Annotated in this window: 159 protein-coding genes, 2 tRNA genes, 1 pseudogene and 1 riboswitch (1 of these 163 running past the window's edge); of the genes and pseudogenes, 81 read left to right on the forward strand and 81 right to left on the reverse strand. The window is 59.7% G+C overall.

Going from position 1 to position 193,513, the window contains the following annotated elements:
• A protein-coding gene (locus AC19YQ_RS06030; RefSeq protein ID WP_500594783.1) for an O-antigen ligase family protein crosses the window boundary here: on the reverse strand, nucleotides 1-1,156 show its 5' portion. 713 nt of this gene lie to the left of the window's left edge; 1,156 of the gene's 1,869 nt are visible here — the first part of the coding sequence; its start codon is at nucleotides 1,154-1,156; the stop codon falls past the left edge of the window.
• Between the two features lie 157 nt (nucleotides 1,157-1,313).
• On the opposite strand from AC19YQ_RS06030, the gene msbA reads away from it, so the two are divergent.
• Both msbA and hldE read left to right on the forward strand, forming a co-directional pair.
• Nucleotides 1,314-3,122 carry a lipid A export permease/ATP-binding protein MsbA gene (gene msbA / locus AC19YQ_RS06035; protein WP_339474833.1) on the forward strand — a complete coding sequence of 603 codons (1,809 nt, stop codon included), beginning with the start codon at nucleotides 1,314-1,316 and terminating at the stop codon, nucleotides 3,120-3,122.
• Between the two features lie 151 nt (nucleotides 3,123-3,273).
• On the forward strand, nucleotides 3,274-4,695 hold the full coding sequence (hldE, locus tag AC19YQ_RS06040; protein ID WP_339474831.1) for a bifunctional D-glycero-beta-D-manno-heptose-7-phosphate kinase/D-glycero-beta-D-manno-heptose 1-phosphate adenylyltransferase HldE: 1,422 nt from the start codon (nucleotides 3,274-3,276) through the stop codon (nucleotides 4,693-4,695).
• A gap of 120 nt (nucleotides 4,696-4,815) precedes the next feature.
• Here the strand turns inward: hldE and AC19YQ_RS06045 are convergent, their stop codons facing one another.
• The 4 genes from AC19YQ_RS06045 to AC19YQ_RS06060 all read right to left on the reverse strand — a co-directional run bounded on the left by AC19YQ_RS06045 (nucleotide 4,816) and on the right by AC19YQ_RS06060 (nucleotide 8,323).
• Nucleotides 4,816-5,772 (reverse strand): metal ABC transporter ATPase, encoded by a 957-nt coding sequence (locus tag AC19YQ_RS06045; protein WP_339474829.1) that lies wholly within the window; start codon nucleotides 5,770-5,772, stop codon nucleotides 4,816-4,818.
• Nucleotides 5,773-5,813: 41 nt separating this feature from the next.
• A complete protein-coding gene (locus tag AC19YQ_RS06050; RefSeq protein WP_500594784.1) occupies nucleotides 5,814-6,626 on the reverse strand; it encodes an aldo/keto reductase in 813 nt (270 codons plus the stop codon).
• Nucleotides 6,623-7,798, reverse strand: a complete 1,176-nt coding sequence (locus AC19YQ_RS06055) for an NAD(P)/FAD-dependent oxidoreductase (RefSeq protein WP_500594785.1) — start codon at nucleotides 7,796-7,798, stop codon at nucleotides 6,623-6,625. Before AC19YQ_RS06055 ends, AC19YQ_RS06050 begins: the two co-directional genes overlap by 4 nt.
• Before the next feature lie 192 nt (nucleotides 7,799-7,990).
• On the reverse strand, nucleotides 7,991-8,323 hold the full coding sequence (locus AC19YQ_RS06060; RefSeq protein ID WP_016783272.1) for a DMT family transporter: 333 nt from the start codon (nucleotides 8,321-8,323) through the stop codon (nucleotides 7,991-7,993).
• A gap of 145 nt (nucleotides 8,324-8,468) precedes the next feature.
• Between AC19YQ_RS06060 and waaA the strand changes: the two genes are divergently transcribed.
• Complete coding sequence (gene waaA, locus AC19YQ_RS06065; RefSeq protein WP_326427505.1) at nucleotides 8,469-9,746, forward strand: lipid IV(A) 3-deoxy-D-manno-octulosonic acid transferase; 1,278 nt, start codon at nucleotides 8,469-8,471, stop codon at nucleotides 9,744-9,746.
• Between the two features lie 2 nt (nucleotides 9,747-9,748).
• On the opposite strand, the gene AC19YQ_RS06070 is transcribed toward waaA, so the two are convergent.
• From AC19YQ_RS06070 to AC19YQ_RS06080, 3 genes are all read right to left on the reverse strand, one after another.
• Nucleotides 9,749-13,984, reverse strand: coding sequence for a dermonecrotic toxin domain-containing protein (locus AC19YQ_RS06070; RefSeq protein ID WP_500594786.1), 4,236 nt, complete (start codon nucleotides 13,982-13,984; stop codon nucleotides 9,749-9,751).
• Nucleotides 13,920-14,435, reverse strand: coding sequence for a hypothetical protein (locus AC19YQ_RS06075; protein WP_500594787.1), 516 nt, complete (start codon nucleotides 14,433-14,435; stop codon nucleotides 13,920-13,922). The genes AC19YQ_RS06070 and AC19YQ_RS06075 overlap by 65 nt, the downstream gene beginning before the upstream one ends.
• Nucleotides 14,436-14,554: 119 nt before the next feature.
• Entirely contained in the window at nucleotides 14,555-15,991 is a 1,437-nt protein-coding gene (locus tag AC19YQ_RS06080) for a TolC family outer membrane protein (RefSeq protein WP_133076668.1), read from the reverse strand.
• Nucleotides 15,992-16,163: 172 nt separating this feature from the next.
• A riboswitch (TPP riboswitch) is annotated at nucleotides 16,164-16,269 on the forward strand.
• Nucleotides 16,270-16,423: 154 nt separating this feature from the next.
• Here AC19YQ_RS06080 and thiC point away from each other — a divergent pair.
• Together thiC and cytX are read left to right on the forward strand one after the other, a co-directional pair.
• Nucleotides 16,424-18,313: a phosphomethylpyrimidine synthase ThiC gene (thiC, locus tag AC19YQ_RS06085; protein WP_326397242.1), complete on the forward strand. Its 1,890-nt coding sequence runs from the start codon at nucleotides 16,424-16,426 to the stop codon at nucleotides 18,311-18,313.
• Nucleotides 18,314-18,454: 141 nt separating this feature from the next.
• Complete coding sequence (cytX, locus tag AC19YQ_RS06090) at nucleotides 18,455-19,726, forward strand: putative hydroxymethylpyrimidine transporter CytX (protein ID WP_500594788.1); 1,272 nt, start codon at nucleotides 18,455-18,457, stop codon at nucleotides 19,724-19,726.
• 44 nt (nucleotides 19,727-19,770) lie between these two features.
• Here the strand turns inward: cytX and AC19YQ_RS06095 are convergent, their stop codons facing one another.
• Nucleotides 19,771-20,517, reverse strand: a complete 747-nt coding sequence (locus AC19YQ_RS06095; protein ID WP_339474822.1) for an RsiV family protein — start codon at nucleotides 20,515-20,517, stop codon at nucleotides 19,771-19,773.
• A gap of 220 nt (nucleotides 20,518-20,737) precedes the next feature.
• Here AC19YQ_RS06095 and AC19YQ_RS06100 point away from each other — a divergent pair, with 220 nt between their 5' ends.
• From AC19YQ_RS06100 to AC19YQ_RS06140, 9 genes are all read left to right on the forward strand, one after another.
• Entirely contained in the window at nucleotides 20,738-21,355 is a 618-nt protein-coding gene (locus tag AC19YQ_RS06100) for an NUDIX domain-containing protein (RefSeq protein WP_326427502.1), read from the forward strand.
• The gene (locus AC19YQ_RS06105; RefSeq protein WP_133076663.1) at nucleotides 21,346-21,798 is read left to right on the forward strand and encodes a DUF1249 domain-containing protein; all 453 of its coding nucleotides are present in this window, start codon (nucleotides 21,346-21,348) and stop codon (nucleotides 21,796-21,798) included. Before AC19YQ_RS06100 ends, AC19YQ_RS06105 begins: the two co-directional genes overlap by 10 nt.
• A gap of 32 nt (nucleotides 21,799-21,830) precedes the next feature.
• Complete coding sequence (gene cpdA, locus AC19YQ_RS06110) at nucleotides 21,831-22,646, forward strand: 3',5'-cyclic-AMP phosphodiesterase (RefSeq protein ID WP_500594789.1); 816 nt, start codon at nucleotides 21,831-21,833, stop codon at nucleotides 22,644-22,646.
• A 95-nt stretch (nucleotides 22,647-22,741) separates the two neighbouring features.
• A complete protein-coding gene (locus tag AC19YQ_RS06115) occupies nucleotides 22,742-23,350 on the forward strand; it encodes a YqiA/YcfP family alpha/beta fold hydrolase (RefSeq protein ID WP_133076661.1) in 609 nt (202 codons plus the stop codon).
• A gap of 52 nt (nucleotides 23,351-23,402) precedes the next feature.
• Nucleotides 23,403-25,307 carry a DNA topoisomerase IV subunit B gene (gene parE / locus AC19YQ_RS06120; RefSeq protein WP_133076660.1) on the forward strand — a complete coding sequence of 635 codons (1,905 nt, stop codon included), beginning with the start codon at nucleotides 23,403-23,405 and terminating at the stop codon, nucleotides 25,305-25,307.
• Complete coding sequence (locus tag AC19YQ_RS06125) at nucleotides 25,307-26,287, forward strand: esterase-like activity of phytase family protein (RefSeq protein WP_500594790.1); 981 nt, start codon at nucleotides 25,307-25,309, stop codon at nucleotides 26,285-26,287. The genes parE and AC19YQ_RS06125 overlap by 1 nt, the downstream gene beginning before the upstream one ends.
• Nucleotides 26,284-26,805 (forward strand): retropepsin-like aspartic protease family protein, encoded by a 522-nt coding sequence (locus AC19YQ_RS06130; protein WP_500594791.1) that lies wholly within the window; start codon nucleotides 26,284-26,286, stop codon nucleotides 26,803-26,805. Before AC19YQ_RS06125 ends, AC19YQ_RS06130 begins: the two co-directional genes overlap by 4 nt.
• Before the next feature lie 11 nt (nucleotides 26,806-26,816).
• A complete protein-coding gene (gene parC / locus AC19YQ_RS06135; protein ID WP_133076657.1) occupies nucleotides 26,817-29,081 on the forward strand; it encodes a DNA topoisomerase IV subunit A in 2,265 nt (754 codons plus the stop codon).
• Between the two features lie 179 nt (nucleotides 29,082-29,260).
• A complete protein-coding gene (locus AC19YQ_RS06140; RefSeq protein ID WP_219262140.1) occupies nucleotides 29,261-29,965 on the forward strand; it encodes a PqiC family protein in 705 nt (234 codons plus the stop codon).
• 69 nt (nucleotides 29,966-30,034) lie between these two features.
• Here AC19YQ_RS06140 and AC19YQ_RS06145 read toward each other — a convergent pair whose 3' ends face one another.
• A complete protein-coding gene (locus AC19YQ_RS06145) occupies nucleotides 30,035-31,585 on the reverse strand; it encodes an AhpA/YtjB family protein (RefSeq protein ID WP_133076655.1) in 1,551 nt (516 codons plus the stop codon).
• Between the two features lie 132 nt (nucleotides 31,586-31,717).
• Between AC19YQ_RS06145 and serB the strand changes: the two genes are divergently transcribed.
• The gene (gene serB / locus AC19YQ_RS06150; RefSeq protein WP_133076654.1) at nucleotides 31,718-32,932 is read left to right on the forward strand and encodes a phosphoserine phosphatase SerB; all 1,215 of its coding nucleotides are present in this window, start codon (nucleotides 31,718-31,720) and stop codon (nucleotides 32,930-32,932) included.
• 110 nt (nucleotides 32,933-33,042) lie between these two features.
• Here the strand turns inward: serB and asd are convergent, their stop codons facing one another.
• Genes asd through AC19YQ_RS06165 form a run of 3 tightly spaced genes read right to left on the reverse strand, consistent with a single transcriptional unit; the run spans nucleotide 33,043 to nucleotide 36,322 of the window.
• The gene (gene asd, locus AC19YQ_RS06155; RefSeq protein WP_500594792.1) at nucleotides 33,043-33,909 is read right to left on the reverse strand and encodes an archaetidylserine decarboxylase; all 867 of its coding nucleotides are present in this window, start codon (nucleotides 33,907-33,909) and stop codon (nucleotides 33,043-33,045) included.
• Nucleotides 33,910-33,918: 9 nt separating this feature from the next.
• Nucleotides 33,919-34,746: a rhodanese-like domain-containing protein gene (locus tag AC19YQ_RS06160; protein ID WP_500594793.1), complete on the reverse strand. Its 828-nt coding sequence runs from the start codon at nucleotides 34,744-34,746 to the stop codon at nucleotides 33,919-33,921.
• A 37-nt stretch (nucleotides 34,747-34,783) separates the two neighbouring features.
• Nucleotides 34,784-36,322 carry an HDOD domain-containing protein gene (locus AC19YQ_RS06165; protein WP_500594794.1) on the reverse strand — a complete coding sequence of 513 codons (1,539 nt, stop codon included), beginning with the start codon at nucleotides 36,320-36,322 and terminating at the stop codon, nucleotides 34,784-34,786.
• 152 nt (nucleotides 36,323-36,474) lie between these two features.
• Here AC19YQ_RS06165 and motA point away from each other — a divergent pair, with 152 nt between their 5' ends.
• The gene (gene motA / locus AC19YQ_RS06170; RefSeq protein WP_219262136.1) at nucleotides 36,475-37,326 is read left to right on the forward strand and encodes a flagellar motor stator protein MotA; all 852 of its coding nucleotides are present in this window, start codon (nucleotides 36,475-36,477) and stop codon (nucleotides 37,324-37,326) included.
• A 3-nt stretch (nucleotides 37,327-37,329) separates the two neighbouring features.
• Nucleotides 37,330-38,310, forward strand: a complete 981-nt coding sequence (gene motB / locus AC19YQ_RS06175; protein WP_339474809.1) for a flagellar motor protein MotB — start codon at nucleotides 37,330-37,332, stop codon at nucleotides 38,308-38,310.
• A 107-nt stretch (nucleotides 38,311-38,417) separates the two neighbouring features.
• Here motB and rsgA read toward each other — a convergent pair whose 3' ends face one another.
• Nucleotides 38,418-39,449 carry a small ribosomal subunit biogenesis GTPase RsgA gene (gene rsgA, locus AC19YQ_RS06180; RefSeq protein ID WP_500594795.1) on the reverse strand — a complete coding sequence of 344 codons (1,032 nt, stop codon included), beginning with the start codon at nucleotides 39,447-39,449 and terminating at the stop codon, nucleotides 38,418-38,420.
• Between the two features lie 106 nt (nucleotides 39,450-39,555).
• Between rsgA and orn the strand changes: the two genes are divergently transcribed.
• Nucleotides 39,556-40,098 (forward strand): oligoribonuclease, encoded by a 543-nt coding sequence (gene orn / locus AC19YQ_RS06185; protein ID WP_133076648.1) that lies wholly within the window; start codon nucleotides 39,556-39,558, stop codon nucleotides 40,096-40,098.
• Between the two features lie 171 nt (nucleotides 40,099-40,269).
• Complete coding sequence (locus AC19YQ_RS06190) at nucleotides 40,270-40,881, forward strand: trimeric intracellular cation channel family protein (protein ID WP_133076647.1); 612 nt, start codon at nucleotides 40,270-40,272, stop codon at nucleotides 40,879-40,881.
• A 16-nt stretch (nucleotides 40,882-40,897) separates the two neighbouring features.
• On the opposite strand, the gene queG is transcribed toward AC19YQ_RS06190, so the two are convergent.
• Entirely contained in the window at nucleotides 40,898-41,965 is a 1,068-nt protein-coding gene (gene queG, locus AC19YQ_RS06195; RefSeq protein ID WP_326397250.1) for a tRNA epoxyqueuosine(34) reductase QueG, read from the reverse strand.
• A 62-nt stretch (nucleotides 41,966-42,027) separates the two neighbouring features.
• Here queG and AC19YQ_RS06200 point away from each other — a divergent pair, with 62 nt between their 5' ends.
• The 12 genes from AC19YQ_RS06200 (at nucleotide 42,028) to AC19YQ_RS06255 (ending at nucleotide 56,499) form a co-directional block, all read left to right on the forward strand.
• Nucleotides 42,028-42,888 (forward strand): NAD(P)H-hydrate dehydratase, encoded by an 861-nt coding sequence (locus tag AC19YQ_RS06200; RefSeq protein ID WP_339474807.1) that lies wholly within the window; start codon nucleotides 42,028-42,030, stop codon nucleotides 42,886-42,888.
• Nucleotides 42,876-43,346, forward strand: a complete 471-nt coding sequence (gene tsaE, locus AC19YQ_RS06205; protein ID WP_048360336.1) for a tRNA (adenosine(37)-N6)-threonylcarbamoyltransferase complex ATPase subunit type 1 TsaE — start codon at nucleotides 42,876-42,878, stop codon at nucleotides 43,344-43,346. The genes AC19YQ_RS06200 and tsaE overlap by 13 nt, the downstream gene beginning before the upstream one ends.
• Nucleotides 43,347-43,348: 2 nt before the next feature.
• On the forward strand, nucleotides 43,349-44,770 hold the full coding sequence (locus tag AC19YQ_RS06210) for an N-acetylmuramoyl-L-alanine amidase (RefSeq protein WP_219262197.1): 1,422 nt from the start codon (nucleotides 43,349-43,351) through the stop codon (nucleotides 44,768-44,770).
• Nucleotides 44,770-46,683, forward strand: a complete 1,914-nt coding sequence (gene mutL, locus AC19YQ_RS06215) for a DNA mismatch repair endonuclease MutL (RefSeq protein ID WP_500594796.1) — start codon at nucleotides 44,770-44,772, stop codon at nucleotides 46,681-46,683. The genes AC19YQ_RS06210 and mutL overlap by 1 nt, the downstream gene beginning before the upstream one ends.
• Nucleotides 46,683-47,663, forward strand: a complete 981-nt coding sequence (gene miaA / locus AC19YQ_RS06220; protein ID WP_133076643.1) for a tRNA (adenosine(37)-N6)-dimethylallyltransferase MiaA — start codon at nucleotides 46,683-46,685, stop codon at nucleotides 47,661-47,663. Before mutL ends, miaA begins: the two co-directional genes overlap by 1 nt.
• A 90-nt stretch (nucleotides 47,664-47,753) precedes the next feature.
• Nucleotides 47,754-48,014 carry an RNA chaperone Hfq gene (hfq, locus tag AC19YQ_RS06225; RefSeq protein ID WP_016783304.1) on the forward strand — a complete coding sequence of 87 codons (261 nt, stop codon included), beginning with the start codon at nucleotides 47,754-47,756 and terminating at the stop codon, nucleotides 48,012-48,014.
• 13 nt (nucleotides 48,015-48,027) lie between these two features.
• Nucleotides 48,028-49,329 (forward strand): ribosome rescue GTPase HflX, encoded by a 1,302-nt coding sequence (hflX, locus tag AC19YQ_RS06230; protein ID WP_133076642.1) that lies wholly within the window; start codon nucleotides 48,028-48,030, stop codon nucleotides 49,327-49,329.
• A 96-nt stretch (nucleotides 49,330-49,425) separates the two neighbouring features.
• The gene (gene hflK / locus AC19YQ_RS06235) at nucleotides 49,426-50,607 is read left to right on the forward strand and encodes an FtsH protease activity modulator HflK (RefSeq protein ID WP_133076641.1); all 1,182 of its coding nucleotides are present in this window, start codon (nucleotides 49,426-49,428) and stop codon (nucleotides 50,605-50,607) included.
• Nucleotides 50,607-51,482 (forward strand): protease modulator HflC, encoded by an 876-nt coding sequence (gene hflC, locus AC19YQ_RS06240; RefSeq protein ID WP_133076640.1) that lies wholly within the window; start codon nucleotides 50,607-50,609, stop codon nucleotides 51,480-51,482. Before hflK ends, hflC begins: the two co-directional genes overlap by 1 nt.
• Nucleotides 51,483-51,898: 416 nt before the next feature.
• Entirely contained in the window at nucleotides 51,899-53,086 is a 1,188-nt protein-coding gene (locus AC19YQ_RS06245; protein WP_339474802.1) for an ATP phosphoribosyltransferase regulatory subunit, read from the forward strand.
• Nucleotides 53,087-53,140: 54 nt separating this feature from the next.
• Nucleotides 53,141-54,430: an adenylosuccinate synthase gene (locus AC19YQ_RS06250; protein WP_019826237.1), complete on the forward strand. Its 1,290-nt coding sequence runs from the start codon at nucleotides 53,141-53,143 to the stop codon at nucleotides 54,428-54,430.
• A gap of 134 nt (nucleotides 54,431-54,564) precedes the next feature.
• A complete protein-coding gene (locus tag AC19YQ_RS06255) occupies nucleotides 54,565-56,499 on the forward strand; it encodes a methyl-accepting chemotaxis protein (RefSeq protein ID WP_500594797.1) in 1,935 nt (644 codons plus the stop codon).
• A gap of 176 nt (nucleotides 56,500-56,675) precedes the next feature.
• Here the strand turns inward: AC19YQ_RS06255 and AC19YQ_RS06260 are convergent, their stop codons facing one another.
• From AC19YQ_RS06260 to AC19YQ_RS06295, 8 genes are all read right to left on the reverse strand, one after another.
• Nucleotides 56,676-58,229 carry an ABC transporter permease gene (locus tag AC19YQ_RS06260; RefSeq protein ID WP_500594798.1) on the reverse strand — a complete coding sequence of 518 codons (1,554 nt, stop codon included), beginning with the start codon at nucleotides 58,227-58,229 and terminating at the stop codon, nucleotides 56,676-56,678.
• A complete protein-coding gene (locus AC19YQ_RS06265) occupies nucleotides 58,229-59,251 on the reverse strand; it encodes an iron ABC transporter substrate-binding protein (RefSeq protein ID WP_133076636.1) in 1,023 nt (340 codons plus the stop codon). Before AC19YQ_RS06265 ends, AC19YQ_RS06260 begins: the two co-directional genes overlap by 1 nt.
• Nucleotides 59,252-59,485: 234 nt before the next feature.
• A complete protein-coding gene (locus tag AC19YQ_RS06270) occupies nucleotides 59,486-60,583 on the reverse strand; it encodes a cytochrome-c peroxidase (RefSeq protein WP_500594799.1) in 1,098 nt (365 codons plus the stop codon).
• Nucleotides 60,580-63,309 (reverse strand): TonB-dependent receptor plug domain-containing protein, encoded by a 2,730-nt coding sequence (locus AC19YQ_RS06275; protein WP_500594800.1) that lies wholly within the window; start codon nucleotides 63,307-63,309, stop codon nucleotides 60,580-60,582. The genes AC19YQ_RS06270 and AC19YQ_RS06275 overlap by 4 nt, the downstream gene beginning before the upstream one ends.
• Before the next feature lie 208 nt (nucleotides 63,310-63,517).
• The gene (locus AC19YQ_RS06280; protein WP_500594801.1) at nucleotides 63,518-64,480 is read right to left on the reverse strand and encodes a FecR family protein; all 963 of its coding nucleotides are present in this window, start codon (nucleotides 64,478-64,480) and stop codon (nucleotides 63,518-63,520) included.
• Nucleotides 64,473-64,979 (reverse strand): sigma-70 family RNA polymerase sigma factor, encoded by a 507-nt coding sequence (locus tag AC19YQ_RS06285; protein WP_500594802.1) that lies wholly within the window; start codon nucleotides 64,977-64,979, stop codon nucleotides 64,473-64,475. Before AC19YQ_RS06285 ends, AC19YQ_RS06280 begins: the two co-directional genes overlap by 8 nt.
• 191 nt (nucleotides 64,980-65,170) lie before the next feature.
• Nucleotides 65,171-65,257 (reverse strand) — tRNA-Leu (locus AC19YQ_RS06290).
• A 175-nt stretch (nucleotides 65,258-65,432) separates the two neighbouring features.
• Nucleotides 65,433-65,519, reverse strand: a tRNA-Leu gene (locus AC19YQ_RS06295).
• 224 nt (nucleotides 65,520-65,743) lie between these two features.
• Between AC19YQ_RS06295 and rnr the strand changes: the two genes are divergently transcribed.
• From rnr to AC19YQ_RS06335, 8 genes are all read left to right on the forward strand, one after another.
• Complete coding sequence (rnr, locus tag AC19YQ_RS06300; RefSeq protein ID WP_500594803.1) at nucleotides 65,744-68,407, forward strand: ribonuclease R; 2,664 nt, start codon at nucleotides 65,744-65,746, stop codon at nucleotides 68,405-68,407.
• Nucleotides 68,404-69,171 (forward strand): 23S rRNA (guanosine(2251)-2'-O)-methyltransferase RlmB, encoded by a 768-nt coding sequence (rlmB, locus tag AC19YQ_RS06305; RefSeq protein ID WP_133076631.1) that lies wholly within the window; start codon nucleotides 68,404-68,406, stop codon nucleotides 69,169-69,171. The genes rnr and rlmB overlap by 4 nt, the downstream gene beginning before the upstream one ends.
• Nucleotides 69,172-69,477: 306 nt before the next feature.
• Nucleotides 69,478-69,903 (forward strand): 30S ribosomal protein S6, encoded by a 426-nt coding sequence (rpsF, locus tag AC19YQ_RS06310; RefSeq protein ID WP_003439045.1) that lies wholly within the window; start codon nucleotides 69,478-69,480, stop codon nucleotides 69,901-69,903.
• Between the two features lie 28 nt (nucleotides 69,904-69,931).
• Complete coding sequence (gene rpsR, locus AC19YQ_RS06315; RefSeq protein ID WP_003171373.1) at nucleotides 69,932-70,162, forward strand: 30S ribosomal protein S18; 231 nt, start codon at nucleotides 69,932-69,934, stop codon at nucleotides 70,160-70,162.
• A 36-nt stretch (nucleotides 70,163-70,198) separates the two neighbouring features.
• Nucleotides 70,199-71,095, forward strand: a complete 897-nt coding sequence (locus AC19YQ_RS06320; protein WP_500594804.1) for a hypothetical protein — start codon at nucleotides 70,199-70,201, stop codon at nucleotides 71,093-71,095.
• 19 nt (nucleotides 71,096-71,114) lie between these two features.
• The gene (gene rplI / locus AC19YQ_RS06325) at nucleotides 71,115-71,561 is read left to right on the forward strand and encodes a 50S ribosomal protein L9 (protein ID WP_003439047.1); all 447 of its coding nucleotides are present in this window, start codon (nucleotides 71,115-71,117) and stop codon (nucleotides 71,559-71,561) included.
• A 120-nt stretch (nucleotides 71,562-71,681) separates the two neighbouring features.
• Entirely contained in the window at nucleotides 71,682-73,076 is a 1,395-nt protein-coding gene (gene dnaB / locus AC19YQ_RS06330; protein WP_095035110.1) for a replicative DNA helicase, read from the forward strand.
• Between the two features lie 226 nt (nucleotides 73,077-73,302).
• Nucleotides 73,303-75,609 (forward strand): YgiQ family radical SAM protein, encoded by a 2,307-nt coding sequence (locus tag AC19YQ_RS06335; RefSeq protein WP_133076628.1) that lies wholly within the window; start codon nucleotides 73,303-73,305, stop codon nucleotides 75,607-75,609.
• A gap of 329 nt (nucleotides 75,610-75,938) precedes the next feature.
• Here AC19YQ_RS06335 and AC19YQ_RS06340 read toward each other — a convergent pair whose 3' ends face one another.
• On the reverse strand, nucleotides 75,939-76,139 hold the full coding sequence (locus AC19YQ_RS06340) for a hypothetical protein (protein WP_500594805.1): 201 nt from the start codon (nucleotides 76,137-76,139) through the stop codon (nucleotides 75,939-75,941).
• Between the two features lie 406 nt (nucleotides 76,140-76,545).
• Here AC19YQ_RS06340 and azu point away from each other — a divergent pair, with 406 nt between their 5' ends.
• Nucleotides 76,546-76,992, forward strand: a complete 447-nt coding sequence (azu, locus tag AC19YQ_RS06345) for an azurin (protein ID WP_016783322.1) — start codon at nucleotides 76,546-76,548, stop codon at nucleotides 76,990-76,992.
• 58 nt (nucleotides 76,993-77,050) lie between these two features.
• Here the strand turns inward: azu and AC19YQ_RS06350 are convergent, their stop codons facing one another.
• A complete protein-coding gene (locus tag AC19YQ_RS06350) occupies nucleotides 77,051-78,073 on the reverse strand; it encodes a DUF1338 domain-containing protein (protein WP_500594806.1) in 1,023 nt (340 codons plus the stop codon).
• A gap of 277 nt (nucleotides 78,074-78,350) precedes the next feature.
• Here AC19YQ_RS06350 and AC19YQ_RS06355 point away from each other — a divergent pair, with 277 nt between their 5' ends.
• Nucleotides 78,351-79,910, forward strand: a complete 1,560-nt coding sequence (locus AC19YQ_RS06355) for a tyrosinase family protein (protein ID WP_500594807.1) — start codon at nucleotides 78,351-78,353, stop codon at nucleotides 79,908-79,910.
• 89 nt (nucleotides 79,911-79,999) lie between these two features.
• On the opposite strand, the gene nadE is transcribed toward AC19YQ_RS06355, so the two are convergent.
• The 3 genes from nadE to AC19YQ_RS06370 form a co-directional block, all read right to left on the reverse strand.
• Nucleotides 80,000-80,827, reverse strand: coding sequence for an NAD(+) synthase (gene nadE / locus AC19YQ_RS06360; RefSeq protein WP_019826210.1), 828 nt, complete (start codon nucleotides 80,825-80,827; stop codon nucleotides 80,000-80,002).
• A gap of 3 nt (nucleotides 80,828-80,830) precedes the next feature.
• Nucleotides 80,831-82,045 (reverse strand): nicotinate phosphoribosyltransferase, encoded by a 1,215-nt coding sequence (gene pncB / locus AC19YQ_RS06365; RefSeq protein ID WP_339474794.1) that lies wholly within the window; start codon nucleotides 82,043-82,045, stop codon nucleotides 80,831-80,833.
• A 224-nt stretch (nucleotides 82,046-82,269) separates the two neighbouring features.
• Nucleotides 82,270-83,166: a LysR family transcriptional regulator gene (locus AC19YQ_RS06370; RefSeq protein WP_500594808.1), complete on the reverse strand. Its 897-nt coding sequence runs from the start codon at nucleotides 83,164-83,166 to the stop codon at nucleotides 82,270-82,272.
• Between the two features lie 155 nt (nucleotides 83,167-83,321).
• On the opposite strand from AC19YQ_RS06370, the gene amaB reads away from it, so the two are divergent.
• The 10 genes from amaB (at nucleotide 83,322) to AC19YQ_RS06420 (ending at nucleotide 94,289) form a co-directional block, all read left to right on the forward strand.
• Entirely contained in the window at nucleotides 83,322-84,812 is a 1,491-nt protein-coding gene (amaB, locus tag AC19YQ_RS06375; RefSeq protein ID WP_326427489.1) for an L-piperidine-6-carboxylate dehydrogenase, read from the forward strand.
• 173 nt (nucleotides 84,813-84,985) lie between these two features.
• Nucleotides 84,986-86,269, forward strand: coding sequence for an L-pipecolate oxidase (gene amaA, locus AC19YQ_RS06380; RefSeq protein ID WP_500594809.1), 1,284 nt, complete (start codon nucleotides 84,986-84,988; stop codon nucleotides 86,267-86,269).
• 362 nt (nucleotides 86,270-86,631) lie between these two features.
• Nucleotides 86,632-87,768 (forward strand): branched-chain amino acid ABC transporter substrate-binding protein, encoded by a 1,137-nt coding sequence (locus AC19YQ_RS06385; RefSeq protein ID WP_339474791.1) that lies wholly within the window; start codon nucleotides 86,632-86,634, stop codon nucleotides 87,766-87,768.
• A gap of 1 nt (nucleotide 87,769) precedes the next feature.
• Nucleotides 87,770-87,925 carry a hypothetical protein gene (locus AC19YQ_RS06390; RefSeq protein ID WP_339474790.1) on the forward strand — a complete coding sequence of 52 codons (156 nt, stop codon included), beginning with the start codon at nucleotides 87,770-87,772 and terminating at the stop codon, nucleotides 87,923-87,925.
• A 9-nt stretch (nucleotides 87,926-87,934) separates the two neighbouring features.
• A complete protein-coding gene (locus AC19YQ_RS06395) occupies nucleotides 87,935-88,849 on the forward strand; it encodes an ABC transporter permease subunit (protein WP_048360308.1) in 915 nt (304 codons plus the stop codon).
• A 2-nt stretch (nucleotides 88,850-88,851) separates the two neighbouring features.
• Nucleotides 88,852-90,135 (forward strand): high-affinity branched-chain amino acid ABC transporter permease LivM, encoded by a 1,284-nt coding sequence (gene livM / locus AC19YQ_RS06400; RefSeq protein WP_133076619.1) that lies wholly within the window; start codon nucleotides 88,852-88,854, stop codon nucleotides 90,133-90,135.
• Nucleotides 90,132-91,022: an ABC transporter ATP-binding protein gene (locus tag AC19YQ_RS06405; RefSeq protein WP_339474788.1), complete on the forward strand. Its 891-nt coding sequence runs from the start codon at nucleotides 90,132-90,134 to the stop codon at nucleotides 91,020-91,022. Before livM ends, AC19YQ_RS06405 begins: the two co-directional genes overlap by 4 nt.
• Entirely contained in the window at nucleotides 91,019-91,735 is a 717-nt protein-coding gene (locus AC19YQ_RS06410) for an ABC transporter ATP-binding protein (protein ID WP_019826195.1), read from the forward strand. The genes AC19YQ_RS06405 and AC19YQ_RS06410 overlap by 4 nt, the downstream gene beginning before the upstream one ends.
• 810 nt (nucleotides 91,736-92,545) lie before the next feature.
• Complete coding sequence (locus AC19YQ_RS06415) at nucleotides 92,546-93,310, forward strand: SDR family oxidoreductase (protein ID WP_339474786.1); 765 nt, start codon at nucleotides 92,546-92,548, stop codon at nucleotides 93,308-93,310.
• Nucleotides 93,311-93,383: 73 nt separating this feature from the next.
• A complete protein-coding gene (locus AC19YQ_RS06420) occupies nucleotides 93,384-94,289 on the forward strand; it encodes a cation diffusion facilitator family transporter (protein ID WP_500594810.1) in 906 nt (301 codons plus the stop codon).
• Between the two features lie 30 nt (nucleotides 94,290-94,319).
• Here the strand turns inward: AC19YQ_RS06420 and AC19YQ_RS06425 are convergent, their stop codons facing one another.
• The 6 genes from AC19YQ_RS06425 to AC19YQ_RS06450 all read right to left on the reverse strand — a co-directional run bounded on the left by AC19YQ_RS06425 (nucleotide 94,320) and on the right by AC19YQ_RS06450 (nucleotide 98,679).
• Nucleotides 94,320-95,456, reverse strand: a complete 1,137-nt coding sequence (locus AC19YQ_RS06425) for an AGE family epimerase/isomerase (protein WP_500594811.1) — start codon at nucleotides 95,454-95,456, stop codon at nucleotides 94,320-94,322.
• Nucleotides 95,457-95,598: 142 nt separating this feature from the next.
• A complete protein-coding gene (gene ureG / locus AC19YQ_RS06430) occupies nucleotides 95,599-96,207 on the reverse strand; it encodes an urease accessory protein UreG (protein ID WP_500594812.1) in 609 nt (202 codons plus the stop codon).
• Nucleotides 96,208-96,216: 9 nt separating this feature from the next.
• Complete coding sequence (locus tag AC19YQ_RS06435) at nucleotides 96,217-96,891, reverse strand: urease accessory protein UreF (protein ID WP_500594813.1); 675 nt, start codon at nucleotides 96,889-96,891, stop codon at nucleotides 96,217-96,219.
• Entirely contained in the window at nucleotides 96,888-97,388 is a 501-nt protein-coding gene (ureE, locus tag AC19YQ_RS06440; protein ID WP_133078728.1) for an urease accessory protein UreE, read from the reverse strand. The genes AC19YQ_RS06435 and ureE overlap by 4 nt, the downstream gene beginning before the upstream one ends.
• 161 nt (nucleotides 97,389-97,549) lie before the next feature.
• Nucleotides 97,550-98,182: a TetR family transcriptional regulator gene (locus tag AC19YQ_RS06445; RefSeq protein ID WP_046809184.1), complete on the reverse strand. Its 633-nt coding sequence runs from the start codon at nucleotides 98,180-98,182 to the stop codon at nucleotides 97,550-97,552.
• Between the two features lie 224 nt (nucleotides 98,183-98,406).
• The gene (locus AC19YQ_RS06450; protein WP_500594814.1) at nucleotides 98,407-98,679 is read right to left on the reverse strand and encodes a hypothetical protein; all 273 of its coding nucleotides are present in this window, start codon (nucleotides 98,677-98,679) and stop codon (nucleotides 98,407-98,409) included.
• A 254-nt stretch (nucleotides 98,680-98,933) separates the two neighbouring features.
• Between AC19YQ_RS06450 and AC19YQ_RS06455 the strand changes: the two genes are divergently transcribed.
• Entirely contained in the window at nucleotides 98,934-101,000 is a 2,067-nt protein-coding gene (locus AC19YQ_RS06455; RefSeq protein ID WP_326427481.1) for an AsmA family protein, read from the forward strand.
• A 117-nt stretch (nucleotides 101,001-101,117) separates the two neighbouring features.
• On the opposite strand, the gene AC19YQ_RS06460 is transcribed toward AC19YQ_RS06455, so the two are convergent.
• Nucleotides 101,118-101,993, reverse strand: coding sequence for a DMT family transporter (locus AC19YQ_RS06460; RefSeq protein WP_133078731.1), 876 nt, complete (start codon nucleotides 101,991-101,993; stop codon nucleotides 101,118-101,120).
• A gap of 160 nt (nucleotides 101,994-102,153) precedes the next feature.
• On the opposite strand from AC19YQ_RS06460, the gene AC19YQ_RS06465 reads away from it, so the two are divergent.
• Together AC19YQ_RS06465 and AC19YQ_RS06470 are read left to right on the forward strand one after the other, a co-directional pair.
• The gene (locus AC19YQ_RS06465) at nucleotides 102,154-102,435 is read left to right on the forward strand and encodes a PsiF family protein (RefSeq protein WP_133078732.1); all 282 of its coding nucleotides are present in this window, start codon (nucleotides 102,154-102,156) and stop codon (nucleotides 102,433-102,435) included.
• 251 nt (nucleotides 102,436-102,686) lie between these two features.
• Nucleotides 102,687-103,697, forward strand: coding sequence for an AI-2E family transporter (locus AC19YQ_RS06470; RefSeq protein ID WP_133078733.1), 1,011 nt, complete (start codon nucleotides 102,687-102,689; stop codon nucleotides 103,695-103,697).
• Between the two features lie 48 nt (nucleotides 103,698-103,745).
• Here AC19YQ_RS06470 and AC19YQ_RS06475 read toward each other — a convergent pair whose 3' ends face one another.
• Nucleotides 103,746-105,011, reverse strand: coding sequence for an Hsp70 family protein (locus AC19YQ_RS06475; protein ID WP_133078734.1), 1,266 nt, complete (start codon nucleotides 105,009-105,011; stop codon nucleotides 103,746-103,748).
• A gap of 302 nt (nucleotides 105,012-105,313) precedes the next feature.
• Here AC19YQ_RS06475 and cbpA point away from each other — a divergent pair, with 302 nt between their 5' ends.
• The gene (gene cbpA, locus AC19YQ_RS06480) at nucleotides 105,314-106,225 is read left to right on the forward strand and encodes a curved DNA-binding protein (RefSeq protein ID WP_339474777.1); all 912 of its coding nucleotides are present in this window, start codon (nucleotides 105,314-105,316) and stop codon (nucleotides 106,223-106,225) included.
• A 2-nt stretch (nucleotides 106,226-106,227) separates the two neighbouring features.
• Nucleotides 106,228-106,533 carry a chaperone modulator CbpM gene (locus AC19YQ_RS06485; RefSeq protein WP_339474776.1) on the forward strand — a complete coding sequence of 102 codons (306 nt, stop codon included), beginning with the start codon at nucleotides 106,228-106,230 and terminating at the stop codon, nucleotides 106,531-106,533.
• 111 nt (nucleotides 106,534-106,644) lie between these two features.
• On the opposite strand, the gene AC19YQ_RS06490 is transcribed toward AC19YQ_RS06485, so the two are convergent.
• The 12 genes from AC19YQ_RS06490 to urtA form a co-directional block, all read right to left on the reverse strand.
• Entirely contained in the window at nucleotides 106,645-107,778 is a 1,134-nt protein-coding gene (locus tag AC19YQ_RS06490) for a sensor histidine kinase (protein WP_339474775.1), read from the reverse strand.
• Between the two features lie 104 nt (nucleotides 107,779-107,882).
• A complete protein-coding gene (ureC, locus tag AC19YQ_RS06495) occupies nucleotides 107,883-109,583 on the reverse strand; it encodes an urease subunit alpha (RefSeq protein ID WP_339474773.1) in 1,701 nt (566 codons plus the stop codon).
• A gap of 135 nt (nucleotides 109,584-109,718) precedes the next feature.
• The gene (locus AC19YQ_RS06500; protein WP_500594815.1) at nucleotides 109,719-110,027 is read right to left on the reverse strand and encodes an urease subunit beta; all 309 of its coding nucleotides are present in this window, start codon (nucleotides 110,025-110,027) and stop codon (nucleotides 109,719-109,721) included.
• A complete protein-coding gene (locus AC19YQ_RS06505) occupies nucleotides 110,024-110,557 on the reverse strand; it encodes a GNAT family N-acetyltransferase (RefSeq protein ID WP_133078740.1) in 534 nt (177 codons plus the stop codon). Before AC19YQ_RS06505 ends, AC19YQ_RS06500 begins: the two co-directional genes overlap by 4 nt.
• On the reverse strand, nucleotides 110,554-111,087 hold the full coding sequence (locus AC19YQ_RS06510; protein WP_500594816.1) for a GNAT family N-acetyltransferase: 534 nt from the start codon (nucleotides 111,085-111,087) through the stop codon (nucleotides 110,554-110,556). The genes AC19YQ_RS06505 and AC19YQ_RS06510 overlap by 4 nt, the downstream gene beginning before the upstream one ends.
• 9 nt (nucleotides 111,088-111,096) lie before the next feature.
• Complete coding sequence (gene ureA / locus AC19YQ_RS06515; protein ID WP_133078742.1) at nucleotides 111,097-111,399, reverse strand: urease subunit gamma; 303 nt, start codon at nucleotides 111,397-111,399, stop codon at nucleotides 111,097-111,099.
• A 130-nt stretch (nucleotides 111,400-111,529) separates the two neighbouring features.
• Nucleotides 111,530-112,369, reverse strand: a complete 840-nt coding sequence (locus AC19YQ_RS06520) for an urease accessory protein UreD (protein ID WP_133078743.1) — start codon at nucleotides 112,367-112,369, stop codon at nucleotides 111,530-111,532.
• Between the two features lie 32 nt (nucleotides 112,370-112,401).
• Nucleotides 112,402-113,100 carry an urea ABC transporter ATP-binding subunit UrtE gene (gene urtE / locus AC19YQ_RS06525; protein WP_019826826.1) on the reverse strand — a complete coding sequence of 233 codons (699 nt, stop codon included), beginning with the start codon at nucleotides 113,098-113,100 and terminating at the stop codon, nucleotides 112,402-112,404.
• 121 nt (nucleotides 113,101-113,221) lie between these two features.
• A complete protein-coding gene (urtD, locus tag AC19YQ_RS06530) occupies nucleotides 113,222-114,067 on the reverse strand; it encodes an urea ABC transporter ATP-binding protein UrtD (RefSeq protein WP_219262786.1) in 846 nt (281 codons plus the stop codon).
• Nucleotides 114,064-115,143 (reverse strand): urea ABC transporter permease subunit UrtC, encoded by a 1,080-nt coding sequence (urtC, locus tag AC19YQ_RS06535; RefSeq protein ID WP_326427480.1) that lies wholly within the window; start codon nucleotides 115,141-115,143, stop codon nucleotides 114,064-114,066. Before urtC ends, urtD begins: the two co-directional genes overlap by 4 nt.
• Entirely contained in the window at nucleotides 115,143-116,645 is a 1,503-nt protein-coding gene (gene urtB / locus AC19YQ_RS06540; RefSeq protein WP_500594817.1) for an urea ABC transporter permease subunit UrtB, read from the reverse strand. The genes urtC and urtB overlap by 1 nt, the downstream gene beginning before the upstream one ends.
• Nucleotides 116,646-116,794: 149 nt before the next feature.
• A complete protein-coding gene (urtA, locus tag AC19YQ_RS06545; protein ID WP_019826834.1) occupies nucleotides 116,795-118,060 on the reverse strand; it encodes an urea ABC transporter substrate-binding protein in 1,266 nt (421 codons plus the stop codon).
• Between the two features lie 286 nt (nucleotides 118,061-118,346).
• Between urtA and AC19YQ_RS06550 the strand changes: the two genes are divergently transcribed.
• Complete coding sequence (locus AC19YQ_RS06550; RefSeq protein ID WP_500594818.1) at nucleotides 118,347-121,823, forward strand: DUF4329 domain-containing protein; 3,477 nt, start codon at nucleotides 118,347-118,349, stop codon at nucleotides 121,821-121,823.
• On the opposite strand, the gene AC19YQ_RS06555 is transcribed toward AC19YQ_RS06550, so the two are convergent.
• The 14 genes from AC19YQ_RS06555 to cbiE all read right to left on the reverse strand — a co-directional run bounded on the left by AC19YQ_RS06555 (nucleotide 121,820) and on the right by cbiE (nucleotide 135,837).
• A complete protein-coding gene (locus tag AC19YQ_RS06555; RefSeq protein ID WP_133078749.1) occupies nucleotides 121,820-122,830 on the reverse strand; it encodes a FecCD family ABC transporter permease in 1,011 nt (336 codons plus the stop codon). The two genes, AC19YQ_RS06550 and AC19YQ_RS06555, sit on opposite strands and share 4 nt — an antisense overlap.
• Entirely contained in the window at nucleotides 122,827-123,777 is a 951-nt protein-coding gene (locus AC19YQ_RS06560; protein ID WP_133078750.1) for an ABC transporter substrate-binding protein, read from the reverse strand. The genes AC19YQ_RS06555 and AC19YQ_RS06560 overlap by 4 nt, the downstream gene beginning before the upstream one ends.
• Complete coding sequence (locus tag AC19YQ_RS06565) at nucleotides 123,774-124,562, reverse strand: ABC transporter ATP-binding protein (protein WP_133078751.1); 789 nt, start codon at nucleotides 124,560-124,562, stop codon at nucleotides 123,774-123,776. The genes AC19YQ_RS06560 and AC19YQ_RS06565 overlap by 4 nt, the downstream gene beginning before the upstream one ends.
• A 186-nt stretch (nucleotides 124,563-124,748) precedes the next feature.
• A complete protein-coding gene (locus AC19YQ_RS06570; RefSeq protein ID WP_500594819.1) occupies nucleotides 124,749-126,863 on the reverse strand; it encodes a TonB-dependent receptor in 2,115 nt (704 codons plus the stop codon).
• Nucleotides 126,864-127,028: 165 nt separating this feature from the next.
• Entirely contained in the window at nucleotides 127,029-128,405 is a 1,377-nt protein-coding gene (locus AC19YQ_RS06575) for a PepSY-associated TM helix domain-containing protein (protein ID WP_500594820.1), read from the reverse strand.
• Nucleotides 128,406-128,547: 142 nt separating this feature from the next.
• The gene (locus tag AC19YQ_RS06580) at nucleotides 128,548-130,593 is read right to left on the reverse strand and encodes a TonB-dependent copper receptor (RefSeq protein ID WP_500594821.1); all 2,046 of its coding nucleotides are present in this window, start codon (nucleotides 130,591-130,593) and stop codon (nucleotides 128,548-128,550) included.
• A gap of 97 nt (nucleotides 130,594-130,690) precedes the next feature.
• Nucleotides 130,691-131,062, reverse strand: a complete 372-nt coding sequence (locus AC19YQ_RS06585) for a DUF2946 domain-containing protein (protein ID WP_500594850.1) — start codon at nucleotides 131,060-131,062, stop codon at nucleotides 130,691-130,693.
• 48 nt (nucleotides 131,063-131,110) lie between these two features.
• Nucleotides 131,111-131,605 (reverse strand): copper chaperone PCu(A)C, encoded by a 495-nt coding sequence (locus AC19YQ_RS06590; RefSeq protein ID WP_219262795.1) that lies wholly within the window; start codon nucleotides 131,603-131,605, stop codon nucleotides 131,111-131,113.
• 50 nt (nucleotides 131,606-131,655) lie between these two features.
• Nucleotides 131,656-132,054: a DUF2946 domain-containing protein gene (locus tag AC19YQ_RS06595; RefSeq protein ID WP_339474750.1), complete on the reverse strand. Its 399-nt coding sequence runs from the start codon at nucleotides 132,052-132,054 to the stop codon at nucleotides 131,656-131,658.
• 111 nt (nucleotides 132,055-132,165) lie between these two features.
• Nucleotides 132,166-132,456: an addiction module antidote protein gene (locus tag AC19YQ_RS06600; RefSeq protein WP_500594822.1), complete on the reverse strand. Its 291-nt coding sequence runs from the start codon at nucleotides 132,454-132,456 to the stop codon at nucleotides 132,166-132,168.
• 3 nt (nucleotides 132,457-132,459) lie between these two features.
• Complete coding sequence (locus tag AC19YQ_RS06605; protein ID WP_500594823.1) at nucleotides 132,460-132,762, reverse strand: type II toxin-antitoxin system RelE/ParE family toxin; 303 nt, start codon at nucleotides 132,760-132,762, stop codon at nucleotides 132,460-132,462.
• A gap of 48 nt (nucleotides 132,763-132,810) precedes the next feature.
• A complete protein-coding gene (locus tag AC19YQ_RS06610; RefSeq protein ID WP_500594824.1) occupies nucleotides 132,811-133,539 on the reverse strand; it encodes a cobalt-precorrin-6A reductase in 729 nt (242 codons plus the stop codon).
• On the reverse strand, nucleotides 133,536-134,633 hold the full coding sequence (locus AC19YQ_RS06615) for a cobalt-precorrin-5B (C(1))-methyltransferase (RefSeq protein WP_500594825.1): 1,098 nt from the start codon (nucleotides 134,631-134,633) through the stop codon (nucleotides 133,536-133,538). The genes AC19YQ_RS06610 and AC19YQ_RS06615 overlap by 4 nt, the downstream gene beginning before the upstream one ends.
• Nucleotides 134,626-135,837, reverse strand: coding sequence for a precorrin-6y C5,15-methyltransferase (decarboxylating) subunit CbiE (gene cbiE, locus AC19YQ_RS06620; protein ID WP_133078760.1), 1,212 nt, complete (start codon nucleotides 135,835-135,837; stop codon nucleotides 134,626-134,628). Before cbiE ends, AC19YQ_RS06615 begins: the two co-directional genes overlap by 8 nt.
• Nucleotides 135,838-136,042: 205 nt before the next feature.
• On the opposite strand from cbiE, the gene AC19YQ_RS06625 reads away from it, so the two are divergent.
• From AC19YQ_RS06625 to AC19YQ_RS06655, 7 genes are all read left to right on the forward strand, one after another.
• The gene (locus AC19YQ_RS06625; protein ID WP_500594826.1) at nucleotides 136,043-136,603 is read left to right on the forward strand and encodes a hypothetical protein; all 561 of its coding nucleotides are present in this window, start codon (nucleotides 136,043-136,045) and stop codon (nucleotides 136,601-136,603) included.
• Nucleotides 136,604-136,708: 105 nt separating this feature from the next.
• Nucleotides 136,709-141,967, forward strand: a complete 5,259-nt coding sequence (locus tag AC19YQ_RS06630; RefSeq protein WP_500594827.1) for a dermonecrotic toxin domain-containing protein — start codon at nucleotides 136,709-136,711, stop codon at nucleotides 141,965-141,967.
• A 90-nt stretch (nucleotides 141,968-142,057) separates the two neighbouring features.
• Entirely contained in the window at nucleotides 142,058-143,389 is a 1,332-nt protein-coding gene (cobG, locus tag AC19YQ_RS06635; RefSeq protein WP_500594828.1) for a precorrin-3B synthase, read from the forward strand.
• Nucleotides 143,382-144,008, forward strand: coding sequence for a precorrin-8X methylmutase (locus AC19YQ_RS06640; protein WP_046810051.1), 627 nt, complete (start codon nucleotides 143,382-143,384; stop codon nucleotides 144,006-144,008). The genes cobG and AC19YQ_RS06640 overlap by 8 nt, the downstream gene beginning before the upstream one ends.
• A complete protein-coding gene (locus AC19YQ_RS06645) occupies nucleotides 144,008-144,739 on the forward strand; it encodes a precorrin-2 C(20)-methyltransferase (RefSeq protein WP_500594829.1) in 732 nt (243 codons plus the stop codon). Before AC19YQ_RS06640 ends, AC19YQ_RS06645 begins: the two co-directional genes overlap by 1 nt.
• Complete coding sequence (cobJ, locus tag AC19YQ_RS06650) at nucleotides 144,736-146,403, forward strand: precorrin-3B C(17)-methyltransferase (RefSeq protein WP_500594830.1); 1,668 nt, start codon at nucleotides 144,736-144,738, stop codon at nucleotides 146,401-146,403. The genes AC19YQ_RS06645 and cobJ overlap by 4 nt, the downstream gene beginning before the upstream one ends.
• A gap of 456 nt (nucleotides 146,404-146,859) precedes the next feature.
• Nucleotides 146,860-147,207, forward strand: a complete 348-nt coding sequence (locus tag AC19YQ_RS06655; protein ID WP_500594831.1) for a DUF6124 family protein — start codon at nucleotides 146,860-146,862, stop codon at nucleotides 147,205-147,207.
• Between the two features lie 37 nt (nucleotides 147,208-147,244).
• On the opposite strand, the gene AC19YQ_RS06660 is transcribed toward AC19YQ_RS06655, so the two are convergent.
• The 14 genes from AC19YQ_RS06660 to AC19YQ_RS06725 all read right to left on the reverse strand — a co-directional run bounded on the left by AC19YQ_RS06660 (nucleotide 147,245) and on the right by AC19YQ_RS06725 (nucleotide 165,974).
• Nucleotides 147,245-147,841: a MarC family protein gene (locus tag AC19YQ_RS06660; RefSeq protein ID WP_133078765.1), complete on the reverse strand. Its 597-nt coding sequence runs from the start codon at nucleotides 147,839-147,841 to the stop codon at nucleotides 147,245-147,247.
• Between the two features lie 59 nt (nucleotides 147,842-147,900).
• The gene (locus tag AC19YQ_RS06665; RefSeq protein WP_500594832.1) at nucleotides 147,901-150,681 is read right to left on the reverse strand and encodes a hybrid sensor histidine kinase/response regulator; all 2,781 of its coding nucleotides are present in this window, start codon (nucleotides 150,679-150,681) and stop codon (nucleotides 147,901-147,903) included.
• A gap of 99 nt (nucleotides 150,682-150,780) precedes the next feature.
• Nucleotides 150,781-152,079, reverse strand: coding sequence for a phosphoribosylamine--glycine ligase (gene purD / locus AC19YQ_RS06670; protein ID WP_133078767.1), 1,299 nt, complete (start codon nucleotides 152,077-152,079; stop codon nucleotides 150,781-150,783).
• 182 nt (nucleotides 152,080-152,261) lie between these two features.
• On the reverse strand, nucleotides 152,262-153,869 hold the full coding sequence (gene purH / locus AC19YQ_RS06675) for a bifunctional phosphoribosylaminoimidazolecarboxamide formyltransferase/IMP cyclohydrolase (RefSeq protein ID WP_133078768.1): 1,608 nt from the start codon (nucleotides 153,867-153,869) through the stop codon (nucleotides 152,262-152,264).
• Between the two features lie 81 nt (nucleotides 153,870-153,950).
• Nucleotides 153,951-154,271 (reverse strand): DNA-binding transcriptional regulator Fis, encoded by a 321-nt coding sequence (gene fis / locus AC19YQ_RS06680; RefSeq protein WP_003439210.1) that lies wholly within the window; start codon nucleotides 154,269-154,271, stop codon nucleotides 153,951-153,953.
• Nucleotides 154,268-155,281, reverse strand: coding sequence for a tRNA dihydrouridine synthase DusB (gene dusB / locus AC19YQ_RS06685; RefSeq protein ID WP_133078769.1), 1,014 nt, complete (start codon nucleotides 155,279-155,281; stop codon nucleotides 154,268-154,270). Before dusB ends, fis begins: the two co-directional genes overlap by 4 nt.
• A gap of 197 nt (nucleotides 155,282-155,478) precedes the next feature.
• The gene (locus tag AC19YQ_RS06690) at nucleotides 155,479-156,732 is read right to left on the reverse strand and encodes a DUF3426 domain-containing protein (RefSeq protein WP_500594833.1); all 1,254 of its coding nucleotides are present in this window, start codon (nucleotides 156,730-156,732) and stop codon (nucleotides 155,479-155,481) included.
• 30 nt (nucleotides 156,733-156,762) lie between these two features.
• Nucleotides 156,763-157,641, reverse strand: coding sequence for a 50S ribosomal protein L11 methyltransferase (prmA, locus tag AC19YQ_RS06695; protein ID WP_133078771.1), 879 nt, complete (start codon nucleotides 157,639-157,641; stop codon nucleotides 156,763-156,765).
• 275 nt (nucleotides 157,642-157,916) lie between these two features.
• Nucleotides 157,917-159,275, reverse strand: coding sequence for an acetyl-CoA carboxylase biotin carboxylase subunit (accC, locus tag AC19YQ_RS06700; RefSeq protein WP_133078772.1), 1,359 nt, complete (start codon nucleotides 159,273-159,275; stop codon nucleotides 157,917-157,919).
• A gap of 17 nt (nucleotides 159,276-159,292) precedes the next feature.
• Nucleotides 159,293-159,754: an acetyl-CoA carboxylase biotin carboxyl carrier protein gene (accB, locus tag AC19YQ_RS06705; RefSeq protein WP_019826877.1), complete on the reverse strand. Its 462-nt coding sequence runs from the start codon at nucleotides 159,752-159,754 to the stop codon at nucleotides 159,293-159,295.
• Nucleotides 159,755-159,779: 25 nt separating this feature from the next.
• A complete protein-coding gene (aroQ, locus tag AC19YQ_RS06710; RefSeq protein ID WP_048360251.1) occupies nucleotides 159,780-160,235 on the reverse strand; it encodes a type II 3-dehydroquinate dehydratase in 456 nt (151 codons plus the stop codon).
• A 130-nt stretch (nucleotides 160,236-160,365) separates the two neighbouring features.
• Nucleotides 160,366-162,132, reverse strand: a complete 1,767-nt coding sequence (locus AC19YQ_RS06715) for a protein-disulfide reductase DsbD (RefSeq protein ID WP_500594834.1) — start codon at nucleotides 162,130-162,132, stop codon at nucleotides 160,366-160,368.
• A gap of 156 nt (nucleotides 162,133-162,288) precedes the next feature.
• Entirely contained in the window at nucleotides 162,289-164,250 is a 1,962-nt protein-coding gene (locus AC19YQ_RS06720; protein WP_500594835.1) for a methyl-accepting chemotaxis protein, read from the reverse strand.
• An 80-nt stretch (nucleotides 164,251-164,330) separates the two neighbouring features.
• Nucleotides 164,331-165,974, reverse strand: coding sequence for a GGDEF domain-containing response regulator (locus AC19YQ_RS06725; protein WP_339474730.1), 1,644 nt, complete (start codon nucleotides 165,972-165,974; stop codon nucleotides 164,331-164,333).
• Nucleotides 165,975-166,240: 266 nt separating this feature from the next.
• On the opposite strand from AC19YQ_RS06725, the gene AC19YQ_RS06730 reads away from it, so the two are divergent.
• From AC19YQ_RS06730 to AC19YQ_RS06750, 5 genes are all read left to right on the forward strand, one after another.
• Complete coding sequence (locus AC19YQ_RS06730) at nucleotides 166,241-167,308, forward strand: DUF2333 family protein (RefSeq protein ID WP_133078776.1); 1,068 nt, start codon at nucleotides 166,241-166,243, stop codon at nucleotides 167,306-167,308.
• A gap of 3 nt (nucleotides 167,309-167,311) precedes the next feature.
• Nucleotides 167,312-167,845, forward strand: coding sequence for an NUDIX hydrolase (locus AC19YQ_RS06735; protein ID WP_500594836.1), 534 nt, complete (start codon nucleotides 167,312-167,314; stop codon nucleotides 167,843-167,845).
• 310 nt (nucleotides 167,846-168,155) lie between these two features.
• On the forward strand, nucleotides 168,156-168,527 hold the full coding sequence (locus tag AC19YQ_RS06740) for a translation initiation factor Sui1 (RefSeq protein ID WP_019825846.1): 372 nt from the start codon (nucleotides 168,156-168,158) through the stop codon (nucleotides 168,525-168,527).
• Between the two features lie 208 nt (nucleotides 168,528-168,735).
• Complete coding sequence (gene speA, locus AC19YQ_RS06745; protein ID WP_133078778.1) at nucleotides 168,736-170,655, forward strand: arginine decarboxylase; 1,920 nt, start codon at nucleotides 168,736-168,738, stop codon at nucleotides 170,653-170,655.
• Nucleotides 170,656-170,741: 86 nt separating this feature from the next.
• On the forward strand, nucleotides 170,742-171,611 hold the full coding sequence (locus AC19YQ_RS06750; protein WP_339474727.1) for an alpha/beta hydrolase: 870 nt from the start codon (nucleotides 170,742-170,744) through the stop codon (nucleotides 171,609-171,611).
• A gap of 15 nt (nucleotides 171,612-171,626) precedes the next feature.
• Here AC19YQ_RS06750 and AC19YQ_RS06755 read toward each other — a convergent pair whose 3' ends face one another.
• Nucleotides 171,627-172,982 (reverse strand): MATE family efflux transporter, encoded by a 1,356-nt coding sequence (locus tag AC19YQ_RS06755; RefSeq protein ID WP_500594837.1) that lies wholly within the window; start codon nucleotides 172,980-172,982, stop codon nucleotides 171,627-171,629.
• 195 nt (nucleotides 172,983-173,177) lie between these two features.
• Between AC19YQ_RS06755 and AC19YQ_RS06760 the strand changes: the two genes are divergently transcribed.
• On the forward strand, nucleotides 173,178-178,067 hold the full coding sequence (locus AC19YQ_RS06760) for an alpha-2-macroglobulin family protein (RefSeq protein ID WP_500594838.1): 4,890 nt from the start codon (nucleotides 173,178-173,180) through the stop codon (nucleotides 178,065-178,067).
• Between the two features lie 111 nt (nucleotides 178,068-178,178).
• Here AC19YQ_RS06760 and AC19YQ_RS06765 read toward each other — a convergent pair whose 3' ends face one another.
• Entirely contained in the window at nucleotides 178,179-178,472 is a 294-nt protein-coding gene (locus AC19YQ_RS06765; protein ID WP_500594839.1) for a hypothetical protein, read from the reverse strand.
• 107 nt (nucleotides 178,473-178,579) lie between these two features.
• On the opposite strand from AC19YQ_RS06765, the gene pbpC reads away from it, so the two are divergent.
• The 3 genes from pbpC (at nucleotide 178,580) to AC19YQ_RS06780 (ending at nucleotide 184,497) form a co-directional block, all read left to right on the forward strand.
• Nucleotides 178,580-180,892, forward strand: coding sequence for a peptidoglycan glycosyltransferase PbpC (gene pbpC / locus AC19YQ_RS06770; protein ID WP_339474722.1), 2,313 nt, complete (start codon nucleotides 178,580-178,582; stop codon nucleotides 180,890-180,892).
• A gap of 316 nt (nucleotides 180,893-181,208) precedes the next feature.
• Complete coding sequence (locus AC19YQ_RS06775; RefSeq protein ID WP_500594840.1) at nucleotides 181,209-182,624, forward strand: collagen-like triple helix repeat-containing protein; 1,416 nt, start codon at nucleotides 181,209-181,211, stop codon at nucleotides 182,622-182,624.
• Nucleotides 182,625-182,814: 190 nt separating this feature from the next.
• Nucleotides 182,815-184,497 (forward strand): ShlB/FhaC/HecB family hemolysin secretion/activation protein, encoded by a 1,683-nt coding sequence (locus AC19YQ_RS06780; RefSeq protein WP_500594841.1) that lies wholly within the window; start codon nucleotides 182,815-182,817, stop codon nucleotides 184,495-184,497.
• A 61-nt stretch (nucleotides 184,498-184,558) separates the two neighbouring features.
• Here AC19YQ_RS06780 and AC19YQ_RS06785 read toward each other — a convergent pair whose 3' ends face one another.
• Nucleotides 184,559-184,972, reverse strand: coding sequence for a response regulator (locus AC19YQ_RS06785; RefSeq protein ID WP_339474719.1), 414 nt, complete (start codon nucleotides 184,970-184,972; stop codon nucleotides 184,559-184,561).
• Between the two features lie 22 nt (nucleotides 184,973-184,994).
• Nucleotides 184,995-185,231 (reverse strand): Flp family type IVb pilin, encoded by a 237-nt coding sequence (locus tag AC19YQ_RS06790; protein WP_500594842.1) that lies wholly within the window; start codon nucleotides 185,229-185,231, stop codon nucleotides 184,995-184,997.
• 335 nt (nucleotides 185,232-185,566) lie between these two features.
• Between AC19YQ_RS06790 and cpaB the strand changes: the two genes are divergently transcribed.
• The 8 genes from cpaB to AC19YQ_RS06830 are packed head-to-tail and all read left to right on the forward strand — an operon-like array spanning nucleotide 185,567 to nucleotide 192,992.
• Nucleotides 185,567-186,502 (forward strand): Flp pilus assembly protein CpaB, encoded by a 936-nt coding sequence (cpaB, locus tag AC19YQ_RS06795; protein ID WP_500594843.1) that lies wholly within the window; start codon nucleotides 185,567-185,569, stop codon nucleotides 186,500-186,502.
• A gap of 27 nt (nucleotides 186,503-186,529) precedes the next feature.
• The gene (locus AC19YQ_RS06800; RefSeq protein WP_500594844.1) at nucleotides 186,530-187,756 is read left to right on the forward strand and encodes a type II and III secretion system protein family protein; all 1,227 of its coding nucleotides are present in this window, start codon (nucleotides 186,530-186,532) and stop codon (nucleotides 187,754-187,756) included.
• On the forward strand, nucleotides 187,753-188,952 hold the full coding sequence (locus tag AC19YQ_RS06805) for a CpaE/TadZ family protein (RefSeq protein WP_500594845.1): 1,200 nt from the start codon (nucleotides 187,753-187,755) through the stop codon (nucleotides 188,950-188,952). Before AC19YQ_RS06800 ends, AC19YQ_RS06805 begins: the two co-directional genes overlap by 4 nt.
• The gene (locus AC19YQ_RS06810) at nucleotides 188,949-190,223 is read left to right on the forward strand and encodes a TadA family conjugal transfer-associated ATPase (RefSeq protein WP_133078790.1); all 1,275 of its coding nucleotides are present in this window, start codon (nucleotides 188,949-188,951) and stop codon (nucleotides 190,221-190,223) included. The genes AC19YQ_RS06805 and AC19YQ_RS06810 overlap by 4 nt, the downstream gene beginning before the upstream one ends.
• A gap of 10 nt (nucleotides 190,224-190,233) precedes the next feature.
• Entirely contained in the window at nucleotides 190,234-191,118 is an 885-nt protein-coding gene (locus tag AC19YQ_RS06815) for a type II secretion system F family protein (protein ID WP_500594846.1), read from the forward strand.
• Between the two features lies 1 nt (nucleotide 191,119).
• Nucleotides 191,120-192,004: a type II secretion system F family protein gene (locus tag AC19YQ_RS06820; protein ID WP_500594847.1), complete on the forward strand. Its 885-nt coding sequence runs from the start codon at nucleotides 191,120-191,122 to the stop codon at nucleotides 192,002-192,004.
• 14 nt (nucleotides 192,005-192,018) lie between these two features.
• On the forward strand, nucleotides 192,019-192,708 hold the full coding sequence (locus AC19YQ_RS06825) for a tetratricopeptide repeat protein (protein ID WP_500594848.1): 690 nt from the start codon (nucleotides 192,019-192,021) through the stop codon (nucleotides 192,706-192,708).
• A 17-nt stretch (nucleotides 192,709-192,725) separates the two neighbouring features.
• Nucleotides 192,726-192,992: a DUF3613 domain-containing protein gene (locus AC19YQ_RS06830; protein WP_339474707.1), complete on the forward strand. Its 267-nt coding sequence runs from the start codon at nucleotides 192,726-192,728 to the stop codon at nucleotides 192,990-192,992.
• A gap of 75 nt (nucleotides 192,993-193,067) precedes the next feature.
• On the opposite strand, the pseudogene AC19YQ_RS06835 reads toward AC19YQ_RS06830, so the two are convergent.
• Nucleotides 193,068-193,385: pseudogene (locus AC19YQ_RS06835) on the reverse strand (helix-turn-helix domain-containing protein); the annotation flags it as partial.
• Nucleotides 193,386-193,513: the final 128 nt, after the last annotated feature.

A 193,513-nucleotide genomic window follows, 5' to 3' on the forward strand; every position in this document is an offset into this window, starting at 1 on the left:
GAGCAGCAATCAGGGCCAGGGGAATCCACAGCAGGTACCAGTGTTCTTTCGGCCTTGGCAGTATGCCGCCGCCTTCGGTCAGGCCGGCACCAATGCCGTACACCAGCCAGGCAGACGCCAGGATGAACAGCGGTTGCACGCGATGGCGCCAGCTGCTGTAAAGCCCCCAGACCTGCATGAACAGCCAGGGCGTGAAGCCCAGAATGCCGGTGTAATACAGCACGCCGAGGGCGAAGTTGTGCGGTTCGCTTACGATGTAGCCGCCGGTACCCGGCAGTTCCAGGCCCAGAGTAGCTTCGTAGCCATAACCGATCCACGGGCGTTGTTCTATTAGCGCCAGCACCATGCTCCACAGATCAAGTCGAAATGAACTGCCACGGCTTATGAGCATTTCCCAGAACAGCGCGACCACCACGGCCCCTCCCACAACCAGCATGCTCATCAGCGCCAGTGAACGACGGTTCCAGCAGATAAAGCTCAGCCACACCATCGCCATGACCACTGCGACCAGAGGGGTTCTGGAGCCGGTGGCCAGCAGTGCTGCGAACATGATGGTAAAAGCAGGGATCGCGATAAACAGGATCTGCGGGCGCTTGCAGGTCATGCCCAGGGTGAGCCAGTAAATGCAAAAGAAGCCGAAGGCGTGGGAGCTCAGCAGCGGGTTGTCGAATGCGCCCGCACCGATCATCCGGTCTTCCGGGGCGAAATGACTGATGAACATGTACAGGTTATAGACAGTCGCTACCAAGGCAATCACAGCAGCGGCGAAGAACACCGGTTGCAGGCTTTCACTGCGGTATCGGGTCAGCAGCGCGCAGCCCCAGAACAGCATCAGCAGGTGCAAGGCCGGCTTGAGCGAATCCATGAAGTCTTCTTCGCCGTTGGTCCACATCAGGCTGGCCATCGCCCAGGCGGCAAACAACATGAAGCCGAGGACTATCGGGTCACGCAGAATCTCTTTCAGCTCTTTGGGCCGCAAGATGATCGCGATAAGGGTCGGAATACTGAACAGGCCGTAATACAACTTGTGATGAAGACTGCGTCCTGGCAGAAAATAAAGGTCGGATAGAAGCAATAAAAGACCGACAGGTAGTAGCCACAGGCAGATGAAATCAAACACCCGCTGCTTTGAATAATTTAAGTAGCTGAATTGCATGCTGAAAGGTTCATTCCAGGTTTTGGACGGCCATACTAGCGTACTGGCCCTGAAGTGTCGTTTTTACTGCCCTGGGAGGCTGGGGCTCAAGCGGCAGTCAGTACACCAGAGAAGCTGTGATAAAGTCAGCATCCTTTTTGACTAACCGCCGCGTGATATGACCGAATCCAGCCCCAGCACAAGCGAATCGAGCTTGAAGATATATCTGCGCCTGCTCAGCTATGTCCGGCCTTATGTCGGCCTTTTCCTGCTGAGTATCCTCGGGTTTCTTATTTTCGCTTCGACCCAGCCAATGCTTGGTTACATCCTCAAGTATTTCGTCGATGGCCTGTCCAATCCGGATGCAGTGCTGTTCCCCACTATTCCCTATTTACGTGATCTGCGCCTGTTGCAGGTCGTGCCGATACTGATCGTATTGATCGCCGCCTGGCAGGGCCTGGGTTCCTTCCTGGGTAACTACTTCCTGGCCAAGGTGTCTCTGGGCCTGGTGCATGACTTGCGGGTTCAGCTGTTCAATAACCTGCTGGTACTGCCCAATCGCTACTTTGACAAGCACAACTCGGGCCATCTGATCTCCCGTATCACCTTCAACGTGACAATGGTCACCGGCGCTGCCACCGATGCGATCAAGGTCGTCATCCGTGAAGGCATGACCGTTGTGTTCCTGTTTGGCTCGTTGCTGTGGATGAACTGGCGCCTGACGCTGGTGATGGTTGCGATCCTGCCGCTGATTGCCGTCATGGTGAGCACGGCCAGCAAAAAATTCCGCAAGCAAAGCAAGAAGATCCAGGTAGCGATGGGTGACGTGACGCACGTCGCCTCGGAAACTATCCAGGGTTATCGCGTTGTACGCAGTTTTGGCGGTGAAGCCTACGAGCAAAAGCGCTTTCTGGAAGCCAGTCAGAGCAACACTGACAAGCAACTGCGCATGACCCGTACCGGGGCGATTTATACCCCGATGCTGCAACTGGTCATCTACGTGGCCATGGGCGTCCTGATGTTCCTGGTGCTTTACCTGCGTGGCGACTCTTCGGCGGGCGACATGATTGCCTACATCACCCTGGCCGGTTTGTTGCCCAAGCCGATTCGCCAGCTGTCTGAAGTCAGCTCGACGATCCAGAAGGGTGTGGCCGGTGCTGAAAGCATCTTTGAGCAACTGGACGAGCAGCCTGAAGTCGACACCGGCACTGTTGAGCGCGACCACGTCAGCGGTCGTCTTGAAGTGCGTAACCTGAACTTCACCTACCCGGACACCGATCGTCAGGTGCTCAAGGACGTGACCTTCACGGCCGAACCAGGGCAGATGGTGGCGCTTGTGGGGCGTTCCGGTAGCGGCAAGTCGACGCTGGCGAACCTGATTCCGCGTTTCTATCACCACACGTCGGGCGAAATTCTGCTCGATGGTGTTGATATCGAGGACTACCGCCTGCTTAACCTGCGCCGTCACATTGCCCAGGTGACTCAGCATGTGACCCTGTTCAGCGACACCGTGGCCAACAACATTGCCTATGGCGATTTGGCGGGTGCCCCCCGTGCCGATATCGAAAAAGCGGCGCGTGACGCCTACGCGATGGACTTTATCGAGCAATTGCCACAAGGCCTGGACACTCAGGTCGGCGAGAACGGCGTACTGCTTTCCGGCGGTCAGCGCCAGCGTCTGGCCATTGCCCGGGCGTTGCTCAAGAATGCGCCATTGTTGATTCTGGATGAAGCCACCTCGGCGCTGGATACCGAGTCTGAGCGCCATATCCAGGCAGCACTCGACCACGTGATGAAAGGCCGTACCACGCTGGTGATCGCTCACCGCCTGACGACCATCGAGAAAGCCGATCTGATCCTGGTCATGGATCAGGGCCAGATTGTCGAGCGCGGTACCCATGCCGAGCTGATGGCGCAAAACGGCTACTACGCGCGCCTTCACTCGATGGGCCTTGATGCGCCTCAAACCTCGGGCGATATCGCCTAGCAGGGTGTCGCCGCTGCCGGAGTCTTCGGTAGCGGCGACACAATGCGTTCGCTATGCCTGATTCTCATTCGCTGCGATTAATACCGTGAACGGACCTGCGTTCACCCTGTGTTAATATCGCGCCCCTGTTCATTTTGTATGTGGGATCTCCATGAAGTTGTCCATGCCGCGATTCGATCAAGCCCCTGTCTTGGTGGTAGGCGATGTCATGCTCGACCGTTATTGGCATGGCGGGACCTCACGGATTTCGCCTGAGGCGCCGGTGCCGGTGGTCAAGGTCGAGCAAATCGAAGACCGCCCGGGCGGCGCTGCCAACGTTGCGCTCAACATTGCCGCACTGGGTGCGCCTGCCTCATTGGTCGGTGTGACCGGCGACGATGAAGCCGCCGACAGCCTGGCCAATCGGCTTGAAGGCGCCGGTGTTCGTGCATTGTTCCAGCGAATCGCGCACCAACCGACCATCGTCAAGCTACGGGTCATGAGCCGTCACCAGCAACTGCTGCGTATCGACTTCGAAGAACCGTTCGCCACTGACGCCCTGGCGTTGGGCGCCGAAGTTGAAAACCTGCTCGAAGGCATCAAGGTGCTGGTGCTGTCCGACTACGGCAAAGGCGCCCTGAAAAACCATCAGGTGTTGATCCAGGCTGCGCGGGCCAAAGGTATTCCGGTTCTGGCTGACCCCAAGGGCAAGGACTTCTCTATCTACCGTGGTGCAAGCCTGATCACGCCCAATCTCAGCGAGTTCGAAGCCATTGTCGGTGGCTGCACCGATGAGGCTGACCTGGTGGCCAAAGGCGCCAAGCTGATGGCTGATCTGGACCTGGGGGCCTTGCTGGTGACCCGTGGCGAGCATGGCATGACCTTGTTGCGTCCGGGCTTTGCAGCCATGCACTTGCCCGCTCGGGCACGTGAAGTGTTTGACGTTACAGGTGCTGGCGATACCGTTATTTCGACCCTGGCCGCCGCCATTGCTGCCGGTGAAGAACTGCCCCACGCCGTGGCGCTGGCCAATCTGGCGGCCGGTATTGTTGTCGGCAAGCTGGGTACGGCAGCCATCAGTGCGCCGGAACTGCGCCGGGCGATTCAGCGCTCCGAAGGTTCTGAGCGTGGTGTTCTGAGTCTCGATCAGCTGTTACAGGCCATCGAAGATGCACGGGCACATAACGAGAAAATCGTCTTCACCAATGGTTGCTTCGACATCCTCCATGCCGGTCATGTGACCTACCTGGAGCAAGCGCGGGCCCAGGGCGATCGCCTGATCGTTGCGGTCAACGATGACGCTTCAGTGAGTCGCCTCAAAGGCCCTGGTCGCCCGATCAATAGCGTTGACCGGCGTATGGCCGTATTGGCGGGTTTGGGCGCGGTGGACTGGGTGATCAGCTTCCCTGAAGCGACTCCAGAGAACCTGCTGGCCCAGGTCAAGCCGGATGTACTGGTCAAGGGCGGTGATTACGGGATCGATCAAGTGGTCGGTGCCGATATCGTGGCGGCTTATGGCGGTACGGTCAAAGTACTGGGGCTGGTTGAAAACAGCTCGACCACGGCGATTGTCGAGAAGATTCGCGGTCAGTAACGATCAAGCGGATGCAATGTGGGAGCGGGCTTGCTCGCGATAAGATCGCCCCGGTTTTTCTGAAGACCGCGTCGACTGTATCGCGAGTAAGGCCGCTCCCACACGTGCATTGCTTCGGGTTTAAACCTTCTTCACGACCTTTCTGAATATCTGCCGCGCCCTGCCGGTCAGGCGCTTGAGCCTGGACTCCGGTGTCGGCGGGCTCAAGCCTTGCTGCTTGACCCAATCCTTCCAGTGAATCCGCTCGTCGTGTACCACCCAACCGTCCTGAGGCGCAAAGCTCTCGGCCAGGCGCACGCCCCGGGTACTGGCAGGGTGCAGTTGGTCTTTGGTGAGGGTGTACAGCTCGGCGCAGGGCTGGCCATCGGTCAGCGGGATCAAGTACAGGTCCGGGTGCTTGCGGTCCAGGCGCGCGACCAGTTGATCGCCTTCCAGTCGCTCGTCGACATGAAACAGGCTCAGGGACTTGGCTTCCTTGGGGACCTCCAGGCGCAGGTCGTAAATCAGTTGCAGTGACGCCGTCGGTAAATGCACGTAGGCCCGTGGTCGTTCCAGCAGGGGCTGGCTGCCACAGCGAACGGGCCGCGCAGCTCCAGACAGTGGCGTCAGGCGAAAGGGCAGGGCTTCACGGTAATGCAGGGCGGCTGCATAGGGGGCCGGTAGCCACGTTTCGTTGAAGCGCCCGCTGAGCCAGCCTTCGGGGGTTTCCAGCAAGCACTCTTCGGCAATTTCCTGGATCGCCGTATGCAGGGGCAGGTTGACCTCATGGGCTGGCACATAGCCTGAAATCAGCTTGAGCACCACATCGCCCCGATCCTGCCTGCGCTGGCGCACCAACACCCAGTAGTCGCGGCCTTGCCAATGCAAGGTCAAGCGCACCGATACCCCAAGGTTTGCCAGTTCCAGGGAAAAGCGTTCATTGTTGGCCACTTTCACCGGTCGGCGTTTTTGCAGGGTTTGCGTGAAGTTCAGCGGCATGCCGACGCTTTGATAGCTCAGCCCCTCAGGTGTGGCTTCGACATACAACGGCAGGGTTTTGAAGTCGCTGGGGTTCTTGCGGATCAGCATGCGCGGCATCTTGGCTCCTTCTTGCGTCGGGGTCGGCCACATCGCCAGCTTCAGGTTTTACGCAGTACCTGCGCAACCGTCGCCACGTTATGGGCCAGGTGCAGCGGATTGATGGTGCCGACAATAGCACTGGCAACTCCGTGATGGCCAAATACCAGTTCGAAGCTGGCGCGTACCGGATCAACCCCCGGACTCAAGCAAACATGCCCGCTGGCCAATGCTTTTTTGACCAGAATGGCTTTGCCGCGGGCCGCGGCGAATTCGATAACAGGCAGCTCGGCCTGCTCGTTGAGGTTATAGGTGACCATCGCGCAATCGCCTGTTTCCAGGGCCTTGAGCCCGCCTTCAACGGTTTTGCCCGACAGGCCGAAGCCGCGAATCTTGCCTTCGCGTTTCAGTTCGGCAAGGGTCTCGTAGACCTCGCACTCATTGAGAATCGCAAGGTCATTGCCGTCAGAGTGCACCAGCACCAGATCGATGAAATCCGTTTCCAAACGTTGCAGGCTGCGCTCCACCGAACGCCGAGTATGGGCTGCGCTGAAATCATGGCTCGACTGGCCGTTGACGAACTCTTCGCCCACTTTGCTGACAATCACCCAGTCCTGGCGTTGGCCGCGCAAAAGCGGGCCCAGGCGTTCTTCACTGCGGCCGTAGGCGGGCGCGGTGTCGATCAGGTTGATGCCCAAGTCACGGCTGAGCTTGAGCAGCATTCGCGCTTCGTCATCCCCCGGTATCTGAAAACCGCTGGGGTACTTGACCCCCTGGTCGCGGCCCAGCTTCACGGTGCCAAGGCCCAGTGGCGAGACCAGCAGGCCGGTACTGCCCAGCGGTCGATAAAGCTCGTGCAGGGTTGGCTGGCTCATGGCAACAGTTGCTCCCAGGCGGTCTTGCCCAGAGGCGGGCGCGGTAGCGCAGGCAGGGCTGGGGCATTGCCCGGCTTGATACCGTCGTTTTCCAGTGCCTGGATCACGCGATCCGAGAAGTCAGGTGCCAGTGCCAGCTTGGTAGGCCAACCCACCAACAGGCGGCCTTGATCCGCCAGGTAGGCGTTGTCCGGGCGCACCAGGCCCGACTGCGCAGGCTCGGCGCGGTTGACCCGCAACGTGGCCCATTGCGCCTGGCTCAGATCGACCCACGGCAGTAAATTGCCCAGCTCTTTTTTGGCCACGGCGATTTGCTCGGCAGGTTCGCGGGCAACACCATCGGCTTCGGCGATGTCTCCGCCCAGGTACCATACCCACTCACCATCAGCGGCCGGGTGAGTGGTGACGGTAATGCGCGGCTTGGGGCCACCGCCCAGGCAATGGGCGTAGAGCGGTTTGAGGCTAGGACCCTTGACCAGCACCATGTGCAATGGACGCAGTTGCTGGGCTGGAACACTGATACCGGCACTGGCCAGTAGCTCGGCATTGCCTGCACCTGCGCTCAATACAATGCGCTGGGCATGAATGTCGCGTCCGTCGACCCGCAGGCCGATCAGCTCGTTGTTTTCAAACAGGGGTTCAATGGTCTGGCCGGCCAGCAAGCCGTCGCCCGCCAACTCGGCCAGACGCTCGATCAGGCTGGGAACATCGACCACCAGCTCCGCCAGGCGATAGACCTTGCCCTTGAAGCGCGGGTCTTGCAGGGCGGGGGGCAATTGGTCGCCTTTTACTTGATCGACCCGGCCCCGTACGGCCTTGCTGGCAAAGAAGCTGGTGAGGTTGCCCGCCAGCGTGCCGGGTGACCACAGGTAATGGGCTTCGGAGAGCAGGCGCACGCCGCTCAGATCCAGTTCGCCATCACCGGCCAGGGCTTCACGCCAGCGCCGGGGCATATCGGCGATGGCTTCAGAGGCGCCGGTCAGGGCGCCATGCAACGCGTACTTGGCGCCGCCATGAATGATGCCCTGAGATTTCACGCTCTGACCGCCGCCCAGGCTTTCACGTTCGACCACAATCGTGGAAAACCCCTGACGTCGCAGGCGGGCATTGAGCCAGAGGCCGGCAACACCAGCGCCGACAATCAGCATGTCGGTGGAAATAACAGATGGCATGAGCGACCTCAGCGTTTAAAGACAAAGACCGCAAGTATACAGTCTGATCTTCAACCTGCCTTGACCTGTAAATACTCTATGGCAGACGCAACTTGCCTGGGTAGTCGCTGACGAGGAACGAAGGCTGCGAGCTCTTGATCTGGAAGAGCTCGCAGCCTTCGTTCCTCGTCAGCGACTACAGGGTGGGCTGTTTCAGTGCCCCGCGGTTTTGGAAAACAGCTGGATAACAACCACCCCCAACACAATCAGGCCCATGCCGAGCATGGCAGGCACATCGAGCTTTTGCCCGTAGATAAACAGTGCCGCGATGCTCACCATCACGATGCCCATGCCTGCCCACACGGCGTAAGCCACGCCTACCGGGATGGTACGAACCACCAGAGTCAACATCCAGAACGCAGTGGCGTAGCCGGCAATCACCAGAACCAGAGGCAATGGCGTGCTGAAGCCCTTGATCGCTTTCATGGAGACGGTTGCAATCACTTCGGCGCAAATGGCGATGGCCAGATAGTAGTAGGCGTTCATGGTGGAGTCCTGAGTGTGGTGCGGGGCAATTTAACAGCTAGCCATTCTAGTAGTTGTGAAAGTGTGTAGTGCGTTCTGGTTGCGACAGGGAAGGGGCTATTCGGTGCCATCATCGTGAATACTTTTTCAAGTAAACTCCGTGCCCATGAATAGAACTCTCTACACCTTGCTGTTTCATCTGGGGCTGCCGCTGGTGGCGATTCGTTTGTGGCTGCGGGCGCGCAAGGCGCCAGCCTATGCCCGGCGTATTGGCGAGCGTTTTGCCTTGAACCTGCCGGTCATGCAGCCGGGAGGGATATGGGTACATGCGGTGTCTGTAGGCGAGAGCATTGCCGCCGCGCCCATGATTCGCGAGCTGCTCAAGCGTTATCCACAGTTGCCGATCACCGTGACCTGCATGACGCCGACCGGGTCCGAGCGGATCCAGGCGCTGTTCGCAAACGAGCCGCGCATTCAGCATTGCTACCTGCCCTACGATTTGCCGTGGGCGGCGGCGCGCTTTCTGGATCGGGTCAAGCCCAGGCTTGGCGTGATCATGGAAACCGAGTTGTGGCCCAACCATATCCACCAGTGCGCCAAGCGCGGGATCCCGGTGGCGCTGGCCAATGCCCGGTTGTCTGCGCGTTCGGCCAAAGGCTATGCGCGGTTTGCGGGCCTGACCCGGCCCATGCTCGAAGAAATGAGCCTGATCGCCGTGCAGACCGAGGCCGAGGCTGAGCGTTTTCGGCTCCTGGGCGCGCGCCCTGAATGCGTTGAGGTCACCGGCTCGATCAAATTCGACCTGAGTATTGATCCTCAACTACTGATCAAAGCCCGAGCGCTGCGTGAGCAATGGCAGGCGCAAGAGCGTCCGGTGTGGATTGCTGCCAGCACCCACGAGGGCGAAGACGAGATCGTGTTGTCGGCCCATCGTCAATTGCTCGCCAGTTACCCCAATGGGCTGCTGATATTGGTGCCGCGTCATCCTGAACGATTCAATTCGGTATTCCAATTGTGCCAGCGCGAAGGGTTTGCCACCGTGCGCCGCTCAAGCGGTGAGCCGGTTGCGGCTCAAACCCAAGTGCTGCTGGGCGACACCATGGGTGAATTGCTGTTTTTGTATGCCTTGGCAGACAGCGCCTTTGTCGGTGGCAGCCTGGTGCCCAACGGCGGGCATAACCTGCTGGAACCGGCGGCGCTGGCCAAGCCCGTGCTGAGCGGGCCGCACCTGTTCAACTTCCTCGAAATTGCCGCCAAGCTGCGCGAAGCCGCAGCCCTGGAAGAGGTCGAGGATGCGCAAGGTCTGGCCCTCGCCGTGCAGCGCCTGTTTGAGTTGCCGCAAGACGCACAGCGCATGGCTGAGGCAGGCCTCAAAGTCATGCAGCTCAATCAAGGCGCCTTGCAGCGATTGCTCGACGGCCTGGCGCGCTTGATGGCGCGCTGAGCCTATTGGGCCACTGGCAGAAACCAGCGTTCTGCCAGTGGCCGGCCGATCTGGCCACGGTGGACGTTGACAATGGCTTGTCCGCTTTTTGCATTGGCCAGCTGCGACCAATAGCTGAGCGTGCGTTGTGCCTTGGTCTTCAAATGAGCCACGGTATAGTTCTGCTTCAAGGTGTCGGCCTCGGCATAGTGAAAGTGGGCATACCACAGCGCCTCACCCCTACGGTCGTTGATGGCATATTCCTGGATAAAGTCCCGGCGCTCGCCCGTTAACTGGATGCGCCTGCCAAGACCGGCAATCTGGACCAGCTCCTGATCAATCAGGTACTGCAGGTTGCCATGGGTCGGTGGCAGTTCCAGGCTCAACTGAATGCGCATGGCCTTGCCTTCAGTCACCATCTGCTGCGCCGCATTGCGCATCCTGTCGACCAGGGTTTGATCGTCCTGCAGGCGAGCGTCGTCTGGCTGTGCTTGCAAGGCGACGTGCATTTCGGTGGCCAGTTTGTCGAGTTTTTGGGCTTCGTGGGTCAGCAGTTCTTCGACCTCCTGGGGGTGACGTGACAGGGCCTTGTACTGCCCGGCCTTGCGCAGATGACCTTCGAACTGGCTGAACAGCTTGCGCGCATCGCCTTTGATGACGTTGAGAGGTCGGGTGTGCGGTGCTGGCGCGGGGTGATCGGCCGTGATTTCGACCCATTCGTCGCCATGTTGCAAGTAGGTTGAGAGCAGGTGTTTGTCGTAGTCAGAACGGACTTCAATGACCTCCTTGTGCCATTCGCTGTCGGCGGGTCTTAGCTCGCCAATCAACTTGCCTTTGCCTCGCACACTGATCATTTTTTTGGGTCTCACGCCCGCAGTCGAAGGTGTGCGTTTGCGTGGCTTCTTGGCTGGCGGTTGAGCCGGTGGCCTGATTTCGGCCGCCAGTTGGCGGGTGACGTCCTGGTAAAGATCGGTGACCAGGGCAGATAGCTGGTTGAAGTATTCGAGGTTTAGTTCATCGCCGTAAACGATGCCAATTCCTTGCAAGGCATCCAGCGCCTGCCCGTAGCACTCCACCAGACTGCCCAGAATTTCGAGGCGCTTGCTGGCGTCGAACTCCAGAAGGTTGAGCTGGTTATGGGTGTGTACATGCTCTTTAAGCGGATCAATCGTGATGTCCAGGCTGCCCTCTACCATGCTGCCTGCCAAGGGCATGGAACTGGACAGTTTCAGGCAGTCCAGCTGAAAGCTTTTGAGGCTCAGGCTGGTGTGCGCGTCGGCGGGAATCTCCAGCACCAATTTGCCGGCAACGGTGGCCCCGGCTTCGCTGAGGTTGAACAGTTCTTCCAGGTAGTGGTTTCTTTGTTCGATGCGGTTGATGGTGGCCTGGTTGAGTGCCACTTGCTCATGCATGAACTGGGCGAAGCCTGCCCTATCGACTTCTGCCGCAGCCGCCGCAGCTGCTTCCTGACCCGGGGTGGTGAACTGTGCCCATTTCTGCAGCAGCGCTCGTTGCTCGCCTGCCGCAATGGCCATGGAAAAATTGCGGTTGTCGTAGGACTTTTCGAGCAAGGACACCACGATGCTTTCGTGAAAGGGGATCTTGAGCTCAATGCGCTCCTGCTTGCTGGCCAGCAGTGCCTGGTAAGCGCTCAATTCGGCGTGCAGGGCTGTACTCAGTTTGTCACGCAGGCTGGCCAGCTGTTGCTCGGTGAAACGGGGGTCGGCGTTAGCGTTTTTCAGGGCCTTGTGAGTGATATCAACGGCTCTTTGCAGAGGTATTTCCCGTGGGAAAAAATCTTTCAGATCATTGCCCAGCTGGGTTATCCGCTGCGCCCTGTGTTGTTGAAAGGCGGCGATACGCTTGGGCGGCATACCGCCCAGCAAGCGTAATCGCAAATCAAGCGACCAGTTGCCATGGCCGTCTGATTGCAGGCTGGGGCCCGGGTGGCGGGGATCGGTGATGGACACGATGACCGCCGTGCCTTCAGGGTCGACATCGACGGCGTACAGGTTCTGATCGATCAAGGCATGCCAGGTCCGGTCGAGGTAATACAGCCCCTTGCGGGGGCCGTCGGGGTGTGCGGTCGGCAGCGCAGGGGGACGCGTCACCTTGAACTCGGCCAGCCGTTCGCGCTGGCTGGGTGTCAGTTGATTGCGGGCATTGGCGAAGCTTAAATCCAGCACGGCGCTTTCTGCGTTGGGCAATTGGCCGGGCAGCGCCACGCTGCCGGAGATAACGCGAGGCGGCGCTGGCTCGGGCCAGACCTGCGGCACGCGCAGGGTTGTAAACGGGCGCATGGCTTGCGTCCGCAGCCCGGTGGGCAGTGCCGTGAGTACGCTGCGGGAACCGGGAGCCTCGTGAAGCAGCAACAGCCCGACGTTGAGCAGTATGTCGGCGGCGGCCTGCTCCCGGACGGTCGGGTCATTACTTACGAGTGCGGGGATAGTCTGGCTGGCCAGGCCCATCAGGCCCAGCAACCCGCCCGTCACCATCAGGGGCGCCGGCACCGCCGGCAGCATCAGCAGGCTGTTGAAAATCAGACCGCCACCCTCCAGCAGTACGGCCCAGCGGCTTTCACTGTTGGTCACCGATTCTGCGTTGGCCTGTTCCACCAGAGCCCTGGCATTGCAGCCGTACAGGAACTGCATCAATTGGCCGTTGTTCAGGTATTGCAGCAACTCGTCGCTGATGCCGTTAACGGCCAGCAGCGCGGGCTTGGGCGCTTCAATGGGGTCGTATTCGCTACCCAGGCCAAAACGTACAAAGTGGGGTTCCTTGAAACCTCCGTGGTCGTAGATCGGGCGGGCCCTGTCACTTAACCAGGTGATGACGCTGGCTTGCAGCTCTCCGGGCTCGGCGATAGCGTCCAGCAAGGCGTCACGGGTGCTGAACTCCAGCAAGGAGGGGGCGTAGAGCGGGCGGTACAGCACATGCGGGCCATGTTCAACGTTGGCGGGTTCAATGATGAACATGTTGTTGACGATGTCCGGCACCGCTTCGGGCTGTCGCACCAGCGCCAGGTGACGGATCACCACTGGCGCGCCCTCGACCACGCGATCGGCGGCGCGATTTTGCACCACCGCAGCGACATAACTGGCGCCCAGGGTGGTCATGGAGCCTTCTTGCTTGAGGCGCAGTTCCAGGGCTTGGAGTGGCAGTTGCGCGCGCAGGTGCTCGGCGAACAGTTTTTCGCGCGCCTGGGCGTCGGGTGTGTTGCTCAGCAGCAAGCTTTCAAGGCGCTCGGGGTAGGCTTTACCGATGTTGACCTGTTCAATCAGGCCGCCGCGTCGTGTGATGTAATCGGGCGTCAGCCACTGGGGAAGGTCCAGACCCAGATGGTGGCGCACGCTCAGCGTGCCTTTGGGACGACCGATCAGGTTTTTCAGGGCCAGGTCGGTCAGGCTCATGGTCACGGGCTCCACGACACCCAAGGTGCCATAAGCCCCGGCGACTGTCAGAAAGGTCAGCTCGATTTCGTCGGGGCTCAACAGCTCGCTGAGCGCGTGTACGGGCGTGTCCAGCTCAAATTGCAGTTGATCGGTGCGCATTTTTTGATGCAGCACATCGGCGGCGTACGCACGCAGCGTACTGATGTCGGACAGGTAGGTCCGGCCCTGGCTGTTTTTTTTCGCCGCGGCCAAGGCCAGGCTGTACTGGCGAAAGTGGGCCTGATCGGCAGCACTCGCGTTTTTCAGCCAGTCGGGCAAGTGTTGCTTGAGGGTTTCAAGGGTGCGCAGATTGGCTTGAGGGGCGGCGACAAAATAGCGGGAGGGCTCGGTGATATGCCTGTATACCTTGTCCAGCGCCTGCCAACCGACGCTGGAAGGCAGTTCAAGCAAGCCAATACTCTCCAGCTGCCGGTTAAGGAGGGCAGCGCTGGCGGCGTCGAATACATTGCCGTCGAGCTCATATTGTTCAAGACGAATTTCGTCAACGCTGAAGGACCGGCTGATCTTTCGGGCCCAGCCCCGGCCCAATGAATCCTGATTTCGATAGGTCAGGGTCTTGCCGTTGGCATTGCACACGAGTATGTGCTCCGGGGTCACCAGGACGATTCGTGAACTCATCCCGGAGCGGGTCTCGCCTGCATTCACGAGCGTGGCCTTGAGCCAGTAAGCGTGAACAGCGTTTTGTGCGTGTTGACGGACACGCTCTTCAAGTTCGGGGGCGTTGATCACTTGGTTGATGGCCTCACGGGCTGTCTGAGGCAGGTCGGATTGCTGGAGGGCGCCGATGCGCAAGGTGTCTTTCAGCACATCGCTGAGCCATTGCCAACGGCTGACGCCGGTATCCGCCGGGTTCTGACCAAAAGTTGCTCAAAGCATTCTGCAGGCCAATGGGCAGGCGCCAGGTCAGCTCTTTGACCAGGCGCTCGATGACGCGCATATCCAGCTCGCCCTCTTCGGGCTTGAGCCAGTCGGGAGCGTCATCGGTCAGGTAGTAGGGTTGTGTATTGATCGGGCTTAGATCCAGTTCGGCGCCTGTGCCCAGGTAATCCAGCACCTTGGGCATGAATGGCTGCAAGTCCCAGCCCCCTTGAGGCCGGGGGACGGCGAGGCGGGTGCGGGCCAGATCAATTTTGAGGGTGGGGTACTCTTGGGCAATGGCCGCCGCGAGCATTTGCCGGGTGACAGATTCAAGTGAGGGCGGGTTGGCGAATTGTTCCCGAACGGCGTTTTGTGCAGGGGCGAGATGGGGCGTTGTCATAGGGGGTTCCTTGAGAGTGCCAGAAGGTCACACGACCGGTGCCGTATTAACTTCTGGTGCTCACAAGGAGGGGTGGTAGCTGGATAGTTCTGTGAATCCCCCCCTGCGGAGGGGCTGGCTTAATTGCCCGGTGAGCGCAAGTTGGCTTCGGCTGCTTTGGCCAGGTCGGGTGGCAGGAAGTCCTTGTCCGGGTTGTAGTCGGCCTTGAGGTAGCGCGACAGTGCGTCCAGGTCGCCAGGGTTCAAGGTTCCCGCTGCCTGCTTGAGGCGCAGGTTGTCGAGGATGTAGTCATAACGGCTGTTGTTGTAGTCACGCACCGAGTTGTAGAGCTGGCGCTGGGCGTCCAGCACGTCGACGATGTTGCGCGTGCCCACCTGGTAGCCGATTTCCGTGGCTTCCAGTGCACTCTGGTTGGAGATGATCGACTGTTTGCGCGCCTGTACCTGCTCAACGTCGGTGTTCACCGCCCGGTGCAGGTTGCGGGTGTTTTCGACCACCTGGCGACGCAAGGCTTCGCGCTGCTGTTCGGTCTGGTCCAGGCGCGAGTACGACTCACGCACTTGCGAGCTGGTCAGGCCGCCGCTGTAGATGGGGATGTTCAACTGCACGCCAATGCTGCGTTGCGACACGTCGCCGCCATAGCGCTGGTTAAGGGCATTGGGGTTGCTCAAGCCAAAGGCGTCGTTGTCCCCGGTCTTGTACTGCGCGACGGCATCGAGGGTTGGCGCGTGGCCAGCCTTGCGCTGCTTGAGGGTTTCTTCGGCGGCATCGACCGCGTAATTGCTGGCCAGCAGGTTGAGGTTCTGCTGTGCGGCCGTGTCGACCCAGGACTTGGCGTCATTGGGCATCGGCGGCAGGATCGGCAAGGTGTGGCGCATGCCTTCAATCGCGTTGTACTGGCGGTTGGTCAGGGTGACCAGGGATTCAAAGGCGTCTTCTACCTGACGCTGAGCCAGCATCCGGTTGGCCCGTGCCGTGTCGTAACTGGCCTGGGATTGCAGCACGTCGGTCTTGTCCGACAGGCCCACGTCAAAGCGCTCCCGGGACTGGTCCAGTTGGCGCTTGAAGGCGGCTTCTTCGGCCTTGGTCGCGGCCAGCGTGTCCTGGGCGCGTAGCACCGAGAAATAGGCGTTGGCGCTCTGCAGGATCAAATTCTGCTCGGTGGCCGAGAGTTGCAGCGCGGCCTGCTCGTTGATCGATTCGGCGGCTTTCAACTGGAACCAGCGATCAATCCGGAAAATCGGTTGTGCCAGCGTGGCCTGGTACACCACGGCGCTGCGGGTGGTCGTCAGCGAAGGCTGGTCGATAGCGGTGCGCACATTACTCGACTCGGCGCCGCCGGACAGGTTGGGCAGCAAACCGGCGCGGGCCTGGGGCACCACTTCCTTTTGAGCCGCGTAATTGGCGCGGGCTGCAGCCAGGTCAGCGTTGTTGTCTACCGCTTCGTGGTAAACGCTGACCAACCCGTTTTGACTGGACAATGGGGCGGTTGTATCCAGAGCCATTGCGCTGGTCGCCCAAGACACGGCTATAGCCAGTGATAGTTTGCGCAGCATGAGCGATCCCTAGTTCAAGGTTGCGAAAAATAAGTGCCCGAGCCCGATTCGCGGTTTCAAGCCGTAGCGAGTGTAGTAGTGGTGGCACCTTGCAACAATGCCATTGTTACGCCTTTCATCACTGCATTAATTGTGGGATTGGCGTTCTGCCTCACTCTTGTCTAGACTGGCCGGGTTCTTGTCGGGGTGCCTTGCTATGAGGCTGAGATCGAATAATTTCGGATCCCGTTGAACCTGATCAGGTTAACGCCTGCGTAGGGAACAAGATTTCTCGTCTCCCGGCGAGTCCTCTTGAGTGCTGTCCGGGATCAATTGGTCAAAAAATGATCAGTTGTTCGAGGCCGCCACTCAGCACCCAGTCCTTGGGTGCATCCGTACATTTTTCAGGTTCTCCCTCCGACAATCCGCCTGGATGCAGTCTGGAGAGCCGTGATGAGTACAAAACCAAAAAACGCGATCAACCTCAGTGATTCGGCCAAGGTCGATGAGCAGTCGGTCAAGCCGTTTACCCGCTCGCAAAAAGTCTACGTACAGGGTTCGCGCCCGGACATTCTGGTGCCGATGCGTGAAGTCAGCCTGGATATCACCCCCACCGATTTTGGCGGCGAAGTGAACGCCCCGGTATTGATCTACGACACCTCGGGTCCGTATACCGACCCGTCTGTTCAAATTGACGTGCGCAAAGGCCTGGGCGATGTGCGTTCGGCCTGGATCGATGACCGTGACGATACCGAGCGCCTGCCGGGCTTGAGCTCGAACTTCGGGCAAATGCGCCTGGAGGATGCAGAGCTGACCAAACTGCGTTTTGCCCACGTCAAAAACCCGCGTCGGGCCAAGGCCGGTGCCAACGTTACCCAGATGCACTATGCGCGTCAGGGCATCATCACCGCCGAGATGGAATACGTCGCCATCCGCGAAAACATGAAGCTGCAGGAAGCCCGGGCGGCAGGTCTGCTGGATCAGCAGCACCCTGGCCACAGCTTCGGCGCCAGCATCCCGAAAGAAATCACCGCCGAATTCGTGCGTGAAGAAATCGCCCGCGGTCGCGCCATCATCCCGGCCAACATCAACCACGTTGAGTTGGAGCCGATGATCATCGGCCGTAACTTCCTGGTGAAGATCAACGGCAACATCGGCAACAGTGCACTGGGCTCTTCGATTGAAGAAGAAGTGGCCAAACTGACCTGGGGCATTCGCTGGGGTTCGGACACGGTCATGGACCTGTCCACCGGCAAGCACATCCATGAAACCCGCGAGTGGATCATCCGCAACTCGCCGGTGCCGATCGGCACCGTGCCTATTTATCAGGCATTGGAGAAGGTCAACGGCGTGGCCGAGGACCTGACCTGGGAGCTGTTTCGCGACACCCTGATCGAACAGGCCGAGCAAGGCGTCGACTACTTCACCATCCACGCCGGCGTGCTGCTGCGCTACGTGCCGCTGACCGCCAAGCGTGTGACGGGCATTGTGTCCCGTGGCGGTTCGATCATGGCCAAGTGGTGCCTGGCGCATCATCAGGAGAACTTCCTCTACACCCATTTCGACGAAATCTGCGAAATCATGAAGGCCTACGACGTCAGCTTCTCGCTGGGCGACGGTCTGCGCCCGGGCTCGATTGCCGACGCCAACGACGCGGCCCAGTTCGGCGAGCTGGAAACCCTGGGTGAGCTGACCAAGATTGCCTGGAAGCACGACGTGCAATGCATGATCGAAGGCCCCGGTCACGTGCCGATGCAGTTGATCAAGGAGAACATGGACAAGCAGCTGGAGTGCTGCGACGAAGCGCCGTTCTACACCCTCGGCCCGCTGACCACCGACATTGCACCGGGTTACGACCACATCACTTCGGGCATCGGTGCGGCCATGATCGGCTGGTTCGGTTGCGCCATGCTGTGCTACGTCACGCCCAAGGAACACTTGGGGTTGCCGAACAAGGATGACGTGAAGACCGGGATTATCACCTACAAGATTGCGGCCCACGCTGCCGACTTGGCCAAGGGCCATCCGGGTGCGCAGATCCGTGACAACGCCTTGAGCAAGGCACGCTTCGAGTTCCGTTGGGAAGACCAGTTCAACCTTGGTCTGGACCCGGACACCGCCCGCTCGTACCACGATGAAACCTTGCCCAAGGACTCGGCCAAGGTCGCGCATTTCTGCTCCATGTGCGGGCCGAAATTCTGCTCGATGAAAATCACCCAGGAAGTCCGTATCTACGCCGCCAACCAGCGCATCGATGCCATCGATGTGGATGTTGCGAAGGGCCTTGCCGAACAGGCCGAGCGCTTCAAGCAGGAAGGCAGCCAGCTGTACAAAAAAGTGTGATGTGAGCAGTTCCCTTGTGGGAGCGGGCTTGCTCGCGATGCAGACGTCACGGTCTTTGAGTGTAACCGTGTCGACTCTATCGCGAGCAAGCCCGCTCCCACAGGGCTTTCAGGCAACTCTCTATTTGTGAGATTCAACCCATTGAACACACCCAGTACCTACTCTCCCGACCTTGCTGTCCCTCAGGACCGGCGCGTATTCGGCGGTCGAGATCTGTTTTCCCTGTGGTTCTCCCTCGGCATAGGCCTGATGGTGTTGCAGACCGGCGCGTTGCTTGCGCCGGGGCTGGGCCTTTCGGGTTCATTGCTGGCGATTTTTCTCGGCACGCTGGTCGGCGTGTCGTTGTTGGCCTCGGTCGGTGTGATCGGCAGCGACACCGGGCTGTCGTCAATGGCCGCGCTGAAACTCAGCCTCGGCAGCCGCGGCGCCATGCTCCCTGCCGTGCTCAACGTGTTGCAACTGATCGGCTGGGGCTCGTTCGAAATCATTGTGATGCGCGATGCGGCCAGCCTGTTGGGTGCACGGGCCTTCAGTGAAGGCAGCTGGTTGAGCAACCCCTTGATGTGGACGCTGTTTTTCGGCGCCCTGGCCACGCTACTCGCGGTCAGCGGGCCGTTGACCTTTGTGCGCAAGGTCTTGCGCAAATGGGGCATCTGGCTGCTGCTGGCGGCTTGCATCTGGTTGACCTGGAATTTGTTCGCCAAGGCCGACCTGCCCGCATTGTGGGCACAAAAGGGCGATGGCTCACTGCCGTTTGCCGTGGGTTTTGACATTGCCATTGCCATGCCGCTGTCGTGGTTGCCGTTGATTGCGGATTATTCGCGCTTCGGCAAGCGCGCCAACAGTGTGTTTGGCGGTACGGCACTGGGCTTCTTTATTGGTAACTTCTGGCTGATGAGCCTGGGCGTGGCCTACACCCTGGCGTTTGCGCCGAGCGGTGAAGTGAATGCGCTGCTGTTGGCGCTGGCGGGGGCAGGCCTGGGGATTCCACTGCTGCTGATCTTGCTCGACGAGTCCGAAAACGCATTTGCCGATATCCACTCGGCGGCGGTGTCCGGCGGGATGTTGCTGCGTTTGAAAGTCGAGCATCTGGCCTTGGCTATCGGTGTGGTATGCACATTGATTGCCTGCTTTGCGCCGCTGGCGCAGTACCAGAACTTCCTGCTGCTGATTGGCTCGGTGTTCGCGCCATTGTTCGGGGTGGTCCTGGTGGATCATTTTATATTGCGCAAGCGCAGTGCCCGGGTCGCACCGACCCTGCTGCGCTGGACGACCTTGCTGGCATGGTTGGGCGGGGTGGTGACTTATCACCTGCTGGCGAACTTTATGCCTGATGTGGGCGCGACGTTGCCGGCGTTGCTGCTGGCGGGGTTGTTGCAGTGGGTGACAGGGCGCTCAAAAGCGGTTGCATGACTAGGTGGGAGCGGGCTTGCCCGCTCCCACAGGAGATGGGGTGATTACCCGCGGCCCGGGAACCACTCCGGTTTCAGAATCCCGTTCAGGCGCGAGTACGGGATCTTCAGTTCAACATGACCTTCAGAGTACGGCGCAATGCTGTACACGTCGTATTTGAGGACCACGTTGTCCTTGAGTAACGCCACATTAGGGGTTTTCTGGAACGGCCAGTTTTTGACGTATTCCGGGTCGCTGCTGTAATGGCTGTTGATCAACCAGTTGTTGTGGGCCACTTTTGCGGCCCCCCAAAAGGCTTGCTCCTGGCCCGGCAAGAGCATGTCCTGCAAGGTCACTTCTTTCTGCTCTTTGCGCGAGTAGTTGATAAAGCCGCGCCCCGGCATGCCATGAGCGCCGCCGGTGTCCAGGTAGCTGGACAACTCGACAATCACCAGACCGTCATGCTCCTCGCGTACCTTGGCTTGCAAGTAGGTGCTGTTGCGGCTGTCGGCTGTGCGCAGGAAATGCTCACGGTACGCGTTGAGCGATGGCGCCAGTTTGTCGTCGGGCGAGTTTACGGTCATCTTCAACAGGCGGTTTTCGATCAGCGCGTCGAGGTTAGGAGCATCGGCAAAGTGCAGGGTGTCGATATTCACCAGCGGGCAGTCCGGGCCAGTGCAGCCGGATTTGACCTGCTCCGAGGCGTCATTGGTAAACGCCAGCGGCTTTTGTGCCGAAGGTTGAAACACGCTTTGGCAAGCACCCAGGGTCAGGGCGATGCAAGTCATGGAGGCAAACTTTAAAAGCGACATGGTCGTCCTTCATCGTCGAAAGAAAGAGAAAATTATGGTGGTTCGACTGCCAGCATGGGCATCGGTTCGCCACTAAGCTTGATAGAGTCAATTAGAGTTGTTTTGCAGGCGATCCGTCTATCCCCGCGTCATAAAAGAGGCTGCATCCGCAGGCGCAGGCGCGTTAGGATGCGCGATGCCGAGGGCCACCCCGGTGAAATTCGCCAGTAAGGGGTTTGCAATGACTGACATCACCAAGGCCACGCCAAGTGCCGTTGAGATCGTAAAGCGCGAGAACGGTTATCAGGGTTTTTACAAACTGGACCGCGTGCACCTGCGTCACGAACTCTTTGCCGGTGGCATGAGCCGTGAGATCAGTCGTGAAGTGTTTGTGCGCCATGACGCGGTATGTGTATTGCCGTATGACCCCCAGCGCGATGAAGTGGTGCTGATCGAGCAGTTCCGGGTCGGCGCCCTGGGCAAGACCCAAACGCCCTGGTTGATCGAGCTGGTGGCCGGGCTGATCGACAAGGCTGAAGTGCCCGAAGAAGTCGCTCACCGTGAAGGCGAAGAAGAGGCCGGTCTTACGTTCTCGTCACTGTGGCCCATCACTCGCTATTTCCCTTCGCCGGGGGGCAGCACCGAGTTTGTTCACTTGTTTCTGGGGCGTTGCAGCACCTTGGGTGTGGGGGGCTTGCATGGGCTGGAAGAAGAGGCAGAAGATATTCGTGTAACGGTATGGGCGTACGAAGATGCGCTGCAAGCTGTACGTGATGGACGTATTTCCAATGCAGCGAGCATTATTGCCCTGCAATGGCTGGCGCTTAACCGCGCTGAAGTGAGGGGGTTATGGTCGTAAATGGGGTTCGCGATCGTTATCGAGTCGACCTGATCGGTTTGCAGGCTGCCTGCGAGGCCAACTATGCGCGCCTGATGCGTTTGTTGCCTGAAATGCGCGAGCAACCCGGCCCGCGCCGGATTGCCGTGACTCAGGGGGACCAGATGCTGGGCGTGCTGACGCTTGAGGTGATCCTCGATTGCCCATACACCAGCACCCTGCGCATCCGTCAGGAACACAGCTTGCCGTGGTTGCCGGTGCCCGAGTTGCAGGTTCAGGTTTATCACGATGCGCGCATGGCTGAAGTCGTTGCTGCCGAGCACGCCCGGCGCTTTCGCAGCATCTACCCGTACCCCAACATCGCCATGCACCAGCCCGACGAAAAAGCCCAGCTCAATGTGTTTCTGGGTGAGTGGCTCAGCCATTGCCTGGCATGCGGGCATGAATACGCAGAAGTACGCTAGCCTTGAAATCAACACCCCCCGGGAGAGTCATCTTGCCGAATGTATCCACGCTGACCACCGAAGATGCGGTGCTGCTGGTGCAGCTGTCTGACAGCCATTTGTTTGCTGACGCAGACGGTTCCCTGCTCGGCCTCAAGACTGCGCAAAGCCTGCAGCAGGTGATCGATCTGGCTCGCGCCGAACAACCGCACATCGACGGCATTCTGGCCACGGGCGACTTGACCCAGGACGGCAGTGTCGAGGCCTATCAGCACTTTCGCAGGATGACGTCACCGCTGGGCGGCGTTGCCCGCTGGATCCCCGGCAATCATGACCAAGTTGCGCAGATGCGCGAAGCGGCCGTGCAAAGCCGTCTGCTTGAGCCCGTGGTCGATATCGGCAATTGGCGCATTACGTTGCTCAACTCGGCAGTGCCCCATTTCACCCCCGGTTATCTGGAAGACGACCAGTTGCAACTGCTGGCGCAATCCTTGAGCGAAGCCCCCGAACGCCATCACCTGGTGTGCCTGCATCACCACCCGGTCTCGGTGGGTTGCCAATGGCTGGAGCCGATCGGTCTGCGCAATGCCAAGGATTTCTGGTCGGTCATGGACCGTTATCCACAAGCACGGGCAGTGCTCTGGGGGCATGTCCACCAGCCGTTCGATCAGCAACGCAACGGTGTCCGGTTGCTGGCATCGCCCTCGACCTGCATCCAGTTTGCTGTCGCCAGCCCGGACTTCAAGGTCAGCAACGAGGCCCCGGGCTATCGCTGGTTGCGCTTGCAGCCGGATGGCACGCTGCAAACCGGCGTGTCACGCCTGGCTGATTTCTCGTTCGAGCCGGATTACAGCGCCAACAATTACTGAAATATCTTGAAGCGAGTCATTGCCCCTGAGTCAGGCTAAACTGCGCGTCTTTCTTGATGCTGTGTTCAGCTTAATGTGTCTTCGGGGGTCATCGCATGTCGGGTTCCATCTTGTATATCCACGGGTTCAACAGTGCCCCCGAGTCCAAGAAGGCCACACAGTTGATCTCGGTGATGCAGCGCATGGGGCTTGCCGAGCAGCTGCGGGTGCCTGCCTTGCACCACCATCCGCGTGAGGCAATGGCCCAATTGCAGGCCGCAATCAGCCAGCTGGGCCGCCCATTGCTGGTAGGCAGCTCGCTCGGCGGCTACTATGCGACCTGGCTGGCCGAACAACATGGCCTCAAGGCCTTGCTGGTCAACCCGGCCGTCAGCCCGCATCGGATGTTCGACGGTTATCTGGGCACGCAGACCAACCACTACAGCGGCCAAACCTGGGAATTGACCCACGATCACGTTCAAGCCCTGGCCGAACTCGAAGTGGCAGCCCCCCAAGACCCGCAGCGGTATCAGGTGTGGTTGCAAACTGGCGATGAAACCCTGGACTACCGCTACGCTGAAAAGTACTACGCGGCGTGTACATTGCGTATTCAGGCGGGCGGTGACCACAGTTATCAAGGTTTTGCCCAGCAACTGCCTGATCTGTTGAATTTTGCAGGGATTGGCGCCGAACAGTTTCAAACCATCGACTTCGCGGCCCTCTGAGGCACCCGTCGAATGGCCCTTATTTTTCATTTACGACTAACGACGAGACCCTATGGCCACTCCCAGCGCTAGCTCTTATAACGCCGACGCCATCGAAGTCCTCTCGGGCCTCGACCCGGTGCGCAAACGCCCCGGCATGTACACCGACACCAGTCGGCCCAACCACCTGGCCCAGGAAGTCATCGACAACAGTGTCGACGAAGCCCTGGCCGGTCACGCCAAGTCGGTGCAAGTCATCCTGCACGCCGATCACTCGCTGGAAGTCAGCGATGACGGGCGCGGCATGCCTGTGGACATCCACCCTGAAGAGGGCGTGTCAGGTGTCGAGCTGATCCTCACCAAGCTCCACGCGGGTGGCAAGTTCTCCAACAAAAACTATCAGTTCTCCGGCGGCCTGCACGGCGTGGGGATTTCGGTGGTCAACGCGCTGTCGACACTGGTTCGGGTCAAGGTCAAGCGTGACGGCAACGAATACCAGATGACCTTCGCCGATGGCTATAAAGCGACCGATCTGGAAGTCATCGGTACGGTCGGCAAGCGCAACACCGGTACCAGCGTGTACTTCGCGCCGGACCCTAAGTACTTCGACTCGCCCAAGTTTTCGGTCAGCCGCCTCAAGCATGTGCTCAAGGCCAAGGCTGTACTGTGCCCGGGGCTGCTGGTCAGCTTTGAAGACAAAAACACCGGCGAAAAGGTCGAGTGGCATTACGAAGACGGTCTGCGCTCGTACCTGGTTGACGCGGTCAGCGAATTTGAACGCCTGCCCAATGAGCCGTTCTGCGGCAGCCTGGCCGGTAATAAAGAAGCCATCGACTGGGCTTTGCTGTGGCTGCCTGAAGGCGGTGACAGTGTTCAGGAAAGCTACGTCAACCTGATCCCCACGGCTCAAGGCGGTACTCACGTCAACGGTCTGCGTCAGGGCTTGCTCGATGCGATGCGCGAGTTCTGCGAGTTCCGCAGCCTGCTGCCGCGCGGCGTGAAGCTGGCGCCCGAAGACGTGTGGGAGCGCATTGCGTTCGTGCTGTCGATGAAAATGCAGGAGCCGCAGTTCTCGGGGCAGACCAAAGAGCGTCTGTCCTCTCGTGAAGCGGCGGCGTTTGTATCGGGCGTGATCAAGGATTCCTTCAGCCTGTGGCTCAATGCCAACCCCGAGCTGGGCATGCAACTGGCTGAGCTGGCAATCAACAACGCCGGGCGCAGGCTCAAGGCCAGCAAGAAGGTTGAGCGCAAGCGGATTACCCAGGGGCCGGCCTTGCCGGGCAAGCTGGCCGACTGCGCCGGGCAGGACCCGATGCGTTCTGAACTGTTTCTGGTGGAAGGTGACTCCGCAGGCGGCTCGGCCAAGCAGGCACGAGACAAGGAATTCCAGGCGATCCTGCCGTTGCGCGGCAAGATCCTCAACACCTGGGAAGTTGACGGCAGCGAAGTCCTGGCCAGTCAGGAAGTCCATAACATCGCCGTCGCGATCGGTGTCGATCCGGGCGCGGCTGACATGAGCCAATTGCGTTACGGCAAAATCTGCATCCTTGCCGACGCCGACTCCGACGGTCTGCACATCGCCACCTTGCTGTGCGCGTTGTTCGTTCAGCACTTCCGTCCGCTGGTGGACGCCGGTCACGTTTACGTGGCGATGCCGCCGTTGTACCGCATTGACCTGGGCAAGGAGATTTTCTACGCCCTGGACGAAGCCGAGCGTGATGGCATCCTTGACCGACTGGTCGCCGAGAAAAAACGCGGCAAGCCACAGGTCACGCGATTCAAGGGGCTGGGTGAGATGAACCCGCCGCAACTGCGTGAAACCACGATGGACCCAAACACCCGTCGCTTGGTGCAACTGACCCTTGAAGACTTCGCCGCCACGTCAGAGATGATGGACATGCTGCTGGCCAAGAAACGCGCCGGTGATCGCAAGACCTGGCTTGAATCCAAAGGCAACCTGGCGCAGGTGCTGACCTGATGCGCAGTGCCTTGCTGGGGCTGCTCTGGTTGGGTGCTGCGCCAGTAATGGCCACTACCTGGCCAGAGTTGGTCATGCAGTCGGAGCATCCGGTGGAAGGCATGCGAGGTGGCAACCTGTCTGGCCTGGCCCTGTGTTCGGGCGAGTTGTGGGCGGTATCCGATCGTGATGACGATCAGATTTATCGTCTTGACCAGCGCTACCCCGAATGGAGCGCCGAGGCCCTGAACATCGATGTTCCGCCGCCGCCCGAAAGCGGTTTGCCGTGGGGTGTACGCATGATGGGTAAAGCCATCAGCCCGTTGCGCGGCGGCAATCTGGATTTTGAAGGCATCAGCTGCGACGACGCGGGCAACCGTTATGTGGTCAGTGAAGCCCATGCGGCGGTGTTGCAAGTTCCGCCGGCAGGCCAGCCGGTTTGGCTCAAGATCGACCCTTCGCTGGTCCGTCAGGCCCGGGCCAGCGGCATGCTGCTGCATTTCAATGCGCTGTTTGAAGGTATCGCCGTCAACCCGCAGGGCAACCAGATCTGGCTGGCGGCCGAGCGCGAGCGCCGCGGCTTGCTGACGATCCGCAAAAAGCAGAGTGTGTGGGACTGCGAAAACGGTTGCGTCTTGATGAGTGAAGGGGGCCTTGAGCAGGCGCCGCCACAACTCAAGGCCAAGGCGCAGCAAAAGGATTTTGCCGACCTGGCGCTGTTCGAAGGCAAGCTGTTCACCCTTGAACGCATGGCCTACCGCATTTGTCGTCGCACCCTGGACACAGGTGAAATCGAACGCTGCTGGTCGTTTGCCAACGATTCATTGACCGACAACCGGCTATACAACAGTGGCTATGGCAATACCGAAGCCTTGAGCCTGGATGCCCAAGGTGCCTGGATCGGCGTCGATAACGGCAACCATGTACGCGCCGATGGCGAAAAACGCCCCATTGTCTGGCGCTTTGCTGCCCCGCAAGGTGGCTGGAGTGCCAAGTCATGAGCGAGCAAGCGCCGGGTAAAGGTGTGGGTCGGGTCTTTATGATTCTGGCCTGGTGCGCCGGTTTGTATCTGGCTGCGCAGTTTTTCGGGCGCTGGGAACAGCGTCAGGAAAACCCCAACACCGAAGTCTCCTCGCAACAGGGCGAGGGTTATATCGAAGTCAAACTGCTCGGCAACGCCCAGGGTCATTTTGTTGCCAGCGGCCGGATCAACAACGTGCCGGTGGAATTTTTACTCGATACCGGCGCCACCGATGTGGCGGTGCCGGTGGAGCTGGCCAGGCAACTGGCATTGCCCAAAGGTGTCCCGGTGACGCTGAACACTGCCAATGGTCGCACTCAGGGCTATCAGACCCGCATCGACCGCCTGCAACTGGGCGCCATTGTGCTGCGCGACGTGCGTGCAGTGGCTGCTCCAGGGCTTGAAGGCGAGCAAGTGCTGCTGGGCATGAGTGCGCTGAAAAAACTTGAATTTACCCAGCGCGGCGGCACCATGCTGCTGCGCCAGACAACGAATTGAATGAGGTCCGCATGAGCGACTCCCTTGATCTCAGCCTGGACGGCGTAGAACGCCGGTCACTGGCCGACTTCACCGAACAGGCCTACCTCAACTACTCCATGTACGTAATCATGGACCGGGCCTTGCCGCACATCGGCGACGGCCTCAAGCCCGTACAGCGGCGCATTGTGTACGCCATGAGCGAGTTGGGCCTGGACGCTGATTCCAAGCACAAGAAATCGGCGCGTACCGTCGGTGACGTACTCGGCAAGTTCCACCCCCACGGCGACTCGGCGTGCTACGAAGCGATGGTGCTGATGGCGCAGCCGTTTAGCTACCGCTACACCCTGGTCGACGGCCAGGGCAACTGGGGTGCGCCGGACGATCCCAAGTCGTTCGCGGCCATGCGTTATACCGAAGCGCGCTTGTCCCGTTATTCCGAAGTGCTGCTCAGCGAACTGGGCCAGGGCACGGCGGACTGGGTGCCCAACTTTGACGGGACCCTCGACGAACCTGCGGTTTTGCCTGCGCGCTTGCCCAATATTCTGCTCAATGGCACCACCGGCATTGCCGTGGGCATGGCCACTGACGTGCCGCCGCACAACCTGCGTGAAGTTGCCAGCGCGTGCGTGCGTTTGCTCGATGAGCCCAAGGCCACGGTCGAGCAGCTGTGCGAACACATCCAGGGCCCGGACTACCCGACCGAAGCTGAAATCATCACCCCCCGTGCCGACCTGCTGAAGATCTATCAGACCGGCCGTGGTTCGGTGCGCATGCGTGCCGTGTATCACATCGAAGACGGCGACATTGTGGTCACTGCGCTGCCCCATCAGGTATCCGGCGCCAAAGTACTGGAGCAGATCGCGGCCCTGATGCAGGCCAAGCCGACCAAGCTGGCAATGGTCACCGACCTGCGCGACGAGTCCGACCACGAAAACCCGTGCCGTATCGTGATCATTCCGCGCAATAACAAAGTCGATCTCGACGAGCTGATGCAGCACTTGTTCGCCGTGACCGAGCTTGAGTCCACGTTCCGGGTCAACATCAACATCATTGGTCTGGACGGCAAGCCGCAACTGAAAAACCTGCGCGCCTTGCTGGTGGAATGGCTGGAATTCCGGGTCAATGTCGTACGCCGTCGCTTGCAGTTCCGCCTCGATAAAGTCGAGCGCCGCCTGCATCTGTTGGACGGATTGCTCACCGCCTACTTGAACCTCGATGAAGTGATTCACATCATCCGCACCGAGGAGCATCCCAAGGCCGAGCTGATTGCGCGCTTTGCCCTGAGCGAAATCCAGGCTGACTACATCCTCGACACGCGTCTGCGCCAATTGGCCCGCCTTGAAGAGATGAAGCTGCGCACCGAACAGGATGCGTTGCGCAAAGAGCAAGCCAAGCTGAAAACCTTGCTGGGCAGCGAAACCAAGCTGAAAAAGCTGGTGCGTACCGAGTTGCTGGCCGATGCCGAAACCTATGGCGACGACCGTCGTTCGCCGATTGTGTCCCGTGCTGAAGCCAAGGCCCTGTCTGAAAACGAGCTGGTCCCGACTGAAGCCGTCACAGTTGTACTGTCGGAAAAAGGCTGGGTTCGTTGCGGCAAAGGCCATGACCTTGACGCTACCGGCCTGTCCTACAAGGCAGGGGATGGCTACAAGACAGCGGCCTCCGGACGCTCCAACCAGTTCGCGGTGTTTATCGACTCGACCGGGCGCAGTTACTCTGAGCCTGCTCACAAACTGCCCAATGCCCGTGGCCAGGGCGAGCCGTTGACCGGGCGCCTGACCCCGCCGCCGGGTGCGACGTTCGAGTGCGTGCTGTTGCCTGAAGACGATGCGCTGTACGTCATCGCGTCCGACGCCGGTTACGGTTTTGTGGTCAAGGGTGAAGACCTGCAAGCCAAGAACAAGGCCGGTAAAGCGCTGCTCAGCCTGCCTAAAGGGGCGCAAGTCATGCAGCCACGACCTGTGGCAGATCGCGAGCACAACTGGCTGGCGGCCGTGACCACGGAAGGTCGTCTGCTGATTTTCAAAGTCAGCGACTTGCCGCAACTGGGCAAAGGCAAAGGCAACAAGATCATCGGTATTCCCGGTGAGCGCGTGGCCAGTCGTGAAGAGTACGTGACCGACCTCGCCGTGCTGCCAGACAACGCCACGCTGGTATTGCAGGCCGGCAAGCGCACACTGTCACTCAAGGCTGACGACCTGGAGCACTACAAAGGCGAGCGCGGCCGTCGTGGCAATAAGCTGCCCCGTGGTTTCCAGCGTGTGGATGCCTTGTTGGTAGAAACGCCCAATTAAGGCTGTTTAGCGCCCCCGATCTGGGTTTTTACGCGCAGATCGGCGCGACAACGCTGGAGTCAGGTCCAATATTCGCGGATGATATGCCGCGTTTGCTGCACGGCTTATGGCAATGTGCTTTGCAAACCTTTCGAGAATCACACTGTGGCTGGCCCTATGGCGGCCACCTGGATGGAATGATGAACGTTCTACGCCTTCCTTTAATTGCGTTGCTGACCGGTGTGCTGGGTCTGGCGGGGTGCACCACGCACCAGCCAGCGGCCTTGTACCAACTGGACAGCGGCGCCCCAGGCCAGCCCGCGCAAAGCGCAGGCATGGCCGTGGTACTTGGCCCCATCAGCGTGGCCGATTACCTGCAGCGTGAAACCCTGCTGCAACGTCAGCCCGATGGCAGTCTGAGTGCGGCCACTGATGGTCGATGGGCTGGCAGCTTGTCTTCGGATATCGATCAACTTCTGGTACGTCAATTGGCGTGGCGCCTGGACAGCCAGCGGGTTGTCCTGGCACCGGCTACGGCGGGCTTCAGCCCGGATGTGCAGGTGCTGTTGTCGATCACTCGCCTGGACTCGGGCAAGAACCTGCCTGCGGTGCTGGATGCACAATGGCGTTTGATCGACCGTCGCGGTCAGGTGCGTGACAACCGCATTGTTCACCTGGAGCAGCCGCACGGGGGCAGCACGGCGGATCAGGTCAAGGCTCAAGGTCAGTTGTTGCAACAGCTGAGCGAGCAATTGGCCGTGGCGCTCAAGCCACTGGCCAACCAGCCGCCGCTGGTTGAGATGCGCAAGCCCGAGACCAAGGCTGCACCGAAGCAGGGTGCGGAGAAGCCTCGAATTCCGATGGCTTCACCGATCCGTACGGATATGGAAGTGTTTCGCTTCTGAGGCCGTAACCCGAAACAAAAAATCCCGCACATGTGCGGGATTTTTTTTTGCCTCTACGGGAGTAAGCCGTCAGCCACGATTCTCATGCATCCGCGCCAGTTGGCGCTCAAGCATGGATGGATAAGGCTCCATCAGGCGCTCGACGCAGCAGGCACCTTCAGGGCTGGCAATCGGGCGGATACGGGCGCGCTGACGGATCAGCGGATCGTCGCTGATCTTGCGCTCCACCAACAGCAAGTTGCGGCTGTGTTGCGACAGCGCCAGGGCGTCCTGTGCGACTTCAGTCAGCAGCAAATCAATCTGGCTCATGCCGTTCAGTCCTTCGCCCAGCACCAGACCCAGTTGCAATTGCAGGGTGATGCCGCTGTCCGCGACTTCGATCTGCAAGGCGTGCCCCAGGGCCCGCAGCAGTTCGCCGCAGCAAATGGCGTTGGTCAGGTAATCGTCGCCGCTGTCTTCGCTATGGAACAGCATCAGCGTGCTGCCATCGTTGAGCGTATGCAGCTCGCTTTGATACAGCGAAGCTGCCTGGTTCAGGCAATCGCGATAGCGCTCCAGCAGTTCCATCAGGCGTGCGCGGGGCAGGCGACGCAGTTGTTCCTGTGCTCCCAGCTGCACCGCCAGTACGGCGCTTGGCTGTGGCGCAGCGGATACGACCTGCTTTGGTTTGGCCAGCGCAATCGGCGCAGCTGTGGCTGTGCTGGTGTCGCGCAAGTCAGCGAACGGGTCTTCGTCGTCGTTTTCGTCTTCTGCGGTGCTGACCAACTGCCGGGGAGCGGCCTTGGGAGCAGGCGCAGCAGGCGCTTCATCGAACGTCGGATCGCTCAGGTTGCGCACTTCGAAGGTTGGCTCGTTGTCTTCGGCTTCTTCGTAGTCGCTGTCGTCGTAGTCTTCTTCCGGTTCTGGCTCGGGTTCCGGCTCTGGCGCCGCAGGGGCGAGGCGGCTGTGAAGCTGGCGGGCCAGATCACCGATTTCATCCTGGCGCTGAATGGCCGGGGTGTAAGGATCGGGCTCGCGCAACCATACCCGCAATTGCAGCAGCGGCGTGGTGATGTGGCGTCCCAGTCGCAAGCTCAAGGCCAGGGCCAGGGCGAGCAGAATGGCGCTCAAAATGCCCATGCTCTGCAGGCTGATGGTCATCGGCTGCTCAAACTGGTGCATGTCCAGGCTGATGCGCAGATGCCCGGCGGTCACATCCTGAAAGGTGATCTTGGTCTGATACACGCCTTCGGTTTCGCCCAGCAAGCCGTTTTTGGGGCGCTGGCCGGCTTCGGCGAGGATGCGGTTATCGACGCTGTAGATAGCCGCGTGGGCCACCAGCGGGTTTTTGGTCAGGTTGTTGAGCAGCACGTTGAGACTGAGGATGTCATTGGACACCAGCAGCTCGGTCGCCGAGGTGGCGGTTTGTGTGGTCAGGCTCTGGCCCAGGGCATCTGCCTGCTCGTGCATGGCCTGCTTGAATTGCAGTCCCATCACCACGGCATAAATGACCAGCGCCAGGGCGACCAGAATCACGTTATGGCTGGCGATACGCAGAGCAATCGGAACGCGGCGATCACGCAGGGCCCGGAAGATCAACAGGAAGAAATTATCGGTTTTGACAGGCAATGGCCGGTTCACTGAGCGCGGCTCTTAGTCCGTTAAGTTGGTGCGCAGTATAGCGAGCAGCCTGAAGGCGGCAAAGCCTTGGCGGTGCCCGATGGTCACTGAAAGTGGGTAGAATGCGTTTTTTTTAGCGAATGGGGGTGTGCCTTGCGCGAAATCGTCCTGATAAACATCACAGGTGAGGACCGTCCGGGTCTCACTGCGGCCATTACCGGTGTATTGGCCAGCAATGGTGTGAATATTCTCGACATCGGTCAGGCCGCCATCCATGGCGTTTTGTCGTTGGGTTTTCTGGTGGAAATTCCACAAGCAGAGCTGGTGTCGGCGGTGCTCAAAGACCTGCAGCCATTGATCGCCCAAGAGGGGCTGCAACTGCGTTTTGACCCGATCAGCGAAGAGCATTATCAGCGCTGGGTCAATGAGCAAAGCCAGACCCGTCATGTGGTGACGCTGATGAGCCGCCAGGTGACTGCCCATGAGTTGCAGCGCGTGACATCGGTGATCAGCCAGCACGGTTTGAACATCGAACAGACTGATCGCTTGTCTGGCCGTGTACCGCTGGACGCCCCGACGCAGTTGAGCAAAAGTTGCATCGAATTGCGTGTGTGCGGCGAGCCTGCGGATATTGACGCGCTACGTGCCGATTTCTTCAACCTGGCCCAAGAGCTGGGTGTAGATATCGCGCTTCAGGAAGACACCCTGTTCCGCCGCAATCGCCGTCTGGCGGTGTTCGACATGGACTCGACCCTGATCGAAGCCGAAGTGATCGACGAGTTGGCCAAGGCTGCGGGCGTGGGTGACCAGGTGGCTGCAATCACTGAACGCGCCATGGCCGGTGAGCTGGACTTCAAGGCCAGCTTCAAGGAGCGCATGGCGCTGCTCAAAGGTCTGGATGTGGGCGTGCTGGATGCCATCGGTGCCTCGCTGCGCCTGACCGAAGGCGCCGAAGTGCTGTTCGCGGAACTCAAGCGCTTGGGCTACAAGACCGCCATCCTGTCGGGCGGCTTCACGTATTTTGCCAAGCAGGTGCAGGCGAAGCTGGGCATCGACTATGTGTTCGCCAACGAGCTGGAAGTGGTGGATGGCAAGGTGACCGGTGTTGCGGTTGAGCCGATTGTCGACGCACAGCGCAAGGCGGACTTGCTGCGTGAGCTGGCGCAAAAGGAAGGCTTGAGCCTGGAGCAGACCATTGCGGTCGGTGATGGTGCCAACGACTTGCCGATGCTGGCAATTGCCGGGCTGGGTGTGGCATTCCGCGCCAAGCCACTGGTTAAAAAATCGGCCAGACATGCCATTTCGACTCTGGGCCTGGATGGTGTGCTGTACCTGCTGGGCCAGCGCGACCGTAACAGCCAGGGCTAAAACGAACGGTGGGAGCGGGCTTGCTCGCGATAGCAGCACCTCGGTAAATCAGATTCACCGAGTTGATGGCATCGCGAGCAAGCCCGCTCCCACAGGGTCAGGCGTCGGGTTTATTCGGCGTGAGCCGGTGCGCCAATGCCTTGCCCCATCATCACCGGCGTTCCCGCCGCCAGGCCTTCAGCCCACTTCACTTGATCGGCACCGAACAGCACGATTGCAGTCGAACCCAGTTTGAAGCGACCCAGCTCGGCACCTTTTTCCAGGTGGATCGGCGCACGTGCAGCTTCGTCGTAGCGGAAGGTTTTCAGCTCGCGTTTAGGCGGCGTGACCAGGCCGGCAAATACGGTTTCAATCGACGCCACGATCATGGCGCCCACCAAAATCACGGCCATCGGGCCGCGTTCGGTATCAAAGATGCACACGGCACGCTCGTTGCGGGCAAACAGCTCCGGCACGTTTTCGGCGGTAGTCTGGTTAACCGAGAACAGGCGGCCCGGCACGTAGATCATCTCGCGCAAGGTGCCTGCCAACGGCATGTGTACGCGGTGGTAATCCTTTGGCGACAGGTAGATGGTGGCAAAGTCGCCGCCCATGAACTGAGCTGCCACAGCGGCATCGCCACCCACCAGTTCCAGCACGCTGTAGCTGTGGCCTTTGGCCTGGAACACGCGACCATGTTCAATCGGGCCCAGTTGGCTGACAGCGCCATCGGCAGGGCTCAACACGGCGCCCGGAGTTTGATCCAGCGGGCGGGCGCCGTCTTTCAGGGCGCGGGTGAAGAAGGCATTGAAGTGCTCGTAGGCGGTAACGTCCTCAACCAGTGCCTGAGACATGTCCACTTGGTAACGCTTGGCGAACCAGGTTGTGAATGCATTCTTGAACCAGCGCACGCGGCACTCGGCAATGCAGCCGGCCAGGCGTGACAGCAGGTGATGCGGCAACAGGTACTGACTGAGGAGGAACAAACGCGTTTTCATTCAAGGTCCTTAATTTTTTACAGGCAGCTCGACAGGGGTATCGGGATGGTTGCCCCATTCGCCCCAAGAGCCGGCGTAGCCTTTGACACGCGGATAACCGAGCGATTTGGCAACGAGATAAGTAAAGCCAGAACGGTGGTGAGTCTGGCAGTGGGTAATCACTTCTTTGTCTGGCGTGATGCCCAGATCCTTGAGGATCTGCGCCATGTCAGTGCGGATACGCAGGTTGCGGGTTTTATCCATGCCTGCGGTCCATTCAAAATTCTTCGCGCCGGGGATATGCCCACCCTTGGCGGCGAGTACTTTTTCGCCCGTGTATTCGGCTTCGCTGCGGGCATCCCAGATCGCCAGATCCGCGGCGCCCAAACGGCTTTGCAGGTACTCGCGGGTTGCGGTGGGTTCATCGTGGAGGGTCAGGGCCACCGGGCCACCGGCTGCAGCGGGTACATCCTGGCTGACGGCGTAACCGTCACCTGTCCATGCGTGAATGCCGCCATCCAGATAGTGATAAGCCTTGTGTCCGATCACATCCAGCAGCCAGATAAAGCGCCCGGCCCAGCCGCCGCCTTCGTCGTCATACACCACGTAGACCGCATCGGGGTTGTGCCCCAACTCGCCGAACAACGCTTCGAGCGCCGCCTGGGTCGGCAGCAGACCGGGCGCCGGTGGCAGCCCCAGTTGCGTGCGCTTCGGGTCGACGAAGCGAGCCCCCGGAATATGCCCGGCTTCGTAACGCGCGACGCTGGTCAAGTCGACCACGATCAGTTCGGGAGCGTTGAGCCGGGCGAACAGGTCACTTGGTTCAATCACTAACGGCAAGCCAGAGAAGCCAGGCATGTGAAGCCTCCAGAGCAAAAAAGGGGGGATTGTAGCGCTAGCGCCCGCGACTACTAAAGCTATTCAGGGCTTTCTCGATGCATTGGGCCGTTTTGCCGAATGCCTGCACGCTGGTTTCCGAAAAGGGGCCGCCGCCCTGGTCTGCCAGTACCAGCATGACCACGCGGCCGTTGTTGCTCAGGGAGCGTAACAGTAGATGCTCGCCAGGGAACAGGCTGCGCAGGCTGTAGGGTAAAACCGCGGATATGACGCCATTGTTCTCGGGTGTCAGGCGTACCTGAGCCGGTTGCGCCATCAAGCGCTGGAGTGCGGTGCTCTCGTTGATGGCGATGTTCAGGTCGAAGGCTGTCTTTGCCAGTCCGGCTATCTGATTCACGCTCAGAGCGGTTGAGGTCTTGTCGGGTGTCAGCAGCATCACTCGGCGCATGCCGCACGCCAGCAGGGCTTCGCGGGCGCAAGTGGTCAGGTGCACCGGGTTGCTGAATGCGCTGGGTTGCTCGAGCAATTGCCCGCAATGTCTGCGCCACGCCGCCAGCGCCTCGGCCGAGGGGGGCGGCGCGGCCAGCGAGCTGTGGCGGGTGCGGCGTGCATCCCATGGCCAGAGCAGCGCCTGGGCCGGGTGCCAGAGTTCTGGCATCGAGTGATAGCGCCCGCTGTTTACCGCGTGCTGGTGCACTTGCTGTTGTATGTCATCCAGCGGCATTTGCAGGTACAGGCTGGTGACGTACTGCCAGCGCAAGTTGTGCGGCGTGTCCCATGCCTGTTGCGCTGAAAGCGCCAGGCAGTTGGCCAGCAGCACGCTGTTGGCGGGCTGGTTGAACCAGCGGCGCAGCTCGGGATCGGCGTCCAGGTGCTGTTGCTGGCGCAGCGGATGATGAGTGTCGCGGGCAATGTGCAGCACCTTGACCAGCGTGCGGCGCTCGTCGGTGATGACCGTATAGCCCTGCATCACCCAGGCGGGCAATCGCCAGAGTTCGGCCAGCGTGCGGCAGATATCAAACAGCGGAACACCAAACAGCTCCAGCTCGACCTTTTTGGCACATTCCCCTTGCTCGATCACCCGTCGCTCCCAGGCTTCAAGCAGCAGCGGGTGAGTGAGCGCCAACGCCCATAACGGCGACAGAAACAGCAGGCTGCTCCAGTAGATTTCTTGCCAGAGGCGCGCCAGGCGATTGCCGAACAGCCCGATAGCTTGTTGTGCGGCGTGCTGGCTGATGAGCTGGATTTGTCGATAGGCCATCGGGATGTCTTCGATCGCCAGTGCGGGTACGCGTTCGAGCAACACTTGGGTGCGCTTGAGGCCCAGGCGGTTGATGGCCACTTCAAGGCTTTCGGCAGGCTCGCTCAGGCTGCTCTGGACGTGTTGGTTGGCCTCGCGGATCAGCCTGAGTGCCAGCGCCGGGCTGTCCTGCATGACCTCGGCAATTTCGCGCAATGAGCGGCGACTGTCGTTGATCGTCTTGAATACGCGCTCATGGCTGTTTTGCGGGATCGGCAAATCAACAGCGTCCAGGAGTGATACCCAGGCATCCAGAGTAGTGGGTGTTGATGTCGGTGCGCAGGTTTCGTTGGCCATTAGGGGAACGCGATCATCATCGATTGTGGAGGTCGAATGGATTTTCGGCTTTGCCGGCTATAGTCTGGCGCAGATTCGCCGATAAGGAGAAGAAGAGTTTTAGCTTCGCTGGAATATGACCTTGAACCCGACTCAGTAAGTACTTTTTATCTATGGCTAAAATTATCGGCATCATTGTCGTGTTCGCGAGTGTGCTTGGCGGATACGTGCTTTCCCACGGCAAAATCGGTGCGCTGATTCAGCCGTTCGAGGTTTTGATCATCGGCGGGGCGGCCTTTGGCGCGTTCCTGCAAGCCAACCCCGGCTACATGACCATGCACGTGATCAAAAAATCACTCAGCATGTTTGGATCACGCTTCTCCCACGCTTTTTATCTGGAAGTGCTGGGGCTGGTTTACGAGATTCTTAATAAAAGTCGCCGCGAAGGCATGATGGCCATCGAAAGCGATATTGAAGACGCGGCCGCCAGCCCGATCTTCTCCAAGTACCCCACGGTCCTCAAGGATGAACGCATGACGGCGTTTATCTGCGATTACCTGCGCATCATGTCGTCGGGCAACATGGCGCCCCACGAGCTCGAAGGGCTGTTTGACATGGAGCTTTTCAACCTCAAGGAAGAGCTTGAGCATCCTTCCCATGCCGTGACCGGGATCGCCGACGGCATGCCCGGTTTCGGCATTGTGGCGGCGGTGCTGGGTATTGTCGTGACGATGGCCTCGCTGGGTGAGGGCGATCAGGCCGCCATCGGCATGCACGTTGGTGCCGCGCTGGTGGGGACGTTCTTCGGTATTTTGGCTGCCTATGGCTTCTTCGGTCCGCTGGCGACGTCCCTGGCCCACGATGCCAAGGAAGAAATCAACGTTTACGAGTCGATCAAGGCTTCCCTGGTGGCCTCGGCCTCGGGCATGCCGCCGTCGCTTGCCGTCGAGTTCGGTCGCAAAGTGCTGTACCCCAAGCATCGACCGAGCTTTTCCGAGCTTGAACAAGTGGTTCGCGGTCGCTGATTTATGGAAAACAACCAGCCCATCATCATCAAGCGCGTAAAGCGCTACGCCGCAGGCCATCACGGTGGCGCCTGGAAAATTGCCTTTGCTGACTTCGCCACGGCGATGATGGCGTTCTTTTTGGTGATGTGGCTGATGACGGCCGCCACGCCAGAGCAAAAGATCGCCATTGGCGGTTATTTCAAAGACCCGATCGGTTTCAGCGAAAGCGGCACACCGTACATCATCGATCTGGGCGGCACGCCCGCGCTGGCGCCGGACAATACCCTCAATCCCGAAGAGAAACTGCAGCCTCAGCCCGACAAGATCAAAGTCGATGCCGATCAGGTTGAGAACATGGCGGAGCAGGTCGAGAAAGAACGTCTCGAACTGCTGCTTCAGGAGTTGCAGAACAAGGTCGAAGAAAACCCGCAACTGCGTAAATTCAAGGATCAGTTGCTGTTTGAAATCACTCCGGACGGTTTGCGGATCCAGATCATGGACGCCGAAAACCGCCCGATGTTTGATGTGGGTAGCGCGCGGCTAAAGCCTTACTTCGAAGATATTCTGCTGGCCATGGCCGACACCATCAAAGCGGTGCCGAACAAAGTCAGCATCAGCGGCCACACCGATGCCATGCCCTATGCGGGAGGTGGCGATTACGGCAACTGGGAATTGTCGGTCAACCGTGCCAATGCGGCCCGGCGTGCCCTGGTGGCGGGTAGCTACCCTGATGCGCAGATTGCGCGGGTGGTGGGGTATGCGTCGTCAGTGCTGTTCGACAAGGCCAACCCCTATAACCCGATCAACCGTCGAATTGACATCGTGGTGCTGACCAAAAAGGCCCAGCAGGCGATTGAAGGTGAGCAGGGCGTGGAGCCGGTTAAGGCCCAGGAGTTGCCCAAGGCTGCGATCGATCCGATCCAGTTGCCCGCCGACAAACAGCCGCTGCCGATGCATGAAGAGCGCCAGAAGCTGAATCTGTTTGACGACAAGGCACCGTAAAAACGGTGGGAGCGGGCTTGCTCGCGATGCAAGCGACTCGGAACACCTGATTCACCGAGGCGATGCAATCGCGAGCAAGCCCGCTCCCACGGAAGTTGATAGGGGGCTTAGTAGCTCGACTCGGGCAAGCTGGCAATGATCGAGCGATAGCTGTTCATGCGCTGCTGTTGAACGCGGCCATCTTCCAGGGCCATCAACAATGCACAGCCTGGCTCGCGGTCGTGTTTGCAGTCGCGGAAGCGGCAGGTGCCGATCAAGTCGTTGAACTCGATAAAGCCCGCCTCGACATCGGCCCGGCTCACGTGGCCCAGGCCGAACTCGCGGATACCCGGTGAGTCGATCAACTCGCCGCCACCCGGGAAGTGGAACAACCGCGCCGTGGTAGTGGTGTGCGTGCCCTGGCCCGAGACTTCCGACAGCGGCCCGACCCGCAGGTTGACCTCTGGCAGCAGGCTGTTGACCAAGGACGACTTGCCCACGCCCGACTGACCCACAAACACGCTGATATGGCCGTCCAGTTGCGCTTGCAGCTGCTGCATACCATCACCGTGATGCGCCGACACTTCCAGCACCGGATAACCCAGCTGGCGATAAACCCCCAGCAACGCATTGAGCGCCGGTGAGTTTTGATCGTCGATCAAGTCAGCCTTGTTGAGCAGCAGCAACGGACGAATCCCCGCGTGCTCGGCAGCGACCAGGTAACGGTCGATGAGGTTGGCATGGGGCTCGGGCATGGGCGCGAACACAATCACGATCATGTCGACGTTGGCAGCGACCGGCTTGAGCTGGCCACGGCTGTCCGGGCGGCACAGTTCGGTTTTACGCGGCAGTTGGGCGACGATAACGCCGATGCCCTGGTTGCCGGCGCGCCATACAACCGTGTCGCCGGTCACCAGTGCGGGCAGGTTTGCGCGCAGGTGGCAGCGGAACATCTGGCCGTTAAGCTCGCCTTCCTGGGCTTCGACTTCGACCTGCACACCAAAGTGCGCGATCACCAGGCCGAGTTGCTCGGGGCCTAAATCGCCGCCCTCAAGCGCTTCGACGGCACTGGATTCGCGTTTGGCGGCGCGGGCAGCGCGCTCGCCCTGGATCTTTTCGATGCGCCAATTCTGACGACGATTGAGCTGGCGTTTGGCCATGGGTGTTCCGTGTTGATAAAACGATAAGAAGGGTAAAACGCAGGCGAGTTTAGCACGAGGGCTGCACGCCTAAGCTAAACTGCGCAACCAAGCACTGGAGGCCATTATGCAAAACGCGCAGAACCTGATCTGGATCGACCTGGAAATGACCGGTCTGGACCCTGACAACGACGTCATTATCGAAATGGCCACCATCGTTACCGACAGCAACCTCAATACCCTGGCTGAAGGCCCGGTCATCGCCATCCACCACAGCGATGAAGTGCTGGCCCGCATGGACGAATGGAACACCCGCACCCACGGTGGCAGTGGCCTGACCCAGCGCGTAAAAGACAGCACCACCACCATGGCCGAAGCCGAGGCGCAAACCATCGCGTTTCTTGAGCAGTGGGTACCCAAAGGCAAGTCGCCGATCTGCGGCAACAGCATCTGTCAGGATCGTCGTTTCCTGTACACCCACATGAAAGCGCTTGAAAGCTACTTCCACTACCGCAACCTGGACGTTTCTACGCTCAAGGAACTGGTCGCGCGCTGGGCGCCTGAAGTGCGCGACAGCCTGGTGAAGAAAGGCACGCACCTTGCGCTGGACGACATTCGCGAGTCGATCGCCGAACTGCAGCACTACCGCAAGCATTTCATCAAGTTCTAAGTTGCCGTTGATCCCCCTGTGGGAGCGGGCTTGCTCGCGATACAAGCGACTCGGTAGCAGCGAAGCCATCGCGAGCAAGCCCGCTCCCACAAAGAACAGTATTTGCTGCCCCCTTTTGGTGCCAATGCCAACTGAGAGTAGACTGCGCGCCTTCTTGCAAGGATCGCTGCCATGTTGCTGATGCTCTATTTAGTTGCCATTACTGCCGAAGCCATGACCGGGGCGCTGTCTGCCGGGCGTCGGGGCATGGATTGGTTCGGCGTGGTGCTGATTGCCTGTGTCACGGCGCTAGGCGGCGGCTCGGTGCGCGACGTACTGTTGGGGCATTACCCGCTGACCTGGGTCAAGCACCCGGAATACCTGGTCTTGACTACCTTTGCCGCGCTGGTGACGATCTTTATCGCGCCACTGATGCGCCATTTGCGCTCGCTGTTTTTGGTGCTCGATGCCCTGGGGCTGGTAGCGTTTACCCTGATTGGCTGCATGACTGCGCTGGAAATGGGCCAAGGCATGCTGGTGGCCTCGGTGAGCGGGGTCATTACCGGGGTATTTGGCGGCATCCTGCGGGACATCTTCTGCAACGACATCCCGCTGATCTTCCGTCGCGAGTTGTACGCCAGCGTATCGTTTGCCGCAGCCTGGTGTTTCTTGCTGTGTACCTGGCTCGAAATGCCCAACGAGCAGGCTATTTTCGTGACCTTGTTCGGCGGGCTACTGCTGCGTTTGTTGGCGATCCGCTTTAACTGGGAAATGCCCAAGTTCGTTTACAACGACGAGCATTAAGCAATTGCGGGAGTGGTCACGCGCGCTTGGCGTGTTGTGCCAGCGCCCACTCCACATGTTCCTGCACCAGCTCGGACGGGTAGTCGCGCCGCGCCTTCAAGGCTTCGAGCACCGGGATCGTCGACGGCGCATTGCCCAGCCCCACTGCCAGATTGCGCAGCCAGCGCTCGTACCCTGCCCGGCGTAGAGGGGAGCCCTCGGTGCTGCTCAGGAACGTGTCTTCATCCCACATGAACAGCTCGGCCAGCCCGGCGTTGTCCAGGTTGTGCCTTGGCTTGAAGTCGCCTTCTGCCGTAGTGCGGGCAAAACGGTTCCACGGACAGACAATCTGGCAATCATCACAACCGAACACCCGGTTGCCGATCATTGAGCGCAGCTCTTCGGGGATCGCGGTTTTCAGCTCGATGGTCAAGTACGAGATGCACTTGCGCGCATCTAGTACATAGGGACCGACAAAGGCATTGGTGGGGCAAATGTCCAGGCAGGCAGTGCAGCGTCCGCAGTGCTCGGTCTCGTGGGGAGGATCGACCGGCAGCGGCAAGTCGACAAACAACTCGCTCAGGAAGAAATAGCTGCCCGCCTTGCGATTGAGCACCAAAGTGTTTTTGCCGATCCAGCCCAGGCCAGCCTGCTGCGCGATGGCTTTTTCCAGGACCGGGGCGCTGTCGACAAAGGCGCGAAAGCCAAACGGGCCGATGTCCTTCTGGATGCGGTCGGCCAGTTGCTGCACGCGCTTGCGGATCAGCTTGTGGTAATCGCGACCCAGGGCGTAGCGCGACACGTAGGCTTTTTCAGGCTGGGCCAGCAGCTGCGCCATGTGGGTGTCGCCGGGCAGGTAGTCCATGCGCAGGGACACCACGCGCAATGTGCCGGGGACCAGTTCTTCGGGATGCGAACGCTTGCTGCCGTGGGCAGCCATGTAGTCCATGTCGCCGTGGTAGCCAGCGTCGAGCCAGCGTTGCAGATGGTGTTCGTGTTCTCCAAGGTCGAGGCCGGCAATGGCGACTTGTTGAAAGCCCAGCTCGCGGCCCCATTCCTTGATGGACTGAGCGAGAGCGGGGAGGTCGGCAGTAATAGCAGGCATGAGGCAAGAGAAACCGGAGCTGAGATGCGTATAATTCTGCCAGACATCGGAGCCCGACACGTATGCCGCAGACCAAACACCTTTTAGCCGACCCCAAAGCCCTTCGTGCAGATAACCTGCCGCGACTGCCTGTGCGGGCCCCAAGCGCCCACAAAGGCCAGTTTGGCCATGTGCTGCTGGTGGGTGGGGATCGCGGGTTTGGCGGCTCGATTACCCTGAGTGCCCAGGCTGCACTACGCTGTGGCGCTGGCCTGGTATCACTGGCCACGCGTCCCGAGCATGTGGCGGCCGCTCTGGTGCAGGTGCCTGAAGTGATGACACTTGGCGTGTCGTCAGCCAATCAGTTGATGGGTGTGCTGGCGCAGGCTTCGGTGGTCGTGGTGGGACCGGGTTTGGGGCAGGCCCCCTGGGGGCGTAGTCTGTTGTCGGCTGCTGCGCAGGCAAAAATGCCTCAAGTTTGGGATGCCGATGCGCTGAATCTGTTGTCCAACGCAGTCATTGGGCTGGCGTCCGGCTCGGTGATCACCCCGCACCCGGGCGAAGCCGCGCGGTTGCTGGGCATCAGTACCGGGCAAGTACAGGCAGATCGCCCGGCAGCGGCCCGAGCGCTGGTTAAAAAGTATTCAGTGGTCTGCGTCCTTAAAGGAGCAGGCACTCTGGTTGCAGGGCTGGAAGGTGAATTGGCCATTTGCAATCAGGGACACCCGGCCATGGCTACGGCCGGTTTGGGGGATGTGCTGGCAGGCGTGATTGGCGCGCTGCTGGCCCAGGGCATGAGCGCCTTCGATGCGGCGTGCCTGGCGGTGTGGCTGCATGCCCGCGCCGGAGAACAACAGGGACAATTGGGCCGTGGGCTGGCGGCCAGTGATTTGATTCCAGTCATTCGTCAGTTGTTGGAGGAACACGCACCGTGCACGAAATAACACTGCAACTGGACGATGAAGAGGCAATGACCGCCTTTGGCGCGCGCCTGGCGACCGTGACTCAAGGTCATGGCCTGATCTTTCTGGACGGTGATCTGGGGATGGGCAAGACCACCCTGTCACGAGGCTTGATTCGCGGCCTTGGGCACACCGGCTCGGTTAAAAGTCCGACCTTTACGTTGGTTGAGCCTTATGAAATTGGCGATATTCGCGCCTTTCATTTTGATCTGTACCGTCTGGTCGACCCGGAAGAGCTCGAATATATGGGGATTCGCGATTATTTCGACGAAGACGCCCTATGCTTGATTGAATGGCCCGATAAAGGTGCAGGCTTTTTGCCAAAGCCTGACCTGACCATTACCATTAGCCCGCACAACACCGGGCGTTTGCTGAAGCTGACGCCCCAAGGTTCACGTGGCGAGTCTTGGTGTGCCGCATTGGCACCGGAATACAAATAATGATGGGGTTTGGTATGCGCTTTCGCGCGTTAGTAAGTGTGGTGGGTGTGTTGCTCAGTGTCATGGCGGTCAACGCTTTGGCGGCGACACAGGTCAAAAGCGTACGTTTGTGGCGGGCGCCGGACAACACACGACTGGTTTTTGATCTGACCGGCCCGGTGCAGCACAGCGTGTTTACGCTGACAGCCCCTGACCGTCTGGTGATTGATATCAATGGTGCGACCCTGGCCGGCCCGTTGAATGTGCAAACCGCCAATACGCCTATTACCAGCATGCGTTCGGCGCAACGTACCCCCACGGATTTGCGCGTGGTGATCGACCTGAAAAAGGCGGTGACTCCGAAGAGCTTCGTGCTGGCGCCGAATGCCCAGTACGGCAACCGTCTGGTGGTTGACCTGTATGACCAGGGTGCCGACCTCTCTCCGAGCTTGCCTGCCACCAATGTGGCGACGGTGCCTGTGGTTCCGGTCACTCCGGCCCAGCCTGACGTCAAGTTGCCGCCGATTCCGAGCGGAAAACGCAGTGTGGTGGTCGTCATTGACGCCGGCCACGGCGGTGAAGACCCGGGGGCCTCGGGCTCTGCAGGCCAGCGGGAAAAAGACGTGGTGCTGGCGATTGCCAAAGAGCTGCAGCGCCAGATCAATGGCATGAAAGGCTTCAGGGCTGAGCTGACGCGCACCGGCGACTACTTTATTCCGTTGCGTGGCCGTACCGAAATCGCCCGCAAAAAGGGTGCCGACCTGTTTGTGTCGATCCACGCCGATGCCGCGCCGTCCAAGGCCGCCTTTGGTGCTTCGGTGTTTGCCTTGTCCGAGCGCGGTGCGACTTCCGAGACTGCGCGCTGGTTGGCAGACAGCGAAAACCGTTCTGACTTGATCGGCGGCGCGGGCAATGTGAGCCTTGACGACAAGGACCGCATGCTGGCGGGTGTATTGCTCGATCTGTCGATGACGGCTTCGCTGACGTCCAGCCTGAACGTGGGGCAAAAGGTCTTGAGCAACATCGGTCGGGTGACACCACTGCACAAGCAGCGCGTGGAGCAGGCCGGGTTTATGGTGCTCAAGTCGCCGGATATTCCATCGATCCTCGTCGAAACTGGGTTTATCTCGAACTCCAACGAAGCTTCGAAACTGGCGTCGAGCAGCCACCAGCAAGCGCTGGCGCGTTCGATCAGCAGCGGCGTGCGTCAGTTCTTCCAGCAAAACCCGCCACCGGGCACGTATATCGCCTGGCTGCGTGACACGGGCAAAATTGCCCAGGGCGCCCGTGAACACACGGTCCGTCCCGGCGAAACGCTGGCGATGATTGCCGTGCGTTATCAAGTGGGTGTGGCGACGCTGCGTTCGAGCAACAGCCTGAAAACCGATGAGCTTAAAGTCGGCCAAAACCTGAACATTCCGGCCACCGCCCTGGCGGCTCAATAATGAGTGACGGCGTCTTGAACAGCAGCGCGCGGATTGAACTGCTCAGCCCGCGCCTGGCCAACCAGATTGCTGCTGGCGAGGTGGTTGAGCGTCCGGCATCGGTGATCAAAGAGTTGCTGGAAAACAGCCTCGACTCGGGCGCCAAGCGCATTGACGTGGATGTGGAGCAGGCCGGGATCAAGCTGCTGCGGGTGCGTGACGATGGCAGCGGTATTTCCAGCGACGACTTGCCGCTGGCACTGGCGCGTCACGCCACGAGCAAGATTCGTGATCTTGAAGACCTTGAGCGGGTGATGAGCCTGGGTTTTCGCGGTGAGGCCCTGGCTTCCATCAGCTCCGTTGCCCGCCTGACCCTGACTTCGCGCACCCGTGGTGCCGATCAGGCCTGGCAGGTCGAGACTGAAGGCCGCGACATGGCACCCCGGGTGCAACCGGCGGCACATCCGGTCGGCACCTCGGTTGAAGTGCGTGACCTGTTTTTCAATACCCCGGCGCGGCGAAAATTTCTTAAAACCGAAAAAACCGAGTTCGATCATCTGCAAGAAGTGATCAAGCGCCTGGCGCTGGCCCGGTTTGATGTGGCGTTCAATTTGCGACACAACGGTAAAACCATCCTCAATCTGCATGAAGCCCGGGACGATACTGCCCGCGCCCGACGTGTGGCGGCGGTGTGCGGCTCGGCGTTCCTGGAGCAGGCGCTACCGATCGAGATCGAGCGCAATGGCCTGCATTTGTGGGGCTGGGTGGGTCTGCCGACTTTCTCGCGCAGCCAGGCTGACTTGCAGTATTTCTATGTGAATGGCCGTGCGGTACGCGACAAGCTGGTGGCCCATGCGGTGCGCCAGGCTTATCGCGATGTGCTGTTCAACGGTCGTCATCCGACCTTTGTCCTGTTTTTTGAAGTCGACCCGTCGGTTGTCGACGTCAACGTCCACCCGACCAAGCACGAAGTGCGCTTCCGTGACGGGCGCATGGTGCATGACTTTTTGTATGGCACGTTGCATCGCGCCTTGGGTGATGTGCGTCCGGAAGACCAACTGGCCGCTCCTGCGCCTGTGCCCGGTGCCGAACGCCCTACGGGGCTCGACGCCGGTGAGTTTGGTCCGCAAGGTGAAATGCGCCTGGCAGCCAACGTACTGGAGCAGCCGCAAGCTGCGCCGAACCCGCATGTTGCAGGCTCGGGGGCCGGGGCGGGTTATCAGTATCAGTACCGGCCGCAGTCTTCGGCGCCTTCGGTTCCTGTCGAAGAAGCGCGCAATGCCTATCGCGAGTTTTTCGCGCCATTGCCCGAGGCCAATGCTGCACCCTTGCCGGACGGGCAGGGTGATATCCCGCCGTTGGGCTTTGCGCTGGCGCAGCTCAAGGGCATTTATATCCTTGCCGAAAACGCCCAGGGACTGGTGCTGGTGGATATGCACGCGGCCCACGAACGCATCATGTATGAGCGCCTGAAAATCGCCATGGCCAGCGAAGGCTTGAGCGGTCAGCCGCTGCTGGTGCCGGAATCGATTGCAGTCAGTCAGCGTGAAGCCGACTGTGCAGAAGAGCACGCCGAATGGTTCCAGCGCCTGGGCTTTGAGCTGCAGCGCCTTGGCCCGGAAACCCTGGCTATCCGCCAGATCCCGGCCTTGCTCAAGCAGGCTGAGGCTCAGCGTCTGGTCCATGACGTACTGGCCGACCTGATGGAATACGGCACCAGTGACCGGATTCAGGCGCATCTCAATGAGCTGCTTGGCACCATGGCCTGCCACGGTGCGATCCGGGCCAATCGCCGTTTGGCGATCCCGGAAATGAACGGCTTGTTGCGTGACATGGAAAACACCGAGCGCAGTGGTCAGTGCAATCATGGTCGTCCCACCTGGACCCAAATGGGCCTGGACGACTTGGACAAACTCTTTTTGCGCGGTCGCTGATGACAGGTTCCAACGTTTTACCTCCGGCCATTTTTCTGATGGGGCCGACGGCTGCCGGCAAGACCGATCTGGCCATCGAGCTGACCAAGGTACTGCCGTGCGAGCTGATCAGTGTCGATTCGGCACTGGTCTATCGCGGTATGGATATCGGTACGGCCAAGCCGGAGAAAGAAATTCTGGCTGCCCACCCTCATCAGTTGATCGATATTCTCGACCCGGCTGAGAGCTATTCGGCGGCTGATTTTCGCCGCGACGCACTCAAGGCAATGGCCGAGATCACCGCGCGCGGCAATATTCCGCTGCTGGTGGGCGGCACCATGCTGTATTACAAAGCACTGATCGACGGCCTGGCAGACATGCCCCCGGCCGATCCCGAGGTGCGTGCGCAGCTTGAAGAAGAGGCTCAACGCCTTGGCTGGCAAGCCTTGCACGACCAGCTGGCGGCCATCGACCCGGAGTCTGCAGCGCGGATTCACCCCAATGATCCTCAGCGTCTGACGCGGGCGCTGGAGGTTTATCGGGTCAGCGGCATGAGTGTGACGGCCCACCGGCAAAAACAATCTGAGCAAACGACTAAAGCAGCGGCTTCTGGGCACAGCCAATTGCCCTATACTGTCGCGAATCTGGCCATCGCTCCGGCGAACCGTCAGGTGCTGCATGAGCGAATTGCACTAAGATTCGGGCAGATGCTGGAACAGGGGTTCATTGACGAGGTCATAAGCCTGCGCCGTAGAAGTGACCTGCATGCCGGGTTGCCGTCTATACGTGCTGTAGGCTACCGCCAAGTCTGGGATTACCTGGACGGCAAGCTGACAGCGGCGCAGATGCAGGAGCGCGGCATCATTGCCACGCGCCAGCTGGCCAAGCGTCAGTTCACCTGGTTGCGCAGTTGGGACGACCTGCATTGGCTGGACAGTCTGGACTGCGACAATCTGCCACGAGCCTTGAAATACCTGGAATCGGTCTCCATATTGAGCTGAGTCTTGGCAAATGCCGTCTATCCTATGGATGTGGCGACAGCGGTCATCTAATTTTTGTTTCTATTTTTTATCCTTACAGGAGTGCGGCATATGTCAAAAGGGCATTCGCTACAAGACCCTTACTTGAATACTTTGCGTAAAGAGAAGGTTGGCGTTTCCATCTACCTGGTCAACGGGATCAAGCTGCAGGGGACCATCGAGTCTTTCGACCAGTTCGTGATTCTGCTGAAAAACACCGTCAGCCAAATGGTTTACAAACACGCAATTTCGACAGTCGTACCAGTACGTCCAATTCGTCTGCCTAGCGCAACTGAATCGGATCTGGCAGACGCTGAACCAGGTAACGCCTAAATAGGAGCATCCTTTGTTCTTTGAGCGCCACGGTGGTGGTGAGCGAGCAATCCTCGTTCACTTGGAAGGACAGGACCCTGAGGCGCGCGAAGATCCGCAGGAGTTCCAGGAGTTAGCTGTGTCGGCTGGCGCCGATACCGTCGCGTTTTTTAACGTGCCGCGTCATCGGCCATCGGCCAAATACCTGATTGGCAGTGGCAAGGTCGAGGAGTTGCGCGACCTGGTCAAGGCCGAGAAGGTAGACATCGTGATTTTCAATCACGTGCTCACGCCCAGTCAGGAACGTAACCTCGAACGAGTTTTCGAGTGTCGCGTGCTTGATCGTACCGGGCTGATTCTCGATATCTTCGCTCAACGCGCCCGTACCCATGAAGGTAAGCTGCAGGTCGAACTGGCCCAGCTTGACCACATGAGCACGCGTCTTGTGCGTGGCTGGACTCACCTTGAGCGTCAGGGTGGCGGCATTGGCATGCGCGGGCCGGGTGAAACCCAGCTCGAAACCGACCGCCGTCTGTTGCGTGTACGCATCAGCCAGATCAAAGCCCGCCTGAAAAAAGTCCGCAGTCAACGGGAGCAATCCCGTCGAGGCCGCCAGCGCGCCGATATTCCTACGGTGTCGCTGGTGGGCTATACCAACGCCGGCAAATCCACGCTGTTCAACAAGGTCACCGGCTCTGACGTATTCGCCGCTGACCAGTTGTTCGCCACGCTCGATCCGACCTTGCGCCGCCTTGATCTAGGCGATCTGGGGCCGATCGTACTGGCCGATACCGTGGGCTTCATTCGCCATCTTCCGCACAAGCTAGTTGAAGCTTTCCGGTCTACGCTCGAAGAGTCGAGCAATTCCGATTTGCTGCTGCATGTGATTGATGCGCACGAACCTGAGCGCATGGCTCAGATCGAGCAGGTGATGGTGGTGCTGGGCGAAATTGGTGCGCAGGACTTGCCGATTCTCGAGGTCTACAACAAAATCGATTTGCTTGAAGGTGTCGAGCCGCAGATCCAGCGTGATGCCGATGGCAAGCCGCAGCGGGTCTGGTTGTCGGCCCGTGATGGTCAAGGGTTGGAGTTGCTTGAACAGGCCATCGCCGAGTTGCTGGGCAATGATTTGTTTGTTGGCACCTTGCGCTTGCCGCAACGTTTTGCTCGACTGCGTGCACAGTTCTTCGAATTGGGTGTTGTGCAAAAGGAAGAGCATGACGATGAGGGCTCCAGTCTGTTGGACGTACGCCTGCCGCGAGCCGAGTTGAACCGCTTGGTCAGCCGCGAAGGGATGCAGCCGCTGGAATTCATCGAAGAACACACTTTGCAATAAAAGCCTCGCAAAGCGGCTGTGCCGCTGTGATAGGCATTCTGTAGCATTGGTCGGCGCGCCGTGGGCGCGTCTTTGCTTTATCAGATGGAGAGCGCTATGGCTTGGAATGAGCCGGGTGGCAACTCGAATAATCAAGATCCTTGGGGTGGCAAACGCCCTAATAATGGCGACCGCAAGGGACCACCAGATCTCGACGAGGCCTTCCGAAAGCTGCAGGAAAGCCTGAATGGGTTGTTCGGTGGTGGGAAAAAACGTACTGGCGGTAGCGGCAGTGATGGTGGTTCGAATGGCAAGGGCGCCGGTTACGGCCTGCTCGGCATCGGCCTTGTCGTACTGGCGGCTGCCTGGCTGTACAGCGCTGTTTATGTAGTCGATGAGCAGGAGCAAGCCGTCGTGCTGCGCCTGGGCAAGTACTACGACACCGTTGGGCCGGGTCTGAACATCTACTTCCCGCCGTTCGATAAAAAGTACATGGAGAACGTGACGCGTGAGCGTGCGTACACCAAGCAGGGTCAAATGCTGACTGAAGACGAGAACATCGTCGAAGTACCGCTGACCGTGCAGTACAAAATCAGCAACCTGCGTGATTTCGTGTTGAACGTTGATCAACCGGAAGTCAGCTTGCAACAGGCTACCGAAAGCGCCCTGCGTCACGTCGTGGGTTCCACGGCGATGGATCAGGTGTTGACCGAAGGTCGTGAGCAGATGGCTGTAGACATCAAGGAACGCTTGCAGCGCTTCCTGGATACCTACAAGACCGGTATCACTGTCACTCAGGTCAACGTACAAAACGCAGCGGCACCGCGTGAAGTACAGGAAGCCTTTGATGACGTGATCCGTGCCCGTGAAGACGAGCAGCGTGCCCGCAACCAGGCAGAAAGCTACGCCAATGGCGTGGTGCCGGAAGCGCGCGGTCAGGCCCAGCGCATCATCGAAAACGCCAACGGCTATCGTGATGAAGTGATTTCTCGTGCCAAGGGTGAAGCCGACCGCTTTACCAAACTGGTTGCCGAGTATCGCAAGGCTCCGGATGTAACGCGTGATCGTCTGTACCTGGACACCATGCAGGATGTCTTCAGCAACACCAGCAAAGTACTCGTGACCGGCAACAAAAACGGCCAGAGCAACTTGCTGTACTTGCCATTGGACAAAATGATTGAAGGCCGTAATGGCAGCAACCCGGCAACGGGTTCGGCAGCTGCGGCGGGCAATAACGACTCGGCATCTCATGCCAAGTCGGAAATGCCGACACCACCGCGTACCAGGGAGAGTCGCTGATGAGCAATAAATCGCTGATCGCCCTTATTGTTGCCGTTGTCGTGGCGATTGTTGCCTGGAACAGCTTCTACATCGTTTCACAAACCGAACGTGCCGTTATGTTGCGCTTTGGCCGTGTGGTGCAGGACGATGTTCCGCCGGGTCTGCATGTGAAGATTCCTTACGTCAACCAGGTGCGCAAGTTTGATGGCCGCTTGATGACGCTGGACGCACCGACTCAGCGTTTTCTGACGCTGGAAAAGAAAGCAGTAATGGTTGATGCATTCGCCAAGTGGCGTGTGAAAGATGCGGGTCGCTTCTACGCTGCGACTTCGGGTCTTAAGCAGGTTGCTGACGAGCGCTTGTCGCGTCGTCTCGAATCGGGTCTGCGTGACCAGTTCGGTAAGCGCACGTTGCACGAAGTTGTGTCCGGTGAGCGCGATGCGCTGATGGCAGAACTGACTGCATCGCTGAACAAAATGGCTGAAAAAGAGCTGGGTATCGAAGTTCTCGATGTTCGGGTCAAGGCTATCGACCTGCCGAAGGAAGTTAACCGCAGCGTGTTCGAGCGTATGAGCAGTGAGCGTGAGCGTGAAGCTCGTGAGCACCGCGCCAAGGGTAACGAGCTGGCAGAAGGCATTCGTGCTGACGCCGATCGTCAGGCCCGCGTACTCTTGGCTGAGGCTTATCGCCAGTCCGAAGAGTCACGCGGTGATGGTGATGCCCAGGCTGCTGCGATCTACTCCAAGGCGTATGGCCAGGATCAAGAGTTCTACAAGTTCTATCGCAGCCTGCGCGCTTACCGCGAAAGCTTTGCGAACAAGAGCGACGTACTGGTTCTGGACCCAAGCAGCGATTTCTTCCGCTACCTGGAAAAATCCAAGCCTGCACAGTAGTAAAAACGCTTGAAACCTGTGGGAGCGGGCTAGCTCGCGATGCAAACAACTCGGTCTGTCTGATAAATCGAGTTGATGCCATCGCAAGCAAGCCCGCTCCCACACTGTTTTCAGAGGGGTTGGCATGTTCATCACAGACCCTGCTTTCACTCCGCCGGGCGGTCAAATGGCCTCGCGGGGTGATCCTTTTAGAAAACGGGTGTATGATGCGGCAGCCGGGAAATTCCCGGCTTTTTTGCGTCTGCATGTTTGATTGACCGAATGGCTGTTACAGCATCGGCAGATTTTTCGAGGAATGTGCTGTGTAAGCCTGTCGCTTGGGCTTTTTTGCTGTGCGCGTTCAAGACGCAGCCACGTTCTGCTTTACTCAAGGCTCGCCTGCTGGCTGGCCGCCCGGATCATAGGGGAATGGCGTAATGGCAACGGTAGACCGCTGGCTCTTGCCAGATGGCATCGAAGAAGTACTTCCACCTGAGGCAGCCCGCATCGAAGTGGCGCGCCGTCAGGTGTTGGATCTGTTCCAGAGCTGGGGCTATGAGTTCGTCGTCACTCCGCATATCGAATACCTGGAGTCCCTGCTGACAGGGGCTGGCCAGGATCTCGACTTGCGTACCTTCAAGGTTATTGACCCGCAAACGGGTCGCCAGATGGGTTTTCGTGCCGACATCACGCCGCAAGTGGCGCGCATTGATGCGCATACCCTGCGTCGCGAAGGCCCAAGCCGTCTGTGCTACGCCGGTAGCGTGCTCCATGCGCAGCCGCGTGCGTTGTCATCCTCGCGCAGCCCGATCCAGTTGGGTGCCGAGTTGTATGGCGATGCGAGCCCTAGCAGCGACGTTGAAGTCATCAGCCTGATGCTGGCGATGCTGCAACTGGCCGATGTGCCGGATGTGCACATGGACCTGGGGCATGTTGGTATTTACCGTGGTCTGGCCCGTGCGGCCAACCTGTCGGTTGAAGTGGAACAACAATTGTTCGACGCCCTGCAACGCAAGGCGATCGACGAAGTAACGGCCTTGACCGAAGGTTTGCCGGCTGATTTGGCAGGCATGCTTCAGGCATTGGTTAGTTTGTGTGGCGGCCGCGAAGTGCTGGTTGCTGCGCGTGAGCGTCTGGCAAAGGCTCCGGCCCCCGTGCTGGCTGCTCTGGATGACCTGGTGGCGATTGCCGAGGGGTTGTCCGTGCGTTTCCCGCAGTTGCCGCTGTATTTTGACCTGGGTGAGTTACGTGGTTATCACTACCACACAGGTGTGGTGTTTGCGGTCTTTGTACCGGGCGTTGGGGACTCCATCGCCCAGGGCGGTCGTTATGACGATATCGGTGCTGTTTTCGGACGTGCCCGTCCGGCTACCGGTTTCTCGACCGATCTGAAAACCCTGGTGACCCTGGGGCGTGCTGAAGTCGAGCTACCGTCTGGCGGTATCTGGATGCCTGACAGCACAGACGCGGCACTCTGGCAGCAGGTTTGCCAGCTTCGCAGTGAAGGTCAGCGTGTGGTTCAGGCGTTGCCTGGGCAACAGCAGGCTGGGGCCCATGAGGCAGACTGCGACCGCCAATTGATTCAGCAGAACGGCCTGTGGCAAGTAGTGCCGCTGGTTTCTTGAGTTTTCCTGCCGGCGGCTGCCGGCACCAAGTTTGCGCGAATGAGGACAAGTGTTATGGGTAAGAATGTCGTAGTCCTGGGCACCCAATGGGGTGATGAGGGCAAAGGCAAGATCGTTGATCTGCTGACCGAACATGCTGCCGCTGTAGTGCGTTACCAAGGTGGCCACAACGCTGGCCACACGCTGGTAATCGACGGCGAAAAAACCGTATTGCACCTGATTCCGTCGGGCGTGTTGCGCGAAGGCGTGCAATGCCTGATCGGCAACGGTGTCGTGGTTGCTCCCGATGCCCTGCTGCGTGAAATCATCAAGCTGGAAGAGAAAGGCGTACCGGTGCGCGAGCGCCTGCGTATCAGCCCGTCCTGCCCGCTGATCCTGTCCTTCCACGTTGCGCTGGACCAGGCGCGTGAAAAGGCCCGTGGCGAGCTGAAGATCGGTACTACCGGTCGCGGCATTGGCCCGGCTTACGAAGACAAGGTTGCTCGTCGTGGCCTGCGTGTTGGCGATCTGCTGAACATGCCGCGCTTTGAAGCCAAGCTGCGTGAACTGGTGGACTACCACAACTTCATGCTGGTGGGTTTCTACAAAGAGCCAGCCATCGATTTCGACAAGACCCTGGCCGAGTGCAAGGAATACGCCGAACTGCTCAAGCCGCTGATGCTGGACGTGACTGCCGAGCTGCATGACCTGCGTCGTGCTGGCAAAGACATCATGTTCGAAGGCGCCCAGGGTTCGCTGCTGGACATCGACCACGGTACCTATCCGTACGTGACCAGCTCCAACACCACTGCTGGCGGCGTTGCCACCGGTTCGGGCGTTGGCCCGATGTTCCTCGACTACATCCTGGGCATCACCAAGGCTTACACCACTCGTGTAGGTTCGGGTCCGTTCCCGACTGAGCTGTTCGACGACGTCGGCGCTCACCTGGCCAAGCAAGGTCACGAGTTCGGCGCTACCACCGGCCGTGCTCGTCGTTGTGGCTGGTTCGACGCCGTCATCCTGCGTCGCGCTATCGATGTGAACAGCATTTCGGGCATCTGCCTGACCAAGCTGGACGTACTCGACGGTCTGGAAACCATCAACATCTGCGTAGGCTACACAGACGCAAATGGTGTTGAAATTGCTCCGACCGATGCTGACAGCTACGTAGGCCTTCAGCCTGTGTACGAAGAAGTGCCGGGCTGGACTGAATCGACCGTGGGTGCCAAAACCCTGGAAGAGCTGCCAGAGAACGCACGTGCTTACATCAAGCGCGTTGAGGCACTGATCGGGGCGCCGATCGACATTATCTCGACTGGCCCGGACCGCAACGAAACCATCGTTTTGCGTCACCCGTTCGCTTAAGTCGCTGTCGATGTAAAACAAAAGGCCCTTCGGGGCCTTTTGTTGTTTCTGCCTGTTGTGCGGCACGACCCTTGCTGTGATAACCGTCAATAAGCGTGCTATCAAAATAATGGCATCTAAGTGGAGGGTTTTCTGTGTCTGCCGTTCTCTCACTGTTACAAAGCCGTCTGCTTCGGCCTGTATTCGTTACCCTGGGTATCGCTCTTTTGGTGCAAGTGCTGGTGGCTGTCGCACTGACGCGCAGCACGGTGACGGCCCTGGAGTCCGATCTGGACACCCGTCTGGGGGCTGACAGTCAAAAGCTGACGGCCGAACTGGAGCAGGCCGGCCGTGAAGTCAAAAGCAGCCTTGAAGCGCTGTCTGCCAGTACCCGTCAGCGTCTCACCGCGGGCCTGGAGCCGCGCTTGAAAGACGAGCAAATGCAACTCAAGCAAGCGCTGGAGAAGAACCTGCAGGATTCGGCCAACGACATGGCGCAATTGCTGGCCGCCGTGGCGCCCCGTGCCATCTGGGACAATGACGTGCCCACGCTGTCCGATTTCGCCCGTCGCGCTCAGCGCAATCCCAATGTGTTGTTCGTGGTGTATGACGACGCTACAGGTCAACATCTGACTCGATACCTCAATCGCGATATCCCGATCAACCAGGCCCTCCTGGCCAAGGGCAGGGGGGAGCGGGCGCTGGATAAAGTTCTCGATGCGGCCCGTCACGATCCGTCGGTGTACTACCTCGAAGCGTCCATCAACCCGAATGGGGTCGAAATCGGCAAAGTACTGATGGGGGTTTCCACTGCCTCGGTTGAGCAGGATCTGGCCGCACTCGATAAACGTTTTGCGACCCTGATCGTCAACAGCGAGCAGTTGGTCGGTGAGAGCCTGCAAGGCGCTGCCAGCGACAGTTCGGCGGCACTGGGGGCACGGCTGGAGTCGGCGCAGGCTGCTGCGGCACAGATGCAGGCCAACACTGCGCAAACCGTGCGCGAGGCGGCTGACACTTTGCGCTGGCGCATTGGCATGGGGCTGGCGGTTGTGGGCCTTGGGGTGTTGCTGTTGCTGGCCGTGGTGCTGGGGCGGCGTGTGGTCAACAAGTTGCTGTTGCTGATTGCGGCCCTGGATGATCTGGCCGCGGGCGAAGGTGATTTGACCAAGCGTGTGGGCCTGAACAGCAAGGATGAAATCGGCGACATGGCGGCGGCGGTCAATCGCTTTGTCGACAAGCTGCAGCCCATCGTGCGTGAAGCGGGGGATGTGGCGCAGCGTACCGGCATCGAGATCGGCGTGATGACCCTGCGCAACGCGGGCGCGGATGCTGCCGCGAAACTACAGCGTGATGAGGTCGCGCAAAGCCTGCACGCGCTGTCGACCATGGCGGATGCGGCGCAGTCCGAAAGCCAGGCAATGCAGGCTGCGCTCAAGCAGGTGGTCGATATCCGTCAGGCCACGGATGAAAACACTCGCACCTCGGCCAAGGTGGGCGGCCTGATCGAGGCGCTGGCAGGGCAGGTAGGCGAGGGCGCCAAGGTCATTGAGCGCCTGGCACAACAAAGCGAGCAGATCGAAGTCGTCCTGACGGTGATTCACGGCATTGCCGAGCAAACTAACTTGTTGGCACTTAACGCGGCCATCGAGGCGGCGCGGGCGGGTGAGACGGGGCGCGGTTTTGCGGTGGTGGCAGATGAGGTGCGGGCGCTGGCCAGCAAAACCCAAAGCTCCACAGGGGATATACAGGCCCATATCGTGGCATTGCAGCAGGGCGCGAAAGAGGCTGTTGCGGCGATTGGTCTGGCAGGGCGTCAGGCCAATGAGGGGTTGGCTGTGCTGCGTGGCAGCGTTCAGTTGCAGCAAACCGTACAGACCTCGGTCGAACAGGTGCACACGGCCATTGGCGAGGCCACCAAGGCGGCAGAGCATCAGGCACAAGGTGCGTATGCGGTGCGCGGGCGGGTTGAGGTGATCCACGCCCAGGCCGAGCGTGCGGCCGAGGCCGTGACCCAGACCACGGCCAGCGGCAAGGTGCTGGACGGGTTGGCGGCGCAGCTCAAGGCGAGCCTGGGGCAGTTCAGGGCGTAAAGAAGCAACATGATCCCGTAGCAGCTGCCGAGGGACGACGGCTGCGTTCGGCGGCGCAGCCGTCGTAAAGTCAGAGTGCTCGGTGTAACTGTTAAACCGTGTGCTCAGGTTTTACGATCGCTTCGCAATCGGACGTAGCCTCGCAGGCTCGGCAACTGCTACGAGCCTCTTGGCGTTTAGCGGCTCAAATACATCTTCGTGGTGAGCAAGTACACCGGTAGCCCCGACACTAGAATCAACAACGCCGCATAAGGCGCCGCCGCTGCAAATTCTATATTCGAGGTATGGGACCAAACCTGCGTCGCCAAGGTGTTAAGCCCGGTGGGGCTCAGCAGCAAGGTGGCGGTCAGCTCCTTCATGGCATCCAGAAACACCAGGGCAAACGCTGCCCCCAGGGCCGGGAAGATGATCGGCAGCGTTACCCGGCAAAATGCCGAAAACGATGTGGCACCCAACGTGCGGGCCGCTTCTTCCAGTTGCGGTGCTGCCTTGTTCAGGGCTGTGCGGATCGGTGCCTGCGCCAACGGCAAAAACAGCAGGGCATAGGCAATCAGCAGCAACGCTGAAGTCTGGTACAGCGCCGGCACGAAGTGCAGGGCGAAGTACACCAGCGCCAGAGCAATGACCAGCCCCGGCAGGGCGTGCAGCAGGTACGGCAAACGTTCCGCCCAGATCGCCAGCGGGCCTTTGTAGCGCACCACCAGTAATCCAACCGGCACGGCCAGGACCAGGCACAGCGCTGCGCCGCCCAAAGCCAATGACAGCGACGAGAGCAATGCCTCGCCAATCTCGGCCATCGGGAAAGCGGCCGAGCTGCCCTTGACCAGCCAGTACACCAGCATGCCCAGCGGGATGCCGCTGCCAACCACTGCCAGCGCCAGGCAATACAGTTGCCCCGGCACCGACCACTTGCCCAGGCGTACTTGTTCGGCGTGGCGTGCCGCGCCCTGGCCGATGCGAATATGGCGACCCTTGCCGCGCACTTTCAACTCCAGCCATAACAGGCTCAGGCACATCACCAGCAGCACCGCAGACAGCATCGCCGCGTTGGCGTTGCTGAACTCCAGCTCGAACTGCTGATAAATCGCCGTCGTGAAAGTTTGCAGCCCAATGATCGACAGTGCGCCGAACTCCACCAGCATATGCAGGGCAATCAACAATGAACCGGCCAGCAGCGAGGGCCAGAGCAGTGGCAGGGTGATGTTGAAAAACACCCCCCAGCGGTTCTGTCCCAAGGTACGGGCCGACTCTTCCAGGGCCGGGTCAAGGTTGCGCAGGGTGGCCGCGACCGGCAGGAAAATCAGCGGGTACTTGGACAGGCTCATCACCAGGATCGCTCCGCCCAGGCCTTCAAAGCTGGCGCTCAGGGAGACCCAGGTAAAGCTGCTGACGAACGCCGGCACCGCAAACGGCAGGCACAGGATCACACCCCACAAGCGCCGTCCCGGCAGGTTGCTGCGTTCAAGCAGCCAGGCCAGGGACAGGCCGATCAGCGCGCAGGTCACGGTGACGCCGACCATCAACATCAGGGTGTTGCGCATCAGGCCAAAAACGTAGGGTCGCCACAACAGGTGCAGTGCTTCAGACCATCCGGCTTGCCAGGCCTTGGTGCCGACATACAGCAGCGGCAACAGGCTCAGGCCCACCAGTAGCAGGACGGGCAACAACAGCCAGATCGAAGGCTTTTTGCGGGTGGGCGTAAAGCGTGCAGGTTGGGCGCCAGACAGCATCAGAGCAGGCCTACATCACGTTCGAGGTCCAGCGCTTCTTCCGCGTTGCCCAGGTCGGCCGGGGTCACTTTTGGCGGTTGCAGCTCTTCAAATGGCTTAAGGCCGCGCTCGGACACCATGCCTTTGCGCATCGGGTATTCAGCGGTGGTGTTGGTGATGACGCGCTGGCCTTCTTCACTGGCCATGTAAGCCAGCAATTGCTGGGCTTCCTTGGGGTGTTTGCTGGCCTTCAGCACGCCAGCGCTGGACACGGTCACCAAACCGCCCGCATCGCCATCGGTGAAGTAATAAAGCTTGGAGTCCAGTTGGCCCTTCTCGCGCTGCAAGGCAAACCAGTAGTAGTTGTTGACCAGAACCGCGGCCACTTCACCGTTTTCTACTGCTTTGAGCGCCACCATGTTGTTGGTGTAGGTCTTGCCGAAAGCGCGCAGGCCGGTCAGCCATTCTTCGGCGGCTTCGCGTCCGTGCAGTTTGATGATTGCAACGGCCTGTTCCTGGAAAGCGCCGCTGGTGGGAACAAAGCCGATCTTGCCTTGCCACTGCGGATCGGCGAAATCCAGTACCGACTTGGGCAACTGGTCTTCACTGATCTTCTTCGGGTTGAACGCGACGACGCGGGTACGCGCAGTGACGCCGATCCAGGTGCCGTTGGCCGCTACATACTCCTTGGGCAGTGCTTGCAGCGTGCTGTCATCGGCCTTGGCCAGAAAGCCTTGCTCACCCAGGTTGTTCAGCGGCGGCGATTCTTCTGCGTAGAACACGTCCGCAGGCGAGCGGTCGCCTTCTTCCATGATCTGGCTGGCCAGCTGGTTGCTGCTGCCCTTGCGCACGTTGACGTGGATACCGGTCTTGGCCTCGAAGGCCTTGGCGAGGTTGTCGCCGACTTCCTTGTGCTGGCCGTTGTACAGCGTCAGCGACACAGGTTCGCCAGCGTGGGCGGGAGAGGTCAGTGCAAGACCAAGAATGGAGAGAGTCAGACCGCGCAGTAGGGATGTCGCAAGCCGGGTATTTCGGAGCATCATTCGCTGGGTTCCTCGCTTGGGTACTACAAAACTTGTAACAATAATAAACGATATCGTTTCTCAAGTGCGCTTGACCCAGCGTCCAATTGTGCCAGCGCGACGAAATGTGATGCTGGCGACTCGTTCTGCTTTTGTGGGAGCGGGCTTGCTCCCGATACAGGCGACGCGACCTGCCAGTAAAACCGGCAGCGAACCCATCGCGAGCAAGCCCGCTCCCACAAGGCAGGGTGCTGCCTACAGCGTGTCCAGAAAGCTGCGCAAGGCTCGCAGTTCGTCCTTATCCATGTTCAGCGCCTTGAGCCGCTCGCTTGTACGCGGAAACAGCGGGTCATCGACCTGTTGCGCGTTTGGGCGCGGGCGGGGCATGCCCATGTTGTAGAACGCCAGGGTGCCTTCCATGTTCACGAACAGACCGTTGTGCATCCACGGCCCGGTTTTCATCAGCAGTCGCAACGACGGGGTGCGGAATGCGCCCACGTCCTCAGGTTTGCGCGTCACCTCGTAGCGCCCCAGGTCTTCGTATTTACGCCCGTAGTAACTCAGGCCGACGTTATGAAACTGCTCGTCGCTCAGGGCCGGGCCAAAATGACAGTTCATGCAGCGCGCCTTGGTGCGAAACAGGTGCAGGCCGTAGAGCTGCTCCTCGCTCATGCGTTGCGGGCGCCCGCGTAGCAGTTGTTCGAAGGGGGTATTGCGTGTGGCGCTCACCAGTGTGCGCTGAAAGGTGGCCAGGGCCTGGGCGGTTTGCTGCGTGGTGATCGGCCCCGGTCCGAAGACCTGTGCAAACTGCTCGCGGTAGGCGGTGTCGGTATTGAGTCGTTGCAGCAGTTGCGGGATGTCGAATGCCATTTCCACCGGATCGACGATGGGGTGCATGGCCTGTTGTTCGAGGTTGCCGCCTCGCCCGTCCCAGAACAGCGCCGTGCTGTAGCCGCTCATTACCAGGCTGGGAGCATTGCGCCGACCGCTCTGGCGGTCATGACCGAACGACACGCGGCGGCCATCGGCAAAGGCCATATCGGCCTCATGGCACGACGCGCAGGCAATCTGTCCGGAGCGCGACAACGTGGGGTCGTTGAACAGTTTTTTGCCCAGTGCGGCCTTGGGTTCGCTGAAGGGGTTTTCGGGAGGTGCGGGAGCGTGTGCAGGCAAGGCGGCCATTTCCTGCCAGTCCACATCGGTATCCACCTGGGGTGCGGGCCATTGGGCGACGGGCTGCCGGTACTGTTGGGCGATGCACGCCTTGTAGTTGGCGGCCTGTTCATCGCAGGCGCTTGCATTCAGGGCCAGGCTGCTTAGGGTCAGGCCGACGAAAAGGGCTGCAGGTTTCAAAACGTGTACCCCACTTCGAGCATGAATTGACGGCCGACTTCATAGGTGGCCAGGCCGCTGGTCTCGGTGGCGCCGACGATCTTCTTGTCCAGTAGGTTGGTCACGTCGAGGTTGACGAACACCGTCTGCTCCTTGGCGGTGGGCATCTCCCAGGCCAGGCGGGTGTCCCAGGTCAGCGCTCCGGAAAAGGGTGTCTGTGCCCAGACATAAGCGTCCTTTCCCTCGTGCTGGACTTTCTTGCCCGTGGCGGCGATGCGGCGATAGCCGTCGCGATAACGCAAGAAATTGCTCCAGGTGAGATGCAGTGGCTCGATTTCAGTGAGGGTGGTCAGGCGCGCAGTCCACGGACGGTTGTAGTTGGCCGCTGGCATGTCGGAGTACTTCATGAACTTGCCGTCGTACTGGATGGTCGGGTCTTCGACGTAGGTGGCGCCAATATTGGCGGTGTAGCTGGACAGTCCGGTGTTGTGGATTTTGCTCCAGTCCATGGCGAACTGCCCTGAAGTGCGGGTGCTGCCCAGGGTAAGGGCTTGTAACGGGGTGATGGTCAGGGTGTAGATGTCGGCGTCGCTTTTGCCGCCGTTGTAGTAGGTGTAGTAGTTGGCTGCCAGGGTGGCCGTGTCATCGGAGGGCTCGCCGATTTGCGAGCCCCAGGCGCGGCTGACTTGCTCCCGGCCCATGCGTTTTACGTATTTGACGGCGAACTCGGTGTTCCATTGCACATGGCTCAGGCCCAGGGTCAGTTCGTCATCGTAAGGTACTTTGAGCTGGTTGAATTTGCTGTCGTTGGCCACTCGCTTGGTCAGTACCCAGTCGGAGGTCTGGCTGGCACGGGTGTATTCGGTGCCCATGGCGGCGACGCCGTCACGCAGGCGGTAGGTGTACAGGTTGCGTCCGTAGTAGCGGTTGGCGCCGCCGGTGATGCGGGTCAAGCTGTCGCCGAAGACGTCCAGTTCAATCGCCAGGCGCGGTGCCACGGTGGTCTGGTTCATGTAGTCATCTCCGTCGATCCGCACGCCGGGCCTTACGGTCAGGCGCTTGTAGCGCATCTCGTCTTGCAGGTACAACGCCCAGGTGCGGGTGTCGAGGCTGGTTTTGCCCTGGCTCAGGGTTTTCTTTTTAGCGTACTGGCCGTCCCACCCATCGGTGAGGGTGGTGCCCATCGAACAGTAAGGGTCATTGCCCACGCAAGCGCTTGTGGCGGCGACGGTGTAGCTGTTGTATGGCGTGTTGCGCTCATAACTGGCGGTGTTTTGCGACAGTTCCAGGCCGGTTTGCAAGGCGTGGTTCACACCCAGCCAACTGAAGCTGTTCCAGTCGGCCTTGAGCTTGTAAGCCAGGCTTCTCTGGGTTTCTTCAATATCACCAAAACCGCCCTCGGTAGCCGCCCCTGAGGTGCTCCAATTTTTGGTTGTGGAGGTGCGCCAGAAAACCATGTAGTCGCTGTCGGAGTAGCGGGAGGTGTTCAGTTTGCTCCAGCTCAGGTTTTGTTCTACTCGGGCCAGCGCAGCATTCCACACCAGCCGTGCGCTGAGGCTATCGCCGCCAGCCTCCATTTCGCGAGCGGAGAAGATTGCGCTGGGGCCAAATGTCTTGGCGGTTTCCGGGGCGTGGGTCAGGCTCACGTCCAGCTTCCAGTCCTCGTTGACCTGCCAGACAGCCTTGAGAAAGTAATTGTCGATGCGTCGGGTCTGTACTTCAGCCGCATTGGCCGTATCGGTCTGGTTGGACACGGCAAACACGCGGGTGGGCATGGTCGAGTCCTTGCGCGAAAAACTGCCCAGCAAACCGAAGTTGTCGCTCAAGTGCCCTTCGAGGGTGGCGCGGGTGATGATTTTTTTAAAGTCGGGTTGGCTGTTGTTGCCAAAGCCGGCCTCGAAATTGTCGAGGTCCGGGTCATCTTCATTCAGGTGATAGCGGGTCCATTCGGAGCGTGACATCTGTACCGAGAGCTTGCCGTGAAAGTCGGCCTTGGGGTCGCGGGTATTGGCCTGGACCACGCCGCCGTTAAAGCCGCCAAATTCCACGGGTACGTTGCTGTCGTAGACCTTGATGTCCTGGAGCAGATCGGTATCCAGTGCCAGCCCCTGACTGCGGCCCGGCATTTCATCGAAGTCATCGTTGGTGCCACCGGGATCCAGGTCGTTATTCATGCTCATGCCGTCAACGATAAACAGGTTTTGCCAGGGCCTAGCGCCGTTGATGCTGATATCGGCAGGGGCAATTTCCCCCGGGGTCTTACTGCTCAGTTGGTTGTTATCGAACTGTACGTTGGGGTTGGTGCGCAGCAGGCTGGTGATATCGCCATTGCCTGAAGGCAGGCTTTCGATCATATGCCGGTCAATGACCTGCTCGCCTTGGAACACCGAGTCTATGGCCGTGATTGGCGTGCTTTTGATTTGCAGTACATCGTTTTCAGCAGGCGGCAGGATGGAGGCGCTGTCGGCGGAGGTGACCTCCCATTGCAGGCCGCTGCCGCGTAGCAGGCGGGCCAGGGCTTTCTCGGGGCTCATGCTGCCATCGACGGATGAACCGCTCAGGCCGGTGAGCAATGCGCTTTCCGCGCTGACCTGCCAGCCCGACTGCTGGGAAAACGCAATCAGGGCGCTGGCCAATGGCTGGGCCGGGATCTGGAAATGCAACGGCAATTGCTGTTGTTTTGTTTGCACGTTGGACACAGGACTGGCGCCAATGGCCAGCGCAGGCAACCCAAGCAGCAGGGCCATGGACAGCGATCGGCAGCGCAGGAGGCTGACGCATTGCAAACGCAAAGAGGGCATGAAGTGACCTACGAAATGAAACGCCATAGTCACTAATGCGAATCCTTATCAGTGACGTTCGTAGGTAAAGACTCTTGGTGCCGCAGGATTTCCAGAAATAAATGAAAATAGTTTTAAAAGGCTGCCGGAGTGAGGTGCAGCTGTTCTGAGATGACTAAGGCTTGGTCGAGACGATCAGGGTATACGGCACGCTGTCTTGCAGGCGCCCACCCAATGGGGCGATTGCGGCCTGCAATGCGCTTTTTGGATTGCGCAAGTTCAGGGCGGCGGTGATGCGGCGTTGGCCCAGTGCCTTGTCGGTCAGCACAATCAGGCCGGGCTGATAGCGGCGCAACTGCATGATCACGTCATCGATCGATTGATCAACAGCCACCAGCTGCCAGCGCCGCCACGGGGCGATTTGCTCCGGGGGCAATTGCGCGATGCGGGTGTGCTGATCGCTTGCAGTGAAGTGCAGTTGATCGCCCTGGCCCAGCAGGTGTGTGGACGAGGTCGAGGATTGCGGTGTTTGCACGACAACCGTGCCGCTCTCGACGCTGACATCGACGCCGTTGTCGCCCAGATTGACCGCAAAGGCAGTGCCGGTCACGCGAACCCGCACGTCGCCGGCGTTTACGTAGAAGGCGCGGTTGGCATCGTGTGTCACCGAGAAAAAAGCCTGTCCGCGCACCAGCGTGATTTCTCGCTGTTCAGGATTGAACTGCACGTCAGCGAGGGTATTGCTGTCCAGAAGCATCTGGCTGCCATCACTCAGCGCGATGGTGCGGTGTTCAGCGATTGGGCTGCGGTAGTCGGCCTGCATCGCTTGCCAGTCGGGGCCCCACATCAGCAGGGCGCTCGCGGCCACGGCAGCGCCGACCAGTGTTCGCTTGCGCCGGCTCAGGGGTGTGGGAGGGCGTAGAGTCACCGGCGCGGGCACTGCGGCAATCGGCGAACTCAAGGCTTCACCGCTCAAGCGCCAGACTTTCAGGGCCTTGCGATACGCCGCGTCATGTTCGGGGGCGCTGGCTCGCCAATGACTCAAGCGTTCGGCCAGTTCGTGGTCGTGGGGGTTCTCTTGGATCAGCAGCAGCCAGTCCAGTGCGGTTTCCCAGATCGGGTTCGGATTGTCAGTCATCACTCAGTTGTTCCGCGCAGTAGGTCAGGGCGTCGCGGACCAATTGGTGGGCCAGGCTCACGGAGATTCCAAGTTGTGCACCGATTTGTTGAAACGTCAGGCCGTTCAGTCGATGCAGTACAAAGGCCTGTCGCGTACGCTCAGGCAGGCGCGACAGAGCATGTTGCAATTTGCGCAGTTCGTCCAGATGCAGGGCTTGCTGCTCGGGGGACGGGGTGCTGGAAATATGCTCGTCCAGTGATTCACTGCGTGTGGTGTGGCGGTTTTCCAGGGTTGCCCGGCGATTGAGGTCGAAGGCCAGGTTGCGCACGATGCGATAAAGGTAGCCGACCGGCTGCGTCAGCGGGATCAGGTTGTCCGCGCCTTGGCTGAAACGAAGCCAGGCTTCTTGAACCACGTCTTCTGCCTTGGCCCGACAGCCCACGATAGGTGCGGCGTAATCGACCAGGGCAAGGCGATGCGTGAGGTAGAGCTGGAGCCTGTCGTTGTTGTCGGGCACGAGAATCCGGGTGGGCGCGCTAGCGATCTGAAGGTGGCCGGATATTAATGCGGATGAGATTGATTATCAAATGCGACTTTGGGATCGCTGATAAAGAAATCTTGGGGGAGGGTAAGCAATTGCGGAAACTAAAAAGCCCGCTTTCGCGGGCTTTTAGAGTGGTTATACAGCGTAAATCTGTAAACCTGAATTGGTGCCCAGAAGAAGACTCGAACTTCCACGACCTTGCGGTCACCAGCACCTGAAGCTGGCGTGTCTACCAATTTCACCATCTGGGCAGTATCAGCAACGTTGCCGCTGTTGATGTGGCGCACTATACGGAGAGCTTTTGAATCTGTAAACCCCTGTTTTAATTTTATTAAATCAGGGGCTTATGAATATCTGAAATGCAAAAACCCGCTTTCGCGGGTTTTTGTGTGAGGGCCAGAGTTGTACTACTCTGACTCTCTGAATTGGTGCCCAGAAGAAGACTCGAACTTCCACGACCTTGCGATCACCAGCACCTGAAGCTGGCGTGTCTACCAATTTCACCATCTGGGCAACATCTTCAACGTTGCCGTTGTCGATGGCGCGCACTATACGGATGACCCTTTGACCTGTAAAGCGTTGTGATTAAAAATATTGAAAATTTTTCGCGAACGGTTGGCTGGTAGCGTCAAAGCGCGTCATTAAGGACTATTAAGGCCCAGTGTGGCCCTGAAATTTCCCGTTTCAATACGCGTATGCCAAACTAACCCGCATATAGACAAGGTGAAAACTATCTAATGGCCGATTGGCAGACCCTCGATCCCGAGGCCGCACGTGAAGCGGAAAAATACGAAAACCCTATCCCTAGCCGCGAACTGATCCTTCAGCATCTGGCCGAGCGTGGCTCGCCTGCTGCTCGCGAACAGTTGGTGGAAGAGTTCGGTCTGACTACAGAAGACCAAATCGAGGCCTTGCGCCGTCGCCTGCGAGCGATGGAACGTGATGCCCAATTGATTTACACGCGCCGTGGCACTTATGCGCCGGTGGACAAGCTCGACCTGATTCTCGGCCGCATCAGTGGTCACCGCGATGGCTTCGGCTTCCTGATCCCGGATGATGGCAGTGACGATCTGTTCATGAGCCCGTCGCAAATGCGTCTGGTGTTCGACGGCGACCGTGCGCTGGCCCGTGTTTCGGGGCTGGACCGCCGTGGGCGTCGTGAAGGCGTGATCGTGGAAGTGGTCTCGCGTGCTCACGAAACCATCGTGGGTCGCTACTTCGAAGAAGGCGGCATTGGCTTCGTAGTGGCCGATAACCCGAAGATCCAGCAGGAAGTGCTGGTTACGCCGGGTCGCAACGCTGGCGCAAAAATTGGCCAGTTCGTCGAAGTGAAGATCACTCACTGGCCGACGCCGCGCTTCCAGCCGCAAGGTGATGTGCTTGAGGTCGTAGGAAACTACATGGCCCCAGGCATGGAAATCGATATTGCCCTGCGCACGTACGACATTCCCCACGTCTGGCCGGAAGCTGTCCTTAAGGAAGCGGCCCGGTTGAAGCCGGAAGTCGAAGAAAAAGACAAAGAGAAGCGCATCGATCTGCGTCATCTGCCGTTCGTCACCATTGACGGCGAAGATGCCCGCGACTTCGATGATGCGGTTTTCTGTGAAGCCAAGCCTGGCAAGCTGCGCCTGTTCTCCGGTGGCTGGAAGTTGTACGTGGCGATTGCCGACGTTTCCAGCTATGTGAAAATCGGTTCCGCTCTGGATGCCGAAGCGCAGGTTCGCGGTAACTCGGTGTACTTCCCTGAGCGCGTGATCCCGATGCTGCCTGAGCAGCTGTCCAATGGTCTGTGCTCCCTGAACCCGAAAGTCGACCGTTTGGCCATGGTTTGCGAGATGACCATCTCCAAAACCGGCGAAATGACTGATTATCAGTTCTATGAAGCGGTGATTCACTCCCAGGCACGTCTGACCTACAACAAGGTCAGCACCATCCTGGAACAGCCAAAAACCACTGAGGCCAAGCAACTGCGCAGCGAATACGCTGATGTCGTGCCGCACCTCAAGCAGCTTTACTCGCTGTACAAAGTGCTGCTGGCCGCTCGTCATACCCGTGGCGCGATTGATTTTGAAACGCAGGAAACCCGGATCATCTTCGGTACCGAGCGCAAAATCGCTGAAATTCGCCCAACCACCCGTAACGACGCGCACAAGCTGATTGAAGAGTGCATGCTGGCAGCCAACGTGGCCACCGCTGAATTCCTCAAGAAGCACGAAATTCCTGCGTTGTATCGCGTTCACGATGGTCCGCCACCGGAGCGTCTGGAAAAACTGCGCGCCTTTCTGGGTGAGCTGGGCCTGAGCCTGCACAAAGGCAAGGATGGTCCGTCGCCGAAGGACTACCAGGCGCTGCTTGAAACCATCAAGGATCGCCCGGATTTCCACCTGATCCAGACCGTGATGCTGCGTTCGTTGAGTCAGGCGGTGTACAGCGCTGATAACCAGGGCCACTTCGGCCTGAACTATGAAGCCTATACCCACTTCACTTCGCCGATTCGTCGCTATCCGGATCTGTTGACGCACCGTGCAATTCGCAGCGTGATCCATTCCAAAATGGACACCCCGCACGTTCGCCGTGCTGGCGCGATGACCATTCCGAAAGCGCGTATCTATCCGTACGACGAAGCGATTCTGGAGCAGCTCGGCGAGCAGTGCTCGATGAGCGAGCGCCGTGCTGACGAAGCTACGCGTGACGTGACCAACTGGCTCAAATGCGAGTTCATGAAGGATCGCGTCGGCGAGTCGTTCCCTGGTGTGGTGACGGCGGTGACCGGTTTTGGTCTGTTTGTGGAGCTGACCGATATCTATGTCGAAGGCCTGGTTCACGTAACCGCCTTGCCGGGTGACTACTATCACTTCGACCCTGTGCATCACCGCCTGGCGGGCGAACGCACCGGTCGTAGCTTCCGCTTGGGCGACACCGTTGAAGTGCGGGTGATGCGCGTCGATCTCGACGAACGCAAGATCGACTTCGAAATGGCGGAAAAAACCCTCAGTGCACCGATTGGTCGTAAAAATCGCACCACTGATGCGCCCAAGGCCAAAAATGCCGGCAAGTCGGGCACCAAGGTCACTGAAAAGCCAGTCGAGCCAGCACCTGCGGCACGACGCAGCGCGCCAGCCAAGGCTGTGAAAAAGTCGACCGACGACGCCTATCGCCCTGGTGATGCCGCCGCAAAAAACGCCGAGCTGCGCAAGAGTCGCGAATTGAAACAGGCGCTGTTGGCCGAAGCTAAAAGCGGCGGTCGGACATCGGAGCCGGGAAAGTCGGGTAGGGCAGCACCTGCTAAAGATGCAGGCAAGCCTTCAAAACCGAGTAAACATCGTAAAGGCCCGCCAAAATCGGGCGCCGCTCCTGCTGCCAAAAGCGGCGGGTCGCGCAAACCTAAGGCCAAGTCATGAGTCAGTTGGAAAAAATCTACGGCATCCACGCCGTAGAAGCGTTGCTTCGTCATCATCCCAAGCGCGTAAAGCAAGTGTGGTTGGCCGAGGGTCGTAGCGATCCGCGCGTTCAAACCCTGATCGCGCTGGCTGATGAAAGCCGGGTGCCGGTAGGTAATGCCGAACGTCGCGAGATGGACGTTTGGGTTGAGGGCGTACACCAGGGTGTTGTGGCTGATGTGAGCCCGAGCCAGGTGTGGGGCGAGGCCATGCTCAACGAATTGCTGGATCGCACCGAAGGTGCTCCGCTGATTCTGGTGCTGGACGGTGTGACCGATCCGCACAACCTGGGTGCTTGCCTGCGTACGGCTGATGCCGCCGGCGCCTTGGCGGTTATCGTGCCTAAGGACAAGTCTGCAACGTTGACCCCTACTGTGCGAAAAGTAGCCTGTGGTGCAGCGGAAGTGATTCCGTTGGTTGCAGTTACCAACCTTGCGGCCACGTTGAAGAAGCTTCAGCAGCGCGGTCTGTGGATCGTCGGTACTGCCGGCGAAGCCGAGCAGGAGCTGTACGAGCAAGACCTGACCGGGCCTACCATCCTGATCATGGGTGCCGAAGGCAAAGGCATGCGTCGCCTGACGCGTGAGCATTGCGATTACCTGGTGCGCCTGCCGATGGCGGGCAGTGTCAGCAGCCTGAACGTTTCGGTAGCGACAGGCGTTTGCCTGTTCGAAGCCTTGCGTCAGCGCAGCGTCAAAGCCAAGTCCCCTGCGAAAAAGAAGTAACCGCAGACGGATTTAACGGTGGGAGCGGGCTTGCTCGCGATGCGTATCACGCGGTGTGTCTGGATGACCGCGTCGATGCCATCGCGACCCAGTCCGCTCCCATCGTTGTTTGAGGTGTTTGCAATGCAATATTGTTCAAATAATCACCAATTGCCTTGCGCCCCTGTTGTCCCTTCTCTACAATTGCGCCCCTTGCCGTCATGGCGGGCGCATATGTGCCTCTCTAGGCAAGACACACAAGTGTCATTCACTCCTTGTCTGACCGCTTTTTAGTTAGCGGCAGGCTACAACCCGTAAGGAGCATTCATGCGTCATTACGAAATCATCTTTTTGGTCCACCCGGATCAAAGCGAACAAGTCGGCGGCATGGTAGAGCGTTACACCAAGCTGATCGAAGAAGACGGCGGCAAAATCCACCGTCTGGAAGATTGGGGCCGTCGTCAACTGGCCTACGCAATCAACAATGTTCACAAGGCTCACTACGTGATGCTGAACGTTGAGTGCACTGGCAAAGCCCTGGCTGAGCTGGAAGACAACTTCCGTTACAACGATGCTGTGATCCGTAACCTGGTCATCCGTCGCGACGAAGCCGTAACTGGCCAGTCCGAGATGCTCAAGGCTGAAGAAAACCGCAGTGAGCGCCGTGAGCGTCGTGACCGTCCTGAGCATTCTGACAGCGCCGATGGCGATGACAGCGATAACAGCGACGCCAGCGATAACGCTGACGAGTAATCCACGGACCTTTTGAGGAGCCAATTACATGGCACGTTTCTTCCGTCGTCGTAAATTCTGCCGCTTCACAGCAGAAGAAGTGAAAGAGATCGATTACAAGGATCTCAACACTCTGAAAGCTTACGTATCCGAGACCGGCAAAATTGTTCCAAGCCGCATCACCGGTACTAAAGCTCGTTATCAGCGTCAGCTGGCCACCGCTATCAAGCGCGCCCGCTTCCTGGCCCTGCTGGCCTACACCGACAGCCACGGCCGCTGAGACCGGGCAGTCGACAAGTAGTAAAGGATTGAAAGCATGCGCGCCTTAGCTGAGTTCATCATGCGAGGCCGTGTGCAGGCCACGTTAGTCGTGGCCGGATGTGCGGCATTGCCGTTCTTGTTCTGGTTGAGTGCTGCTGCAGGTAGCCTTGTGCTCCTGCGGCGCGGTCCGAGAGATGCCTTGAGCATCCTCTCATGGGCTTTACTGCCGGCCTTGGTCTGGTGGTTTCTCGGAGAGCCTCGCACCCTTATGGTGCTGCTTGGAACTCTGGGGTTGGCGTTGATGTTGCGCGCCGAACAGTCCTGGAACCGCGTGCTGCTGGTCAGCGTAGCGTTGGGTGTGGTGTATGGCGTGATCCTGGGTACGGTTTTCCGCGAACCCATTGGTGCGATGGCGCAGGAGTTGGAAAAACTTCTGCCGCAGGTCCTCAATGGTCTCTACGACAAGTTATCTGACGTAGAGCGAGCGCGCCTTGGAGCACTGATTGCACCCGTCCTCACCGGATTGATTGCAGCTTTGATGCAGGTCGTCAGCGTGCTTAGCCTGATGCTTGGGCGTTATTGGCAGGCGTTGTTGTACAACCCGGGCGGTTTTGCCAGCGAATTTCGCAGCATCCGCCTACCGCTGGGACCAGCGCTCGTATTGCTGGCGTGCATGCTTGTAGGACCGAACTTCGGTCCTGAAATGGCCATGCTTACGCCGTTGTGCAGCGTAGCGCTGTTCTTCGCCGGGCTAGCCCTGATTCATGGGCTGGTGGCGCAAAAGCGACTGGCCAGGTTCTGGTTGGTGGGGTTGTACGTCACGCTGTTGCTGTTTATGCAGCTGATCTATCCGTTGCTCGTGGTTTTGGCCATTGTCGACAGCCTGATTGATTTTCGCGGACGTCTGGCACCGAAAAGTGCCGATAAAGACTCTGCGGACGGTGAAGGTTAAAAGTTAAGAGGATTTTCACATGCAACTGATCCTTCTGGAAAAAGTCGCGAACCTGGGCAACCTGGGCGACAAAGTAAATGTTAAGGCCGGTTACGGTCGTAACTACCTGCTGCCGTACGGCAAAGCTACCGCTGCAACCGCTGCCAACCTGGCTGCGTTTGAAGAGCGTCGTGCTGAGCTGGAACAAGCTGCTGCAGACAAGAAAGCTTCGGCTGAAACACGCGCTGCCCAACTGGCTGAGCTGGAAGTGACTATCACTGCCACCGCTGGCGACGAAGGCAAGCTGTTCGGTTCGATCGGCACTCACGACATCGCTGATGCACTGACCGCCTCCGGCGTTGAAGTTGCTAAAAGCGAAGTTCGTCTGCCGAACGGCACTATCCGCAACGTTGGCGAATTCGACGTGGCTGTGCACCTGCACGCCGAAGTTGAAGCAACCGTACGCGTTGTTGTGGTAGCTGCTTAAGCAGTCTTAACTGACTGGCACCTTGTGTGCCGGACGGTTAACATCGGGCACGATCCTGTTTACAGGTCGTGCCCTTTGTCTTTCTGCAGTTTCTGATTTTCATACTTATTCCAAGTGGCCATGAACGATATCTCCGCTCCTGAGCAATACGATCTACAAACCGCAGCCCTGAAGGTGCCTCCGCATTCCATCGAGGCCGAACAGGCTGTGCTCGGTGGTTTGATGCTGGATAACAACGCCTGGGAACGCGTGCTGGATCAGGTCTCGGACGGTGATTTCTATCGGCATGACCACCGCCTGATCTTCCGTGCCATCGCCAAGCTGGCGGACCAGAACTCCCCGATCGACGTCGTGACCCTTGCCGAGCAATTGGACAAGGAAGGTCAGACCTCGCAAGTCGGAGGTCTTGGTTATCTCGGAGAACTGGCAAAAAACACGCCGTCGGTCGCCAACATCAAGGCCTATGCGCAGATCGTTCGCGAGCGCGCCACCTTGCGTCAGTTGATCGGCATCAGCACCGAGATCGCCGACAGTGCCTTCAACCCCGAAGGCCGTAATGCTGCCGAAATTCTCGACGAGGCCGAGCGCCAGATCTTTGCGATTGCCGAGGCCCGGCCAAAAACCGGCGGCCCGGTCAGCGTCAACGATCTGTTGACCAAAGCCATCGACCGTATCGACACGCTGTTCAATACCGACAACGCCATCACCGGCCTGTCCACCGGCTACACCGACCTGGACGGCATGACCAGCGGCCTGCAGCCTGCCGACTTGATCATCGTCGCGGGTCGTCCATCGATGGGTAAAACCACCTTTGCGATGAACCTCGTTGAAAACGCAGTGCTACGCAGCGAAAAAGCGGTACTGGTTTACTCCCTCGAGATGCCAGGCGAATCGCTGATCATGCGTATGCTGTCGTCCCTTGGGCGTATCGACCAGACCAAGGTCCGGGCCGGTCGCCTCGAAGACGACGATTGGCCGCGCCTGACTTCGGCGGTCAATCTGCTCAATGACCGCAAGCTGTTTATCGACGACACGGCGGGCATCAGCCCATCGGAAATGCGCGCCCGTACCCGACGACTGGTACGTGAGCACGGCGATATCGGCCTGATCATGATCGACTACCTGCAATTGATGCAGATCCCGGGTTCGGGCGGTGACAACCGTACCAACGAGATTTCCGAGATCTCGCGATCCCTCAAGGCGCTGGCCAAGGAATTCAACTGCCCGGTAGTGGCGTTGTCGCAGCTCAACCGTTCCCTTGAGCAACGGCCCAACAAGCGCCCGATCAACTCCGACTTGCGTGAGTCCGGAGCCATCGAGCAGGATGCCGACGTCATCATGTTCGTGTACCGGGACGAGGTGTACCACCCCGAAACCGAGCACAAGGGCATTGCCGAGATCATCATCGGCAAGCAGCGTAACGGCCCTATCGGGACGACGCGCCTGGCGTTTATCGGCAAGTACACGCGCTTCGAAAACCTGGCGCCGGGCAGTTACAACTTCGACGACGATTAAGCACCCGGCGCTTCTCTGTGGGGGCGGGCTTGCCCGCGATTCAAGCGGCTCGGTATCTCTGTCCAGCCGCAGCGATTCCATCGCGAGCAAGCCCGCTCCCACAGGTGAGTGATCAATTCCGACCATCGCCGTCGGAATTGATCACTTTTTGTGCTATATTCCGCGCCCGCGAATTTCTTAGTAAATGCCGCGCCCCCATTTTCTGTACTCAACACCGGTCATCGACATGCAAGCAGCCAAGCCTCTATTTGACTATCCGAAGTACTGGGCCGAATGTTTCGGCCCAGCACCATTCCTGCCAATGAGCAGGGAGGAGATGGATCAGCTTGGCTGGGATTCATGCGACATCATCATCGTGACCGGTGATGCCTATGTCGATCATCCCTCGTTCGGCATGGCCATCATTGGTCGACTGCTGGAGTCCCAGGGCTTTCGCGTGGGCATCATTGCCCAGCCGAACTGGCAGTCCAAAGACGATTTCATGAAGCTGGGCGAGCCCAACCTGTTCTTCGGCGTCGCGGCCGGCAACATGGACTCGATGATCAATCGTTACACCGCTGACAAAAAGATCCGTTCCGATGACGCCTACACCCCTGGTGGCATGGCTGGCAAACGTCCGGATCGCGCCAGCCTGGTGTACAGCCAGCGTTGTAAAGAAGCCTACAAGAATGTGCCGATTGTCCTCGGCGGCATCGAGGCTTCCCTGCGCCGTATCGCGCACTACGACTACTGGCAGGACCGTGTCCGCAACTCGATCCTGATCGACGCCTGCGCCGACATCTTGCTGTACGGCAACGCCGAGCGCGCCATTGTTGAAGTGGCCCAGCGTCTGTCCTATGGCCACAAGATTGAAGACATTACCGATGTGCGCGGTACCGCGTTCATTCGCCGCGATACGCCTAAAGACTGGTATGAAGTCGATTCAACGCGTATCGATCGTCCGGGCAAGGTCGACAAGATCATCAACCCGTACGTCAATACCCAGGACACCCAAGCCTGCGCGATCGAGCAGGAAAAAGGTCCGGTTGAAGACCCGAACGAAGCCAAGGTCGTACAGATCCTGGCCAGCCCGCGCATGACCCGCGACAAGACGGTCATCCGCTTGCCCTCGGTCGAGAAAGTGCGTGGCGATGCGGTGCTTTATGCTCACGCCAACCGCGTGTTGCACCTTGAAACCAACCCGGGTAACGCCCGTGCGCTGGTACAAAAGCACGGCGAAGTGGACGTGTGGTTCAACCCGCCACCGATCCCGATGACTACCGAAGAAATGGACTACGTGTTTGGCATGCCTTACGCACGTATTCCGCACCCTGCGTACGGCAAGGAAAAAATCCCTGCCTACGACATGATTCGTTTCTCGGTCAACATCATGCGTGGCTGCTTCGGCGGCTGTACCTTCTGCTCGATTACCGAGCACGAAGGCCGGATCATCCAGAACCGCTCCGAAGAGTCGATCATTCGTGAAATCGAAGAGATCCGCGACAAGGTGCCTGGCTTTACCGGTGTTATTTCCGACCTCGGCGGCCCGACGGCGAACATGTATCGCATCGCCTGCAAAACGCCGGAAATCGAATCCGCGTGCCGCAAGCCGTCTTGCGTGTTCCCGGGCATCTGCCCGAACCTGAACACTGACCACTCGTCGCTGATCCAGCTGTATCGCAGTGCCCGTGCCTTGCCGGGCGTGAAGAAGATCCTGATCGCATCGGGTCTGCGCTACGACCTGGCGGTTGAATCGCCGGAATACGTCAAAGAACTGGTCACCCACCACGTGGGTGGTTATCTGAAGATCGCCCCGGAACACACCGAGGAAGGTCCGCTCAACCAGATGATGAAGCCGGGTATTGGCAGCTATGACAAGTTCAAGCGCATGTTCGAGAAGTACACCAAGGAAGCCGGTAAAGAGCAGTACCTGATTCCGTACTTCATTGCTGCCCACCCGGGCACCAAAGACGAAGACATGATGAACCTGGCGATCTGGCTCAAGACCAACGGTTTCCGTGCCGACCAGGTCCAGGCGTTCTACCCGTCGCCGATGGCCACTGCCACCGCGATGTATCACTCGGGCAAGAACCCGCTGCGCAAGGTCACGTACAAGAGCGACTCGGTGACCATCGTCAAGAGCGAAGAGCAGCGCCGTCTGCACAAGGCGTTCTTGCGTTACCACGACCCGAAAGGCTGGCCGATGCTGCGTGAAGCGTTGACCCGTATGGGGCGCGCCGACCTGATCGGTTCGGGCAAGGATCAACTGATCCCGTTGCACCAGCCTGCGACTGACAGCTACCAGAGTGCGCGCCGCAAAAACTCGACGCCCGCTGGGAGCCACAAGGTTGCCGGGGAAAAGACCACCAAGATCCTGACCCAGCATACCGGCCTGCCGCCGCGTGCCAGCGATGGCGGCAACCCGTGGGACAAGCGTGAACAGGCCAAGGCCGCCGCATTCGCCCGTAACAAACAGGCTGCCAAAGAGCGTCACGAAGCAGCCAAGGGCGGAAAAAGCCAAAAGCCGACCCGCAAGCCCGTAGTGCCGCGCTAAGTATCTGACGGCATTAACGTAACCCCTTGTGGGAGCGGGCTTGCTCGCGATTGCACCATCTCTCTCTGACAGACAGACCGAGTTGGCTGCATCGCGAGCAAGCCCGCTCCCACAAAGTGCCAACGCCAGCCTTCGGGCTGGCGTTGTGCTTTCTGCGCGCTGAGAAGCCTGCCACGGGTTTGTAGGCTGTTCGCTGTCGCAGAGTAAGGGGATGAGGTTTGAAGCGTCTGAGAGGGCAGCAGGCTAACTGCGAGGATCAACAGCCGGGCTGCTGATCCTGATCACAGATCCTGTGGGCCGGGTTGTGGATAACCGGGCCTAGGTAGGGCTCAAGCGGTTGGAGCTTTATCTTCTGTAGCGCCGGTATCTTCTGCGGCGCCTTCATTTTCGGTGTCGACGCCCTGGTCCAGCTCGGTGTCTACGATGCCGCCTTCAGCCGCCGCTTTCTTGCGTGCAGCCTTTTCCTCTTTCTTCTGCTCTTTAGCCAAGTCTCTTTGACGCTTAGCGAAGTTATAGTTTGGTTTGGCCATGGGCGATCCTCTTGGGGTCGAAGGTGAGGTTAAGCGGCGCGTATTCTGCCCTGTATTAGTGCTTAGCCGTTAGCTGGGTTTTTGCAAGGTTGTACTTTGCGCTAAAAATACGACTCTACACCCACCCAAAAGCCTGTTGTGGATTAAATCTCGGAGCAGAGGCGGTCATGGCCGCAAGCGCCACAGGCGTACGTGGCGAGCAAGCTGGTTATCAATGCAGGAAGTCCCATTACTTATTCCCCAATATTCAAAATGATGACCTAAGGTTATAGGCCTGAAGTCCATTTTGGGATGGATTCTCTCGATCGCGGCGATAGACCATGACGCAGATCATATGAATCGAGACAATTTTCAGGCAATCTGTATACAGATTTTAGTTTTTCATACCCTGCCTTGGAGATAGACCATGTTTGCCAAAGTTGTTGCGGTATCCCTTTTGACGCTGGCCAGCGGCCATTTGCTGGCGGCTGAGTGCGCTGTGACTGTCGATTCGACTGACCAAATGTCTTACAACACGAAAGAGATCGTCATCGACAAGTCCTGCAAGACGTTCACCGTTAACCTGACGCACTCCGGCAATTTGCCGAAAAACGTCATGGGCCATAACTGGGTCTTGAGCAAAAAGGCAGACATGCAGGCAGTTTCCACCGACGGTATTGCTGCCGGTCTGGATAAAAACTACCTCAAGGACGGTGACGAGCGCGTAATCGCCCACACCAAAGTGATCGGCGCCGGCGAGAAAGACTCCGTGACCTTCGACGTGGCCAAGCTCAAGGCGGGCGAAGAATATGAATTCTTCTGCACCTTCCCGGGCCACAACTCGATGATGAAAGGCGCTGTGGTTCTTAAATAAGACTCCGCGAGCCCACTAACAGCCCTGACGTGCCATGCGCCGTCAGGGCTGTTTGCATTCAGGCCTTTGAGTCGGTCATCTTGAAAATGCCCTGGGCGTTGCTGCTGTCGAAGTTCAGGTCGATCCGGCCAGTGTCAGGGTCGACCTCGCGCTGGATAAATTCCACAAACGAGCCAGGCACTGCGTGTTCGCGGTAAACCCCTGTTGCATCGACCAGGCCGCGACTGACCGTACAGGCGCGATACGCGGTTTGCATCACTCGCCCCGAGGCCGACACTTCAATGCTGTCTTTCATGGGGCGTTGCAGGTCGCGTTGTTGCGCGACGCAAGCTTGCAGATCCACAACCCGGTCGGTCAGGTGGTTGAAACTGTTGCCCTCAGTGGCAATCCAGGCCATTTCGGCACTTTCATTGAGCAGGCACTGGTAATCCCCTTCATGCACCACCCCATGTTGGCGACCGAATGCCTCATACAGCGCCGGCAATAACGTGTGCGCTTCACTCAGGCTGCAATGGCGGGTGAGGCTAAGGCGTTGCAGGATGCTTTGGTGTTCGGCTTGCAGCGGATCGAGGCTTGCGCCGACCACCCGTGTAACGGCCTGTTGAAACGCCTCGCTAAAACGGCCGGGGTGCAGTTCCGAGACAAAGAACTGGGCGATGTCCTCGGGCAGGTCCATTTGTCTGTAGCCCCAGCCGGTCATGTTCAGTTTGGTCAGTGGATAAGTTCGCACGTCAGTAAAGCCTAGCGGCTCCAGCAAACGCGAAAATGCCTGACGACCACGGGGTAACTCTCCGTTTTCGGGCCAATCCACCGTGCGAATGGCGCCGTGGTCGAACACCACTTTGCGACCTTGCCGGGCCTGTTCTTCCACATAGCGTCGGCCATCCGGCACGGCCTCTACCAGCTTGTGCAGCAGGCACAGGTTCAGCGCTTCGGCAAGCCAGGCCCGGTGCAGCGCCTGCTCATGCCAACTGAAGCGCAGCAGGCCTTCGGGCACCTCGACATGCTTGCGCAGCCAACCGGATGCCGGTTGACCGAGCAAAGAATCGACAAGTGAGAACAAACCATCGAAAGAAGACATGGGGCAGGGCTCTGGCGACGAAATAGACGCTTATCAAAGCCTTTGAGTGCGGGAGCCACAAGCGAAAAAAAATGCGGGGTTCATTCCGTTTTTTCAGGTGTGGTGATTACCGTGCTCAGGGTGATGGATGTTGACATTTTTTTTGACAATTAACGGAGATATGTCTTCGCGAGATGTAAGTAAGGTTAACGTCCCATTGACTGACGTATTACATCTGTGGAGCCACTAGCCCTTTTTTTGTCTGCTCTTCAGATCTTGAATACAGGACGCGATCGAGATGAAAAATTTCAACAGGCGTAGTTTCATCATTACCGCCGGGTTATCCACGGCTGCCGTATTGTCTGGTGCAACAAACCTTTCGCCCCTTTACCCGGGAATACCGCTATCCAGGCAGAACAGTTTCAAACGCCAGGATGTTAATGCAAAAGAGTTTCCGATAGCGCTCTTGCATGACTACAACAAAGCGGTTGAAACAATGCTCAGGCTACCCCCCTCAGACCCCAGAAACTGGTATCGACAAGCGTTGATCCACATTCTGGATTGTCCTCACGGAAATTTTTGGTTTTTGCCCTGGCACCGGATTTACCTCGGGTGGTTTGAGAAAATCTGTCGGGAGTTGAGTGCCAACAGCAGTTTTGCGCTGCCCTATTGGAACTGGAGTCAAGTTCAGCGAGTTCCTGCCTCTTTCTTCACTGGTGCTTTGGATCCAACCAGCGATTTGTTTTTGGCGTCCTATGACAGTTTCAAAGAGCGATTCGAGGAAACCATGACAGGATTCTGGAGTTCGTTAAACGATCAACAGCGCGAGGCGTTGAATCTGCGGGGCTTTAACAGCCTTGAAAATTTGATGCTGGAAATCGACTTTGCGTTCGTCCCCAAAGAGCGGGCCAGGTTGTTGACCGCGCAACAGCCAGAGTTTCACGAGGCCCTCAAACCCGGCATCGGAGTCGAAAGAGTCAGCAGAGCTTTGTCATCTCGCAGTTTTGTCGGCTTTGGGGGGCAACTCGCCGGGCAGCACAGTGAGCGAGGAGGGCCCGACTTGCTTGAGGCGGTTCCGCACAATTATGTGCATATCGGCATAGCAGGGATGATGTTTAACAACTTGTCGCCCGTCGATCCGCTTTTCTACCTCCATCACTGCAATGTGGACAGGATTTGGGAGGTATGGAATGGGATGCAGGTTAGTGAGGGCTTGCCCGTTTATCCGCAAAACAAGGAATTTGAAGATTGGAGTGCAGAAACGTTTGAATTCTTTGTTGATCAGCGGTCTGAGCCTATCGCCAATCCCTCATTGCAAGACTATCTGCAAAAAGATCTGTTTGATTATTCATATGAGCCATTGCTTGCAGGCGAAACACGCCCGCCACCGGTCAAGGCGTTTTCTACACAAACTGTGTACGCAGTACGCCTGAATAATCAGAAGCTATCAGAAACAAGCGCCACAGAAGGAGCGGTGCGGATCTCACAGGACTTGTTGGAAGATGCCTTGAAATCAAATGGCGCCACATTGATCATGAAGATCAATATGCAATATCCGGTGCCTGTTGATGCATGGGAGTTCAGCCTAAGTGTGAACCCCAACAATGGAAGCGACCTTGCGCCAGCGGATGTCGGAAAGTTGATTATCTTCGGTGCACATGGAGGCTCTCATCATCAGCCTCAACACATACGTTTTGTGATCGACTTGAACCTGGCTTTGAGTGCCCTGAATGCTGAAGGGGGCCTGGATACCCGCAGCGAATTGATATTTACGCTACACGCCAGTTTGACAGGCAAGTCGCGACCTGGCGGCAAGTCGCTGGATGTCCACGAGATGAAAGTTCAGGTGCTCAGTTAGTAGCAATTGACGCAAGTCTTTCAATACATTGGACTATCAAGCCTGACCCTCACTGCCCTTAAGAACATCAAGGGCAGTGAGAACAGCAGCTACGGCGCGAACGGCATCTCACGCTTGTGATGGGTTTTTTCGTACGTACTGCTGATGATCCTGAACGCCTCTTCGCTCACCGGTTGACCATGCAAAAAGGCATCGATCTCGGCATACGTTACGCCGTGGGAGGCTTCATCAGGCTTGCCCGGTTCCAGGTCTTCAAGGTCGGCAGTCGGTACTTTTTCGACCAGCGATTCCGGGGCTCCAAAATGCCGGGCAATAGCCCGCACCTGATGCTTGACCAGCCCGCTGAGCGGCGCCAGATCGCAGGAGCCGTCACCGAATTTGGTGAAGAAACCCATCACCGCTTCCGCTGCATGGTCAGTGCCGATCACCAGCCCGCCCGTTGCGCCGGCGATGGTGTACTGCGCCACCATGCGCATCCGCGCCTTGGTATTGCCCAGCACAAAATCAACGGTGGCCGGGGGCTTGCCTTCAAAGGCCGTGACTTCAGCCGCCAGGGCCTTGACCGCAGGGCCGATGTTGACGGTCTGGCGCTCGTCCGGATTGATGAAGTCCACAGCCGCCGTGGCGTCGACTTCGTCGTGCTGCACGCCGTAAGGCAAGCGCACGGCAATGAATCGATAGGACGGGTCGCCGGTCTGCTCGCGCAACTGCTGGACTGCCCGTTGTGCCATCAGCCCTGCGGTCAGTGAATCGACCCCGCCGCTGATGCCCAGCACCAGGGTCTTGAGCCTGGCATTGTGCAGGCAGCACTGAATAAAAGTGATGCGTCGGGCGACCTCGGCCTCAAGGGCCGAGAGGTCTTTAAACGGCGGCTGGACCTTGAGGTCTTCAGCAATCTGACGCTGTACGGCCTGCATGATTCACTCCTTGGAAGACTGTTCAGGAACTTGGAAAACGTGGCGCAAATAGGCGGCGAAGTTTGGGTCCGAGCAATGGGTCTTGCCCGGCTCATCCGAGATCTTGGCCACTGGCGAGCCATTACAGGCGGTCATTTTAAGCACGATGCTCATCGGCTCAACACCCGGAATGTCGCAGGTCAGGTTGGTGCCGATACCGAAGCTGACGTTGATCCTGCCGCGCAGTGCCCGGAAAATCTCCAGCGCGCGGGGCAGGGTCAGGCTGTCGGAGAACACCAGGGTCTTGCTCATCGGATCAATGCCCAGCTTGTGGTAGTGGGCTATGCATTTTTCGGCCCACACCACCGGGTCGCCCGAGTCGTGGCGCAAGCCGTCGAACAGCTTGGCGAAGTACAGATCAAAATCTTTCAGAAAGGCATCAGTGGTGATGCAGTCCGTCAGGGCAATGCCCAGTAGCCCGCGGTACTCGCGCACCCAGCAATCGAGCGCTGCGCTTTGGCTGTCGATCAGCCGTGGGCCCAGTTGCTGATGGGCCATGATCCACTCGTGGGCCATGGTGCCCAGGGGCTTCATGCCCAGCTCGCGGGACAAATTGACGTTGCTGGTACCAACAAAGCGCCCGGGGAAGTCATGCTTGAGCACGTTGACGACTTCTTCCTGCACTCGGTATGAGAAACGTCTACGAGTACCGAAATCGGCGACCTGCAACTCAGACAATTCTTCGGTACTGGCGTTGGCCTGCAGCCAGTCGAACTTGCGATACAGCTGCTCGCGGGCCTGGGACAGCACGGTGCCTGCATAACGCGAGCGGTTACGGACTTCACTCACAATCGCCAGCATCGGCACTTCAAACAAAATCACATGCAGCCACGGCCCACGCAGGCGGATAACCAGCTCGCCGTTTTCGATGCCGGTGTGTACGTAGCGCATATTGAAGCGAAACAGGCCCAGAAAGCGTATGAAGTCGGGCTTCATAAACGTGATTCGCTCCAGGAACCCCAACTGGTCCTGAGTCATGCTCAGCTCGCCCAGGCGTTCGATCTGGTGGCGAATTTCGTTCAGGTATGGGCGTAAATCCTCACTGTTGCGGCAGCGGAATTCCCACTCGACTTCAACGTTGGGGTAGTTGTGCAGCACCGCCTGCATCATGGTCAATTTGTAGAAGTCGGTGTCGAGCAGGTTCTGCACGATGCGATCGGCAAATACACTCTCGCTCATAGCGGCAATCTCCATGCTGCCCGTGCCTTTTTGCCACGGTGTTCAGCTTTTTCAATGAATGGCGCTAGTGGCGCATATCCGCGGGCGGTTTTGCCAGCGGTTTTTAAGAATGAAGCGAGGTGGATCTCTGTAGTCGCTGCCGCAGGCTGCGATGGGTTGCGCAGCGACTCTGGTTTTTAAAGGGCTTGCAGCCCTTATCGCAGCCTGCGGCAGCGACTACAGGATTACGGGTCATTCAGTTGCTCCATCATCCAGCTCACAAACTCGCGCACCTTGGGCACGCCTGCCGAATGCTCAGGATACGCCAGGTAATACGAGTCGCGACTCGGCATCAGGTGCTGCCAGGCGATGACCAGTTTGCCGTCGGCCAATTCCTCTTCCACCAGAAATCTGGGTAGCAAGGCTACGCCACACCCTACTTGCGCCGCACGGATGCACATATAAAAGGTGTCAAAGCGCGGCCCGTGATAGCTGTGGTCGGTGCAAAAGCCCTGATGCTCAAACCATTCGTGCCAGGCCTGGGGCCGCGAGGCGTTCTGCAGCAGCACCAGATCGGTCAGTTGGGTCGGATCGGTGAGGGCAGTGCTCGGCAGGCTCGCGGGCGCACACACGGCGACCAGTTCCTCACCAAACAGCTTCAGGCTTTCGGTGCCAGGCCGTGAACCCTGGCCGAAATAAAACGCCAGATCGCTGCGTCCTTGAAGCAGATCGTCGCCTTGCTGCTCGTTGCACAGGTCCAGATGGATGTGCGGATGGCGTATGCCCCAGCCCTTGAGTCGTGGCACCAGCCAGCGGGCACCAAAGGTTGATGGCGTCGAGACCCGCAAGACCTCCGTTTCGCCACCATAGGAGCGCAGGGTATGGGTCGATATTTCGATCTGGGTCAGGATTTTTCGGACTTCTACCAGATACAAATCACCTGCGGGCGTCAGTTGCAAACGACGTCGCACCCGGCGAAACAGCAGGTGCTGCAGCAGCTCCTCCAACTGCGCGACCTGCTTGCTGACCGCGCTCTGGGTCAGGTTCAGTTCTTCGGCGGCGCGGGTGAAGCTCAGATGGCGCGTGACGGCCTCAAAACACTGCAAGGCCGTGATCGAGGGTAGATGGCGCTTGTTGAGCATGAAAGGCCCCTAATTCTTGTTGTCAGGCAAGGTTACCAACCCAGCATGAATTTTCGGAATGATATCTCGCTTAAAGGTCGTTTGTTGCCTTCATGGGACCCAGCTACAACTACTGGCCTGCGAATTATCTTTTTCACGTTCAAGGAGTGCCTTCAATGGTCGCTGCATTACTGGATCGTCTGGGTGTAAACCCCGCGCTGTATCAACAGGGCAATCAGCCGGTTTACACGCCGATTGATGGCAGCCAGATAGGTGCCGTTCACTGGGAAGGTGGTGCCGAAACCGAGCAGCACGTGACCCGCGCCGAGCACGCCTTCGAGGCCTGGCGCAAGGTGCCGGCCCCGCGCCGTGGTGAGCTGGTGCGCCAGTTCGGCGATTTGCTGCGTGAGTACAAGGCTGACCTCGGCGAGCTGGTGTCGTGGGAAGCGGGCAAAATCACCCAGGAAGGCCTGGGCGAAGTGCAGGAAATGATCGACATCTGCGACTTCGCCGTCGGCCTGTCACGCCAGCTGTACGGTTTGACCATCGCCTCCGAGCGTCCGGGCCACCATATGCGTGAGTCCTGGCATCCGTTGGGTGTGGTTGGGGTGATCAGCGCATTCAACTTTCCGGTGGCCGTCTGGGCGTGGAATACCACGCTGGCGCTGGTGTGCGGCAACGCCGTGATCTGGAAGCCGTCCGAGAAAACCCCGCTCACCGCGCTGGCTTGCCAGGCGTTGTTTGATCGGGTCCTGAATTCATTTGCCGACGCCCCCAAGTACCTGGCCCAAGTGATTATCGGCGGTCGTGATGCGGGCCAGGCACTGGTTGAAGACCCGCGCGTAGCCCTGATCAGCGCTACTGGCAGCACGCGCATGGGGCGTGAAGTGGCACCCGTAGTCGCAGCCCGCTTTGCCCGCAGCATTCTGGAGCTGGGCGGCAACAACGCAATGATCCTGGCCCCGAGCGCCGATCTGGACATGGCCGTACGCGCCATTTTGTTCAGCGCCGTCGGCACCGCCGGTCAGCGTTGCACCAGTCTGCGCCGGCTGATCGCCCATGAATCGGTCAAGGAAGAAATCGTCACCCGGCTCAAGGCCGCCTATTCCAAAGTCCGTATCGGCCACCCGCTGCAAGGCAACCTGGTGGGGCCGCTGATCGACAAGCACAGCTTTGAAAACATGCAGGACGCACTGGAGCAGGCCTTGAGCGAAGGCGGGCGGGTGTTTGGGGGTGAGCGTCAGCTGGCTGGCCAGTATCCCGGTGCTTACTACGTGGCCCCGGCGATTGTTGAAATGCCGGAGCAGAGCGATGTGGTATGCGACGAAACCTTCGCCCCGATTCTGTACGTCGTCGGTTACAGCGACTTTGCCGAGGCTTTGCGCCTGAACAACGCCGTGCCTCAGGGCCTGTCGTCATGCATTTTCACCACCGATGTGCGTGAAGCCGAGCAATTCATGTCGGCCACTGGCAGTGACTGCGGGATTGCCAACGTCAACATTGGCCCAAGCGGCGCGGAGATTGGCGGTGCCTTTGGTGGCGAGAAAGAAACCGGTGGCGGCCGGGAGTCGGGCTCGGATGCGTGGCGCGGCTACATGCGGCGCCAGACCAATACCGTCAATTACTCGCTGGAACTGCCGTTGGCGCAGGGGATTACCTTCGATTGAGGTAAGCCCTGAGTCACCTGTGGTGGGAGGATACGGTGGGAGCGGGCTTGCTCGCGATAGCATCGCTGCGGTCTGTCAGTCAGACCGGGTTGTCTGCATCGCGAGCAAGCCCGCTCCCACAAGCGTTCCCCCATGATTGCATCCGCGTTGGGTTTCATTTCTGGAGCTTGGCAATGCCTTTACTCGAACAGTGTTTGTGGGAAAACCTCACCCCACAACGTCCCCAGGCGCCCACTTTCAAGGGCGAACTGAATGTTGATGTGTGTGTGATCGGGGCTGGCATCACCGGACTGTCCGCCGCCATCCATTTGCTTGAACAAGGCAAAAGCGTCTGTGTACTCGAAGCGCATCGCACCGGGCACGGTGGTTCGGGGCGCAACGTGGGGCTGGTTAACGCCGGGATGTGGATCCCTCCGGATGATATCGAAGCCGGTTTCGGCGAAGCCGTGGGCAGTCAGCTCAATCGAATGCTCGGCGCTGCACCCGCGCTGGTGTTCAGCCTGATCGACAAGTACCGGATCGACTGCCAACTGCGGCGCGAAGGCACGTTGCACATGGCCCATAACGCTCGGGGCGAAGCCGATCTGCGCAGCCGCGAAGCGCAATGGAAGCGTCGTGGAGCCCCGGTTGAACTGCTCACCGGGGCTGCTTGCGAAGCCGCTACCGGCACCCCGAAAATCGCCGCTGCTTTGCTCGACCGGCGCGCTGGCACACTCAACCCGATGGCTTACACCTCGGGCCTGGCCAAGGCTGCGAGTGATCTGGGCGGGCGCCTGTTTGACCATTCTCCAGTCACCGGGTTAGAGCGCCAGGGCACACGCTGGTCAGTGCAGACGGCTCAGGGTGCGGTCAATGCTGAGCAGGTGGTCCTGGCGTCCAATGCCTACACCGAAGGCGAATGGACTGACCTGCGACGTAACTTTTTCCCTGGTTATTACTATCAAGTCGCCTCCAAACCGCTGACCGATGCCACCGCTGAACGCATCCTGCCCGGCGGCCAGGGCTCGTGGGACACCCGCCAAGTATTGAGCAGCATCCGCCGCGATGCTGAGGGCCGTTTATTGTTGGGCAGCCTGGGTAATGGCAATCAAAAGCCTGCGTGGTTTCTCAAAGCCTGGGCCGACCGCGTTCAACAGCATTACTTTCCGTACCTCAAGGGTGTGGAGTGGGAGTGCACCTGGACCGGGTGTATCGCGTTTACTCCCGATCACCTGATGCGTTTATTCGAACCCGCGCCCGGTTTGGTGGCAGTCACGGGTTACAACGGCCGTGGCGTGACCACGGGCAGCGTGGTGGGAAAAGCGTTTGCCGACTACCTGTGCAATGGCGATGCGAAGGCCTTGCCGATTCCTTTTGCGCCGATGCGGCCGCTCTCTGGAACGGGGTTGCGCAGCTGTTTGTACGAAGCAGGTTTCTCGCTGTATCACGCGGGCCAATGTTTGAGAATTGTGATCTGACGGGTTTTTTTTCGGACGGCACAACGTTTCGCCGCGCAGCAGCTAGCCTTTAGTGGTGCGGCCTGTAGCAGTCATGCACCGAGAGTGTGCAGTTCGGTGACGCAAGTGGTTACAGGTCGGTTGCACAATGCAGGGCAACCCGGTTGCAACGTTTGTCGTGAATGGTTGCGCCTGCAAAAACTTAACGGTTTCACCTTCCTCGGTTTAGACGGTTGCACGCCCAATGAAAATGGGCTCGAAACAGTCGATAAAACAACAAAAGAACGACTTTTCCAAGAATAAAAAGCCAATGGCACGCGGCTTGCTCTGAGCTTTAAGTGAAGTCGAAGTGCCATCTAATAAAACCTCAGGAGCACCACCTCATGTCGCAGACGTTCTACAAAAAAGGTTTTCTGGCCCTCGCCGTGGCAGCAGCGCTGGGTGTCTCTTCGTTTGTTCAGGCGGATCTTAAAATCGGTGTGGCGGGCCCCATGACGGGCGCTAACGCGGCATTTGGCGAGCAGTACATGAAGGGTGCGCAGGCGGCTGCGGATGCAATCAACAAGGCGGGCGGGATCAACGGCGAGAAGATCAAGCTGGTTGCCGGCGACGATGCCTGCGAACCCAAGCAGGCCGTGGCCGTGGCCAACCGCCTGGTCGATCAGGACAAAGTGATCGGTGTGGTCGGTCACTTCTGCTCCTCGAATACGATTCCTGCTTCCGAGGTGTATGCCGATGCGGGTGTGATCATGATCACCCCAGGCTCGACCAACCCGCAGGTCACTGAGCGCGGGCTGGATGCGGTGTTCCGTATGTGCGGTCGAGATGACCAGCAAGGCATCGTTGCAGGCGACTACATTGTCGACGTGCTCAAGGGCAAGAAAGTAGCGGTCATCAACGACAAGGACACCTACGGTAAAGGTCTGGCCGATGCCACCAGTGCACAGCTGACCAAGCGCGGCGTGAAACCCATCCTGGAAGAAGGCCTGACCCGGGGTGAAAAAGACTTCAGCGCGCTGGTCACAAAAATCCGCGGCGCCGGTGCCGATGTCGTGTACTTCGGCGGTCTGCATCCAGAAGCCGGTCCTCTGGTCCGCCAACTGCGTGAAGCGGGTCTCAAGGATGTGAAATTCATGTCGGACGATGGCATCGTGACCGACGAACTGGTTGCCACTGCCGGTGGCCCGCAGTATGTCGATGGCGTGTACATGACCTTCGGCGCCGACCCGCGCCTGCTGCCGGACAGCAAGGCGGTCGTTGAAGAGTTCCGCAAAGCGGGCACCGAGCCTGAAGGCTACACCCTGTATGCCTACGCTTCGATCCAGGCCCTGGCTGACGCCTTCAATGGCGCCAAATCCAACAAAGGCGAAGACGCCGCCAAGTGGCTCAAGGCCAACCCGGTTAAAACCGTGATGGGTGAAAAAACCTGGGACGGTAAAGGCGACCTGAAAGTCTCTGACTACGTGGTTTATCAGTGGGACAAAGACGGCAAATATCACCAGCTGGAAAAACAGAAGTGAGATGAATCACTCACCTGATGTCAGCTTCGGCGGGCATCAGGTGGGAATGTATCTGCACCACCTGTCTTCTTTTCCAGGAGTCGCACACACCCTGCCACCCAAGCTGTCCTCTGACGGCGTGGATGGCTTGCGTCTGCGCAAAGGCTCCAGTGCGTGAGATTGCGTTATGGATGGTATTTTCCTACAGCAACTGCTGAACGGCCTGACCCTCGGGTCTGTCTACGGCCTGATCGCCATCGGCTACACAATGGTCTACGGCATCATCGGCATGATCAACTTCGCCCACGGCGAGGTGTACATGATCTCTGCTTACCTCGCGGCGATCAGTCTGGCTCTGTTGGCATACTTCGGTATTGAATCCTTCCCGCTACTGATGTTGGGTACCTTGATTTTCACCGTTGTGGTGACTGGCGTGTATGGCTGGGTCATCGAACGCGTGGCTTACAAACCTCTGCGAAACTCCACACGGCTGGCGCCGCTGATCAGCGCCATCGGTATTTCCCTGATCCTGCAAAACTACGTGCAAATTGCCCAGGGTTCACGCCAACAAGGGGTTCCAACCCTGCTGAGCGGCTCCTGGCGCGTGGACATTGGCACCGGTTTTGTACAGCTCACCTACACCAAAGTCTTCATTCTGATCGCGGCCTTCGTAGGGATGGGCCTGCTGACCTACATCATCAAGTACACCAAGCTGGGCCGCATGTGCCGCGCCACCCAGCAAGACCGCAAGATGGCGTCGATCCTGGGGATTAACACCGACCGGGTGATTTCCTACGTGTTTGTGATCGGTGCTGCCATGGCCGCGCTGGCCGGTGTGCTGATCACCATGAACTACGGCACGTTCGACTTTTATGCCGGCTTCATTATCGGCATCAAGGCGTTTACCGCTGCCGTGCTCGGCGGGATTGGATCATTGCCTGGCGCCATGCTCGGCGGGATCATCCTGGGTATTTCCGAGTCACTTTTTGCCGGGTTGGTTAACTCGGATTACAAGGACGTGTTCAGTTTCTCACTGCTGGTGCTGATTCTGATTTTCCGTCCCCAAGGCCTGCTGGGTCGTCCTCTCGTGGCGAAGGTGTAAGTATGTCTGCAGCCATTAACAAACCGATTGATATCAAAAAAAGCGTTATCGATTCGATCCTTGCCGGATTGATTTCATTGATTGTGTTCGGGCCGATCGTGGGGGTTGTGCTCGACGGCTATAGCTTTAACCTGCAGCCAGCGCGTGTTGGCTGGCTGGTGGCGATTGTGATGGTGGGGCGGTTTGTCCTGAGCCTGTTCCTGCAAACGTCCAAGGGTTTGAAGATCCTTCAGAGCTTTGAGTCCAGCGGTTCTGGCGTACACGTGCTGCCTCCCGATTACAAATCGCGGCTGCGCTGGATCGTGCCACTGCTGATCGTGATTGCCATCGTGTTCCCGTTTTTTGCCAACAAGTACATCCTGACCGTGGTCATCCTCGGCCTGATCTACGTGCTGCTCGGCCTTGGGCTGAACATCGTGGTCGGGTTGGCGGGCTTGCTCGATCTGGGGTACGTGGCCTTCTACGCCATCGGTGCTTATGGCCTGGCGCTGGGTTATCAGTACCTGGGGCTGGGCTTCTGGTCGGTGCTGCCGCTGGCGGCCATTGCGGCGGCGATGGCGGGGTGCATTCTCGGGTTTCCGGTATTGCGAATGCATGGGGATTACCTGGCCATCGTGACCTTGGGCTTTGGTGAAATCATTCGTCTGATCCTCAATAACTGGCTGTCGTTTACCGGTGGGCCCAACGGCATGCCGGTGCCTTCACCGACGTTTCTCGGGCTGGAATTTGGCCGCGTAGCCAAAGAGGGCGGGGTGCCGTTCCACCAGTTTTTCGGCCTGGACTACAACCCCAATATCAAATTCCTGTTTATCTACATCGTGCTGTTTCTGGTGGTGCTGCTGGTGCTGTACATCAAGCACCGCCTGACACGCATGCCGATTGGCCGCGCCTGGGAAGCGCTGCGCGAAGACGAAATCGCCTGTCGCTCCATGGGCCTGAACCACGTGCTGGTCAAACTCTCGGCGTTCACCATCGGTGCTTCCACTGCAGGTCTGGCCGGGGTGTTCTTTGCCAGTTATCAGGGTTTTGTAAACCCGTCCTCGTTTACCTTTTTCGAGTCGGCACTGATCCTCGCCATTGTGGTGCTCGGCGGCATGGGTTCGACGGTGGGCGTGGTGATCGCTGCGTTCGTGCTGACCGTGGCACCTGAACTGCTGCGCAGCTTTGCCGAATACCGGGTGCTGCTGTTTGGTGTATTGATGGTGTTGATGATGATCTGGCGACCGCGGGGCCTGATCCGCATCAGCCGTGTCGGGGTCACACCACGCAAGGGGGTTGCGCCATGAACGAGCCCACTCTGAATGACGACGTTGTGCTCTCGGTCGATAAACTGATGATGCACTTTGGCGGGATCAAGGCCCTGAGCGATGTCAGCCTCAAGGTCAAACGCAACTCGATCTTTGCCCTGATTGGCCCCAACGGTGCCGGTAAAACCACCGTATTCAACTGCCTGACCGGGTTCTACAAGGCCAGTGGCGGCAAGATCGAACTCAATGCGCGAGGCACACGCACCAACGTCATCAAGTTGTTGGGCGAGCCGTTCAAGTTGACTGACTTCGTATCGCCCAAGGCATTCGCCAGTCGTCTGTACTACAAAATGTTCGGTGGTACTCATCTGGTCAACCGCTCAGGTCTGGCCCGCACCTTTCAGAACATTCGCCTGTTCAAGGAAATGTCGGTGCTGGAAAACCTGCTGGTGGCCCAGCACATGTGGGTCAACCGCAACATGCTCGCCGGTATCCTCAACACCAAGGGCTACCGCAAGGCCGAAAGCGATGCGCTGGACCACGCGTTCTACTGGCTGGAGGTGGTCGATCTGGTGGACTGCGCCAACCGTTTGGCGGGTGAGTTGTCCTACGGTCAGCAGCGGCGGCTGGAGATTGCGCGGGCCATGTGCACCCGCCCGCAAATCATCTGTCTCGATGAACCGGCCGCTGGCCTCAACCCGCAGGAAACCGAAGCGTTGAGCGCAATGATTCGCCTGTTGCGCGACGAACACGACCTGACCGTGGTGCTGATCGAGCACGACATGGGCATGGTCATGAGTATTTCCGATCACATCGTGGTGCTCGACCACGGGAACGTGATTGCCGAGGGCGGGCCTGACGCTATTCGTAACGACCCGAAAGTGATTGCTGCCTACCTCGGCGCAGACGAAGAGGAGCTGATATGACGAGCACGATCCTCGAACTCAAGGAACTGGACGTTCACTACGGGCCGATCCAGGCGTTGAAAAAAGTGTCGATGCATATTGAAGAGGGCGAGACCGTGAGCCTGATCGGCTCCAACGGCGCGGGCAAATCCACGCTGCTGATGTCGATTTTTGGCCAGCCCCGTGCCAGCGGCGGGCAAATCATCTACCAGGGCGTGGACATCACTCACAAGTCCTCGCACTACATTGCCTCCAACGGCATCGCCCAGTCGCCCGAAGGCCGTCGCGTGTTTCCGGACATGTCTGTGGAAGAAAACCTGCTGATGGGCACCATCCCCATTGGCGACAAGCATGCCGACGAAGACATGCAGCGCATGTTCGAGTTGTTTCCCAGGCTCAAGGAGCGGCGTAACCAGCGGGCCATGACCATGTCGGGCGGCGAGCAGCAAATGCTTGCGATCGCCCGGGCACTGATGAGCCGTCCCAAGTTGTTATTACTGGATGAGCCCAGCCTGGGGTTGGCGCCCATCGTGGTGAAACAGATTTTTGCCACCCTGCGCGAACTGGCCACAACGGGTATGACCATCTTCCTGGTCGAGCAGAACGCCAACCACGCTTTGCGTTTGTCCGATCGCGCCTATGTAATGGTCAACGGTGAAATCCGCCTGACCGGCACCGGCAAGGAGCTGCTGAGTAACGAGGAGGTGCGTAACGCTTATTTGGGCGGGCATTAACAGGCATTTCACACCTCTCTGTGGGAGCGGGCTTGCCCGCGATGGTAGCGCTGCGGTTTTTCTGAAGTACCGCGTCGAGGCCATCGCGAGCAAGCCCGCTCCCACATGTCTTTTGTAAGACAATTTCCTTCCCGCACAACCCCCGCCCCAAATTGTGGAAAACAATATTTCAACTCTGTGAAACCGCGACATAAAGCCGCTGTAATCCCCTGTTTTGTCATCATTTTGACTTGTCCCCGTTTGCTGTGGAGGTGGCTGTGGGTAACGTGGGAGTAGTTGGCTACAGGCCTTTATTTACAAGGCCTGTAGAGATGTGGTTATTTTTTGATCAGTGCTTTTTGCCTGGCTCCCCAGGTGATTTGTCAACAGGTTTGTTTGGTTATAAAGAGCGACCGGAAATAATGACTAACCTGTGGATAAGTCTGTGGTTAAACTCTGGAAAGAATGCGCTAGGCGGTGTAATTACTGGCCTCTGGCTATCTGCAGGGTTTCCCTGGGTTGCACCTTTTTGGGGCGCCTGCATGTGGGGCGTGTCCAGGTCAAGTCAAAAACACCTTTTCCTGTGCTCTATCCCTTGTGGACTGTGGCTTTGAGTATTTTCGACTTACACCCAAAGACTGTGGACGGGCCTGTGGATAAGGTGAGTGCATATGGCTCCAGCCCTTATGCACAGTGGCTTACCGGCGGCTGATCGTTTTTTGTACAGCTTCGACCTGGATGCACGACGGGTTGCCGCTGACCGTCAGCCGGGGCATTCTGCTCAACGTCCAATTCAACGGCGGCCGATGCCCGCCAGCCAAGGAGAACACGATGACTTCCACCCTGTTTATTACGGGCGCGACTTCCGGATTTGGTGAGGCGTGTGCGCGCAAGTTTGCACAAGCAGGCTGGAAACTGGTGCTGACGGGTCGGCGCGAAGATCGATTGAAAGCCCTGTGCGAAGAGTTGTCCAAGCAGACCGAGGTCCACGGCCTGGTGGTGGACGTGCGTGACCGTGTCGCGATGGAAGCCGCGATTGCCGGTCTGCCGCCTTCGTTCAGCAAGTTGCGCGGGCTTATCAACAATGCGGGCCTGGCCCTGGGCACTGACCCGGCGCCCAAGTGTGACCTCGACGACTGGGAAACCATGGTCGACACCAACATCAAAGGCCTGCTCTACACCACCCGCCTGCTGCTGCCACGACTGATCGCCTACGGCCGCGGTGCTGGGATCGTCAACCTGGGTTCCATCGCCGGCAGCTACCCGTACCCTGGCAGCCACGTGTATGGCGGCACCAAGGCCTTCGTCAAACAGTTCTCCCTGAACCTGCGTTGCGACTTGCAGGGCACGGGTGTGCGGGTCAGCAACGTAGAGCCAGGCCTGTGCGAGAGCGAGTTCTCCATGGTGCGCTTCGGTGGCGACAAGGAACGTTACGATGCGACCTACCAGGGTGCTGAGCCGATTCAGCCCCAGGACATCGCCGAGACCATTTTCTGGGTGCTCAACACCCCGGCCCACATCAACATCAACCGCCTTGAGCTGATGCCCGTCACGCAGTCCTGGAGCGGTTTTGCCATCGAGCGCCACGCCAAGTAGTAAACTCACGCCTGGCAGCCCACCTGCGACCTCCTGAGGGGGTCGCATTCAATCGGGCTGAAAAGGAGTTTTTGTGAGTGACCGTGGTGAGCAGAAACTGCTCAAACAATCGACTGTATTAATGTTCGCGGTGGCCATTGCGGGCATTGCGACGGGTTTTATTTCGGGTTCTGAATCCATCATGTTCGATGGATTCTTCTCTTTGATCGCCACCTTTATCAAAGTACTGATGCTGATTACGGCGCAGCTGATTGCCAAGGAAAGCAACCAGCGTTTCCAGTTCGGCTTCTGGCACCTGGAGCCCATGGTGCTGCTGATCGAAGGCAGCTTCCTGCTGTTGATTGCGATCTATGCCTTTCTGAACGGTGTGTTCGGCATCATCAATGGTGGGCGCGACATCGAGCTGGGGATGGTGATTGTCTACGCAGCGGTGTTTACCGTGATCGAATTTGCGTACTACTTCTGGGTGCGGCGCAAAAACCGCAAGCTCAAGTCCACCCTGATTCAGTTCGACAACATCAGCTGGCTGGTGGACGCCATGCTGTCGGTGGGGCTGTTGATAAGTTTCGTCACGGCGCTGGTGCTCAAGCAGCAGGGTTATGCACAGTGGGCGGCCTACGTTGACCCGGCGATCCTGATTTTGCTGGCCCTGAGCATGCTGGCCCCGGCGTTCAAGATCCTCAAGCCGGCCTTGCGTGACGTCCTGGGGATAGCCCCGGACAGACTCGACGACAAGGTACGCGACGTGCTCGAAGACATGTCGGCACGCCATGGGTTTGAAGGCTACAAAACCTACGTGCAGAAGCATGGACGGGCGCGATTTATCGAGATTCATATTGTGCTGCCAGCGGGTTATCCACTGACCAGCGTGAAGACACTCGATGCGTTGCGCGAAGAAATATCCGAACTACTGGGGGCTGCTGACAGTGCCCGCTGGCTGACCATCAGCTTTACCGGGGATCGCAAGTGGATTGCGTAACCCAAGGCCAGTGAGTTTTTGTGGGAGGCGTCAGTTATTAAAGTACTGCGCCAACCCGCTGTAGCACGTCGCCAGGTGATACGGTGTGGTCGACGGCATGTCTTCGCGGCTGACATGCCCTGCGCCATCCCGGCATTCGTACCAGCCACCGGCATGTAAAAAGTGCTGTTGCAGCGCCAGCAACTGGCGTTGCAGACGTGGCTGGCTGTCGGAGCGCAAGGTCAGGGCACGCAGGTATTCGGCTTGCGCCCAGATGCGCTGGGTGCCATCACGCAGGCTGCCATCGGGGGCCAGCATGCCGCAGACCGCGCCACTCTGTGGGGCGACGCCCACCTGCTCGGCAAAGCCGAAAGCACGATCCAGTGACCCGTGCAGCGGTGTCTGGCGTAGCAGTGGTGAAGACTGCAGCAAAAAGAACCACTCAAACTGATGGCCCGGCTCAAACCAGTTATCCACAGCCCCGCGCGGTTTTTCGAGCATGACGTTATGCACAGGCTCGATAAAGCGCTGCTGCATGGCCTCGGCCAGTGCGAGCAGTGCGCCATGCACCGGCGCATCCTCGCGCACCGACAGGGTGGCCAGAAAGGCTTCAGCCAAGTGCATCAACGGGTTTTGCAGGGGGCCGGTGTTCAGTGAAGTCCAGTCGCGATCCAGGCTGGCTTCGTACAGGCCGTTGCCATCACTGAAGCGTTCGGCCACCACCTCCAGCGCCCCATTGAGCGCCGACTCCACCAGCGGCTCGCGTACTTTGGCCCAGTAATGGGCGCACGCGAAGATGATAAAGGCGTGGGTGTAGAGGTCTTTGCGTTGATCCAGCGGCGCGCCGTCAGGGTCGATGCTGTAGAACCAGCCACCGTGTTCGGCGTCGTGAAAATGCTGGTGCAGCGAGCGGAACAGCGCCGCGGCGCGCTCAGTGGCGTCGGGGAACGCCGGGTCATCGATCAGGCTGGCGAACAGGTACAGTTGCCGCGCACAGGCCATGGCGCGATAGCGCTGGGGGGGCAGCGGCCGATGTTCAGGGCTGAGTGCCTCGTAGGGCAGCGCCAGTTCGGCATTCCAGCCGGGGCCTTGCCAGAGCGGCACAATGACCTGGCGAAAATGCTGCTGAACGGCCGCAAACGTGGCGGTCAGTTCTAGCGGGAAGTCGGAGCTGGCTACATCAGGCATCGGCGGGCGTCGTCACGGCTGGGGCGTTTGCGCGACATGATACACCGTGATTCCCTGGATGATCTCAACTCTGAATACGCGAGTGTAAATGTGGGAGCGGGCTTGCTCGCGATGCCATCGCGAGCAAGCCCGCTCCCACGGGTCAAACCAATAAACCCTGACGCTCGATAAACGCCACGATGGCATCCAGGCCAAGCCCGGTCTTTTGGTTGCTGAACACAAACGGCTTTTCGCCGCGCATGCGCCGCGTGTCGCTGTCCATCAGTTCCAGCGAGGCGCCCACCAGCGGCGCCAGGTCGATCTTGTTGATCACCAGCAAGTCGGATTTACAGATCCCCGGTCCCCCCTTGCGTGGCAATTTGTCCCCGGCGGACACGTCGATCACGTAGATCGTCAGGTCGGACAGCTCCGGGCTGAAGGTGGCCGACAAGTTATCGCCACCCGATTCCACCAGAATCAGGTCCAGCCCCGGAAAACGGCGGTTCAACTGATCCACGGCTTCCAGGTTGATCGACGCATCTTCACGAATCGCTGTGTGCGGGCAGCCACCGGTTTCAACCCCGATAATGCGCTCCGGGGCCAGCGCCTCATTGCGCACCAGAAAGTCGGCATCTTCACGGGTATAGATATCGTTGGTGACGACGGCCAGGTTGTACTTTTCACGCAACGCCAGGCACAGGGCCAGGGTGAGCGCGGTTTTTCCGGAGCCCACCGGGCCACCGATGCCAACACGCAAAGGCTGTGAGTTCATTACATTCTCCTAGGAACGAAACAGGCGGCTGTACTGGCGCTCGTGGGCCATGCTCGCCAACGACAGGCCGAAAGCGGCGCTGCCCAAGTGGGATGAGTCGAGGGTGCTGGCGTGTTGCTGTGCCTGTTGCAGGGCGGGCGACAACTCACTGGTCATGCGTTGGGCCGCTTGCTGGCCCAGTGGCAGGGTTTTCATCAGTACCGCCAGTTGGTTTTCCAGCCAGCTCCAGAGCCAGGCGGCCAGCGCGTCTGCAGGACTGATGCCCCAGGCGCGTGCAGCCAATGCCCAGCCAAGGGCCAGATGTGGCTCACGCTGTTGTGCGAGAAACAACCGTGCGGGCTCGTCCAGTTCCGGCAAACCCGTGAGCAACTGTTGCAAGGAGTAGCCCATTTGCCGGCTTTCCTGATGCAGTTCTCGGGTTTCACGGCTGGCGCGATGTTCATCGCACAGCCGCTGCAAGGTGTTCCAGTCCTGGTCGGCCGCCGCCTGGCAATGGGCGAGCAGCAACGGCGCTTCGAAGCGGGCCAGATTGAGCAGCAATTGATCGCTGATCCAGCGCGCGGCCGTCACAGGATCAGTGACACGGCCATTCTCGACGGCCATTTCCAGCCCCTGGGAATAGCTGTAGCCACCGATGGGCAGTTGCGGGCTGGCCAAGCGCAACAGCGCCCAGGCCGGATTCACAGGCGAACGCCAAATTGATGCAGGCGCGGCGCGTAGTTGAAGTCCTCTTCACCCGCACGGGAGTGATGATGGCCGCCGCCATAGGCGCCGTGTTCCGGTTGAAATGGCGCTTCAATGGCCTCGGTATGTGCACCCAATTGCTCCAGCATGGCCTTGAGCACATAGTCATCGAGCAGGCGCAACCAGCCATCACCCACTTGCAGGGCAACATGGCGGTTGCCCAGGTGATAAGCCGCACGGGTCAGTTCAAAGGCATCGCGGCAGGTGACATGCAGCAGTTTTTCCGGGCTGGCGCACACGCGTACGATTCGTCCGTCCTGGGCCTGGAGAAATTCGCCGTCATTCAAGGGCGCCTGGCCGCGGTCAAGGAACAGCCCCACGTCTTCGCCACTGCTGCTGAAACAGCGCAGGCGGCTTTTGCTCCGGGCTTCGAAGTTGAGGTGTAGCTCGGCGCTCCACACGGGGTGGGGCTGGATTCTGCGATGAATCACCAACATCGGAAGGCATCCTGCAATTGACATTACCCAAGCCAGAGCAAGGGGCTTGCCAACCCGGGTGACGGGTGCAAATACAGGCCCAAAAAGGGTGCAGGACGATGAGGGTGTTCCAAACGGGTGCGCTGGGGGTGCGAAGGCGCACCAACACAGTGCGCCAACGATTACTCCGTGCTGCCCAAACCTTTCCAGTGCTTGAGCCCGATAAAGATAAATCGCAGCTGCTGGCTGATTTTGGCCTGGGGTTGGAGGTGATCGGGCAGGGTGTCCGCAGGCGGATCGATCACGTCGGGCAGGGCGGCAAACACGCTTTTGACCACCAGATCGGCGATCACGGTCAGGCCGGCATGGTCCAGGTGCTGCAACTTGGGTTTGGAGCCAAGGTCTGCTGCCAGGTCCGACGTGATGTCTTCACGCAGTGCGCCAATGGCCTGGCGAACCGGTTGGGAACCGCCGTACTGCTCGCGGGCCAAAAACAGAAACTGCGAGCGATTGGCCTCCACCACGTCGAGAAAGATGCGCACCGACGCGTTGATCACGCCGCCCATGAACAGTTCATTGTGGCGCACCAGGCGAATGGTTTCGCGAAAGGTCTGGCCGACTTCACTGACCAGTGCCAGGCCCAACTGGTCCATGTCGCTGAAGTGACGATAAAAACCGGTAGGCACGATGCCCGCCGTTTTTGCGACTTCGCGCAGGCTCAGGCTGCCAAAGCCGCGACCCGATTCCATCAAGTGGCGGGCAGCATCCATCAGCGCAAGGCGGGTTTGTTGCTTCTGTTCGGCGCGGGGCAGCATCGGGGCTGGTATTCCAGACAAGTACAGCGGCGCACTCTAGCAAATCGGCTTTGATGGCGTCGAACGGTGAAGGCTTCAATCTTCTCTTAGCAGCTGCCGCAAGCTGCGTTCGATGGCGTAACCGTCGCAAAATCAGGTTCTACGGTGTTTCAGGTAAACCCGTTTCTCAGGATTTACGATTGCTACGCAACCGAACGCAGCCTGCGGTAACTGCTACGAAAGGCTTAGCTCGCACGTTGATTGCGCTCGGCCAGACGATCAGCGCCACCTTCGGCGACAAACTGATTGCTTGGGGTGCGATCGTAGCCATCTTCAGCGACGCGATTTTGCTGATCCAGGGTACGTTGCGCGCCATCTTCAGCCACCGGGTTGAGGGGTTGGCTCAACGTGCTCGATGCAGGTTGTACCATTGGGGTTGGCTCGTCGTCGGCTGGCAGGGCAAAAGCGTTGACGGCGAAAAGTGAAAGGCTCAGGCCAAGCAGTAATGGGCGTTTCATGGTGTGTGCTCCGTAGCAGTGCAACTAAGTAGGTGTTGAGGCAATGCTACGCTTGGCTACCGGATATCAAAGTTCATACGGGCAATGGTGATAATCGACAGAATTGATTGTTCAGATTCGGGGGCTCTAGCCTGAGGCTTCCGAGGTTTTTTACACGAAAGTCGTACCGGGGTTAAACCTTCAGACGTCTTTGCCAGTCGTACATTTAGAGGCGTCGTAACTGGGACGTTGAGTCGAATTCAAGGAGCCGCGACATGACGCGCACCCGTAAAACCCTTGCCTGGACAGGCGGTATTCTCGTGCTGTTGGTGGCCGTGCTGGTGGTGATCCTCGCTACCTTCGACTGGAACCGCATCAAGCCGACCCTCAACACCAAAGTGTCCGAAATCCTTCATCGCCCGTTTGCCATCAACGGTGATCTGGCCGTGCGCTGGCAGCGCGAAGAGGACGAGGGCGGGTGGCGCGCCTGGGTGCCCTGGCCCCATGTGATTGCCCAAGACCTGACCCTGGGCAACCCCGAGTGGTCGAAAACGGCGCAAATGGCCAGCCTCAAGAAAGTCGAGCTGCGCCTGTCGCCGCTGGCACTGCTGACCCAAACGGTGGATATCCCGCGCATCAACCTGACCGAGCCCAGCGCCAACCTTGAGCGTCTGGCCGATGGCCGGGCGAACTGGAACTTCACGTTCGACCCCAAGGACCCGAACGCCGAGCCGTCAGCGTGGACCGTTGATATAGGCGCCATCGGCTTCGACAAGGGCCACGTCACGTTAAATGACCAAACCCTCAAAGCCCGACTGGATGTGCTGATCGACCCACTGGGCAAGCCTATCCCCTTCAGGGAAATCGTCGGCGAAGCGGACGCGAAAAAGGCCCTGGAGAAAGGTGGCCAGGCGCAAGACTATGCCTTCGCCCTCAAGGTCAAAGGCCAGTACCACGACCAGAAACTCAACGGTACGGGCAAGATTGGCGGCCTGCTGGCCTTGCAGGACGCAACCAGGCCTTTCCCGCTGCAAGCCCAGGTCAGCATTGCCGATACCCAGGTGGCGCTGGCCGGGACCTTGACCGATCCGCTGAATCTGGGGGCGCTGAACCTGCGCCTGAAGCTGGCCGGTACCAGCCTGAGCAACCTCTATCCGTTGACCGGCGTGACCTTGCCGGATTCACCGCCGTACTCGACCGACGGGCATTTGATCGCCCAATTGCGTGAGCCCGGTGGAGCCACCTTCAGCTATGAAAACTTCAACGGCAAAATCGGTAGCAGTGATATTCACGGCGACCTGAAATACGTGGCCAGCCAGCCGCGGCCAAAGCTGTCTGGCAAGCTGGTGTCCAACCAACTGCTGATGGCTGACCTGGCTCCTTTGATCGGCGCCGACTCCAACACCCAGCAAAAGGCCCGGGGCGGTGAAAGCAAGCAGCCAGCGGGTAAAGTGCTGCCGGTCGAAGAGTTTCGCACCGAGCGCTGGCGCGACATGGACGCCGACGTTGAACTCACCGGCAAGCGCATCGTGCAGAGCGCCGAGTTGCCGTTTACCGACCTGTTCACCCATCTGGTACTCAATGACGGCGAGCTGAGCCTTGAGCCGCTGCGCTTTGGCGTGGCGGGCGGCAAGCTGGATGCGCAGATCCGCCTCAATGGTCGTGCGACGCCGTTGAAAGGCAGCGCCAAATTGACGGCGCGCAACTTCAAGCTCAAGCAGCTGTTTCCCACGTTTGAACCGATGAAAACCAGCTTCGGTGAACTCAATGGCGATGCCACGATTGCCGGGACCGGCAACTCGGTGGCCAAGTTGTTGGGCACTGCCAATGGTGATTTGAAAATGATCATCAATGATGGCGCCATCAGTCGCAGCCTGATGGAGATAGCTGGCTTGAACGTGGGCAACTACGTGGTGGGCAAGATTTTTGGCGACGAAGACGTCAAAATCAACTGCGCGGCAGCGGACTTCGGTATCAAGAGCGGTCTGGCCAGCTCCCGGCTGTTTGTGTTCGATACCGAGAACGCGATTATCTACATCGACGGTACGGTCAACTTCGCCACCGAACAGCTCGACTTGAAAATTACCCCTGAGTCCAAGGGCCTGCGCTTGTTTTCGCTGCGTTCACCGCTGTATGTGCGCGGCACCTTCGCCAACCCTTCGGCGGGTGTGCAAGCCGTACCGTTGCTGTTGCGCGGTGCCGGCATGGTGGCGCTGGGCGTGATTGCAGGCCCGGCGGCAGGGTTGCTGGCATTGGTTGCGCCAAGTGGTGGCGAACCCAACCAGTGCGCGCCACTGCTGCAGCAAATGCAGCAGGGCAAAGTGCCGAAAACGGTGAAATAAGCCCTGCAGAACGGATGTAGCCGCTGCCACCGCAAGGCCTTTGCCTTGAATGCCAAAGAGGGCCGCTGCGCTGCCCATCGCAGCATGCGGCAGCGGCCACAGGTTGAGACAGAGCGGTCAGGCTTTGCGAAGTGGCGTAGTCCACCGTTCCGACAGAATCACACCGCCCAGGGTCAGTGCGCCGCCAATCAGGTGGTAGGCATGCAATTGCTCTTTCAGCACCACGGCAGCAATCAGTGCCGTAATTAACGGCAACAGATTGAAAAACAGCGTGGTGCGACTCGGGCCCAGGGTGGCGACGGCTTTCATCCAGGCCAAGGGCGCGATCATCGACGCCAGCACACAGGCGTAGAGCACCAGTCCCATGTTGTGAACGGTCGGGCCGACCTTGGGGGAGGCCAGGTACAGCGGGAACAGCACCACAATCGCCACGAGCACCTGCATGTACAGCATCTGCAGTGGCGGCAGGCGCAGCTGCCATTTTTTCAGCAGCGTGCTGTAAATCGCGTAGGCCAGGGTGGCGACCAGCATCATTGCGTCGCCCAGGTTCAGGCCATGATCGAGCAAGGCCGCGAGACTGCCGCTCGACACCACCACCAGTACCCCGACAAACGACACAATGGCGCCCACCAATGCTCCGGCCGTCAGGCGCTGGCCCAGGCTGATGATCGACATCGCAAGCACCATCAATGGCATCAGCGACAGGATAATGCCCATATTGGTGGCCGAGGTCCGGGCTGCCGCGTAGTAGGCCAGGCTTTGGTAAATCGCCATGCCAAGCACGCCGAGGACGAAGATCTTGCCCAGGTTCGCACGGATGACAGGCCAGTTGGCCATGACCGGTTTGAGCATAAAGGGCGTGAACAGCAGGCCGGCCAGTAGCCAGCGGTAAAAGCCGATTTCGGAGGGGAAGATTGCGCCCACTGCCAACTTGTTAATCACGGTATTGCCGGCCCAGATAAAAATGGCCAGTAGCGGGTAAGCGTATTGCATCAGGACAACCACACGATTAATAAGCGGCGATTATCCACTGTCAGCCAGCAAGTCGCGATGTTTGAGCGCCAGAGGGTGCAACGGATAACGATGTAACAGAGTTTGTCTACACTTCAGTGAATTGCGCTGCCACTTGGCGCGTCAACAAGGAGAAAACTCCATGAAGATGTTGCGTGTTCCTCTGCTGCTGATCGGTCTGCTGCTGTGCTCCCAGGGTTTTGCGGCCACTGCCCAGCAGAACAAAATGACCACCTGTAACGCTGACGCCAGTGCCAAAGCCCTCAAGGGGGATGAGCGCAAAGCCTTCATGAGCACTTGCCTCAAAGCCAAACCGGCCACGCAGCAAGACAAAATGAAAACCTGCAACGCCACCGCCGGTACCCAGGACCTCAAGGGCGATGCGCGCAAAGCCTTCATGAGCGATTGCCTGAAGAAAAAATGAGCCTGTAGCAGCTGACGAGTGGAGCGAGGCTGCGTTCGGCGGCGCAGCCGTCGCAAATCCAGAGAGTCGGGTTCAACTGACACTGCGCAGTGTATGGCTTTACGGCGGCTGCGCCGCCGGACGCAGCCTCGCTCCGCTCGTCAGCTGCTACAAAGGTATCGGTTAGTCCCTGCGCAAGTCACAAATTCTAGTGCTCCCCGCCGAAGGCTGGCAGACTGCCTTTCCTTTCACGCTGTCAGTTTTGAGGCTGTATGCCATCGTTTTCTCAGCGTCACATCGTGTTGGCCAGCTACATCATCATTGCTGGCGGCCTGCTATTGGTCTTTCCGTTGCGTTTGTTGCCCAGCCTGCTGGCAGGGTTGTTGGTGTTCGAACTGGTCAACATGCTCACCCCCCAACTGCAGCGCCTGATTGCCGGGCGTCGTGCGCGGTGGCTGGCAGTGGCGTTGCTGGGCACGCTGATTGTCAGTGTGCTGGCGCTGATTTTTGCCGGGGCCATCAGCTTTTTGCTGCATGAAGCCGAAAACCCTGGGGCCTCACTCAACAAATTCATGGCCGTGGTTGACCGGGCACGGGGTCAATTGCCGCCGTTTCTGGACAGTTACCTGCCTGCCAGCGCTGCCGAGTTTCGGATTGCCATCGGGCAGTGGATGAACAAGCACCTCAGCGATCTGCAACTGGTGGGTAAAGACGCGGCGCACATGTTCGTGACCCTGCTGATCGGCATGGTGCTGGGGGCAATTATGGCCTTGCAGACTATTCCCGATATCAGCCGTCGCAAGCCGCTGTCTGCCGCGCTGTTCGAGCGTCTGCACCTGCTGGTACAGGCGTTTCGCAATATCGTGTTCGCGCAGATCAAGATTGCGCTGCTCAACACCGCGTTTACCGGGGTCTTTCTGGCCGTGATCCTGCCGCTGCTTGGCGTTCACTTGCCGCTGACCAAAACCCTGATCGTGCTGACCTTCCTGCTGGGCTTGCTGCCGGTGATCGGCAACCTGATCTCCAACACGCTGATCACCATTGTGGGTTTGTCGCTGTCGATCTGGGTGGCGGTGGGTGCGTTGGGCTACCTGATCGTTATCCACAAGCTGGAGTACTTTCTCAACGCCAGAATTGTGGGCGGGCAGATCAGCGCCAAATCGTGGGAATTGCTGCTGGCGATGCTGGTATTCGAGGCAGCCTTCGGCCTGCCGGGTGTAGTGGCCGGGCCGATCTACTATGCGTACCTGAAGAGTGAGTTGAAGCAGGTGGGGCTGGTTTAACAGCTTACCCTGACCCTCTCCCGGCGGGAGAGGGTTGGGGTGAGGGTATTAGCCGTAACGCTTTTTAGCTTCAATCGCCAAACCGCTGCCGATGCTGCCGAAGATGTTGCCTTCAACGTGTCGGGCATTGGGCAGCATGGCCGCTACGCTCTGGCGCAATGCCGGAATGCCGCTCGAACCCCCGGTGAAGAACACTGTATCCACCTGCTCGACACCCACACCTGCACTGGTGAGCAGGTTGGTCACGCTGTTGCGGATGCGCTCCAGCTGATTGTCGATGGCGGCTTCGAACATCCCGCGGCTCAAGTCCACGCTCAGTCCCGCTTCAACCCGATCCAGCGGCAAGTGACGGCTGTCGTTGTGGGTCAACTGGATCTTGGTTTCTTCGATTTCCATCGCCAGCCAGTGACCGGCACGCTGCTCGATCAGCTTGAACAGGCGGTCGATGCCACCGGTGTCTTCAATGTCGTAGCGCATGCTGCCCAGGGCCAACTGGGATTTTTGCGAGTACACCGAGTTGATGGTGTGCCAGGTCGCCAGGTTCATGTGGTGGCTGGTGGGCATGTAGGCCCCGCTTTTCATGCGGCTGCCGTAGCCGAACAGCGGCATCACGCCTTGCAGACTCAATTGTTTGTCGAAGTCGGTCCCGCCCACGTGCACACCGCCGGTGGCGAGGATATCGTCCTGGCGGTTGTCCATGCCACGACGCTCGGGCGACAGACGCACCAGTGAGAAGTCGGAAGTACCGCCACCGATGTCGACGATCAGTACCAACTCTTCGCGTTCGATAGTGGACTCATAGTCGAATGCCGCCGCGATCGGTTCGTATTGGAAGGACACTTCCTTGAACCCAATGGCACGGGCCACGTCCGTCAGGGTGTTTTCGGCTTCCTGGTCGGCCAGGGGATCGTCATCTACGAAAAAAACCGGGCGTCCCAACACCACTTCTTCAAATTCTCGACCGGCGGTCGCTTCGGCGCGTTTTTTAAGCTGGGCGATAAACAGCCCCAGCAAGTCCTTGAACGGCATCGCCGTGCCCAGAACGCTGGTGTCGTGCTTGATCAGCTTGGAACCCAGCAGGCTCTTGAGCGAGCGCATCAGGCGGCCTTCGTAGCCTTCCAGGTACTCATGCAGCGCCAGACGGCCATACACCGGGCGGCGTTCTTCAATATTGAAGAACACCACTGAGGGCAGGGTGATCTTGTCGTCCTCCAGCGCGATGAGGGTTTCCACGCCTGGGCGAAGCCAGCCGACGGTGGAGTTGGACGTGCCGAAGTCGATACCGCAGGCACGTGCTGGAGAGGCGCTTTTCATGTCTTTCATGTTCCGGTTAAAAAACGGCCGCGCAGTGTATGTCAGACCGCTGAAGAATCGAAGGGCGACGATTCGCTAATTCGTAGGTTTTAATCCACTTGAAAGACTATCCTTCACCCCCAAACTTCCAGACATTGGCTTGGTAGTTGTCAGGCGATTGAGTGAAGCCCGTAGGCTGCCGATAAACTTTTGCAGCGGCGTTCCGTCACATGATTGAGACCGGTCAATCGACAGGCCGGTCAGCCAGAGCATTCTGGGTGACCTGGAACGGCGCGATATTGATAACGGATGGTGATCCTTACATGGACTTCAAAGACTATTACAAGATCCTGGGTGTCGAGCCCACGGCTGACGACAAGGCGATCAAGACCGCCTATCGCAAGCTGGCGCGCAAATATCACCCGGATGTCAGCAAGGAAAAGGACGCCGAGAGCAAGTTCAAGGACGTCAACGAAGCGTATGAAGCACTGAAAAGTGCCGAAAAACGCGCCGAATACGATGAGATTCGTAAGTACGGCCAGCATGGCCAGCCCTTCCAGGGGCCGCCGGGCTGGCAGGGTCATTCCAGTGGTGGTTTCGAGAACAACGGCGATTTTTCAGACTTTTTCAGCTCGATCTTCGGTTCGCGCGGTAATGGATTTGGTGGGCAATCGGGCCGCAGTGCGGGCCGTCGCGGGCAGGATGTAGAAATGGAATTGCCGATTTTTCTTGAAGAAACCCTGTCTGGTGAGTCGAAGCAGATCAGCTTCCAGATCGGCGATACCAGCAAGACCCTGAGCGTGAAAATTCCTGCCGGTGTGACCGACGGCGAGCGCATCCGCCTTAAAGGGCAGGGCGCACCGGGCATGGGCGGCGGAGCCAACGGTGATCTGTACCTGATCATCCGTTTTGCGCCGCACCCTAAATTCGATGTCGAAGGCCACGACCTGGTCATCACGGTGCCATTGGCCCCGTGGGAAGCTGCGCTGGGCACCAAGGTGGCGATACCGACCCTGACCAGCAAGGTGATGATGACCATTCGCCCTGACAGCCAGAGCGGTCAGCGCATGCGCATCAAGGGCCACGGCCTGGCGGACAAGCAAGGCCAGCGCGGTGACTTGTATGCCCAATTGAAAGTGGTCATGCCCAAACAGACCGACGAGGCCACCAAAGCACTGTGGCAAGAACTCGCCGACAAAGCTGCATTTGACCCGAGAGAACAATGGAGTAACTGATCATGAGCAGCACCCTGATCGTTCAGCTGGACATGGAAAGGTTCTGCGAAGAGGCCAATATCCCGGCCACTTACGTGATAGAGATTGTCGAACACGGAATTATCGAACCTCAGGGCCGCACGCCTGACGTGTGGCGTTTTGAAGACTACGAATTGGTCATCGCCAGGCGTGCGGCCAAGCTGCGTGATGATCTGCAAATAGAGTGGGAAGGCGTCGCCCTGGCGCTGGACCTGCTCGAAGAAGTGCAGCAGTTGCGGGCCGAAAACCAGCGGCTCAAGCAGCAGTTGGGGCGCTTTGTGACGCAATAGAAGCATGCCCACAGGCTTTGTGGGCGCTGGCTTGCCTGCGATGGTATCGGCGCGATGTTCCTGTTGAACCGCGGCGACTGAATCGCGAGCAAGCCCGCTCCCACAGAGGGCTCAGGTGTTTCTAGGCAACACCACGGTAAACGTCGTGCCCTCGGCTTCGGTCGAGGTCACGTCGATGCTGCCCTTATGGGCGTCCACCACTTCCTTGATGATAAACAGGCCAAGCCCCAGGCTGGTCGACGTGCCCGGCTGGGTGATGTCTTCGCTCGGGCTGCGTACCAGCGGGTCGAACAGGGTGGCAATGGCGTCCTGGGCAATGGGCAGGCCAAGGTTGTGGACGCGCAAGGTCACGTCGCTCGCGTCCCCGCTCAGGCTCAACGTCACTTGGCCTTTGCGGGCGCCGTGCTGCAGCGCATTGCCGATCAGGTTCTGAAGCAGCTGCCCCAGCCTGCGCGGATCCCAATGGCCTTGCACATCGCCTTCAACCTGCAGGCTCGGGGCTCGGTCGGGTTGCCCGGCACAGGCTTCGTCCAGCGCTGCCTGGCAGGCGACGGCCAGATCCATGGGCTTGGGTTCGATCGGCAGGTTGCTGCCCAGTCGGCTGCGCACAAACTCCAGCAGGTCATTGACCATCGTCCCCATATGGCGGGCACCATTCTTGATGGCCAGCACATACGTCAACGCATCGGCGTCGAGCCGGGCTTTGCGTTCCAGCATTTCAGTGGACATGCTCACCGCCTGCAACGGTGCGCGCAGGTCATGGCCGAGGATGGCGAGGAAGATATCCCGCGAACGACTGACCTGTTCGGCGTAGGCCGCCGTTGACTCGGCCAGGGCCTGATCGATGGCCTCGTTGAAACGGATCATGTCCTGCATGTGCGACAGGGCCGGGGCGTCGATACTGGCGACCCACAGGCGGATCACGCAGGCGCGCAAATGGCGGAACTCCGAGGTCATCTGTACCAGATCAAACCCCACGGTATGGCGCAGTTCGCCGTGGCTGGCGGCGGCTTCATCCAGGGCGGGGCTGGTCTCGGGGCCTTCGCCCTCGGCCTTGGCCTGCTGTTCGCTGGCCGTTTGCGCAGTGTTCATGTCCCGGGATGCGGCCAGCAGGATCTCTTTGGCATGGTCGCGCAACGCCAGGCTGGTCATGGAGTCGGCAGCCGGTGTGATGGTTTCGGCAAATTGCTCCCATTCATCGACGATACGATCAACATTGTGGACGATGAATTCAGATAGGCGCATGGCCACAAACCTTGCTGCAAGAGCGGCTGTATTGAAAGGTGACGCATCTTAACGCCAAAAGCAGCTTTTCAATACAACCGCCAATCCCCTGCAAACGCAGGGCATCAGAACAGAAAGTAGCGCTGTGCCATCGGCAACACATCAGCCGGTTCACACCACAGCAACACACCGTCGGCCTTGACCTGATAGGTCTGGGGGTCGACTTCGATGTTGGGCAAATAACCGTTGTGAATCAGGTCGGTTTTTTGCACATCACGGCAGCCCTTGACCACCGCGATTTGCTTTTGCAAACCCAGCGCTGCGGGTACGCCTGCGTCGAACGCGGCCTGGCTGATAAAGGTCAGGCAGGTGGCATGGCGCGAGCCGCCGTAGCTGGCGAACATCGGGCGGTAATGCACGGGTTGCGGGGTGGGGATGGAGGCGTTGGGATCACCCATCAGGCTTGCGGCAATGGCGCCACCCTTGAGGATCAGTGTGGGCTTGACCCCAAAAAACGCCGGGCGCCACAGCACCAGATCAGCCCACTTGCCCACCTCGATCGACCCCACTTCATGGCTCACGCCGTGGGTGATGGCCGGGTTGATGGTGTACTTGGCGATGTAGCGTTTGGCGCGGAAGTTATCGTTGCCCACGGCATCTTCGGGTAATGGGCCGCGCTGCTTCTTCATTTTGTCGGCGGTCTGCCAGGTGCGGGTGATCACTTCGCCCACCCGGCCCATGGCCTGGCTGTCGGAGCTGATCATCGAGAACGCGCCCAGGTCATGGAGGATGTCTTCGGCGGCAATGGTTTCGCGGCGGATACGGCTTTCGGCGAAGGCCACGTCCTCGGCGATGCTCGGGTCGAGGTGATGGCACACCATCAACATGTCGAGGTGTTCGTCGATGGTGTTGCGGGTAAAGGGCCGGGTCGGGTTGGTGGAGCTGGGCAGCACATTGACCAGGCCGCAGGCCTTGATGATGTCCGGCGCATGGCCGCCACCGGCCCCTTCGGTGTGATAGGTGTGGATGGTGCGGCCCTTGAAGGCGGCGAGGGTGGTTTCGACAAAGCCCGACTCGTTCAGGGTGTCGCTGTGAATCGCCACTTGCACGTCATACAGGTCGGCGACATTCAGGCAGTTGTCGATGGACGCGGGGGTGGTGCCCCAGTCTTCGTGCAGCTTGAGACCGATGGCCCCGGCCTCGACCTGTTCGATCAGCGGTTGCGGCAGGCTGGCGTTGCCCTTGCCGGTAAAGCCCATGTTCATCGGGAACGAATCGGCGGCCTGGAGCATGCGCGCCATATGCCAGGGGCCCGGGGTGCAGGTGGTGGCATTGGTGCCGGTGGCCGGGCCGGTGCCGCCGCCGATCATGGTGGTGACGCCGCTGTTGAGCGCTTCTTCGATCTGCTGCGGGCAGATGAAGTGGATATGGGTGTCGATACCGCCTGCGGTGAGGATCATGCCTTCGCCCGCGATCACTTCGGTGCTGGCGCCGATGGCAATGGTCACATTGGGCTGGATATCCGGGTTGCCGGCTTTGCCGATGGCGTGGATGCGACCGTTCTTGAGGCCAACATCGGCCTTGACGATGCCCCAGTGATCGATGATCAGTGCGTTGGTGATCAGGGTGTCGACCACCTCGCTGGCGAGCAGCTGGCTTTGGCCCATACCGTCGCGAATCACTTTGCCGCCGCCAAACTTCACTTCTTCGCCATAGGTGGTGAAGTCCTGCTCGACCTCGACCCACAGCTCGGTATCGGCCAAACGAACCTTGTCACCCACGGTGGGGCCGAACATGTCGGCGTAGGCCTGACGGGATATTTTCATTGTGCTTTCCTGAAAATTTGTGGGACATCTTCTGTGGGAGCGGGCTTGCTCGCGATGGCATCTACGCCGTTGTGCAGTCAGACCGCGTTGCCCGAATCGCGAGCAAGCCCGCTCCCACACGGGTGTGTGTCGGGGTCAATCCAGATTGCCCATCACCCGCCCGGCAAAGCCGAACACCCGGCGCAGCCCGGCCAGTTCCACCAGTTCCACTTCACGGGTTTGCCCCGGCTCGAATCGCACCGCCGTGCCCGCCGGGATGTTCAGGCGCATGCCGCGGCTGTCACCCCGGTCAAAGATCAGGGCGTCGTTGGTTTCGAAAAAGTGATAGTGCGAACCCACCTGGATCGGCCGGTCGCCACGGTTTGACACGCTCAGGCTCAGGGTGCGCCGACCGACGTTCAGTTCGATTTCGCCCGACTCTATGCGGTATTCGCCCGGAATCATTGCGGCTCACTCAAGGTTTTGAAGTAGATGGCCGTCGGGCTGTAATGGCCGCTGGGGCTTTGGCAGTAGTTGGGCAGTTCGCCGACGCGGGTATAACCCAGGGCACTGTAGAAGTTCTCGGCCGGTGAGCCCGCTTCGGTGTCCAGGTGCAGCAAGCCACGCTTGAGTTCCCGTGCACCTTGTTCCAGCGCGTGGATCAGCACCTGGCCCAGCCCGCGGCGCCGCACTTCGTTGAGCACCAGCAACTTTTGGACTTCGGCGCGGTTCAGGCCGTTGGCCTTTTGGCACAGGATCAGTTGCACGCTGGCCAGCACGCGCTGGTCTTCAACCAGTACCCACAACAGCAGATTGCCCTGCTCCAGTTGGGCGTGAACTTCGTTGAAGTAGCGGCTGGCCTGGGGCAGGTCGAGGTCGTTCATGAACCCCACCGATGCGCCGTGTTTGACGGCGTCGAGCAGCAGCACAATCAAGTCTTCACGGTAGTGGGCAAAATTCTGCGCCGTGACGCGCACCAGTTGTTCGGTCTTCATTGTGCGGGTTCCTTGGGGGGCAGTGCGCCGGGGTTGAGCATCAGTTGCATAAACGTCAGGTCGAGCCAGCGGCCGAACTTTATCCCCACCTGCGGCATGCGCCCGCTGGTGACAAAACCCAGTTGTTTGTGCACGTGGATCGAAGCCGCATTGGCGCTTTCGATGGCCGCCACCATGACGTGCTTGTCGCAGGCCCGGGCACGTTTGATCAATTCGGCCAGCAACTGCGGGCCCAGGCGTTTGCCCCGTTGCTCGGGATGGACATACACCGAATGCTCCACTGTGTGGCGGAACCCTTCAAACGGACGCCAGTCGCCAAACGAGGCATAGCCCAGGGCGATGTTGGCGTCGTCGACAATCACCAGAACCGGATAGCCCTGGGCCTGGCGGGCGTTGAACCATTGCTGGCGGTTGTCCAGATCGACCGTCTGCTCATTCCAGATGGCGAGCGTGTTGAGCACCGCATCGTTGTAGATATCGCGAATCGCCGGCAGGTCCGCCGCGACAGCATCACGAATGACGTAAGACATGGCGCGGCCTCAGGCGATGGGTTGGTGGACAGTGACCAGTTTGGTGCCATCCGGGAAGGTGGCCTCGACCTGGATGTCGGGGATCATTTCCGGGATGCCTTCCATCACCTGATCGCGGGTCAGCAGGGTGGTGCCGTAGTGCATCAGTTCGGCCACGGTGCGGCCATCGCGGGCGCCTTCGAGCAGGGCGGCCGAGATATAGGCGATGGTTTCCGGGTAATTGAGCATCACACCGCGGGCCAGTCGACGTTCCGCCAGCAGGCCGGCGGTGAAGATCAGCATCTTGTCTTTTTCGCGAGGGGTCAGGTCCATGATCGGGTCCGTGTTCGGCAGTTTAAAAATGTTGAGTGTGGGAGCGGGCTTGCTCGCGATGGCATCACCGCGAACTCACTGGCAGACCGGGGCGTCTGCATCGCGAGCAAGCCCGCTCTCACAGGGTTATTCAAGTACTCCAGATTCTGGGTGCCAGCGCTTCTCGCCCCAGCAGCGCCGGACGCAACAGACGCCATAAATCAATCAGCCAGGCCCGTGCCTGCAAGGCTTCACCCGCCAGGCAGCGGGCTACCAGCAAACCCGGTAACTGGGTCAAGTCGCCGCGCACCGGATTGGGCAGCGAGCGACAGGTTTCCAGTAATTGGGCGCTGATCTCGCCCGTCACCAGCAACGTGGCAAACACCGGGTTGCCGTCCAGGCCAATGGGCGAATCCAGCAGCCCGTCGCCGCCCACAATGCGCTGGCGCTCATGCCAGAGCAGTTGACCGTCGCGACGCAGATCCAGCCGCGACTGGAAGTGCCCGTGCTCGAAACGCTCGCCACTGGCCAGTCGACCCAGCGCCACCATGTCCCAGTAAAACAACCGGGCATCGCCCTCAAGTTCGATACGGGTCGAGAGTTCGGCCTGGGCCGCGCTGAAGACGATGGTTTCTTGTGGCAGCCATTCCAGGGTCGCGCCGGGTGCGACCTTCAAGGTCAGGTTCTGACAGGCCGGCCCGGCAGCGCGATACCATTTGGCCGCACCGGGGCTGGTCAGTTGTGCCCAGGCATCCGGGCCGACGCTGGCACTGATGTTGAGTTGATCGCCACCGGCAATCCCGCCCGGTGGATGGACGATGATGTGCTGGCAAACCTGCGGCCCTTCGGCGTACAGGTGCTTTTGCACCCGCAACGGACCGACATGACGACGCAGGGTAGGGCGCGTGCTGTCGCCAAAACGGCCATAGCCCAGCTCCAGCTCGGCGTGCCAGCTGGGGGTGAACAATGGAGCATTGGCAGGCAGGTTCATATGTAGGACTTTTCACTAAATAGAGACGCAGATTAAATCGTTACCAGCCCGCGTACACCTTCTGTTTGCATATTTTCGCCACGGCCTTGCTGCACGATTTCGCCCCGTGACATCACCAGATACTGGTCAGCCAGTTCCTCGGCAAAATCATAAAACTGCTCCACCAGCAAAATCGCCATATCCCCCCGTGCGGCGAGCATTTTGATCACGGCCCCGATCTCCTTGATGACCGAAGGCTGGATGCCTTCAGTCGGCTCATCGAGGATCAGCAAGCGCGGACGGCTGGCCAGCGCGCGGCCAATGGCCAATTGTTGCTGCTGGCCACCGGACAAATCGCCGCCGCGTCGATGCTTCATTTGCAGCAATACCGGGAACAGCTCGTAGATAAACGCCGGAACTTCCCTGGCCTCGGAACCGGGGAACCGCGAGAGGCCCATGAGCAGGTTTTCCTCCACCGTCAGGCGCCCGAAAATCTCCCGGCCCTGGGGCACGTAAGCGATACCGGAGTGGACCCGCTGGTGGGGTTTGAGCGTGGTGATGGTTTTACCTTCCCACTGCACATCGCCTTCCTTGACCGGCAGCAAGCCCATCAGGCATTTGAGCAATGTGGTTTTGCCCACGCCATTGCGGCCCAGCAGGCAAGTGACCTCGCCGACTTTTACTTCAAACGACAGACCGCGCAGGATGTGGCTGCCGCCGTAGTATTGATGCAGTTTGCGGACTTCCAGCATATTCAAAATCTCCCCATGCCCCTGTGGGAGCGGGCTTGCTCGCGATAGCATCACCGCGTATTGACTGACAGAGCGCGTCGCCTGATTCGCGAGCAAGCCCGCTCCCACCCAAGGCAGGCATTCAGCGGCCCAGATACACCTCGATGACCCGCTCATTTGCCTGCACCTGTTCCAGCGAGCCCTCGGCCAACACGCTGCCTTGGTGCAGCACGGTCACATGGTCGGCAATCGAGCCGACAAACCCCATGTCGTGTTCCACTACCATCAGCGAATGCTTGCCCGCCAGGCTCTTGAACAGTTCGGCGGTGAACTCGGTTTCGGCGTCGGTCATGCCCGCCACCGGTTCGTCGAGCAGCAACAGTTGCGGGTCTTGCATCAACAGCATCCCGATTTCCAGAAACTGCTTCTGGCCGTGGGACAACAACCCGGCAGGTCGATGGGCCGAGCCGCTCAGGCGGATGGTGTGCAGCACTTCGCCGATGCGGTCCTTCTGCTCGCCGCTCAGCGTTGCCCGCAGGCTGGCCCACACCGACTTGTCGGTCTTTTGCGCCAGCTCCAGGTTTTCAAACACGCTCAAGGCTTCGAACACCGTGGGCTTCTGGAACTTGCGCCCGATCCCGGCCTGGGCAATCTGCACTTCGCTCATCTGGCGCAGGTCCAGGGTTTCGCCGAACCAGGCCTGCCCTTCGCTGGGCCGGGTCTTGCCGGTGATCACGTCCATCATGGTGGTCTTGCCCGCGCCATTGGGGCCGATGATGCAGCGCAATTCGCCAACGCCGATGTACAGGTTGAGGTTGTTCAGCGCCTTGAAGCCATCGAAGCTGACGCTGATGTCTTCCAGGGTCAGGATGGTGCCGTGGCGGGTGTTCAGGCCCGGTTCAACGCGCTGGCCAAAGCTGATGGCGTCACGGCTGCTGCCCGCGTCTTTGTTGGGATCGAGGATAGGTTCGAGCATGACATTCCTCATTGGTCGGCCTTTTTCTTCAACAGGCCGATCACGCCTTTGGGCAGGTACAGGGTCACGATGATGAACAGCGCCCCCAGGAAGAACAGCCAGTATTCGGGGAAGGCCACGGTGAACCAGCTTTTCATGCCGTTGACCACGCCTGCACCCAGCAGCGGGCCGATCAGGGTGCCGCGTCCACCCAGGGCTACCCACACGGCGGCTTCGATGGAGTTGGTCGGCGACATTTCGCCGGGGTTGATGATGCCGACTTGCGGCACATACAAGGCACCGGCCAGGCCGCACAGCACAGCGCTCAACACCCACACAAACAGCTTGAAACCACGGGGGTCGTAGCCGCAGAACATCAGGCGGTTTTCCGCATCCCGCAGCGCGGTCAGTACGCGGCCAAACTTGCTGCGCGCCAGCCGCCAGCCGAGAAAAAGACTGACCACCAGCAACAGCACCGTGGCGAAGAACAGTGCGGCACGGGTGCCGGGTTCGGTGATGCCAAAGCCCAGGATGCTGCGAAAGTTGGTGAAGCCGTTGTTGCCGCCAAACCCGGTTTCGTTGCGGAAAAACAGCAGCATCCCGGCGAAGGTCAGGGCCTGGGTCATGATCGAGAAATACACGCCCTTGATTCGCGAGCGGAAGGCGAAAAAGCCGAACACCAGTGCCAGCAAGCCGGGAGCCAGTACCACCAGGCACATGGCCCACCAGAAGTGTTCGGTGCCGACCCAGTACCAGGGCAGTTCAGTCCACGACAAAAAGGTCATGAAGGCGGGCAATTCATCGCCCGAGGCCTGGCGCATCAGGTACATGCCCATCGCGTAGCCACCCAGGGCGAAGAACAAACCGTGACCCAGGGACAGCAGCCCGGCGTAGCCCCAGACCAGATCCAGCGCCAGCGCGACAATGGCGTAGCAGAGGATCTTGCCCACCAGCGTGAGGGTGTAGGCCGAGACCTGAAACGGGCTGTCGGCAGGCAACAGGGAGAGCAGCGGCAAGGCCAGCAATACCAGCAGGACCAGGCCACCCACCAGGGTTGTAACGGTGGGCCCGGCTTTTTGTGCCGCAGTGACCATCAGAGGCTGATTCATCAGTCGATCACCCGTCCTTTAAGCGTGAAGAGCCCTTGCGGACGCTTCTGGATAAACAGAATGATCAGCCCCAGGATCAGGATTTTGCCGAGTACGGCGCCGATCTGCGGTTCAAGAATCTTGTTGGCGATGCCCAGGCCAAAGGCTGCGTAAACAGTGCCTGCCAGTTGCCCGACACCGCCCAGCACCACCACCAGGAACGAATCGATGATGTAGCCCTGGCCCAGGTCCGGGCCGACGTTGCCGACCTGGCTCAAGGCCACGCCGCCGAGCCCGGCAATCCCCGAGCCGAGGCCGAAGGCGAGCATGTCCACACGCCCGGTGGGTACGCCGCAGCAGGCGGCCATGTTGCGGTTCTGGGTGACGGCGCGAACATTTAGGCCCAGGCGGGTCTTGTTCAGCAGCAGCCAGGTCAGTACCACCACGGCCAATGCGAAGACGATGATCACCAGGCGGTTGTACGGCAGTACAAGGTTGGGCAGCACTTGCAGCCCGCCCGACAGCCATGCCGGGTTGGCCACTTCAACGTTTTGTGCACCGAACAGGACGCGTACCAGCTGGATCAGGATCAGGCTGATGCCCCAGGTGGCGAGCAGGGTTTCCAGTGGGCGGCCATAGAGGTGACGAATGATCGTGCGCTCCAGCACCATGCCCACGGCAGCGGTGACAAAGAACGCGACCGGCAGTGCCAGCAAGGGGTAGAACTCGATGGCGCCAGGAGCAAAGCGCTGGAACAGCAACTGCACGCAGTACGTGGAATAAGCACCGAGCATCAGCATCTCGCCGTGGGCCATATTGATCACGCCCAGCAGGCCGAAGGTAATGGCCAGTCCGAGTGCCGCCAGCAGCAGAATCGACCCCAGGGACAAGCCGCTGAACGCCTGCCCCAGCAGGTCGCCGATCAGCAGTTTGCGCTTGACCTGGGACAGGCTGGTTTCGGCGGCGGTGTGTACCGTGGCATCGGTTTCGACGCCAGGTTGCAGCAGGGTTTCAAGACGGGTACGGGCCAGCGGTTCGCCGGTTTCTCCGAGCAGGCGCACGGCGGCCAGACGCACGGCAGGGTCGGGGTCGACCAGTTGCAGATTGGCCAGCGCCAGGCTCAGGGCGGTGTGTACATCGCTGTCGGTTTCGCCAGCCAGTTGCCGGTCGAGGAATAAGAGTTGTGCAGGGCTTGCGGATTTTTGCAGGTGTTGCGCCGCACTCAGGCGCAGCTTGGGATCGCTGGCAAGCAACTGATGGCTGGCCAATGCCGTGTCGATCAGCCCGCGCAGACGGTTGTTCAGGCGCAGGGTTTTGGTCTGGCCGTCTACCGTGAGCTGACCTTGTTGCAGGCTGTTGATCAGTTCGACGCGGGCAGGGGCGGGTTGCGCGGCCCAGCGTTCGAGCAGTTGGGCCTGCTGTGAATTGTTGGCAGCGGCGAAGTCGCTGGCGTCATCGGCCTGTGCGACCAGGGGCAGCAACAGCAGTAGCGCGACGATAACGCGGTAAAGGGCAGTGGGCATAGTTATGGCCTTGCACAGATAAAAGCAATTCAACACACCTGTGGGAGCGGGCTTGCTCGCGATTCAGGCAACGCGGTCTTTCAGTGAAACCGTGTTGATTGCATCGCGAGCAAGCCCGCTCCCACAAAAGCACAACGATGAGGCTGGCCTCAGTTACCCTTCACCGCGTAATCCGGCTTTTTGTCGTTGCCCGAGATGTAAGGACTCCACGGCTGGGCGCGGATCGGGCCTTCGGTCTGCCACACCACGCTGAACTGACCGTCAGGCTGGATCTCGCCGATCATCACCGGCTTGTGCAGGTGGTGGTTGGTCTTGTCCATCGTCAGGGTGTAGCCCGACGGCGCGGCAAACGTCTGGCCGGCCAGGGCTTCGCGCACTTTATCCACGTCGGTGGACTTGGCTTTTTCGGCGGCCTGGGCCCACATGTGAATGCCCACGTAGGTGGCTTCCATCGGGTCGTTGGTCACGGCTTTGTCGGCGCCCGGCAGGTTGTGTTTCTTGGCGTAGGCTTTCCAGTCGGCGACGAACTTATCGTTGGCCGGGTTCTCTACCGACTGGAAGTAGTTCCAGGCGGCCAGGTTGCCCACCAGCGGTTTGGTGTCGATGCCGCGCAGTTCCTCTTCACCCACCGAGAACGCGATCACCGGTACGTCGGTGGCTTTCAGGCCCTGGTTGGCCAGTTCTTTATAGAACGGCACGTTGGAGTCGCCGTTGACCGTGGAGATCACCGCCGTTTTGCCGCCTGCCGAGAACTTTTTGATGTTGGACACGATGGTCTGGTAATCGCTGTGACCAAACGGGGTGTAGACCTCTTCGATGTCCTTGTCGGCCACGCCTTTGGAGTGCAGGAACGCGCGCAGGATCTTGTTGGTGGTGCGCGGGTACACGTAGTCGGTGCCCAGCAACACAAAGCGCTTGGCACTGCCGCCGTCTTCGCTCATCAGGTATTCAACGGCCGGAATGGCCTGCTGGTTAGGGGCTGCTCCGGTGTAGAACACGTTGGGCGACATCTCTTCGCCTTCGTATTGCACCGGGTAAAACAGCAGGCCGTTGAGTTCTTCAAACACCGGCAATACCGATTTGCGCGACACCGACGTCCAGCAACCGAATACCACGGCCACTTTGTCCTGGGTCAGCAACTGGCGGCCCTTTTCGGCAAACAGAGGCCAGTTGGAGGCCGGGTCCACCACCACTGCTTCGAGCATCTTGCCGTTGACGCCGCCCTTGGCATTGATCTCGTCAATGGTCATCAGCGCCATGTCTTTGAGCGAGGTTTCGGAGATCGCCATGGTTCCGGACAGGGAATGCAAAATCCCCACCTTGATGGTCTCGGCGGCTTGCACCGTCCAGGTCATGCCCATTGCCGCGATGGAGGCGGTCAGGGTGAAAGCCTTGATCAAGCTGCGACGCTTCATGGTGCGATCTCCAGGTATCTGATTTTTAGAGGATTGATCTGAACACTGAGAAGGTCTTAGCAAGGGCTGTGCCGGAGTTGAAATAAGGCTCTGCAACGGGGCTTTGCGCGAAAATCGGGCGTCATGGCGCACCAGTTGGGGGCTTGAGTGCGCTGCCTTGGTGCCAGGCAGGCATAAATAGCCTGCCGGGGGCCGTTCGCCCCAGGAGGGGGCGGTTTCGCAGGGCAACTTAACTATTTACCGCCCGCTCAGCCCACGGCTCTTGATGATGAAAGGAGATCTGGCCTTGGCCGATCTCCCTTCTTTGATCAAGGATGCCATTGCTATGGACTACACCGAGAACCGTGAAAAGCGCAACGCACATCCCAATGTGCGAACCGTATTGCCGACGCTAAGCCCGGCCTTTATCAATGCCGATGATGCCGCCCGCTTTGCCCACCAATTGATCGCGGACTACCGAACCGTCGAGTACGGTGGCGCTATCCTCCAAGACACTCAGGGACGCTATTTCGCAACGCGCCCGGTTAGAGGAAGACAAAGCTCGTTTGATCCGACATTGGTCATTTCAACCGATGCCAAAGGTATGTTCATCACCCCCCCCGGTTTTACCTGCGTGGCCTTGTACCATTCGCACCCGGCGAACTACGACAAGCTGCAAGGTGTTTTAAAATCATGGCCACCCCAGGACATTCAAACCGCCATCAACAGCTTTTCTACTGCGGACATGGTGCTCAATCGGCTCAATGCCTATTTTGCTGTTGCCCATTATTTGTCGGGGGTCAATGGCTCGCTGCTCAAATACATCGCCAGCGGATCGCCCCTGGAAGAAGCGCTCACAGAGCGAATTGCCCTCGATACCAGCGAGGGGAAACTGACATTTCCCACCATCGCCCAATACGTCCAGGCGGCCGCCAGGGTCGGGACGTTACGGGTGCTTCAGTCCACTGAAATATGGGGCGCAAAGCCGGGGCTGTTGCGGGGGGACTTCAAGGTGTTCACGCCGTCAGAGTCTCTGGATATTGCCCCGGTGATCGTGCAGCAGCCTGCGTTTGGGCCGATCAGTGAAAGCATCGAGCAGGCCGTCAAAGAGATGCGGGCGCGGGTCAATCAAACCAGTGACAGCGTGTACGGGATCATCCTCGAACACAAAGGCCAGCCCGTGTTTGTCGCTTCGGAACCGGTTTCGGGGGAGCTGGATTTCTCGCTGTCGAAGATTTTCCCCTCGACGGCCTCCACTCCGGGTCTCATACCCCCTTATTACGAGGTGGCAGGCTTGTATTGCCGCGACGGTTTTTACCGCGACCCGAGCCTGGTGCCCGTGCAAGAGCCTTCGGTATTCAAGAATTTCCTGTTTCCCCAGGCCCTGGCCAATGGGGTCAAGGCTGCCCAGGCATTGGCCGGGCCATCGGCCGCGCGCGCAGTGCCGCTGTTTATCTGCACCACCGATGGCGCTGTCCTGAAATACGTCTCGACGTTGACCCCGGCCGAGCACACCTTGCTGGCGCCGCTCACCCAGGGTGAGGGGCTGGCGATCACGCGGGAGCTGCTCAGCGGGGTGACGCTCACCAGCGCGTTTATTCGCGAGCTTTCCCGTGTGGGTGAGTTAAGCGTGCTGCACACCAGTGACTTGTGGAGCAGGGAGGGGCGCGTGACACCCGCCTGGCAACCCTATGATGGCTTTTACCGGCGGGCCATGAGCCCGTCTTTCATCTCGGCTGATGATGCAGCGCGTTACGCCCACGAACAGATTGCCGGGCGAGTTGACAAGGTCTACGGCGGCCTGATCTATCAGCGGCTGGACAATCGCTTTGTCGCCACTGAGCCCCTGGCCTGCCATAACGAGAGCTTCGATCCCGCCTGCGTGCTGCCACCTGAACTCATCGCCCTCACCCCCCACGGGTGTGCCGTGGTGGCGGTTTATCACACCCACCGTGTGCATCCGTTGTGGCTGTGGCGTTCAGCCTCGCAGGAACAGGTGTGGCGCAACATGCTTGAACCCCACGAACTCAATGCGGCCATCCGGGATCGTGAGTGGGCCAGCATCCGCTATTTTTCGGCGCGTAACGGCACCTTGCTCAAGTACACCCCCAGCGACTCGCCCCTTGAACGGGCGCTGCGCACGCAGATCGCGCCGCCTGTGGAGCATCCCGAAAATGTTCGGCGCAACGCGATGCACATGACCCTGCGGGCCAACTCGATCAAACCCGTGGACTACGTTCGTCAGGTCGCTCAGGCGGGGGATTTGCAGGTTGTGGTGGGCAGTGCGTTGTGGGGGCAGCCCGGCAAGGTAGCGGCGGACTTCACGCCGGGTGCCGTGCCAGCTGCGACAGAGGCGCCACGGCCTCTGGCTTGCAGCCCGGTATTTACCCAGTTGGAGGATGCCGTGCGCTATGTGCACAACGGCCTGACGTTTGCGCACACGTCTCAATACGGGGTGATACTCGCCAGCCTTCACGGGGACGAATACGTAGCGACCCTGCCACTGGAAGGCGGGGCATTTACCCTGGACCGATTGTTTGCCCGGGATGCAGTGACCGACCTGCACCAACTGCCGCCGGGTTTCAAGCTCCAGGCCGTCTATGTGGCAGCCCCCAGGGTGGCGGCAGGCGTGGAAGGGTTGGACACCAGGCGCATTTATGAGGCATTTGTGTCGCCGGTGGATTTCGCCCGGGCACTGGCGCTCAGTGACAGTATCAAGGCGCAAATTGGTTTGGTGCCTGCGGCTGCGGTGCTTTATCTGTCCAGCAGCGACGGCGCGCTGTTGCGCTATATCGACAGGTCATCGCAGGTGCAGTTGGCCAGCGGCGTTTTCAGGGAGGGCGGCCAGGCCACGCTTGATCAACTGACAGCCCTGCGGCTCACCCCGCTGGACTATGTGCGCAAGGTGGCGATGGCGGGTGATTTGCAAGTGATCAAAACCAACCCGGTCTGGACCCGTGCGGGGCGTGTCAGCGCGGGCTGGCAACCTTATGGTCTGGAATTGCCTGCTGCGACGGCCAGCAGCATCCGGTTCTTTGCCTTGGGCCCAGTGTTCAGTCACCCCGACGATGCGGCGCGGTATGAGCATCAACACCTCAAGCATCCGCGCGTGGCCAATATGATGGGGGGCGTGTTGCGTCACCCCGATTACGACACTTACGTGGCCCTGCAATTGATGGAAAACGATGAGCCGGTGAATGTGGCACAGATGATTCTGGGTACGCACTTGTCGCTGCCGAACGTGCCGGCTGCCAGAACGGTGTTGCCCGGTGGCTATGCCATCAAATCCCTGCATTTCGCCCGTGAAGTCAGCGGGCAGGTGGCGGGCACTGCGATTGAAACCAATCTGCTGAAAAACATGTTTTGGCCGGTCGACATTTGCTACGCCACCCGAACACTTCACCGGGAGTTGAGCGACGTCAGTGTTGATTTTCTGTACCTCTCGACCGATGACGGTGGGCTGTTGAGGTACTGGCGCGGTGACAAAGAGGCCAATGACCGGCTGTGTGAATATGTGAGCGGCGCCAGTGTCACCTACGAGCGCTACTTCATTGAAAACAGCAGCCCGACCCGAACCCCGGCCCTGCCCAGCGATACCCTGACCCGTGTGCTCAACTCAGGCGGTCTGCGGGTATTGGAACCGAGCAGCACCTGGCCGCGAGCCGGGGCGGTCAACACCCGCCTTACCGTGTCGACGCAACCTGTGGCGTTTGACTATGAAGGCACGACCCCCGGTATGCCGGTGGTGCAGTTGAAAGTGGGGCCGGTGCGCGATGAGCTTTAGCGTTTACGCATCAAGCCAATAAAGAACAGCCCGCCTATCGCTGCCGTGGCCACGCCGATGGGCAGGTCCTCGGGAGCGATCAGGGTGCGGGCCGCCACATCGACCCACACCAGAAACACGCTGCCCAGCAGCGCCGACACCGGCAATAAACGCCGGTGTTCGGCGCCCACCAAACGCCGCGCAATGTGCGGGATCATCAGGCCGACAAAGCCGATCGAACCGCTGATAGCCACCAGTACGCCGGTCATCAGCGAGGCGATCAAAAACACCCGCAAGCGTACGTTGCGCGCATTCAGGCCCAGGGTCACGGCGGTCTGCTCGCCAGCCATCAGGGCGTTCAACGGGCGAGCCATGCCCAGCAGCAACACCAGCCCCAGCAGCACGCTGGCGCTGGGGATGGCCAGCAGTTCCCAGCGCGCCAGGCCCAGCCCGCCGAGCATCCAGAACAGCACGGCGGAGCTGGCGCGATGGTCGCCCAAAAACAGCAGCGTGTTGGCCACAGCCATCATCACAAATGACACCGCGACCCCGCATAACAGCAGGCGGTCACTGTCCAGGCGGCCATGACGGCTGGCGATCGCCAGTACCAGCAGCATGCTCAACAAGGCCCCGATAAACGCGGCGATGGGCAGGGTCAGCAGGCCGACGATTTCGCCCACATGCAGCACCACAATCACAGCACCCAGGGTGGCGCCACTGGTCACGCCGAGCAGGTGCGGGTCAGCCAGCGGGTTGCGGGTGACCGCTTGCAGCACGGCGCCGATCAATGCCAGCCCGGCACCCACCAGCGCTCCCAGGAGCATGCGCGGCACGCGGATCAGCCACACGATGTGCTCCTGCCCCGGGCTCCAGCTCACGTCGCCAAGGCCGAACAGCTTGTTCAGCAAAATGTGCCACACCACGTCCACCGGCACCCGCGCCGGGCCAAAACCCAGCGACACCACGCACGACACCAGCAGCAGTGCGCCGAGGCCGATCAGCAACAGGGCGTAGCGACGAGCCATCATTGTGGGTGAAAGCCTTTGGCCAGAGTTTCGATGGCGAGCACGTTGTCGATACCCGGCGTGGCTTGCACATAAGGGATGACGATAAAGCGCTTGTTACGGATGGCGTCCACCGATTGCAGGGCCGGGTTGGTTTCCAGGAAACGTTGTTTCTGCTCGGCCGTGACTTCGCTGTAGTCGACAATCACGATCACCTCGGGGTTGCGCTCGACCACGGTTTCCCAGTTGATGCGGGTCCAGCTGGCGTCGATGTCGCTGAGGATGTCATTGCCGCCTGCCGCTTCGATCAGGGCGTGGGGGATGCCCAGCTTGCCCGAGGTCATGGCGCGGTCTTCGCCGCTGTCATACAGAAACACCCGGGGTTTTGTGGCGGGCAAGGAGGCTTGCACTTCGGCGATTTTTTGCTGCATGTGCACGACCACCTCATGGGCGCGGTCCTGCACGTTGAAGATCCTGCCCAGGTTGAGCAAGTCGTCGTAGGTGTCTTGCAGGCTGGCAGGCGGGCGCTTCATCACGAAAGCGCAGGACTCGGTCAGCTCATACACATTGATGCCCAGCGGAGTCAGGGTTTGCGGGGTCAGGTCGCCGCCTACGCGCATGCCGTAATCCCAGCCGGCGAAGAAGAAGTCGACGTTGGCATTGAGCAGGGTTTCCACCGACGGGTATTTGCTGGCCAGTTCCGGCAGGCCGTCGAGGATCACGTTCATCTCGGGCGTCACCGCCTTCCAGCCACTGATGCCGCTGTAGCCGGCCATATGCGGCTTGAGGCCCAGGGCGAGCATCATCCGGGTCATGTTGATGTCGTGGCTGACCGCGTGCTTCGGGGCCTGGGTAAAGGTCACGTCGCGGTTGCAGCTCTTGATCGTCAGCGGGTACTGCGTGGTCTGGGCCTGGGCCAGTTGGGCACCCAATACGGCGCAAAGGCCGAGTGCGAGGCGGATCAGCTTCATGGTTGGGTTATCCAGGTAATGCGCGGGTAGCCGGACAGCGGGTGGTCGTCGATCAATGCCGCTACGCCAAAGACATCGCGCAACAGTTCGACGGTCAGCACTTCGCGCGGGGTGCCGCTGGCGATGATCTTGCCGTGGTTGATCACGTACAGCCGGTCGCAAAACGCGGCGGCCAGGTTGAGGTCATGAATGCTGGCCAGGGTGCCGATCTTCAGGCGCTTGACCAGTTGCAGCAGCTCCAGCTGATAGCGCGGGTCGAGGTGATTGGTCGGCTCGTCGAGGATCAACAGTTCGGGTTGCTGGGTCAGGGCCCGGGCGAGGATCACACGCTGTTTTTCACCCCCCGAGAGGGTGGCGAAGGCGTGGTCTTCAAAGCCGTTGAGGCCGACTGACTGGAGAGCGTTTTTGGCCAGTTCACGGTCGGCTTCGGTGTCGCCGTCGAACAGGCCCTTGTGCGGGGTACGGCCCATGGCGACGACTTCATCGACGGTCAGGCCAAAGGCATCGGGAAATTCCTGCAATACCACCGCAATGCGCCGGGCGCACCAGCGGGGCGATTGCTGCCAGAGGTTGTGCGGGCCCAGATGGACCTCGCCTGACTCGGGTTTGCTGAAGCGATAAGCGCAGCGCAACAGGCTGGTCTTGCCGCTGCCGTTCGGGCCGATCAACCCCACGAACTCACCTGCCGCGACGTGCAGGTTGGCATCACGCAGCTTGAACTGGTGATGACAATGGCCGTGGCCCAAAGGGGTCCAGGCGAGTTGGGTGAGGGTGAGGCGGGTCATAAAAATCCGAGTTGGCCAATATTGAGAAAGATCCCTGTAGTCGCTGACGAGGTACGAGGCTGCGATCGAGTGCGAAGCGCTCGTAAAACCTGAGGTCTCAATGCAACTGATACCCCGAGGCGCCTGGTTTGCGACTGCTTCGCACTCGATCGCAGCCTCGTCCCTCGTCAGCGACTACAGATTCGGTCAGAAGGCGTAGTCTGCGGTCACGAAGAGCGAGCGCGGCTCGCCCATGATCCATTGCTGGCCGTTATTGTATTGGGTTACGGCGTACTGGCGGTTGAACAAATTGTTCAGGCGCAGCCCCAGGGTGGTTCCCGGCAACGCTTTCCAGCTGACGGTGGCGTCTACCACGGTGTAGCTCGGCAGCTCGACGTTGTTGGCCATGTCGGCATAACGCGAGTCGACATAACGCACGCCAGCCCCTGCGTTCACGTCATCGGTAACGGCCTTGCTCAACCATAGGTTGGCAGTGCGACGGGGTACGTCGGTGGGGCGATTGCCCTTGCGCGATACCCCTTCGTCATCGAATGTGTCGTATTGCGCCCGCACCACCGAGGCATTGGCCTGCAACTGCCAGCGGTGGGGCAGTTGCAGATCAAGGTTGGCTTCCAGGCCACTGGAGGACTGCTCGCCGACTTGCTGTGATTTGCCCGGATTGTTCGGGTCGGACGTGATCAGGTCTTTCTTGACGATGTGATACGCCGCCACTGTCCATTCGCCGCGCTGGTCCCAGAACATCTGCTTGAAGCCGATTTCGGTCTGGCGGGCGCGGGCCAGGTCGAAGACCTGCTCGTCCGGGTACAGGCTGATCAGCCCGGCCACCCCATCAACGCTGGTGGCCTGCTGTGCATAGATCGACATGTCCGGCGTCAACTCATACACCAGTCCGACTTTCCAGCTGTTGGCCGACAGGCTGCGGTCGCTGCGCGTGTCTTTGACCAGATCATTGTTGTCCAGGTGCACGATGTCGCGCCGCACTCCCGTCACCAGCGACAACTGATCCGTCAGCTCGGTGCGGTTTTCGGCAAACAGCGAGACCTGCTGCGTGGTGGTCTTGAACTGGTCGAGGTACGGCGAGCGGCTTTCGAACTGGCCACGATCCGGGTGGTACAGGTCGATCGGCTGGCCGTTGTTCACATCGGTGTACGGCGAGTTGCTGTGCAGGTTGAAGTGGATACGGTTGTAGTCCGCCCCCACCAGGGTTCTGCTTTTGAGGCCGAACAGGTCGTGGTTGAGGGTAAAGGTCTGGCGGTCGCCGACCTGTTCCTGCTCATGTTTGATGCTGAAGTAACCGCTGCGCAGCAAGGTCTGGCGGTCTTCATTCCAGGCATGGCGCTCGGCGTTCTGCCAGCGGCGCTGGGCCTTGAGGTAATAAAGCTCGTTGCTGGCGCTGAGGTCGTCGCTGATCTGCCATTCGGTGTTCAGGCGCGTCCACTGGTCGTTGTAATGCAGCTTGGCATCGCGCACGTTGTAGTTCTTGTCGCGCAGGCTCTTGTGATAACGGCCATTGATCAGCGGCACACCGAAGTCGTTCTGCGGCTCCTGGTCGCCGTAGTCGTGGCTCAGGGTGAATGCCAGGTCGTCGTTGGCCTGCCAGCGCAGGGCGGCACTGATAAAGGTGTTTTCGGAGTCGCCGTGGTCGATCCAGCCATTGCTCTGCGTGTGGTTGATGTTCAACCGGTAGCTCAGGGTGTCGGTGAGCGAGCCGCCGCTGTCCAGCGCCTGTTGGCGGGCATCGTAGGAGCCGTAGCCCAGGCGGACATGGTTCTCGATTTCACCGCTGAAGGGTTTTTTCGGGATCACGTTGATCACCGCGCCGGTGGCACCTTCGCCATACAGCACCGAGGCCGGGCCGCGGAGCACGTCGATGCGCTCCACCGACCAGTCGTCCACCGGGAACGTCACGGTGCCTGCGCCGCTGTACATGCGAATCCCGTCATACAACTGCATCACCGAACCCTGGCCCACAAAGCCCCGGGCCGAGTACGACGAACCGCCGTTGCCCGGTGTGCCGGTGTTGCTGATGCCGGTGGTACGGGTCACGGCGTCCTGCACACTGCGGTCACCACGGGCACGGATTTGCGCACCGGTCAGGCTTTCGACGCTGGCCGGTGTCTGGAGGCTGTTGAGGTTCAGGCGCGAACCGGCACTGGTGGCGGTCTTGAGGTCGATGCTTTCACGATCGACTTCAGGGGCGGTAATACTCGCGGCTGGCAATATCAGGGAAGGGGCACTGTCATCGGCTTGGGCGCTGTTCATCGCCAGCAGGCAGAGGCTGGAAAAAAGGTACGTGTTCATCGGGGCAGTGAGTCGCTTATTTCAAGAGGTGTCCCCGCTGCCTCCTGGCGGCGGGTGATGGAGCTTAAATTAATTTGTTATACAGTAACACTTATATCGGGTGTGATACTGGCGTTCCATTATAGCAATGGCTCTGGAATGCGCCTCTCGGATGCCTCATGCACATTATGAGAGGTGCTCACGTGGGCGTTTATTGCGGATCAACAGCAGCAAACGATCAAGCACCCACACCGCAACCAGGGAAGCGGCTACCAGCGGGAACACAATTGCCAGGGCGAGCATGATGACCACGCCGGTTTTCCAGGTCGGCAAATCGTGACGCAACGGCGGTACGCCCAGGCGACCTTGGGGCCTGCGCTTCCACCAGATCACCAGGCCGCTGACCGAGCTGAGCAGGATCATCAGGCACACCACCAGGATTGCGATCTGGTTCAGCGAACCGAAGAGTTTGCCCTCGTGCAGCATCACGCCCATTTCAGTGGCGCGGGCGACAGGGCCGTAGTGCTGCCAGCGCACATCCGCCAGCACCTGGCCTGTGTATTGATCAACATGCAGGGTGGCATCGTTGCGCGGGTCGTCGGCGAAGACGGCCACGGTAAAGACGCCGGTGGCGGTGGTTGGCAGCGTGATGCTGTAGCCGGGTTCGACCTTGCGTTCGATGGCAGTGTTGACCACGTCCTGCAACGTGATGCCCGGTGCCGCAGGGCCGCTTGGCATGGCGCCGTGGCCCATGTGTTCGGCGTGGGACCCGGAGACCGGCATCGGCGTATTTTCCAGCGCCCAGGGCACGGTTTGTCGAGTGGCGGTGTTGAGGCTGCGGGCCTCAACATCTGACGTGGGTACGTTGTTCCACATCGCTGCCGGGAACTGGTTCCACACGTCGGCGTATTGCTTGCCCCAGAAGCCGGTCCAGGTCATGCCGCTGATCAGCATGAACAGCAGCAGGGCAGCGCCCCAGAAACCGGTCACGGCGTGAAAGTCGCGCCACAGCACGCGTCCGCGACGGCTCAGGCGTGGCCACAGTATCCCGGCGGCCGACTGCCCCCTTGGCCACCACAGGTACAGACCGGAAACCACCAGCACCACGCCCCAGCCTGCAGCCAGTTCCACCAGCCGGTCGCCGAGGGTGCCGATCATCAGCTCGCCATGCAGCGCCCGGGCCACGGCTTGCAGGTTGAGCTTGGCGTCTTGCTCGCCCCGTATGGCGCCGCTGTACGGGTTGATAAACACGTTGAGCTCACGCCCGCCGTTGTGGAGTACGAACTGAGCACTGCGTTCAGGATTGATCGGCGGCAGGTACTGGCTGATGTGGCCTTGTGGATAAGCGGCTTTCACGCGGTTGAGCTGCTCATCGGCGCTGAGGCTGTGATGGGCCGGGGTGACGTTGAGCAGATGGTTGTACATCAGGGAGTCAAGCTGGGGCTTGAACAGGTAGATAATCCCGGTCAGCGCCAGCAGGATCATGAAGGGGGCGACAAACAGCCCGGCATAGAAATGCCAGCGCCAGGCCAGGTTGTAGAAAGACGGTGTTGGTTGGCTCATGTGAGCGGCTCCGCAAGGTTGCATTGTTTATTTTTTAGTGTGGGAGCGGGCTTGCTCGTGATGCCGGCAGCGCGGTCGGTCTGGCTGCCCGCGATGATGCAATCGCGAGCAAGCCCGCTCCCACAGTGGGTGGCGACTTGCGTCAGAAACTCACATCCACCTTGGTCCACAGCGTGCGGCCCGGTTCATTGATCGCCCTCGGGTCATTGGCCGGGTAGCCGTAACCGGCGTTGCCCGCCATGTTCAGGTGCTCGCTGTAGTTTTTATCCAGCAGGTTGTCGACGCCGGCGCTGACCTTGAGGTTTTTGTTGATGCGGTAGGCGCCATTGAGCGAGAACACGCCAAAACCTGCGCTTTTGTCGAAATCCTTGCCCACTACGTTGCCCGCATTGCGGTCGATACGGCCCTGGGGTGCCACCACCCGCCACAAGGCGCCTGCACTCCAGTCAGCTTCGCTGTAGGTCAGGCCCAGACGGGTATCCAGCGGCGGCATTTGAGGCAATGCCTTGCCATCGCTGGTGTTCTTTCCCCAAGCGTAGGCCAGGGTTGCGTCGGCTTTCCAGTTGGAGGTCAGTTGATAAGCCGCACCCACTTCACCGCCCATGATCCGGGCGTTGATGTTTTGCGCCTGAGAGTAGCCCTGGGCGTAGTCGAACAAGATGTAGTCCTGGACTATGCCCGCGTAGGCCGATGCCCAAGCTTCCAGATTCTGGGTTTTGTATTGCAGGCCCACGTCCAGCTGGGTGGTTTTTTCGGGCTTGATGGCATCGAACGCGTTCACCGAACCGGCCGGGCCCGAGCTTGGGGAAAACAGTTCCCAATAATCCGGGAAGCGTTGGGTGTGGCCCAGACCTGCGTACAGCGTGGTCGGGCTGTCGGCCAGGTCGTGCTCATAGCGTACAAAGCCGCTGGGCAGGGTGTCGGCTCGGGTTTTGTCCAGGGTCGGGTTGGGTTTGCTCATCATCCCCGAGCCCAGGCGCGCCCGGTAATCCTTGGCAGAAGCTCGGTCCAGGCGGGCGCCGCCGATTACCCGGTCACGCTCGGCGGCGTACCAGGTCAGTTCGCCAAAAGCACCGTAGTTGTGGAAGTCGGCGTCTTTGCTCCAGTTCTGATCCTTGTAGGTGTCGATGCCCATGCCAGAGCGTTTGCGGTGTTCGTTGGTCTGCGCATCGATACCGCTGATCAACTGGTAGTCAGCCCAGCGCCAGGTGGCCTTGACCCGTGCGCCAAGGGTTCGGCGGTCGACGTTGGACGCCATCATGCCGGTGCCCGACGGGGTGCGCAGGGTGTAGTTGTCCATCACATGGTCGGCGTAGTTGTAGTAGACCTGAGCTTCGATCTTGTCGAGAACGTCGCCGATATTGGACTTCTCAAAGCGCAGCCCCAGGCTTTCCCGCTTGTACTGGCTGCCATCCATCCCGCGGCCTGCAGAGCGGGCTTCGCCATCGCCCTTGCCGGCGGTCAGTTCCAGCAGGGTGTCGGCGTCCGGGGTCCAGCCGAGGGCGATATCGCCGTTCCACTTGTCGTAGCGCGAGGGCACGGTGTCGCCATTGCCGTCTTTGTAGTCGTCGGCATGGGCGGTGTTGCCGATCACCCGTACATAACCCAGCGGCCCCCCGGCGGCGGCATCGATGGTTTTGTCGAAGCGGCCGTTGGAACCGGCCAGCAGGCTGGCGTTGACCCGTGTGCCCAGTTCGCCGAAGTGCTCGGGCTCACGCTCGAACAGGATGGTGCCTGCGGATGCGCCAGGGCCCCAAAGCACTGTTTGCGGGCCTTTGATCACGGTGAGCTTGTCGTAGGTTTCGGGGGAGATATAGGACGTTGGCGCGTCCATGCGGCCGGGGCAGGCACCGAGCATCATGCCGCCGTTGGTGAGGATGTTCAGGCGCGAACCGAACATGCCGCGCAACACCGGGTCGCCATTGGTGCCGCCGTTGCGGATCAGGGCGAAGCCGGGGATGGTTTTCAGGTAATCACCGCCATCGCTGGCGGGCACCGGCTGGCGCGGATCTTTGGGGTTGGTGACGACGGTCAGGGGCGAGCTGGGCGCGACGGCGGTGATCACCAGCGGGCTCAATTCATGGGGGTGCCCGGCCTGTTCGTCGGCCACGGCGGTGGACGCCAGAATTGCGCAGCTCAGGGTGCCAAGGGCAAAAGGTAAACGGGAGGCAGCAGTAAAACGGGACATAAGCATTCCAATATTCAAGCGAATACAACACGGCCACGCACCTGCGGCTGTCTAAGCAGCGCCTGCAGGTTGGCCGGATGAAGAGTTGTGTCGGTGCTTAAAGGAATACAGGCGGTGCGCGGGAGCGGGCGCCGGGGAAGACCGGTTGCCGGGCATGGCCCAGGCGGGGGTTGGCAGCCAGATAGCTGTTGAGTGTTGGCGCGCTGTGAAGGGCCAGGTCGGGCGTGCCGGGCAGTGCCGGGCAACTGAACAGCAACGTGCAGTAGCCGCACTTTGCCCAGATGGCATGGTGGTCGGTGGAGGGTTGTTTATGTTCGGCGTGCGCAGACATGTCCATGCCCATATCCATCGACATGGGCATTGGCATGGAGTCGTGATGATCCATCGGCATCGACTGGGAAATCAGCGGGCCGATAAAGATCATCAACATGGCAAACAGGCTCAGCCAGCTGCCGCGAATAGGCGGCATGGTGTGCCTGGCGCGAGGTTCGCGCACGGGGTTCAGAAACCTTGGCCGTTAGTGGGCGTGCATGTGTTCCATGCTGTCGGCCGGGGCCTGCTTCTGCACATTGACCTCAACCGGTACGGCGCCTGCCTTTTCAAAATGCAGGGTCAGCGGGAAGTGCTTGCCGTCCTGCAGCAGGCTGCGGTCCTTGAGGCCGAACATCATCACGTGGTACGCCATGGGCGCAAACGTGACGGTGCCACCGGGCGGCACGTCGACGCTGGCCACGGGCAGCATTTTCATCAAGTCGCCCTCCATCACGTGCTGATGCAGTTCGGCTTTATCGGCAATGGGCGTGTCGACGCTGACCAGGCGGTCGGCGCTGCTACCGGTGTTGTGAATGACGAAATAGGCAGCCACGGTCGGGGCGTTGGGCGGCAGCTCTTGCGACCAGGGGTGGGCGATTTCAAGGTCGCCGCTTTTGTATTCATGGGCGTTGGCAAAACAGGCAGGCAGCAACACAGCCGCCGCGATCACGACGTGCTTGAACAGGGAAAGGTTCAACATGGCAATTCTCCGGAACGATTCAAAACGCAAAGGGGTTGCGAGGATGAAGATCAGACCAGGGGTGAGGCGCGGGGGTTGAGGCTCGGCCATTGCTGGCGCGGGGTGGGGCGTTTGAGGTGATCGGGGACCAGGCTGTGGCCGTGCTCGATGGCTGCAAAATACAGCGAGGGAACATGCGCGGGCAACGCCACCAGCGGGGCTGCGCCTGAACAGCACCAGCAATGCTGCATGGTGGAGTGTTCGTCTTTCTGGCTGTCGCCGGCGTCAAGCTTGCCCAGGGAAACGGCGACCATCTTGGTGCCGGTGGAGGTGCAAAAGCTGCTCCACATGAATTGCTCGGTTGCAGCGTTTTTGACGTCACCCATCGCGCCGGCCGTCGACATGGCGAGCATGTTGAACAGCACTGCAAAGCAGGCGATCCAGGCAAATGCAAACCGTTGTCGGGACATGAGCAATTCCATGAGTGAAGCGATCAGGCGGCTATTTAGCCTGAATGATCGGCGTAAGTAAAAAGAGCAGGTGTGGCGAAGTGTCGCTGATCAGCCAAAGCACACTGGTTTTTATGCAGCTGTGGCGTGCAGTTTGAGACCCAAGGCCTTCATCACTTTGATAATAGTCGTGAACTCAGGATTGCCCTTGCTGCCGAGCGCCTTGTACAGGCTTTCGCGGCCCAATCCGGTCTCGCGGGCAATTTGGGTCATGCCCTGAGCACGGGCGATATCGTTGAGTGCAGCGCGAATCAAGCTGCCATCGCCCGGGTCTTCCTCGAAACAGGCGTCCAGATATGCCGCCATCTCTTCAGGGGTTTTCAGGTAGTCGACGGTATCGAAGCGGGTAAGTTGCTCGGTCATGGTTCAGTCCTCATTACCCAGTGCGTGTGCCATTTGTTTTGCGCGTTTGATGTCTCGTGACTGGGTGGTTTTATCGCCGCCAAGTAGCAGCAGATAGATCACTTCGCCTTTTCGGGTGTAGTAGACCCGATACCCGGGGCCGCAATGAATCCTCATCTCGTAAACATGCTCACCGACAGGTTCGCAGTCTGCAAAATGCCCCATCCCTGCCGCTCTGAGACGAGCAAGAATGCGGGCCTGGCCGGTCTTGTCTTTCAGTGCGCCCAGCCATTTGGCAAACGCAGGTGTTTGTTCGAAATTGATCATGATGCCGATCGTATCTTTAAGGATACATCATCGCCAGCGATTACACATTCACAAATAACTTCCCCGCGCCAACGCCTCCAGCACGTCCTTGGTCGTCAAAAAATCCCGATCCACCTGTGGCAACTCCGGCCGCTTGAGGATCAACACGGGCACCCCGCGTTCACGGGCCACTTCCAGCTTGGGCTCGGTGGCGCTGCTGCCGCTGTTCTTGCTGATCAACACATCGATCCGGCGCTGCTCGAACAAGGCGCGCTCTTCGTCGATCAGGAACGGGCCCCGTGCGCCGATCACTTCGCAACGCTCATTGCCCGGATAGACGTCGAGGGCGCGCAAGGTCCAGAACTGCTGTTCGGGGATCTCATGCACATGCTCCAGCGGCTCGCGCCCCAAGGTAAACAGTGGGCGCTTGAAAGGCTTGAGGGCTTGGACCAGTTCGCTCCAGTGCGCCACTTCGCGCCAGTCATCATCCGGTTGCGCAACCCACGCGGGGCGGCGCAAGGCCCAGCACGGGATAGTGCTGGCGGCCGCGGCGAGGGCCGCGTTCTGGCTGATTTGCGCGGCGTAGGGGTGAGTGGCGTCCAGCAGTAAATCGATACCCTCGTCGCGAATGTATCGGGCCAGACCTTCAGCGCCGCCATAACCGCCCACCCGTACCTCGCAGGTCAGGTCCGTCGGCACCCGGCCTGCACCGGCCAGGCTGTAGACATGTTGCGGGCCCAGGGTGCGGGCGATGGCCAGCGCTTCGGTGACGCCACCGAGCAACAGTATCCGTTTCATGCAAAGGCTCCTGCGTGGCCAACGATCCCGCCCTGACGGTCGATGGCAAACACTTCAATCTGCACCTGGGCAGGCACCACACTGCGGGAAAAATCCAGTGCGTGCTGGCACACCGCATCGCCCAGCGCGATACCTGCCGCGCTGGCCATCGCCAGGGCTTGCTGGCTGGTGTTGGCCTGACGAATCGCCTCTTGCAGCGCCTGGTCTGCACCTATGTCGGCGGCCCACCGGGCCAGTTGTGGCAGGTCGATGCTGGAGTGACGGCTGTGCAAGTCCATATGCCCGGCAGCCAGCTTGCTGATTTTTCCGAAGCCGCCGCAAATGCTCAACTTATCCACAGGGACTTTGCGCAGGTGCTTGAGTACCGCGCCGACAAAGTCGCCCATTTCGATCAGGGCGATTTCCGGCAGGTTGTACACCCGGCGCATGGTGTCTTCGCTGGCATTGCCGGTGCAGGCGGCGATATGCAGATAGCCGTTGGTTTTGGCCACGTCGATGCCTTGATGGATCGAGGCGATATAGGCTGCGCAGGAAAACGGGCGGACAATGCCGCTGGTGCCCAGGATCGACAACCCGCCGAGAATGCCCAGGCGCGGATTCATGGTTTTCAGGGCCAGGGCTTCGCCGTCCTGCACGTTGACGGTCACTTCAAAGCCGCCGTTGTAATTCAGCTCGCTGGCCAGTTGCTGCAAATGGTCGGAGATCATCTTGCGCGGCACCGGATTGATCGCCGGCTCGCCCACGTTCAGCACCAGCCCCGGACGGGTCACGGTGCCGACACCGCGTCCGGCGACAAAACCGATACCCGGTTCCGGGCGCAGGCGCACCCGCGAGTACAGCAGTGCGCCGTGGGTGACGTCCGGGTCGTCGCCCGCATCCTTGATGGTACCCGCTTCGGCGCCGTCTTCGCTCAGGCGGCAGAACTCCAGGCGCATCTGCACTTTTTTACCCTTGGGCAAGGTGATTTCCACCGCGTCGTGGCTGGCGCCGCCCAGCAGCAAGCGGGCAGCGGCCAGGCTGGTGGCGGTGGCGCAGCTGCCGGTGGTCAGGCCACTGCGCAGCGGAGCGGGTTGTTCGCCGGTTTCGTCACGCATCGAGGGGTTTGGTCACGTCTAGAAGAGTAATGGGCAACGCCTGGCGCCAGGTGTCGAACTCGCCCAAGGGTTGTGCCTGGGCGATGTGGACCCGCGTCAGCTCACCGCCGTGGCGCTCACGCCAGCTCATCAAGAGCATTTCACTTTGCAGGGTGACGGCATTGGCCACCAGTCGCCCGCCGGGCTTGAGCTGCTGCCAGCACGTGTCGAGCACACCTTCGCGGGTCACGCCGCCGCCGATAAAAATCGCGTCCGGGCGCTCCAGCCCTTCAAGGGCTTGCGGGGCCTTGCCACGAATCAGTTGCAAGCCGGGTACGCCCAGGGCATCGCGGTTGTGTTCAATCAATTGCTGGCGTCCGGTATCCGCTTCAATCGCCAGGGTGCGGCAGCTGGGCCAGGTGCGCATCCACTCGATGCCAATCGAGCCGCTGCCCGCGCCCACGTCCCAGAGCAATTGGCCGGGCAAGGGGGCAAGGCGGGCAAGGGTGATGGCGCGCACATCGCGCTTGGTCAGCTGGCCGTCATGGGCAAAGGCGCTGTCGGGGAGCCCGCCGGTGCGTGACAGCGGCTGGGCGCTGTCGTCGGCCAGGCAGTCGATGGCAATCAAGTTAAGGGCGGCGATGGGCGGGTCGCTCCAGTCATTGGCACTGGCTTCTACCCGTCGTTCCGCAGGGCCGCCCACGTGTTCCAGCACATGCAGGCGGCTGGGGCCAAAGCCGCGTTCGCGCAGCAGGGCGGCGATGGCGGCCGGGCTTTTACCGTCATTGCTCAAGACCAGCAGGCGTACGCCGCTGTGCAGGTGCGCGTTGAGGGCGGCCACCGGGCGGGCCACCACAGACAGCGTGACCACGTCCTGCAGTGGCCAACCCAGGCGAGCGGCCGCCAGCGAGAAGGATGACGGTGACGACAGCACTTGCATCTCATCGCTGGCAATCACTCGCGCCAGGCTGGCGCCGACCCCAAACAGCATCGGGTCGCCGCTGGCCAGAACGCAGACCGGCTGGCCGCGCAATGCCAGCACCGGCGCCAGGGAAAAGGGACTTGGCCACGCTTGGCGTTCGGCGCGAATACAGGCGGGCAGCAGGTTGAGTTGACGCTGGGCGCCGAACACCGTGGCTGCGCCGAGCAAGGTGCGACGCGCATTTTTGCCCAGCCCGCTAAAGCCGTCTTCACCGATTCCCACAATTGTTAGCCAGGGCGACATGCCAATCCTCTTGTTCAACGCCAAATGTTCCATCCGCCAGCGGGTCTGCATGGCCCGTGGAATCAGGCCGCATGATAGCGCGCCTTGGCCCGCAGGTGCCTTGTGCATACGCCCCACTTGGCGGGTGGTGCATAGGTAGCGCCAGTGTCAGCGGTTTGTGCGCCAAGTTTTGCGCCTACTTCACGGCAAGGATCAGGAGCAGACCATGGACGATGCCACGCCCACCGACGATTGGGCCGCAGTGTTGCAAGAGCGTTTTTTGAGCGATCTGGCGCGGGTTGAGGCCAGCGAGCAGTTGACGCCCGGGGAGCGGGCCTGTTTGCAGGAGGTCATGGAGCTGCAACCCAGGGAAGTCCACCGGCTGATGATTGCCGCACAAGGGGGCCCGGCAGCGGATCTGGCCGGTTTTTTTATCGTGCTCCAGGCCAATAACAAGGCATTGAGTGTGTTCATGTTTTCACCCGTGGCGGGGCTGGAAAAATTTGCCAACGCCCCGGCCTTGCGCGCGGCACTGGAGCAGCGTCTGGCGGCCCCGGCATTGCGTGAAGACATCCTGCGCTTTGTGCCGATCGAGGTGCGCGAGAGCCTGACCCTGGGGCATCCCTTGAATACCTGTTATCGCTGCCGGACGATTGAAGAGCTGCGCAGAAAGTTTGTCAGTGATCCGGTGTTGCGCTCGGACGTGATCTTGATGAATGCCGATTCCGTGGCCTTGCTCATCACCTGGCTGGGTTATTTCAAACCACAAGCCGGGCTCACGATGTGACACCTGCATAGCTATGTAGTGCCTGTTCTTGTCGAGTGCGCGATAGCGTTCCAGCTCATTGCCTGGGTGCCCGCAGGGTTGCCCGTCACCCTATCGAGATCAGCCATGAACGCGACTACTCGACCGTTTTATGCGGCGCACGCCCTGCAAGATCTGTTTATCAAATGCCTGTCAGAGGCTGAGTCCTCGGGAGACATCAGCGGTGCAGAAAAACACTGGTTGAGCGGGGTGTTGCTGGACGAAGCCGCACGCCTGGCCGCGCCGGTCCCCTTGCATGTCGACCAGCTGTTCCTGTCCCGCCACCAGAGCCGCCCAGTGCTCTGGGCAGGTGCTCTTGTGCTCAGGCAAGACCTGGCGCCGGGCAGTGAAGTGTTCGTGTTCACCCTGGCAGGCAAGCTTGAACGGTTCGCCAGCGAAGCGCAGTTGTGTCAGGCACTTGAGCAACAGCTGGACGAGCCCTCACACCAGGACGCGGTATTGCGCTTCACCCCGGTGCACGTGCGCGCACAGTTGCGGCAAACCGGCGCGCTGACCCTCGAATGTCGACGCCTGGCATCGCCCGTGATGCAGGGCGTCAGCCAGGCCGTGAGCGATTTTTTAACCCGTTGCCAGGAAGAGACACTGGCCAGCCTGGTGAGCATGCCGTCGTTGCGTTCGGTCCTGGATACTCAACTGGGCATGGCGTTGGCGCTTGAATTCAAGGTCCAGGAGCTGGATGCCCACAGCATTCAAGTGCGCAGCACCCGGATCGATGCAATGCCTGTGCAGGAGGGCGATGTCACCACCCTGAGCTTGAGTGCAGTGGCGCTGGATTTTTACCAGAAGGGCCAGCTGCCTGCCGGGTACAGACGAGAGTTTTTGGGCCTGCCTGCCAATGACTCCGCGCCAGTTTCCAGCGCCAGTGAGGTCCAAAGGCGCATCACGCAGGCCATGACACACGCCTCGGAGCACCTGTCGAGCCGTTTTCAGCAGGCCCTCCACGCCTATTGGCACGAGGTGCAGGGAGCTAGCCCCAGCCTTCATGACTACTGCGTTGCGCGCCTTGGCGATCTGTTCTTTCAACAAGGGTTACAGGCGCTCTGTGACGGTGATCTGACGACTGAACAATTCGAACGGCTGAAGGCGGTAGGCAAGCGTAATGAATGGGCACAAGCCGCACGCCTGTCGGTGTTTGATGCCAACCTCGGTGAGGTGGCGCTGACGGGGCTGTTTTGTGTGTTCACGCCGGGGCTGAGCACGGCGGTATTTTTGTTTGGCGGTGCGTTGGGGCTGAAAAAACAGGACACGCGGGCCCGGCTCAAGACCTGGTTGCTGTCAGCGCTAAGGACGCCCGCGACCTTTGACACCGTGGCCCGGCATGCCGCCCTTGATCAACATGGGTTCCTGGCCGGGATGTCGCAGCCCAGGCTCAGTGTCGAGAATATCGACCACGATGTGTTCGATCAGTGCGTGCAGTCGATCCGTGCCACGCAGTTGAGGAATTTCAACTTCTTGCTGCAGCAATGGCGGGCCGGGCGTTCGGTGCTGGCGAGCATTGATCATGGGCTCGACGTGCGTGAACAGGTGGATCACGGCCTGTTGGCGCTGAGCAGTAAAGGGCGCTGGAGCAGCCGCTTTGTGTCACAGGGCAATGGCTTGACGCTGACCCATCGTGGCAACGGTGGGCAACTGGATCTGCTGGGTCTGAAACTGCCGGTGATCCAGGCCCAGCTCGATATTCTGCTGCGTCATTGGCCAGGCCCGCGCTCGTTTGCCAAGGCCCGACTGCTGGAGTCCCTGAGCCGTGTGCGCCACGGTTTGCTGGATATCGACAGTCTGGTGGTGCAGGCGTTTGACCAGGAACCCGAGCAAACAGGTGAGCCAGTGCGTTCGGTTGCGCTGGTTGATGCGCTGCTGGATCGGGTCACGGGCAACCAGCCATTACCCGGCAACCCCGCGCATCTTCGGCTGGGCATCACCTCCAAAGTCAGTGACGAAATAAAACCACTGAAGACCTTTGGCGGCACCAAATTGCTGACGGTTCTGGATCATGCCGCGCAGGATTTCGTTGCGCGGTTCAAACAGCAACTGCACGATTTTCTCGTTGAGCCCTACAGTGCCCTGAACCCCGATTCGCTGCTGCTACGCCTGGCCACGTTGCGCCTGGTCATGCTGCGTGCCGAGTTGCGGCTGGCGGGTCATCTTGAGCCGTCCGATAGCGGGCTGCTGCGCACTGTGCTGGATTATCCGGTTAGCGCCCGGCGCCCGGCTGTCGAGCAATTTGTGCCCGAGGTGTTCGCGGTGTTTTTGTCGTTGAGCGATGTTTTGGGCGTGATCAACCTGGTCAGTTGCCTGTTGTTTACCGAGCGTGGCGGGCTTGAGTCGGCGAATGCCGGTCGTGCCATTCTCTGGACCCCGGCGCTGGGGTTTGAACGGTTCGACTCACTGGACCAATGCACTCAACGGCTCGAAGCGCGATTGATGGACAAGGCGCTGCGCTGGGATTTGCTGGCCAACGTGAGCATGGGCGAACAACCCCGGATCGTCACCTTTCTGAACGACACGCGGCCCTGGAAAGTACCCGGGCACAACCAATGGTTTTACTTTGAACCCATTGAGCAGGACTTTACCCGGCACTGTCAGAGAGCGGCGTTGAACAAGTTGCTGGTGGACGTGCAGTTCGCCTGCAATCTGGCGCGTTCAACGCCACTGTCGGCGCAAGGTTTTGAAAACAGCCTGCAAAGTGTATGGCGTCAGGTCAGCGCCGGGGTGGTGCAGGATCGGGTGGCAGAACTGGCCCGTCTTCACGTGTTCAGGGCGAGCCTGCCCGGTTGGCTCAGGAACGCTTCGCCCGCCGACCAGCTCGAATACGCCAACCTGCTTCAGCGCTTTGAACGGGCAGGTCAGGCCAGTCAAGATTACTTGCACGACATTCCCGACATCACCGCGTACTCGCGCTCGCAGCTCAAGGCTCGCCTGTTGGCGGACTTTCCCGGCCAGGCCCTGGATCCGGACGCCATTGAAGTCACCCTGCACACCTATATCGGCGCCCCGGTGCCGGTCGGGAGCACGCCGTCATTTCTGGCCGCGTCGACGTCTGTCTCAACCCAAACCCTGACCCAGTTTGCGTTAAACGGTTTTTACCGGCTCAACGCGGGCGCTGTCTTCGTGCGCACCAAGGGTGACGGTCAATTGCCGGGAGCATTGGGCGCCGAGTATGTGCGCCAGCTCACCCGGCAACTGAATATTGGCGCGCACTTTCAAGCGCTGCTCAAAACCCGGCTGGCCCCGGGCAATGCAGGTGTTGCCTTGCGCCAGCAGCAGTTTGCCGAGCATCTGTGGTTGCAGGTGATGGAGCAGGCCTTGAGAGAACAACTGACAGATCCCCGGTGTGAAACGGCTTATCGCTACCTGCGTCACGTCATGGGCAGGCCCGATGGTACTGCCCGCGAACCCTTGAATGGGGTGGCAATCATCATTCGGCCTCTGGAGCTTGTTGCCGACACGGGGCGCGAGCCGGACCGGGTCAGTGGCGTGTACCTGATCGGGCCACAAGCGCCGCAGGCTGGTCCTCACATTCTGTGGGTCAACTACAGTGCGCGCTTCTCACTCATGACTTTCGCCAGCGAAGCGCAGGTACTGGAGCAGTTGCGTACCGACGCTGATTTACAGGCCCTGGTCGTGCAACGAATCGCGCCCCTTGAGCGTAAAACCTATGCCGAGGGCGGCTTCATTGAGCCCCACTTGCCACGGTTCGAGAGCGGCTCTGTCGGGAGTTTTTGGCCCGCCGCCGGGCCAGTGACCCTGGCCAATCGTCCCATCGCGGGCAACCTGTTCAATGAGATGTACAAGGACAATTACCACTTGCTGCTGGACATGGCGGCCCAGCAGGCAAAAACCACCCAGGAGCAGGACTGGGAGTCGCTCAAGTACTTGTTGTCGTTACTGGTGGAGACGGCGCTGATGTTCTTGCCGGGCAGACTCAGTATTCCCCTGGTGGTCTGGCAAGGTTTGGGGGCGCTCAGCCAGGGGGTTGAGGCCGCGCGCAAAGGGGCATGGGGTGAGTCGGTGGACGAATTTGCCGTGGCGCTGATGTTGATGGCCACCCATCGACGCCAGGCCACCCAGACCATCGAAATCGCGGCTCAGGAGCCTCCGACAGCGCCTGGGACCGTTCCCCTTACCCCGGAGCAAGAGGCCGGGCTCATGCCATTCCAGGCCAATGAGGTGGCCCTGGTCGAGTTGCGCAAAGACCCGCTCACCCAGCTTTACCGCGACCCGCGCACGGGCTTCGATTATGTGCAGCTGGCCGGTCGGGTCTTTCGTTTGCAGGCCTGGCGAGAACGCTGGCGTATTTATATCGGCGAGCAGCGTGAGGGGCCGTTGGTGAAGCTTGGCGCCGGGCAGCAGTGGGTACTGGACCTCGAAGAACCACTGTTGGGTGGAGGCCCGGTGCTCTCCAGAACCATCATGGGCTCCCATGCCCTGGCCTATGAAATGAACGCCATTGGCATGGACAGCATTCAACGGCGTTTTCCCGACAAGGCCCTGCAAATACGAGAGGCCCACGGGCAGGCAAACACCTACCTGCAACGCTGCCAAAGCGCACTGCACACACTGAACGATCCCGGTGCGCAAAATGCCGACAACCGCGAATACCTGGAAGACTTTTTTGACGTGGAGCGGGTGGAACAGGACGTGCTCGACCGTCTGCAGGCGGTGATAGAACCCATGAACACACGGTTTTTACACCCCGACCTGTCCCCCCTGACGTCAGACAAGTACGTGGTGTGCACATCCCGGTTTACGGATAACACCGTCTCCTTTATCAACCGCGCCGATCCGCTCAAGCGGGTGTTTCTGACCGACAAGTTCTTCACCACCGTGTTTGATCAGCCCTATGCGTCGAGCCACCCCTACTTGAAGTCGACCGTTCCACCGTTCGAGGTCAACACCCATTACCGTGCCTGCTTTATGTTGCACGAGGTCAGCCATCAAATAGTGGACACCGAAGACATCATTTACTTGAACCCGGGTTTTCCTTACACCGATCTGCTGGATGAGAAGACGCCTTACGGCAGCCAACTTAAAAACTTCACTGAAACCATCCAGAACTGCCACTCACCCTACGTGGGCGCGGAGAATTTGTTTCAGCAATTCGATTCAAATACCCAAAGCTGGAGGGATATCCCCAGCGGTCCGGCCAAGCAATTGGTTAAAAAAATCGCCGGAGCAAGCACCTTGGCCCAAGCCCGTTCGGTGTTCACCCATGACCCCTTGAAGCGTGTTGATCTGATGCTGGCCAATGCCGATACCCTGGTCTTGCTGATCACCGGGCTTGGGCGTGAGCATCCGATGTCACCAGAGGCATTGATGGCAATGTAGGCATTCCGTCCGGCAGGCTTTTCATGCACTCGTCCAAAGCAGGCATAATGCGCCACCTGCAATAGCGAATTGCCTGCTCTGGATAACCCTTTGATTTTGCCACCTGAACCTTCTGTCACGACGCCTGTGCGCCCTTCGGCGTGCCCGGGGTTACTGCGCATTGTCCAGGCGATGGATGGCGGTATCTGTCGGGTCAAGCTGGACGGCGGCTCTATAACGGCCGCACAGGCGCTCGCGGTGGCCGATGTTAGCCAGCGCTATGCCAGTGGTGTGATCGAGGCGACTAACCGGGGCAACCTGCAAATTCGAGGGGTTGGCCCGCAGCATGCTGCGCTGATCGGTCCCTTGCTGGACGCAGGGCTGGGGCCCGCCACGGCTGCCAGTGATGATGTGCGCAACCTGATGCTCAGCCCCACGGCAGGGATCGACCGGGATCTGTTGATCGATACCTGGCCTCTGGCCCATCAGGTCCTCGACAGCCTGCAAAACACGGCGCGTTTTGCCGAGTTGTCCGCCAAGTTCGCCGTACAACTGGACGGCGGTGAAGCGCTGGCGATGCTTGAACATCATCACGACCTTTGGTTGTCAGCCGTTGACCTAAATGGCCAGACGCTACTGGCCTTTGGTCTGGCAGGCTGCCCGGCACACGATCCTGCCCTGGCTGGCGTGCCCGTCGAGCACGGGCATGCAGTGGTGCTGGCGGTACTTACGCTGTTCCTCGACCTGGCCCGCCCCGAGCACATTCGCATGCGCCACCTGCTCAAGGAGCTGCCGGTCGAGACGTTTATTGCGCAGTTGGCACAGCGCCTGCCGGTACCGCTCATTGCGCTTTCGAACTGGCGACGGGAGCCCGGCGCGGCGTCCTTGCACATCGGAACGTACCCACAACGCGACACGGACCGGGTCTATATCGGCGCCGCTCCGCCGCTGGGACGGCTGAGTGCGACCATGCTTGAGGGGTTGGCGCATCTGGCCCGGGAGTATGGTGATGGCACGCTGCGGTTTACCCCGTGGCAAAGTGTGCTGCTGCCCAACCTGCGGGCGGGCGACGCGCCGACAGTCACGCGCCAGTTACACGGGCTGGGGTTGAGCTGTGATGCGACCCTGCCACTGGCGCACCTGATCGCCTGCACCGGCTCCAGCGCCTGCGCCAAAGGCCTGGCCGACACCAAGCAGGATGCCCGCCAGTTGGCCGGGCTGTTGACTGCGCCCAAGACGATCCATTTGACCGGCTGCCTGCGTTCTTGCGCGGCAGCCCATGTCGCGCCGGTCACCTTGCTGGCCGTGGCGCCCGGTCATTACGACCTTTATTTACGTGCCCCAGAGCAGCCGGGATTCGGTGTTCTGCGTGAGCGCAACCTTACTATTGAAGCGGCAGGCGCCTGGCTTGAGGCCCGCCAACGGAGCAACACCGATGATTGATTACATCCGCGATGGTCAAGAGATCTATCGCAACTCGTTCGCCATTATTCGTGCCGAGGCCAACCTGGACAGCATCCCGGCGGATCTGGAAAAACTCGCGGTGCGGGTGATTCATGCCTGCGGCATGGTCGACGCCATTGAAGACCTGCGCTTTTCTCCGGGTGCAGGCAAGGCCGGGCGCGATGCCCTGGCCGCTGGCGCTGCAATTTTGTGCGATGCGCGCATGGTCTCCGAAGGCGTCACCCGTACCCGCTTGCCGGCCAACAACCCGGTGATTTGTACCCTGCGTGAAGAAGGCGTGCCCGAACTGGCGCTGGAGAAGGGCAACACCCGTTCGGCCGTGGCCCTTGAGCTGTGGCGCCCGTATCTGGAAGGCAGTGTGGTGGTGATCGGCAACGCGCCCACCGCGCTGTTTTACCTGCTGGAAATGATCGACGCAGGCGCGCCCAAACCGGCGCTGATCCTGGGCTTCCCGGTGGGGTTTGTTGGCGCGGCTGAGTCCAAGGCCATGCTGGCGGCAGACAGTCGCGGTGTACCGTTTGTGATCATGCAGGGCCGCCGTGGCGGCAGCGCGATGGCCGCCGCCGCGGTCAATGCACTGGCAACGGAGATCGAATAATGACGCAGCCAGGACGTTTGATCGGTCTGGGCGTTGGCCCCGGCGACCCGGAGCTGATTACCGTTAAAGCCTTGCGCCTGCTGCGTGAGTCGCCGGTGGTGGCGTACTTCGTCGCCAAGGGCAAAAAGGGCAATGCCTTCGGCATCATCGAAGCCCACCTGCAAGCGGAGCAAACCCAGATGCCGCTGGTGTATCCAGTGACCACTGAGGTGTTGCCCGAGCCATTGTCGTACGAGCAAGTGATCAGCGATTTCTACGATCAGGCTGCCGTCGAAGTGGCCGTGCATCTGGACGCCGGTCGCGATGTGGCGGTGATCTGCGAAGGCGACCCGTTCTTCTATGGTTCCTACATGTACCTGCACGACCGTCTGGCCCAGCGTTTTGAAACGCAGGTAGTGCCGGGCGTGTGCTCGATGCTGGGTGGCGCTTCGGTGCTGGGCGTGCCGCTGGTGTATCGTAATCAGAGCCTGTCGGTGCTCTCGGGCGTGCTGCCCCATGACGAACTCAAGTCGCGCCTGGCGGTTGCCGATGCGGCGGTGATCATGAAACTGGGCCGCAACTTTCATAAGGTGCGTGAAGTGCTGGGTGAACTGGGGCTGGCCGAGCGTGCGCTGTATGTCGAGCGCGCCACCATGAGCAATCAGAAAATCGTCCCGCTCAACGAAGTGGAACCGATGTCTTCGCCGTACTTCTCGCTGATCATCGTGCCCGGCGAACGGTGGCAGGGATGAGTCGTCCAGCGCCAGCCATTGTCATTCTGGGCAATGGCAGCCTGAATACCGCGCAGCGTATTCAACAGTGCTATCCCGAGGCGCTGATTTACGGTCTTGCAGGGCGGGTTGAGGACGTTGATCGCGGTTACAGCGACTTTGGCGCCACCCTGCGTGAGCTGTATCAACAGGGCACACCGATTATTGCGCTGTGCGCGGCGGGGATTGTGATCCGCACGCTGGCGCCGTTGTTGCTTGAGAAGGGCGCCGAGCCGCCGGTACTGGCCGTGGCCGAAGACGCCAGCGCGGTGGTGCCGCTGCTGGGCGGGCTGGGTGGCGTGAATGATATGGCCCGCACCATCGCTGCCGGCCTGGGTATTGCCCCGGCAATTACCACCAGTGGTGAACTGCGTTTTGGCACCTGCCTGCTCAATCCGCCAGCGGGTTATGCGCTGGGTGATCTTGAGCTGGGCAAGCGCTTTGTCTCGGACCTGCTGGCGGGTGAGTCGGTACGGATCGAAGGGGAGGCGCCATGGCTGGCCAGCGCGCAACTGCCTGAAAGTCAGCAGGCACGGCTGGCCATTCATATTGGCAGTGCCGAACGTGAACCGGCCGCCGACGAACTGCTGATCTATCCCCGTAATGTGCTGGTGAAAGTGGCTGCTGAAGTGTCGCCACAGGCCATTCGCCAGGCCTTGCATGACGCGAAGCTGGCGTGGCAATCACTGGCGTGCATCGTCGCCGACGATACCTTGATGGCCAGCGCGTCTTTGCGTGAAACAGCCCTCGAACTGGCGGTGCCCCTGCGCTTTGTCAGCGCGGGTGAGCCGGCAGTGCCTGCTGTCTGGCGCGAGGTGGGCAATGACATGTCCCTGGGCGTTGCCCCCGCGCCATTGGATCCGTTGCAGCTGGGTCGGGCCCGTGGCCGTCTGGCCGTGATCGGCCTGGGCCCTGGTGCTGCCGAGTTGATGGTGCCTGCGGTCAAGGCCGAGCTGGCGCGGGCCAATGATGTGTTGGGCTATGAGACGTATGTGCGCATGGCCGGTCCGTTTCGCGACGATCAGGTGATGCATTGCACCGACAACCGCGAAGAAATGCAGCGCGCTCGCCATGCGTTTGAGCTGGCGGCCCAGGGCCGTTCGGTGGTGGTGGTGTCTTCGGGTGATCCGGGGGTGTTTGCCATGGCGGCGGCCGTGCTTGAGGCCTTGCACGAGTCCACGGACCCGCAGTGGCACAGCGTTGACCTGGAGATGTTGCCGGGGGTGTCGGCCTCGCTGGCAACGGCGGCGCAGGCGGGAGCGCCGTTGGGGCATGACTTCTGCGTGATGTCGCTGTCGGACAACCTCAAACCGTGGAGCATCATTGAAAAGCGCCTGGACCTGGCCGCTGAGGCGGATCTGGCGCTGGCGTTCTACAACCCGATTTCCCGTTCGCGCCCGTGGCAGCTGGGCGTGGCGCTGGATATCGTCAGGCGTCATCGCACGGCGCAAACACCGGTGGTGCTGGGGCGCGATATCGGTCGTCCGGGGCAGACCCTGCGGGTGACTACGCTGGGTGAGTTGACGCCGGATCAGGTGGATATGCGCACGATGGTGCTGGTGGGGTCGTCGACCACCTGCACATTCCCGCGGGTCGATGGCACGCAGTGGGTGTACACACCGCGCTGGTATGGCGAGAAACCATGACAAAAGCCTGTAGTCGCTGAGGAGCGGAGCGAGGCTGCGAGGGGTTGCGTCGCGACCCTGCTTGAAGGTCCTTCGGCCCTTATCGCAGCCTTCGGCAGCGACTACACGTTTTGTTCAGGCCTTGGAAATCAGTCATTTCGTACGACGTTTCGCTTTCATTCTCGTGAAACATCCGAGAAGATTCCGCTCGCTTGCGCCTGTCCATTTCGGGGAATAGTCTCGGCCAATCGCTGCAAAATCAGCGATCGGGTTTAGTAGCCCGGCTTTAGTGTTTGGCGCAAGGCGCCACCTTTTCGAGGCGCTTTTTTACGGCCTGCGTTTTATGGTGGCCGTGCGCAGGGTGCCCTCGGGCACGCCGGTTCCCAAACACGCCGGTCTACTAACCTGTGCACGGCTGCCACCCATTTGTTTAGTAGCGAAAAGTGGCAGCTCCCTTAACGTGTTTGGAGTTAAGCCATGAAAAAAATCACCCCCGATCCCCCTGTTGTCCCCCTCGATGCTGCTGACAGTAACGACCCGTTGCTGGATCGTATCGCCGTCGAACGTGCGCTCAATTACTACCTGCAAAACCATAAGCCTCATCGCCCCATGGGCACGGCCATGCTGGCCATCCCGAACAGTGTCAATTCAGAAGCGGCTTTGGCCCAGGCGTCAGACTTGTTGCGCTGTGCGGGTGCCTGCGCGAATGAGGCGGGGAATGGCCTGAGCAGGCCTGCGCGCGATTTGGTGTTGTCGGTCATGCACTTGGTGGAGCTGGCCAAGGGCTATGTCGACACGTCGCTGGATACGCTGGTAACGCACTGAAGCAGCACGCGCCTGATTGGCGACAGGCGCGTCATTGTCAGGGAACCATGTAGCCCCGGATCCCGGTGAAGATGATCTGGGCCGCCAGGGCGCAGACAAACAGGCCCATCAGGCGACTGACGATCTGCAGCCCCTGTTCGCCCAGGATCCGTTCGATTCGGTTGGAGAGGTAAAGCACCACGCCAACCGTCAGGCTCGCCAGCGCAATACTGGTGATCGCCATCAGCTTGTCGTCCCAATGGGGCTGACTGACCCCCATGACCAGCAACGCACCAATGGTGCCGGGGCCAACGGTCAGCGGAATGGTCAGCGGAACTATGGTCACGTCTTGCTGCACGTTGTCGGTCTGGACCGCCGATTTACCCTGGGCCATGCCCAGTGCCGAAATAAACAGCACGCTGCCGGCACCGATGCGGAAGGCGTCGACGGTAATGCCAAACACATTGAAGATCGCGCGTCCAAACAGGTACAGCAGTACGCTGGAGATCAGCGTTGCCAGCGCCACCTTCCAGGCCAGGCGACGGCGTTCCTTGTTCGAGTAACCCCGGGTCAGGCTGATAAAGCACGACAGCACGAAAAACGGGCTGTAGAGCACCAGCATCTTCAAATACACACTGAACAGCATATGAAGCATGGTCTTGGCTCATATCGAAGGGGGGGCGCCCGAAAGTCTATCAGGGGATCGGCTGTCTGTTAGGACAGTTGTGCCGTGGATTGACGCAACTCACGTTGTTCAACCCAAAACTCCACCAGTTCTCGCAGTTGCGACAGTTCTACGGGTTTGGACATGTGGCCGTCCATGCCGGCCTGGCGGGCGCGTTCCTTGTGTTCGGTGAGGATGTGCGCGGTCAATGCGACCACCGGGGTGCGTATGCGCTGATGGCTGACTTCCCAGGCGCGCAATTGCTCCGTGGCTGAGAAACCGTCCAGCACGGGCATTTCACAGTCCATCAGCACCAGATCGTATTGCCGGGCTTTCATGGCTTTGAGTGCTTCTTCACCGTTGCAGGCGGTGTCCGGGTTCAGGTTGAGCTTGCCCAGCATGCCGCGAATGACCTTGGTGGAGATGTTGTTGTCTTCGGCCACCAGGATGCGAAAGTCGCTGGGCACTGAAACCGGCACGGCGGCGGGGCCGTTGGCGGTGGTGTGCGCGGTGGCATGGCCCTTGTTGCGTTGGGTCAGCTCATCGGCCAGGGTGGTTTTGAGGGTGTAGCCGGCCACCGGTTTGGCGAGGATGCGTTTGATCCCGCAGTTGCGCGCAATGATCTTGCTCGGCGCGTTGCTGATCCCCGTGAGCATGACCAGCAGGATGTCGTGGTTCAGGCTCGGGTCTTCCTTGATTTTGGCGGCCAGTTGCATGCCGGTCATGCCGGGCATGTTCTGGTCCAGCAGCACGATGTCGAAGTAATCACGCAAGTGGGCCTTGGTGCGCAGCAAGGCCAGGGCTTCCTTGCCCGATGCCGCAGCACTGACATTCAAACCCCAGGCGCAACATTGCTGCACCAGCACTTTGCGGCAGGTGTCATTGTCGTCGACCACCAGCACCCGTGCGCCCTTGAGCGGGCTGTCCAGGTCGGAAGTCGGGTGCTCAAGGTGTTGCGGGTCCAGGGGCAGTGTCAGCCACAGGTTGCTGCCGGTGGTTTGTCCGGGCTTTATGCCGAATTCACCGTCCATCAACATGATCAGCTGGCGAGCGATCACCAGGCCCAGATGGCCCCCCAGACGGGTCGCGGCGAGGAAGTTCTTGCTGTGTAATTCGGCATGCAACAGGGCGTCACGCTCCTGTTCATCCATCGGTTGGCCAGAGTCCTGAATGGCAATGCGCAGTCGCGGCGGGCCACTGCGTTCCTCCAGTGCGACAACGATGAGGATCTCGCCCTCGTCAGTCTTTTTCAGGGAGCTTTCGAGCAGGCTCAGCAGTGTTTGGCGCAATCGCGTAGGGTCACCGCTGATGACCCGTGGCACTTGTGGCTGGATAAAACTGATGAGTTCGACGTTCTGCTGTTCGGCCTTGGTGCGAAAAATACTCAGGCAGTCTTCGATCAGGGCATTGAGATCGAATTGCACGTCATCAAGCTCGATTTGCCCCGATTCGAGCTTGGAAATATCGAGAATTTCGTTAATCAGTGTCAGCAGTTCGTTACCCGCACTGTGGATGGTCTGGACGTAGTCCCGTTGCTTGACCGACAGCGGCGTGCCCAGCAGTAGCTCGGTCATGCCCAGTACCCCGTTCATGGGGGTGCGGATTTCATGGCTGATCTTGGCCAGAAACTCGGCCTTGGCATTCACTTCGGCAGTACTGGCGGCCAGCTCGCGGCTAATACTGAATTGGGCCTGGGTAATGCTGCGGTTGCGCTCGCTCAGGGCGATGCTCATCAACAACCCGCTGATGCAGATGATCACCATCAGGGACAGGACCAGCTCCTGCGGCGCGATAAGGGTCAAGCCCAGCAACGCGGGGAGAATCACCAGGGTACCGATGTTGAAAATCACCATCGCCATGACAAACATGCGCGCGGGCCGATAGCCCTTTTGCCAGTGGTAGACCGAGACGGCCAGGATGCTGACGCTTGCCAGTCCGACCAGGGCGTAGGTCATCACGTTCAGCGGCAGATTATCGATAAACAGGAGCAACAGGCCGCCGAGGCCGATGATCAGGATGTCCAGCAGCAGCAGCTTGTGCAGCCGGTGAGCACCACGGGTCGAGAAAAAGCTGTAGGTAAACATCAGCCCGCAAGGGGCTGTCAGCAGCAGCGTCAGGTATGCGCCGGGGGTCTGAATGGCGTGCCAGTCAGGGAGCCAGGGGTCCAGCAGGTTCAGGAACAGCGCCGAACTGGCCATCAGCAGGATTTCACAGATGGCCAGCCACAGGCTGCTGGGCGAACGGCTGTAGGCGAAGCGAATAAGGTTGTGCAGCAACAGCATCGCCATGCAGCCCAGCAGCAAGCCATAGAGCAAGGGCTTGGTCTGGTTGGCAGCCAGCATGACGGCAGTGTCGAGGGTAATGTGGGGGCGCAACTGATGGTCCGAGACCATGCGCAGGTAGACATCCAGAGGTTGTGAGCTTTGGGGCAGGGGCAGCAGGTAGTCGCTGCTGGGCACAGGCTTGCTGTTGATGGGCAATGCCGTGCCGGTGTTGGTCTGGCTGATCAGTTTTTGATCATCGAAGACATACATGTCGAGGTTTGCCAGATCGGGGGCGAATACCCGCAGGATCTGTTCATGCTTGTCGGGTTGCAGGTGTACCCGCAGCCACAGGGCTTCGCCGGGTTCTGCAGCGGCAATTCGGTCGAGTTCGACAGGGCTGAACTGGCTGGATAGCCGGGGTGAGCGCACATCACTCAGTTGCAGGGTAGCCTGAGGGTCTGGCAATACAGACCAGCTGGTACCTGATGCAGCCTGCACAGGCATCATGCCGAGCACAGAGCCCAGCAACGTGATGGTAAAAGCTATGGCGATCCTGAGCCAGCGCACGGCGAAATCCCTTCGTAAAGTGAAGCCAGATGATAACTATGCGCGGGCCTGGAATAGTTAGGCAAGGGCCGACAGCCCCCGCCTATCTATGTGGATTGCTTATTCCTGGTCGTCACCGCGTTCGCGTGCAATGGCTCGGTAGCCAATATCGTTACGGTAGAAGCAACCTTCCCACTCGATGGCCTTGGCCAGTTCGTAGGCCTTGTGTTGCGCCGCTTCAACGGTGTCACCCATTGCGGTTGCGCACAATACACGTCCACCCGAGGTTACGACTTCACCGGCTTGATTAAGTGCCGTACCTGCATGGAAAACCTTGCCTTCCAGCTTGGCCGCGGCATCCAGACCGTGGATGACCGTGCCCTTGGCGTAATCGCCAGGGTAGCCACCGGCAGCCAGGACGATGCCCAGGCTTGGGCGCGGATCCCATTGCGCTTCAACCTTGTCCAGCGCCTGGGCCAGTGCGGCCTCAACCAGCAGCACCAGGCTCGATTGCAGACGCAGCATCACCGGTTGGGTTTCAGGGTCGCCGAAGCGGCAGTTGAACTCGATGACTTTCGGGTTGCCGGCTTTGTCGATCATCAGGCCTGCGTACAGGAAACCGGTGTAGACGTTGCCTTCGTCAGCCATGCCGCGCACGGTAGGCCAGATCACCAGATCCATCACGCGCTGGTGAACGTCGGCGGTCACGACCGGGGCAGGGGAGTAAGCGCCCATGCCGCCGGTGTTCGGGCCGGTGTCGCCATCGCCAACACGTTTGTGGTCCTGGCTGGTGGCCATTGGCAGAACGTTCTTGCCGTCGACCATCACGATGAAGCTGGCTTCTTCGCCGTCGAGGAACTCTTCGATCACGACCCGTGAACCGGCTTCGCCAAAGGCGTTGCCTGCGAGCATGTCGCGTACGGCGTCTTCGGCTTCGGTCAGGGTCATGGCGACGATCACGCCTTTACCTGCGGCCAGGCCGTCGGCCTTGATCACGATCGGCGCGCCGACTTTCTGCAGGTAAGCCAGAGCCGGTTCGATTTCAGTGAAATTCTGGTAATCGGCGGTCGGGATCTTGTGGCGTGCCAGGAAGTCCTTGGTGAACGCCTTGGAGCCTTCCAGCTGAGCAGCGCCGGCGGTAGGGCCGAAGCAGTCCAGGCCACGGGCGCGGAACAGATCCACAACACCGGCTACCAGGGGTACTTCCGGACCCACGATGGTCAGGGAGACATTCTTCTCGGCGAAATCTGCCAGTTGCTCAAGGGCCAGCACGTCGATGGCGACGTTCTCGCATTTGGCTTCAATGGCGGTGCCGGCGTTGCCCGGGGCAACGAATACTTTAGCGACACGTGGGTCCTGAGCTACTTTCCAGGCCAGTGCGTGTTCGCGGCCACCGCTGCCAATGATCAAAACATTCATTTCAAAAACCTCGGATGACGCTCAAATCTGGTGAGCACCACTAGGGTGCTTGAAGGCCCAGCTTTTGTGGGAGCCGGGCTTGCCCGCGATACAGCCACCTCGGTGTTTCAGAGAGTGCGAGGTGCTGCTATCGCAGGCAAGCCAGCTCCCACAAAAGCCAGTGCCCACAGTGGATGGTGCATTTAGTGACGGAAGTGGCGCATGCCGGTGAACACCATGGCAATACCGGCTTCGTCTGCAGCTGCAATCACTTCGTTGTCACGCATCGAGCCGCCCGGCTGGATCACCGCAGTGATACCGGCCTTGGCCGCGTTGTCGATGCCGTCACGGAACGGGAAGAAGGCGTCCGATGCCATGACGGCACCCTGTACTTGCAGACCGGCGTGCTCAGCCTTGATCGCGGCAATACGGGCCGAGTTTACGCGGCTCATCTGGCCCGCGCCGACACCGATGGTCTGACGGCCCTTGGCGTAGACGATGGCGTTGGACTTCACGTACTTGGCTACTTTCCAGGCGAAGATCAGGTCGTTGATCTCTTGCTCGGTCGGTGCGCGCTTGGTCACGACTTTCAGGTCTTCGCTGCCGATCATCTCGATGTCACGGCTTTGAACCAGCAGGCCGCCATTGACGCGCTTGAAGTCCCAGGCCGGGGCGCGATCTTCGCTCCACTGGCCGCAGGCCAGCAGGCGCACGTTGGCTTTGGCCGCGACGATGGCGCGGGCTTCCTCGCTCACGGACGGGGCGATGATCACTTCAACGAACTGACGCTCAACAATGGCCTTGGCCGTTTCGGCGTCCAGTTCACGGTTGAAGGCGATGATGCCGCCGAACGCCGATTCGGTATCCGTGGCGTAAGCCAGTTCGTAAGCCTGGCGGATGCCGCCTTCAGCGTCCGGGCTCACGGCTACGCCGCACGGGTTGGCGTGCTTGACGATCACGCAAGCCGGTTTGACGAAGCTTTTTACGCATTCCAGCGCGGCGTCGGTGTCGGCCACGTTGTTGAACGACAGTTCCTTGCCTTGCAGCTGGGTTGCCGTCGCGATGCTGACTTCGGTCGGCTTGGCTTCAACGTAGAACGCCGCTTTCTGGTGCGGGTTCTCGCCGTAGCGCATTTCCTGGGCCTTGATGAACTGGCTGTTGAAGGTGCGCGGGAACAGGCCGCGGTCTTCGGTGCTCAGTACTTCAGCGGCCTGGTTCACGGTGCCCAGGTAGTTGGCGATCATGCCGTCGTAGGCAGCGGTGTGTTCAAACGCCTTGAGCATCAGGTCGAAACGCTGTGCGTAGGTCAGGCCACCGGCCTTGAGGTTTTCCAGAACGTTGGCGTAATCGCTGGCATTGACCACGATGGCCACGTCTTTGTGGTTTTTTGCAGCCGAACGGACCATGGTCGGGCCGCCGATGTCGATGTTCTCGATGGCGGTCGGCAGGTCGCAGCCTGGCTTGGAGATGGTGGCTTCGAACGGGTAGAGGTTAACGGCTACCAGGTCGATCGGCTTGATGCCGTGCTCGCTCATGATGTCGTCGTCGATGCCGCGACGGCCCAGAATGCCACCGTGGATTTTCGGGTGCAGGGTTTTCACCCGACCGTCCATCATTTCTGCAAAGCCGGTGTAGTCCGCCACTTCAACGGCGGCTACGCCGTTGTCTTGCAGCAGCTTGAACGTACCGCCAGTGGACAGGATCTCGACGCCGAGGGCTTCCAGTTCACGGGCGAAATCAAGGATTCCGGTTTTGTCGGAAACACTGATTAGAGCGCGGCGGATCGGCAGGCGGGTAGTCTGATCGGTCATCTCGATTTCCATCAAAAGCAAAGGAGTCAGCAAAAAAGGCGGCCTGTTTTATCAGGACGCCTTTCAGGTTTGATTGAATGCTTACAGCAGATCGTACTGTTTGAGCTTTTTGCGCAAGGTGCCGCGATTGAGGCCCAGCAGCTCGGAGGCCTTGGTCTGGTTGCCCTTGACGTAGTTCATGACGCACTCGAGAAGGGGAGCCTCGACTTCGGAAAGTACCAGGTTGTAGACGTCCGTGACTTCAGCGCCCTCCAGGTGGGCGAAATAATTGTGCAGCGCCTTTTCGACACTCCCGCGAAGGGTCTGGCCTTCTTCGCTCGGTGTATTGAGGTGCTGTTTCAAGTTGACGTTGTCGCTCACGGGCGTTGTTCCACTCACTAATGTCTCGGTCATCATCGTCATGCGGCCACCCATCCTTCGTCCCCTGTTACCAGGCTCTTGTGTCGTTCGGCGAAAAACGCCTGAACGTTGGCGCATTGTGCTTCCGTATCTTCTAAACGATTGAAGTGGGCGCGAAACTCCTTGGCGCCCGGCAAGGTTGCCAGATACCAGCCGACATGCTTGCGGGCAATGCGTACGCCCAGCACCTCCCCATAGAAGGTATGCAATGCAGTCAGATGCTCTAGCAGAATACGTTCCACTTCACTCAATTGCGGTGCCGGCATCAGTTGCCCGGTGCGCAGAAAGTGATCAATTTCGCGGAAAATCCAGGGCCGCCCTTGAGCCGCCCTGCCTATCAATAGTCCGTCAGCCCCGGTCGCGTTCAACACGTGCAGGGCCTTGTGGGGTGAATCAATGTCGCCGTTGGCAAAGACCGGTATCGACACCGCCTGCTTGATCGCGGCAATGGTGTCGTACTCGGCTTCGCCGGTGTACAGGTCGGCACGGGTTCTGCCGTGCACCGCCAGAGCGGTAATGCCGGCCTGTTCGGCGATCTTTGCCACCGTAATGCCGTTCTTGTTGTCCCGGTCCCAGCCGGTACGGATTTTCAGGGTAACCGGCACATCAACCGCAGCCACGACGGCCTGCAGGATCTCGTTTACCAGTGCTTCATCTTTTAGCAACGCGGAGCCGGCGGCCTTGTTGCAGACCTTTTTTGCCGGGCAACCCATGTTGATGTCAATTATCTGTGCGCCCAGTTCCACATTGGCCCTGGCGGCGTCTGCCAGCATTTGCGCGTCACCGCCGGCGATCTGTACCGAGCGTGGCTCGGGATCACCGTCGTGAATCATGCGCAGGCGCGATTTGCGGCTGTTCCAGAGACTCATGTCACTGGTGACCATTTCCGAAACAACCAGGCCTGCACCCATCCGTCGACAAAGCTGACGAAAGGGCTGGTCGGTGACACCCGCCATAGGGGCGAGAATCAAACCGTTGTGCAATGTATATGGGCCGATGCGTACCGCCGACATAGGACTTCCCTGTTGTGGGGCCGGATCTTGGGAGTTCGAAAAAGGGTTGGCATGATACCCGCTCTCGATGACTGGTTAAAGACGCAATTGGATGAATTTTGAACAATTAGCCGCAAGACACAAACCGCAAGCGGCAAGTGGGGGGCGAAGAGCCCGGCACTTGCCGCTTGCGGTTTGTCACTCAAAGCGTAGCGCGGTTATTCGGGCGAGTGAAAACTCAGGCTGTAGTTCACGGCCTTGGGACCCGGGTCGAGGATGTCCAGCGCAATATGGATGGGGGTTTGCGGGGGCATTTCGGCTTTTGACAAATCCCCGGTCAGGTATTCGCCGGGTTTAAACCGACGACTGGCAATCATTTTGCCGTTGAGGTCGGCAAAACGCAGTTCCAGTAACGGGAAGGGCTGGGAGAACGGTGCGCGGTTGTAGAGGATGGCATCCACCACCAGCGCTCCGGTGAACTCGGGATGGCTGCGCACCACCAGATTGCTGCTTTTGATGCGGTCGATATCGACTTTGGACGGCACCGTGCAGCCGATCTGCGGGCACAGTTGCTGGAAGATCGGACGGTATTGATCCTGGCGTGCCAGCTCGTCGAAGTGGTTGGCAATGTACTGCCCGGCCAATGCCGCCGCGGCCAGCAATACCAGCAAGGTCCAGAGCAGGCGCTTGCCCCAGGGGGTACGGCGCTTCTGCCAGTCCAAGTGCAGCGGATCGTCGACCAGATCCATCAACGGATCTTCGCGCATGGCTGGCTCGCTGCGCTTGCGCTTGTCTTTGCTGACCGGCACAGGTTCAGGGAGCTCGTCGTCATCGTCATCGGTCGCCGACAGGCGCTCGCCCGGCAGCGGCGGCTCAAGGTCGTCGTCCAGCGAAAGCTGGAGCGGCGGTGTGTCGTCCGGTTCGTCGAGGTCCAATGACACTGACGGTTCGGTACGCCCTGTCTTGGCGAGCTCTACGGCTTTTTCGGCATCCTTGGCCGTCTCGGCGCGGTCGGCTGCAGATTCACTGAACAGGCTGTCAGACCATTCGTTTTCTTCAGCGTCGTTGCTTTCGCGACGAGCACTCAGTGAGCTGCTTTTGGGCGTGTGGGGCTGGCCGAAGCTTTTGCTGGGCTGTATTTCACGCTCTTCGAGCTTGGCCAGCTCTTCGTCCAGATCCAGATGGTCGAGGTCCATCGCGTTGGCCTGCCACGGTGCCGGGCTGGCCGGCACAGGTGTGGCAGGGGCCTGGGCGGGTGTCGGCTCGATGACTTCGGGCGCGGCAACGGCAGGTGTCACCACGGCGGGCGGCTGCTCTGTTTCAGTGCTCTGGTTCAGCAGTTGCTGTGCGGCATTGAACACTTGCAGGCAGGCGCCGCAGCGCACCACTCCGCGAGCCATGCCCAATTGGGCGTGGCGCACGCGAAAGCTGGTTTGGCAATGTGGGCACTGGGTAACGAAGCTATCGTTCATGCGGCCATCCGGATTGAGCAGGCGTGCATTCTAGCGCCGACGGCCACTGATGCGCACCCAGCCATCGCGATTGGCAATCGGATCCAGATCGAAGTCCTTGGCGTACGCCGCAGCCACTTCTTCGCCCTGTTCGGCGAGGATGCCCGACAGTGCCAGGCGACCACCCGGCTTGACTAGGCTCGACAATTGCGGGGCGAGGGATACCAGCGGGCCTGCCAGAATGTTGGCAACCACCACGTCGGCCTGAACCTGTGGCAGGTCTTCAGGCAGGTACAGCGGGAACAGTGCCTCGGCGACATTGTTGCGCCCGGCGTTATCGCGGGAGGCTTCCAGCGCCTGCACGTCGATATCGGTGCCGATGGCTTCCCTGGCGCCCAGCAGCAGGGCGGCAATGGCCAGAATCCCCGAACCGCAGCCGAAGTCCAGCACGTTGCAGTCTTTTAAATCCTGGCCGTCGAGCCATTCCAGGCACAGTGCGGTGGTCGGGTGGGTGCCGGTGCCGAACGCCAGGCCCGGATCGAGCAGCAGGTTGACCGCATCAGGTTCCGGGGCTGCGTGCCAGCTTGGCACGATCCACAGGCGCTGGCCGAAGCGCATCGGATGGAAGTTGTCCATCCAGCTGCGCTCCCAGTCCTGGTCTTCAATGACCTCGGCGTGGTGTTCAGGCAGTGGCGAGCCAGTGAGCAGTTCCAGATGGGACAGCACGAGGTCGGCTTCGGTGCCGCCTTCGAACAATGCCAGCAAATGGGTGTGCGACCACAGGGGGGTGGTGTTGAGTTCAGGTTCGAAAATCGGTTGATCTTCGGCGTCCATGAACGTCACAGAAACGGCACCGACTTCGAGGAACGCGTCTTCGTAGGTTTCGGCTTGTTCCGGGCTGATGGCGAGGCGTACTTGCAGCCAAGGCATGGCGGGCACCTTTGAAAAATAGGAGTGTGCAGCCGGTCGGGCTGCGAGAAGCGCGCAAGTTTACGCGAGCGGGCAGGCAGGGGGGTAATCAAAAACGATGAAAAGCGGGCAGCGGCTGTTCCTTTGTGGGAGCGGGCTTGCTCGCGATTGCATCACCGTGGTCATGCAGCCGGACCGCACCGTCTGTATCGCGAGCAAGCCCGCTCCCACGAAGGACTCAGCGGCCACACACAACAAAGCCGCTCGAAAGCGGCTTTGTTGATCGGATGACAAACTTACTGGTTAGCCAGTTTGTGTTCCAGGTAGTGAATGTTGACGCCGCCTTTGCAGAAGCCTTCGTCATTCACCAGGTCGCGGTGCAGCGGGATGTTGGTCTTGATACCGTCGACCACGATTTCGTCCAGGGCATTGCGCATGCGCGCCATGGCTTCGTCACGGGTCGAACCCCAGGTGATCAGCTTGCCGATCAGGGAGTCGTAGTTGGACGGAACCTTGTAGCCGCTGTACAGGTGCGAATCGACGCGAACGCCGTTGCCGCCCGGAGCGTGGAAGTGCTTGACCATGCCAGGGCTCGGCATGAACGTCGCAGGGTCTTCAGCGTTGATCCGGCACTCCAGCGAGTGACCGTGAATGTTCACGTCAGCCTGGGTGAAGGACAGCTTGTTACCGGCTGCGATGCTCAACATCTCTTTCAGGATGTCGATGCCAGTAACCATTTCAGACACCGGGTGCTCTACTTGCACACGAGTGTTCATCTCGATGAAGTAGAAGCGACCGTTTTCGTACAGGAACTCGAAAGTGCCCGCGCCACGGTAGTTGATGTCGACACAGGCTTTTACGCAGCGAGCCAGAACTTCAGCGCGTGCGGTTTCGTCGATGCCCGGTGCCGGTGCTTCTTCCAGCACTTTCTGGTGACGACGTTGCAGCGAGCAATCGCGGTCGCCCAGGTGGATCGCGTTACCCTGGCCATCGGAAATGACCTGAACTTCCACGTGACGTGGGTTGGTCAGGTATTTTTCGAGGTAGACCATCGGGTTGCTGAACCAGGCGCCGGCTTCTTCGCGGGTCTGCTTGGCAGCTTCGATCAGGTCTTCTTCACGGTGTACAACGCGCATGCCACGGCCACCGCCGCCGCCTGCTGCCTTGATGATCACCGGGTAGCCGACTTCACGGCCGATGCGCAGTGCGGTTTCTTCGTCTTCAGGCAACGGGCCGTCAGAACCTGGAACCGTAGGTACGCCTGCAGCGATCATGGCGTGCTTGGCCGAAACCTTGTCGCCCATCAGGCGAATGGTGTCGGCTTTCGGGCCGATGAAGGCAAAGCCGGATTTCTCGACTTGCTCGGCGAAATCGGCGTTTTCAGCCAAAAAGCCGTAGCCCGGGTGAATCGCCGTGGCGCCGGTCACTTCAGCGGCCGCGATGATGGCCGGAATGTGCAGGTAAGACAGGTTGGCCGGTGCCGGGCCGATGCAGACGGTTTCGTCTGCCAGACCCAGGTGCATCAGCTCTTTGTCGGCGGTGGAGTACACCGCGACGGTCTTGATCCCCATTTCCTTGCACGCCCGCAGGATGCGCAAAGCAATCTCGCCACGGTTGGCGATCAGGACTTTTTCCAGCTTCTGAGGCTTCAGCATCGTTGGCTCCCCGCGGTTCAAACGATGGTGAACAGCGGTTGGTCGAACTCAACCGGCTGACCGTTTTCGACCAGGATGGATTCGATAACGCCGGCTTTTTCAGCCGTGATGTGGTTCATCATTTTCATCGCTTCAACGATGCAAATGGTGTCGCCAACCTTGACGGTCTGGCCAACTTCAACGAAGGCAGGCGAGGTTGGAGCCGGGGTGCGGTAGAACGTACCGACCATTGGCGACTTGACCACAAAACCGTTCAGTTTTGGTGCAGCAGGCGCTTCGGTCACGGTGGCAACCGGAGCAACAGCAACGGGAGCCGCGGCTGGAGCTTGTTGCATTGGTGCCGGTGCGTAGAACTGCTGAGCTGGAGTCTTGCTGTGACGGCTGATGCGTACGGACTCTTCGCCTTCTTTAATTTCCAGCTCGTCGATGCCGGACTCTTCCAGCAGTTCGATCAGCTTCTTAACTTTACGGATATCCATGAATCGTCAACTCCCAATGGGTCTGTCAGGGGCGTTTAGCTTGTAGTTCAAGCTGTTCCAGGGCGGCCTCCAAGGCCAGTCGATAACCGCTGGCGCCAAGGCCGCAGATCACACCTACCGCAACGTCGGAGAAGTAGGAGTGATGGCGGAAAGGTTCGCGTTTGTGCACGTTAGACAAATGCACTTCGATGAATGGGATGCTCACCGCCAGCAGCGCGTCACGTAATGCCACGCTGGTGTGGGTAAAAGCAGCCGGGTTGATCAGAATAAAGTCCACGCCCTCGTTGCGGGCAGCGTGTACGCGGTCGATCAATTCATACTCGGCATTGCTTTGCAGGTAGAGCAAATGGTGGCCGGCATCACGGGCTCTCTGTTCCAGATCCTGATTGATTTGCGCCAGGGTAGTTGCGCCGTAGACGCCCGGCTCGCGGGTGCCAAGCAGGTTCAGGTTGGGGCCGTGCAGTACCAGAAAAGTCGCCATCTGCTGTTCCTTATTATCTATGTGCAGTTGTCAGTGCCGGGCGACTATGCCGAAAAGCGGATTCGCTGTCCAGTTAACTGCAATAGCCAGCACGATGACCGATGTTCGCGAAAAGTTTGTGACCGGTGCTCTAGATCTGGTCATTCGCGATAGCGACACGTTCGGCGAAGTCTGCGGCATTGATCTCGCCGATGACCCGCTGGTCACTTTTTTCGGCGCCGTTTTTTCCGAAGAACATCAGCGCTGGCGGGCCGAACAATGAGTAGTGATCGAGCAGGGCACGTTGCTCGGCATTGCTGGCAGTGATATCGAAACGCACCAGCCGATAACCCTTGAGCAGATCGACCACGCGGGGGTTGTTCAACACTTCGTGCTCGATCACTTTGCAGCTGATGCACCAGTCGGCGTACCAGTCCAGCAACAGGGGCTGACCAGCGGCCTTGGCCTGAGCCAGTGCGCTGTCCAGTTCGGCCGGGGTGCTGACGGTCAGCCACTGGTCGGCCGGTTGGGCGCTGGCGGTCACTGCCGTGTTTGCGGATTGCGACTGGCCGATGGGGTTGAACGGATCACTTTGACCGCTCAGGGCGCCGTACCAGCAGGCCAGTCCATAGACCAGCAAAAACAGCCCGAGTAACTGGGCCAGACGCTGGCGCGGGGCTTTAGCGGTAAATTCCAGGGTGCCGAGAAACACGCTCACACCCGCCGCCAGCGCACCGATCAGAAGCAAAGTCACGGGCCCCGGCAATACGCGGCTGAGCAAGCCAATGGCCAGGCCGAGCAGCAGCACGCCAATGGCGTTTTTCACATTGACCAGCCAAGGCCCGCTTTTCGGCAGCCAGGCCGCGCCACCGGTGGCGACCAGCAGCAGCGGCGCGCCCATGCCCAGGCCGAGGGCGAACAGCTTCAGGCCACCCCCCAGCGCATCGCCACTGGCACTGATATAGAGCAAGGCCCCGGCCAGCGGAGCCGACACGCAAGGTGACACCAGCAGGCTGGAAACCACGCCCAGCACGGCGGCTCCCCACAGCGAACCACCCTGAGTGCGATTGGCCACGCGATCGAGGCGATTGCTGATGGCTTGCGGCAATTTCAGCTCAAACACGCCAAACATCGCGAGGGCAAAAACCCCGAAAAACAGGGCAAATGGCACCAGCACCCACACCGATTGCAGGCGTGCCTGCAGATTGAGCTGAGCCCCGAACAGGCCCATCAGGGCGCCCAGCAAGGCAAAGCACGCGGCCATCGGCAGCACGTAGGCCAGTGACAGGCTGAAACCGCGCAAGCCGCCGACCTGGCCCCGCAATACCACGCCGGACAGAATCGGCAGCATCGGCAAGACGCAGGGGGTGAACGTCAGGCCAATACCGGCGAGGAAAAACAGAGCCAGCTCGCGCCAGTTCCACGATTTTTCGGGTTGGCCGGTGGCAGGGGCTGCGGTGCCCTCGATGGCCAGTCGCTCGGTTTCAGGCGGGTAGCACAGGCCCTTGTCGGCGCAGCCCTGGTAGGTAATCACGAGGGTGAAAGGGCGCGAATCGTTGGCCGGGCGCGGGATATCCACATCGAGAATGCCGTGATAGACCTCGACGTTGCCAAAGTATTCGTCGTGTTTTGCTTCGCCGGGAGGCAGTTGCGCGGCGCCCAGGGCGATGTCGGCGGGTTCGGTCTTGAAGGCGAACTTGTGCCGATACAGGTAGTAGCCTTCGGTGGGGACAAAGCGCAGCTTTATCGACTCGGGTGTACTGCTGATCAGGTTGAGCTTGAACGCTTCGCGAACCGGCAAGAAGTCGCTGCTGTTATTGATTGCACCCAGGGTCGCACTGGGTCGGTTATCCAGTAACCCCGCGCCCAGGGCGGGCACGGCAAACAGCAAACACAGAAGCAGAAACAGGCGGCGCATAGGAATCTCGCAAGTCGAACGTGCGGGCATGATAGCGCGGTGCATGGGTATGTGGGGGTGTGGGAACGGGCTTGCTCGCGATTGCAGTACCGCAGTCATGCAGGTAGACCGAGTCGTCTGCATCGCGAGCAAGCCCGCTCCCACAAGGGGGGCGGGTTACACCCGAAACGCCTGCACCGCGGTGTTGAGTTCTGAGCCCAGGGTCAGTAGTTGCTGGCTCTGGTCGCGGGCAATGCCGATGCGTTGCAGGTTTTCGTCCCCCAGCACGTGAATGCGCTCGCTGTGATCGCGAATCTCGCTGACGGCGCCCGTTTGTTGTGCCGTGACGTCGGCAATGCGCACGGCGGTGTCTGAGATGGTTGCAATCGCCCCGACAATCTCATCCAGCGCACCGTCCGCGTCCTGGGCTTGCTGGGCGGTGGCCTGGGCGTGGGTCACTTGCGCACGGATGCCCTCGACCGATTGGCGGGCGGCCAGTTGCAGCCCGCCAATGAGTACCTGTATTTCGTTGGTCGCACCCGCAGTACGTTGCGCCAGGGAACGCACCTCTTCGGCGACCACCGCAAAGCCACGGCCCATTTCACCGGCGCGGGCCGCCTCGATGGCGGCGTTGAGCGCCAGCAGATTGGTCTGGTCCGCAATGGAGCGAATCACGGTCAGAACCCCGCCGATGGTGGCCGATTCTTCTGCAAGACGTTCGATGGTCTGCGCATTGCCTTGCACTTCTCCCACCAGGGCGTGCAGCCCGGTCAGGCTCTGGCCGATCACCCGTTGCCCTTGTGCCACGGCCAGCCCCGCGCTGCGGCTGGCGTCGGCGGCCTGGCTGGCATCGCCAGCCACCTGAGAAATGGTGGCCTCCAGCTCACCCAGTGCGTCGCGGATTTGCGCGGTATCCCCTGCCTGGCGTTGTGCGCCGCTGTGCAGGCCCGTGCTCAGTTCGGCCAGGGTCTGGCTGCTGCCGGCCACCTGCTCGGCATTCAGGCGCAGGGTGCCCACCAGATTCACCAGATAGCTGCGCAGCCGGTTGAGTGATGATTCGATGTCGCGCAATTCCCGGTTGGTTTTGCCCAACTGAATGTCGCGGCTGAAGTCACCCTCGGCCCATGTCGAAAGCAGCGGGGCCAAGTACGTCAGCACCCGCGCCAGTTTGCGTTGCAGGGTGTCGATCAGCAGCGCAATCAGCAGGATCAGGCCAATCATCAGTCCCTGAATCAACCGCACTTCGTTCTGGATCTGCCCGTGTTCGGCGCGCACCACCGGCTCCAGCCCGGCGATGGCCTGCTGCACTGCATCGAGTTTCAGGTGGGTGGCGGCGCTGAGTTGAGCGCGTTGTTCTATCTGGTTCTGGGTGCGCTTGAGCTCCGCCGGGTAGCGGCTCAGCAGGCTGTTGAGTTCGCGCTTGAGGCCAATTCCGGCGTCTTCGGCCTGGGCTGTGGCGGTGGATTCCAGGCCCATCATCGCGGCAAAGTCGTCGGTGTCCGAAGCGCTTTTGCTGCTGACCCCCAGCAGGGGCAAGGCGTCGATTTGCCGGACCTGGCGCTCAATGCCGTCCAGCTCACGCGCCACGTCGCCCGCCAGCTCACTGCGCCCGCTACTGACCAGCTTGTCGCGAGCAAGAGACAGCTTGGCCAAATGTTGCGAGGCGCCAAGCAACCAGGGCAGGTAGGCGCGGGCCTCGGGTGAGGCGGCATCGCTGGCGTACTGACTGAGTTGTTCGAGGCTGGCGCCCAGCTCGCGTTCGGCTTGCAGCAGCAAGGCCTGGGGATCACCGGCCAATTTGCCGGCAGCCAGCAACTGGGTATTGCTGTAGGTGCTCAGGTCTTCAAGGCTGGGGCGCAGCGCATCGGCCAGCGCCACAGGTAATGGCTTGAGTTCGTCCTTGAGCGTGTCGAGGGCGCTGTTGGCATCGCTCAGGCGCAGGGCATCGCCGCTGGCCAGGTAGTCCTCGATATTGCGTGCCACCTTATTCTGGAACTGCTGCGAGAGGCTCAGGTAGCGCTCCATCAACAGGAAGGGCCGTTCCAGTGCCTGTTGTGACCACCACAAGGTTGCGCCCAGGGCGAGGCACACGGCGACCAGCAACAGTGTGTTGAGATTGGTTAGCAGCTTCAGGCGCATGTGGGATTTTGCCTACAACACAGTCAGAAGCGGCAGAAGTTATTGCACTTAAGTTACAGCGGTATGACGGAAAACAGGGGTTACGAGCAAATAGTGGCAATTGGCCTTGTCTGGGTGAAACGCTGCACCTGATTGCGGCCGCTGTTCTTGGCTCGGTAAAGGGCTTCGTCTGCCTGTGAGGCCATCAGCAGGCTGTCAGCCTCGTCCTGCATTTGCACCACGCCGGCGCTGAACGAGCACGACAGATCGGTCGGCTGGGCGGGGTAGTGAATCTCCGAAAAACGTTGGCGAATCTGATTGAGCACCTTGTAAGCCGACTCTTGGTCCGTATCGGGCATCACAATCGCAAACTCTTCGCCGCCGTATCGGCCAATAAAGTCGGTTTTACGCAGGCGCTGCTTGAGAAACAGCGCCAGGCTTTTGATCACCCGATCGCCCATAGGGTGGCCGTAGCCATCGTTGACGTGTTTGAAGTGGTCCAGGTCGAGCATCGCAAAGCTCAATGGACGATTTTCACGGCGCGCGCGAAAGGTGCAGTCTTCGAGCAGTTGCAGGATATGGGTGTGGTTATACAGCCCGGTCAGGCTGTCGCGCACCATGCGCGCCTTAAGGTGGCGGGCACGGGCGGCTCGATTGCGTACGGTGGTAATCAGATGGCGCGGCTGGATGGGTTTGGTCAGGAAGTCATCGCCGCCTTCGCTCATGGCGTCGAGTTGCTTGTCCATGTCGTCTTCGGCTGACAGATAAATGATCGGCACACTCACATAACGATCGTTGTGGCGGATGACCTTGGCCAGTTCGGTGCCCGTACAGCTGGGCATGTACATGTCGAGGATGATCAGGTCCGGCTGGAAGTCTGCAAGCTGGGCCATGGTCTGAATCGGATCGGTCAGGGTGCGGGTGACAATTCCCGCGCTGTTGAGCAGGCGCTCGGTAAGCAACGTCTGGGCCCGGGAGTCGTCAATGATCAGCACTTTGTAAGGTTCGTACTGAGCGACACAGGTCAGCACTTCGACCTTTTCCATCAGGATGGACGCTTCGAGGGTGCCGGTCATAAATGCTTGCCCCCCTGCGCGCACGGCGGCCAGGCGCGTCGGGGTGTCGGTTTCATGCAGGCTGAAAAACAGCAGCGGCAGTTTCTGCTCAAGGCCGACCTGGGCTTCGGCGGCCAGTTCCAGGCCAAGGCCCGGACCGCCGAAATCAACGTCCATCACAATCGCGGCCGGATGGCGCTCGGCCATGGCGTGGCGAAAGCTCATCGGGTTGCTGAAGGCCTGGACGCTGAGTTCAAAAAACTCCAGTTGCCTGGCCAGGCGGTCCGCCCGCTCCAGATCCTGCAGCAAGATATACACAGGCTTGCGCAGCGGCGGCAGGCGGATGTTGGCGTCCACGTCGCCCTGGCGCAGGCCGGTGCGCGACAGGCGCTGCATCAAACGGTTGAGCTCGGTGATGAGCTGGCTGCTCAGGCGACTTTGATTGGCGGCCATGTCTTGCAGCGCAACGTTGATCGCCCGGGCCAGTTCGGTGTGCTCCGGTTGTTCAAAGCGCTTGGCAAAACGCAACAGGCGCAAGTTGGCGTCGTCGAGTTCGGCCAGGCTTGCGGGTGACCATTCATTGGCTTGTAAACGCTGCCACAGCTCAAGGAGCTGACGTGCCTGGTGGGTGACCCGCTGGGCAAAGTGGTGTTTCAGGCGTTCGCGACTGGGGTCTTCTAGCTCTGTCATATCCTGGCTGCTGGTAAGTGAGCATGCTGAAATGGAATGGTGGCTCTATGCTAGCAGCTCGTTTCAAATGTACGAGTTTCTACTTGAAATTAACGGGTGGGTAGCCATTTTGCCCATCGCCCGCGTGCTTGTTCTATAGTGCCGGGCGTAAATGGCCCCTGCGATACGGCAGGAAGCCCGGCCCCGATTTAAAAGCGTGCACCCAAGGCACGATGGGTTAGGGTTATGGTCGAACCGTTGAATCAAGCAGATGAAAGGACATAGCCATGCTGGACTGGAAAAAACGTGAGGGCAGTGCCCGCGAATCGGTCAAAGAGACGAAAACACAGTCGCGTGGCTATTTCAAAAGCATTCTACTGAGCCGCTCCATCGCCGTGCTCGTGGCGATTTTCGTGGTGGTGAACCTGGGGCTTGGCTGGTACTGGAGCCAGGAACCGGACCTGTTCCCTGTGCAACAAAACGCCCAGCTGGCGGCCGAGAAAGAAGGCAAACAGATGGTGCCGGGCTTCACCACCGTCGAAACCCTCAAGACCGTGGCCGGTACGTTGCTCAACAAGCCGGGCGGGTATCTGTCCAATGACCGTCTTCCACCGGGCATCTTTTTGGACAATATCCCGAGCTGGGAATACGGCGTTCTGGTGCAGGTACGGGACCTGACCCGCGCCCTGCGCAAAGACTTCGCACGCTCGCAATCGCAATCGGCCGAAGATGCAGATCTGGCCAAGGCCGAGCCGCGCTTCAACTTTGACAACAAGAGCTGGATGCTGCCGTCCAGCGAATCCGAATACCAGGAAGGCATCAACTCCCTGAGCCGCTATCAGGCGCGCCTGTCTGATCCGAATCAGAAAAATGCACTGTTCTATGCTCGCGCCGATAACCTCAACAACTGGCTGGGTGATGTAGGGACCCGTCTGGGTTCGCTGTCGCAACGCCTGTCGGCCAGTGTCGGGCGGGTAAAGCTCAATAGCGCACTGAAGACCGAATCTCTGCAGCCGGGCCAGGTGCCGGTGGTTGACGAAGAAGTGGTCGAAACACCGTGGATGCAGATCGACAACGTGTTCTACGAAGCGCGGGGTCAAGCCTGGGCCTTGTCGCACTTGCTGCGAGCCATCGAAGTTGACTTCGCCGACGTGCTGGCCAAAAAGAACGCCACGGTGAGCGTGCGCCAGATCATTCGTGAGCTGGAAGCGGCTCAAGAACCGGTTTGGAGCCCCATGATCCTCAATGGCAGCGGCTATGGCGTCCTGGCTAACCACTCGCTGGTCATGGCCAACTATATTTCCCGCGCCAACGCGGCGGTCATGGACCTTCGTCAATTGCTGTCCCAAGGCTAAGCGATGGCTATTTCAGCTTTGGAGGCCGCACACCGTGCGGCCTCTGATGTCGAGCAAGTTGCCTGGGTCGATCGCGATGATTGCTTGCTGGGCGCCCTGGCGCGCCATGAATTGCGCGAGCGGGGCCTGATCGGGCGCGGTACGTTCATCCTTTTATTCAATTCTGCCGGGGAACTGTGCGTGCATCAGCGCACCCTCAGCAAAGCGCTGTACCCGGGTTTTTGGGATGTGGCGGCAGGTGGAATGGTGGGTGTAGACGAAACCTACGCCGAGTCGGCTGCCCGGGAACTGGCCGAGGAGCTTGGGGTCAGTGGCGTGGCGCTGACGGCCCATGAACGGTTTTACTTCGAAGGCCCGCAGAACCACCTGTGGTGCGCGGTGTTTTCGGCGGTGTGGGATGGCCCCTTGCAGGTGCAGCCCGAAGAAGTTCAGCAGGCCTGCTTCATGCCGGTGGACGAGGCACTGCGCTTGAGTACGCACCTGGACTACTGCCCAGACTCACTGGATGCGCTCAAGCGTTATCTGGCCCAGAGCTGACGTTGATTCTTCCTGTGGGAGCGGGCTTGCTCGCGATTCAGGCGACCCGGTTTTTCAGTTGCACCGCTGCGATCCCATCGCGAGCAAGCCCGCTCCCACAAGTTCGTGGCTGGCGCTTTAAAAAATGCCGCCGATTGGCTATTGGGCAGCAGCGATTTTGTCGTTACACTGCGCGACCTTTTTCAGGCTCAGGCGGTTTTCCCGTCTGAGTTGCGCTGCCCCTGCCAGAGTGGGGCTTCGCGGTCGGTATCCCTTGGCGCAACAGCGTCATGCACCGGCCAATTATTTGTCCTCCGAATGAGGATTGCCGGTGGCCAAAAAAGCCGCATCCTTCGCCGCCCTTGGTGGCCTGGTATTTTCCACCGACGCAGGTCGTCACTGTCCGGACTGTCGCCAGCCGGTGGACGCCTGTACCTGCAAACAAACCCTGATCCCCGAAGGTGATGGCATTGCCCGCGTGCGTCGCGAAAGCAAAGGCCGTGGCGGCAAGACGGTGACCACCATCACCGGCGTGCCGCTGGCTGAAGACGCGCTCAAGGAACTGGCCACGACGTTGAAAAAACGCTGTGGCACGGGTGGTGCGTTGAAAGACGGCATCATCGAAATCCAGGGCGATCACGTCGAACTGTTGCTTGGCGAGTTGATCAAGCACGGGTTCAAAGCCAAGAAATCCGGCGGCTAGCAGCCTCTGTGAAAACCACCGCACAGCCGATCTGGCGCCTCTGAAGGGCTGGCCAGATCGTGCTTGCCATGGTTTTCACAGAGCCTGTTATCACGGGTTTCTAAACTCGGCGCTGTTGTCAGGGTCTGACTAATCGTCACGTTCACACTTTAGACTGCGCCAGCCTGCTTTCAGGCTGGGCTATTTGACTTATTTATAGGGGACTTCGATGTCCGTACGACGCACACGCAAAGACGATGGCAGCCAATGGACAGTTGCGGACAGCCGCAGCGTTTATGGGATTCGCCATTGGGGGGCCGGGTATTTCGCGATCAATGAAGCCGGTCGCGTAGAAGTCCGTCCGAACGGCCCGAACAGCTCGCCCATCGATCTGTACGAGCAGGTCGACGAATTGCGCAAAAACAGTGGCTTGTCCTTGCCGTTGCTGGTGCGGTTCCCGGATATCCTGCAAGACCGTGTACGCCAGTTGACCGGCGCTTTCGATGCCAACATCGAGCGCCTGGAATACCAGAGCAAGTACACCGCGCTGTACCCGATCAAGGTAAACCAGCAAGAAGCGGTGATCGAAAACATCATCGCCACCAAAGACGTGTCCATTGGCCTTGAAGCCGGCTCCAAGCCTGAGCTGCTGGCCGTGCTGGCGCTGGCCCCCAAAGGCGGCACCATCGTCTGCAACGGTTACAAGGACCGCGAGTTCATCCGTCTGGCACTGATGGGCCAGAAGCTGGGCCACAACGTCTTTATCGTGATCGAGAAAGAATCCGAAGTAGACCTGGTGATCGAAGAAGCGGCCTCGCTGAAGGTCAAGCCTCAGGTGGGTCTGCGCGTACGTCTGTCGTCCCTGGCATCGAGCAAGTGGGCTGACACGGGCGGCGAGAAATCCAAGTTTGGTTTGTCTGCCGCGCAATTGCTGTCGGTGGTTGAGCGTTTCCGTGTGGCCGGCCTGGATCAGGGCATCCGCCTGTTGCACTTCCATATGGGCTCGCAGATCGCCAACCTGGCGGACTACCAGCACGGCTTCAAGGAAGCGATTCGTTACTACGGCGAACTGCGCAACCTGGGCCTGCCGGTTGACCACATCGACGTGGGCGGCGGTCTGGGCGTGGACTACGACGGTACGCACTCGCGCAACGCCAGCTCGATCAACTACGACATGGACGATTACGCCGGTGTGGTAGTGGGCATGCTCAAAGAATTCTGCGACGCGCAGAGCCTGCCGCATCCGCACATCTTCTCCGAGAGCGGCCGTTCCCTGACCGCGCACCACGCCATGCTGGTGGTGCAAGTGACCGACGTCGAGAAACACAACGACGACGTGCCGGTGATCGAGAACAAGGAAAGCCTGCCCGAGACCGTGCAATGGCTGGTTGACCTGCTGGGCCCGACCGACATTGAAATGGTCACCGAAACCTACTGGCGTGCCACGCACTACATGAGCGACATCGCTGCCCAGTACGCCGACGGCAAAATCAACCTGGCTGAAAAAGCCCTGGCCGAGCAGTGCTACTTCGCCGTCTGCCGTCGCCTGCACAACTCGCTCAAAGCGCGTCAGCGTTCCCACCGTCAGGTGCTGGACGAACTCAACGACAAGCTGGCCGACAAGTACATCTGCAACTTCTCGGTGTTCCAGAGCCTGCCGGACACCTGGGCGATTGGCCAGGTCCTGCCGATCCTGCCGCTGCACCGTCTCAACGAAGAGCCGCTGCGTCGCGCCGTGCTGCAAGACCTGACCTGCGACTCCGACGGCAAGATCAAGCAATACGTCGACGAGCAGAGTATCGAAACCAGCCTGCCGGTTCACGGGCTGAACGAAGGCGAAGACTACCTGCTGGGTATCTTCCTGGTGGGCGCTTACCAGGAAATCCTGGGTGACATGCACAACCTGTTTGGTGACACCGATTCGGTGAACATCTACCAGAACGAAGACGGCAGCGTTTATCACGCCGGTATCGAGACCCACGACACCATCGAAGACATGCTGCGCTACGTGCACTTGTCGCCCGAAGAACTGATGAACCACTACCGCGACAAAGTGGCCAGCGCCAACATCAGCGTTAAGGAGCGTACCCAGTATCTGGACGCGCTGCGTCTTGGCCTGACCCGTTCGTCGTACCTGTCGAGCCACTGATTGCCCGACATAGTCCTCGCTGACTGAACTACGCTGACCTGTGCATTGCAGGGGTCAGCGTTTTTTTTTGCCCAGAGGTCGCAGGCATGTCCAATACCTTCAAACGCGTCATCGGACTGGCCTGTGCGGGACTGATGGGCTGGCTGCTCAGCGCCTGCTCACCGGTGCGGGTCATCAACGGCCTGACACCCACCAGCAGCTTCGACAAAACCAGCGACATTGCCTACGGCGCAGACCCACGGCAAACCCTCGATATCTACCGCCCCAAGCAGCCTGCACCCGGCGCGCCGGTGGTGGTGTTCTTCTATGGCGGCAGCTGGAACAGCGGCTCGCGCAGTGACTATCTGTTTGTCGGCGAAGCCCTGGCTTCCCGGGGGATCACCACGGTGATTGCCGATTACCGGCTTTATCCACAGGTGCGATATCCGGAGTTTCTGGTGGACGGCGCGCAGGCGGTGGGCTGGACGTATCGGCACATTGGCGAGTACGGCGGCAATCCCCAGCGTCTGTACTTGATGGGCCACAGCGCCGGGGCCTACAACGTCGCGATGCTGGCCCTCGATGCGCAATGGTTGAAGGCGGTAGGCCTGAGCCCGGCCAATGTCCGCGGCTGGATTGGTCTGGCTGGGCCATACGACTTTTTGCCGATCAAGGATGAGGCCGTCAGGCCGGTTTTTTTCTACCCGGACTCACCGCCCGAGTCGCAGCCGATTCGTCATGTCAGCCACGCGTCGCCGCCGACGTTATTGATGGCGGCCGCGACGGATACGCTGGTCAACCCGACCCGAAACACAGGCGGCCTGGCCAATGCACTGCGCGAGGCGCAGGTGCCGGTGCAGGAGCTGTACTTTTCGCGCACCAGTCACGTGACGCTGGTGGCGGCGCTTTCACGGCCGCTGCGCTGGCTGGCACCGGTGCTGGACAACGTCAGCGAGTTTGTCACCGCAACCCCGTAGGCGCAGGTTTCGGGGTCAGGTTGCAGTCTTGGGCGTAAACCACTCGTCCCGGCGCTGCATGCGCCACGCATAAACCGCCAGGGTCAGGCTGCGCAGCACCATAAACAGCAGAAAACTTATCCACAGCCCGTGGTTGCCATAACCGTGCAGTGCCCAGGCGACAGGGAGCGCGATAATCACGCTGATGACCATTGCATCCCGCATTTCCCGGGCGCGGGTGGCGCCAATGAACAGCCCGTCGAGCAAATAGCTCCACACCGCAATCAGCGGCAGCAGAGCCAGATAAGGCAGGTACTGGAAGGCGGTTTCGCGCACCGCAGGGATGTCGGTCTGCATTTGCACAAACAGATGGCCGCCGAACATGAACAACAGCGCAAACCCCACGCTGGCCAGCAACGACCAGCCACAGGCCACCACCATCGAACGGCGTAACGCATTGCGATCCCGTGCACCGATAGCATGCCCGCACAGTGCCTCGACAGCATGGGCCAGGCCGTCCAGGGCATGGGCCGCGAGCAGCAGGCCATTGAGCAGCAGCGCATTGGCCGCCACCGTGGCGTCACCCAGACGGGCGCCTTGCAGGGTGATGGAGAAAAACACCAGTTGCAGCATCAGGCTGCGGATAAAAATATCGCGATTGACCCCCAGCAACGGCTTCCAGTTGTTCCAGATGCGTAACCCGGCCCATGCCAGGGTGCCTGGAAAGGTGCGCAGGGCGCCGCGGGTCAGCCATAAACCGAGGAGGGCGCCGCTCCACTCGGCAATCACCGAAGCCCGCGCCGAACCGACCACGCCCCAGTCCAGGCCGAGTACAAACCACAGGTTAAGGGCGATATTGACCAGGTTGGTGGTCAGCAGGATCGCCAGTGGCGCGCGAGCGTTCTGCGTCCCCAGGAACCAGCCCACCAGGGCATAACTGGCCAGGGCAGCGGGCAAGCCAAACAGGCGGATATGGAAAAAATCCAGGGTCAGGGCGTGCAGCTCGGACGAGGGTTGCATCACGCTCAAGGCTATCCCGCTGAACGGAATCGCAATGGCCCCCAGCAGCATCGACAGCAACGCACTGAGCAACAAGCCCTGCACCAGAATTTGTCGCAGTGCGGTGCCATCGCCACGACCTGCGGCCTGCGCGGAGAACCCGGTGGTGCCCATGCGCAAAAAGCCCATCATCCAGGCCAGGAAGATGTACATGCTGGCGCCCACCGCCACTGCGCCCAGCTGATGGGCGTGAGGCAAATGGCCAATGACCGTGCTGTCGACCAGCGCCACCAGGGGCACGGAAATATTCGACAGAATCATGGGCGCCGCCAGCGCCCATACCCGGCGATGGGTTGGGCGATCGCGCCAGTCGGCTGATAGAGAAGATGACATGCAGGCTCCTTTGGGGGGGCGCGATTGTAACCTGTGGGAGCGGGCTTGCTCGCGCTGCAGGCAGCACGGTGTGTCAGGCCAGTCGCAGTGATGCCCTCGCGAGCAAGCCCGCTCCCACAATCAGACCAGTGCGCCTGTGGTTCCCCACCGGCTGTTATATAGTCGCCCTTTATCTGCCCAGTTAACGAGAACACCATGCTTAACAAAGGATTGTTCCTGGCCTGCACGCTGGCGCTGTTGAGCGCTTGCGATTCTTCGAGCGTCGACAAGCCTGCTGCGCCGACCGTTGCCGCGAGCCAGCCCGCCAAGCCGGTGCAGGACGTCAAGGCCCTGGCCCAGCGTTACGCCGGGCGTGAGTTAAGTGTGGTGGATGTGTCCGAGGTGCAACTGGACGGAGCCAGCACCTTGTCCGTGAGCTTTTCGGTGCCGCTCCATCCTGAGCAGAATTTTGCAGACAAGCTGCATCTGGTCGATGCCAAAACCGGCAAGGTCGATGGCGCCTGGGAGCTGTCGGATAACCTGATGGAACTGCGCCTGCGCCATCTTGAGCCTCAGCGCAAACTGATCCTCACCGTTGACCCCGGCCTGCGTGCCGTCAACGACGCCACGTTGGCCGCCGAGTACATCAGCCGCCTTGAAACCCGTGACCTGCAACCCACGGTCGGTTTTGCCAGCCGTGGCAACTTGCTGCCCACCCGCCTGGCCGAAGGCTTGCCGGTGATCGCGCTGAACGTCGACAAGGTGGATGTTGAGTTCTTCCGGGTCAAACCCGAGTCCCTGCCAGCGTTTCTCAGTCAATGGGGTCGCAACAGCAGCCTGCAAAGCTACGAAGCCAAGGATCTGCTGAGCATGGCCGAGCTGGTGTACGGCGGCCGTTTTGACTTGAACCCGGCGCGCAATACCCGTGAAACCCTGATCTTGCCGACGTCCGGAATCAAGCCTTTGCAGCAGCCGGGCGTGTATCTGGCGGTGATGACGGCGACGGGCAGCTACAACTATTCGACCCCTGCCACCTTGTTCACCCTCAGCGATATCGGTCTTTCGGTACACCGTTACCAGAAGCGCCTGGATGTATTCACCCAGGCCCTTGAAGGCGGTAGCGCCCTGGCGGGTGTCGAGCTGGAATTGCTCGACGGCAAAGGCCAGATGCTGGGCCAGGGTAAAACCGGTAAAGACGGTCACGCCGAACTGGCGTTGCCACCCAAGGCCGAAGTGCTGGTTGCGCGCCAAGGCGATCAAACCAGCTTGCTGCGCCTGAACACGGCGGCGCTGGACCTGGCCGAATTCGATATTGGCGGCCCCCAGGGGCATCCGCTGCAGTTCTTTGTGTTTGGCCCTCGTGACCTGTATCGCCCCGGCGAAACCGTTTTGCTCAATGCCTTGTTGCGCGACCGCGATGGCAACCCGGTCAAGCCGCAGCCGGTCAGCGTTGAAGTGCGTCGTCCGGACGAGCAGGTCAGCCGCAAGTTTGTGTGGTCGCCAGACGCTTCAGGGTTGTATCAGTACCCGTTGCAACTGGCTGCTGAAGCCCCGACCGGGCGCTGGCAGTTGGTGTTCGACTTCGGTGACGGCAAGCCGCAGCTGTACGAGTTTTTGGTCGAGGACTTCCTGCCCGAGCGTTTGGCGCTGGAGCTAAAGGGCAGCGATACGCCGCTGAGCCCTGAGCAAACCGCTGAAATCCAGGTCAATGGCCGCTACTTGTATGGCGCTCCGGCGGCGGGTAATCGCTTGAGTGGTCAAGTCTATGTGCGGCCATTGCGCGAGGCCGTCAGCACCTTGCCGGGCTATGAGTTCGGATCGGTGACAGAACCCGAGCTGACTCAGGACCTGGAACTGGACGAAAGCGTTCTCGATGCCGAAGGCAAGGAAACCATCAGCCTCGAAAGCCAGTGGAGCGATGCCAAATCCCCGTTGCAACTGATTGTGCAGGCCAGTCTGCAAGAGTCGGGCGGGCGGCCGATTACCCGGCGTCTGGTGCAGGCGGTGTGGCCAGCGGATCGTCTTCCGGGCATTCGCGGCCTGTTTGACGGCACTGAAACCGACGGTGATGGCCCGGTTGAATTCGAGCTGCTGGTTGCCGACAGCCAGGGCAACAAGCTGGCCGCCGACGACCTCAAGGTGCGCTTGGTGCGCGAGCGCCGTGACTATTACTGGAACTACTCGGACAGCGACGGCTGGAGCTACCACTACAACGAGAAGTTTCTGAACCTCAACGAAGAAACCCTCAGCCTCAAGGCGGGCGAAACCGCCAAGGTCAGCTTCCCGGTCGAGTGGGGGCCGTATCGCGTTGAAGTTGAAGACCCGAAAACCGGCTTGATCAGCAGCCTGCGCTTCTGGGCCGGTTATCGCGCCCAGGACAACGCCGAAGGCGGCGCCGTGCGCCCCGATCAGGTCAAGCTGGCGCTGGACAAGGCTGCCTATGCCGATGGCGACACGGCCAGGGTAACGGTCACGCCGCCAGCGGCAGGCAAAGGCTATTTGCTGGTTGAAGGCAGCGACGGTCCGTTGTGGTGGGAAGAAATCGAGGTGCCTGCCGAGGGCAAGGTCTTCGACGTCAAGCTTGACCCACGCTGGGCGCGGCATGACTTGTACATCAGCGCCCTGGTGATTCGCCCGGGTGAGCGCAAGACCAACATCACTCCCAAGCGTGCCGTGGGCGTGCTGCATTTGCCGATCGATCGCAGCCAGCGCAAGTTGGCACTCACTCTCGATGCCCCTGAGAAAATGCGTCCCAAGCAGCCATTGACGGTGAAACTCCACGCTAAGAACGCCGATGGCAGCATCCCCAAGCAAGCCCATGTGCTGCTGGCCGCCGTGGATGTGGGCGTGCTCAACATCACCGACTACCCGACTCCCGATCCATTTGCCAGTCTGTTTGGGCGCAAGGCCTATGGCGCGGATCAGCTGGACATCTACGGGCAATTGATCGAAACCGGGCAAGGCCGTTTGGCCAGCCTGGCGTTCGGTGGCGATGCAGCGCTGGCCAAAGGCGGCAAGCGGCCTGCCACCAGTGTGACGATCGTGGCACTGCAAAGCGCACCCGTGACCCTGAACGAGCAGGGCGAAGGTGAAGTCAGTGTGGATATCCCTGACTTCAATGGCGAGCTGCGCCTGATGGCTCAAGCCTGGACCGATGATCGCTACGGCATGGCCGAGGCCAAAACCGTGGTCGCCGCGCCCTTGGTGGCCGAACTGGCGGCACCGCGCTTTTTGGCCGGTGGCGACGAAACACGGCTGGCGCTGGACGTGTCCAACCTCACCGACACGCCGCAAACGCTGCATGTGAAGCTCAACACCGAGGGGCAACTGAGCCTGCTGGGTGACGCGACACAGAACCTGACACTCAGCCCCGGCCAGCGCAGTACCTTGCAGGTTCCGGTCAAGGCGCTGGGCGGGTATGGCACCGGTGTGGTCAAGGTGACGGTCAATGGCCTGGACCTGCCGGGTGAAACCCTGGCGCCGTTCACCCGCGAATGGACGCTGGGCGTGCGCCCGGCGTATCCCGCATTGCTCAAGCATTACCGTGCCGTGCTCAACGACCAGCCCTGGAGCCTGCCCGAGGGCGAGCTGCAAGCCTTTGAGCCGGCCGGGCGTGAAGCCTTGCTCAGCCTGTCGAGTCGTCCGCCGCTGAACCTGGGCGAGCAGATCCGGGCGCTCAAGGCCTACCCCTACGGCTGCTCCGAGCAGACCACCAGCGGCCTTTACCCGGCGCTGTATGCCGATGCGGCCCTGCTCAAACGCCTGGGCCTGGAAGGCGAACCGGACACCGAGCGCAAACGCAAAATCGAGTTGGGTATCGAGCGCCTGCTGGGCATGCAGCGTTACAACGGCAGCTTCGGCCTGTGGGGCGCGGACGGTCAGGAAGAGTATTGGCTCACCGCCTATGTCACCGATTTCTTGCTGCGTGCCCGGGATCAAGGCTATGCCGTGCCGCCCGAAGCGCTTAAAAAGGCCAGCGAGCGCTTGCTGCGCTATGTGCAGGAACGCAACCTGATCGAGGCCGATTACAGCGAAAACCTCGAACACACCCGCTTTGCCGTGCAGGCCTATGCGGCGATGGTCCTGGCCCGTAGTCAGCAAGCACCGCTGGGTGCATTGCGCAGCATTTTCGAGCGGCGCAGCGATGCCCGTTCCGGCCTGCCGTTGGTGCAGTTGTCGATTGCCTTGCAGAAGATGGGCGACCAACCACGGGCTGATCAGGCGCTGGTGGCGGGCCTGGCAGTGACCCGTAAAGCCGATCAATGGCTGGGCGATTACGGTAGCCCGCTGCGCGATCAGGCTCTGATTCTGGCCTTGCTGGAAGAAAACAACTTGATGGCCGGCCAGCGCGAGCAACGGGTGTTCGACTTGTCCGATCAGTTGGCGGCGAGCCAGTGGCTGTCGACCCAGGAGCGCAACGCGCTGTTCCTTGCCGGTCGCGATCTGTTGAGCCAGCCTGAAGCCAAGTGGTCGGTGCAGCTTGCCAGTGGCGACCAGACCCGCGAGCTGAACAATGCCCAGTCGGGCCTCAAGCTCGACGGGCCGCTGCTGGCCTCGCCACTGACCTTGCGCAACGAAGGCAGTGCGCCGGTTTACCAACAACTGACGATTTCAGGTTATCCACAACAAGCCCCGGCGGCGGGCGGCGAGAACATGAGCATTCGCCGTGACTACCTGGGCATGAACGGGGAGCCGTTGAACCTCAAGGCGCTTAAAAGTGGTGATCTGGTGCTGGTGCACCTGGCCGTGACGGCCAAGCAGCAGGTGCCGGATGCGCTGGTGGTCGATTTGCTGCCAGCGGGTCTGGAGCTTGAAAACCAGAACCTGGGCCAAAGCGCAGCCAGCCTTGAAAACGCCAGCACCCAGGTCAAGCAATGGCGCGAGTCGATGCAGAACGCCAGCGTGCAGCACCAGGAATATCGGGATGATCGGTATGTGGCAGCGTTGAAACTGGATGGCTACGGCACCACGCACCTGCTGTACCTGGCCCGTGCCGTGACCCCTGGCACCTACCGCGTCCCGCCGCCGCAAGTGGAGTCGATGTACCGCCCCAACTGGCAGGCCGTGGGTGAAACACCGGGGGACATGGTGATCAAGGGCCGCTGACCGGTGTGGGAGCGGGCTTGCTCGCGATGGCGATGACGCGGTGTAACAGACAAACCGCGGCGACTCTTTCGCGAGCAAGCCCGCTCCCACAGGCGTGAAGGGGATGGCTGCTCAGTTGATGATCCAGCTCAGCACCCACAGGCCCAGCAGCAGCCAGATCACGCCACCGATGACCGAGGCGCGCATGAAGGCGCGCACGGCGTTGTACAGAAACAGCAAGCCGATGATCAGTACCGCAATGCTGATGATCGAGGTGTCCATACCCAACGCGCGCGCCATGCCTTCGATAAAGCTGCTGCCTGCGTCTGTGATGGCGCCAAACAGGCCGTTCAGGCTCTCCACGATAAAACGAACCAGTGTGCCCAGCCAGAGGCCAAGATTTCCGATAAAACTTTCGACGTGCATGGTCATGTTCCGATGAGTAAGGTGGCCACTGTGCCAGATTAGGCATCCATCCATGCCGCAAGTTGCGTAGAGAGTGAGAGTCAGTGGGGGCAAGGATCAAAAAAATAGTGGGCTGGACGCTCGCCGGTCTGCTGCTGGCGTGCGCATTGCTGTGGCTGGCCGACAGGATCTGGCCGTTGCCCTTGCCCCGGGATGATCTGGCCCGCGTGGTATTGGCCGAAGACGGCACGCCCCTGTGGCGGTTTGCCGATGCCAATGGCGTGTGGCGCTATCCGGTGCAAACCGGTGAAGTATCGCCGTTGTACCTGGACGCTTTGCTGACCTACGAAGACCGCTGGTTTTTTCAGCACCCCGGAATCAATCCCTTGGCGTTGGGCCGCGCGGCCTGGCAAAACCTGACGGGCGGGCGGGTGTTGTCAGGCGGCAGTACGTTGTCGATGCAGGTGGCGCGTTTGCTCGATCCCCATGAGCGCACGCTGCCCGGCAAACTGCGCCAGTTGTGGCGTACGGCGCAGCTGGAATGGCACTTGTCCAAGGACCAGATTCTTGCGCTGTACCTCAACCGGGCTCCGTTCGGCGGCACGTTACAGGGGGTCGCGGCGGCCAGTTGGGCTTATCTGGGCAAGTCGCCGCTCCAGCTCACCCATTCCGAGGCGGCGCTGCTCGCCGTGTTGCCCCAGGCGCCGAGCCGCTTGCGTCCCGACCGTCATCCGGGGCGGGCACAAGTGGCGCGGGACAAGGTGTTGCGCCGCTTGGCCGAATACCGGGTGTGGCCGCAATCGGCGGTTGACGAGGCGCAGGAAGAACCGCTGTTGCTGGCGCCGCGCCTGGAACCGAGCCTGGCGCCGTTGCTGGCACGACGGCTCAACCGCCCGGACAGCCCGCCGCTGATCCGCACCACGATCGACGCCAGCCTGCAGCGCCGTCTCGAAGACTTGCTGCTGGGCTGGCGCGCCCGTTTACCCGATCACACGTCGGCCGCCATCGTGGTGGTCGAGACCGAGAGCATGGCGGTACGCGCCTATCTGGGGTCGGTGGATATCAACGATGCGCGCCGCTTTGGCCATGTCGACATGATCACCGCCATGCGCTCGCCGGGCTCCACCCTCAAGCCGTTTTTGTATGGCATGGCAATGGATGCGGGGCTGATCCACTCCGAGTCGTTGCTGCAGGATGTGCCCCGGCGCTATGGCGACTATCGACCGGGTAATTTCTCCACGGGGTTTAGCGGGCCGGTATCGGCCAGTGCAGCGCTGGTGACTTCCCTTAACTTGCCCGCCGTGCAGTTGCTGGAAGCGTATGGCCCCAAGCGTTTTGCCGCCGATATGCGCAATGGCGGCGTGCCGTTGAGCCTGCCGGCTCTCGCGCAACCCAATCTGGCGCTGATTCTGGGCGGCGCCGGCAGTCGCCTGGAGGATCTGGTCAGTGGCTACAGCGCACTGGCGCGAGAAGGGCGCAGCGCCAATTTACGTCTGCAACCGAGTGACGAATTACGCGAGCGCCCCATGCTGTCCCCAGGTGCGGCGTGGATCATCCGGCGCATTCTCAGCGGCCAGGCGCGCCCGGATCGTGACCCCCATGCCGATCTGGTGCAGCGCCCGCAATTGGCCTGGAAGACCGGCACCAGCTATGGCTTTCGCGATGCGCTGGCGATCGGGGTTGGCCCGCGTTATCTGATCGGCGTGTGGATCGGCCGCCCGGATGGCACGCCCGTGCCGGGGCAGTTTGGCCTGGCGTCGGCGGCCCCCTTGATGCTGCAAGTCCACGATGTGCTGAGTAACCGCGACAGCCAGCGCGGCATTGTGGCGCCGGTGCAGGCCGTACCTGACAGCGTCGGTGTGGCTGCGATCTGCTGGCCATTGGGCCAACCCATGAACAAGAGTGACCCCAATTGCCGTCGTCAACGCTTTGCCTGGACGTTGGATCACACCACTCCTCCGACCTTGCTCGCGGCGGATCAGCCGTTGGGGGTGGGGCTCAAGGAAACCATCCGGGTCAATTCCCGGGGCCTGCGCGTGGGTGCGCAATGCCCGGATGCGCAAGTACGTGAGGTGGCATTGTGGCCTGCACCGCTTGAACCGTGGCTACCCCGTGTTGAACGGCGTGAGGCGCGACTGCCAGACGCCTCACGCCAATGCCCGCCACCGCCCTTGAGTGCAGTGACGCCGCTGTCGATTGCGGGCGTGCGCGAAGGCGACCGCCTGCGCCGCCCGGCTGCGAGCCAGGCGCTGTTGCGGCTGGCATTGACGACCCTGGGCGGAGAGGGGCGGCGGTGGTGGTTTATCAACGGCGCCCCTTTGGGGGACAGCCTGCCACTGGAGGTATTCAGCACCACCCTGGAACACGTGGGGCGTTATGAGCTCAGTGTGCTGGACGAAAGCGGGCAAACCGCCCGTGTCGAGTTCAGTGTGGTGGAGTGAGGTAATCAAAGCGGTTTGGCGGGTTAAAGCGCTTATAAAACGCTGTTAATTGTATATATAACTAAAGTTTGGTGATTGGTTTTTTACTTTGGCAGGCAGTCCCTGTCCTTGATAAATAACGCTTTTTAATACGTTCTTAACGCTAAAGTATTAGTTCTCAAGCAGGGTGTCGGCCTTTTTATATAAGGGGTTAATACCAAGTTGTGAATTGTTTGATAAGGCCCTTGAGGTTGTTATGTACCCAACGGATGAATGTATCCCTGACGCAGAGCAGGGAACTTCGAACTCAGGCGTAACAGGTGCAAGGGAATTAATCATGAACACTCAACTGTGGTTTAAAACCAGTACAGCATTATTGTTGGTCATGACTGTCAGCCTGGCAGGCTGCAGCAGTGGTGGTGGCGGTTCCAAAAGCTATGTGACCTCAACTAACAGTGGCTCAGGCGGCGGCACCGGTACCGGCGGCGGTACTGATGGTGGAACCAGTGGTGGTACTGGCGGTGGAACCGGTGGTGGTACTGGTGGCGGAACCGGCGGTGGTACTGGCGGCGGAACTGGCGGTGGTACTGGCAGCACGCCTCTGGTTACAGGTCAGGTGGTAGGTCAAGTCGGTACTGCCCTGGGTGGCGTAGGCACCACTGTCAGTGGTCTGGGCACTGCCCTGACCCCGGTGCCGGTAGTCGGCACCCTGGGTGGCGGCCTGGTGGTCAAAACCGGCGATGCCGTGAGCTCCGTCACCACTGGCCTGACAAATGGCCTGGGTACGTTGGGCACAGACAAGAATTCCCTGGGCATCACCGTAGCGGGTGCGACCAATGCGGTCAGCGAGCTGGGTAAAGGCGTTTCGTCCGTCGGTACTGGCTTGAGCACGGTGCTCGATAACACGCCAATCAGCCAGATCCCGTTTGCCGGTGGCCTGGTGGGCAAAGTGACTGACACCACAGGTGGGCTGGTCAACAAAGTCGGTACAACCGTGACCATGCTCGGTGACACACTGACCACCAATGTGAACAGTGGCCAACTGGGCAAGGTGACCGGGGGCGTGAATGACAAGGTCCTGGTACCGGTCATTTCCCTGGCAGAAAACGTCACGGGCAAAGTGGGTACCACCACAGGCCTCGGAGCCCCGGTGGATGGGCTGCTGACCAAAGTCGGTGGCACCGTGAGCGGTCTTGGCACCAAGGTGTCTACAACCGGCGACAAAAACCCGGTGACCTCGCTGGTAGGTGGCGTGCTGGTGGGCGTGGGCGGTGCGGTCGACAAGGCGGGCGGCCTGCTGAACCCGGCTGCAAACACGGGCACAGGCTCGGGTCTGGGTGGCGGTCTTGGCGGCCTGCTGGGTGCAGGTGCAAGCACGGGTAATGGTTCAGGTGCCGGTGCAGGCATTGGTGGCGGTCTTGGCGGCCTGCTGGGTGCGGGTGCAAGCACGGGTAATGGTTCAGGTGCCGGTGCAGGCATTGGCGGCGGTCTTGGCGGCCTGTTGGGTGCAGGTGCAAGCACAAGTGGCGGTACAAGTGCCGGTTTGGGTCTTGGCGGTCTGTTGGGAGTGGGCGCAAGCACGGGTGGCAGTACCGGTGCAGGCGCAGGTCTGAGCGGCGGTATCGGCGGCTTGTTGGGTGCAGGCGCTGGTACAGGTAGTAACACGGGTGCCAATACAGTTACAGGTACAGGTCTGGGTGGTGTTCTTGGGGGAGTGCTGGGTGGGCTGGGCAATCTGGGCAAGAAAAACTGACGATTAATTGCACCTGGCCGGTTCGACGGCCTTACCTACAGCGCCTACGCTTGGTTGGGACGAGAGATTCAGATGAGTCTCTCGTCTTTTTTCATGTGCAGTTTTTAGGACTGATGCTCGGGTAGCTTCACGGCGCAATCAAAGATGAAGCCCCCTCGTTATGCCGCTGTAGTTGAACATGGAGTGTCATATGCGTAATTGCGTTCCCTTTTTGTTATTGGCCCTGGCCCCGTACGCGGGTGCCGAGTCCCTTCCGCGCTTTCTCAATAGCAACGACAGCATGCAAACCTTGCCCACGCCCAACTTGCCGGTGGATGCCTATCGCCCGCCGGCGCCTGCGCTGGAATTGCCCAAACCGGCAGCCGGGGAGGCTCAGCCACTGGTCATGGGCACGCGCCTGACCATTCGCAAGTTGCAGATCGAAGGTGGCACGATTTACCCGCTGCCCGAGTTGGGTGCGGTGTTCAAGCCGCTGCTGGGCCATGAAATCACCCTGGGTGAATTGATCGAGGCCACGCGCGGCATCACCAAGCGTTACCAGGACGATGGCTATTTATTGTCGTATGCGTTTTTGCCTCAACAGGACTTCGATCAAGGCCTGGTGCGTGTTGTGCTGGTCGAAGGCTATGTCAGCAATTACGAGATCGATGGGGATATAGGGCGGGTCAAGGGGTATATCGATGAGCTGGTAGACAAGCTCAAGGGCGAGCGCCCGCTGACCCGTAAAACATTTGATCGCTACAGCACGCTGATGAGCCGGATTCCCGGTGTGACCTTGCAGGCGCAAGTGCCGCCACCGGGCACCACCGACGGTGCTTCGACACTGCGCGTGAGTGCCAGTCGCAAACCGTTCACCACCAGCATGAGCCTTGTCGAGGGCAGCCGTAACAGTACCCAGGCACTGTTCGGGGTCAGCAGTAACTCGCAAACGGCCATGGCGGAGCAGTTGACCCTGAGCGGGTTGTTTCCGCCGGGTCGCGACAAGGAGCACTACTACCGTCTCGATTACAGCCAGTACCTGAATGCCGAAGGCACGCAACTGAGCCTGTATGGCTCCAGTTATCGCAGTGATCCGAGCACCAGCATTGCTACCGATGACGGGTTTGAACTCAAGCCTCATCGTGAGAATGACCGCTTCTCGATTGGCGTCAGCCACCCGCTGATTGCCGCGCCGGATCAATGGCTCAGCGCCGGTGCCCGGTTGTATGGCGTCAACGACAATACCGACTACGAGGTGGCAGGCTTCGGCCAGACCATCAGCGAAAAAACCAACGTGCGCGCACTGGCGTTTGAAGGTGACTGGCGCAAGTCCGATGCCAGGCAGTTGCGTATTGTCAGTGCCGGTATGTATCAGGGCATGGACGCGATGGGTGCCAAGAGCGAAACCACCCTGACTGGCAGCCGTTATGACCTGGACTTCTTCCGATTGCGTTTGTCGGGTGTGCAGAGTGACGGCTACTTCGATAACTGGCAGGGCGTGGTGTCGGGTGCGTTGTACTGGAGTGATGACACGTTGCCTGACAGCGAGCGGGCAGTGTTTGGCGGGCAGAACTTCGGTCGTGGTTATCCGGATGACCAGGCGTCGGGGGACAAGGGCTGGGGCGTGGCCTATGAGCTCAACTACAGCTTTAACCGCGACGGTGACTGGGTCAAGTTGCTGCAACCTTATGCGATCGTGGACAGGGCCAAGGCCTGGTACAACGAACTGCCATTAAAAGGCTCGGACATGTCCTCCGCAGCACTGGGGTTGCGTTTTGGTGACAAGCGTTACTACAACATTGCCCTGGAAGTTGCCAAGCCCATGTCTGATATAGCGTTGGACAGTTTTAATCGCAGGCCGCGCTATACACTAAGTTTTAGTTATCAGTTGTAAGCGTTATATATAAAAACCCCGCAGCGCCAACTCAGGCTGCGGGGTTTTTATGGGGCGGGTTTTATGTTCTGGCCAGTTGTAGCTGTGGGGGTTTTGGAAAGAGATTGTCGAGGGTGTCGAGCAGGCGCACGTGGTAGATGGGTTTGCGAAACAGGTCCAGTACCTGCAACCGCAGCAAGTCGCTGACATCGCTCATGTCGGCGTGCCCCGAGATGACAATCACCGGTAAATGCTGGCGCGATGTGTGCTCACGCAGGCGCCTGATCAGCGCAATCCCGCTTTCCTCCGGCATGCGCAGGTCAGTGATGACCAGCGCAATATCCGGATGCTGGGTCAACTGCGAAAGGGCGAGTGTGACTGATGTTGCCGTAAAGCAACAAAAGTCCTCGCCTTCTAGCAGCTCGGCCAACTCCAGCAGTGCGTCCTCTTCGTCATCCACCAGAAGCAGTTGTTGCCGTGATGGGGAGAGGGGCATGATAAAAACTCACTTTGGCCGTTTAGCCGCCAGAAGGTGTTACAGGCTTATTAAGGCCAGTTGTTATTGTCGTGAAAATAGTTGATACAGCTTTTTGTACGTCTGGTGAAAGTCCCGCAATAACCACTGCGACCATCGCAGCAATAATCGCATACTCAATACCCGATGCACCCTCTGTCCTTTTAATAAATAACTTGGTCTGGCGCGCCAGAAATACCTGTGCAGGCACATACACTTTCAGAACAGTATTTAACATCATCTGACTTCTCCTTGAGTGCACCGGCTCGGGCACTGCGTAACAATGGTGCAGGTTGATCTCCATCTGCCATCATAGGATTGGCAATAAATCACTTCCTTACAACTGTAACAATGGACTAATCACAAAGTATTAGTCCAAATGGCCATTTTAAAAAATGTGTGCTAAATCAAACTATTCACAATTAATTAGAGCTTTTTATTGTCGCTAATGGCATTTTGCTTCAACTGAGCTATTTTTAAATAGCGAATGGTTTCAATAGCCTTGATGTTTTATAGCTGCCTGATTGTGAATGGGTTTTTTAGTCTGCCGTGCGCAGTGAAAAAGGGAGTTTGTGCATGAACAATCGACGCAGTTTAATATTGGCCGCCATACTGTTTGTAGGGGCAATTGCCGCCGGTTACTGGGGGCTGGTATTAAGTCGACAGCAGCCAGTTGCCGAAGTTCCGGTGGCCCAGGTTGTGGAGCAAGGTGTAACGGCAGTTGATGACAAAACCCGTCAATCGGTAGTGGTGCTGGCCCGTGATGTGCCTCCGAATGTGGCCTTGACGGCTGACGATGTGACCCTGGAAAAGCTTCGTACCGCGCCTGCAGGCAGCCTCACTGCAATCGATCAGGCGGTAGGTCGTACCCCATGGCGCAGCCTGAGTGCGGGCACTTGGCTCAATGAACAAAGCTTTGAAATGGGTGGGCCACTGGCACGCATGATCCGCCCTGATGAGCGGGCACTGGCGGTGATGATTGACGAAGTTTCTGCCGCTGGAGGGCAGTTAACCCCGGGTGACTACGTTGATATTCTGTTATTTCTGCGCCAGGACGCCGGGAATCCACAGCAGTCGGCACAAGTGGTCTTGCCTGCCGTGCGTGTGCTGAGTGTCGGTGCCGAGCTGGGTTTGACCCGCGATGGCCAGTTGGCCAGTCAGCCGAAAAATGCCGAAGAAGCACTCAAGCTGGAGCAGAGCCGGATCAATGCGCGCTCCGCAGTGCTGGCGATTCCCGAGCTTCTGCTCAATCAACTGATGCTCGCAACCCAGGCCGGTACGCTGCGTCTGGCTGTGCGCAGTGCCGATGAACAGCGGTTGAGTAAATATTGGGCGGGTGAGCAGCAATCTGTGACTAACCTTGAGAATGCCAAACGCAGTCTTTATCAATTCAACCAGTTAGCCATGGCCAGTCCAGCCAGGGCGCCTGTCAGCAGTCCCTCTGGCGCTCCTCGAGTGCGCGGCATTGAAGTTATTCGCGGCAATCAAACGGCTCAGCAGTCGGCCCAATAAAAATCCTGATCTACAAGGACATCGAACATGAGCCAACGTCGCGCTCCGTTTTATAAACGTGCTGCCTGGACATTGATCCTGAGCAGTTTGCCTCTGGAAATGGCCCTGGCCGCTGCTGACAATTGCGCCGCATTCAACGCATTGCCATCGGTACTGGAAGTGCCCCAGGGGGCCCAGAAGGCCATGAGCTTCCCGGTCAACATTTCTCGCATCGCTGTGGGTGATCCCACGGTTGCCGATGTCCGCACCAATGGCCAAAACGCCTTTTTGCTGACCGGCGTTGCGTCGGGCACTACCAGTTTGATGGTCTGGAGCGCCTGTTCGAAAGAGCCACACCAGACCATGCTGTTCGTCAAGGGCAAGGCCACTTCGGGTTTGACCGGTACGTCGTTGTCGCCGACCGAAGACCCAACGTTGCCCATTCAGGTGCAAACGGACATTCGTTTTGTCGAGGTCAGCCGCACCAAACTGCAAGAGGCCAGTACCTCGATCTTCGGCATGGGCAGCAACTTCCTGTTCGGCTCGCCGAACTCATTCCTCAGTACGGCTGAAGGCGTGATCACGGGCGGTCCGGTTGCCAACAGCAAGTATTTCAACATCGGTTTTGGCGGCGGCAAGGTCAAAGCGATGATCAATGCCCTGGAAGGCAGCGGTTTTGCCTACACCCTTGCACGACCAAGCTTGGTGGCCATGAGCGGGCAGAGTGCAACCTTCCTCGCGGGTGGTGAGGTGCCGATCCCGGTACCCAGCAGCGGCAGCGACAACGTATCGATCGAGTACAAGGAGTTCGGTATCCGTCTGACCCTGACCCCTACCGTGGTTGGGCGTGATCGCATCATGTTGAAAGTGGCACCTGAGGTGAGTGAGCTGGATTACACCAATGCGGTGAATATCGCCGGGACTTTGGTACCGGGCCTGACGGTTCGTCGCACCGACACCAGCATTTCCCTGGCCGATGGCGAAAGTTTTGTGATCAGTGGCTTGATCAGTTCGCGCAACAGCTCACAGGTCAACAAGTTTCCTGGCTTGGGGGATATCCCGATCCTTGGCGCGTTTTTCCGCGACTCCAATATCAGCCGCGAAGAGAAAGAATTGCTGATGATCGTGACCCCGCATCTGGTTCAGCCATTGGCTGCCAATGCGCCATTGCCATCGATGCCCGGGGAGAAACTGCGTAACTACGACCCTAACTGGTATCGCCTGTACTTCCTGGAAAACGGCAAATTCAACAGCCGTAGCGGGTTATCCCAATGAGCCAAAGCCTGAGCCAGACATTTCTCGCGCTGACGCGCAACAACACCGATCTTGAATGGTTGCAAGGTGCCTTGGCGCCGTTGGGTCAAGTGGTGGGTGCAGGCACCAGTAGCCTGGATGAACTGCTGGCCCTGGTTGACGTGACGTTTGCCGGCTTGATTTTTGTAGGCCTGGACCGGGACAAGGTGGTCAACCAGTGCGCGCTGATTGAAGGCGCGCTGGAAGCCAAGCCCATGCTGGCCATTGTTGCCTTGGGCGACGGTATGGATAACCAGCTGGTGCTCAACGCCATGCGCGCCGGGGCAAGGGATTTTGTCGCCTACGGTTCGCGCTCCAGTGAAGTGGCAGGGCTGGTTCGCCGTCTGAGCAAACGCTTGCCGCCGGTGGCGCCCAACGCCGAGCTGGGCGGGTTGAGCGTGTTGTTCAGCGCGCAATGCAATGCCGATGGCGCGCTGGTTGCCAGCCACCTTGGGCTGGTCGTGCAAAAACACGATCAAAAAACCCTGTTTCTGGACCTGGGCGTACCCCGTGGCGATGGCCTGGCCGTGCTGGGGCTTGAGAGTACGTTCTTTTTTGGTGATGCCCTGCGCCATTTACGACGCCTGGACAGCACCTTGATTGACAGTGCCTTTACCAAGACAGCAAGTGGTTTGCGGGTATTGGCCCACAGCGAAAGTGATGAGCCGCTGGAGCAAACCAGCGCCGCCGAGTTGTATATGTTGCTCAGCGCCTTGCGTCAGCACTTCCAGCACATTGTGGTCAACCTCACGGGGCAGCCAGACAGTGAAGCGCTGCGCACCTTTGCCACCCATTGCGACAGTTTGCTGTGGTACACCGACCAGAGCGTGCTTGATTGCCGCCGCAACCTGGACGTGCTCGCTCGCTGGCGGGCCAAGGGCATGAAATTTGAGCATACGGGGTTATTGATCGATCGTTACATGGGGGGCGTTGCCCCGAATGCCGATGCCCTGGGCAAGAGCTTTGGCCTGCCGGTGATGGCGACACTGGCGCTCAGCCCTGAGCTGCGTATCAATGCCAAGAATCAGGCCACCACCCTGTTTGATCTGGCTCCGCGAGAAGCCCTGAGCCTGGCGTTGAAAAAACTGGGTGAGCGATTGACCAAGCGCTCGCAGTCGTCCGAGCAAACGGTTTCCAAGTCTGGCGCGTGGTTAAACCGCCTGTGGGGGGCCAAATGAACAACGAACAGTTGTTTGGCTCCGGCCTGTACAAGGACGGGCGTGCGGACCATGACGGTCTTAAGCTGGTACTGCATCGCTACATCATCGATGCCATTGAAGAGACCGGGGTTAACCTGCTGGAAGGCTCCCGTGTGTCCCTGGCCCAGTTTGTCACCGAGCGGGTGGCTGAATATGTGTCGCGCCTGCACCTGGCCATTTCCCGTTATGAAATGGAGCGTCTGGCTGAAGAAATCGTCGACGAGCTGACGGGGTTCGGCCCGCTTGAAGTCTTGCTGCGAGATCCTGCCGTCACGGAAATTTTGGTCAACGGCCCCCATCGCGTGTTTGTTGAGCGCGAGGGTCTGCTTAGCCAGAGCGATTTGCGTTTTATCGACGATCATCACGTTGAACGGGTCATGCAGCGCATTCTGGCGCCGCTGGGGCGGCGCCTGGATGAGTCTTCGCCGATGGTGGATGCACGTCTGCCGGATGGCAGCCGGGTCAACGCAATCATTCCGCCCATTGCGCTGGACGGGCCGTGCCTGTCGATCCGGAAGTTTCGCAAGGACATGCTCAAAAGCAGCGACCTGGTGGCGATGCAAACCATCGACCAGGCGATCTATGAGTTTTTTCAGGAGTCGGTGGGCAAGCGCTGCAATATCTTGATCAGCGGCGGTACCGGTACCGGCAAAACCACGCTGCTCAATATCCTGAGCCAGTTGATCAACCCCCACGAACGTTTGGTCACCATCGAAGACGTGGCCGAGCTGCAGCTGGGGCACCCTCATGTGGTGCGCCTGGAAACACGCCCGCCCAATGCCGAAGGGCATGGTGAAGTGAAGTCCAGCGACCTGATTCGCAACGCCCTGCGGATGCGTCCGGACCGCATCATCCTCGGCGAAATTCGTGGGGTGGAAGTGCTCGACGTATTGACCGCGATGAACACCGGTCACGATGGCTCAATGAGCACTGTCCACGCCAACACGGCACAGGATGCGTTGTTGCGTCTGGAAACCCTGGTGGGCCTGACGGGCCGCACCGTGGCGGAAAAAACCCTGCGCCAGATGATTTGCGCTGCACTGGACGTGATTATCCAGCTCACGCGTATGCCTGATGGTCGCCGTTGCGTCAGTGAAGTCCTGGAAGTGGTCGGGGTGCGTGACGATGTGTACGTGACCAACACCCTGTTCCGCCTGGACAAGCGCACCGGTTTTGGTTTTATGCGCGAAGCCTTGAACCCGGCAGGCGACAAGTTGCGTCGTGACCCCATTTTGAATGCTCACGGCTGAGGCGCTAATCATGATCCCGGTCTTACTGCTTTTCGCCATCAGTTTACTGATGCTCGTGTTTTTTCTGTTCTTGGTTTATCGGGTTTTGACTGACTCGACAACCAGTCGTGTTCTGGACCGATTGAGTGAAGGTCAGTCGCAGTTGGTGGAAAAAAAACAGGGTGTTGCGTGGCTGGACCGGGCTTTTTTACAGGCTGGGTTGGGGCGTCCGTCAGAACGTTTGGGTTTATGGCTGTCGTTGTGGGCGGGGGCAGTGGTTTTGGCTGGCCTGATCGGCGGCTGGGTATTTTTTCTCGCGCTGCTGGTGTTGCCACTGCTGTTGCTCAAGTTATTTGTCAGTTGGCGGTACCACCGCCGGGTACGGCGCATGGTTGAGCAACTGCCGCTCTTGCTCGATCACAGCGTTCGCAGCCTGAAAGCAGGACGGACCTTGGCCGATGCCGTGCTGAACGCAATCGAGGCGTCCAGTGATCCGCTCAAAACCAGTATCAGTCGGGTGTCACGTAACGTGCAGATGGGTGTGAGCCTGCCGGACGCCGTGAGCGATTTTGCCGAACTGTATGAGCGCGATGAGTTTCGCATGTTTGCCCTCGGCTTAAAGGTCAACCATCGCTACGGCGGCAACGCCAGTGAACTGCTTGAAAACCTGATCGTGCTGATTCGTGAGCGTGAACAGGGGGCTCGTAGATTGAGAGCCATGACCGGTGAAACCCGCATGACAGCATTGGTGCTGGGCATGTTGCCGGTATTTGTGGTGGTTTTTTTCATGTCAACCAACCCCGATTACATGCTCAAAATGTGGCAGGACGGAGGTGGGCAACACATGCTGCTTACGGCGTTGTCGATGCAAATAATTGGCAGCGTTGCGTTATGGCGCATGGTTCGGAGCGTATGACATGGCCTATCTGATTTGTGCAGTTTTACTGCTGGGCGCCATGGCGCTGCTGATCAATAACGTGGTTCAGGACCGTTTGGCTCAGCAGCGGGTGATGCAGCGCCTGGACGGTGACAAGAGCGGCCCGGGCAAGCTCAGTCTCTGGATGCGGATGGTGGGCAACAGCAAGTTTGGCCAGCGTTCGATCACGATGGACAGCGAAACCCAAACGCTGCTCAACCGCCTTGGCTGGCGTACCGCCAGTCAGCGTTCGCTGTTTGCCGCGTTTCAGATCGGTACGCCGTTTGCGTTTGCCGGGTTGGTGTTTTTGGGGCATGAGTTGTTCTTTCCCAGGTCCGGCAATCTATTGGTTGTTTTGTTGTTCTCACTGGCGCTGGGGTATCTGATCCCCAAGCGAATGCTGGCCTACGCTGCAAAGCGGCGGCAACAAGAAGTGGCGGTGGAGGTGTCTACCTTTATCCCGTTGCTGCGCATTCTGTTTGAGTCCGGCATGGCGGTTGAACAGGCGTTACGGGTGCTGAGCCAGGATGCCAGGGAGCTGCTGCCAGTGCTTACAGGCGAGTTGCGGGTAGTGCTGTCGCGGGTTGATTCGGGGTTGGAGTTGAGCCAGGAACTGAGCAAAACCGCAAGCTTGCTGGACGTGGACGAATTTAATGACACCTGCGTGATTCTTCAGCAATTGATTCAGCAGGGCGGTGGCGCGATGAAGTCATTGCAGGCACTCAAGGAGTTGCTTGATGACCGTCGCCTGACACGCATGGAGGAATTCATCTCCAAAATGTCCGCCAAGATGTCGGTAGTGATGATGGTGTTTCTGTTCCCGGCGCTAATGATTGTCTTGGCCGGGCCGAGCTTTGTCGCTATCTCGCGAGCCTTTCTCTCTTGATCAGGGGTATGAACATGAAAGCTGTCATCGTCTTGTGTGGGCTGCTGATGCTGGGCGGCTGCGCGACAGGAGGCCAGAGCAATCCGCCGTGGATGGCCATGGGCGGCAGTTGTACAAAATTGAGTGCTGATCAGGATCTGTCGCTGAACCTGGCCGATGACATGGCCAAGGAGGGCAAGCTGCACGCCAGCCTGGCCAACCTGCAAAACCTGCCGGAACGATCCGCGCAGGTGCAACTGCGCAAGGCGCGGATCTACCGTCAGTTGGGGCGCAGTGAGGCCGAGCCATTGTTCCAGGGACTTTTGGGGTCGTGCCTGGCGGCAGAAGGGGAGCATGGCCTGGGGCAATTGGCCGCCGGGCGTGGCGACAACGCATTGGCGACAGCCCACCTTGAGCGTGCGGCGAAACTGGCGCCGACCGACGCCAAGATCCGCAATGACCTGGGTGTGGTCTATCTCAACCAGCGCCGTGTCGATGATGCCCGGTTCGAGTTTTTGACCGCGCTGGAACTCAAACAGGATGACTCGTTGGCGGCGCTGAACCTGGTGACCTTGCTGATTTATCAGGACCAGTGGACCCAGGCGGCCGAACTGGTCACCCGCGCCGAATTAACGCCCGATCAAGTGAGTGATGCCCAGTCCCGGGCGCAAGCGCTGAAGGCTCAAGCCAAGGCAGCCAGCAACCAGGTGGCTGTCATCAAATAATGCGTTGGAGGTTTGCAATGACTTTTTCTATTCGTGTGGGGGTGTTGCTGGCCCTGATCCCGCTGGGTGCGGTGGCCATCGAGCCCGGTCCCACGCCAAAAAACCAGCAGGAAACCGAAAACTGGCTGCAGCTTCAGGTCAGTGGCAGCGTGCAGTCGCCGATACGCCAAACGGCGACTCCGGCCGAGCGTGAGCTCAGCCTGCAGCGTTGGCTGGACAGCTACAAGCATGAGATCCCTGAGTACTACAAACAGGATGAGGGCGGCACGGCCAAGCAGAACTGAATGAGCTGATCTTGTCGCGGGCTAGCCTGTTATTCACAGGTGTTGCCAGCGATTAAGGTGAGGCCGGATCAGCGATTAATGCGCACTCTGGCGATGTTGTGCGGGGGCGTTAGGGGACAGCGCGAGGGCCAGTTGAGTGCGGTTGTTCATGTGGGTCAGGCGCAGAACCTGGGACACGTAAAGCTTTACCGTGTTTTCGGTTATGCCCAGATCGCAGGCGATCTGATAGTTGGTCTGGCCTTTGCTCACCAGCTTGGCAACGTCCAGTTGACGGGGCGACAGCTGTTTGAAAATCGTCGGGATCTGCTGCCAGGGGCCCTCGTTTGAGTCCTGCGGGTTTGAAGGTTGAGTGGCTGACTGAGGGGGGCGTCTAGCGGACTCCATGTCCTGATACTGTAGTGGTCTAATGAAACCGGACACCCTTTTAGGCGAGAATACTCGCCAGATCGAGGTGTCAGATGACCAAACAACGCCGTACCTTTTCCGCTGAATTCAAACGCGAGGCTGCCGACCTCGTGCTC

This window comes from Pseudomonas sp. MF06569, from assembly GCF_059862735.1.

Bases quoted from the DNA above. Each gene is read 5' to 3' on its own strand.
- cbpA (WP_339474777.1), top strand. From the start codon at position 105,314: ATGGACTTCAAAGACTATTACAAGATCCTGGGTGTCGAGCCCACGGCT.
- AC19YQ_RS06610 (WP_500594824.1), bottom strand. From the start codon at position 133,539: ATGAAACGGATACTGTTGCTCGGTGGCGTCACCGAAGCGCTGGCCATC.
- msbA (WP_339474833.1), top strand. From the start codon at position 1,314: ATGACCGAATCCAGCCCCAGCACAAGCGAATCGAGCTTGAAGATATAT.
- mutL (WP_500594796.1), top strand. From the start codon at position 44,770: ATGAGTGACGGCGTCTTGAACAGCAGCGCGCGGATTGAACTGCTCAGC.
- urtC (WP_326427480.1), bottom strand. From the start codon at position 115,143: ATGAATCAGCCTCTGATGGTCACTGCGGCACAAAAAGCCGGGCCCACC.
- AC19YQ_RS06250 (WP_019826237.1), top strand. From the start codon at position 53,141: ATGGGTAAGAATGTCGTAGTCCTGGGCACCCAATGGGGTGATGAGGGC.
- rsgA (WP_500594795.1), bottom strand. From the start codon at position 39,449: ATGGCCAAACGCCAGCTCAATCGTCGTCAGAATTGGCGCATCGAAAAG.
- motB (WP_339474809.1), top strand. From the start codon at position 37,330: ATGGAAAACAACCAGCCCATCATCATCAAGCGCGTAAAGCGCTACGCC.
- AC19YQ_RS06520 (WP_133078743.1), bottom strand. From the start codon at position 112,369: ATGAACCTGCCTGCCAATGCTCCATTGTTCACCCCCAGCTGGCACGCC.
- rpsR (WP_003171373.1), top strand. From the start codon at position 69,932: ATGGCACGTTTCTTCCGTCGTCGTAAATTCTGCCGCTTCACAGCAGAA.
- AC19YQ_RS06820 (WP_500594847.1), top strand. From the start codon at position 191,120: ATGGCCTATCTGATTTGTGCAGTTTTACTGCTGGGCGCCATGGCGCTG.
- AC19YQ_RS06140 (WP_219262140.1), top strand. From the start codon at position 29,261: ATGAACGTTCTACGCCTTCCTTTAATTGCGTTGCTGACCGGTGTGCTG.
- AC19YQ_RS06060 (WP_016783272.1), bottom strand. From the start codon at position 8,323: ATGAACGCCTACTACTATCTGGCCATCGCCATTTGCGCCGAAGTGATT.
- AC19YQ_RS06125 (WP_500594790.1), top strand. From the start codon at position 25,307: ATGCGCAGTGCCTTGCTGGGGCTGCTCTGGTTGGGTGCTGCGCCAGTA.
- amaB (WP_326427489.1), top strand. From the start codon at position 83,322: ATGGTCGCTGCATTACTGGATCGTCTGGGTGTAAACCCCGCGCTGTAT.
- accC (WP_133078772.1), bottom strand. From the start codon at position 159,275: ATGCTGAAGCCTCAGAAGCTGGAAAAAGTCCTGATCGCCAACCGTGGC.
- AC19YQ_RS06390 (WP_339474790.1), top strand. From the start codon at position 87,770: ATGAATCACTCACCTGATGTCAGCTTCGGCGGGCATCAGGTGGGAATG.
- aroQ (WP_048360251.1), bottom strand. From the start codon at position 160,235: ATGGCGACTTTTCTGGTACTGCACGGCCCCAACCTGAACCTGCTTGGC.
- AC19YQ_RS06720 (WP_500594835.1), bottom strand. From the start codon at position 164,250: ATGCGCCTGAAGCTGCTAACCAATCTCAACACACTGTTGCTGGTCGCC.
- AC19YQ_RS06730 (WP_133078776.1), top strand. From the start codon at position 166,241: ATGCTGGACTGGAAAAAACGTGAGGGCAGTGCCCGCGAATCGGTCAAA.
- AC19YQ_RS06050 (WP_500594784.1), bottom strand. From the start codon at position 6,626: ATGAGCCAGCCAACCCTGCACGAGCTTTATCGACCGCTGGGCAGTACC.
- AC19YQ_RS06715 (WP_500594834.1), bottom strand. From the start codon at position 162,132: ATGCGCCGCCTGTTTCTGCTTCTGTGTTTGCTGTTTGCCGTGCCCGCC.
- AC19YQ_RS06105 (WP_133076663.1), top strand. From the start codon at position 21,346: ATGGTCGTAAATGGGGTTCGCGATCGTTATCGAGTCGACCTGATCGGT.
- hfq (WP_016783304.1), top strand. From the start codon at position 47,754: ATGTCAAAAGGGCATTCGCTACAAGACCCTTACTTGAATACTTTGCGT.
- dusB (WP_133078769.1), bottom strand. From the start codon at position 155,281: ATGTCGGCGGTACGCATCGGCCCATATACATTGCACAACGGTTTGATT.
- AC19YQ_RS06485 (WP_339474776.1), top strand. From the start codon at position 106,228: ATGAGCAGCACCCTGATCGTTCAGCTGGACATGGAAAGGTTCTGCGAA.
- ureG (WP_500594812.1), bottom strand. From the start codon at position 96,207: ATGAACTCACAGCCTTTGCGTGTTGGCATCGGTGGCCCGGTGGGCTCC.
- AC19YQ_RS06455 (WP_326427481.1), top strand. From the start codon at position 98,934: ATGACGCGCACCCGTAAAACCCTTGCCTGGACAGGCGGTATTCTCGTG.
- AC19YQ_RS06335 (WP_133076628.1), top strand. From the start codon at position 73,303: ATGCAAGCAGCCAAGCCTCTATTTGACTATCCGAAGTACTGGGCCGAA.
- AC19YQ_RS06355 (WP_500594807.1), top strand. From the start codon at position 78,351: ATGAAAAATTTCAACAGGCGTAGTTTCATCATTACCGCCGGGTTATCC.
- amaA (WP_500594809.1), top strand. From the start codon at position 84,986: ATGCCTTTACTCGAACAGTGTTTGTGGGAAAACCTCACCCCACAACGT.
- AC19YQ_RS06605 (WP_500594823.1), bottom strand. From the start codon at position 132,762: ATGATCAATTTCGAACAAACACCTGCGTTTGCCAAATGGCTGGGCGCA.
- AC19YQ_RS06130 (WP_500594791.1), top strand. From the start codon at position 26,284: ATGAGCGAGCAAGCGCCGGGTAAAGGTGTGGGTCGGGTCTTTATGATT.
- AC19YQ_RS06350 (WP_500594806.1), bottom strand. From the start codon at position 78,073: ATGTCTTCTTTCGATGGTTTGTTCTCACTTGTCGATTCTTTGCTCGGT.
- AC19YQ_RS06575 (WP_500594820.1), bottom strand. From the start codon at position 128,405: ATGAGCCAACCAACACCGTCTTTCTACAACCTGGCCTGGCGCTGGCAT.
- AC19YQ_RS06790 (WP_500594842.1), bottom strand. From the start codon at position 185,231: ATGATGTTAAATACTGTTCTGAAAGTGTATGTGCCTGCACAGGTATTT.
- parE (WP_133076660.1), top strand. From the start codon at position 23,403: ATGGCCACTCCCAGCGCTAGCTCTTATAACGCCGACGCCATCGAAGTC.
- AC19YQ_RS06190 (WP_133076647.1), top strand. From the start codon at position 40,270: ATGTTGCTGATGCTCTATTTAGTTGCCATTACTGCCGAAGCCATGACC.
- cbiE (WP_133078760.1), bottom strand. From the start codon at position 135,837: ATGTCGCCCTGGCTAACAATTGTGGGAATCGGTGAAGACGGCTTTAGC.
- AC19YQ_RS06165 (WP_500594794.1), bottom strand. From the start codon at position 36,322: ATGGCCAACGAAACCTGCGCACCGACATCAACACCCACTACTCTGGAT.
- AC19YQ_RS06465 (WP_133078732.1), top strand. From the start codon at position 102,154: ATGAAGATGTTGCGTGTTCCTCTGCTGCTGATCGGTCTGCTGCTGTGC.
- ureA (WP_133078742.1), bottom strand. From the start codon at position 111,399: ATGGACCTGACCCCTCGCGAAAAAGACAAGATGCTGATCTTCACCGCC.
- AC19YQ_RS06805 (WP_500594845.1), top strand. From the start codon at position 187,753: ATGAGCCAAAGCCTGAGCCAGACATTTCTCGCGCTGACGCGCAACAAC.
- AC19YQ_RS06780 (WP_500594841.1), top strand. From the start codon at position 182,815: ATGCGTAATTGCGTTCCCTTTTTGTTATTGGCCCTGGCCCCGTACGCG.
- AC19YQ_RS06395 (WP_048360308.1), top strand. From the start codon at position 87,935: ATGGATGGTATTTTCCTACAGCAACTGCTGAACGGCCTGACCCTCGGG.
- AC19YQ_RS06800 (WP_500594844.1), top strand. From the start codon at position 186,530: ATGAGCCAACGTCGCGCTCCGTTTTATAAACGTGCTGCCTGGACATTG.
- AC19YQ_RS06100 (WP_326427502.1), top strand. From the start codon at position 20,738: ATGACTGACATCACCAAGGCCACGCCAAGTGCCGTTGAGATCGTAAAG.
- AC19YQ_RS06760 (WP_500594838.1), top strand. From the start codon at position 173,178: ATGCTTAACAAAGGATTGTTCCTGGCCTGCACGCTGGCGCTGTTGAGC.
- AC19YQ_RS06815 (WP_500594846.1), top strand. From the start codon at position 190,234: ATGATCCCGGTCTTACTGCTTTTCGCCATCAGTTTACTGATGCTCGTG.
- AC19YQ_RS06260 (WP_500594798.1), bottom strand. From the start codon at position 58,229: ATGCTGTCTGGCGCCCAACCTGCACGCTTTACGCCCACCCGCAAAAAG.
- urtD (WP_219262786.1), bottom strand. From the start codon at position 114,067: ATGAGGAATGTCATGCTCGAACCTATCCTCGATCCCAACAAAGACGCG.
- AC19YQ_RS06370 (WP_500594808.1), bottom strand. From the start codon at position 83,166: ATGCTCAACAAGCGCCATCTACCCTCGATCACGGCCTTGCAGTGTTTT.
- parC (WP_133076657.1), top strand. From the start codon at position 26,817: ATGAGCGACTCCCTTGATCTCAGCCTGGACGGCGTAGAACGCCGGTCA.
- cobJ (WP_500594830.1), top strand. From the start codon at position 144,736: ATGAGTCGTCCAGCGCCAGCCATTGTCATTCTGGGCAATGGCAGCCTG.
- AC19YQ_RS06765 (WP_500594839.1), bottom strand. From the start codon at position 178,472: ATGCACGTCGAAAGTTTTATCGGAAATCTTGGCCTCTGGCTGGGCACA.
- waaA (WP_326427505.1), top strand. From the start codon at position 8,469: ATGAATAGAACTCTCTACACCTTGCTGTTTCATCTGGGGCTGCCGCTG.
- purD (WP_133078767.1), bottom strand. From the start codon at position 152,079: ATGAATGTTTTGATCATTGGCAGCGGTGGCCGCGAACACGCACTGGCC.
- purH (WP_133078768.1), bottom strand. From the start codon at position 153,869: ATGACCGATCAGACTACCCGCCTGCCGATCCGCCGCGCTCTAATCAGT.
- AC19YQ_RS06210 (WP_219262197.1), top strand. From the start codon at position 43,349: ATGGGGTTTGGTATGCGCTTTCGCGCGTTAGTAAGTGTGGTGGGTGTG.
- AC19YQ_RS06340 (WP_500594805.1), bottom strand. From the start codon at position 76,139: ATGGCCAAACCAAACTATAACTTCGCTAAGCGTCAAAGAGACTTGGCT.
- AC19YQ_RS06055 (WP_500594785.1), bottom strand. From the start codon at position 7,798: ATGCCATCTGTTATTTCCACCGACATGCTGATTGTCGGCGCTGGTGTT.
- accB (WP_019826877.1), bottom strand. From the start codon at position 159,754: ATGGATATCCGTAAAGTTAAGAAGCTGATCGAACTGCTGGAAGAGTCC.
- speA (WP_133078778.1), top strand. From the start codon at position 168,736: ATGTCCGTACGACGCACACGCAAAGACGATGGCAGCCAATGGACAGTT.
- ureE (WP_133078728.1), bottom strand. From the start codon at position 97,388: ATGTTGGTGATTCATCGCAGAATCCAGCCCCACCCCGTGTGGAGCGCC.
- hldE (WP_339474831.1), top strand. From the start codon at position 3,274: ATGAAGTTGTCCATGCCGCGATTCGATCAAGCCCCTGTCTTGGTGGTA.
- AC19YQ_RS06830 (WP_339474707.1), top strand. From the start codon at position 192,726: ATGACTTTTTCTATTCGTGTGGGGGTGTTGCTGGCCCTGATCCCGCTG.
- AC19YQ_RS06410 (WP_019826195.1), top strand. From the start codon at position 91,019: ATGACGAGCACGATCCTCGAACTCAAGGAACTGGACGTTCACTACGGG.
- AC19YQ_RS06075 (WP_500594787.1), bottom strand. From the start codon at position 14,435: ATGACAACGCCCCATCTCGCCCCTGCACAAAACGCCGTTCGGGAACAA.
- AC19YQ_RS06245 (WP_339474802.1), top strand. From the start codon at position 51,899: ATGGCAACGGTAGACCGCTGGCTCTTGCCAGATGGCATCGAAGAAGTA.
- urtE (WP_019826826.1), bottom strand. From the start codon at position 113,100: ATGCTGGAAGTCCGCAAACTGCATCAATACTACGGCGGCAGCCACATC.
- AC19YQ_RS06725 (WP_339474730.1), bottom strand. From the start codon at position 165,974: ATGACAGAGCTAGAAGACCCCAGTCGCGAACGCCTGAAACACCACTTT.
- AC19YQ_RS06585 (WP_500594850.1), bottom strand. From the start codon at position 131,062: ATGCCGCCTATTCGCGGCAGCTGGCTGAGCCTGTTTGCCATGTTGATG.
- AC19YQ_RS06810 (WP_133078790.1), top strand. From the start codon at position 188,949: ATGAACAACGAACAGTTGTTTGGCTCCGGCCTGTACAAGGACGGGCGT.
- AC19YQ_RS06690 (WP_500594833.1), bottom strand. From the start codon at position 156,732: ATGAACGATAGCTTCGTTACCCAGTGCCCACATTGCCAAACCAGCTTT.
- AC19YQ_RS06595 (WP_339474750.1), bottom strand. From the start codon at position 132,054: ATGTCCCGACAACGGTTTGCATTTGCCTGGATCGCCTGCTTTGCAGTG.
- asd (WP_500594792.1), bottom strand. From the start codon at position 33,909: ATGAAAACGCGTTTGTTCCTCCTCAGTCAGTACCTGTTGCCGCATCAC.
- urtA (WP_019826834.1), bottom strand. From the start codon at position 118,060: ATGAAGCGTCGCAGCTTGATCAAGGCTTTCACCCTGACCGCCTCCATC.
- AC19YQ_RS06045 (WP_339474829.1), bottom strand. From the start codon at position 5,772: ATGCCGCGCATGCTGATCCGCAAGAACCCCAGCGACTTCAAAACCCTG.
- AC19YQ_RS06590 (WP_219262795.1), bottom strand. From the start codon at position 131,605: ATGTTGAACCTTTCCCTGTTCAAGCACGTCGTGATCGCGGCGGCTGTG.
- AC19YQ_RS06510 (WP_500594816.1), bottom strand. From the start codon at position 111,087: ATGTCTTACGTCATTCGTGATGCTGTCGCGGCGGACCTGCCGGCGATT.
- miaA (WP_133076643.1), top strand. From the start codon at position 46,683: ATGACAGGTTCCAACGTTTTACCTCCGGCCATTTTTCTGATGGGGCCG.
- prmA (WP_133078771.1), bottom strand. From the start codon at position 157,641: ATGCCTTGGCTGCAAGTACGCCTCGCCATCAGCCCGGAACAAGCCGAA.
- AC19YQ_RS06275 (WP_500594800.1), bottom strand. From the start codon at position 63,309: ATGGCCCTGCTGCTTGGGTTGCCTGCGCTGGCCATTGGCGCCAGTCCT.
- hflK (WP_133076641.1), top strand. From the start codon at position 49,426: ATGGCTTGGAATGAGCCGGGTGGCAACTCGAATAATCAAGATCCTTGG.
- hflC (WP_133076640.1), top strand. From the start codon at position 50,607: ATGAGCAATAAATCGCTGATCGCCCTTATTGTTGCCGTTGTCGTGGCG.
- motA (WP_219262136.1), top strand. From the start codon at position 36,475: ATGGCTAAAATTATCGGCATCATTGTCGTGTTCGCGAGTGTGCTTGGC.
- rpsF (WP_003439045.1), top strand. From the start codon at position 69,478: ATGCGTCATTACGAAATCATCTTTTTGGTCCACCCGGATCAAAGCGAA.
- AC19YQ_RS06265 (WP_133076636.1), bottom strand. From the start codon at position 59,251: ATGATGCTCCGAAATACCCGGCTTGCGACATCCCTACTGCGCGGTCTG.
- AC19YQ_RS06385 (WP_339474791.1), top strand. From the start codon at position 86,632: ATGTCGCAGACGTTCTACAAAAAAGGTTTTCTGGCCCTCGCCGTGGCA.
- queG (WP_326397250.1), bottom strand. From the start codon at position 41,965: ATGCCTGCTATTACTGCCGACCTCCCCGCTCTCGCTCAGTCCATCAAG.
- AC19YQ_RS06555 (WP_133078749.1), bottom strand. From the start codon at position 122,830: ATGATGGCTCGTCGCTACGCCCTGTTGCTGATCGGCCTCGGCGCACTG.
- AC19YQ_RS06825 (WP_500594848.1), top strand. From the start codon at position 192,019: ATGAAAGCTGTCATCGTCTTGTGTGGGCTGCTGATGCTGGGCGGCTGC.
- AC19YQ_RS06600 (WP_500594822.1), bottom strand. From the start codon at position 132,456: ATGACCGAGCAACTTACCCGCTTCGATACCGTCGACTACCTGAAAACC.
- AC19YQ_RS06615 (WP_500594825.1), bottom strand. From the start codon at position 134,633: ATGCGTGACGAAACCGGCGAACAACCCGCTCCGCTGCGCAGTGGCCTG.
- nadE (WP_019826210.1), bottom strand. From the start codon at position 80,827: ATGCAGGCCGTACAGCGTCAGATTGCTGAAGACCTCAAGGTCCAGCCG.
- AC19YQ_RS06565 (WP_133078751.1), bottom strand. From the start codon at position 124,562: ATGACCCGCCTCACCCTCACCCAACTCGCCTGGACCCCTTTGGGCCAC.
- AC19YQ_RS06785 (WP_339474719.1), bottom strand. From the start codon at position 184,972: ATGCCCCTCTCCCCATCACGGCAACAACTGCTTCTGGTGGATGACGAA.
- AC19YQ_RS06560 (WP_133078750.1), bottom strand. From the start codon at position 123,777: ATGAAGCTGATCCGCCTCGCACTCGGCCTTTGCGCCGTATTGGGTGCC.
- azu (WP_016783322.1), top strand. From the start codon at position 76,546: ATGTTTGCCAAAGTTGTTGCGGTATCCCTTTTGACGCTGGCCAGCGGC.
- AC19YQ_RS06200 (WP_339474807.1), top strand. From the start codon at position 42,028: ATGCCGCAGACCAAACACCTTTTAGCCGACCCCAAAGCCCTTCGTGCA.
- AC19YQ_RS06645 (WP_500594829.1), top strand. From the start codon at position 144,008: ATGACGCAGCCAGGACGTTTGATCGGTCTGGGCGTTGGCCCCGGCGAC.
- livM (WP_133076619.1), top strand. From the start codon at position 88,852: ATGTCTGCAGCCATTAACAAACCGATTGATATCAAAAAAAGCGTTATC.
- AC19YQ_RS06160 (WP_500594793.1), bottom strand. From the start codon at position 34,746: ATGCCTGGCTTCTCTGGCTTGCCGTTAGTGATTGAACCAAGTGACCTG.
- ureC (WP_339474773.1), bottom strand. From the start codon at position 109,583: ATGAAAATATCCCGTCAGGCCTACGCCGACATGTTCGGCCCCACCGTG.
- AC19YQ_RS06095 (WP_339474822.1), bottom strand. From the start codon at position 20,517: ATGTCGCTTTTAAAGTTTGCCTCCATGACTTGCATCGCCCTGACCCTG.
- orn (WP_133076648.1), top strand. From the start codon at position 39,556: ATGCAAAACGCGCAGAACCTGATCTGGATCGACCTGGAAATGACCGGT.
- AC19YQ_RS06425 (WP_500594811.1), bottom strand. From the start codon at position 95,456: ATGCCTGATGTAGCCAGCTCCGACTTCCCGCTAGAACTGACCGCCACG.
- rplI (WP_003439047.1), top strand. From the start codon at position 71,115: ATGCAACTGATCCTTCTGGAAAAAGTCGCGAACCTGGGCAACCTGGGC.
- AC19YQ_RS06450 (WP_500594814.1), bottom strand. From the start codon at position 98,679: ATGAAACGCCCATTACTGCTTGGCCTGAGCCTTTCACTTTTCGCCGTC.
- pncB (WP_339474794.1), bottom strand. From the start codon at position 82,045: ATGAGCGAGAGTGTATTTGCCGATCGCATCGTGCAGAACCTGCTCGAC.
- AC19YQ_RS06320 (WP_500594804.1), top strand. From the start codon at position 70,199: ATGCGCGCCTTAGCTGAGTTCATCATGCGAGGCCGTGTGCAGGCCACG.
- thiC (WP_326397242.1), top strand. From the start codon at position 16,424: ATGAGTACAAAACCAAAAAACGCGATCAACCTCAGTGATTCGGCCAAG.
- AC19YQ_RS06570 (WP_500594819.1), bottom strand. From the start codon at position 126,863: ATGAACACGTACCTTTTTTCCAGCCTCTGCCTGCTGGCGATGAACAGC.
- AC19YQ_RS06470 (WP_133078733.1), top strand. From the start codon at position 102,687: ATGCCATCGTTTTCTCAGCGTCACATCGTGTTGGCCAGCTACATCATC.
- AC19YQ_RS06625 (WP_500594826.1), top strand. From the start codon at position 136,043: ATGGACGATGCCACGCCCACCGACGATTGGGCCGCAGTGTTGCAAGAG.
- AC19YQ_RS06445 (WP_046809184.1), bottom strand. From the start codon at position 98,182: ATGCTGCCCCGCGCCGAACAGAAGCAACAAACCCGCCTTGCGCTGATG.
- AC19YQ_RS06755 (WP_500594837.1), bottom strand. From the start codon at position 172,982: ATGTCATCTTCTCTATCAGCCGACTGGCGCGATCGCCCAACCCATCGC.
- AC19YQ_RS06460 (WP_133078731.1), bottom strand. From the start codon at position 101,993: ATGCAATACGCTTACCCGCTACTGGCCATTTTTATCTGGGCCGGCAAT.
- AC19YQ_RS06580 (WP_500594821.1), bottom strand. From the start codon at position 130,593: ATGTCCCGTTTTACTGCTGCCTCCCGTTTACCTTTTGCCCTTGGCACC.
- AC19YQ_RS06500 (WP_500594815.1), bottom strand. From the start codon at position 110,027: ATGATTCCGGGCGAATACCGCATAGAGTCGGGCGAAATCGAACTGAAC.
- rnr (WP_500594803.1), top strand. From the start codon at position 65,744: ATGGCCGATTGGCAGACCCTCGATCCCGAGGCCGCACGTGAAGCGGAA.
- AC19YQ_RS06415 (WP_339474786.1), top strand. From the start codon at position 92,546: ATGACTTCCACCCTGTTTATTACGGGCGCGACTTCCGGATTTGGTGAG.
- AC19YQ_RS06280 (WP_500594801.1), bottom strand. From the start codon at position 64,480: ATGACTGACAATCCGAACCCGATCTGGGAAACCGCACTGGACTGGCTG.
- fis (WP_003439210.1), bottom strand. From the start codon at position 154,271: ATGACGATGATGACCGAGACATTAGTGAGTGGAACAACGCCCGTGAGC.
- AC19YQ_RS06660 (WP_133078765.1), bottom strand. From the start codon at position 147,841: ATGCTTCATATGCTGTTCAGTGTGTATTTGAAGATGCTGGTGCTCTAC.
- AC19YQ_RS06630 (WP_500594827.1), top strand. From the start codon at position 136,709: ATGAACGCGACTACTCGACCGTTTTATGCGGCGCACGCCCTGCAAGAT.
- cpaB (WP_500594843.1), top strand. From the start codon at position 185,567: ATGAACAATCGACGCAGTTTAATATTGGCCGCCATACTGTTTGTAGGG.
- AC19YQ_RS06775 (WP_500594840.1), top strand. From the start codon at position 181,209: ATGAACACTCAACTGTGGTTTAAAACCAGTACAGCATTATTGTTGGTC.
- AC19YQ_RS06080 (WP_133076668.1), bottom strand. From the start codon at position 15,991: ATGCTGCGCAAACTATCACTGGCTATAGCCGTGTCTTGGGCGACCAGC.
- urtB (WP_500594817.1), bottom strand. From the start codon at position 116,645: ATGCCCACTGCCCTTTACCGCGTTATCGTCGCGCTACTGCTGTTGCTG.
- AC19YQ_RS06735 (WP_500594836.1), top strand. From the start codon at position 167,312: ATGGCTATTTCAGCTTTGGAGGCCGCACACCGTGCGGCCTCTGATGTC.
- AC19YQ_RS06405 (WP_339474788.1), top strand. From the start codon at position 90,132: ATGAACGAGCCCACTCTGAATGACGACGTTGTGCTCTCGGTCGATAAA.
- AC19YQ_RS06750 (WP_339474727.1), top strand. From the start codon at position 170,742: ATGTCCAATACCTTCAAACGCGTCATCGGACTGGCCTGTGCGGGACTG.
- AC19YQ_RS06655 (WP_500594831.1), top strand. From the start codon at position 146,860: ATGAAAAAAATCACCCCCGATCCCCCTGTTGTCCCCCTCGATGCTGCT.
- AC19YQ_RS06640 (WP_046810051.1), top strand. From the start codon at position 143,382: ATGATTGATTACATCCGCGATGGTCAAGAGATCTATCGCAACTCGTTC.
- AC19YQ_RS06475 (WP_133078734.1), bottom strand. From the start codon at position 105,011: ATGAAAAGCGCCTCTCCAGCACGTGCCTGCGGTATCGACTTCGGCACG.
- AC19YQ_RS06505 (WP_133078740.1), bottom strand. From the start codon at position 110,557: ATGAAGACCGAACAACTGGTGCGCGTCACGGCGCAGAATTTTGCCCAC.
- AC19YQ_RS06490 (WP_339474775.1), bottom strand. From the start codon at position 107,778: ATGCGCCTATCTGAATTCATCGTCCACAATGTTGATCGTATCGTCGAT.
- AC19YQ_RS06115 (WP_133076661.1), top strand. From the start codon at position 22,742: ATGTCGGGTTCCATCTTGTATATCCACGGGTTCAACAGTGCCCCCGAG.
- rlmB (WP_133076631.1), top strand. From the start codon at position 68,404: ATGAGTCAGTTGGAAAAAATCTACGGCATCCACGCCGTAGAAGCGTTG.
- dnaB (WP_095035110.1), top strand. From the start codon at position 71,682: ATGAACGATATCTCCGCTCCTGAGCAATACGATCTACAAACCGCAGCC.